Raw genomic sequence first — 200,212 nt, forward strand, 5'->3', positions numbered from 1 at the left:
AGATTCGTTTGAGTCTCGGGTTTTTTTATGGGTCTCTGGAAGTGGTATCCACTAGGCTCTGACCTACGGTCATGGCCAAAGCACTCGCTGCGCTCGCGGGCCACACTGTCGCCAGGCTTCTAAACCAATGGCCAAAGCACACACTGCGTGTGCGGGCCACACTAAATGCCCCAGCCGAGTTCGGTTGGGGCATTTTACGTTGTGGAATCCAAATAGTTGGGCAACTGGCTATGCCCAACGGTCATGGCCAAAGCACTCGCTAACGCTCGCGGGCCACGCTGTCGCCAGGCTTTAATTAAAATGGCCACAGCACTCGCTGCGCTCGCGGGCCACACTGCCCCGAGATTCGTTTGAGTCTCGGGTTTTTTTATGGGTCTCTGGAAGTGGTATCCACTAGGCTCTGACCTACGGTCATGGCCAAAGCACTCGCTGCGCTCGCGGGCCACACTGACCCGAGGTTCATCTGAGCCTCGGGTTTTTTTATGGTTCTGCGGTAGCTTCAGCGAGGCGAGACCCACAGCGCTTCGCGGGGCCGGCCCTGACCTACGGAGGTCAGGGCCAATGGCCAAAGCACACACTGCGTGTGCGGACTTTGTTAAGTTCAGACAGGTATGGCTAGCGGAGAGCACGTCACTTGATCAGGATCAACATGCACAAACGCGACCTTTGACTATACTTGTTTGGGCCGAAGGTCGTTCAAATCACTGACGGCGGTGAGTTGAGAATATCTACAACGGCACAACGTGGGGTTGATTTTGGACGTAGACAAGCCGCTTATGGCCCGCCAACCTATCCTGGATGCCAAGGGAGTCACCTTTGCCTATGAGTTGCTTTGTCGCTCTATTCCTATGAGCACAGAGGCGCTGCAGAGCTCTAATGGCAACCTGGCTACAGGTGAGATTTTGCTTGCCGCCTTTCTTGATATTGGCATCGACAATATCACTGGTGGGCTGCCTGCTTTTGTAAACATGACTGAATCCTGGCTGTCTATGCCGCCGGCCGTAAAGCCGGATAAGCTCGTTGTAGAGATTCTTGAATATGTGCCCCCGACAGATGCGAATATCGCAGCCGTGAAGGCGTTGCGTCAGCAGGGCTTTCGCGTTGCACTCGATGATTTCACCGGTGATGAAGTGCAGCGGGGTTGGTTGCCCTATGTCGATATCGTCAAAGTCGATGTCATGGATGTTCAGGCGCATACCAGCAGTGCGGAGCTTGTCAGTAGCAACCGCAATCCTGGGCTGATATGGCTCGCTGAGAAAGTAGAGACAATAGAGGATTACGAAAGACTAAAAGGCGAAGGCTATCAGCTGTTCCAGGGATTCTTCTTTAGTCGCCCAGCGTTGCTTTACGGAGAAAGAAAGCAGGACAGTCAGTATGCGGTTTTAAGACTGATTAATGAGCTGAATAACCCGGACAACACTACCCGGGACATCAGCACAGCAATACAAAGCGACCCCCAGCTGAGCTACCGCATTTTGCAGTTTATTAACTCAGCCAGCGTGAGTAGTGTCAATAAAGTCACCTCCATACATCAGGCCGTAACGATGGCCGGCGTTAAACGCATACTGGGCTGGGCAAATATGCTCGCGCTGGGGCGGTTGGACAATAAGCCTCGGGCGCTATTGGAGCAGGCCCTGTCGCGAGCCTACATCTGCCAGATGCTCGCAAAACACCTACCGTCTACCGATGACCAAACGGCTTATACAGTAGGGATGTTTTCCCTGCTGAATGCCTTCGTGGACGAGCCTATGGCAGAGGTCTGTGACAGGCTTCAGCTATCGGACGCGATGAGTGACGCGCTTCTCAGGGGTGATGGTATTTACGGGGAGATTCTCAAGGTCGCCACTTTGATGAGCGAGGGGCGACTGGAGAATATACGCAATGTTCCGAGGGGCATTGACCCCGGTATATTTGCCGAGGTTCAGCAAAGCGCATTTCTTGAAGTGGGGAATCAGCTGCGGTTGTGCGGGATAGCGTAAAGGCCCGTTAATCTTTCGGGGGCTGCCTGGACATTAATGCGCAAATAATGAAGGGTGGAAATCCACAGGGCCTACGGACACAGTTTATCCGCTGTGGTCGTGAGGCCCTGTGTGATTCAAGCCGATTCAGTCCGGCAGCGACGAGCGTCATCTCACCCAACAATCATCTCGACCAAAGTGATGTAGAGGGGGATGCCGACGATCACGTTAAAGGGGAAAGTCACGCCTAGGGACGCGGTGATCGATAAACCGTGATCGGCATTTGGCAGGGCGGCCCGCATCGCCGCGGGCACGGCGATATAGGACGCGCTGGCTCCGAGCACTGCGAGTAAGATCAGGCCACCCGGTGACAGGGCGATGGCATGGCCGATGGCTGCTCCAAGGAGTGCGCCGATCAGGGGCATGGCAACCGCGAAGGTGATAAGAAAGCTAATACTGTCTTTAAGGCCTTTCAGACGATCAGCAGCCACCATGCCCATTTCGAGGAGGAACAGTGCAAGTATCGCCGGGAACAGGTCAATAAACAGGGGGGTGATACGGCTCATCTGCTCCGCGCACAGGTAGCCAATAAGCAAGCCCCCGGTCATCAACACCATGCCCTGGTTGAGAAAGATTTCATGTAAAACATGGCTGCGGTTCGAGCCTTCGGTCTGGTTTTTGGCCAGCGCAAGGCCGATAGCAATCGCAGGCATTTCCAGTAGTACTACAAACAGCGGAAAGTAAGCCTCGTAGGCGATCTGGCGGTTGTCGAGCACAGCCACCGCTACCGCGTATGTGCCGACACTGACCGAGCCGTAGTGCGCTGCCAGCGATGCTGCGTCTATACGCTTCAGGCGGCCGATGACAAAAGCGAAGAAAAAAGCAATAACGGGGAGTATCACGCCCAGGCTAAGCACCCAGAGAGATTGGGAAAGTATGTTCGCCGAAGCGTGTCTGGAAAGAGCGACCCCGCCTTTGAGGCCGATCGCAAGCATAAGCATGATGGTCAGGCTTTTGTACAGGGACTCCGGTATGGCAAAGGGTGACTTTAGCAGGCGAGACACGACCCCCAGTAAAAAGAAGGCGACGACTATATCAATGGTCATTTTGCGTCACCTTTCAGGGCGTTACCGGCAATGAGTGTCGGGCGAGAAAAACGGCCAGACTGATGCAGGTACTGCACGGTATTCATCAGCAGCAACAGCGCGCCGACCAAGGCCGCCGCAAATCCGTCGTGTTCGGCGGTATTAAGCCAGAGCCCCAACAGTATCAGCCCTCCACCAACGAAAAGGCCAAAGGCAAGTTGATGCAGCAAGGCTGATGGGGAGTTTGATGAGTGCATGGAAACGTCTCCTTGTAGGTTGTGCGTGCATCTTGCGCCAAGTATTGAATAGACAAAAATAGATAATGATGTGATATTGCATAGATAAATATCTATTTAATGCTGCGATGACGCCAATGCCTATGCCGAACTTGATCCAAAAACTATCTCGCGGGGCAACTCTTCGGCAGCTGGAAATACTGGCGGTGGTATACCGCCTGGGGAGCATCAAAGCGGCGTCTGAGGCGCTACATCTGACCCAGCCAACAGTGTCGATGCAGCTGAAAAAACTGGGCGATGCCTCCGGTATGCCCCTGTATCAAATAATGGGGCGCAAGCTGGTGTTTACCGATTCGGGGCGTGAAATTGCGCTGTCGGCGACGCGTATATTTGGCGAATTAAGCGCTTTGGACATGAGGTTGTCCGAATTTAGGGGGCTGAGAGCCGGAGCGCTCAGGCTTTCGGTAGTGACCACCTCGAAATACTTTATCCCCCATATGCTTGGGCCTTTTTGTGAGCGCTATCCGGGTATTGATATTCAGCTGAATGTGGGAAATCGTCAGCAAATTATTGACCGCCTGGAAGCGGGAGATGAAGATTTTTATGTGTTTAGCCATCCCCCTGAAAATATCGATACGGTATCGACGCGCTTCCTCGTGAACCCACTGGTGGTGATTGCGCCTGAATCACATCCGTTGGCGGGAGAGCGGTCGGTGTCCTTGGTCCAGCTTGCCAGGGAGCCTTTCTTGATGCGGGAGCCCGGTTCCGGCACCCGCTATGCCATAGAACAATTTCTGCACAGGCATGACCTCAGGCTGAATGTCAAAATGACCATCCAAAGCAACGAGGCGATCAAGCACGCGGTGATGTCCGGCCTCGGTGTCTCTATCCTTTCGGCGCATACCCTGACCTTCGGTGGCAACGCCGGGCTGGTAGAGCTGCAGGTTGAAAAAATGCCCATAACAACGTCGTGGCACATGGTGTGGCCAAAGAGCAAAACGCTGTCGCCGATTGCTGACCGATTTCTGCAGTATGTTCACAATGAGGGCCGTCGCCTGATCGAGGGAGAGTTCAAAAGAGTGGGATTTGAGACCAGAGAGCTTTAATGCCCCTTCGGCAAATCCTGGCTATCGGCTGAAGCAACAGCGGGGGCGCTATTGGCTGGTGGTGTTTTTCTGAATGGCACCCACAGCTGAGACAACCAGTTGCTCGGGAGATTGTCGTCTGCGATACCCAACTGTTCGGGGCCAGAGCGCTCCGTGTCCCGGTAGCGAGTGCCGAACACCACGTCCCAAATGAGCAGATTGCTGCCGTAATTATGGTTTGCCTCGGAAATCCTGAGTGAGTGATGCCAGCGGTGCATTTCGCCAACACTGAACACCCAGCTCAGTGGGCCAAGTTTGAAGTTGATATTGGCATGTTGGAACAGGCCCAGCACCGAGTTTGCCAATCCTATCAGGGCTAACACCTCTGCACCTGCCCCGGCCAGCGCCAGCGGCACCGCATTGAACACGCCGCGAAACACCACTTCGCCGAAATGTGCGCGGGTGGCATTTAGCCAGTACAGCCGTCTGGGGTTGTGGTGAATGGCGTGGAAGCGCCATAGCAGAGGGACTTCGTGCAGCCAGCGGTGGGGCCAGTAATCGAAGAACTCCACGACAACGCAGGCCAGCAAAAACTGAGCGAGAAGTGGCCAGTCTGAGGGCCACAGGCCGGCGCCAATGGACTCAGCCAACATCGCGCCGAGTACGACAACCCCTGCGGCGACGGCCGGCTGGATCAGTGCATTGATACCGAAATAACAGGGGAGATACAGCACATCGGCTCCCAGATCACCCTGAGAGTGATTCCACTCCTTTTTGTAGGGCAGTGCGCGCTCCAAAACCAGTACCAGCACCAGGCTCACAAAGGTGCCAACCCCGACTACGAGGCTCGGCGGGTAGTCGTTAGCAATGGCCCATACGCCCCCGCCGAGAAGGGCGACAAGCGTTGCCGGAAAGACGAGCCAGGAAGCTACCGCCATCGCCCTCGATGCGTCTTCACTTTGGCTGTCGGAGGTTTGCGCGTGGCTCATGGCACTCCAGCTCGTGTTACCAGGGTTTAATACTGGTGGATTAATGATGACTACTTTACTACAAAGGCCGAAAAGGGGGTGTCGCGGCCCTCGCAGACATTGGCGTGGGATTAAGCTAGAATTCTGTGTATGAAAAACATTCTCTACAGCTTGTTGATGCTTATGGCCATCATGCCCGCGCTGGCGTGCGGGTCTTTTGACTGTGAGAATGTGCTGCCCGTGGCGACCGAGCTGCCCTGCCATGAACAGCCTGCGCAGCCGCATGGCCCCAGTGGGCCAATGCTGTTCAAAGACTGCACTAACCTGGATTTGAATTACTATCAGGCCGACAAGCCCATCCAGGAGCCGGTGTTAAAACTGATCAACTACTACGTCATTTTTGATGTTGCCGAGAGTGACTTTCTTGCCGGATTGCTTCCCGTCCATAGCGCCCGCGCTCCCCCCGATAATTTATATGCCCCTCCATCCGCACTGTACCTGAGTACCCTTCGTATTCGCATCTAGGCAATTCTGTCGTTGAAAGGCTATTCCCTCTCAATACAGGACATTGCTATGCGCGTGCTATTTCTAGTTGTTGTAATTTTTTTAAGTGCTCCCGCCTCTCTGGCCGAGGAGATTTATGTCTGCCCGATGCACCCCCATATCCACGGTGAGCAAGGGGAGACCTGCCCCGTCTGTGGAATGACGCTGGTGCCACAGGCGGCTCAGCCACCGGCGAAGCCCGCCAAGGCCAACGCGACGGGCCAGTCCGCGGTGCAAATTTCGCCTGATTTTATGCAAGCACTGGGTGTGAGAACGGCGAAGGTCGAGGAGCGTCTGTTGACCCAGCGTGTGCAGGCCTTTGGCGAAGTCGTGCCCAGCAGCCGCAATGCGCTGGCGCTAAGCATGCGCAGCGAAGGCTGGATCACCGATCTTCGCGCCAATGCCGTGGGTGATACGGTAAGCAAAGGCGACCTGTTGTTTACCTATTACAGCCCGGAGATTATCGCCGCCCAGGTCGATTACCTGACAGTAGCGGCGACAGAATCCCGGCAGGAAAGGGCCGAGCAGCGCCTGCGACTGTACGGCATGGAAGACAAGGCCATTGCCGAGTTCAAGGCTCGCGGAAAGGTCATCGAGCAAATGCCCTTTTACGCACCCTTCGATGGCACTGTCACAGAATTGCCCGTGCGCAAGGGGGACTACCTGCAAGCGGGAGAACTTGTACTCGGGTTGCAGAATTTCAGTCAGGTCTGGGTAAACGCTGCGATAGCCCTGCGAGACTTGCCCTTGATTGAGATAGGCCAGCATGCCGAAGTGAGAAACCCGGCAACGGGGCGTCGCTATAACAGCACCGTCGAGTTTATCCACCATGTGGCTGATCCGGTAAGTCGTACCGGCATCGTGAGATTGGCGCTGCCCCACGATATGGGAGACCCCAAGCCCGGCATCTATGTCGATGTGGAGTTTCAGGTGAATCCGGGAGCGCGATTGGCAGTGCCCAGCGAGGCTCTGTTATATGACCGACAGGGTGCCTACGTTTTTCTGGCACTGGATGAGGGCCGTTTTCAGGCCCGGCAAGTAGAAACCGGGGTGAGCTCAGAGGGGTACACCGAGATTCTTGCCGGTCTGCAACAGGGGCAGCGCATCGTCACCGCCGGCCAGTTCCTGATCGACGCCGAAAGCCGCCTGCGTTCTGGCATGTCACGTATGGAACATATGGGTCACGGCGATGAAGCCGCTGGGTCATCTCCCGGCAACAGCATGGAGGCTCACCATGCTCACTGAAGGTCGCGACCCGCAGAAGGGGCTGGTCGCCGGTATTATTGGCTGGTCGGTGAACAATCGTTTTCTGGTATTGCTCGCGGCTCTGTTCATTCTTGTTGCCGGCTCGGTGTCACTGAACAACATTCCGCTGGATGCGATACCGGATCTTTCCGACACCCAGGTGATTGTTCGTACCGAATGGCCGGGGCAGGCGCCGCAGGTTATTGAAGACCAGGTGACCTATCCGCTGGCCAGTCAGATGCTGGGGCTGCCCAAAATCAAAAGTGTTCGCGGGGTGTCCATGTTTGGCACCTCTTTCCTCTATGTCGTATTTCAGGACGATGTGGACGTGTACTGGGCAAGAAGTCGAGTGCTGGAGTCCCTGACCCAGACGGCGTCCTCGTTGCCTGCGGGGGCGAGAACCAGTCTTGGGCCTGACGCCACCGGCGTGGGCTGGGTGTTTCAATACGCCCTCTATGACAACAGCGGTGGCCACGATTTGCAGCAACTGCGCTCCCTGCAGGACTGGTTTGTGCGCTATGAGTTGCTCTCGGTGGGCGGTGTCTCCGAGGTCGCCAGTGTGGGCGGCTATGTAAAGGAATATCAGGTACTGGTCGACCCCAAAAAATTGCGCGCCTTTGACCTCTCCCTGACGGAGGTGATTAACGCCGTACGGGGGGCTAACGGCGAAACCGGTGGGCGCACATTGGAAATGGGCGAGACCGAGTACCTGATCCGCTCCCTCGGCTATCTGCAAACCCCGCGGGATCTAGAGCAAGCGGTGATTCGCGCCAGCAATGGCGTACCAGTGCAGATTCGCGATATCGCCCGGGTTGTGGAAGGCCCGGCCCTGCGCCGGGGAATTACTGAGCTCAATGGCCGGGGCGAGGTGGTGGGAGGCATTGTAGTGATGCGCTCCGGGGCCAACGCCTTGCAGGTGATTGAGCAGGTGAAGGACCGACTGAAAGCAGTGCAGCAGGGGCTCCCCGCCGGTGTGGAGCTGGACGTGGTGTACGACCGCAGTCAGCTGATCTCACAGTCGGTGGATTACCTCAAGACCAAGCTGATCGAAGAGTGTCTGGTAGTAGTGCTAATCAGTTTTGTGTTTCTGCTCCATGCACGCAGTGCACTGGTTGCGGTGATCACCCTGCCACTGGGGGTACTGGCCGCCTTCGTAGTGATGCGTGCCCAGGGCCTCAGCGCCAATATCATGTCCCTTGGCGGCATCGCGATTGCCATCGGTGCCATGGTGGACGCGGCCATCGTGATGGTGGAAAACGCCCATCGCAAGCTGGCCAGTCTGCCCACGGAGGCCAGCACCACCGAGAAAAATCAGGCCCTGATCACCGCGGCGAAAGAGGTGGGGCCAGGGCTGTTTTTCAGTTTGCTGATTATTACCGTGTCGTTTTTCCCGGTCTTTGCGCTGACCGGACAGTCCGCTCGGTTGTTCGCCCCGCTGGCGTTTACCAAGACCTATGCCATGGCGGCGGCGAGTGTGCTGTCGGTGACTCTGGTGCCGGTGCTGATGCTGTTTCTCGTTCGAGGGCGGATACGCGATGAAGACAGCAATCCGGTGAATCGCTTTTTTGTCGCGCTTTACCGCCCGAGTCTGAACGCGGCGATCAAATATAAAAAGCTCACTCTCGGGCTGTGCCTCGCGGCACTGGTCAGCACCGCTATCCCGATCAAACAACTGGGCTCGGAATTTATGCCCCCCCTGTATGAGGGCGGTATTTTGTATATGCCGATGACCCTGCCAGGTGTGTCGGTGACCAAAGCTCGGGAAATTCTACAGGTCACCAATCGACAGTTAATGGCCATTCCGGAAGTGGTTCACGCCTTTGGCAAGGCGGGACGCTCCGACTCCGCGACTGATCCCGCACCGCTGTTGATGATAGAAACCTGGGTGGAATTGAAACCCCGAAGTGCGTGGCGACCAGGCATGACCCCGGAAAAGCTCATTCGGGAAATGGATGGCGCAGTGGGCTTGCCCGGTATGATGAACAGCTGGAACTACCCGATAAAAACCCGCTTGGAAATGCTCACCACCGGTATCAGAACGCCGGTTGGCATCAAGGTGTCGGGCCCTGATCTGGAAGGCATTGATGCCATTTCAAAACAGGTGGAGGCCATTGCCCGCGAGGTGCCCGGCACCCGCAGTGCTATTGCCGATCGTGTGCAGGGGGCGAGATACATTGAAATTCAGCCGGATCGACGGGCACTGGCGCGCTACGGCATCTCACTGCAGCATTTCCAGACGGTTATCCAAACAGCGCTGGGTGGCATGGAGCTGGACCAAGCGATAGAAGGGCGCGAACGCTACCCGATTATGGTTCGCTATGACCGTCCGTATCGCGAACATATCGAAGACCTGAACGATATACTGGTATCCGGCGCCAATGGTATACAAATTCCACTGGCTGACATCGCCAGCATTGCCGTTGCCAATGGGCCGGCGATGATTCGATCCGAAGATGCCAGATTAAACGGCTTTGTTTTCGTCGATATCGAAGGCCGGGATTTAGGCGGCTACATTACGGCGTTAAACGATCACCTGAGCGACATCGACCTGCCCCCCGGCTACTCACTTAAGCTGTCTGGCCAGTTCGAGCAAATGCAAACCGCCAAAAAGCGCCTGAGAATTACCGTTCCCGCCACGCTGCTGATTATTGTGGTATTGCTCTACCTGTATTTTGGCCAGTGGGACAGAACGATGATGATTTTGCTGTCGGTGCCCTTTGGTCTGATCGGCGGCTTCTGGTGGCTGTGGCTGGCCGATTATCAATTATCAGTCGCCGTGGCCGTCGGGTTTATCGCGCTGGCAGGGGTAGCGGTAGAAACCGCTCTGGTCATGCTGTTGTTTATCGACCAGCAAATGCGGGAGCATCCTCCGGCAAGATACAGCGAATTTGTCGACAACGTGAAACAGGGAGCAGTAATGCGCCTGCGGCCAAAGTTAATGACGGTTAGCACCATAGTGCTCGGTCTCACGCCCATTTTTATGACAGAAGGCCCCGGCTCGGAAATTATGCGGCGCATTGCACTGCCCATGTTGGGTGGAATGTTGTCGACGACTGTGCTGACGCTGATACTGATGCCGCTGGTATATATTTTGTATTTTGGTCGATCGTTGAAAGTGGACTAACACCTTGGGCGGAAAGGGCGGTATGAGTTCTGGTTGGCGATGACGGATCTCATGCGGTGATTGTCGCTATGGCGATGCCCATCCCTGCTGCGCAGTGGCTCCTGGGGAAAGGCCTGGTCTTCGATAGAAAGAAGTGACAGCTTTCCTTTGGCCTTAGTTGCCTTGTGAGTACTTTATATTGTTGTATTATTTTACAACTTATTGGGTATAATGCGGCGTTTGTTCTATTATTATGAAACATGACTGACTCGCTGCCTGAGCTGGGCAAGCGCTTAAGCGCGGCCCGCAAAGATCGATTTCCAAAAGATGGCGTACGCGGTTTTGCGCCGCGTATTGGCGTAAGTGTGTCTACACTCGTCAAAATGGAGCAGGGCAAGCTGTCGGTGTCGCTTGCCAACTACTTTGAGGCCGCCAGAGTGCTGGGCCTGGAAGACCAGTTCAACCTGTTATTTGTCTTGCCGACGTCCTTATTCGATGATTGAGAAAGCCCGCTACGCGCTGCATATCGACCTTCCCGGCACTGGGCGAACTCAGGCTGCTGATGTGGTGATTGTGGAAGATCGGGGGCACGTTAACCAGGTCGGCTTTCGATATCGCCAGGACTACCTGGAGATGCCGGGTGCTATCGCTATCGACCCTGTTTCCCTGCCGTTGTCACCCAAAGAGCGGGCCATAGAATGTCGCGGCGGCCTGCCTGCGTTCCTCGACGATTATTTACCCGATGCCTGGGGGCGCCGCGTATTAAGTTACGCCGTGCTTAAGCAGACTGGCGAAAGGATAAACGTCAATAGCGCAATCGCGTGCTTAAACGCCTTGCGCCGTAGTCGAATAGGCGCGCTGGAGCTCACCCCTCCAAGTGAGCGGCCTGAATACCAATTCGGCATAGCGTGGGAAGAGCTCGCTCTGGCAGAAAACATCGCCCACCAAATTGATACATTGCCATTTGAAGAAATCCCGCGCGAATCGCTCGATTTAATATATCTGGCCAACGAAGGGTCTGGGGTTGGCGGCGCACGCCCAAAATCACTGGTATATCGTGGCGACGAGGCCTTTCTTGCAAAATTCAACCGACTGGAAAGTGATCAATTCAACGTTGCTCGGGTCGAACTCGCTTGTCTTAAAATGGCAAAAGCCGCTGGCCTCAATGTCTATGGCGGCGAACTGGTTGAGGATATAACAGGGCGCGATGTGCTGTTACTGCAACGCTTTGATATTTTCGAGTCACATCGGCGCCACCTGATTTCCATCAATGGTTTGCGTAAAGACGCTTACCAGCGGGACGATGCCGGTGTGTTTCGCTACGACGACATCCACAGGTTGCTGCAATCCCACAGCACCAATTATCGTGCGGATGCCGAGCAGTTATTGCGGCAAATGCTGTTCAATCGTGCGATCAATAATACCGACGACCACGAGCGAAATTTTTCAATGATCAATGACGGCAGCGGGTATCGCTTATCACCCGCCTACGATTTGGTGCCCAGCCTCACCACAGGGACGTATCACGTTGCTGGCTATCAGTACTCCCCTTTTCCGCCAAAGCCGAGCGAGATAGTCAATCAGGGAAAAGTGTTCGGCCTGGACAAGACCACGGTTAAAAATATCGCTGAACAGATAATAAATGCCATTGGGCGGTGGGACGAATTTGCGACTGAGTGCAAGATCAGCGATACGGATCACGCTGCTATTCAAAACCTGCTTCATAAAATGGCTTGATGCCTAGGTTTGGTGGTGATGCGTCTTTTGCCACCAACTGAGCCTACTGTGATGGTGGCACTTACCGATAATGTGTAGGTGCCTGCCAGTTAGTATCTGCGAGGAGTGGGTATAAGCTAGCTCCCCGGATACTTATCCCAGGTCTCCGATGAGTGCGGATTCAGCTCAAGCAAGTCAATGGCAACGTCCTCAACCGTACTGCGGAGATCTCGAAGCCACCGGACATGCCTATTTCCTCTAGGCGAATTGCCGAATGAAAAATAGCATAATAAAAACAATCTGTTACAGATCGTGCTGTGGGTGGCGGCAGCGTGCTGTCCGGTATGTCGTTGTCTATAAGGAAGGTCGGTATTTTTTTAAAATGCCGGAACTGACCTCATTGTCGGAAGTATTCACTAGTTCTTGATGCTCACCAGTGGTGATCTACACTTGATTTCTTTACTTATTGCGCTATGTAAAGACTGTGTTATCTTTACAATGGGTGAAATGTAAGGGGGATCGTGGCATGCCAAAAGTCAGCGCCAAAGGGCAAATTACTCTGCCCGCAAGTCAAAGAGAAGCTATCGGTGTGAGGCCTGGCGATGAAATCGAAACGTTCGTCGTAGATGATCAGATCAATATCGTTAAGAAGGTTACTGGTGCCGCAAAGGGGATGTTGAAAAACGTCAAAGTGAAGGCTTCGATAAGTGATGAGCAATCAAAGGAGTCCGCCCTGTCGTGATCGCCATTGATACCAATGTGTTGTTGCGGTATTTGCTCGAAGATGATCCTGTTCAATCGACCAAAGCAGCCAAATTGATTGGTGGTAGTCGTACAGTACTGGTCACCGATGTGGTTTTAATTGAAACGATTTGGACGCTGAAAGGTAGGAAATATCAACTGGATAAGCCGGAGTTGGTCAACGTAATCAAAGCGCTCTTTCAAGAGCCAAATATTCGATTTGAAGATGGGCAGGCTACTTGGGTCGCGCTCGATCAGTATCGTAAATCTAATGGGGCAGACTTTGCGGATGCGCTTATCGTGAACAAAGCAAAGTTGATCGCCAGTGAGCCAGGCGAAACATTCGAAGGCTCTTATACCTTCGATAAAGCTGCACAGAAATTGCCAGAAGCAAAAGAGCCTAAATAGGCGGAAAGCTTTCGCACCGGCACCCTATTATAAGGCGTGCCGGTGTCAGCAATTGCTTTGGCCGGCATATCGTTTATATTGGCTTCTCTGGCTATGTTTAAGAGATCGCCTACTTGGCATTCAAATAGCAGGCACAGCTTTTCAATGGCTTCAAGATCTACTTTCTGGGCCGTCTCTTTATATAGAAGCGTAATCGTGGCACGGCTTAAGCCTGTTTCTCTGGCGACGTCGGCAATACGCAGCTTGTGCTCACCCATTATGCGGGCGAGATGGCAGCGGATCATGGCTGTGTCCCCGTAAGACTGGTTTTTATTTAGCGCTAGAGCTTACCATGAATTTTCTATCTGACTAGCATTATGAGAGATGAGGTTGAATTATGGCGTTCTAACTGGGAGGTCTGGCTGGGGTGCCTTAATGGGCGGCAGACAGTGAGGTAGTCCGCCTAGCGTAACAGTGAATCGAGTTTGTTAATTACAGTTGGTTTCTTCTTGTGGCCAAGTTCCGTTAGCTAGCTAACTATGCCGATTTCCTCTAATCGAATTGCCATTGCCTCCACTGAAACGTTGAACTGGTGAGCCAGTGAGATGAAACGTTCACCGTTGTAATACTCTGAGCTTGCCAGTAGGCGAGATAAGTCGCGAACGCTTTTAATTTTTGTGGCTGCCTGTGGGGAGTTGAGGGCAAAAGCAGTTTCTGGTGTGAGCTTAAACTTTTCGCAAAGGAAGCGCGCTCTAAATTGTCTTTTCATCAGCTTTGTTGGCATCAGGAAAAATGTCGCGAATTTGTCGGCTTCCCATTCGCGGCCTGACCGCTTGGAGGCGCCGTCAATTGCGCGATCTCGATGAAGGCCGTGTTCTTGGTGTAAAACCGCGTGTGCTAGCTCATGCGCGGCTGTGAAGTTTTGTATGTGAGAGGGAAACTCCTCAGAAATGTACGTTTTCTTTTCGTCATTATCGATATATCCGGCGACCTTATGGCGATTGGCCCCTGAGCCAAAGTGGCCTAGAGATCCTTGTTTCTCGAATTCATATCCAAGGCCCCGCAGCACGATAGCGGGGTTAAGCAATTTAGTTGGATCTTCGGGGGGCGCCCCTTCATATAGCGGGTATCGAAGCTTCCATATAGCTTTGAGTATATTTTGGGCGATCTTCTCAATTTGTTCCTCAGAATAGCGGCGTTGCTTTTTAGGCATTGCGGCATTGAGGGCGGCAAGCTGATAAGTATTTTCTGTGGCGGAGGCTAGGGCCACGAAATTACCGTCTCCGTCCAAGTGGGCGTATGGATTCTGGAGCTGTATGCGGCTTTCCCGTACCGACGGGGACTTATTTGGTAATACTTCAGGTGTAGGTTCCGGCGTTTTGGTTTTCTTTTGGCTCCGATGTTTCGTTGATGAGGTGGAGTATTCGAATCCATGCTCACCCTCGTAAGCATAGGGGTTCTGCAGCAGAAGTCTGCTTTCCTTCAGACGTTTCGACATTATGATGAACCTCCTATGCTATATAGTGCCTTTAAATCAAAGGGTTGCGGCATTCTTAACAGGGATCGTCACTGGGGAGCGGTATCATCTTTAGTGACAAAATGAACATCTCTAGTGACAATTCCCGGCAAACTCAATCTACCAACTCAACGCCCCACCCGTCTGATACTCAATAACCCGCGTCTCAAAGAAGTTTTTCTCCTTACGCAAATCCATAATCTCGCTCATCCATGGGAAGGGGTTTTGTGCGCCGGGGAATTGCTCTTTCAGGCCGAGCTGGTTCAGGCGACGGTTGGCGATGAAGTGGAGGTATTCTTCCATCATTGCCGCGTTCATGCCGAGTACGCCGCGGGGCATGGAGTCTTTGGCGTATTCGATTTCCAGTTGGCAGCCTTCGACGATCATCTGGCTGACTTCCTGCTGGAATTTTTCGCTCCACAGGTGGGGGTTTTCCAGTTTGATCTGGTTGATCATGTCGATGCCGAAGTTGAGGTGCATGGACTCGTCGCGCAGGATGTACTGGAACTGTTCGGCCACGCCGGTCATCTTGTTGCGGCGGCCCATGGACAGGATCTGGGTGAAGCCGCAGTAGAAGAAGATGCCTTCGGTTACGCCGTAGAAGCCAATCAGGTTACGCAGCAATTCCTGGTCGGCTTCGGGGGTGCCGGTTTTGAAGTTGGGGTCGCCCAGTGCCTGGGTGTGTTTCAGGCTCCATGCGGCCTTTTTGGCGATGGAGGGCAGTTCGCGGTACATGTTGAACACTTCGGCTTCGTCCATGCCCAGTGACTCTACACAGTATTGGTAGGCGTGGGTGTGGATGGCTTCTTCAAAAGCCTGGCGCAGCAGGTATTGGCGACATTCGGGGTTGGTGATGTGGCGGTATACCGCCAGTACCAGGTTGTTGGCGACCAGCGAGTCGGCGGTGGAGAAATAACCCAGTGAGCGCATGACGATACGGCGCTCGTCTTCGGTCAGGCCTTCCGGATTTTTCCAGCAGGCGATGTCGGCGGTCATGTTGACCTCTTGGGGCATCCAGTGGTTGGCGCAGCCGTCGAGGTATTTCTGCCAAGCCCAGTCGTATTTGAAGGGCACCAGTTGGTTGAGGTCGAGGTGGCAGTTGATGATGCGCTTGTCTTCGACGCGCAAACGGGCGGCGCCCATTTCCAGCTCTTCAAGGCCGGCGGCAACGTCGAGGTTGTCCAGGGCTTCGCTGGCTTTTTCTACCACTGAGCTGGCCGTGCTCTCGCTCGCGGGGGGCGTCTGGCTGGCTACCGCGGGGCGGGGTGCTGGCGCAGGCTCGCGAACTTCGTTTGCCGGGGCTGCGGGCTTTTTGGGTTTCGCGGAGGGGGTGTCTTCTTGATCGAAATCGTCCCAGCTCAACATGTTGTACTCACCTCAATTTTCTGTGCGTTATGGCTATGCGGTATGTCTGTATGGCGGTGCAAAATGGCGCCCGCGAGCGAGCGCCGCGGGCCGTTTACTGGCAGGCCTCGCAATCGGGATCGTCCAGTGAACAGGCCTGTGGCACGGGGGCCGCCTGGGGCTCGGCAGCGGGTGCGCTGGACGAGACCTTGTTCATGGAGCCCTGGTTTACCGTGGACTTTTCGGTAGAGCTGGCGGCCAGTGCGCGGAGGTAGTAGGTGGTTTTCAGGCCACGGTACCACGCCATGCGGTAGGTAATGTCCAGCTTCTTGCCCGAGGCGCCAGCGATGTACAGGTTTAGCGACTGGGCTTGATCCAGCCATTTCTGACGGCGGCTGGCCGAGTCCACCAACCAGCGTGGCTCAACTTCAAAGGCGGTGGCGTACAGGGCCTTGAGGTCGTCGGGAATGCGGTCGATTTTCTGCACCGAGCCCTCGTAGTATTTCAGGTCGTTAACCATTACCGCGTCCCACAGGCCACGGGCTTTCAGGTCGCGCACCAGGTAGGGGTTAACCACGGTGAATTCGCCGGAGAGGTTCGATTTCACATACAGGTTCTGGTAGGTCGGCTCGATGGACTGCGACACGCCGGTGATATTGGCAATGGTCGCCGTCGGCGCAATCGCCATGACGTTGGAGTTGCGCATGCCCTGGGTTTTCACGGTTTCGCGCAGGCTGTCCCAGTCCAGAGTGCTGCTTTGGTCGACTTCGATGTAGTCGGCACCACGCTCTTCGATCAGCAGTTTAACGGAGTCGATGGGCAGAATGCCGCGGCTCCACAGTGAGCCGTCAAAGGTCTGGTAGCTGCCGCGTTCGGCGGCCAGGTCGCTGGAGGCTTTGATGGCGTAATAGCTGATGGCTTCCATGGAGCGGTCGGCAAACTCTACAGCATCGTCAGACGAGTAGGGGATGTGCTGCTTGTACAGTGCGTCCTGAAAGCCCATCAAGCCAAGGCCCACCGGGCGGTGCTTGAAGTTGGAGTTTTGCGCCTGGGGCACGCTGTAGTAGTTGATGTCGATAACATTGTCGAGCATCCGTACCGCCGTCTTGATGGTTTTCTCCAGCTTGGCCAGGTCGAGCCGGGCCTCGCCGTTGTCACCCTCGACGATGTGCTGGGCCAGGTTGACGGAGCCGAGGTTGCAGACGGCAATCTCGTCCTTGTTGGTGTTCAGGGTGATTTCAGTACACAGGTTAGACGAGTGCACTACACCGACATGCTGCTGCGGGCTGCGCAGGTTGCAGGGGTCTTTGAAGGTGATCCACGGGTGGCCTGTTTCAAACAGCATGGACAGCACTTTGCGCCACAGGTCGGCGGCTTTCACGCGCTTGTACAGTTTCAGCTCGCCGCGACGGGTCATTTCTTCGTAGTGGGTGTAACGCTCTTCAAAGGCCTTGCCATACAGGTCGTGCAGGTCGGGCACATTGTTGGGCGAGAACAGGGTCCACTCGCCGTCTTCGAATACCCGTTTCATAAACAGGTCGGGAATCCAGTTGGCGGTGTTCATATCGTGGGTGCGGCGGCGGTCGTCGCCGGTGTTTTTACGCAGCTCCAGGAATTCCTCGATGTCCATGTGCCAGGTTTCCAGGTAGGCACAGACCGCGCCTTTGCGCTTGCCGCCCTGGTTGACCGCTACCGCGGTGTCGTTCACCACTTTCAGGAAGGGGACAACACCCTGTGACTTGCCGTTGGTGCCCTTGATGTAGGCGCCCAGACCGCGAACCGGTGTCCAGTCGTTGCCGAGGCCCCCGGCAAATTTAGACAGCATGGCGTTGTCCTGAATCGCACCGTAAATGCCGTGCAGGTCGTCGGGAACGGTGGTCAGGTAGCAGCTCGACAGCTGTGGACGCAGGGTGCCTGCGTTGAACAGCGTAGGTGTTGAGCTCATATAGTCGAAGGAGCTGAGCAGGTTGTAGAACTCGATGGCGCGCTCGTTCTTGTTCTCTTCGCGCATGGCCAGACCCATGGCCACCCGCATAAAGAAGATTTGCGGCAGTTCAATGCGCACTTCGTTGCTGTGAATAAAGTAGCGGTCGTACAGGGTTTGCAGGCCGAGGTAGTGGAACTGGTGATCGCACTCGGGCTTGAGCGCCGCGCCCAGGGCTTCCAGGTCGAAGTCGCGCAGCTCGGGGGAGATCAGTTCCAGCTCAATGCCTTTTTCAATGTAGACCGGAAGGGCTTTGGGGTAGTACTCGGTCATGTCGTGCTGGGTGGCGCTTTCTGCCACTCCAAGGAAGCTCAGGGCCTCGGCGCGCAGTTTGTCCAGCAGCAAACGGGCGGTGACCAGGCTGTAGTTGTGCTCTTTTTCCACCATCGCACGGGCGGTAATGACTAGAGAGGTGTTGATCTCGGTTTCAGAAACACCGTTGTACAGACTCTTCAGTGCTTCCTCGAGAACGTGTTGGGCCGACACGTCTTCCAGGCCTTCACAGGCTTCGTTTACGATAAATTCAAGGCGGCCCAGGTCCAGTGGAGCCTCGCTGCCATCGGCGCGCTTAACGCGAATGCTGGGATGGGTTTTTTCCGGCACAGGGCTGTTGTGGGCGCGCTCTTCGGCGCGGGCGGCGCGATACAATACGTAGCCCCGGGCAATCTTGTGCTCGCCGCTGCGCATCAGGGCGAGCTCCACCTGATCCTGAATTTCTTCAATATGGATGGTGCCGCCTGTGGGCATACGGCGTTTAAAGGTGGCGGTGACTTGGTCGGTCAGCTTGGCAACCGTTTCGTGGATGCGGGTAGATGCGGCGGCATTGCCCCCTTCAACCGCAAGAAAGGCCTTGGTGATAGCGACGCTGATCTTGTCGTCGGTATAGCTGACGACTGAGCCGTTGCGTTTGATGACCCGGAGTTGGCCGGGTGCGGTGGCGCTCAGTTCCTCACTGCTGGAGGGCTGCGGCGGAACAGGTTTGGCGGTGGCGCTGCTATCTTGGGATGTTTGCATGGTTTTTCTGGCCCTTGCTTTTGAGTGCTGTGCTGGATGTCAATCTGTTGTCGCGATAAGGCGGCGACGCAGGGGTATGTGAACCCCTAAAACCGTGAATAATTATCTACAACTGCTACTTGTGCTATGGGGGGAAATACGCTGCCGGTGGCAGTAAGCCCCCATATATGGGGTATTTTTGATTTCGGGATACAAGATAATGCGGTTTTGCACTCTGTGCAAGCGCAAGATCTTGTGTGTGGCGTGTGGGTAAGGTGTGGATAACCATGGGGTAACTTGGCGGCTGTCTGCAAGTGCCCGCGCGCTGGGCATTTCAGCGAGGGGGCTTGGTAATGTTGACAGTTGGCGTCGCCTAGACGGATTAATCATAAGAAATTTTTTTTTATGCTTGCCGGGTTTTGCGGCAAACGCGGCGATCACTGTTCGCGTTTAAAGGCGATCAAGTGCTCGAGGTCGGTGCTGATATTCAGTCGGTCGCCCACCTGGAAATCGCAGTGACTCGGCAGCAGGGCTTCCACGCGGCTCCCGGTGGGCAGGGTCAGGCTATAGAGGGTGGCGCTGCCGGAAAATACCTTTTTTTCGACGCTGGCCTGCAGGCCGCCAATATCGCTGAGCACGATGTCGTCGGGCCGCAGTAGGACATCGACCGGGGTGCCACTTTCCCAGGGATAGGCGCGGTTGCCAATCAGCGCACCAAGCTCGGTGTTGACAGTGTTGGGCTCGGTGCCGATCAGGCCGGGTAAAAAACACCCCTCGCCGATAAAATCTGCAACCGTACGGTTGGCGGGTTCATGGTAAAGATTGAAGGGCGTGTCCCACTGTTGCAGTTGGCCGTGGTAGAGCAGGCCAACATGGTCACTGAAGGCAAAGGCTTCCTGTTGGTCGTGGGTAACCAAAACGGCGCTGATGCCCAGTTCTTTCAGAATATCCCGAACCTCCAGGCTAAGCTTTTTGCGCAACTCCGCATCGAGGTTGGAAAACGGCTCGTCCATCAGTAGCAGGCGTGGATTGGGTGCCAGTGCCCGAGCCAAGGCTATGCGCTGTTGTTGTCCACCGGACAGCTCATGGGGATAGCGTTTTTCCACGCCCTCCAGTCGCACCAGTGCCAGCAGGCGTTCCAGTCGGTCGCGGCGCTCCTTTCCACTAATCTGTTTCAGGCCGAAGCAGATATTGTCGGCGACGTTCAAGTGGGGGAACAGGGCGTAGTCCTGAAACACCATGCCGATATGGCGCTGCTCGGGCGCCAGCTGGTGGCCGGGCTCGCTCAAACACTGCTCCCCCAGCAAAATGCGCCCCTCTTGCAAGGGCTGGAAACCGGCAATGGCGCGAAGAATGGTGGTTTTGCCGCAGCCGCTGGGGCCGAGCAAGCTGCAAATGTCGCCGGGATTGACGTGGAAGGAGACATCCTCAACAACAGTGGAGTCGCCGTAGCGACAGGCAATGTTTTTGACTTGCAGCATAGGCTACAGCGGGCGAGACGCGAGGTGCGAGACGCGAGACGCAAAGCCGCAATTGCCAGGATGGTTTTGCATCTCCCGTCTCCCGTCTCCCGTCTCCCGTCTAATCATGCCTCCGCCTCTTTGAGCAGGAATTCCATCAGGGCTTTCTGGGCGTGAAGGCGGTTTTCCGCTTCGTCCCATATCACGGTATCGGGGTTGTCCATCAGTTCGGCGCTGATTTCCTCGCCGCGTTTGGCGGGCAGGCAATGCATATACAGTGCGCCGGGGTTGGCGTGGGCCATGAGGGCGCTATTTATCTGGTAGCCGGCCAATTTGCGGCGGCGTTCGGCTTTTTCTTCTTCCTGCCCCATCGATGCCCAAACGTCGGTGACCAGCAGGTCGGAGCCTTTGGCGGCTTCGATGGGATCGCGAACAATTTCGACCCGGTCGCTGGCGTCGGCAACGAGGTCGGCGCGGGGCTCGAAGTCTTCCGGGCAGGCGATTTTCAGGGTGAAGTCAAACTGCACCGCCGCATTGATATAGGACTGGCACATATTGTTGCCGTCGCCGACCCAGGCGACTTGCTTGCCCTTGATGCTGCCGCGGTGCTCGACGAAGGTTTGAATGTCGGCCAGCAGCTGGCAGGGGTGGTAGTCGTCGGTCAGGGCGTTGATGACCGGCACCGAGGAGTACTCGGCAAATTTTTCGATAATGCTGTGTTCGAAGGTGCGAATCATCACAATATCGCACATCGACGAAATCACCCGCGCGCTGTCCTCGGTGGGTTCGCCACGGCCGAGTTGGGTGTCGCGGGGCGATAGAAAAATCGCGTGACCGCCAAACTGGGCCATCCCCGCCTCAAAAGAGATGCGGGTTCGGGTCGAGGCTTTCTCGAAAATCATGCCCAGCACATAGTTGGGGAATTGCACGCTGGATTTGCGTGCCCGGTGCTCGGCCTTGAGTTCTATGGCGCGTTGAATCAGCGCCTCCAGCTCGTCGGGGCTGAGGTCGTTAAGGGTGAGGAAGTGTCTGAGTGCCATACGGCGGCTACCTTTGCTGCAAATCGGCGCGGCTTACGCGGCGCCGGACTGGGCGGGCCACTGTGCAATCAGTGGACAAATGATATCGAGCAGCGCGTCGATATCTTCCCGAGTAATTATTAAGGGCGGTAGTAAACGCACCACCCGGTCCGAGGTCACATTAATCAGTGCACCTTTTGCCAGTGCCTGAGCAACCAATCCGCCGCAGGGGCTGTCCAGCTCGATGCCGACCATCAAGCCCAGGCCGCGAATGTCCTTGATATGACTGACGCCTTCAAGGCGCTTCTTCAAGCCGTTTTTCAGGTATTCGCCATTGTCGCGAATTTGCGCCAGCATCTCGTCGCCGCGCAGGGTGTTAATCACTGCCAGACCGGCGGCGCAGGCCAGTGGGTTACCACCGAAGGTCGAGCCGTGGTTGCCGGGCTGAAACAACGCTGCAGCCTTGCCCCGGGCCAGGCAGGCGCCAATGGGCAGGCCGTTGCCGAGTCCCTTGGCGGTCACCAGGACATCGGGCAGCACATTGTAGTGTTGGCAGGCGAAGTAGCGGCCAGTACGGGCATTGCCGGTTTGGACTTCGTCGAGCATCAGCAGCCAGTCATTGGCGTCGCAAAGTTCACGCAGCTGTGCGAGGTATTCCGGTGGCAGTGTGTGCAAACCACCTTCGCCCTGAATGGGCTCAATCAGCACTGCGACGACGCTGTCGTTATTGGCGGCGATGGTTTTCAGCGCGTCGATGTCGCCAAAGGGCGCACGGGTGAAGCCCCGCACCAGAGGCTCGAAGCCCGCCTGTATCTTGCGATTGCCCGAGGCAGTCAGTGTCGCCAGGGTGCGGCCGTGAAAGGCTTGCTCCATCACAATGATATGGGGAATTTCAATATTGCGTTTGTGGCCGTGCATCCGCGCCAGTTTGATGGCCGCTTCGTTGGCTTCCGCGCCGGAGTTGCAGAAAAAGACGTTGTCCATGCCGCTGACTTCGCACAGCGCCTGGGCGAGTTCTTCCTGACGCTTCACGCTGTACAGGTTGGAGGTGTGTAGCAGTTGGCCGGCCTGTTCCTGAATCACCCTGGTCACCACGGGGTGGGCGTGGCCGAGGGCGTTGACACCCACACCGCTGATGCCGTCGATGTAGGCCTTGCCGTGCTCGTCATACAGGCGCACACCCTCTCCGCGAACAAAGCTGACGGGCAGACGACCGTAGGTGTTCATCAGAGCAGGCTGTGTCATCGGTATCGATCTCCAAGTAGCACGCAGCTGTTATGCGGCGGCATTTAAAACGCAAAAAGGCAGCAAGTGCTGCCCGGATCAGACCGCCAATCATATAAGGAAGGCTGTGTAAATTCTAGGGTAAATGCACGGGCAGTGCGGCGTTGAGGGAATATCGTGCCCTCTGGCGATATTCTGGCGGGTTTGCGGTGAATGTTGCCGGGCATGTTTATTGTGCTGGCGTAAGGAAAGCGTTAGTGTAATCATTGACAACATTGCATCTTTTTGGTGATTTATGCGGCAAATATTTGAAGTTTTGCTATACCAGTTAGGGATGATGCAATGACATGGACGTGGGTTGCTGTGAATTACCGCTCTGGCCATGTCGGCTCGGGGCGCCAACCATAACAATAGATGACTGCTCAGTGGAGAGACTCATGATAAATCCGACCTACCGTTTTCGGCGCAATGCGCTGGTGCTGGCTATATGCAGTGCGCCCTTGCTGGCCTTTGCCGAAGGTGAGCGCGCGCTCGAAGAGGTGGTGGTGACCGCTCGTAAGCAATCTGAAACCCTTCAGGACGTGCCTTTTTCCATCGCGGCCATGACCGAGGGCAAATTGCAGCAGAGTGGGGCCACCGACCTCGAGTCAATGGCGACCAATGTGGCGGGTATTTCCATTCAGAACCTCGGTCCCGGCCAGAGTCAGGTGTCCATTCGGGGTATCTCCGCCGGCCAGATTGTGCGTGACCAGCCCGGTGTGAAAGAGCAGGTGGGGGTTTATTTCGACGAGTCGGTGATCTCCATGTCGTTGTTTACCCCGGATCTCGATTTCTACGACATTAACCGTATCGAGGTGCTGAGGGGCCCGCAGGGCACTCTGTTCGGCTCGGGCTCGCTGTCGGGCACCGTGCGCTATATTTCCCAGCAGCCGGACTTTGACGGCGTCAGCGGGTCGCTGCAGGCCTCTGGCGAGCGGATTGATGAAGGGGGCAGTGGCGGCAGCATGAAGGGCCATCTGAATGTGCCCCTGAGTGATAAGGTTGCCCTGCGTCTGGTGCGCTACTACCAGGAGTACGGCGGATTTATCGATGCCCATCAGCCCGACGGCAGTGTGAAGTCGGATGTTAACGATGGTGTCCGCGAAGGTGGGCGTCTGGCGGTACTGATTCAGCCCAATGACCGGCTGAGCATTACTCCCCGTGTCGTTTTCCAGAAAATCGATATGGACGGGTTTAACCGGGAGGATGATTACAATATCCTCGGCAACCCTTATACCACCAGCCGTACCCCGTTGAGTCTTGGCGATTACGAGCAGTTCACCCAGTTGGAAGAAAGCTTTGAGGACGACTTTGCGCTGGCTGATCTCACTATCAATTATGACCTTTCTGACTCGGTAAGCATGACCTCGGTCACTTCCTATACCGACCGGGATGTATTGGTGCTGCGCGATGCCACCGCACTGAACGCCAGTATCACTGGCGGGTCTTACGGCGAGAGTGAGGCGATTTACACCCTGGATGCACCGCTTTACGACCGCACCTCGGCGGAGGTGGTAACCCAGGAGTTGCGCTTCAGTGGTTTGGAAGGGCCGCTGCAGTGGGTAGCGGGTTTGTTCTACAGTGAGGTAGAGCGTCATTACGGTCAGTCGCTGTTGGTGGCGGGCTTCGAGGACAGCAACCCCCAGCATCCTGATCTGGCTGGACCTACGGCGGGTCAGCGGGCGTCAAAGGATGAGTTGTTCTATTCCGATATTCCCTATGAGCTGGAACAGTACGCCCTGTTTGGTGAGGCTTCTTACGACCTCAGTGAGAAGACCATGATTGTCGTAGGGGCACGCTTCTTTGACTACGAGGAAACCCGCGTTCTGACCTTTGACGGTTTGTATAACGCCACCACCATCGATAAGCCAAGCAAGGTGTCATCCGACGGCGTGTCGCCGCGGGTTATGCTGCGCCACGACCTGAGCGACGATGTAATGGTGAATGCCCAGATTTCCAGGGGCTTCCGTTTGGGCGGCATTAACGACCCGATCAACGTGCCTCTGTGTAGCCCTGAGGATGCAGCGACCTTTGGCGGACGTGACAGCTTTGAAGATGAAACACTTACCAACTATGAAGTTGGCAGCAAAATGACTCTGATGGGCGGTGCGGCAACCTTGAATGCGTCGCTGTTCTATAGTGACATAAAAGATCTGCAGGCTACCGTGACAGCGGGTACCTGTTCTTCGCGCGTGGTGTACAACGTGCCGGAGGCTCATAGCACGGGCATGGAAGTAGAGTTCTTCGTGCGACCTGCTGCGCAGTTTGAGCTGGGCTTTTCGGCCAGTTATGTGAAGGCGGAAATCGACTCGGACGTGACCTCGACCGATACCAACAACGTGACCGCTGTGGTGGGCGGTATTCGCGAGGGTAACGATATGCCGACTGCACCGGGTCTTGAAATGGCCGCGACGGCAGCCTGGTACTTCCCCTTGCACGACTCCTGGGAAGGCTATGCCAATGCCAGCTATCAGTATGTGGGTGAGCGTTATACCCAGATTGCTGACCAGGAAAACAACGCGCGCGGCAGTGCCACCCTGTTCGCCAATGTGGGCGGCCCGTTGACCCAGTCTACTTATGATTACGATCGCGAATTGGACAGCTACACCCAGCTGAACCTGCGCTTTGGCGCTCGTAACGAGAACTGGGATGCCGCTTTGTATGTGCGCAATGCTACCAACGAGAAGGCAGACCTGTCGCTTGATACCGAGCGTGATGGTCGAGCTCGCGTTGGCCACCACGTCAGCCAACCCCGCACGTTGGGTATCACTGCTCGTTATACCTTCTAGTCGATCGACCCTGTCAGAGCGCTTCGCGCTCCTTTGCGGCCCTTCGGGGCCGCCTTTGCTTTGGCACACCACTTCTGGCCTCTGCCTGCCCCATTGGCGATAATGGCGGGATTACAGCGGGGGAAGTCTGATGAGTGAACAACAACTGGACCCGGTTCAGCTCGGTCTGTTTGTCAGCCGTCTGGAGTCGGTGTGCGAGGAGATGGGGGCGGTGCTTCAGCGGGCGGCCTTTTCCCCCAATATCAAGGATCGACTGGATTTTTCCTGCGCTATTTTTGATTCCCGGGGGCAGCTCTGTGCCCAGGCGGCCCATATTCCCGTTCATCTCGGCAGCATGGCCTACGCTATGGCTGATATTGTCGGGCAGGCCCCGTGGCAGCCGGGCGATATGATGGTACTCAACGACCCCTTCATGGGGGGCACCCACTTGCCCGATGTTACCGTGGTGGCGCCGATATTCCTCGACGACAAGCTCCAGGGTTTTGTCGCAAACCGCGCCCACCACGCCGATATTGGCGCATCAACGCCGGGTTCGATGCCCCTGTCGGAACGCCTCGACGAAGAGGGGGTGGTGATTCCGCCGACCCTGTTGCAGCGTGCTGGCGTGTTGCAGCAACACTTGCTCGATGATTGGTTCGGGCCGGGCGAGCACGGCGATTTTATCGCCCAGCTCAGCGCCAACCGTGCCGGGCTGCGGCGTATGGGCGAATTGCTCGATAGCCTTCCGGTGTCCTTCGGTGACGCGGCGGCGCAGCTACAGGATTATGGCGAGCGTATTGCCCGCCAGCGTCTCAGCGAACTGCCCCAGGGAGTATTTACCTTTGTCGACTATATGGATAGCGATGGCTTTGGTGCCACCCGCCTGCCGATTCGCGTTGCCCTGACGATTGCCGGTGACCGTGTGCACTTGGATTTTGACGGCACGGCGGATCAGGTGCGGGGGAATATCAACTGTCCGCGCTCGGTCGCCGCGGCGGCGGTATTTTATGTGTTTCGCTGCTTGATGCCGGAAGCCGCTCCGGTGTGTGCTGGCCTGTTTCGGCCCATCAGTCTGGCGGTGCCCGAGGGTTGCCTGCTTAATGCCCGGCGTCCGGCAGCGGTTGCCGCGGGCAATGTTGAAACCTCCATGAGGGCGACCGACGTGGTACTTGGGGCGCTGGCACAGGCCGCGCCGGAACTGGTGCCGGCGGCGGCCCACGGCAGTATGAATAATGTGGCGATGGGCTCATTGCAAGGGCAGCCCTGGCATTATTATGAAACCCTGGGCGGTGGTAGCGGCGCACATCGCGAGGGTGCCGGTTTAAGTGCGGTGCAGTGCCATATGACCAATACCCTGAACACTCCGGTCGAAAGCTTGGAAATGCACTACCCCCTGCGCATCTGCGAGTACGCGATACGTCGTGGCAGTGGCGGCGCCGGGCAGCATGGTGGCGGCGATGGCTTGGTGAGGGAATTTGAATTTCTTGCCGAAGCCCGTTTTACCTTGCTCACCGAGCGCCGGGACATCGCCCCCTGGGGGCTGGCGGGGGGGGAAGACGCTGCCTGTGGTGAAAATTACTTTAATGGCGTGCGCCTTCCGGGCAAGGTCAGTGCTCAAGCGGGGGTGGGGGATCGCCTGCGTATAGAGACTCCGGGCGGGGGTGGCTGGGGCGTTCTCTAGTGGCACGCAGTGTACGGATTACAAACGGCGGCGAAATTGCTAGAATGTCGCGAAAGATTTGTCCGGGTTTTAATTCATCGGTTTGCCGGAGACCGACACGGCAGGTGGTTAATGGATACTATCGAAGCAATCAAACAGCAAATTGAAAGCAATCCCATCATTCTCTACATGAAGGGTTCACCGAATCAGCCTCAATGCGGGTTCTCGGCGCGTACCTCCCAGGCGGTTATGGCCTGTGGCGAACGTTTCGCCTTTGTCGATGTGCTGGCCAACCCGGAAATTCGGGCCAAGTTGCCGGAATATGCAAATTGGCCAACCTTCCCTCAGCTGTGGGTCAACGGCGAGCTGATTGGCGGCTGTGACATCGTTTGTGAAATGCATGAAAGCGGCGAGTTGCAAACCCTGATTAAAGAAGTGGCTGCGGCGCAACCTGCCGACAAATAAGCCCCTTCCGGTACCATAAAAAAACCCGGCCCTTGCCGGGTTTTTTTATGGTCGTCGTTTAGACCCGCTCAGGAATGGGGCCAGGGTGACCAATGGCCTTATCGACATCGACAATCGCTGAAGGGTGTTCAGTGGCGGAAAGCCCGAATTCAAGTGCTCCCTCACGACGGCCGGGACGCCAGCTGCCGGCGAGGCGATCCCATAGCGCCAGGCAAGTGCCAAAATTAATGTCGCGGTGCTCGGCAGCGCTGGAGTGGTGGAGCTGGTGCTGGGCGGGGCTGATAAACAGGCGCTCCAGTGGGCCGAAGGACAGAAAAATGGGCGAGTGGCGCAGGTTGGCCCCCAGCGCGTTGAACAGAAAGCCGAGCAGGTCGACACCGAGGATGTCCAGTCCCGATACCTGTCCCCGAAACAGGTAGACAAAACTGCCCGAGACCACACTGAATACCAGTAGACCGCGCAGGTAATACAGACCCATTTCCACGGGGTGTACCCGGTGAACGGTAATCGGGGTCAGCGTTGTGGCGCTGTGGTGGGTGCGGTGAATGCGCCACAGCAGCGGGTTGCGGTGCATCGCAAAATGCAGGCCGAAGCGGCTGAGGTCTTCGGCAATAAAAAAGGTGATGGTGTAGGCCACGGCGATGGTGAGTGGCGAAAGTGCGAGTGCGGGGGCGTCGCCAAAGGTGCTTTGCAGCCAGCTGCCAACACCGATGGTCCCGGCCAGATGACTGCCGAACAGCGGCACCAGTAACAGCCCGCGCAGGCCGGTGTTCAGCGTCAGCAAGCTGTAATCGACGGAGGTAGAGCGGTTGAACCAGTAGCGGCGATTAAACAGTGCTGCGAGCTGGGCGCCGGGCTTGAAGCCCCGCTGTTGAAGACTGACGGTGACAGAGGCCAACACGAGGGCGCTGAGGATAAAAACCCAAAACAGCCGCCGGCCCGGGTCGAGGGGAATCGACGCGACGGCCAGCAGACTGTTCAGCAGATCGTTCACTGTGGATCAGAAGCTGTATTTCGCCCGCAAGCGCGCGGTGCGAGGTTTGTTGGGACGGGCGCCAAAGGGGCGCAGCGACACGACGGCTTCCTCGTCGAAGAGGTTGTCGATGCTCAGCTGAAGCGTCCACGCGCCGTTAACAAACCAGCTGGCCGAGGTATCTACCGTAGTGTAGGCGTCGGTGTGGGCCACCTGGCTGATCGACTGCTTGCCCGCCTGGTCGCGCATTTCACTTTGATGGCTCACCGCGATATGGGCTGCCCAGCGGCTGGCCTCCATGCCGACCTGCAGACGGCCAATGTGCTCGGGAAGGTAGGGCAGCTCATCCCCGGCTTCGACATCGCCCCACTGAGAAAAAGTACTGGCGAAGTCGGTTTGAAAGGCGGATTCGGTATAGGTGTAGGACAGCTGCAGCAAACCGGTGAGCCCGGGGGCCACCGGGCGGCGCCATTCGCCGGTCAACTCCAGACCGGCGATTTCGACATTGTCGCCGTTGAACTCTTCTCCGGCGGTGCACTCGGGGTCACTGACCCGGCAGCGGCCCAGCAGGTTGTCGTAGTCGCTGAAGAAACCGATGGCGTCTACCGACAGCTGGTCGCTGGTGTAGCGCAGTCCGTATTCATAGTTGATGCTGATCTCGGGGTCTACACTATCGCTTGCCGAGGGCGCGGCGGGAGAAAAGCCGCGATTGACCCCGGCGAGCAGGCCGACGCGGTCGGTGACTTGCCAGAACACGCCGATTCCTGGCAGTAATACGCTCTGTGATTTGTTGTTGCGGCTGTTACTGAGATAGTCGTCGTTGTTGCCGTCGATAGTTTCACTGCGCAGGCCCGCGGTGATGTTCACATTGCGCCAGCTGATGGTATCGACAACGAACACGGCCAGTGCGTCGGTATCGGCTTCGTTCAGGGTTTTATCACCGTAGTCCTGTCCGTCTGACACCATCCTGCCGTCGGTCATCAGGTAGCCGCTGATGCTGTGGTCGCGTTCAACGTAGTCCCGGTGCAGCCGCACACCGGTGGTGAGGTTGTGCTCGGTGCTGCCAAGGTTAAAGCGATAGCTCAGGTTTGATTGGATTCCCATCGAGCCGTAGCGCCGGTCGTTGTTGGTGACATCGAGGGTTTCCGCATCGCTGCCGTCAGAGTTGATTTCGCCGCGAAGTATGCCCAGTTCCCGAGTAAATATCTCGGGACGGCTGAGTACGTCGCGAATGGCCACGCCGTCGATAAAGCCGTCCAGCTTGTGCCAGGCGCGATCAAACTGGTTCCAGTAAAGTGCGCTGTTGACGCTGATGTCGTCAGACAGGGTGAATACATGGCCCAGGTGGATCTGGCTGTGTTCCGAGGTAAAGGCGTCGAGCTGGCTTGCCGCATAGCGGCGGTAAGGATTGGCGTCAAAGTCGCTCTGGCTCAGGCCGAGATAGGTTTCGTCGGCCTCCTCATCGGCAAAGCCGAGCTTGAGGGTGAACAGGTGGTCGCGACCGTTTTGGGTGTCTGGCTGCCAGCTCATTTTTACATTGAGATCATTGCGCTCAAAACCGGTATCGCCGCCGCCATCCAGCTCCTTGAAACCGTCGCCGCTGTAGCGCAGCAGGTCGATGGCGTAGCCAAAGCTGCCCCGGGTCTCACTGCTGAAGTACTGGGCCTTCTGATAATTGTCGCTGCCGTAGGTCAGGTCGATTTCGCGAATGGCGGTTTCGCTGATGGGACGGGTAGCAAAGTTAATCGCGCCGCCCACCGTGTGCGGGCCGTGGTAAATCGCTGATGGCCCCTTGAGGACTTCCACCGCGCTGATGCGGCTGACGTTAGGGATATAGTAAGCCGAGGGGGCGCTGTAGGGGGCCGGGGTAATCAGAATGCCATCTTCCATGATGGTGACCTTTTGACTGCGCTCGGAGGTCGCCCCGCGAATGCCGATATTGGGACGCAGGCCGTAGCCGTCTTCCTCGCGAATGTAAACGCCGGGAAGTGAACCCATAACCTGGTTGAGGTCGGAAAAGTCAAAGCGCTCGAGCATTTCCTCATCGATCAGCTGGGCTGAGCCGCCGAGTTTGGCAATGGCGTCGCGGCCACCGGTCACCAGCACTTCCTCGCGGGGCGGAGTGTGGCGGGGTTCATCGGCATAGCTGCACAGCGGGCTCAGCAGAGCAGCGGTCAGCCCGGCAGCGGTAAGACGTATAGCGGTGTTCATGTACCCTTTTCCTTAATCGTTGTCTGACTGGGCGCGGTCGGGCAGGTCGACATCGACCGCTGCAACAAAGCCTACTTTCAGGGTGTCGGTAATACGGCGGATATAGCCGTAGAGGTTGCAGACTGGCACCGTCCGTGCCGAATCCGGGTTGCCCGCAGCCGCTATGCAGGCCTCTTTGCTGGCGTCATCGTTGATGCTGTTGAGCTGTTCGCTCAGGGAGGTGGTCATGGCATCAATTTCCGCAAGCGCCAATTGGCTGTCGGCCAACAGCTTGTCGGTGACTTCAGGAACTCCAGCCTGTTCGATCACATCGTCAAAACCCAGGCCGTCGCCGCCCTTGAGCAGGGTGATGAAGGACTGCAGGTTTCTGCGAATATTATCCAGACTGGTCTGGGCAAAGCGCGATTCCACCACGGTGGGGCAGGTGCGCTGGCTGCAGCCGCTGTTAATTCCAGTGGGAATGCCCAGCTTGCTGTCCTTGGTTTCCGTATCCAGGTAAAACAGTGCGTCCGACAGGGCTTTCAGGCTGTCGTTCAGATTGCCGGGGTTAATAAAGGTCGACCGGTAGTTGCCCCCGTTGGTTTCCCATGCGCTGGCCAGGCTGTCGGCGGCCTGAGCGACGTCGCCGGCCAGGCGCCGTGCATAATTGCAGCGCAATTGTTTGCGTTCGTTTTCCGGGCGGCTGTTCCAGTCGCTGGTTTGGCTTACCTGATCGGGGCAGGTGTGGCTCAGATTGGTGTTAAACAACAGGTATTCGATGGCGCCAAGACCGCGCTGATTGCTGGCGCGGTTGCTGACGGAAAAGTTCGCATCGCTGTCGGCAATCACCACAGATTGGTCGATACCACAGGTGCTGACAAGCGCGCTTCGGCTGTAGGAATGAATGCGATTGCGCAGTGCGCCACTGTTTTGCAGTACGGGGCCGAGCTGGTGTAGCTCGGTGAGTTGCCACTGGCTCATGGCGTCGCGCCAGGCGGTCTGTGCGGCGCTGCGGGTGCTGCTTTCGTCGGCGCTACCAATGGCGTTGCAGTACTGGGCAAGGGGCCCTGTGTCGGCGTTGAAGTCGGCAGATTGCTGGGCGAAAGTGTCGTAGTTAGGCACAATGATTGTGTCGGTGTAGTTGGCCAACATGCCCACAAAGTCGAAGTTTTCCGCTGTCACCGCGGTGCTGCCGCCCCCGTTGTTGTCGACGCAGGCGGCGAGGGGAAGCAGGGCGGCCAGCAAAAGGCCAGTACGGATTTTGTTCATCATAATTCAGTGCTCTCAACACGCAAAAAAGGCGCCCAAAGCGCCTTTCCGATCAGGGCGCGCACGGCGCGCCCGTTGCTGTAGTTTACCAGTTTTGGACGTCGGCATCCGCAAAACCGTAAGCTGTTTTAAGTGTGCTTCGGGCAGCTTCGAGTTTGGCGATGTAATCGTCGATGGCAGCCTGGGCGGTGCCGCTGGCCGCTACGCCATTCTGTGAGCCATCGGCCAGTACCGGTGCGTCGCCCATGTCGGCCAGCAGGGTTTTCAGGCTGTCGACGGTAATGCCGCTGACGCTGCCGTCGCGGAAGGGCGAGAAGGGGCTGAACTGCAGTCCCAGGGCAAAGCCCTTCATTTCGCTCCAGTGCTTGGCGAGGTTGGTGAAGTTTTCAACGCTGGCAAATTCACCATTGCTGAATTCACCCATATCGGCAATCACGTCATTGATATAGTGAACCACCGTGGAGGCAATGCATTTTTCCCAGGTTTTGGCAGCAGTGGCAATGTGGCTGTCGAGTTCGCTCTGTTGTTCGCTGCTGAGCGCGGTTGTCGATGCGGCGTATTGGTTGAGAATAAAACGGCCCGCCAGGAAGGCATCGAAAGTAGTCTTGGAGAAATCGGTGCCACTCTGGCTACCGCGGTCGCGCTTGGCGCAATTCACCGAGTTGGCAAAGTTGATTTCGCTACGCAGGTCTATGCTGCCGTTGCCATCGGTGTCGTGATAGCTGCCGGAGTATGCCTCGCGGCCACCGGCACCGGAAATTTCCTCGTCGGTATAATCGTTGTAGTCTCGGGCCGCACCGAAGTAGCCAAAGGCCTCATCCCACTTGTGCTCGGCAACAGTGTAGGGGCTGCTGCCGTCCTGGGTATTTGCGCCGGCAAAGTCGGTCAGCAAGTAGTCGTTGGTGCCCTGGGAGAAGTTTACTGCGCCGAGAAGGAATTTTTGAATCAGCTGGCGGAAGTCGCGGCCTTTTTCATCAACATAGACAGTGTCTACCTGAGTGGGTACGCCGTTAACGGTAATGGTGGGCGCGGTGCCGTTGGTGGCCAGCTCAGCGATATTTTCGATATAGCGGGTAACCAGGTGGATGGGACGGTCATTGGCACCCAGTTCGGCCCAGCCGAAAAATTCGTCGTTGATCAGTTTGCCAAACTCACCGCCACCTGTGCTGTTGCCGCCGGCAATCTTGTCGGCCAGATTTTTGCCGGTAGAAATGTCGCCGTAGGTGGGGCCGGGAATGACGGTTTCACCTTCCAGGGCATATTTGTAGTTGGTGTTATCCACATCGCCGCTGATGTAAAACTCCAGCTCAGCCTCAACTTCTGCCTGACTGCGGAGAGGGTTGTCGGTAAGGTCGAGAATAGTGGCGACCAGATCTTCGATCAAAATTTGACGGGCGTTTTGGCCAGTGTAGCTTACCGCGCTTTCCCCTTCAGTGATCTGACTGTCAAAGCTGTAGGTCGTGGGGACCTGTGGGGTATTGTCACTGCCGGTGGGGGTGCTGCCGCCACTGCTGCTACCGCCGCCACAGGCGCCAAGCAGGGTAAATGCCGCAGCCAGTGCGGTCAACGCGGTTTTGTTTGGCTTCATATTCTGCATCCTTAGTCAGCTTTCTGTCCGCTGCTCCGTGTGCTCAGTGGTTGTCGGGCGTGGACAGCCCCGGTTGGGGCGAGGTTGTTATACGCGCCGGAGGGGGCGCTGGAAATCAGGCTGGTATACTACATGCAAATGAGAATAAAACTCAAGTAGATTCCCATCCCGCGCTGAAAATTATTCGGGAGGAGGGTGTTCGGGCGAACACCTTGGCTGAAATCACGCGGTATCGCGATGGCGCGGTCAATGGTGGTATCGCCCTGCGCTGCTATGGTGGCAAGTGTCTATTTGCGGAGTAATACCATGAACCCAATGCTGAAAACCTGGCGGCGCCTGTCTGCTTATCCCGGCGGCAAACGCCTGTTCTCCAAAGCGGTCTGCCTGAAGGCCCCGTATTTTTCGACCATTTCTCCGCGGTTTGAAGAGCTGGATACCGGGCGCGCGGTGGTGCGTATTCGCGAGCGCCGTGGTTTGCACAATCATATCGGCACCGTACATGCGATTGCGCTGTGTAATTTGGCCGAGGTGGCGGGAGGTCTGACCAGTGAGGTGTCCATGCCCAGAGGAATGCGTTGGATTCCGGCGGGTATGACGGTGCGCTACTTGAAGGCAGCAAAGGGGGTGTTAACCGCCCATGCGCAGATGCGCGCCATCGAGGTAGGGGAAAAGGGCGAAGTGCCGGTGAATGTTGAAGTCAAAAATGAGGCGGGTGAAGTCGTGTTCACGGCTGAGATTATGATGCACGTTTCTCCGGCCAGATAGCGTCGGAGTTGCTTCACCCGGGGCCACCGGGTGAAGTTGTGTCGCGCTGGCTCAGGAAGATTCGCCCAGGCCACCCATCATTGATTGTTGATAGTTTTGCAGTCCAACCTTGTCGAGCAGGCTAAGTTGGGTTTCCAGCCAGTCGATATGCTCTTCCTCTGATTCAAGGATTTCTTCCAGCAGCTCGCGGCTGATGTAGTCGCGCACCGATTCGCAGTACTCAATGCCGTCTTTCAGGTCGGGCACGGCCTTCAGTTCCAGGCTGAGGTCGCATTCCAGCATTTCCTTGGTGTTCTCGCCAATCATCAGCTTGCCGAGATCCTGCAGGTTGGGAATGCCTTCAAGAAACAGGATGCGTTTAATCAGCTTGTCAGCGTGTTTCATTTCGTCGATGGACTCGTGGTACTCGTATTCGGCGAGTTCCTTCAGGCCCCAGTCTTCAAACATTCTTGAATGCAGAAAATACTGGTTGATGGCGACCAGCTCATTCCCGAGTGCCTTGTTGAGGTGGGCAATAACCTGACTGTCACCTTTCATGATTGTCTCCTTGGAGTGGCCGGGTAGCGGCGAATGGATAGTAGAGCACTAGTGTGGCCCGTCGACGCCGACAAAGTCAAGCTAAGTTATTGATTTTTATGGTATATTGAAATGTTAAAGCCAATCGTTCGCAATTGCCATTTGCTACTGTTAGCAGTTCCGTAAGGGGGCTGGAGGCGTGTCGGTATCAAAGGGCTGCTGGCAAAAGAGGGGGGGGAGGCGTTGAATAAGGGCGGGACGGGCGGCCTCAGGCCGCCGCGTAACACAGGGATTCGTCGAAGTTTTTCAGGTATTCGTCGTAGATGCTGCGGGCCAGGGTGCCACACTTGCCACATTGGCTGGCCAGGTCGAGGTCGCGGCGAACCTGGCGAAAGCTGCCAGCGCCGTTATCTACGGCGTCGCGGATATGCTTGTCGGTAATGCCCTTGCAAAGACAAACGTACATACAAAGTACCTGTGGCGATAGGTCGTGATGGGGCGTGGCCCGTGCTTGTGAGTCTAAAGTTAATAGAAATGAGAATGCTTGTCAATTAGCAGTGGTTCCCATTACGCAAAATTAACGATAGCGAATGGCTATTGGGGCGATTGGAATTTTCAATGGGATTGGCCGTGGGCGCCGTGTATGATTGCGGATCGACTCCTTATACAACAGTGCGTTCTGCACTATTCTTCTACGTTAAAAAAACCGGAGGTTAATAACATGGGTGTTCTTGTTGGCAAGCCAGCTCCAGACTTCACTTGCGCAGCGGTACTGGGCAACGGCGAGATCGTTGACGAGTTTACGCTGAGTGAAGCAATCAAAGGCAAATACGGCCTGCTGTTTTTCTACCCGCTGGACTTCACTTTCGTATGCCCTTCAGAGCTGATCGCTCTGGACCACCGCATGGATAAATTCCGTGAGCTGGGCGTGGAAGTGATCAGTGTGTCAATCGACTCACAATTCACTCACAACGCGTGGCGTAACACTGCCATTAAAGACGGCGGTATTGGCCCTGTGACTTACACCATGGCTGCTGACGTTCGTCACGACATCTGCCGTGCCTACGACGTTGAAGCTGAAGGCGGTGTGGCCTTCCGTGGTGCCTTCCTGATCGACAAGGAAGGGCTGGTGCGCTCACAGCTGATCAACGACCTGCCGCTGGGCCGAAACGTTGACGAGCTGGTGCGTTTGGTTGAAGCGCTGCAATTCCACGAAGAGCACGGCGAAGTGTGCCCTGCTGGTTGGAACAAAGGTGACAAAGGTATGGATGCGTCACCGACTGGTGTTGCTGCCTACCTGTCTGAGAACTCAGACAAGCTGTAAGTCAACGCGCAAGTGTTGGAAAAACCCGCGGTGCCGAAAGGTGCCGCGGGTTTTTTTGTTTGCGAGACGTGAGACGCGAGATGCGAGACGGGGGGCGCGAGAGCAGACCGGCGGTGCAATGCGCCGGGGATGAGTTGTTGGGCCTTTGCGCTTTCCGTTTCCCGTCCAGCATTTCCACCGCACAAAAAAAGCCCCACCAATGGTGGAGCTTTCCTCGAATCACCAGAACACTATTCAGCGTCTAGCGTCTAGCGTCTAGCGTCTAGCGTCTAGCGTCTAGCGTCTAGCGTCTAGCGTCTAGCGTCTAGCGTCTAGCGTCTAGCGTCTAGCGTCTAGCGTCTAGCGTCTAGCGTCTAGCGTCTTACGCTGCGAAGTTTGCGGCAGCAAATTCCCAGTTAACCAGGTTCCAGAAGCCTTCTTCCAGATACTTGGGGCGAGCGTTGCGGTAGTCGATGTAGTAGGCGTGTTCCCATACATCGGCGGTCAGCAGGGGCGTTTGACCTTCGCGGGCAATCGGAGTGTCGGCGTCGTCGGTATTGACGATCTCGAGGCTGCCGTCGCTGTTTTTAACCAGCCAGGTCCAGCCGGAACCGAAGTTGCCTACAGCTTTGGCGTTAAACGCTTTCTTGAACTCGTCCAGTGAGCCAAAGGCTTTGTCGATGGCTGCTGCCAGGTCACCGGTGGGTGCGCCGCCGCCATTGGGGCTCAGGCTGTTCCAGTAGAAGGTGTGGTTCCACACCTGTGCTGCCTGGTTGAACAGGCCGCCGCTGGAGGTCTTGATGATTTCTTCCAGGGTTTTGCCTTCGTATTCAGTGCCGGGAACCAGCTCGTTCAGCTTGGTCACGTAAGCGTTGTGGTGCTTGCCGTGGTGGAATTCCAGTGTCTCGGCTGAAATGTGGGGTTCCAGGGCGTTTTTGTCGTAAGGCAGTGCGGGTAATTCAAATGCCATGATTTGTCTCTCCTGACGTTTACGGGTTATGAATGTGACGTTTGTATAATCATTTTGTGTAGCACGGTAGTTGTAGACCAGGCTGCTCTGGCAAGTTCACTGTTGGCCTGCATTGGAGTGCAATGCAAATACGGGGCCTGCATGAGCCGCTGGCTCAGGGCCAGCGCCATCCCCCCAGCTGCTGCCAGCGATTGACGATCTGGCAAAACAGTTCAGCGGTTTTCTCCGCGTCGTAGGCGGCGCTGTGGGCCTCGCTGTTGTCAAAGTCGATATCCGCCAGTTGGCAGGCCTTGGCCAGCACCGTATGACCGTAGGCCAAGCCCGCCAGGCTTGCGGTGTCCATCACTGAAAACGGATGAAAGGGATTGCGCTTGATGCCGCTGCGCTCGATGGCAGCCAGAACAAACCCGAGGTCAAAATGCGCATTGTGACCCACCAGAACCGCGCGGGTGCAGTCGTGGGCTTTGACCTGCTGGCGAATCTTTTTAATCAGTTCGCCCATCACCGTGACTTCTTTCTGTGCCTGTCTATCCGGGTTATGGGGGTCAATACCAGTAAATTCAAGGGCGGCGGGTTCAAGATTTGCGCCCTCAAAGGGAACAATGTGGTAGCTCAGGGTTTCATCGGGCTCGAGATTGCCCGCGTCGTCCATTCTCAGCAGGGTAGCGGCAATTTCCAGAATGCCGTCGGTCTGGCTGTTAAATCCGCCGGTTTCAACGTCGATTACCACCGGCAGGAAGCCGCGAAAACGCCGCGCGATCAGACTTTTCCCCTCTGACATCTCCATTACACCACCTGCCAGTGCAGGGTTTCGCCGGCGCGTAGTGGGCGTACGACATCGTCCCCGAGGGGGAGGGTGTCGGGGGCGATCCAGTCACATTTTTGCAGGGTGATGGTGTCGGTGTTGCGGGGCAGGCCGTAGAAGTCGGGGCCGTGGAAACTGGCAAAGGCTTCCAGTTTGTCCAGAGCGCCGGCTGCTTCAAAGGCTTCGGCATACAGCTCGATAGCGGCATGGGCGGTATAGCAGCCCGCGCAGCCGCAATCGGTTTCCTTGCGCTGGCGGGCGTGTGGGGCGGAGTCGGTGCCGAGGAAAAACTTGCTGCTGCCCGAGGTGGCGGCATCGATCAGCGCCTGCTGGTGGGTGTTGCGTTTCAGAATCGGCAGACAGTAGTAGTGGGGGCGAATACCGCCGGCCAGCATATGGTTGCGGTTATACAGCAGGTGATGGGCGGTGATGGTCGCCGCGATATTGCCGGGTGCACTGGCGACAAATTGCGCGGCATCGGCGGTGGTAATGTGTTCGAGCACGATTTTAAGGCTGGGGAAGCGCTCGCAAAGGCCGCGCAGGTGTCGGTCGATGAACACGGCTTCGCGGTCGAATATATCGATGTCGGCGTCGGTGACCTCGCCGTGAACCAGCAGGGGCATTCCCAGCTTTTCCATTTCCGCGAGTGCCGGACCGAGGGCGTCGACCCGGGTAACCCCGGCATCGGAGTTGGTGGTCGCCCCCGCGGGATACAGCTTGACGGCCTTGACGATACCCGAGGCCGCCGCTTCGCGGATGTCCTCCGGGCGGGTGTTGTCGGTGAGATACAACACCATCAGCGGTTCCAGCTGGTTGCCGGCTGACGGACGCGCTGCGCAGATACGCTCATAATAGGCGCGGGCTTCATCCAGATTGCGCACCGGCGGTGTCAGGTTGGGCATGACTATCGCACGGGCAAAATAGCGGCTGGCGTCGGCTACAGTGTGGGTCAGGGCCTGGCCATCGCGTAGGTGGATGTGCCAGTCGTCGGGGCGGGTAATAAGCAGGGTTTGCATGGTTTTGCCTGTCAGGTTTAGACGCGAAATGCTACAGGAATAGGCGGTCCGGTTAAAGCCGCTGCGGCGAATTCAATGGCTGATGGCGCGCGGGCGGCGGCGAGGCTTTGCCAGTGGGGGCAACACTGTGGCAAGCTTCGCCGGCAATCGGGCGCAGGGGTGGCAACAGGCGACAGTTGGGGGGCAGGATGCAGGGAATTATCTTGATCGGCATGCCCGCCAGTGGCAAGTCGACCATTGGCAGAGTGTTGGCGGGCCAGTTAAACCGGCCATTTGTGGACGGCGACGACGTGATTGTTGAAAGTGAGGGTATGGGTTTGCAGACCCTGCTTGACCAGCACGGCTATCTGGCGCTGCGGGAAGCGGAAGAGCGGGCGTTGATGGCAAAGGAGTTCCACGGTGTGGTGCTGGCGACCGGGGGAAGTGTGGTCTATAGCGACCGACTGGTTCGGCATTTGCGCCGCTTTGGTCCGTTGGTTTATCTTGCCCTCTCTTTGCATGAGGTGCGCGGCCGCCTCAATAATTTTGCGACTCGCGGCATCGCCTGCGCGCCGGGCGCCTCGCTGGAAGAAATTTACGCCGAGCGCGAAGCGCTCTATGTCCGTCATGCCGACCTGGTGGTAGCCGCCGGAGGCCAAAGCGAGGCAGAGCTTGCCGAGTCAATTAAACAGGCCCTGCGTGATGGTGGCTACCATGACGCCCTGTTGCCCGGTAACCCGCTAACGGGAAGCCCGCATTAGAACAGTACAACGTAAGGAATGGTCGTTTATGGCAGTCAGCACGGTTACGTGTATCGAAATTTCCAAGGAAGACCTGAAGTTTTCTGCGGCGCACTTCACTATTTTTTCAGCCACTGAGCGGGAGCGTCTGCACGGCCATAATTTTCGTGTCAGCCTCGACCTGACCGCCGAGGTGGGTGAAAACGGCATGTGCTTTAGTTACGTGGAAATAAAACGCCGCTTGCGCGCTCTGTGCGCGGCGCTGGATGAGTACACCCTGCTGCCGGGGGAATCGCCTTTTATGCGTATTCAGCAAGAGGGGGAGTTTTATCGGGCTCAGTTCAATGGCGAGCAGCTGCCTTTTGCCGTTAGCGACACCCAGGTGTTGCCGATACGCAATACCACCGTTGAGGAATTCGCGCGTTATTTGCTGGAACAATTGCTGGCCGACGCCGCCTTTGTGCAGGGCAATGATATTTATGAATTGGTTATGAAAGTGTCGTCGGGCCCTGGACAGTCTGGCTCTGCGAGCTGGCGGCGAACCGACACAGAGAGCTAACTGGGGAGAACTATGGCAAAGCTGGTCATTATTACCGGGGGGAGTCAGGGAATTGGCCGCGCGACGGCGCAGCGGTTTTTGGCCGACGATTACCGGGTATTCAATCTGTCCCGGCGGGATATCGCGTTGAGCGGAGCAGTACAGATTTCTGTGGATATGGTTAATGTGGACTGGTTGTCGGCCTGTGCTGAACAATTGGTGGCGGCGGCAAAGGAAGCCGACGAGGTTGTGCTGATCCATAACGCTGCCCGCCAGGAAGCGGATGCTATCGACAGCCTGGACGGCGCCGCCTTTCGCGACGTGTTGCAGGTCAATCTGGTCGCGCCACAGCAATTGAACAACCTGATGATTCCCCATATGAAACCGGGGTCATCGATATTATATGTGGGTTCGACGTTGGCAGAAAAAGCGGTGAAGGGGTGTGCGTCATATATTGCCAGCAAGCACGGTTTGGTGGGGTTGATGCGCTCGACGGTGCAGGATCTTGCCGGGCGGGGTATTCATAGTAGCTGTGTATGCCCGGGCTTTACGGATACCGGAATGCTTCGCGGCCACATCGGCGACAACCCGGAGATAATTGCGGCAATCACCGAAAATGTATCGGCGGGTCGTCTTATCGACCCTCAGGAAATCGCTGATACTCTGCACTTTTGCGCCAGGTCGCCGGTGCTTAGTGGTGCAGTGATTCACGCGAATTTGGGCCAGATTGAGCGCTGAGCCCTCAGGCTGTATAGGTTTTTCGGCCCTGGTGCGCGCCATTCAGTCGCGCACCAAATAAACGCGTTTTTCTTTTCAAATCTTTGCACTTCTTTGACTCCCCTTTGAATTCTGTCTGCTATTCTTTGGCTGTAGCGAGCGCATGCGCCAAGGGTTCGAAAAGCTGTGGTCTGTGTCAATGCAGGTAGGTAGATTCGACGATGGCGCTGGATTCATACAGCGCTCACTATCGTGTAAAGGTGGATTGGAAACAGGCTGGCGCGCCTTTTGCTAAGACACGTTTGAGAGCTTGCTTTTGTACTCCTGCAACGAAGTGGCCGGTTGCGCATCTAAAGGTGTGAGGCTGACGTACCGATGATATCGGAGTAGAGTGGTAAAGCAGACACATGACACTGTGCACGCAACCAGCGTAGTCAGACAGCGACGTGGCGTCACAGCATAAAAGAAGGAGTTGCACCAATGGGCCTATTAGACAATGTCCGTGAGCAATACCTGAAAGCAAGGGATGAAGAAATGTCCCTGCTCGAGTATCTCGAGCTATGCCGGACTGATCCGATGGCATACGCTACCCCCGCCGAACGCATGCTCGCGGCGATCGGCAAGCCCGAAATGATCGACACCCGCAGCGATCCACGGCTGTCCCGTATCTTCTCCAACAGACTGATTCCACGCTATCCCGCCTTTGAAGAATTTTACGGGATGGAAGATGTCATCTCGCAAATTGTCGCCTTTTTCAAACACGCCGCTCAGGGCCTGGAAGAGCGCAAACAGGTGTTGTACCTGCTCGGTCCCGTCGGCGGCGGGAAGTCATCGATCGCCGAGCGGCTGAAAAAATTGATGGAAGCCTACCCGATATACGCCATCAAGGGCTCGCCGATTAATGAGTCACCGCTGGGCCTGTTCGACCCCCAGCGAGATGGCCGGCAGATTGAAGAGGAGTACGGCATTCCGGCGCGCTACCTGACGGGCCTGATGTCGCCCTGGGCGATCAAGCGTCTGGAAGAATACGAAGGGGATCTCGACAAATTCCGGGTAGTGCGGGTGCAGCCCTCAGTGCTCAAACAGATCGCCGTGACCAAAACCGAACCCGGTGATGAAAACAACCAGGATATTTCAACGCTTGTTGGCAAGGTGGATATCCGCAAGCTTGAATCCTACGCCCAGGATGACCCGGATGCCTATTCCTACTCCGGCGGCCTGTGTCTTGCCAACCAGGGCATGCTCGAGTTTGTCGAGATGTTCAAGGCGCCGATTAAAATGCTCCACCCGCTGCTTACCGCCACCCAGGAGGGCAACTACAAAGGCACGGAAGGGTTCTCGGCGATTCCCTTTCAGGGCACGATACTGGCTCACTCAAACGAATCCGAGTGGCAGAGTTTCCGCAACAACAAGCACAACGAGGCCTTCCTCGACCGGGTTTATATCGTCAAGGTGCCATACTGCTTGCAGGTGAGCGAAGAAGTTAAAATCTACGAAAAACTGCTGCGCCACAGCTCGTTGGCGGCGGCGCCCTGTGCCCCTGGTACGCTGGAAATGCTGGCGCAGTTTTCAGTATTGTCGCGGCTTAAAGAGCCGGAAAACTCCAGCATCTACTCCAAAATGCGGGTGTACGACGGCGAGTCACTGAAGGATACCGACCCCGCCGCCAAGTCCTTTCAGGAGTATCGCGACTATGCGGGCATCGACGAGGGCATGAACGGCATGTCTACACGCTTTGCCTTCAAAGTGTTGTCGGCGGTGTTCAATTACGACAACTCGGAAATTGCCGCTAACCCGGTTCATCTGATGTACGTACTGGAGCAGCGCATACTGCGCGAGCAGCTCCCCGAAGATGAGCAGCGTCGCTACCTTGAATTTATCAAGGGCTGGCTGGCCGTGCGTTACGCCGAGTACGTGGGCAAAGAGATTCAAACCGCTTACCTGGAGTCCTACTCCGAGTATGGCCAGAATATTTTTGACCGCTACGTGACCTTTGCGGATTACTGGATACAGGACGAGGACTACCGCGACCCCGAAACCGGCGCGATATTTGATCGCAGCACACTGAACAGTGAGCTGGAAAAAATCGAAAAGCCGGCGGGTATTGCCAACCCCAAGGACTTCCGCAACGAGATTGTCAACTTTGTGCTTAGAGCGCGTGCACAGAATGAGGGACGCAACCCCAATTGGACCAGTTACGAAAAACTGCGGGAAGTGATTGAGAAGAAAATGTTCTCAAGCACTGAAGAGCTGCTGCCGGTGATCTCCTTCAATGCCAAGGCGTCGGCGGAGGACAAGCAGAAGCACGAAAATTTTGTGACCCGTATGGTAGAGAAGGGTTATACGCCCAAGCAGGTGCGCTTGCTCTCTGAATGGTATTTGCGCGTGCGCAAAGCGGGCTGATACCCGGCACAGAAACAATGCCTCATAGATGAGGTAAGGGGCGAATATGTCGATGATTATTGACCGCCGCCTGAATGACCGTAATAAAAACGCGACCAATCGCCAGCGGTTTATCAGGCGTTACAAGGCGCAACTGAAACGGTCTGTGACGGATCTTGTCGCCGAGCGCTCCATAACCGATATGGGGCGGGGTGGTGAGGTAGGCATCCCGGTCAAGGATATTTCCGAGCCGCGCTTTCGCGTGGGCCAAGGGGGTGACCGGGACATGGTTCACCCGGGCAACCACAGCTTTTCGCCGGGTGATTTGATCGAAAAACCCCAGGGGGGAGGTGGCGGAGGTAGTGGTCAAGGCGGGGGCGGCGAAGGTGGCGACGGCCAGGACAATTTTATGTTCACCCTGTCGAAGGAAGAATTTATGAATCTGTTCTTCGACGACCTCGAGTTGCCCGACCTCGCGCGAACCATGCTGGGCGACGCCCACCAATTTACGATGCGTCGCGCCGGCTATACTCCCAGCGGCGTGCCGGCAAACCTGTCGGTAAGGCGCTCGCTGCAAAATGCGATGGCCCGTAAAATAGCACTGGCATCGCCACTGAAGCGCGAGCTTCGCGAGCTGGAGGCCGCGGGGGGGGATCCTGACGAGATTCAGGCGTTGAAAGACCGCATCGAACGGATTCCTTTTCTGGATGAGTACGACCTGCGTTTTCGTCATAAGGTGAAGGAGCCAAAACCCATCAGTCGCGCGGTCATGTTTTGCCTGATGGATGTGTCGGCGTCGATGTCGGAGCAAAAAAAGGATTTGGCCAAACGGTTTTTTACCCTGCTCTATCTGTTTCTCAGTCGCAAGTACGAGCATGTTGACCTGATTTTTATCCGCCATACCTCCAACGCCGAAGAAGTGGATGAAGACGCGTTCTTTAATGATCCGCAAACCGGTGGCACCGTGGTGATGTCGGCGCTGAATCTTATGGCCGAGATTATTGAAGAACGCTACCCCAGTAGTGAGTGGAACATCTACGGCTCCCAGGTTTCTGACGGCGACGCCTTCGGCAGCGACCCCCAGCGCAGCTGCTCGCGCCTGAGCAAGGATATTCTGCCGCTGTGTCGCTATTTCGCCTATGTTGAAGTGCCGGATAGCCCTACCAGTATTACGCCTCTGGCGGCGGCCTACAGTCAGATTCAGAACAGTAATTTTGCCATGCGAACAGTGATGCATCGCAGCGATGTCTACCCGGTGTTGAGAGATTTGTTTCAGCGGGAGGCCGCATGACGATAGAGGCAAAGGCAGACCGGGTACTGTCCCGTGGGGGCGACTGGGATTTCGACCTACTGCGCACCTACGACGCGGAAATTCGCGCCATTGCGGAGGAGTTTGAGCTTGATACCTACCCCAATCAGATTGAGGTAATTGCCTCCGAGCAAATGCTGGATGCCTACGCCTCGGTGGGGCTGCCAATCAGCTATACCCACTGGAGCTACGGCAAGGAATTTATCCGCAATGAAGAGGCGTACCGGCGAGGCATGCGCGGTCTGGCCTATGAGTTGGTGATCAACTCCGACCCCTGTATCGCCTACCTGATGGAAGATAACAGTATGCCCATGCAGGCGCTGGTTATCGCCCATGCCTGTTATGGCCACAACTCCTTTTTCAAGGGCAATTATCTGTTCAAGCAGTGGACCAGTGCCGACGGCATAGTGGACTACATGGTATTTGCCAAGAACTATATCTTTTCCTGTGAGCAGAAATACGGCATCGACAAGGTAGAGGAGACCCTCGATGCCTGCCATGCATTGATGGACCACGGTGTGGACCGCTTTCACCGGCCGTCGCCGCTTTCTGCCCAGGAGGAACAGCACCGGCAGCACGAGCGCGCCGAGCACGCCCGTAAACAGTTCGATGATATATGGCGAACCCTGCCCCGCAGCGCGGTGGACGCCGAGGAAAAAACAGCCAAAAAGCGCAATGTCTTTCCGCCGGAGCCGCAGGAGAACCTGCTGTATTTCATAGAAAAGTACTCGCCAACCCTGGAAACCTGGCAGAGGGAAATTGTGCGCATTGTGCGCAAGCTCGCGCAGTATTTTTATCCCCAGGGCATGACCAAGGTGATGAATGAGGGGTGGGCGACATTCTGGCATTACACCCTGCTCAACGAGATGTACGACCGCGGTCTGGTAGACGAAGGATTTATGTTCGAAATTTTGCAGTCCCACACCAATGTGGTGATGCAGCCCGGCTACGATCAGCGAGGGTATTCGGGTATTAACCCCTATGCTCTGGGCTTTGCAATGTTCAAGGATTTGCGGCGTATCTGCGAGCACCCCGATGCCGAGGACAGGGAGTGGTTCCCGGATATCGTCGACAAGGACTGGCGGCAGGTGCTTGATTTCGCCATGCGCAACTACAAGGATGAGTCATTTATCGCCCAGTATCTATCGCCGAAATTGATTCGTGAATTCCACCTGTTCGCTATTGCCGATGAACAAAAGGCGGAGCATTACCGGGTGGATGCCATCCACAATGAAGCGGGTTATCGTGAAGTGCGACGCAAGCTCTCGCGGCAGTACAACCGGGATATTCTGGTGCCGGATATTCAGATTCAACGCTATGAACATATGGGTGATCGCTCGCTGGTACTGCGCTACAACCGGCTGCGGGACCGCCCCCTCACCGATGATGCCACCGAGGTGTTAAAGCACCTGAGCTGCTTGTGGGGATTCAAGGTGACCATGGAAATTTTTGACGAGAAGGAAGGCGTGGTCGATAAAATGGAGGTTTTGCCCGCAGGGCAGCGGGCATAGGCAGTCGACCGGTCGTGGGCTATTTTCCGGTAAAGGTTGGCGTGGTTTTATCGAAGAACGCATTAACCGCAGCAATATGATCCTCGGTGCCGTGGCACATGGCCTGTACGTCGGCACAGGTGTCGAGAAAGTCTTCCAGTTCCTGGCGTTGGGCCAGCTTCATCAGACGCTTGGTCTGACGCAGGGCGATTGGCGGCTTGCTGGCGTAGTCGCTGGCGTAGCGTTCTGCGCAGGCCATTAGCGCCTCATCTGTGGTTTTTTCCAGCAGTATTCCCATGTTCAGAGCCTCGTCGGCATTGATGATGCGGCCGCTGAAGCTGAGCTCGGCGGCGCGCTGATAACCGATCAGGCGTTGCAGAAACCACGCACCACCGTCGCCGGGAATAATGCCGAGGTTGATAAAGGTTTCGCCAAAGCGGGTGGCGTCGCAGCCAATGCGCAGATCACACATTGAGCACAGATCAAAGCCCGCGCCCACGGCCGCGCCATTAACCGCCGCAATGGTGACGATTTCGGCGCTGTGCATGGTGCGGGACATACGTTGAATACCCCGGCGGTAGCTGTCGCTGATTTCATTGGGAGTGCCGCCGAACATGCCGGTTTGGTCACGCATTTCTTTCACGTTGCCGCCTGCGCTGAAGGCGCGGCCAGAGCCGGTCAGTATCAGGCAGGAAATGTCCCGGTTGCTGTTCGCCCATTCTACAGTGGTGCAGATATCGTCGATTAGCCGAGTGCCGGTCAGGGCGTTACGAACATCGTCGCGTTCAAAGCGCAGCACCGCGTAGCGGCCGTGCAGGGTAAGGCTGGCATCTGTCGAGATAGCTGGAAGAGTCATTGGCGTGGCCTCAGTCAAATAAACTGATTATGCCACAGTTCCGCTTTCGTCTGCTCAGACGCCGGGTTTCGTGGCAATTGGTGCGCGCAGGAGGAGGTTAACCAGCAGATTGACGAACAGGATGTATTTACGTTCCCCGGCGACTAGAATGCACTCTTCGTTACCGTGGTTGGTGGGGGTGTGGTGCTCGCCCTGTTGGTAGGTAATGAAATCGCCGGATTTGTAATCCCCGTACTCGTCGGAATAGCCGCCACAGATCACCAGTTTGTATTCGTTTCTGGTATAGCAGTGTCGGGGGATGGTCGCCTTGGGTTTTATCTGCATGATGACGATCGTGCTGTTCTGACTTCTCAGAGTTCGATATCGGCTGCCCTTCCACAGAAAGTTCCAGCGAATGTTTTTGTGGTGACCTCTTTCAAGGAGCTCCAGCACTCGGTAGATGCTGCTGTCGAACTCGTGGCTGATGTTCAGCAGCAAGTGCTCCAGTTCATCGGTGGCGAGTGCGCTTTCCAAGTCGGCGATACGACTTTTTATGTCGTCCCTGGCGGAGGGCTTCAGTGGAATAGGGGTGGTTTCTTCCAGCAAGGTGCCGTAGCGCTCATCGGTGTGCATCAGCCGTTCGACGCAGTGCTGGCAGGATTTCATATGCCAGTGGATAAAGAGGGTTCTGGCGGTGTCGAGGGTGCCTCGGGCGAACTGCTGAATTAGAGAATCATGGGGGTGAGTAAAATAACCCTCTTCTCTCCCGCTTATAGTGGTCATGGCTGTACCCGATGTCGAGATCCTCGCTGGGCGCCAGGATTATTGATTTAAATTGTGATGATTGTCTCATTATAGCCATTGCTTTTTAAAAAACGATACGGGTATGCCCCTACGTGAAGTGTGGTGTTGAGGGGCCGCGCCATGTTTTGAGGGAGATGAAAGTGGTAAATCGTAGATCACGCTTTGGTTGGTGGTGTGACATAGTTTGCTGAATTTAAATAGAAAGGGTTGTTGTCAGTTTACTTCAATCTGCTGTTTGGTGGCGGGCGTATAAAGAAAGATTATTCAGTGAAAGTCCGGTAAGAACACTCCGGGCGGTACAGGCGGAAGTCGATGGGATTCGGAAACATAGTGCAGCAATGGATGGCGGAACAGGGGCAGGGTTTTTCGCATTCGCAGAGTGATGCGGAGGAGGCCAACGCCGTCGGTGGGCTGTATTCGGGCCAGTCAGAGCAATTGGCGGCGGAATACAGCTTGTCGTTTACCGAGCTTGTTTGCGATCTGGCCCCGGATATTCTGGAAGAGAGAGTAACCTCCGAGCGTCTGGACCTTCTGTTTCTTCGTGTGCAGCACTGTATAAATGACGCACTGGGGCGTGCGATGAAAAGCGCGCTCTATAGTCACTTCTATGTTTTTTCGGAGGCCAGCTTCATCGATTGCCTGTACCGCTACATTAATTCCCGGCGCGGGCTGTGTATGGTAGTTGATCTAAAAGCGTTGGACGCCTTTGTTACTGACCAAAAGCCGTCGGGGCCGTTGAGCGAAGGCGTGATCATTATCGGTATTGATCGTCAGGATTTCGACTATTCCGGTAGTTTGCGTTCCAGGCTTAATCAACGGCTTGATCGGGAATATTCGGTGGTGTTTCGACGTAAATTCCTGGAGCGGCTGCATTATGGCGAGAAAAAGCCGCCGAGTCTTGAGGAGCTGCACAAGATTTCCTACAGCGCCCATATCGAGTTGTTTGACCAGGTGGTGGGCGAGCTGGTCGACGAAATTATTCCCTTTGCGCAAATAGATGATCGCGTGTCTGCCGGCGCTATGCCGGCGGGGAGCATGCATTTTGTGATTTGTAATGCGCCCATTTACAGCTTGGCTACACAGATAGAGAGCGAGTGGCACAGCAGTGATCCGGTTGAGATTGAACGGGCCTATTTCGCGGCATGCCAGCAACGCTTTGAACAGCCAATGTATCTGTTGATTCGCTCGGGCCATCCACAAGTAAGCAATGCGCTGTTTGATCTTCGTCGTGAAGCCGGTAGTGGCTTGCGAGAAAAATGTCCTGTGCGGAGATCGCAGCTTTGGGAGGTTGATGAGGGGAGGTGGCAGCGCCCCGGGCTGTATCAGGTTGAGGGGCTGATGCGTCTGAACAACTATTGCACGGTGTCAGGTGTCGCCGAGTGGGCCCAGCGAAGCGGTTTGAAGCAGGTAGACGTATTGGATTATTTACTGACTCACGATGCGCGTGAGCTATTTCCTGCGCGCGCTGACTGGGAAGTCTGCCTGCGCAACAACGGTGTTTGCGGGGTTTATCGTTATGACGACGCCGCAGAGGGCGAGGCCAAGTCTTTGTATGGTTCGGTCGAGCGGCTCAAACCTCTCATTGGGTCGTTGAGTCTGGCGGCTCGGCGCCGTCGCGATCGTACGCGGGAGGCACCGCAACGCCCGTCTTCCGCCGAGAAGGCGCCATGACGCCCGTACTGGTCGGTCAGCGCCGCGACCGTTCTGGCGGCCTACAACGGCTGAGGCCAGAGGACATTGCTCGGCAGGCTGAGTCGCTGCAGCCCTTGTTGGATTTGGTAGAAGGCATACAAGCCCAGGACGGTGGTATGGGCTTTTCGAGTTTTGTAAACCTGATCTCACTGGAGTACCGCGGTCGAGCGATAGAGGCCGATAGTACGGCTTGGGGGCAGTGCTGCGCCGCCATCGTCAAGCGCTACGTTGACTATGTGCTGAGAGAATGCGCGCAGGAGCAGCGGCGGGCGTTGGCCTTTTTTATGGCCTCCCCCCGTGGACATGTCGTGCGGGAATGGCTTACCGACGGTGGCGGTGGGGCGCGCTTGCTGGTGGTGCGTATCTCGACCCTGAGAAATATTCAGGTTGCGGTTGATCCGCGGTCCTCTGTGGGTGCGGTGACGCTGTGGGATAGCGAGCCTCCGCTTCTCGAGTGTGAGCTTGATCTGTCGGAGGTCTGTTGCCGTCTGAATGCGAAATTACGCGATATGGCCGTGGTGGGGGAGGCCTTGAATGATCGTGTGCTGCATCTCCGCCTGCGTGATATGCGTGATCGTTACGAAAGCCGGTTGTCAGAGCTGTTGGCTGAATTGAATGAGGACGTTGTGCGGCAGGTTGTCGAAAAGCTTAAGGCAATGCTGTTGGACACGACTCTTGTTGGGGCTGCGGGGGCAGATGTCGGGGCAATCAACATCGGCGCCACTGAGAGTCGTGGTGGCTGGTGGGGGCGTTCGGTTGATGCGGAAAAAGCCTATTTTGCCTTTTTGCTTGGCAATCGAAAGGTCGGACGCCGGTTTACCATGGATTCCAACCATGCTCGGGTTGCAGATGCAGATTGCACCGCATTTATGCAGGAGGGTGATGATCGCATTTACGTTGATGAGCGTATAGAACCTCGAGCGCGCTACTTTTGCCGTGACGCTGAAATTCGCCGTGTGCCGCCCTTGTCGGCGCGTGAAGGGTTGGTTGAGGCGTGTGCCGAGCAAGGCGACCTTAATACCGAGCCGTTGAGTGAGCTGATTGGCAAAGGGGAAAAGCATGTGCGGCGTTTTGAAGGCGATTTCAGTGAGGCGTTGTCAGAGCACCGTTGGTTGTTGGCGCTGAAATACACCGGGCTTTTGGGCGTTTGTCCTTCGCATAGTGAGTTGCTCCGGGCCAGAAGGGGGCTCTCCCCAGGTGTTTGGGAAGGGGCTGATGCTCCGGTATTTCCGGCTGTGGGAGAGTTGGTGTTCAGGCCGCCGGCGTCCCTGCGTCTTCCGCTGCATATGTTCTCTCTCGCGTATCGAAGAAACCTTTCCCGCGACGTTGCGGCAATGGTGGAAGAGGCTCCTCACTTGTCATGTTATGTAGAGGTGGAGCGCGAGGTTGGTGAGCCCCTTTATCGCCCGAAATTTGCGGAGTTTATGGAGGATCTGGCGTTTATATTCAATACGAGGTCAGTGTCTCCCGTTGGTGCGATAGCCTCGGTGCAGCGATACATTGACAGCGCCAAGGAGGTGCTGGCAGAGATTGAAGAGGCCAATAGGGGAGACTCTTTGTCTTTCGGTGAGCGCTGGTATGTCACCAGGCTGGAGTACGACGGCTTGCCGGAGGCCGACGCAATTTTTTGCTCTGGTGTGCGGTCTGCGGCGGATTTGCTTGGTCTGGAAGAGGCGGAATTGGCCGATATGGCGTTGAAGAGCAATGACGCCGCGCAGGTTTGGCAGGGTGTGCGCCGTTATCAGGAAAAAATCAGGGCGGGTGATGCGATTTTTTCCGCCTACTAGATGCTTGGGGAGGTGATCCCGGGGGTGTTTGTTAGTGAACGGGTTGATGTTGCGCTATGTGCATTGCCCAGTTTTCGTTGCTGGGTAAGTTGTCCGAGGGAGGTCAAATGTCTGTTGAAAAAAGCCTCATCATGAAAATGAACCGAGAGGGGGTGATTACGAGCCAAAAAGCCGTTTCTCTGATGAGGGAGTTCGCGCGTCGCGATGATGGCTACGGCGGCAACGAGGACACGATTATGTCGGAACTCATGATTAGCGAAAGGGAGCTGACGGAGTTCAAGGCCGCTTACTATGGTATTGAAATTTTTAATCAGCAGACTGTCAATGTGGATGTTTTTCAGCTTCAGCGCGCAGACAGCGGTTTCTACCGGCGTTTTGGCTGCGCGCCGGTGGCAGTGAAAGACGGGGTTACTCACGTAATGGTTGTCGATTACAACAATTCGGTCGCGGAAGGTTTGAAAGGCAAGTATGGGCGGCATATCGCTTATCAGGTCAGTGCGCGACAATTGCAGCAGTACCTGGATCGCGGCCTGGGTGGGCAGCGGCTTGGCGCTTCATCGAGTGGCGGTTTCAGTGCCGGCTTGGTGAAAGGGCGTGCAACGCAGGCGGATGATGTTTTGAGCTGAGGTCTATCGCCCTAAAATCCATAGGCATTGTTTTTTCATCCGACTGGGGCCTTCGGCCGTTTAGGGCATTGGCCATTTGTGCGTTGATGGCTGTGTGGCGTTAGTAGAGTGAATCCTCTGAATAACCTCCGGTTAAATTTACGTGAAGCCTATCCCTGCGAGGCTGGGTTACGGTGGAATTTTGTTGACATAAATATATTATTAATATAAGGCTGGTGTGGTGCTGTCGAAGCGGTAGCAGGGGCTGGGTGCGAGTGCAGCCGGCATCGTGCGAAATACGTGGCCGCAAGGCGGCGTCAACATACGGAGTTTATAAGTGAGTAATAGCCTGGCACCGAAAGCGGTGCATCCTGATATCGAGCTGCTCCGGGCCTGTGCCTTGGGAGTATTGCCCGTATCAACCCAGGCGTTGATTCGCTTCCATGTCAATAACTGTGAAATTTGTCACGCCAGTGTCGAAGAAATGGAGGTCGCTGAAGGTGCAAAGCTTGCAGATATGCCGCCGGTTGATCCGCGGCGCAATGGTCGTGACGATATTATTCGTCGCGTGCGCGCCGTCGGTTTGGGTGTTGAGGCGAGTGAGTTGATTGAAGAGCTGCAGTCGCCGCAGCCCCTGCGGGATGCAGTTCCCCCCGCCGTACAGAGTTTATTGCAGGACTTTGCACCGACGATGTTGCGCTCCCTCAAATGGCGAGCGATTGCCGTAGGGGTCCGCTTGTCGCGGCTGTGCCAAGGGGGCGAGCGACTCACGGTAGTCTCGCTGGAAACCGAGCGCAGTCGTATGCCAGAGGCGCGGGCGCGGGTTACTCAGCATGCATTGGTGCTCGAAGGCTTGATGCAAGTGGGAACGGGAACCTACAAAGAGGGCGATTTTCTCACCTGGTTGGCAGGGGAGTCGTGGAGCCCGGCGAACGCGTCGAGGGCGAGGTGTGTCTTTGTCGCTGGAGATGTCCGCGCCCTTCGATTTAAAAGGTGGTACACAAACATGTTGGTGCGTTTTTATCGTGTCACGGCGCTGCACGGGTGATAGTGTCGATGGCGTGTGTTGTAACGATCGGCGCAATTTTGCAGTGCTTTTTCGGCAGCGGCAATCGCTCTGGGGGTGCGCTTGGGCGATAAAAATGACATTTGGGCTGAGCACCTAAAAAAAATAGCCGAAGAGCGCAGCGAGGAGAGTTTTCTAAGCGTTTATGACTACTATGCGCCGCGGGTATTTGCTTATCTTATTGGCTTGAGTGTGTCTGAGCAGCAGGCCTACGATATTACCCAGGAGGTGTTCGTCAAGCTGTGGCTCAATGCCAAGCAGTACTCGAATCAGCGCGGCTACGTCAGCACATGGTTGTTTCGTATTGCCCGCAACCTGTGGATCGACTATCTCCGTAGCGAGGCGTCGCGAAATCAGTATTTTGAAGATTCGGATGTTGATCCCCCTGATCTGTTTGCGGAGGATGTCGAATCCGACAGCGATGCCAGAAAGCTGCACCGTTATCTACGTGAGCTGCCGGTTGAACAGTGCAATATTTTGTATAAGTCCTACTTCAAGGATATGAGTCACAGTGAAATTGCTCAGGATCACGAGCGGCCACTCGGCACGATAAAGTCCAGTATTCGGCAAAGCGTTAGTCAGTTGCGGCGCAAATTCAAACGTTTTGATGATGGTTCGTCCAAGGTTTAGCCTTGTCTGCCAGGGCTCACCGTCTGCCCACTATTTCTCCTCTTCCTTTCACTGGCTTTCAAAGATTCGGTCTACAGACCTATAGGGGTTGGTTATACTCACTAAGACAAGTGACTGTGCGGCGCACACCTGTGTCTGACAGCATTGAAAGGCAGCGGTCTTCAGGAAGGGTGAGTAGATAATTGATTAGCCGGAAAAAAATCATTCGCGGGCTGCTGGATGGCCATGTTCTCGGTGCTGTGGCCTTCGCCGCGCTGGCGTATTTGTTCACGGTTGTCTACGCCGATCAGCGCGACCGGGAGGTTGCTCTGGCAGAATTGCAAAGCGACCTGCAATTACAGGCGCGGTCGCGGGCCGAGGCGCTGTCGGTTTATGTGCAGCGGTACAAGCTCGATACCCTGTTTTTGTCTGCGACCCCTGCAGTGGCGGGAATACAGCGGGCGATCGACAATGGCGGTGTGGACCCGAAAGTACAGATTAACACTCAAACCTGGCTGAGTAGCCTGCAGGGGACCTTTGTCGAATACCTGAACATACATCCTGCAGTGCGTCAGTTAAGGTTTATTGGTGTGGCCGACAATGGCCGTGAGCTGGTGAGAGTGGAGCGGCAAGATTATGACGTAACGGTTGTGCCCGATGAGGCCTTGCAGGGAAAGGCCGCAACCGACTACTTCGCTGAGGGCGTGAAGCGAGCGCAAGGGCAGGTGGCAGTGTCGCGGATTAGCCTGAACCGGGAAAGGGGTGAAATCGAGGTGCCCCATGTGCCGACCATGCGGTTGATGACGCCGATACATAGCCCGACCGGTGGCGTATTCGGCCTGGTAGTAATGAATATTGACCTTGAGTGGGCGTTCAGCCTGCTTCACGAAAAACTCAATTCCAGCAATCGCATATATCTGCTGAATATGTCTGACGAATTCTTGCTTCACCCAGACCGCAGTCGGCGTTTTGGCTTCGAATTTGGTAACAGCTACCGCTGGGCTGATGCCTTTCAAGCAGACGAGACTCGGCCCGGACTGAGCTTTCGCGAGCGAGATGATGGTGAAGTCATATTCGCGCAATTCCAGGACGTCGACGTTGATATTGACCAGCCATTGCGTCTGGTCGTTGCGGCGAGCTCAGAACATCTGGATCAGATGCTTCTTGAGCGCTACCGCAATAATCGCTACCAGTTCGCTGCCATACTATGGCTAACGATTGCCACAGCGGTGGTGTTAAGTCGACGCCGGCGCAGTAAGGATACTCAGGCTCGTCGCAATGCTGAATTTGCGGCGGTATTCGCTGGATCCAGTGATGCGGTTCTTAGTGTGTCACGCAACCGTGAAATCAAAAGCTGGAATGGCGCGGCGGCTGAGCTGTTTGGTTATACCGAGGCCGATGCAGGCATGAGGAATGTGCGGGTGGACCGTCGTGTAGGCCCCCCTGATGAGGAAGGAGATGCGCTGGAATACGTGCTGCAAGGAGGGGGCGCGCGGCGCTATAACACGGTTATTGAAGCGAGCGACGGTCGCACGACCGATGTACACGTGACCATTTCCCCGCTGCGAGGCAATCATGGGGATATTTTCGGGGCGTCCATCATTTGCCGTGATATCACCGCTGAGTTGGAGGCAAAGGAAGAGCTTAAAAGCATTAATGACAACCTTGAGGTCCAGGTGCGCGCGCGGACGGCTGAGCTTGAATCGGCGTCGGTACTGCAGCGGGCCATGCTGCAAAGCGCGGGTTACGCCATTATCGCAGCCGGTACCGATACTGTCGTCACGCTCTTTAATGCGGCGGCGGAGAAGATACTGGGCTATACCGCCGAGGAAGTCGTTGGAAAATTTATGATTCGTCGCTTTTGTTCGCCTGAATTTGTCGAGCGCGAGCGGGAACGACTACAAAATAGCAAACGCGACGATGTTGATCTCGCCGAGCTGAACGATAAAAACCTTGAGCGGGAATTGGAGACAGATTTCATTCGCAAGGATGGCTCGCGGGTGCCGGTAATGATGAAAACCAGCATGCTGCACAATGACAATGGAGAGCCACTGGGGCTGCTCTGTATCGCCATTGACCTTACTGAGCGTAATCAGGCTCAGCAGGAGCTGATCGAGGCCAAGGCAATTGCTGAGGATGCCAGTCGCGCCAAGAGTGAATTCCTGGCCAATATGAGTCACGAAATTCGCACACCGATGAATGCCGTGTTGGGTATGCTCAACCTGCTTGGCTATACCGAGCTGAATCCGCGACAGCTGGATTATGTGTCGAAGGCGAGTGTCTCAGCAGAGACCTTGCTGGGCATCATCAACGATATTCTCGATTTTTCCAAGATCGAGGCTGGAAAGTTGCAGCTCGATCCCCATTCCTTCAGCCTCGATGACCTGCTGCGCGAAGTCGCAGTCATTCTCAGCATGAATGTCGCGGGTAAAGATGTCGAAATACTGTTTAATGTCGATCCGAAAATTCCCCGCCGAGTGATCGGTGATGCCTTAAGAATCAAGCAGATTCTGATTAATCTGGCGGGCAATGCCGTCAAGTTCACCAAGGAAGGTGAGGTCATGCTCAGTGTTTTTGTACAGCATGCCAAAGAGGATCAGTTGATATTGGGCTTTACGGTGCGAGACACCGGTATTGGTATGACGCCAGAGCATATGCAGCGTCTGTTCAGCTCTTTTTCCCAGGCGGAGGCCGGCATTACCCGCCGCTTTGGCGGCACCGGCCTGGGCTTAGTGATCTGCCAGAACCTTATCAAAATGATGGGGGGGGAGCTGGAAGTCGATAGTGAACTCGGTAAGGGAAGCACCTTTTCCTTTTCCCTGGCACTGGATCGGGCCGAAGATGAGCAGGCGCTCCTGGCCACTGCCCGCCCGCCTATCCCCAACCATGAGTCCGTGCGTTTGTTAGTCATCGACGACAATGCCAATGCGCGCCAGATTGTGGTTGAGATCTGTGAGTCGCTGGGTTGGCGTTGTGAGGCACGCGCCTCCGGGGCCGAAGGTGTGCAGGCAATCGAACAGGCCGAGCAAAGTTATGACCTGGTGTTTGTCGACTGGATGATGCCGGAAATGAACGGCTGGGAAACCGCGATGGCAGTTCGAGCCCTGGCAGAAAAAGGGGTGGATGTGCCCAAATTGGTGATGGTTACCGCCCACGCCAAAGAGGTGTACGAACAGAGTCAAAGCGAGGAGTTTGCCCTCGATGGCTTCTTGATGAAACCCCTCACCGGCTCGGATATTTACAATGTGGTCGCTGAAACCCTGTCGGGTGTGCCACGTGCCACGCCACATCAGCCCGCGCAGGTCAGTCAGCAGCAGCTCAGCGGCATGCGTATTCTGTTGGTGGAGGACAATGTGACCAATCAACAGGTGGCCAGGGAATTGCTCGGCCTGGAGGGCGCTGAAGTGTCACTGGCTGAAAACGGCCAGGAAGCACTTGATGCGCTAAGTCACGGTGGGCTGCTGTTCGATGTGGTACTGATGGATTTGCAAATGCCGGTGATGGACGGCCTCACGGCTACCCGCAAAATTCGCGGTGAACTGGGGTTGCGCTATCTGCCCATCATTGCCATGACCGCCAACGCAATGCCTGCGGACCGACAGGCCTGCCTTGACGCCGGTATGAACGATCATATTGGCAAGCCCTTTGATGTACGCGAACTCATCCTTGCCCTGCTCAAGGCCACTGGCCGTGACGCCGAACAGGCGCTGGCAGATGCACCTGTTTTGACGCCACCCAGTACGTCTCTGCCGCCTTCGCCGGAAGGGTTTGGCTTTAAAGAGGCGGTTGTGCGCATGGGGAATAACTCGGCCCTGTATGCCGGTCAGGCGAGGAACTTTGCCGCCCGCAGTAAGGAAACAGTATTTGCGTTAGAGCAGATTTTCAAAACGGGTAATCAACCGCTACTGGTGCGGGAGCTGCATACGGTGCGCGGCGTCGCCTCTACCCTTGGTGCAAATGCCCTCGGAGCGGCGATTTTTGAATTGGAAAACGGCGCAAAGGCGGGATTGGAATTGCCGGTGTTGACGGTAATGTTAGATGACGTAAAACACCATATGGCGAGGGCTGCTGAGGTCTTTATTGAATTGGCCGATGCGTTGGAGGCAGGGAAGGCTGATGTGCCAGAGGTGGAGCATGGGAGTGAGGGCGTCGATACCGAGGCATTGTATGTTAAATTACAGGAACTAATGGGGGAGCTGGCGGATAGCAATATGCGCGCCATCGATACCTTTGAGGCCCTGCGGGCGGAGTTGATGCAGGTTGATGTCAGTGCAACAAAAACCGTGGCGGAAGCCGTGGCGAATCTGGACTTTTCGTCGGCGGGGGATGCACTCAAAAATATTATGAACGGCATGGCGCAGCACCAGTCATAATCACGTTGGATAAAGGCGAGGGAGGTAGCACAATCACATGGTAGAACCAGATCCATTTGGAAGTATGGACTGGGCCGAAAGCCTGGTACCCAAGCGGCCTAAATTACTGGTTGTTGACGATCAGACGGTCAATATACAGGCCCTGTATCAAATATTCGGCGCTGACCATGAAGTGTTTATGGCCACCAGCGGCTCTCAAGCCATCAAGGTATGCCTGGACAAAAAACCGGATTTAATCCTGCTTGATGTGATTATGCCGGAAATGGACGGTATAGCCGTGTGCGAGGAGCTACAAAAAAACTCTGACACTCGGAGTATCCCGGTGATATTTGTAACGTCTCAGGAAAGCCCCGAGGAGGAGTCTCGAGGTCTGGAAGTCGGCGCCGTTGATTTTATCAGCAAGCCGGTAAATCCGGCGGTGGTGAGGGCGCGGGTGCGTACGCATTTAACCCTGAAAGCCCAGGCGGATGCGCTGCGGGTCATGGCCTCGCGGGATGGCTTGACGGGGATTCCCAACCGCCGCTATTTTGACGAGCGGCTGGCGGCGGAGTGGCGCAGCGCGAAGCGAGGTTCGCAGCCACTGTCATTGATCCTCATCGACGTCGACCATTTCAAAGCCTACAACGACCACTACGGGCACGTAGAGGGGGATACATGCCTTAGGCGCGTCGCCAAAGCGCTAAAACTATCCGTTGGGCGTGGTCGTGATATCGTCGCGCGTTACGGTGGTGAAGAGTTTGTCTGCCTGCTGCCGGAAACAGACCTGGCGGGTGCCGAGGAGATGGCGGAAAAGCTGCGCAGCGCCGTGGCCGATCTGGAAATTTCCCATAAATCATCTCCAGTCGGCAATACGGTGACGATCAGCCTGGGGGTGGCGACCATTGTTCCGACATCGCTGACGGGGCCGGAAACCTTGCTGGTTCGCACCGATGAGTTGCTCTACAAGGCAAAGGAAAGCGGCCGCAATCAGGTGGTTGCCCAAGCTATATAAATGGCAGCGTTCAGGTTGCCGCCGTCGGGGACAGCATAACGGCAATGGTTTGTTCCCTCTGTAAAGAGCACTCAAAAATCACGATACGATAATAACTCGAGAGGAAAATATGGCTATTTCGCTACAGGGCATGATTGAACGTGCCGCGCGCTTGCACCCCCAGGGAGAGTGTCTGGTGTACCAGGGCGAGGTGCGTCTTTGGTCGCAGGTAGAGGAACGTGTTGCGCGCACCGCTGCCGGGCTCAGAGAGCTGTCGCTGGGTGAGGGCGACCGGGTGGCAATTCTGAGCCTGAATTGCGCCAATTACTACGAAGCCCTGTTTGCAGTGCCCTGGGCGGGTTGCTGCGTGGTGCCCCTTAATTCAAGATGGGCGCTTCCAGAGAATGAATACGCCTTGACTGATTCCGGTGCGAAGGTGGTGTTTTTTGACGAGACCTTTGCCGAGCAGGTTGAGAGCCTGCTCTCTGATGTCACCACGCTCGAAAAGGCGGTTTATATCGGTGACGGAGAGTGTCCTGCATGGGCGATAGACTTGTCGCAAATGATCGCCGATAACGCTCCGGCCGCTGCGAGTGTCCGTGGCGACGACGCTATGGCCGGGATCTTCTACACCGGCGGCACCACCGGCTTTCCCAAGGGCGTAATGCAGTCCCATCGCGCGATCTGGGCCAGTGCCGTGTCAGCATTGCCCGCCTTTGGTATGGCGCGCGATTCGCGGTATCTGCACGCGGCCCCGATGTTTCATATGGCCGATCTGGCGGGCACCATGGCGGCGACCCTGTGTTGCAGTGCCAATGTGATTCTGCAGGCCTTTGACCCGGCGAAATTATTGCAATTGATAGAAGCGGTGAAGGTCACACATACGCTGATTGTGCCGGCGATGGTGAAAATGGTACTGAGCCACCCCGATGCGGCAACGGCAGATGTCTCGACCCTGCAAATGATTATGTACGGTGCCTCGCCCATGCCGGCGGCAACTCTGGAGCAGTGCATGACCCTGTGGCCCCACGTTAAGCTGGCCCAGGCCTATGGCCAGACCGAACTGGCACCCATTGCAACAATTCTGCCCGCCGAAGATCATGTGCGCGGCAGTGAACTGCTTAAGTCGGCGGGGCGGCCCTCCGCCATCAGCGATATTCGCTGTGTTCGCGATGATGGCACTGACTGTGAACAGGGCGAGCCGGGTGAAATTCTGGTGCGCGGCCCCCACACGATGATTGGCTACTGGAACAAGCCGGATCAAACCGCGAGCGCCCTGCGTGATGGTTGGGTGTACACCGGCGACGCCGGTTATTTTAACGACAGTGGCCATCTGTTTATCGTTGACCGGGTCAAGGATATGGTGATTACCGGCGGCGAGAATGTGTTTACCACCGAGGTGGAAAACGCGGTAATGGGACACGAGGCGGTACAGGACGTCGCGGTCATCGGCATTCCCTCCGAAGAGTGGGGCGAGGCTGTGCACGCCATCGTAATCCTGAAGCCCGGTATGAGCGCCAGCGAAGAAGAGATTAAAAATCACTGTCGCGGGCGGATTGCCGGATACAAACTGCCCAAGAGTGTCAGCTTTCGCACCGAGCCCATGCCCCTGTCCGGGGCGGGCAAGGTGCTGAAAACCGAACTGCGCAAGCCCTATTGGGATAATCAGGACCGGCAGATCAGCTGAGTCGGCGATCGCGGTGTACGCTGGCATTCGTCGCGCCGCCTCTTTATAGTGTCGCCGCCGGACCGTTTCTCCGGTGGCAGCAAAGGGGCGAACAGCGATTGAAATTCCTTGCGGGAATGAGTCCACCACGTAGAAATATCGTGATCGGCGTAACCTTGTCGCTGATGACGGTATTTCTGTCCAGTACGATTGCCGCGGTAGGCAAGCATATTTCCCCTGATGTGCATGTGTCGGCCATGATTGTGGCCCAGTACAGCATCAGCTTTTTATTCGCGCTGCCGGCCGTTATGCGCAAAGGGCGAGCCGGGTTGCACACCAGTTACCCCGGCTTGCATCTGATTCGCGGGGTGAGTGGTGTTGCCTGCTTCTATTTTTACTTCTTTGCCCTGAGCCAAATCTCCCTGTTGGAGGCCACACTGTTGCGCAGTACCGCGCCGTTGATGGTGCCGATCGTAATTTTTCTCGCGCTTGGGCAAGGTATTCGTCGCGCCTCAATCCCACCATTGCTAATCGGCTTTGCCGGTGTGGTGCTGGTGTTGCGCCCCGGTTTTGCCGAGCTGACCGTGTGGCATTTGGTCGCGCTGGCCTCAGCGCTTGGACTTGCGGTGTCGATGATTAGCACAAGGATGCTGGCCGCTACCGAGCCCTCGTCACGTATTTTGTTTTATTACTTTGCCATTTCGCTGGTGGTCAGCATTCCCTTTTTCCTTTGGCAGCGTGGCGATATTCCCGCCCATGCCTGGCCGTGGCTGCTGTACATGGGGGTGGTGATCTACGTCTGCTTTCTGCTGTATACCCTGGCTTATCGCTATATGTCAGCATCGGCCCTGGCCCCCACCAGTTATTTTGGGGTGGTATTCACCGGTATGCTGGATTGGCTGTTGTGGGACGTACTCCCCGACGGCATTACCCTGTGTGGCATTGCCCTGGTGGTGTGTGGCGGGGTGCTGGTGCTCGGCGGCCGCGACGACAGCACCACCTGATGTTTGCCTAAGGGTAAAGCGCGGGCAGGGCGGTTCCCGGTTTTTTTTCTCCGCTCGCGCCCTTGCGGCATTGGCGCAGGGTGTCGAGCAGGGCACTGTGGTCGATATCGCCGCTGCCTTCGCCATAAAGCTGCAGGTTCATTCCGTCGATAAAAGGCCGCAGTTCCTCGTATTCTCTACCCAGGGCATCCAGATTGTTGGGCAGATGAGGATGGCTGCGAGCCCAGCTGTTGATAGCCGCCCGCAAGGCCTGCGCTGAGGCCTTGTTTTTACACAGCTTTGTCAGGGCGTCGAAGTGTGTTTTTTCATCGTTACTATTCTGTGCTGGCGCCGCTGTTGAGGCAGCGGGGCGACGCCGCAGCAGCGCTATCAACAGGGCGGTGTTGAATAAAACCAGCGCGCCAATGGCCAGCCAGAACAAGCGATGGGAGTGCGCCGGTGCAGGCTCGTCGAGCGGCGCGGTATTGGACTCGGTAGCGGCATTGGGCGCAGACTGCGCGAAAGTTGGCGTTGGGGCAGCAGCGGTGCCGCCGCTCACTTTTAATTCCCGCGCGGGAAGAATTGCCACTTCGGGGCTATTGGTGCGGGTGTTCCACCAGGGAATGCGAATTTCCGGCAGGGTATAGGTGCCGGCTTTACCGGGGATAATAGCCAGCGACTCGGTGCGCAGTGCACTGACCCCTGTGTCGTTCACATCATTGCTTAACTTTGCTTGATCCGGGTACAGACGGGCGCCATCCAATACCGTTGCCGGCAACGCGGGAAGCTGGGCAGCGAGCAGGCCGTCGGCGCGAATATGGATGCTGCGAGTAATCGATTGCCCCGCCTCCAGTGAATCCACGTCGCCACTCCAGGTTTCCACAATGTCCAGGTTGGCGGCGGGCAACCACAGAGAGCCACTGAATTGGCTGGGAGGCGGGTCGATTTTAACCGTTAAGGGCGGGCTGCGTTTAATGAGCAGGCGACCGGGGTCGAGCAGCGACGGACGATAGCTTTCTACCCGGGCTTGCAGGGTCAGCGCGGGAATTTCCAGTTCGCCACTACGCTGGGGGAAAATAGCGTAGCGGCGCTCGATCACCTGAAAATAGCGGCCGTCTATCTGTTGGCGATAGCGATTTTCGCCGATGGGTTCAACCACCGCATTGTCGATGGTCGGGGCATCCAGCGAGGCGTCGAGGAAGTTGACCGAGCTGAATAACTTCACGGTATATTCGAGTTGCGCCTGCACATAGCTTCGGCGGGGGGTGATGTCGGCCTCCAGCCAGACCTGCTGGTTGCCGCTGCGCTGACGTTGTGGTGCGGCGCTGACCGTGACGGTGATGGGGCGGGTGCTTTTCTTCCCCATGGGGATGGCTGGAATGGTGATTTGTCCCTCGCGTTTGGGTGCCAGGGTGTACTCCCACTGGCGACTGCTGCTGATGTCGCCATTGACGATATTGGTGCGGCTGCTTTGCTGGCGGTTGAGAATGTGGAAGTCTTCCTGCAGGGCGGCGATATCCGGCTCGCCGCTGAACAACATGCTGTCAGCACTCAGGGTGAGGGTGAGGGTTTCTTCCAGTGACACCGTCGTGCGATCGACGGTGGCGCGTACTTCGGTGTCGCTGAGTGCGATGGGGCTGCCCGCCACAAGGGCTAACAGGGTGAGCAACAGGGCGATCCATCCACTGGGAATGGCGAACCGTAACGGCCTTGGCAGGCGAACATTAATAGGGGGCATAGTTTTCCCTCTCGGGCACCTCGCCGCGTCGGCGGCGTTGTAAATACTGATAGTTAAATTTATTGCGCAGGAGCTGGTCGGAGCTGTCGGGAATATTGCGCAGCCATTGCTCCTGGGCCTGCTGCTCCTCGGACAGGGGCTGGGTGCCTGCGGCCAGGCTGTTCTGGGTCTGTTCCTCACCGTCGCCAGTCTCTGTGGGCTGCGCTTGGGCAGCCTGTTGTTTCGTTGACTCCGTTTGCTCTGCGCTATCGGTATGCTCATCCTGCGACCGGGCGTGTTGCTCAGCCAGCTGCTGTTGCTCTTCACGGGATTGTTCGTCACCTGACGGCGCTTCGCTGGTCTGTTCCTGTTGAGACGCGTCATCTTTCGGCGAGTCTACTTTTTGCTGTGCATCGTCGCTGCGCTGCGCGTTGTTGCTGTCGGAAGAGGGTTCGCCTTGTTGTTGGTCATTCCCCGAACTGTCCTGCCGGGATGAATCCTGCTGCCCACTGCTGTCGCCATTCTGGCTGCTGTTGTCACTTTGCTGTTCTTGCTGGTTTTCCTGATCTTGTTGCTGTTGTTGCAGCTGTTCGAGCAGTGCCTTGTTGCTTGCTGCATCGCGGTGTTCCGGCTCCAGTTCCAGAGCACGCTCATAGGCAGCCAGGGCTTGATCCAGCTGCCCGGCCCTGGCCAGGGCATTGCCGCGGTTGTAGTGGGCGTCGCTGCTGTCTACTTCGGCAAAAGCCCGTGCGGCGGCGTCGAACTCCCCGGCGCGGTAGTGTGCAACACCTTGCCACATAGGGTTGTCGAAGACTTTTGCGGCCGCCGCGGGCTGTTCTTCAAGCAGCGCCGCGCCACGTTGGTCGTTGGTTTGCCAGGGGCTGGCCAGCGTGTCCTGGGGCTGCCACAGTAGCGCGATCACTACCACCGCCAAGGTGCCTCGCTGATAGGCGAGCAATGCCAGTGGAATCAGTAACAGACTGAACCACACGCCCCCGTCCCGCCACTGTTCAAAGCGGCGACTGTCTTCGCTTTCTGCAAGCGCCAGGGGGCCGCTGACCAGTTGTTGCAAGGCTGCTTCGCTGAGGTGTTGGTGGTTGAAGTATTGCCCCCCTCCCTGGCTGGCAAGCTCTTTAAAATAGTCGGTCGCGAGGGTGGCGACGATAATATCGCCGCGTTCGTTCTGGGCAAAGCCGCCCTCGGCCAGAGGGATGGGCGCTCCGGCTTCAGTGCCGACCCCCAGGACCGACAGGGGATGCTGGCTGGCCTGGGCGAATTCCAGCAGTGCGGGCATTTGCCAGCTTTCAATACCATCGCTGATAAGCAATATCTTGCTATTGCTTACTTCGGCCCGGGCCAGCAGTTCGGCGGCGGCTTGCAAGCCGGAGAGGGGGTTGCTGCCCGCCAGTGGCATCATGCCGGGGTGCAAGGCCGGCAGCAGTGTATTAAGCGTGTTGGTGTCGTCGGTAAGCGGGGCGACCACAAAGGCGTCGCCGGCAAAGGCGACCAGCCCGGTCTGGCCGTCTTCGCGCAAACGCAGAATATCCCGGACGGCAAACTTTGCCCGTTGCAGGCGGGAGGGTTGCACGTCCTCCGCCAGCATCGACGGCGACAGGTCAAACACGATGACCAGACCCGCTGTATTGCGTTGCACCGGGCTGGGCACTTTCTCCCAGCTGGGGCCGAGCAGGGCGATAAAACAGAGTGCGGCAACCAGTGTTGCAGGCCAGACCGAGCGCTGGCTTTGGTTACCCCGGTGGAGCAGATACGGGAGTAACGCCGGGTCGATATGATCGCGCCACTGGCGTTGTTGTTGGCGGCCACGTAGATATAACAGCACGCTGATTAGCAGTGGGATGGCCAGCCAGGCCAGCTCAGGCCGCAGCAGGTGGAAACCGTCGAAACTCATGGTTTACCTCCACGGGGCAGCCCGGTGTTAATGCCTTGCAAGGCGAGTGTGGCACACAGTGCGACAATCAATGGCCAATGCAGCAGCGAGCGCCGTGGTCGCAGATACTCCTGCTCCTGTTCTACCGGCTCCAGCGCAGCAATGGCGGCATAGGCCTGTTGGAGCTCGGCGGTATCGGTGGCGCGGTAGTATTCGCCGCCGGTTTGGGTGGCGATGCTGCGCAGGGTGTCCTCGTCGAGGTCAGCGGAGGGGTTGACGGTGCGGGCACCGAGACGACTGCCGAACAGCCCGGGAATCTCCATTTCAGTGGCACCGACGCCAATGGTGTAAATGCGGATATTTTCCCTGGCGGCCACCGCTGCTGCTTCCAGTGGCGGCAGGGTGCTGGCAGTGTCGGCGCCGTCGGTAAGTAATATAACGACCCGGCTATTGTCCGGGCGTTTGCGCAGGCGCTTGATAGCAAAGCCGATCGCGTCGCCAATCGCGGTTTGCTTTCCGGCAAAGCCGACCTCTGCCTCATTCATCAAAATGGCCAGTGTCTGGGTGTCGAAGGACAGGGGCGACTGAATATAGGCGCGGGAGCCAAACAGAATCAAGCCGAGCTTGTCGCCCTCACGCTGGCGTACAAATTCGTTAACAACGGCTTTCACTACGGTGATTCGCGGCAGGGCTTGCCCCTGGATTTCCATATCCTCCTGAGCCATGGAGCCGGAGATGTCGACCGCCAGCATCAGGTCGCGACCGGTGGCGGGTAGCGGACTGGGTTCTCCCACCCACACCGGGCGGGCGCCGGCAATGAGCAGGCTCAGCCATATCAGCACAAACAAAGCTGTACTGAGTTTGTTGCTTTGGTCGGTATAGGCGCTGGTGCCGCTGTCCAGTTGGCGCAGGGTATTAAAAAATGGCACCCGCAGTGCGGCGCCGGTATTGCTGCTGTTACTGCGGCGGCGCAGTAGCCAGGGCAGCGGAAGTGCGAGTAATAGCCAGGGCCAGTCGAGGTGGATCATCGCCTCACCTCCCGATGTCGCCGAATCCACCTGCTGACCTGGGCAAACAGCCGCTCGCGGTCGAGAGGCCGAGTGTCGGGCCGGTAGGCGGCCTCTTCCAGCATGGCCAGCAGCTCCTCGTCGATGCTGCTCGCGGGGGTGGCGGCCTGGTTGATGCACGACCGCCACGCCGAGCCGGTAGCGCCCAGGCCTTGTGAGCCGAGACTGTGGCGGGCGACCCGGCGCAGCAACTGATTCACCGCCGTTGCCAGCTCCCGGTCCTGTGGGCAGCTGCGCAAGGTGTGCAGTTCAGCCAGTGCCGCGCGGCGAAAGGCGTTGCGGCGTCGGCGTCGCAAGCCCCACCACAGTAAGGTCAGCAGCAGCGCGGCAGACAGTGCCAGCAACAGCCACCACCCCCAGGCCCAGGGAAAGGCCGCCACCGGAGGGGGCAGGTGAATGTCTGCCAGATTGGCCAGTGGGTCGGGAGTCATGCCGTTCATGTCAGCCGCATTCCCCGTTGTAATGTTTGCAGCAGATCGCCATCGGTAGACAGGTCGATATGGTGAATTCCCGAACGGCGAAAGTCGTCGTGCAATTGATGGCGCCGCTCGCGGTAATCGTCGCAGTAACGTTGTCGCAGGCTGTCGGTAATACGAATACTCCCCTGCTCTCGACCATTGCTCAGGGGGTAGAGCCCCCTGAGAGGTAGCTGTTCTTCGAGGGGGTCGGCAATCACCAGCGCTATTATCTCGTTGTGGCGGGCAAGCAGGTGTAGCTGGCGCTGGGCGGCGGCGTCGTAGCCGGAAAAATCGCTGAGAATAAACACTGATGAGCCGGGTCGGGTAATGCGGCGCAACTCCTCCAGGGCATTGGCCAGGTTGCCCACCTGGGCGGCCTGTTCCGTGAGCAGTTGCTGATTAAAGCGACTGGCTTCGTGCAGAAAGTGCAACACGGCCCGTTGGCTGCGTCGCGGACGAATTTCGCTGTGGCCGCCATCGTTAAAGATCAAGCCGCCGACCCGGTCGTTGCTCTCCAGCCCATTCCAGGCAAGCAGGGCGGCAGCGTGGCAGGCCAGCACCGACTTGAAACAGCGGCGACTGCCGAAGGCCATGGCGCTGCGCTGGTCGAGGCAAAGCACAATGGGTCGCTCCCGTTCCTCCTCAAAAATTCGAGTGTGGGGCTTGGTGGTGCGAGCGGTTACCCGCCAGTCAATATGGCGGATTTCATCGCCGCCCTGATAGGCGCGCAGCTGCTGAAAACTCAGGCCCCGGCCCTTGAACGGCGCGGGGTGGCTGCCGGTTTGCTGGCCGAAGCGCCGCCCCTGCTGGCGCAGGCGCAGCTGGCGGGCGGCGGCGCGGGTGCGAATCAGTTGGCGCTGGTCGAGGCTGGCGCCGCTGATTTCAGTGGGGTGAGGCTGTGCTGTTGTCATGGCTTGAGGCCCCGCCCTATGCGACGGGAACAACGCTGAGCAGGCGGTCGACGGCCGTGTCTTTCGCTACGCCATCGGCTTCGGCGTTGAAACTGAGAATCAGGCGGTGGCGCAATACATCGTGGGCAATGGCCTGAACATCGTCGGGGCTGACGAAGTCCCGCCCGTTAAGCCAGGCGTAGGCGCGGGCGCAGCGGTCGAGGGCGATAGTGGCCCGGGGACTGGCACCGACGTCGATCCATTCCGCCAGCTCGGCGTCGAGCTGGCCAGGGGCGCGGCTGGCAACCACCAGTTGCACCAGATATTGCTCGACTGGCTCAGCCATATGCAGGCTTAGAATCTGACGGCGTGCGGCAAACAAGCTGTGCTGACTGATTTCCGGTGGAGTGCTTTGCTCGCCCTGGTCCTCGGCGCGCACCGCGCGCAGAATACTCAGTTCGGCAGCCGCGTCGGGGTAACCAACATTTACATGCATTAGAAAACGGTCGAGCTGTGCCTCGGGAAGGGGGTAAGTGCCTTCCTGCTCGAGGGGGTTCTGGGTCGCCATCACCAGAAACAGCTCCGGCAAACGGTAGGTATTGCCGCCCACACTCACCTGACCTTCGGCCATGGCTTCAAGCAGCGCCGATTGCACCTTGGCGGGGGCGCGGTTGATTTCGTCGGCCAGCAGCAGGTTGTGGAATATCGGCCCCTGCTGGAAATCGAAGCTGCCGGTTTCAGGGCGATAGATATCGCTGCCGGTGACATCGCCGGGGAGGAGGTCGGGGGTGAATTGAATGCGCTGGAAGCTGCCTTCCACCGCGTCGGAAAGGGTTTTGATAGCCTTGGTCTTGGCCAGCCCAGGGGCACCTTCCACCAGCAGGTGGCCGTTGGCCAGTAGGGCAATGAGCAGGCGATTAATCAGGTTTTCCTGGCCGATAATCTGTGTATTCAGCCAATCTCGCAATTGGCCGATGGCCTGGTGTTCAGTCATCGGGTCGTCCCTTAATCGAATTTATAATAGACAAGCTGCTGTCAGAGGTTGGGCTTGTGTGGGCAAATTTCAAGATCCTGGTGGCAGCGCAGCGCGTTTCAGCTCGTCATAAGACTGCTGTAGACAACGCTCGTAACGTTTTGGTTCAGTCAGGCTGCGGGGTGAGCTGAGTGCGCTGATACTCATGGTTTTTTCATAATTATTGGCAACGTGAAACAGTCCGATATGGTCCATCAGGATACCTAAACCCATCATATCAACCAAGCGGTGATGGCTGAGGTACATGGGCACCGGTGGCCCGGGTACATTGCTCACGATGGTGTGTATCGGGCTGGGCACGCCGCCGGGCCAATGGGCCAGCGCCGACAGGGTGCTGAGCAGCAACTTCTCTACACCCACCGGGACATTGTCAATGAGTTCGCCCAGACTGCGCTTGCCGAGTATTTCGCTGCTTGCCCGGGCCGATTTCGCGGCATCGCGCACCGCTTGCAAGCGTTGCAGTGGGTCGGCGATATCGCTGCGAGTGCTGGCAAGCATCAGACTGATGGCATTGCCCGCCGCGGCGTCATCCTTGTTGCGCACGTTCATTGGAATCAGGGCATTTAACGGTTCGCTGCCCAGTTGGTCGGTTTCGATCAAATACTGGCGCAGTGCGCCACCGACGATACAGAGAATAACGTGGTTAACCGTAGTGCTGGGCAACACCCGGCGCAGGGCGCGGATCTCGTCCATATTGAACGACACCCGGCTGATCTGGCGCTGATGGCAAATGCGACCACTGAACGGGGAGCGCTGCCAGTTGATATCCGGTTGATGGCTTGGATCAAGTCTGGTCTGCTTTAATTTTCGCAAGCGGGGAATCACATGGCTGGCCTGGGCGACAAATCGCACAGGCTTTTCCACACTGCGACGCCAGTAGCGTTTGGCCAGCTCCAGAGGTTGGGGCGAAATCTCTGGCTGCCAGTCATCGATGACGGGGTCGAAACCGCCGGGGGTGCGTCCATTGACGGCGGCGAGAATATTGGCGCCGGAGACACCGTCCATGGCGGCATGGTGCACTTTTACATACAGGGCAAAGCTGTTGCGGGGGTAGCCCTGCTTCGGGCCAAGGCCGTCGATCAGGTGGGCTTTCCACAGGGGCTGGCCCATGTCCAGCGGCTCAGCGTGCAGTGCGGCGATTCGGGCGAGCAATTCGTCTCGGTCGCCCGTACACGGGGGCTCCTGATGGAGGTGGCGATCGAGCTGGAAGTCGGCGTCTTCTATCCAGCAGGGGCGGTCCATCTGGTAAGGCAGTTCGACCAGCTTGCGGCGGAAAATCGGTGACAGGGGGAGCCGGTCAGCAAACAACTGGCGAATTTCGCCGAACAGCCCATCTATGTGGGTGGGGTTGTTGGTGCGTTGGTAAACCAGCATCGCGCCGATGTGCATTGGCGCGTGGGGGCGTTCGTGGTGGACGAAAAAGGTGTCTATACCATTGAGTTGCTGCATGTAGTGCCCCGACAGTGTGTTTTATTGTTGGCAGTGTCTTGCTTGGGCCTGCGCGGGTGTAGGCGGTTCCCGCGCTATTGGTTAATCCAATAGTTTACGGGGTCGCGATGACGGTTTTCTGATACACCCGCAGGGTGACATCCACACTCACTTCAGGTGCGCGCAGTGCCAGCGCCCGTTCCCGTGCGGCGGCGGTCGCACGGAAGTAGTGGGGTGTCATTTGCAACAGCTGTGCCAGCGTGTCGGCGGGCAGCGGTCGGGTACGAAAGGTCAGTCGTTGCTCCGCGACTTTGCGGCCTATCTGCTCCTCTGCGAGGTCTCCGCCGCTGGAGGCTTTGCTGCTGACCTCATCATAGAGGGCGCGACGAAGCTCAATCAGGTGGTCGGGGCCGCTGTCGATCATCAGTAGATGGGCGCCGGGTTTCAGCAGTCGAGCGAATTCGCTGAATACCGGAAAACCAAACAAACACAGGAGCAGGTCCTGGCTGGCGTCGGCTAAAGGTACGGCGCGATTGCTGGCAACAATGCCGGTAAAACCACGGTCGCGCTGCATGGCGCTGCGTACCGCCCATTTGGATATATCCAGCGCGCAGGCTTGAATCTGCCGCCGAGGATGGTCGAGCGCGCGGCACAGCTCAGCGAGGTAGTAGCCCTCTCCGCAGCCGGCGTCGAGTATTCGCAAGGCTTGTTGCGGTGGTATGGCCGTATTGGCCCAATGGACAATAGCGTCGGCAATAGCGCGATAGGCCCCGCCATTGAGAAAGTCGCGCCGCGCATCCACCATTTCACGGCTGTCGCCGGGGTCCAGGGATTTCTTGTTCTGTACGGGCAGCAGGTTTACATAGCCCTGCCGGGCAATATCAAAGCTGTGGCCACTCGGGCAGCGCCACTGACGCTCGGTTTGCTGCATGGGGTGTTGGTCAATGGGGCAGCGCAAATTGTCGCAGGGCTGCAAGGGCATGGCGAATTCCAATTCAGATTAGGGGCGAGTGACACGCCTGCCATTGTAACGGAAACCCTGGGCAAGCAGGGCCGGCATGTGACCGATGGTTATCCTCATATGATGAAGGTTGATTTAGCCTCAATCCGGGGCATTTTTCCGCACAGATGTTGTGCGTGCGGATTGCAGAGCATGTCGCTCAAGATAGGCACACTCCTTGCAATTTCCTTTGTGTCTTCGCGCTGTTCTGGCGTGGGACTTTCTTCAACAACGGCCATTTATGGCTGAATTAACGAACTCCGCATGGTGCTGTGGCGAACCGGTGCAAGGCTTGTCTGCACGGTTGGCCCACGGCAGTCATTCGGTGATCGGGGGGCATATGAGAAAATCAGGTTTTGCTTTAATCATCAGTTTTACCACGCTGCTTGCCAGCACCCTGGCGTTTGCTGAAAGCGCCACCTGTCGACCACCCAGCGACGGGCAACCGCTCTCGCTGAGCGGCTGTCAGCAGGGTGATACCCTGGTCTTGCGGGAAATTCACTTTGAAACCGACTCGGCGCAACTGCGTGCCGATTCCATTAATTTTCTAAATCAGCTGGTGTATGAGCTGCGCAATAATCCCACCGTGAAGGTGGAGATCCAGGGGCACACCGACTCCGTGGGGTCTTCGCTGTATAACCTGACGCTGTCGCAAAACCGCGCGGCGTCGGTAAAGTCCTATCTGGTTGGCGCCGGGGTGAATCCCGCCCAGCTGGTGCCCAGGGGCTATGGCTTTAATATACCCATTGCGGATAACGCCACCTCCCAGGGACGCGCGCTGAACCGCCGGGTGGAAATGAAACTGGTCGGTACTGTGGTGCTGGCACCGGAACAACGCCCGGCGCCGCTTACCGAGCCTCTGGACGTGTATATCTCAACCTTTCACGCCAAGCCTCAGGTACTGACGGTGCCTGCGGGTTCACGAGTAAAATGGACCAACTACGACGAAATTTCCCATGATATTACCTTTAATGGGGTGATGGGCTCGCGTATCTGGACCAGTCCGTGGTTGGGCAACACCTATACTCATACCTTTGAGCAACCGGGTGAGTACCACTATCGCTGCAGCGTACATAAAGACGTGAACGGTAAAATTGTAGTGAAACCCCGTCTGGACGAGGTGCAAGTGACGATGTCACCCGCCTATCCCGGACAGACCACCTCGTCCTACGAGGCTCGACAAAGCACTAAAAAGCTCTAGACAGCTTGTCGCGACAGGCTGCACACCAAGGCGCGTTCTGGCAACAGGCGCGCCTTTTTTTGCGCAACATTGGCGTCACAAGAATGCCCAGCGGGCGGATAAATAATACGGCACATGCGCAAGAGTAGTGCGACATAGCGGCAATTGAATCAGGTGTGAAGAGTTCTGGCTTGCCCCACGGTGGCCCCTCTGGCTGTTAATAATCGGGGCATCGGTGAGAGTTGTGGCAGTCCGCGGATTGGCTCTGTGCAGTATGCCGGTGTTTGGGATGGTGTTTTATCGTCGGGTTTTGCTTGACTCTGAAGCCTGCACAAGGGTTTACGCTGCCATTTTGATGGGGGAATTGATCGTGAGATTACTCGGCGCGGCAGAAAAATCAGGGGGGCTTGGTGTGCTGGTCAGTGCGCTGGGTTGTGCGGGCTGCTTTCCTGCGCTGGGTTCGCTTGGGGCGGCACTGGGTCTGGGGTTTTTGGCGCGCTATGAGGGGCTGTTCATCAATACCTTGCTGCCAATGTTCGCGCTGATCTCTCTGGTGCTGAATCTTGTCGGCTGGTTAAATCATGGTGCTTTATACCGAGGGTTGATGTCGGTAGCAGGGCCGGTTGCGGTGTTATTGGCCCTGTATCCGCTCTGGGAATTTTCATGGAGCACGTCACTATTCTATGGCGGGTTGGTATTGATGCTTGTCGTTGCTATTGTCGATATTTTCAAACCCGCACAGGTGGCAACATGTCGTCGATAATTCTCGAATCGGACATCACCTGTCCCGCCTGTGGCTACAAAAAACGGGAGCAGATGCCGGTCGACGCCTGCCAGTGGTTTTACGACTGCGAGTCCTGTCATCGCTTGCTGAGACCTCTGGCAGGTGACTGCTGTGTGTTCTGCTCCTATGGCTCGGTAAAGTGCCCGCCAGTTCAGCAGGGGAGTGCTTGCTGTTCCTGAGGTGATCTGCGTTGCTTAATCGGCCGCCACAGCCCGGCTTTGGCACCAGTGACGCAGTGCGGCCAGCTGCTCACTCATGGTGATGGATAGCGGCACGGTGTTGCCTATTTCGCCAATAATATGGGCGCTGCTCAGCGACTCCTCCCTCGCGCGGGCGGTATAGCCAGCTGATACCACCGCCTGCTCAATTTCAGCACCGGTAAAGCCCTCGGCGGCCTGGGCCAGGGCCGGTAGGTCAAAGCTGTTGGCGTCGTGTTCACGCTTTGCCAGGTGAATGCGGAAGATATCTTCGCGAACAGCCTGTGAGGGAAGGTCAACGAAAAATATTTCGTCGAGTCGGCCTTTGCGGATCAGTTCCGGCGGCAGGCGCTGAATATCATTGGCGGTTGCAACCATAAATACCGGTTTGCGCTGCTCGGCCATCCAGGTGAGCAGGGTGCCGAGTACCCGGCGGGCGGTGCCGCCGTCGTTGTCATCGGCGACAATACCTTTCTCTATTTCGTCGATCCACAGTACGCAGGGCGACATGGTTTCAGCCAGTTTCAGTGCGTCGCGGACATTGCGCTCGGATTCGCCAAAGAACTTGTTGAACATGGCGCCCATGTCCATGCGCAGCAATGGCAGCCCCCACAATCCGGCAACAGCCTTGGCGGCAAGGCTTTTGCCTCCGCCCTGGACGCCCACCAGCATAATGCCCTTCGGAGAGTCCTTCGCGCTGCTTTGAAAGGCCTGTTCCCGCTTGCCTAGCCAGTCGCGCAGGCGGCTGAGGCCGCCGACGTTGGCGAAGTTCTCGGTGTCGTATTCAAAACTGAGTACGCCGTCCATATCCAGCAATTCAAATTTGGCTTTATTAACCACCTGAATATCCGAGTGGGTAATGGCGCCGTCGTGAAAAATCGCGCCTCGGGCCAATTTGCGGGCGTCTTCCAGTGGCAGGCCGCGTAGATTGCTGACCAGCTTGTTCAGGGCGTCTCGGTCGGTGCGTACTTTGCGCCCCTTGGCCTTGGCGAATTCCTGGGCCTCGCGGTGTACCGCCGCGAGCAGTTTGTGATCCTCGGGCATAGACAGGGAAAACCGCGCGCTGAAACGTTTGAATTCAGCGGGAATGGTCAGGGCATGGCTGATGAAAATCAGCCGCTTGCCGGAGCTTTCCGCCGACATGGCGATTTCTTTAATCAGCCGAATATTGAGCGGCTCGCCTTGCAGGTAGGGATGAAAGTCGCACAGCGCATAGAGCCCCGCTTCATTGCCGCTGCGGATATGACGCAATGCCACCTCGGGGGCAGCGGTGTGAGGCAGCTTGGCGGTGTTGTCGTAATCGGCGCGCTGGATGCCCTCAGTGGCCGACCAGGCGTATACCGGCAGCGCCAGCTGGATGCCGATTTTGCTCAGCAGAGCGAGGGCGCGCTGCTCTTCCCAGCTCTCGATGACAATGATGGGGATGCGCGACTCGATTATCAGACGAAGGTCGTGGGTGTTATTCATCGGCTGGCCTGGGCGTCCTTGTAGTGATTGCGTCGTTGTGACGTAACGATGACGTGGTTATGGGCAGGTGGTCGCCCGGCACCATTATGCCAATTTCGTCAGCGTGTGGGGCGGTATATTGCCGAGGGTGGTCGGGGAATGTGACGGTCTATACATGTAAGTTGACACTGAAAACTACTGCGATACAGTGAGCATCGAGAGAATTATAAGAAGTCAGGCGCGGTTGGCGTCAGGGAGAATGTCTGTGAAGTTATACGTTCTAATGTCTTTGCTGGTAATGGCTATGGCAGCTTGCGGTGGCAGTTCACCCAGTGGTGGGGTATCGGCTCCCGCGCCAGAAGGCGGCGAAGTGCCTCGCGGCGATGCAACGATCAAGGTGTTGTCGAATCGGCCCGATTTATTGTCGGGCGGCGATGTGTTGCTGGAGGTTCGCCTGGCGACTGCCGAGGCCAAAGACCAGCTGATTTTGCGGCGCAATGGCGAGGATGTGACGTCTGGTCTTGAGGCGGACCCCAATGACCCGCTGCGTCTGTTGGCACTGGTGGACGGCTTGAGTGTTGGCGAAAACACCCTCAGTGCCAATATTGGCAATAGCCTCACGGTCACCAATCACCCCGCAGGCGGCCCGGTGTTTACCGGTCCGCACATTCAGCCCTGGCAGTGTCAGGACGGGGCTGTGGATGAGCTGTGCCACCAGCCGGTGGAATACCGCTGGCTGTACAAGTCGAGCAATTCGTCGCAGCCCGGCTTGCAGCCCTACGACCCTGAAAACCCGCCGAATGATGTGGCAATGACTACCACCGACGGCGGTGAAAGCCTGCCTTTTATTGTGCGCCAGGAAATTGGCTATCAGGCTCGGGATCAATACGTTATTTTCACCCTGCACAAACTTGACGAAGCGTGGACGCCGGCCCAGCCCCAATCCCAGTGGAATCGACGGTTGCTGGTGACCCATGGCGGCAACTGCCGAGCGAACTACGACACCAGCTCCGCACGCACCGATGACTATGCCGGAACCATTCCCGGCAACCCGGCCATCGAACAGTCTTATATAACGGCCCTGAGCCTGGGTTGGTCGGTGCTGTCCACGGCCCAATTGAATCTTGGTCACAACTGTAATCTGAGCTATCAGGCGGAGTCGCTGATGATGGCCAAGGAGCGCTTTGTCGAACAATACGGAGAGTTGCGCTACACGGTGGGCACCGGGTGTTCCGGCGGGGCGATTACCCAGAATATGATCGCCAATGCCTACCCGGGTTTGTATCAGGGTTTATTGACCACCTGTACATACCCGGACGTGATGAGCACGGCTACTCAGTTTGCCGACTACCACATGCTGTTGCGCTATTTCCGCACCAGTACCGAAAGTGTGCAGAATCCCCAGAACCCCGATCAGTTGTTTGTTGCCCGCGATGGCACCTCGTACACGGTGAGCCAGCAGAATGAAATCTACGGCCACGTCAACGGCATCGTCAATGCGTCGCTGGCTGACACGGCGCTGTTTGCCGAGGCGGTTCAGCCAGCTTCCGAGTGCGGCGGCGTCAGCGCCGAGGAGCGCTTTCATCAAACCGACAATCCGACCGGTGTGCGCTGTGATGTGCTCACCTTTATGGAAAACATGATCGGCGAGCGCGAGCGCTTTCCTGCAGAGGATCCCCGCGACCGTTGGTCGCAGTTGGAGAAAGATCTGGGTTATGCCTTTGCCGGCTTTCCCCTTGGAAACGAGGGTGTTCAGTATGGCCTGATTCCCCTGCGGGAAGGATTGATAACCCCGGCGCAGTTTGTTGCCCTGAATACCGGTATCGGTGGCCTTGATCCCAGCCTGAATGTGACCACAGAGCGCTTGAAAGCGGATTATCCAGCGCTGCCCAATGCCTATCGCACCGGCATACTGAACACCATTGTTAATATGGACACCGTGCCGATTATCAATATGACTGGCCCCGATCCGGGGGCGGCCCACGACAGTGTGCACGGATACTGGGTGCGCTGGCGGCTGGAACGGGAATTTGGGCACCGGGATAATTTCGTACACTGGGGCGGCCCTACGGCACTGATTGGCGACCCCAATTTTATGAATGAGTCGCTGTTGGCGATGGCTGAGTGGCTGGATGCCATTGAATCAGATACCAGTGATACACCTTTGGCGCAAAAAGTGATCGCTAACAAACCCGCTACCGTTCAGGACCGCTGCGGCGATGCCGAAGGCGAAATGTGCTCTGAAGAAGCGATGATGGTGTATGGCACTCCGCGCACCCAGGCGGGTGACGACAGGTTTGGCGATCAGGTGCAGTGTCAGCTGCGCCCCTTTAGTCGCAACGACGATTACGGGCTGGGTAACCTGGTATGGCAGGAGGCCGACTGGCAGCGGTTGGAACAAACCTTTGCCACAGGGGTATGTGACTGGTCAAAGCGGCCACAGGCCTGGCAGCCCACCATAACCTGGTTGAAATACCACGACGACAAGGGCGATATGATTACCGGTGGTGAGCAGATGTCACCCGCGGCGTTTCCCGCGGGCTGGGCCAGCCCCGCGTTTGCCAAAACCTGGGAGCCGGGCTGGCAGTAAGCCTGTTACTGCTCGAACTGACGGATGACCTCAGCGGACTCCGGGCGCACTGTCAGGGTGCCGCTGACATCCACCACTGGCAGGTTATAGCGTTTGGTGGAAATGCCTGCCGCGTACATTTTGCCGTGGAGTTTGCTCGCGGTAGCGGTGTCCTCCAGGTTGTTGTAATTAAAGGCAATATTGGCCTTCTTCAGGTCAGTAATCATTCGTTGGGTATACCAGCAGGTGTCCGTGCCGTACACCGAGATATAGGGCTTGTCGAATTCCGGTTCAATACTGCCCTGCTGGGCCAGAGCGGGTTGTAAACCCAGTAGCAAAAGTGCCGCCAGTGCGATGAGCTTGTTCATGTTGCGCCTCGTCGATAAATGAATGACTTGTGTGTGATGCCGCGGTGCGGCTTGCCTGTTGCCTCTACCGCGCGTCGTATCAATCGTTGTCGTGCCGTTGCTGCACAGCCCACAGGTGGGCATAGTGTCCTCTTGCTGCGAGCAGATCTTCGTGTCGCCCCTGTTCGACAACTCTGCCTTCGTCCAATACCAGAATAGCGTCAGCATCGACGATCGTCGACAAGCGATGGGCTATGACCAACATGCTGTGATTGCGGGAAATGTCGCGGATGGCGTCGAGTATGGCACGCTCCGAACTGCTGTCGAGGGAGGATGTGGCCTCATCGAAGACGATTATGGGCGCGTCCTTGAGAATCGCACGGGCGATGGCAACCCGCTGTTTTTCGCCGCCAGACAGCTTCAGGCCGCGCTCACCCACCAGGGTGTCTGCACCTTTCGGCAGGCTGGCAATAAAACCGTCGAGGTGGGCCATGCGGATGGCCTTGTCAACTTCCCCGTCAGTGGCGGCGGGACGACCGTAGCGAATATTGTCGCGAATACTCTGGTTGAACAACACTGTGTCCTGGGGAACGATGCCGAGACAGGCCCGCAGTGAGTGCTGGCTAACCTGACTGATGTCCTGATCGTCTATTAAAATTCGGCCACCACTGGTGTCGTAAAAGCGGAACAGCAGCTTGAGAATCGTGGACTTGCCCGCGCCGCTGCTGCCGACGATGGCGAGCTTGTGTCGGGGCGGCAGAGTAAAACTGACATCCCTGAGTATGGCGCGGTCGTCGGTGTAGTTGAAGCGCACTTGGTCGAAGCGCAATTCGCCCTTGCTTACCTTGAGGTCGGGGGCGCTATCGCGGTCGCGGACTCGGGGTTGCTGGCGCAACAGGGCAAACATGGCTTCGATGTTGGCCATCGAGCCCTTCATTTCCCGGTAGACAAAACCGAGAAAATTCAGCGGCATAAAAATCTGCATCATAAAGGCATTGATGAGAACAAAGTCGCCGATGCTCATCTCGCCGCCGAGGGTATGTTTGGCGGCGAGCATCATTGCTGCGGTGAGGGCGGTAGCAATGATAAGCGCTTGCCCGGCGTTCAGGGCAAACAGGCTCAGGCGATTCTGGCGTCGCGCCTGTTCCCAGTTTTCCAGTTCACTGTCGTAGGCCTGGGCTTCGTACTGCTCATTGCCAAAATATTTAACCGTTTCAAAATTCAGCAGACTGTCTACCGCGCGACTGCTGCTGCGAGATTCGGCGGCGTTGGCCCGGCGGATAAAGCCGGTGCGCCACTCGGTGGCCCACACTGAAAACGCGACATAGCTGACTACTGCGACAAGCACGATCAGTGCGTAATAAACACTGTATTGCCAGCCCAGTAGTACCACCACCATGCCGATTTCAATAAAGGTGGGCACGATATTAAACACCATAAATCTCAGCAGAAAGCTGATGCCGTTGGTGCCCCGTTCAATATCCCGGGACAGCCCCCCGGTGCGTCGGTTCAGGTGGAACTCCAGGTCCAGTGTGTGCAAATGCTTGAACACGGTCAGGCCAATACTGCGCATGGCGCGTTCGGTCACGCGACCAAAAATCGTGTCGCGCAATTCGCCAAACAGCACGTTGGCAAAGCGCAGGCCACCGTAGGCCAGCAGCAGGGCAACTGGCACCAGAGTCAGACTGTTGGTGCCACTGGTGTCGAGAAAATCGACGATGTGTTTCAGTGCGAAGGGGAGACCGACGCTGGCTACCTTCGCCGCAACCAGACATAGCAGGGCGAGCAATATGCGCGGCAGATGGTTGCGTAGATAAGGCGTCAGCTCACGCAGGGTGGCCCAGCTGACAGGCTGGTTTTCATCGTAGTTACTGTGGCCGTGTCCCCGCATTCAGTGCAGTCTCTCGTCGGGCAGGCGGTAGGCCTGAAGGTGGATGGATTCGGTGTATTGGCCAAGCAGAATAATGCGGCCCTGGTAGCGCTCGTCGCCCAGTGAACTGAACTCGAAGTGATAGCGTCGCCAGAATTTCAGCTCGCCCTGTGGATTGCGCTTTAGCCACAGGGCGCGCAGGGCGACATTGTCGTCGAGCAGTTGCAGGCCTTGATTTTTCAGGTGATGACGTACGGCGATCAGCGCTCGCTCGCGAGCGCCAAGGCTGCTCCAGGTTAATAGCAGGGCGGCAAACACCAATAAAAGCAGCAGGAGGTCACTGAGTTCCAGCACGGCAGAGGTCTCGCGGAAAAAGGGTTAACCGGGGTGGACTAGAAAATCCACGCGAGCATCAGCCAGAAGATAAGGAAAAAGCTGAAAAATCCGCCGAGGATAAATTGCAGTTCACCCAGCAGACCGTCGCCCGCCGCTACGGCAAAGACGACCAGGGTAATCACCGTCACAAAGAAAGAGATGACGGCGGCATCACGCATTCCCAAGCCGGGGGCGAAATGGGTGTCGATAAAGCCGCTGAGCAGGGGCATCGTCAAGGCCACTGCCAGCCCCAGCAATACCAGCAAGGCGGCAACAACCGCCAGCATCTTCAGGCTTTTTTGCTGGTCTTCGGTCATTTCAACCCTCGGCCTGTGAGGATTTTACCAAATCGCGAAACACTTCGGGTCGCGGCATGCCGCTAACCTGAACTTCGGCGGTGTCGCCAGCGGTATAAATCGCCAGGGTGCCAACCCCGAAGATGCGGTTCATAAAGGACTGGCTGATTTTAACGGTACGGATGCCGGAGACATTCAGTTCGGTGCGATCCTTGCTGAGCAGGCCCTGCTCGAGAATCACCTCGTTGTCGTTAATTTCCAGCTTGGTGGCCTTGCACTTCATATACCAGTACAAAAGAATCAGAATGCCGATGCCCACGGCACAGAGTAAGACGCAAAGAATGAAGCTAAAGGGCTTGTTGCGGAACATGGCGGGATGTTCAGAATAGGCTTGGCTCAACGTCAGTCTCTCTTTATATCGGAAGTTTTTGTCATTCTACACACAAAACCGCATTCGCGGCACCGCGAGTCACTTTGCCAGGCTGATGCTGGGGGAGGGGATGACCGCGGCGCCGTAGCAGTGTTTGAATTCCTCCGGCATACGCCGAGCGCGACCGCTGCTGAGTTTTATGCTCACCAGTTGCCACTTGGCCCGTAGCAGGGTGTGCCCATCCCGGTGGCGGACAAGCTGGAAGCGGCGCTCCATTGTCAGGCGATTATCGCAGGCTGTGAGCCACGTGCCCATGATGCAGGGCTCGCCGAGGTAGGTGGCACCAATGTAGTCATATTCGGCATGGCGGATAACCATTGCAGCGTCCAACTCCCGGTAATGGTCGAGGTTTAGGCCCAGTGCGACGGAGTGCGCCCAGCCGACCTGTTGGCACCAGTTCACATACACAGAATTGTTGGTGTGTCCCAAACCATCGATATCTTTCTCTTCGACAATCAGGGCCTGACAGAAGGGGGTGGGTAAGTCCCACTGGAAATCGAAATTATCGGGCTGCATGGCTCGCCTTTAGCGTGTGAAGATCGGGGCGGATCGGGTATTGCCGTGGCGGCTATTATCCCGACTCTGTCACTCATCGCAAACCGGCTCTGGTTCGCCAGCAGGGCTGGCTCCTACAGGGGTTGGTATTCTAGTGCGGGCGCTCCGGTGTGTTTTAGTAGAAGCTTGCCCCGCAAGCGAACGGTGACTGTTTTCTGATACCTAACTATGTTGAGCTCGCCAGCAGGGTTGGTTCCTACAGGGGTGGTATTCCAGTGCGGGCGCTCCGGTGCGTTGTTTTGTGGGAGCTTGCCCTGCAAGCGAATGGTTTCACCCGAGCCGAGCAAAACACCGCTGGGCTTCTTCCACCACGATACTGTGCCGAGCGACCAGCGCCGGGCGGTCGTCGTCGTAGCCACCACCGATGACGGTGGCCACCGGGATGGTGCGGCGTGTACAAGTCTCCAGCACCAGACGATCCCGTTGTCGAAGTCCGGCGAGGCTGATATTGAGCAAGCCCAGCGGGTCGCCCTGGTAGATATCGACCCCGGCGTCGTACAGTACAATATCGGGTTTCACCTGATCGAGACAGTGGTTCAGGGTGCGTTCGACAATCTCCAGGTATTCGTCATCGCCACAGCCTTTAGTGACTTCTACATCCAGGTCGCTGGTGGCCTTGTTTGCGGGGAAGTTCTTGTCGCAATGAATGGAGCAGGTAAATGCCTCGGGGGTTTCGGCGAGAATAGTTGCAGTGCCATCCCCCTGGTGCACGTCGCAATCAAAAATCAACACACGTTGCACGCGACCCTGGTTGAGCAGGCCGAGTGCTGCAACGGCGAGGTCATTAAAGGCGCAAAAGCCCGAGCCGAAGTCCCGGTGGGCGTGGTGGGTGCCCCCGGCAAGGTGGCAGGCGATGCCGTGGCGCAGTGCGAGCTGGGCGGTAAGCAGGGTGCCGTTGGGGGCGACCCAGCTGCGCTTTATCAAGCCTTCACTCCAGGGGAGGCCCAACCGGCGCAGCGCCTTGGTGTCGAGGGAATTGTGGGTGAATGCGTCGATATAGTGCGGACAATGGGCCAGAGACATCAGTTCTACCCGAGCTCTCCCGGGGCGGAATAGATTGGAGCGGTGTAAAATTCCCTTTTGACTCAGTAGTTCACTGAGAAGGGCGAACTTCTCCATGGGAAAGCGATGCTTGCTGGCGAAGGGGAAGCTGTACTCCGGGTGGCTGACCAGAGGAACGTAATGGCTCACGTAACGGGCACCCTTAAGTGACCCAGCGCACAAAATGGGCAGGGTGTTGAGTGAAATTTAATCACTTTCCGGTATATTCCCAGGTTGCGTAATTTTAATAAGTAATTGTACCTAGGGTGTTTCGTCTCGCAATCTTTGTGTAACATCCCCTTCTTTATACGCTAAGGCCCTAATTTTATTGGGGATAGTGCAGCATTAGCGGGCGTTGGCGGCATAGTTTCTGCATTGCCAGCCCCATGAAAAAGGCGAAAACAGGTTGCAGTATGCGCGATCAGTATCGAATCACAATAACCAGTTTTGAGGGTTCGCACCACTATACCCTCACCCAATTAATGCGACGCTTCCTCGCGGCCACCGCAGCAGTGCTGGGTGTACTGTTTGTTGGCGGTTTTATTTCCATCTATTTCCTCTCCTCTGAGTTGTACAGCCTTAAAAAGTTCCAGGATCAGATAAAAAACGAGAATATCGCACTGCTGGCTGAGCAAGAGCGCCTGCAGGCCTCGGTCGAGGAGAAAGCAGCGGCACTGTCGGTAATGGGTGAAGAGCTGGACTCTATCGAGTTAATGATGGGCTTGAAACCCGGTGCAGAAGACGAACTTTACGAGCGCCTCGATACCGCGAGTCAGACGGTACAGGAAAAGCGCTACATGCTCACTTCGATCCCAAGTGGTTATCCGCTGGAAGAAACCAAGGTCACCAGCTTTTTCGGTATGCGCAAGCACCCGGTGCTGGGCAAGATGAAGCTCCATGGCGGTGCGGATCTGCGCGCGTCGATTGGTACACCGGTCTTTGCTACTGCAGATGGTGTGGTTGAATGGGCGGGCATGCATGAGAGCGGCTTGGGGCGAATGGTCAAACTCAGCCACAATTTTGGATTTTCTACGGTATACGGCCACCTTGATAAAACCACGATTTCAGTGGGTGACTATGTCCGTCAAGGTGATGTGATTGGCTACAGCGGTAATACCGGTTTATCCAGCGCCCCGCACCTGCATTACGAGGTGAGGCACTTGCATCGGCGCCTGGCTCCCAGAGCGTTTATGGAATGGTCCTTGGAAAATTACGACGTGTTGTTTACGAAGGAAGAGAGGATTAAATGGGATTCACTGGCAAAGGCGTTAAAAAAGCAGATGGCACTCCCCGAACGACGGTGGTCGCAGCTGGCACCAGCCTTACCGGCGACGTCGAGCTGAAGGATAATTTTCACCTCGACGGCAAAATGGAAGGCAAACTGAAATCTGAGGGTGATGTTGCAATTGGTCGCAGCGGTCGCCTCAGTGGCGAAATCAGCGCCAAGCAGGTGTTGGTCAGCGGCGTGTTCGACGGCAAGATCGATGCCGACCGCCTGGAAATTGTCGCGTCGGGGCAGGTGAGCGGCGAAATCAATGTGCGCGAGCTGGTGATTGAGTCCGGTGGCCAGTTTATCGGTGCGAGCCAGGTGAAAAAGCACGATACCCCGCCGATGCTGAAACCGGTTGATCAGTCCGGCGATGCCGGTACCGGCGAAGCAAGTAGTTCTGTTAAAACGACTGCCAGTGCGAGCAACAAAACAGGGTCGTCAGTCGCTAGCTGAACAGCCTCCGCCTCGGCGCGCTGAGGTATAGTGTGCAGATTTTTGAGGGTGATATGGCGCTGAATACAGTTTTGCATCAACGGAGTGGCGGTCTGTGTGAGTTGTGTGCCGGGAGTGACGGCCTCAGCGCGTACCCGGTGGAATGTGCGGGTGACAGTGTCGCGCTGTGCCAAATCTGCACCGACCAGCTTGCCGACGGCAGCGAATTGCAGGTGTCCCATTGGCATTGCCTGAATCAAAGCGTCTGGAGCAGTGAACCCGTTGTACAGGTGCTGTCCTGTCGAGTATTGCGCCGCCTTTCGGCGGAACCCTGGGCGCAGCAGTTACTTGAAACCGTCTACCTTGACGACGAAGTTCGAGCACTGGTCACTGCCGACGCGACAGGCGAGCAGGAAGAGCCAACTCGCGACAGTAATGGCGCGGTGCTACAGGCCGGTGATACCGTCACTCTGATCAAGGATCTGGATGTGAAGGGTACAGGCTTTACCGCGAAGCGCGGCACCGCAGTGCGTAATATATCGCTCAGTGAAAATCCGTTGCATATAGAAGGTCGGGTGAACGGCACCCGTATCGTCATTATCAGTAAATTTGTTAAACGTGCGGGCTGAGGGACCTTTGGTCCTGGTCTGCAGTTGAGATGTAATTGGGAGGACATCATATGGACTTGATAAAAGCCTGTCCCCTGAGGTTTACGGCGGCAGTGCTGGCGGTGTCTCTGTTATCTATTCCCCCGGCCAGAGCAGCCTGCGAGAGCCCGCGCGAACCCGCGATTCCAAGTGGAGCATCGGCCTCATCGGAAGATATGGTCGGTGCACAACGGAATGTCCAGGCCTACCTTGAGCATGCACAAACCTATTTGACCTGCCTTAAAAAGCGCGAAGCGGCGCTAGGTGACGGCATCAGCGATGCCCAGCAGGAAATGCTGATGAAGCGATATATCGATACCGTAGAGGTAATGGAGACGGTGTCGAAAAGATTCAATCGTGAAATGCGGGTATTTAAAAAAGCCTCATAGCACCTTCGGTGCTCCCCACCATAAAGGGTCAAGCAGCGGGCGGCTGAAAGTCATTGATGGGGCTCAGCGAATCGGCTGCGACTCCCTCACATTGGCCCGCTCGCGTGTTCAGGCATTCATTACGCAAACTGTGAGGACAACAGCCGCGGTAGATGGTGCTGGCGTCATTGCGTACAGATTATGGCGCGTTTTGCCTAGCCCCCGAGGGGTATTCGGGTAAGGATTGTGAGTGGCAGGGTGCTATGGTGCCCCGTAGACATTCACATAAAAATTGCGAAGTTGACCCATGTCCCAGCAGGTTATTCACACCCGCACGTTGATTGTCGGCAGTGGCTTCTCCGGCCTGGCGATGGCGATTGCCCTGAAAAAAGCCGGTGACGATGACTTTATTATTCTTGAAAAGGCTCGGGAGGTCGGCGGCACCTGGCGGGAGAATCACTACCCAGGGGCGGAATGTGATGTCGCCTCGGCGCTGTATTGCTATTCCTTTGAGCCAAACCCAGAGTGGCGCTACAAATGGTCGGAGCAGCCGCAGATATTTTCTTACCTTAAGCAGGTCGCCCAAAAATACGATATTTATCGACATGTTCAATTCGAACGGAACCTGATAGAAGCGCACTATGGTGGTGATGCTGGGTACTGGCGCTTGCGTTGTGCCGATGGCAGTGTGTATCACAGCCAGTTCTGGGTGTCGGCGGTGGGGCAGTTGCATCGGCCAATGATCCCGGAAATACCCGGTAAACAGGCTTTTCGCGGTGCACAGTTCCACTCTGCAGAGTGGGATCACAGCGTCGATTTGCGTGACAAGCGGGTTGCCGTTATCGGTAATGCCGCCTCGGCGGTGCAGTTTATTCCGCAGATTGCGCCCCTGGTGAAGCAGCTGACCGTGCTGCAACGCAGCGCGAACTGGGTGTTGCCGAAGCTGGATCGCCCTTACCGGGAGTGGGAGAAGGCGCTATCGCGGCGACTGCCAATCGCCGCAAAGTTTTATCGACTGCTGTTGTGGTTACGCAGCGAGGTCCTGCTGTTTCCGCTGATGGCAGGTAACCCGCTGTTACAGTGGTGGGCGAAAACGATGAATCGGCGTTATCTGCGCCGACATATTGACGACCCGGAACTTCGGCGCAAGCTCACCCCGGACTACCCCGTTGGTGCCAAACGGGTATTGTTCTCCGATGACTACTACCCTGCTTTGGCAAGGGGCAATACTCAGCTGGTGGATACGCCTGTGCGGCGCCTCAACGAGGAAGGCATCGAGCTGGAGTCTGGAGAACAACTTGATGTTGATGTGCTGATCTACGGCACTGGCTTTCGCACCAATCCCTTTCTGGCAGGCATTGATGTTCGTGCCGAGGATAACTCCTCTCTGGCGGATAAGTGGCGCGGAGGCGCCGAGGCGTATCTGGGAGTAGCCTGCGCCGGAGTGCCCAATTTTTTTATGATGTATGGCCCGAATACCAACCTCGGGCACAACTCCATTGTGTTGATGGCTGAGAGCCAGGCGCGTTATATCGCGGCATTAATGGCGCGTACGAAAACCACAATTGAAGTGGATGCTCAGGCGCAGCAGGATTACAACCGGGAAATACAGCGCCGCCTGCAGCGGATGGTGTGGAACCGTGTCGCCGATAGCTGGTACCGGGATGGCGGCAAAATCACTAACAACTGGCCAGGCCGCTGTGCGGAATATGCCCGCCGGACACGCAGGCCGAATTGGCGCCATTTCCGTTTCGGTAGCTAGGGTTTGGTAAGAATAAAGGGGCCGACTCTGCAGGGTCGGCCCCTTGTGCTGGTAGTATCCAGACGAGGGTGCTTTGCCTCAGCCGCCCGTACCGGCGTCAGCTTCTGCGCCGCCGCTGATTTCGCTGGGTTCTTCGCTGAAGTCGGCATTCGTGGTGGCGTCAGCGACAACATTTACCGCTATGGTTTCCGTAAAGGCGATATCATCGTCACTTTCAGGGGCGTCGTTCGGTGCTTCGCAACTGTACGAAACACTGTAGTTCCCCGCGCTGACAAAGCCGATATCGTAGCCGTAACTGCCGTCCTCGCGTTGTTTTACTTCGGCAGTGGTAATCGGGCGCGGCCCTGTAGTGCTGTCGTCCACTTCATCGCTGCCGGCGGCGATGCCCGGGTCGTAGACGTCGTCGGGGGTTTGTTCGGCGGTGACCAGGTCGCCCTCGTACAGATAGACTGCGCCGAAGCCAGAATAAATGGCGCAGGCGGGGTGGTTGACCACGGTGCCGTCCACGTTACCGGTGATCGCTCCCACCTGCTGATTGTCTACCAGCCGCAGGGCCGGACGAAGCAAGTAGTAATCGGCGTTGGCGGGCTTGACCAGGCCTTTGCGCAGCACGAAATCGATCGTGAAATCGCTCTCGCCGCCCGCAGCAACGGTAAAGCCACTGGTCAGTTTCAGCGATTTCGGGTTGCCATTGCTGTTGCCATTCTGCTGGCCAGGAATAAACAGATCGGTTTCGTTGCCGATTTCGGGGGTTACCGTTGAATCGGGAAAGCCACCTTCAACATAGAGTCTTATCCAGTTGTACTCACCGGAGGGAACGGTGACGTCGCCCATGATTTCCTGAGAAGTGCTGCCGGTCAGCTCCAGCAGGTTTTCAATGGTGACCGGTGCGTCGAGGTCGATTTGAATAACGTCGCCATCTCGGGGCTTGAGGTCGATGCGGCTGAAGGTGACTTTGACGGCGTCGACATCATCCACCGGGGCGTCGGTGGCGAACAGACTGATTTTGCCGGGCTCCGGCTTGGCAGCAGGGCTTGAATTTGAGTCATCCCCGCATCCGTTCAGTAGAAGCAGGCCCCCACCTGCCAGCAATGCTGCGTAAAGTTTATCATTCAATTTTTTCATTATGGCCTCCGAGGTTTGTCGTTGCTTTAACTCGTCGTGCCTGTTCTGTGACATTGAAAAGGCGAAAAGTTTCCCCAATGGCGCACTGGCTGGAGACCGCCGTGCATCAATAAGGCGCCTGTCGCGGATAGTTATCGCGCCATTTTTCTAATGAATTTAATTCCGCGCTGTGCTGTAATCAGTGTCGGACGGGGTGTCGGCCCCGAAACAGTCCGACACTGCGCGACCCGAACAGAGCTAATAATAAAAGCGAGGGGGAGCATTGAAGCCCACTGATATCCACGACCCCGAATATTTTCACAAGGTGGTCGATTGCCAGTACGCCTGCCCGGCACACACTCCTGTGCCCGAATACATTCGGCTTATCGCCGCCAAACGCTACACCGATGCCTACCTGATTAACTGGGAATCCAACGTTTTTCCCGGAGTGTTGGGGCGCACCTGCGACCGTCCCTGCGAGCCGGCCTGTCGGCGTGGCCGGGTAGAAGAGGAGCCTGTCGCCATTTGCCGGCTCAAGCGCGTGGCCGCCGATAACAAAGGCGACCTGACAGACCGCATGCCGAAGATTCCGACGCAGAAAAATGGCTATAAGGTCGCCTTGATTGGCGGTGGTCCAGCCTCGTTGACGGTGGCTCGGGACTTGATGCCGCTAGGGTATAGCATCGACCTCTACGACGATCAACGTGCCGCAGGCGGTTTTATGCGCAGCCAGATTCCGGCCTTCCGTCTGCCGGAGTCGGTGCTCAATGAAGAGGTCAATTACATTCTCGATATGGGTGTGGTGTGCCACCACAACCATTACGTGGAGAGCTTGAAGGGAGTTCTGGACAAGCGTTACGACGCCGTTTTTGTCGGTACCGGCGCTCCCCGTGGTCGCGACCTGGATATACCTGGCCGGGCCGAGGCTGCGGCCAATGTTCATATTGGCATTGACTGGTTGTCCAGTGTCGCCTTTGAGCACATCGACAGTATCGGCAAGCGGGTGATTGTACTCGGCGGTGGTAACACGGCCATGGACTGCTGTCGCACCGCCCGCCGCCTCGGCGGCGAAGATGTCAAGGTTGTGGTGCGTAGCCCCTTTGCCGAAATGAAAGCCTCGCCCTGGGAAAAGGAAGACGCCCAGCACGAGGGTATTCCCATTCTCGATAACCACGTGCCCAAGGCTTTTGTGGTCGAATCGGGAAAGCTGGTGGCCATGCAGTTTGAAAAGGTCAAGGCGGTGTACGACGGCAGCGGCAAGCGCTCGCTGGTGCCTCTGAGTGAGCCGCCGGTCACGATTCCCTGTGACGATGTGCTGGTGGCGATCGGCCAGGAAAATGCCTTTCCCTGGATCGAGCGGGATATCGGCATTGAGTTTGGCAAATGGGATATGCCGGTAGTCGACGCGACGACTTTCCAGTCCTCCAACCCCAGAGTGTTTTTTGGGGGCGACGCCGCTTTCGGCCCTGAAAACGTGATTACCGCTGTGGCCCATGGGCATCAGGCCGCAGTGTCAATTGACCTGTTCTGCCGGGGAGAGGCGGTAAGTCAGCGACCGCCACCGGGGGTCACTCTGGTGTCGCAGAAAATGGGCATCCACGAGTGGAGTTACGATAGTCAGGTGGAAAGTGACAAGCGCTATGAAGTGCCTCAGGCTGCCCTGGCCGACACCCTGTCAAACCGCAAAATGGAAGTGGAGCTAGGCTTTGACGAACAGACTGCCTTTGACGAAGCTCAACGCTGTTTGAACTGCGACGCCCAAACCGTATTCAGCGAAAAGCTGTGTATTGAATGCGATGCCTGTATTGATATTTGTCCCACAGATTGCCTGACCTTTGCGGTGAATGACGGCGATGAAGACAGCCTGCGCCAGCGACTGAAAATACCGGCGAATAACCGCGACCAGGATATTTACGTTTCTACCGACCTCAAAACCGGCCGCGCGATGGTCAAGGACGAAAACGTCTGCCTGCACTGCGGCCTTTGTGCCGAGCGCTGCCCAACGGCTGCCTGGGATATGCAGAAGTTTTACTACACGGTGACCAAAGCGGGGCAGAGTGTCTGATGAAGCGGATCGAAGCAGTTAACGACTTTGTGATTAAGTTTGCCAACGTCAATGGCACTGGTTCGGCCAGCGCAAACAATATGTTTGCCAAAGCGCTGTTCCGCATGGGGCTGCCGGTTAGCCCGAAAAATATCTTTCCCTCCAATATTCAGGGGCTGCCCACCTGGTATGAAGTGCGGGTGAGTGAAAAGGGGTATTTGGGCCGCCGGGGCGGCGTCGATATGATGGTCTGTGTCAATCCCCAGAGTATGGCGCGGGATATCAAGGAACTGGAATCCGGCGGCTATTTTCTTTACGACTCCAGCAAGCCCCTCGACCTGCGTATGGTGCGCAGCGATATTCATTTCATTGGTGTGCCGCTGAAGGACTTGTGCCAGCGCGAATTCAGCGATGCCCGGCAGCAGCAACTGTTTCGTAATGTCATCTATGTGGGGGCCCTGGCCGCTCTGTTGGATATCGAATTCGACGTGCTGACCAAACTGGTGTCAGACCAGTTCGGTGGTAAGGAAAAGCTGGTGACCCCCAATGTGCGTGCCCTGGAATTGGGTTACCACTACGCCATTGAAAATTTCCAATGCCCCTTGGGTATTCGCGTGGAGCGACGGGATGCCGTGGGTGAGCAGGTGCTGATTGACGGCAATACCGCGGCCTCTCTTGGTGCCATATATGGCGGGGCGACGGTGGCGGCCTGGTACCCCATCACACCCTCTACCTCGGTGGTAGACGGTTTTGAAAAATACTGTAAGCGGCTGCGTATCGACCCCGGCAGCGGTGACAAAAACTACGCCATCGTACAGGCGGAAGATGAACTGGCGGCGATTGGCATGGTGATTGGTGCCAGTTGGAATGGTGCGCGGGCGTTTACCGCCACCAGCGGGCCGGGTATTTCGCTGATGAGCGAGTTCCTTGGCTTGGCCTATTTTGCGGAGATTCCCACGGTACTTATCAATATTCAGCGCGCGGGGCCGTCTACGGGGATGCCCACCCGCACTCAGCAGTCCGACATCCTCGCCTGCGCCTACGCCTCACACGGTGATACCAAGCAGGTGCTGCTATTTCCATCGACACCCAAGGAATGCTTCGACATGGGAGCTCAGGCCTTCGACCTGGCTGAGTCGCTGCAAACCCCGGTAATAATGCTCAGCGATCTCGACCTGGGAATGAACGACACCATGTCGCCGCCACTGGAGTGGGATGACAGCCGTGAATATCAGCGTGGCAAGGTATTCAGTGAGCGCGACCTGGAGGAAATGAGCGAGCGCTTCGGGCGTTATCTCGACATCGATGGCGACGGTATTCCCTACCGTACCTACCCCGGCACCCACCCGACCAAGGGTGCGTTTTTCACCCGTGGCACGTCCCGTGATGAATATGCGGTGTACACCGAAGACGGCGACGCCTATCAACAGAATATGGAACGTTTGCTGAAAAAGTGGGAAACCGCCAAGAGCTATGTGCCGGCCCCGGAGCTAATAAGCTGTAGTGGCGGCAGTACGGTGGGGGTTATTCACTTTGGCACCAGTCGCGATGCAACGCTGGAGGCTGTCGATGCACTCGCTGCGCAGGGGGTTGCGGTCGATACCCTGCGCATTCGCGCACTGCCATTTTCATCGGTGATTGACGACTTTATCGACTCCCACGATACCGTGTTTGTGGTCGAACAAAACCGCGATGCCCAGATGCGCAGCCTGCTGGTAAATGAGTGCGAGGTGTCGCCTCGTCGCTTGCTGTCTATTCTCAATTTCAATGGCACCCCGATCACCGCGCGGCAAATCCGCGATGAGATCGCCCAGCACCTGCAGCGGGACAAGGGGAGTAATGTGCGGCCCCTGCGCAAGGGCGCCAGTGCCAAGGAGTCCCGTCGATGACCTATACCCGCCCGGCGTTTCGTCACCCCGAACTGCCCAGCAACGCCCTGGGCTATACGCGCAAGGATTACGAAGGCGCCATCTCCACCCTGTGCGCCGGTTGCGGCCACGACTCGATCAGCGCCGCTATTGTGCAGGCCTGTTTCGAACTGTCGATTGCCCCCCACAAAGTCGCCAAATTGTCGGGAATCGGCTGTTCCTCAAAAACGCCCACCTATTTTCTTGGCAACTCCCACGGCTTTAATTCGGTGCATGGGCGCATGCCCTCGGTCGCTACCGGGGCGAACCTGGCGAACAGGGAGTTGATTTATATCGGGGTGTCCGGTGATGGTGATACCGCGTCAATCGGCATGGGCCAGTTTACCCATGCGGTGCGTCGCAATCTGAATATGATGTACGTGGTCGAGAACAACGGTTGTTATGGTCTTACCAAGGGTCAGGACTCAGCGACCGCAGATGTGGGCTCGGCCAGCAAAAAAGGCGAGCCGAATCCCTTTGAACCTATCGACCTTGCCAGTGTGGCGCTCCAGTTGGGAGCGACCTTTGTCGCTCGCAGTTTTTCCGGTGACCGCGCTCAGCTGGTGCCTCTTGTCAAAGCGGCGATCAGTCATCGCGGCTTTGCCTTTATCGATGTGATTTCCCCCTGTGTGACGTTTAATAATAACCCGGCTTCAACCAAGGGCTACGAGCATGTCCGCGATCATCTGGCGGCTACTGGCACCGTAGACTACGTGCCCTTCAAGGAGGAAATTTCCACCGACTATAAGCAGGGTGAAAGCAAGGAAGTCACCCTGCATGACGGCTCGGTGGTGCATTTGCATAAAGCCGACCCACAGCTGGATTTGTCCAGCCGGCGCTCGGCGCTGCGCTTGATTAAAGACTACAAGGCGAAGGATCAAATACTTACCGGCTTGCTGTTTATGGACGAAGATTCCCGCGACCTGCACGAGATTCTGGGAACCAGCAAAACTCCGCTGCGCGACCTGGTCGAGGCTGATCTTTGCCCCGGCCAAAACGTCTTGGCGAAATTGAACGACAGTTGGCGCTAGGCCGACTTCGCCGCCAGTTGTTTTTGGTGAAGCTGTATCAGTCGCGTCAGCAACTGACGACATTTGTTGGCCTGGACTTTGGCGCCGGGCAATCCATCCAGGGCTTTCACCAGTAGCTGATAGGCGGGAATCAAATCCTTGAACTGGGGGTCGATGCTGTACAAGCCGCTGAGCAGCCGGCTTACCATGCGCAGATCGTTGCGGCCTTCGTAGGCCTGGGCCAGAACATAGCGCAACCGGGCGTTCCGGGGCAGAAAGTCCGGGCAGTCGGCACGCATCCGTTGAAACAGCTCAAGCATGGTGGCGTCCAGGCCCCGTTGGTGTAACGTGAGGAGATACGCGGGAAGGTAGTCGATAAGTGTGGCGCGGGCATCGTCGTCGCTGCGCGAGCGTATAAACAGGTATTCGCAATACAATTGCTGGCAGGTGGCGTCGTCACCCAGCGTTGGCATGATCTTGGCGAATAGCCGGTCCAGAGCGGCCCATTCTCCCTCGCATAGCAGCACCTGGATCGCCGCCAGGCTGCGATCGCGATAGCTGCGTCGCTCGACGCTGCGGCGTTGGTGGCGGTCATCCTTTAAGCCAATTTCCGCGCGGTGACGAAACAGCAGCAAGCCCATCCAGTGAAACGCAACAATGCCGTAAAAACTCAGGGTTAGTGCCATGAGCACATGGGCGGCCAGCGCGCTCACCTGGCCGACGGTGGCGTGTATCAACTCCAGGCTGCCACCGATCAACAGTACCGAGCCGAGTAACAGGCCATAGGAACCACCACTGACACTGCACAGGCGAAGGATATTGCCGGGTTTGAGTGCGTCACTCAGCTGATGTGTGACCGCAAATAACATGATGACGGCGGGTAATACCAGTAACAATGCGAGGCTGGCGGAGGCGCTGAGAATTGGCCCGCTAAGCCAGTGCAGCAGGGCCGGGAAGCCCACCGCAATGGCCGACATAATGCATAGTTTACCGAATAGTCCCTGCTGTCGGCTAAGACGCTGGGGAAAAGGCGGCGCGTCAAAATTGCCCGTTGCGGTGTCCGCCAGACAATTCATGCCGTAGGCGAGGAGAATGCCCAGAGGGATCAGCGACAGCGCCCAGCCGAAGGGGAGATAGGGCAGCGGGGTGAGCAATAGTGCGACGGTAAGCAGCGCTGTCAGGCCATTGGGGTTTGCGGGGTAGCGAAGCACTTCGTCGAGCTTTTCCAGCAGCGGCGTATTCAGTTGTGGCGAAAGGCAGGTTTCCAGCTCTTCATTGCACAAAAAACAGCGCACATCACGGGCGTATTGCCCTTCATTACTACAGGTGGCGCAAACAGCAATTTCGCAGTGGTGACAGCTATAACTCGCTGATTGCAGAGGGTGATATTTACAGTGCATCGGCGCCTCCGGCGATATACGACCTTGCCAGTTGCTCGTAGGTCTTTTTCTTCTGTACGTGGCCGCGATTGCCAAAGCTGTTTGCCAGTGCGTTGGCCAGTGCGCCGAGGGCAACAGAGTGGTAACCGCGTGCGCGGAGCTGGTCGAAAATTTCCTCTGCTTTGGGGAGTAGTTTGGGAGTATTCAGCTCAAAGGCGACATGGTACAGAGTGTCGTCGGAAATTCGGGCATGCAGGTCGGGATGCTCCCGCCACAGCTTGGCGAGAACCGTGCGCTGGCGATTGTTCTGCGGGTGCTTTTTCATCAATGCCTCGATGCCCTCGGCGGTGACATCATTTTCCAGCAGGGCGAGTTTGTAGCGCAGTTGGGCGCAGTCGAAATCTTCACCGTAACGGGCGACGATGGCGTCAAGGGCTGTGCGGGCCTCGTGAATACGCAGGTTACCAACGAGCTGATAGATCTGGTCAAGGGCGGCGAGGTAGTCACTGCCATTGCTGGTGGTGGCCTCTTGCTCCGGTTCAGGGGGCTGGAGCAGGTCGAGTGCCTTGGCAGTAAAATAAAAAGCGATTCCGCTGGCGATGGCGCCCAAAATGGCGAAAAAGCTATTCGGCTCGGCAAAGCCGGTGAGAACGGCGCCCGATTGCAAAAACAACAGCAGGGCAAGGGGCGCGGCTGCGTGCACAGGGACGGTGCCGCTAAATGGGCCAAACCAGCAAAAGAAGGGCGAACTGCTCGGCCAATGGTATATCAGGTAGACCGAACACAGCGCTGCAAGTGGCACCACACTGCCGCTGAGAACCGTGTGGCTGCCTGCCGGCGAGAGGGTGAAGGCTGCCGCGCCGAGGCATTGGGCGAGAAGATACAGGGTGACGATACGTGCGCTGCCCATGCGTGATTCCAGGTCTACGCCGCAGGCAATCAGCAGTAGCATGCCAAGAATCAAATGAATGCTGTTGGCATGGACAAAGCTGTAGCTGAAAAACCCACTGATACTCGGTTGCTGCATACTCAGGCCGTGGGCGAGGAAGGACTGGTCGCTGACGACCGCTTGCAAACTGTTGCGCTGCTGCAGCCAGAGGTCGATACGACGGTGGTTGGCGTCGGCCCCGGCGCCCCAGGTGTCCACCATTTGCTGGGCGTTGGCGCGCTGAAACTCAGCGTAGCCAAGGTCTTGCAGGAGGCGTAGCGCTTTTTCAGTGTTGCCGCTCTGCTCGAAGGCGGTGATGCGATTCGAGGCTTCCCGCTCGCTGAGGTAGCCGAGATAAAAAGGGGTTTCCATTTCGAGAAAGCCGGCCTGGGTGAATTGCTCAGCGGCGTTCTCCAGTGCTCGGCTATCGCTGCGGGCGGTCAGCAGATAAACAAGGCTGCTGATCAGCACCAGCACAATGACGGCATAGGGTGGCCGCCGGCGGTGTTGGAGGGGCGACTTGGGAATAATCAGCATGGCGGGCACCGCGACAAAGCTGGTTTGTTCATGGCTGCAACCATCCGTGGTGGGCTAGTGACAAAGATACGACACATTATCGCGATAGAGTGCTGTGTCAATTGGCAAGCGTCAAGAGCGTGAAGCAGGTTCCTGTTTATTCGATATTTCGTGAATTTTTACGTGATATCGGTCTTGTTTGCCGATTTTGGCGCAAAACCGGGGTGGTCGCCGACCGATGGAAAACAGGAGCCACAGCGCTGCGGGAGCAGCTGCAGCTCCAAGGGGGGAATGCCTGCGTGGTGTAGGTCTTGTGCCAGCTCATGGCCAGTCTGGCTTGGTGTCACTATTAATATAGAGCGCTATACCGATGCTGTCCAAAATCGACGGGGTATAGCGCCAATCGGTCTTACCGGGCTGTCTGTAACAATCCGCGGTTATCAAGCCAGTTTCGGCACAGCGTTACCACTTGCGCGCAGTCTTCCTGTGGCGCCATGTGTCCCGCGTTGCGGATCACATCGTGATCGACCACAGCAGCACTGCGATTGAGGTGATAGTTAAATACCGCGGCGTTGTACATATAGGAGTGTTCGCCGCGCAGCACCAGAGTTGGCACGGTTATTCGGCGCAACGCCTGCCAGGGACTGCTGATATTGCGAAAATTCAGCGATTCCCACTCCGGGTCAAATCGCAGTCGGTAGCCGTCACCATCGCGTTCCAGCACCGCATTGGCGTAATCGTCGAAGGCCTGGGTAGAAAAGCCCCGATAAGCTGCTTTCTGGCGGTGGTGCTCGATAAAAGCTTCGGCGCTGGGCCACTCCCGACGGCGACGCCGCGTGCCGGTGACCAGATTCAAACGGCCGGTCAGCCAGGGGGCGATTAGCGGGGCTAGGCGGGCCAGTCGGCGCCCGGGGAACGTGGCGGGATCAATCATAATCAAGGCCCTGAACAAGTCGGGCCGTTTTACGGCGGCGTGGGCGCTGACCGTTGCGCCGATCGAGTGCCCTATCGCGACGACGCCCTCACTCGCGCCGCGCTGCTGTTCCAGAAAGGCAATCAGATCGTCGGCATAACCTTGCCAGCTCTGGTACAGGGAAGTGGGTGGCGGGCCCCACATGCCACGGTTTTCCAGCCCGACAATTCCAAAGTCGTTGCGGAAGTGTTCAAGGAAAAAGCGATAGCTGGCCACGGGCAGGCCGTTGGCTGAGGAGAAGTGCAGCAGGGGCCGGTCGGGCTTGGCGCACTCCTGCCACAGGGCCGGGCCGCGGCCGAAATTCCCGGTGTGTTGCTGAAACATAGTAAACATCTTTGCTGGGGGAAGGGGTAATTTGCGGGGGTCACCCGCCAAATACATTGGCAGCGCCGGGAGGCCGCGCTGCCATTTGGGCGAACGAGGGTCTGTTATCAGACCCTAGCGCAGTGCGTCTTCCTCGCTGACAACCGGGCGGCTCTCCCGAGTGCCGCGCATGCTGTGGCCCTCAGGGGTTTCATTGCCGTCGAAATGGGCCAGCATGACATGGTCGTCGTGAACTTCGGTAAGCACGCCGACAAAGGGCATGTCCATCATACTGCCGGACACACGGTAGCTCACCAGATCGCCTACCTTGAAGGTCTCCGGTTCAAAATTGAGGTCAAACGGGCACTTGTTTTCGCTGTCACTGATCATTGATTTCATTGTTAGGGCTCTCTTGTTATAGGTAGTCAATGCAAGGTGGAATGCATGGGTTTCGAGTATATCAATTCTCGGGCCGGCGCCCCACCGTTTCCCATGGGGACAGACCCCGGGGTCTGTCCCCATGGGTGGAAATCTCCTGCTAGACTCAGGTCATCGCGAACATTTTCAATGCTGAGCAAAGGGCGAGTTCTCTATGAGCAAGCAGAGCGTGCGGCAACAATTGGTGAAGCGTGTACTGCGCATCGCCAACGAGCGATTGGAGGGCGAGGAGGCGGCGTTGTTTTGCCGCTTTGTCGAACAGGTGATTCACGTTCACCCGGACGAGGGCCAGTTGTCCTGGGACAGTGAGTCGAATTTTGGAGTGTTTTACGGGCTCTACCGCTTCTCCCGACAGCGCAAGGCGAATACATCGCTATTCAAGGTATTCAATCCCGAGCTGGAAACCGATGGCTGGCTGTGCCGACACACGGTGATTTATTACTGCCAGCAGGATATGCCCTTTCTGGTGGATTCGCTGCGTATCGCGCTTAACCGACAGCAGTTGAATATCCACCTGTTTGAAAGCGCGTTGATGTGGGTGAAGCGGGATCGCAGCGGGGCCTTGCAACAGGTTTCCGGCAGAGGCACCCGGGCCGTGCGCTGTGAAAGTGTGGGCTACATTTTGGTCGATGCATGCAACGACAAGGCCCAGCTGTCGCGTATTACCGCGACCCTGCAGCAAGCGTTCAGCGACGTGGCCCTGGTCGTGAACGACTTTGAGCCGATGACGGCGCGTATGGATCGCAGTATCGAAGAACTGTCAGGACGTCTTGGCGAAGACAGTGAGGAAGTCGCCTTTCTGCGCTGGCTGCGGGGAGGCAATTTCACCTTTCTGGGAATGTCGGATTTTGCACTGGCGGATAACGATAGCAGCATTGTCGAGTTGGGCGATAAACAGCTGGGCTTGATGAAGCGGCGAGCCCCTCTTGAACGGGTGCCGTTGGCCGAGTTGTGTGAGGGATTCTCTGAATTCTACCGCGAGTCGCCGGCGCTGGCTTTTACCAAAACCTCGCAAAAGTGTACGGTGCATCGCTACGTCTACGCCGACTATATTATCGTCAAGCGCTTCTCTGCCGAGGGTGAGGTGCTGGGGGAAACGCGAATCCTCGGATTATATACCGCCGGTATGTATTACCGCAGTGTGTATTCCATTCCGCTGTTGCGTAGCAAGGCCAACTGGCTGCTGGAACACTCCCAGCTTGACGGTGCCAGCCACAACGGCAAAACCTTTCAGTTGATGGTGGAGCGTCATCCCCGGGACGAACTGATTCAGGCCGACAGCCGCGCGCTGCTGCAAACCCTGCTGGGAGTGTGGAAGATTTACGAGCGCCGCGCCGTGCGTTTGTTTACCCGCATCGACCGTTTTGAAAAATTTGTCAGTTGCATTGTTTACCTCCCCAGAGAAGCGGTGAAGATGGAGCGGCAGATTGAGGCTCTGCTCGCCGAGGCCATCGGCAGCGACGACTGCGAGATCAGCACCCAGTTTTTGTCGGAATCGGTGTTGGCCCGCATCCATCTGGTGTACCGGGTCAGCACGCGCAATTTTCGCCAGCTGGATGTCGAGGCGCTGGAAACAGAAATACTGGAACTCAGCCGCGACTGGGGACGCCGATTCGCCGAGGTGTGTATGGAGCGAATGGGAGAGGAACAGGGGCGCAGGCAGGCCAACCTCTACCAGGAGGCCTTTCCGGCGGCGTACAAGGAACGCTTCAGTCCCTGGTTGGCGGTGAACGACGTCGAGCTGTGTAATCAACTGCATGGCAGGGATGACATCAGCATCAGCCTGTTTCATGAAATTGGCGCGAACGAGGGGACACTGCGCTTGAAACTGTTCCACCGGGAGGTGTCACTGCCCCTGTCAGATATATTGCCCCTGCTGGAGAACCTTGGCTCCCGGGTTATCGTTGAACACCCCTATAAAATCTGCCCGGCGGGGGAAAGCGACATCTGGATGCATGACTTCGCCCTGGAGCACGATGTGGGCAAGGGGCAGAGCATTAATCTCGCTGCGGTGCGGGAAACCTATCAGGACGCGCTGCGTGCGGTATGGCAGGGCAAGGCCGAAAACGACAGCTTTAATCGACTGGTATTTGGCGCCCGCCTCGACTGGCGGTCGGTGGCCTTGATCCGCGCCTATGCCCGTTACCTCAAGCAGCTTGGCACCCTGTTCAGTATGGACTTTATCGCCTCGGTGCTCTGTGCCCACGTGGATATTACCCGCGACCTGATGGCCTTGTTCCGCTGCTTGTTTGATCCACGGCGGGCCGGGCAAAAAAATACTGACAAGGTGCTTAAGCTGCGACAGCGCATCCTCGATGCACTGGATGAAGTGCAGAACCTGAACGAAGACCAGGTCATTCGCCAGTATCTCGCCAGTATGGAAGCTACACTGCGTACCAATTTTTTTCAGCAGGACAGCAGCGGGCAATACCGCGAATGCATTGCGCTGAAAATCAATACGCGGCAACTGGACTTTGCCCCGGAACCGCGCCCTGAATTTGAAGTGTTTGTCTTCTCGCCCCGGGTTGAGGGGGTACACCTGCGCGGAGGCAAGGTGGCCCGTGGCGGTATTCGTTGGTCGGATCGCCTGGAGGATTTCCGCACTGAAATTCTTGGCCTGGTGAAAGCTCAGCAGGTAAAAAATGCCGTTATCGTGCCCACCGGCGCCAAGGGGGGATTTGTCGCGCGTCGAGCGGCCGCCATGGATACGCGCGAAGAGTTGTTTGCGGAAGGGGTGGCTTGCTACAAGTTATTTATCGGTAGCCTGCTGGATATTACCGACAACCGCGTAGGTAATACCGTTAAGCACCCCAAGGGCGTGGTGTGCCGTGACGACGATGACCCATATCTTGTGGTCGCCGCCGACAAGGGTACCGCCAGCTTTTCTGATATCGCCAACGATATCGCCATTGACTATGGCTTTTGGTTGGGTGATGCCTTTGCCTCGGGTGGTAGCAATGGCTACGATCACAAGGCGATGGGTATCACTGCAAAGGGCGCCTGGGTTGCCGTGCAACGGCATTTTCGAGAGCTGAATGTGAATGTTCAGGAGGACGATTTCAGCGTTATCGGTATTGGCGATATGGGGGGCGATGTTTTTGGCAATGGCATGTTGCTGTCGCGCCATATCAAACTCCAGGCGGCGTTTAATCATTTGCATATCTTTATCGACCCTGATCCCGACCCCGAACGGTCCTGGCAGGAGCGCAAGCGCCTGTTTGACCGACCGCGGTCGAGTTGGGCGGACTACAACACGGAACTGATTTCAGCCGGTGGCGGGGTGTTTTCCCGCAGTGCCAAGCAGATTCCCCTGTCGCCGCAGATGCAGGCTTTACTGGATTGCGAAGACAGCAGTCTCGCACCCAATGCCCTGGTGCGCAGGCTGTTGCAGGCGCGGGTGGACCTAATCTGGAACGGCGGCATTGGCACCTATGTAAAGGCCAGTGACGAAAGCCATGCCGAAGTGGGCGATCGCGCCAACGATATGCTGAGGGTCAGCGGTAAGGAATTGCGCTGTCGAGTATTTGGCGAGGGTGGCAATCTCGGGATGACCCAGCTTGGCCGAATGGAATACTGTCGTCAGGGAGGAATCTGTAACACCGACTTTATCGATAATTCGGCGGGGGTGGATTGCTCCGATCATGAGGTGAATATCAAAATTCTGCTCAACGCCAGGTTGGAAGCGGAAGACCTGACGGTGAAGCAGCGCAACCAGCTGCTGGCAGATATGACCGACGATGTTGCGGAATTGGTGCTGTATAACAACTACCGCCAGACCCTGGCGATCAGTTTGGCGCGGCACCGCCGGGACAAGCATCATCACGATTATCTGCGTTTTATTGAATACCTTGAAGACAGTGGCAAGTTGGCGCGGGAGCTGGAGTTTCTGCCCGACAACGAAACGATCAAGGCCCTGCATAGCGAGGGGCTGAGTTGGACACGACCGGAGCTGTCGTTGTTGGTTTCCTACGCCAAGGTATTGCTGAAGGAACAATTGCTTGACGTGGCGGAGTCGCCTGACCCGTGGATTCAGCGGCGAGTGTTTGAGGCGTTTCCCGAGCGTCTGCGGGAGCAGTACCGCGACGGGATTCTCGACCACCGTTTGCATAGGGAAATTATCGCTACCCAATTGGCCAACGACATGGTCAATGTGATGGGGTTTTCCTATTATTTGCGTCAGGACCTTTCGGTGGGCACCACCGCCGAGAGCACTGCCAAGGCCTTTGTAACGGTGATGGAGCTGTTCGACCTGGACAGCTTGTGGCGTCAGATCGAGAACCTGGACTACAAGGTGTCCAGCGAGACCCAGTATGAATTGTTCCACCAGGTCATGCGTTTGGGGCGACGCTGCACCCGCTGGTTTTTGCGCAACCGACACGACCTTGAGCCTGATCAGCTTATTACCTCGATGAAGGGCGACTTCGACACCCTGTTACCGGTGCTGGGGCAATATCCTCAAGGCGACTGGGGTGCCAGTTGGCAGCTGCTGCATCAACAGTGGATGGACACCGGGGTGCCCGAAGGGCTGGCATCACAGGTGGCCTCATTTGATGCCTGCTTTCTATTGCCAGGTTGTGTGAGCTCGGCACAGAGGGTTGAATGCCCGGCTCCAGTGTTCACTGCCTTGGTGTTTGAGCTGATGAGTGAACTGGCGATGGACTGGGCCATTCAGAAACTGATTGACTGGCAGCCGGACGGGCGCTGGCAGGACCTTGCGCGGGAGTCCTATGTGGATAACCTTGAAGCGATTGTGCGGCAGTTGGCAGTGGGCTTAATACAGGCGTCTTCAGCGGTCGGGGAGATAGAGGTAGCGGCCTTGCTGGGCCGTTGGCGCGACCATAATGCCCCACGGTTGCGGCGTTATCTCAGTACGATCAACAGTCTGCGGGCCGCCGCGACCCAGGATTTGGCGATATTTACCGTTGTGCTGCGCGAGCTTCAGGATCTCGTCGATGCCTCGCTAAGTGATAGCGGCGCGACCTGAGGCAGGGGGCTATAGTGTAATGATTATGTTTGGCGTGTGTTGCGGGAGGCCGATTTGTTGAAAAAAGTCATCAAGATCGTCGGTGCCCTGGTGCTTGTGACCCTGCTAGGGGTCATTGTGACCCCATTTGTTTTGCTGCAATGGGGATCGCCGGGAATGGCGGCAGCATCGCGGGCGATTCTGCACAGTGCTATTGGCTACAGCGGTGCCGAGGTGGCCGAGGCGGAACTGCGTCAGGGTTTGTCGCTCGCGGGGTCGCTGAAGTTGCAGGTGTTTGCCTCGGGGTTGAACAATGCGCGGTTTATGGCCGTGAGTGAGCATGGTGACGTGCTGCTGAGCCGGCCCCGAAATGGTGAAGTAATACTGCTGACCCAGGATCGCAATGGCGACGGCATGGCCGACGCCCGCAGGGTGTTGATCGACGGTCTCAATCGCCCCCACGGGCTGGAGTTGAAAGATGGCTGGCTGTACATAGCTGAGTCAAATGCAATTGGTAAAGTGCCTTTTGATAGCAAAAATGGCCAACTCGCCGGCGACTATCGCCAAATCGTGGTCGGCCTGGGCGATAACGGCAATCACTGGACCAAAACCATCGGCTTTGGACCAGATGGCTGGCTCTATCTCACCTCGGGTTCGACCTGTAATGTTTGCGAGGAAGTCGACCCCCAGCGGGCCACCATGATGCGGGTGCAGCCTGATGGCAGCGGTTTGGAAATTTATGCAACGGGCTTGCGCAATAGTGTCGGCTTCGACTGGGCGCCCTGGAACGACGAGCTTTATGCGACGGATAATGGTCGCGACCTGTTGGGTGACGACTTTCCCCCTTGCGAGTTAAACCGTGTTGAGCGGGGAGGGTTCTACGGCTGGCCCTATTTCAATGCCGACCAGCGCGACCCGGATTACGGTGCCAGGTTACCCCAGGGCGTTGCCGACCACCGTCTGCCTGTTCATGAATTTCGCGCCCACAATGCCCCCCTGGGAATTCACTTCTGGCGCAATCCTCCCAGCACCGACTACCAGCGTACAGCGCTGGTTGCTTTGCACGGCTCGTGGAATCGCAGCCAGCCCGATGGCTACAAGGTTGTTGCGCTGAGCTGGGATGACAAGGGCCGCATTGTCGAGCGGGACTTTCTGTCGGGCTTTTTGCAGAGTGACAAACTGCTGGGGCGGCCGGTGGATATTGCTGAAGCACCCGATGGCAGTTTGTATGTTTCCGACGATTACCGGGGCACGATCTACCGAATTGGCGTTGATGGGGCGAATATGCCGGCTTCGGCAATATCGTCGGCGGAGGAAAATATGGTCAGTGTTGACTCGGCGTTGTCGGCCTACACCGTGGCGGAGCGCGCTGAGTTAAAGGAGCGCGGCGAGCAGCTTTATCGCCAATATCCCTGTGCTTCCTGCCATAACGCCAACGCCAGGCCGTTGAAGGCCCTGCCGCAGCGCTACTCATTGGCCGAACTGGCTGATTTCTTTGTCACACCAACGCCGCCCATGCCGCAATACCCCCTGGACTCGGGTGAGCGCGAGGCGCTGGCCGTTTATCTGTTTAGTCTCGCCGAGTAGCTGCGCCAAATCGGTGCGCTGCGGGCTGTGTGGCTTGGTGGTGTGCACGTTGTTGGTGCTTGTTTGCAATTTACTTATTGTTTTTCAAGGATTTTTTGTCAATATTGGGTTCCTGCATAGCCCTCGTTACAGCCCTTCACTACAATAGCGGCAAATATTTTTGTCGCCGCGATTGCGGTGCCATACCCAGGCTGTAGGCATCATTATGAAAAAGCAAAAGCCCCTGTATATTTCCTATGCTGGTCCCACACTGCTGGAGACCCCGCTGCTGAATAAAGGCTCGGCCTTTACCGAAAAAGAGCGACGCAGTTTCAACCTGATGGGTCTGCTACCCCCTCGCTACGAAAATATCGACGAACAGGCAGAACGCGCCTACATGCAATACCGCAGCTTTGACGAACCGATCAACAAGCATATTTATCTGCGGGTCGTGCAGGACAACAATGAGACCCTGTTCTATCGCTTGCTGAACGACCACATCGACGAAATGCTGCCCATCATATACACCCCTACCGTGGGTGAGGCCTGCGAGCATTTTTCCGATATCTACCGCAGTGCACGGGGGATCTTTGTCTCCTATGAAGAACGGGCCTATATGGACGATATTCTGCGCAGCGTCACCAAAGACAACGTGAAAGTGCTGGTGGTGACCGATGGTGAGCGGGTGCTGGGGCTCGGTGACCAGGGCATCGGTGGCATGGGTATTCCCATCGGTAAACTGTCGCTGTATACCGCCTGTGGCGGCATTAGTCCGGCCTACACTTTGCCGGTGGTGCTCGACGTGGGCACCAATAACCGCAAGCTGCTCGACGACCCGATGTACATGGGTATGCGCCATGAGCGTATCGGCAAACCCGACTACGACGACTTTGTTGATCAGTTCATCGATGCGGCCCAGGAGCGCTGGCCTGGGGTGTTAATCCAGTTCGAAGACTTTGCCCAACCCAACGCCATGCCAATACTGCAGCGTCACCGCGATCGGGTATGCTGCTTTAATGACGACATTCAGGGTACGGCAGCGGTCACTCTGGGCACTCTTTTGTCAGCCTGTAAAAACAAAGGCGTCGCATTGCGCGACCAAAAAGTGGTGTTTGTGGGGGCGGGGTCCGCCGGTTGCGGCATTGCTGAACAGATTATTCGAGCAATGGTTGACGAAGGGCTGAGTGATGAAGAGGCTCGCCGTCAGGTGTTTATGGTTGATCGATTTGGTCTGCTTACCGAGGGTATGGAAAACCTCGTCGACTTTCAGCAGAAACTGGTACAGCCCGCAGCGGCCGCCGCCGATTGGCAGCGCATCGACGACACGGAATACCCAAGCCTGTTGGATGTGGTCAGCAATGTGGGGGCGGGTATTCTTATCGGTGTTTCCGGCAAACCGGGCTTGTTTACCGAAGAAGTGGTGAGAACCCTTCATCGCAGTTGCGCCAAGCCCATCATCTTGCCGCTGAGCAACCCCTCCAAACATGTCGAAGCGCGGCCAGAAGATATAATTGCCTGGACAGAGGGCGATGCGATTATCGCCACCGGTAGCCCCTTTGCCCCTGTGGACTACAAAGGCAAACGCTATGAAATATCCCAATGTAATAACAGTTATATTTTTCCGGGTATTGGGCTGGGGGTGATTGCCGCCAAAGCCCGTCGCGTCAGCGATGAAATGTTGATGGCGGCGAGCCGTACCCTGGCGGAGCATTCGCCCATCGACAGCCAGCGACTCAATGCGGTGCTGCCGCCGCTGAAATTACTGCCGGAGCTCAGCAAGAAAATTGCCTTTGCTGTGGCCCGTGTTGCCCAGGAGCAGGGGCACGCCCGGGAAACAACGGAAAAAGAGTTGCGCCAGGCCATAGAAAAGAACTTCTGGTTGCCGCAGTACCGGGAGTATCGCCGCACCGCCGCCCGCGCCCGCTGAGCTGATCTCGTCGGTATGTGGTATTCCGCCATCGCGGGTGGCGGCATACCGTGGTGGACACCGAATAAGATCTACTTGAGGTGTCCCCATGCACTTAGGCTTCACGTCCATGAATACGGCCAGCGACCCCGATCCGGCGGTGCTGGCCAAAGTGCTGGAACAGGCGGGCTTTGAATCCCTCTGGTTTGGCGAACACAGCCATATTCCCCGCTGTCGCACTACCCCCTACCCACCGGGAGGAGAGCTGCCCGGCCCCTATCGTCAAATGATGGACCCCTATATCTCGCTGATGGCCGCGGCGGCGGCAACGACAACCCTGAAATTGGGCACCGGCATTGCGCTGCTAATGGAAAGGGAACTGATTTCCCAGGCCAAAACCATAGTCACTCTGGAGCGATTGTCGGGCAGTCGGCTGTTGATCGGCACGGGAGTGGGTTGGAATCGGGAGGAATTTGAGAACGTCTCAGATCTGCCCTGGCAGCGCCGATATAGCGCACTGCGGGAAACAGTGGCGGCGACTCGCACCCTGTTTCGTGAGGCCTCGGCGGAGTTTCACGGTGAATATATCAATTTTGATCCAGTCTGGTTTGAGCCCAAGCCGCTGGCGAAGGTGCCGGTGATTTTCGGGGCAATGGGGCCGGTGGGTATGCGTCATGCCGCCGAGTGGGCCGATGGTTGGATGCCGGTAGATGTCGCGCTGGGCGATGTAAAGGAAAGCATTGCCGGATTTCACCGCTTGCTTGAGGAGTTTGGTCGCCGGCCGGAGGATGTGGAAATCACCCTGGTCATCATGGGAGAACTCAGTGCCGATCTGCTTAAGTACTACCGCGATTGCGGTGTTAGCCGCTGCAATGTTGGCGTGAGCATGGAAAACTGGGAAAAGCCCGAGCTTATCATGCCGTTGATAGAAGAATATTCAGCGGTGATTGAACAGCTGCGCTAGTGGTTGTTGGTATAAAACGGGCTGGCATTGCCAGGAACAAAAAAAGGCAAGCCGAGACGGCTTGCCTTTTTGCGGTATACCTCGGGCGATTAGATCGCGACGATGTTTTCCGCCTGTGGGCCTTTTTGGCCCTGAGTAACATTGAACTCAACCAGCTGGCCTTCAGTCAGGGTTTTGAACCCGGAGCTGACAATGGCGCTGAAATGCGCAAAAACATCGGGGCCGGATTTTTGCTCAATAAAACCGAAGCCTTTAGATTCGTTGAACCATTTTACTGTGCCAGTCGTTGCATTAGACATAAGAGAATATCCTGTAGATAAAGCATAAGAGTGCCTTCATGGGGCATGAATAGCGGGAAAAGGAGACTGATATTTAGAAACTACAGGACGAAGAATAAAACGCGACGAAATGGAGAGTATAAAAATGAGGCTTAATTTCAAGCTGGAGCCAGAGTATAGGCCGCTGGGTGTGAAGTCAATGTAAATCTCGTAATGGCGAGGAGCCTGGCGGCCTGCCAATGACTTCGCGGTCGCAGGCGGGGTTGAAAACGCAGAAAACCGTTTTTTTGATTTGCGCTCGAGCCTGTAGAGCCTGTAAATAAAATAAAACGCTGTAAACCGCCTGTCCGTGATTGCCGTTGAGTTGAGCCTTTGGCAACTGTTCATTGGCCCAGGGGCGTTGGATAGTTTTTTACTTTTTTCCGGCGCTTTGTTGTATTGCCAGTGCGCCGCGAATAATCATCTTGACCATGGTGGTTGCTTCGTCGATAAGTTGGGCGCGGTCCTCCGGAGCCAGGCGGTCTGCCGAGGCGCCAAGGGAAAATACCAGCCGTGAAATCGCCTTTGCGACCAGTTCGGGTTTGTGCATTTGAACGCCGTCGCGCTCACCCCGTCGTACCAGCTCGTCACAAAGCTCTTGCTCGAAGTAGGTCAGTTCGCGCTCTACTGCCTGCCGAAAGGCCGCCGAACCCAGCGACATCTCGCGCAGCAGTATCTGCAGGTAGCGACTGTCGTCATCCAGGGCTTCCATAAACACTTCGATCGAAGTGCGTACGCCTCCCTGGGTGTCTTTCAAACGCTGCCTCGCCTCGCGAATCATGCCCCGCAGTCCTCGTCCCGCTTGATCTATCAGAGCAACCGCCAACTCGTCTACATCACGGAAATGCCGGTAAAAACTATTGGGTGCGATATCGGCTGCCCGCGCTATCTCCCTCAGGCTGAGGCTGGAAACACTGCGATTGCCGTCGAGAAGGCTCACGGCGGCCTGCATCAACTCATGCTCTGTAATAGGGGCTTTACGGCTCGACTTGCTGCCATCGCCTTCTTTTCGTTTGCGCGTCAGGGGCATGAATACGGGTATCCGGCTGGGAAATAAGAGGCAAACTACCTGAATGGAGGAGTGCTGTAAATACGTATGTATATACAAGTGTATTGACGGTCGTATATACAAGTGTATATAGTGCATCGAAATCCCATCTATGGATACCTGCCATGAGCAACGCGATGCCCGCAGACAGAAAGTATTTCCCGAGGCTGCTGAATGCAGTGGTCAACCCCGATCAGTTTGATTTCTGGGCCCGTCAGTTCGGCAGCGTGGCCGCCTGGCAGCGCTGCTTTGCACGTGTTGCTGCGGTGAAAAAGGAGGAGGGTGGTGTCGTGGTGACCCTGCGGCCCAATCGCCACTTTCGGGAGTTTGGCGATACCGGCCGCTGCGCTGTAAGCGTCGAAATTGATGGGCGGAAACGATCCGAGGCGTACGCGGCCGAGATCAAGCCAGATAGGCGAGAGCTTGATATCCGGGTTGTGGCAAATACAAACAATGCTGTCAGCCGATATTTACGGAATACCTTGAAAGTGGGTGATGTGGTTGAGCTTTCCGAGGGCGCTGCTACCGCGTCCGAACTTTGTCATGGTGAACAGGAGAATGCTGCTGACGATACCGCTGTGGTGATCTTGCGCGCCAGTGATCGACGCGTGCGCATCCCACGAAATATTTCCATTCTTGAGGCCCTTGAAGCCGAGGGGATTACGCCTAAATTTGGCTGCCGTCGCGGAGTTTGTAATCGGTGCAGCTGCATCCGACTAGGCGGAACAACCGCAGATATTGCCTCGGGGTCGGAAAGCGATGTGTCGGGGCAGCCTGTTAGGATTTGCGTCAGTCACGCTGTGGGCGACATTGAACTCGATCTATAAATAATCCCGCTTGAATTCTATCCACCCAGAGAAATTTCCCATGACCTCATTATCTAACAAGTCTCTTAATGCGCAAGAGCTGGCCGATTTCGGCGCTGAACTTGATGCGCTCAAGCTCAAACACCTGAATGAAGTGGGTGCTGTCGATGCCCGCTATATCAAACGCATCGTAGCCGCTGTGCGATATAGCGAAGCACTGGGGCGCGGCTTCCTGTTTCTCAGCTTTATTCCGCCCTTTTGGTTGTTGGGTACATTACTGCTGGCTCTGTCCAAAATTCTGGAGAATATGGAACTGGGCCATAACGTCATGCATGGCCAGTATGACTTTATGAACGAGCCTTCCCTGCGTGGCGAAAGCTATGAGTGGGACATTGTGGGGACCAGCGAAAACTGGCGCCATAGTCACAATTACCGCCACCATACCTACACGAATATCAAAGGTCTCGACGACGATGTGGGCTACGGCATGCTGCGTCTTTTTCCGGAGCAGCGTTGGTCGCCCCTATATATACCCCAGGCTTTATACGCCTTGCTGTTGGCATTGTTATTCCAGTGGGGCGTGGCCGTGCAGGAGCTTCAATTGGGTAAAGTCGTTAAAGGTCGCAAGTCCAGGGCTCAGCTGAAAGAGGAATTGAAGCCCATGTTAAAAAAGGTGAATCGACAGCTGTTGAAGGATTATCTGATATTTCCGCTGTTATCCGGCCCACTGTTTTTCAGTGTGATGGCGGGTAATTTTGTCGCCAATATCCTGCGCAATCTGTGGACCTTCATGATTATCTTCTGTGGTCATTTTACCGCCGACGCAGAAGTCTTTCCCAAGTCAGTGATAAAGGATGAACTGCCGGGGCATTGGTACCTGAGACAGTTGCGCGGCTCATCGAATCTGACTGGCGGCAAGTGGTTTCACATCCTCTCCGGTAACCTGAGCCACCAAATTGAACACCACCTTTTTCCGACAGTACCGGCATGGCGATATGCGCAAATGAGCACAGAGGTTCAGGCCATCTGCGAGCGATACGGCCAGAACTACAACTCCGGCTCGCTGGTGAGTCAGTTTGGGCAGGTGGTGTGGCGTATTCTTCGGCACGCCTTTCCCTCGTCTCCCGAAGGTGCTGTGCAGGTGGGTAGATAGCAGAAGTTCGTTTGGGCGCGGCGATGTTTGAATAAGTCGCGCATCGGGGTCTCTCCCAAAAGCAGAGTGGGCCTTGATTGCGCGGGCATCTTGGCTTGGTGACTCGCTATATTTTTGTAATGGCGTCTTCGGGGGCTGTGCATCTTGATGGAAATGTTCTTGTGGCGGGCGTAAAGTTTCAGAAGCACTGTGAAAAAACTAGAGAGGCAATGGCATAACCGAGGGCTTTCAAAACAAAATGGAACCAAGCGGGCAATTTAATGGTGGATCGACAAGGCGTGTCGATTCACCCATTACATGACCAGGTATTTCACCCATAAGATGGCCAAAGGAGCGAATTTCAGGTCGCATTTTGGGCTATTTGTAACGGCATTTGACTTGTAAGTTGACCCTATAATGACCGGAGAATACGCAAGGCGGACGGTCACCGAGGAGAAATTCTACAGCCTCAACGCCGCGCTCTGCGGCAAATTTGAAGCGTAGCTGAGAATTTGTCCGACAGCAGCGCATTTATATGGTGTCAGTATTGGCACTCCCATCCTCTTACCAGCCCTGTCTCATCAAATTCGACGAGCAATTCTTTCGACAAATTAGCTCTCCGTCTTGCCTCTCTCGATATCAAATCGAAATCATTAGAAGTTCTAAATGCGCGAACACTACTTCCTCTATACTCTTTCCACTTATTATCAACAAACTTGATAGTTCTAAATTCAATATCGTTGGCGTTTAGCTTTACGCCATTCCTAACAAAGTCGTCATCATTTTCTAGTAGTTTATGAATTGCTTTTGAGAGTAACGCATCAAATGAAATTGCTATAGCGAACGCCTCTTTCACAAATTGTTTAATATCTGTCGGCGGTGTATCTGCACCAGCAACATGGGCCGCCTTGTGCCTTCTCAGCGATGCGCTCTTAAATATTTCAGCCAACGATAATGTTGCAGTCAACCCTAGATTAGATGAAATTTGGGACATTTGGCGCCACGGGTCTTCAACGTTAAAAGACTTCAGAATATCTCCTATTATTGTATTGCTTATATTGGCTTGAGAATGAGCAAATGTATGGCTAGACAATTCATAGTTTGGAGTTGCTGTGGAGGAAATTTTAAGAGCATGATCTTGAATATAAGCGGGCCTATCGTCTTTATCCAACAGGCTCAACTGGTAATTCAATGCTGAAAGCACCTCGTACGTTGCCGCTCTTTGTAGTTTCTCTGGCAGCTCGGCAAATGCGATGGTACACCTGCTGACTTCTTCCATAGCTTCTGAAGATCGCTTTTTAATATAATCTTCTAAAGATGCAAAGCTCACTACCGCAAGTCCGTTTCTGAGCATTCTCGCAATTGAATTATGCTCTCTCTCAGTTAATGCTCTGTTCTGAACAGCATCTGTTTCAATTGAAGCGTCAAGGCACCTGATACGCTCAATAAAATCTGTTTTTGCTGAGGGCATATCAAACCTCAACAGATTCAAGCATATTTTTTAGCTTTAATACTCGATTTCTAATCGCTAGTGTGTCGCCTGTAGCTTGTGTCACAGCTTTATGAAACTCAGGATCATTTTCATATAAATCTCTAGTTGCAGATAGAACGGCATCTTGCGCGCCTTCTAACTCCTGAACCCTACCCGAATCTAAAAGAGAAACTGCTACCATTTGGGCATCAAAGAGTGGTGCAATAAGTTGTTCTCTCCAGCCATTATTCAATGGCTTTTGGAACGAGAAATCCCCCCAAAGCTTCTGGCAACGTTCTATCGAATATAGAAAAATCTCCCTCAGCTCATTGACTTCTGTGTGCTGGTTTTCTGCCATAAAGTCATCCATTGCCACGGATATCTTTTTACCAAAATTCTCCCATCTACTACGAATTGTGAAGAACCTTAGAACTAGCTCTAGATCATCCATACTCCTATAAGCGGCTGATTTATTTGAAGTTATCTTTAACTTTTTTCTTAAAAACTCATTTTCGGACAACTCAAAAAGCAAGTCATTTAATGGTCCTGCGAACGCAACATTTCTTACCTCTTGAGCTTTCAAATTCTCGCCACCAGTATTAAGTCTCAAGAAAACCTCATATTTTAATTCTGGATCAGATTGTTTGAGCAGCGTTATTACACGCATAAATGGTCTAATAGAAAGCGCCCTCTTTAATTGAGAAGGCAGCTGCTCAAATGTAAATCCGTTTAGCTCTTGAACTTCTTTCAAATCCTTCAACTTGAATTTTCCAGATAGAAACTCGTAAATGGCTGTTATTCTTTGTTTGCCATCGATAACCGTATAAGTGCCATATTCATCTTCTGAGAGATAGACAGGTGGGACGGGTATATTTAGGAGAAATGACTCAATTAATGCGGACTGTTTTTCGACGTGCCAGCGATCCCTTCTTTGATAATGGGGAGTTATATCTATTGACTCTAACTTAACCATATCCGCTATTGCCGAAAGTGAGAAATCAGATTGTTGAGTAACGAGGCTTTCCTGTGCTCTGGCGAATTTATCTAGTATTTCTTTCATTTCATATCCAAATTTTCAATCTGACTTGTTGATATCAACCATATCCATATAACGCCCAGCTCAGCGGGCAATTGAAGCGTAGCGTAAATTGATCCGCTGCAGCTGTTTGTTAGGCCTACATTTCATATAGGCTCAGTCCCATTGCACTGCCAATTACATACCAAATATCTTGCCACTTTACATTTACTAAGTCAGTTCCAACATATCTGGTTTCGTCATTACCCCTTCGTAAAAGTTTGCCATTAGCGATATAGCTGAAATCATGCCCACCAAAATTTTCCACCGTCTTTTCTTTCGGTAAAACTGTCAGTAAAGGCTCTACGTAAACGGGGTCATCTGCGACAACTAGAAATTGATCAAAGAGATGCGCAAAACTGACCATATGCTCACCTAACTCCAAGCTATACCATTCTTCGGACATTGTATTAATTCGTACTTCGCCTTTTTCATATTCAAAGCATTGGCCATCTAAATGCTGCACCTCATGCTCATCCTCTGGGAGATGGAATATAAAAGCAGTTACGAAAGATTTTTCATGCAGCCATTCAATCGCATGCGGGATGACGTTTTCAATAGGCTCGAAGGACAGCTCTCGACCAGGGTGTAATGTCTTGAAGAAGCGAAGTGCTTTAGCGGATTCCTGATAGAAAAACCTATAGTCTATATACAGGGCACGATAATTCGCTGGTTCCCGCTGCATCCTTTCCTTATATATTGTTCTTACCTCATCTACACACGCTTTGGCATTTCGGTTTATCTCTCGACCAGTAAACCGAATTACAGTATAGCCAGCCCGCGACAAATACCTTTGCCTGACTGCATCTTTCTCTAGTTGTTCGGGAGTAGAGTGGTAAGCATGTCCATCAAGCTCGATTATCAGACGTGCATCTCTTAAGATAAAATCAACTCTATAACGACCATGCTTTTCTTTATCACCAAACCATTGCTCACTTTCTATTGCGTTGGCAAGATCATTTAGCTCTTTACTAAATTCTGCCTCAATATGAGAAGGCCCTCGATCTCTATACCAGCCTGGAGCATCTTTTGGCTGTCCTGGGTACTTCATAGAACTCCTTTTGCGGCCTAACGCTTAAAGCAGCCGCGCGCATTTATTCGTCGGTTGCCTTTACTTGTTATGCAATTCTTTAGTGCGAGCTGCATCAATACTGTAAATGTTTCTGCCACTTACCTTTCCCTCTTGTACTGACAAAACTACTCGGCCCCGGTATGTGTTTGGTAGTCGGCCCCAATCTCTGACGAAGACTTGAAGTCCACTGGGTAATCGCACATAGAATGCAGGATCAGCGGCAGACTTACCGGAAGAGTGCTTGGTGTAAGAAACCACCTCGGCCTCAATAAATTTTTTTCCGCCAGTGCCGGACTCAAACTGAAAATATGTAAGCGCACCGATGGCTAGGCAAACAGCCAGAACGCCAGCGGCTAACTTGATGTTCAATTCAACTGACTGCATAACGCCCGCAACAAGGGCGCACAAATAAGCGCAGCGTTTTGGGCGTCCCAGCGACCATCGGGAGCGAATGCTTGCGCTTGTTATGTTTTATTACGTATTTCATTATTTGTTTATTTTCGTTTTAGTCTTACAAATCCACCAAAAGGATATTCCTGATACTGAGAACAACCCAACGGATACGAACCTATGCCAATCATTGAAACATACGACTCCATTATTGGTGGTGATACATTCCTGGAACCACAACCGTAGCCCAATACCAGCCAAACATATAGTAATGAGCAGAGGGAGCATTCTTTCCAACCTTGAAGCGAGGCTATCGTCACTCATTCTCTGACCATTTTTTCAATGCGGTTAACTTGGGTACTCGCGAAAACATAACGCTCGCAACACCGGGCAATTTGGAGCGCAGCGGAAAATTGTTCCGCGTGCTTGCGCTTGTTATAAGGCCGTTGCACCGATTAACTCGTTTTCTAGGCTTTTTAAGTTAAATACCCTCACTTCTTGAGGAAACATGAAGGTCACTGCGCTCGACTCAACCTCACGCGTAAACTGCTCAAGTGCCTCACCTTCCAAGTCGGTCGCTATTGCAAGTAGCAACGTCATTTTGTCGCCTTTAATATCTGGGAGCTCTTGAAATGTCCTTTGGATCTTAACCAATGAAGATCTGACGTTTCTAAGAGATGTGGAGTCTTTTATATACTTAACTTCAATGGCGTATACTTGGTTGCTTTTCTTACCTATTGCATCAAATAAGAATTGGGATTTTCCCGACCTAAGCATTACTTCCTTTTCAATTTCATCAAATTCTTGTGACAGCTTGGTTATTACAAGCTCTTCCGCAAGGTAGTGAGTAGATGCTGTACTTCTACGGATGATATTTCTATATGCCAAATCCACATTGCTAATATCTGAACCTACTGAATCCTCTACTACCTCAGATTCAGCTTCTATCTCAGAACTTAACTTCTCAAGCCTGTCGCCGGCTGTCGGCTTCCCAAAGAGCTTAAGAAAATTATCTTCATCCTGAAAATCAGAAGGAGCGTAGAGAACTTTGTGATTGAAGTTTAAGGTTAGGAAGAACAGAAAAATCAAAATCGTAGGAAATATCATCAAAAACCATACATACAAGTCCTGACTCCCTTCCTTTAAAAAGGGCAAGACTATTGTTCCACTCACTTCTGCCAGCCCGGCAAATATAGCGATAATGGTTAGCGGATTACTTACCTTTTTAATCGTTTCGATCATGGGCGCTCCAATTTCGCCTTGGCCTTATAACATTATTATTATGAAGACCGGGGCCTTATATCACTGAGGCTCCTTATCTCGGGGGCTAAAATTGCAATGGAACCAGGAATCCTACAGATTCCATGGGCTTGGATGAATTTCGTCGAGTTAGTGATTGATGGTAGCAAGACTAGTTCCCTCTATCTGCTTTAGCTCCTTTTCCCCTGATCATATACCCACTCATATAAAAATCAATTAGTTAGCACTGGCAAAAAGGTGATAGTGAGCGTGTGGCTCCTGAAAAAGGGGAAAGTGGCGATTTGGGGGCAGCTTTTTTTTAAGCTGAGTGTCTGTTTTCTCCGAAGGGGGCGCTGGTGACTGTCCGCTTCTGACGAGCAGCCGACCTTCCTTGCGCCACTTGGAAGTGATGGGACGGGATTATCAACAGGGTTTAGTGAGTGTCATCCCCCGATTATGGGGTAGAGTCTGGGGTAGAGCCAAGCGGCCACTTTATGGGTGAATCGACAGGAGTTGGAACTTTTGGGAAGAAATGGTGCCCAGGAGAGGACTTGAACCTCCACGGCCGTGAAGCCACTAGCACCTGAAGCTAGCGTGTCTACCAATTTCACCACCTGGGCATAGGGGATGAAGCGTGACTCAGTGAGTCGAGGCGCGCAATTTACTGATTAACCGCTTTTTTGTCAACGCTTGAGTTACACTATAGGCAAATTTTTTTTTGCATTGAGCACAGGAACTACTACTGCATGGCTAAAAGCCGCAAAGAACACAATGATCCCCACGCCGCCCGCGAAGCGGAACGCTACGACAATCCGGTGCCCAGCCGGGAGTACATTCTTGAGAAATTAGGTGATGCCGAGCAGGGGATGTCTGCGTCGGCACTGCGCAAGTTGCTGGGTATAGAAGGTGAAGACGAGCAGGAGGGCCTGCGCCGACGGTTGAAGGCCATGCTGCGCGACGGTCAGCTGATCGAGGGGCGGCGCGGCCGCTTGCAGGCGCCAGTGGCGGGCGAGGCGGTTGTCGGTCGTGTGCAGGGCCATCGCGAGGGCTATGGTTTCGTTATTGTCGATGGCGATGACGATGTGTATTTGCACAATCGGCAGATGCAGCAGGTGTTTGATGGTGACGTGGTGTCGGTAGAGGTGACCGGCAGCGATCAGCGCGGCCGTCGCGAAGGCATTATTGTCGAGGTGGTGGAGCGCAATACCCAGCAGCTGGTAGGCAAGCTGGTAGATCATCGCGGTCGTGCGATGGTGGTGCCGGAAAATACCCGTATTCAAAACTGGATCGCCCTGGAAGACGGGGATTTCCAGGGGGCGTCTAACGGTGACTACGTGATGGTGGAAATCACCCGTCAGCCGGGGATGCGCCAGCAGGCCCGGGGGCGGATAGTCGAGTTGCTGGGCGATCGGCAGACGGTGGGTGTGGCAACGGAGCTGGCCCTGCGCAGTCATGAGATACCCTTCGACTGGCCCGAGGAAGTTGAGGAGGAGGCGCGAAAGTTCGGTTCCGAGCCTCTGGAAAAAGACAAGAAACACCGGGCTGACCTGCGCGATTTGCCGCTGGTGACCATCGACGGTGAGGATGCCCGGGATTTTGATGACGCGGTCTACGCCGAAAAGAAAAAGTCGGGTGGTTGGCGTCTTTGGGTGGCTATTGCCGATGTCTCCCACTATGTGAAAATTGGTTCAGCGCTGGATGCCGAGGCTCATCGTCGGGCAACGTCGGTGTATTTTCCCGACCGGGTCGTGCCCATGCTGCCAGAGGCATTGTCCAACGGCTTGTGCTCGCTCAAGCCCGAGGTTGATCGCCTGTGTATGGTGTGTGAAATGACCATCAGCGCCAGCGGTCGGCTGAGTGGTTACACCTTCTACGAAGCCGTCATGCGCTCTCATGCGCGTCTTACCTATAACGAGGTAGGCGCCATGCTGAGGGTGAAAGGCGCTGATCCAGAGAAGGACAGCGGTCGCTTCCACCAGTTTATTCCGCAGTTGCAAGAGTTGCACAATCTGTATCGCGCCCTGCGGGAAGCCCGCAGTGAACGGGGTGCCATCGACTTTGAAACCGTGGAGACTCGCATTGTCTTCAGTGATGAGCGTCGGATCGAAGCGATTGTGCCGGTGCATCGCCACGACGCTCACCGAATGATTGAGGAGTGTATGCTGATCGCCAATGTGGCGACGGCAAAAACACTGGAAAAGTCGGGGCTGGATGCACTGTATCGCGTGCATAATGGCCCGTCGGACCAAAAGCTCGGCAATCTGCGGGAGTTTCTCGGTGAAATTGGTCTGGGTTTGAAGGGTGGAGAGAAACCGTCTCCCAAAGATTATCAGGCCTTGCTCTCAACGATTGGTGATCGGCCTGATGGCCAGATGATTCAAACCATGCTGCTGCGCTCACTGAGTCAGGCGGTTTACCAGCCCGATAACGAAGGCCATTTTGGCCTGAACTACACCGGATACACCCACTTTACTTCGCCGATTCGGCGCTACCCCGATCTGTTGGTGCATCGGGCCTTGCGCTATTTGATGCGCAACGGTGGCGGCGACGCCGAAAGGCATTTCAGCATCGAGCCGAGTGCACCGGCTTTGCCGCGCAAGAAGATCTATCCCTATGATCTGGAAGCCCTGCTGACCCTGGGTGCCCACTGCTCGATGGCCGAGCGGCGCGCGGATGATGCCAGTCGTGATGTCATGGCATTTTTGAAGTGCGAGTTCCTGCAGGATCACGTCGGTAACGAATTCGAGGGCGTGATTGCTGCGGTCACCGGGTTTGGCTTGTTTGTTGAACTGCAGGATTTGTATATCGAAGGTCTGGTGCATATTTCGGCGCTGCCGCAGGACTACTACCAGTTTGATCAGGCCCACCAGCGGTTGATCGGTGAGCGCACACGTCGGGTTTATCAGTTGGGAGACAGCCTGCGGGTGCAGGTCATGGGCGTCGATCTGGACGAGCGCAAGATCGATCTCGCTGTGGTGGCTGGCGCGAATACGCGGCGAAATAAACCCTCGGTGCGCGAGGCTCTTGCCAAGGGCGAAGTGCCCGGTGCGAAGGCCAAGAAGGGGGCAGCCAAGCTGCCGCCGGGCAAGAAGGGTCCTGGTGGTGCCAATAAAAAACGTCGCCGTCGCTAGGGCGACGATCAGGAATTAAGTGCAGGAAGTCGTTTGTGAGTGAAACCCTATTTGGACTCCACGCTGTATTAACAGCGCTGGAGCGCCGCCCCGATGCCCTTCGGGAAATATATGTGTTGCAGGGGCGCCGCGATAAGCGTTTGCAGAAGGTGTTGGACCTGGCGGCGCGGCATCAGTTGCCCATTACGGAGCGCAGTCGCGAGGCCCTCGACAAAATGGTTTCGGGCCGACACCAGGGCGTAGTCGCGGTGGCCGATGCCATGGCCCCGGGGAGTGAAAAAGACATTCCGGGAATTGTTGAGGCCGCCGGCCGTGACGCGCTGATTCTGGTGCTCGACGGTGTTACCGACCCCCATAACCTCGGCGCCTGCCTGCGCAGTGCGGATGCTGCCGGGGTGCAGTTAGTGATTGCGCCCAAGGATAATTCCGCCAGCCTGAATGCCACCGTCAGCAAAGTGGCCTGCGGTGCGGCTGAGGCGGTGCCCTTCGTGCAGGTGACGAATCTCGCCCGTTGTCTGACCCAGTTACAGGACCTGGGCGTGTGGATAGTGGGGATGGCCGGTGAGGCCGACGACTCGCTATATGACTGCGACCTGACCGGGCCTCGCGCGCTGGTTATGGGGGCCGAGGGCAGTGGTATGCGCAGGCTGACCAAGGAGCGTTGTGACTACCTCGCCAAACTGCCGATGGCAGGAGAGGTCAGTAGCCTTAATGTGTCGGTAGCCACGGGTATTTGCCTTTTTGAAGCAGTACGACAGCGTCGTTCGCTATGATTTGGCTAAAAAATACACGAATTCCTTGCATATACCGGCCCCCTTGCCTAAAATCCGCGCTCTTGATTTAACGGCAGCCACGTTCAGTTAACGGGGTTGCCCTCCTTGCCACACCATAATGGGTGGCTTAACCCGTAAGGAGCATACAATGCGTCACTACGAAATCGTGTTTCTGGTTCATCCAGATCAAAGCGAGCAGGTCCCGGGCATGGTTGAACGCTATACCCAGGCAATCGAGAAGGATGGCGGCAAAGTCCACCGTCTGGAAGATTGGGGCCGTCGCCAGCTGGCATACCCCATCAACAAAATCCACAAAGCTCACTATGTGCTGATCAACGCAGAAGCAACTGCTGAAGCGATCGACGAGCTGACAACCAACTTCCGCTACAACGATGCCGTGCTGCGTAATCTGGTTATCCGCTGTGATGAAGCCGTGACTGAAGAGTCGCCAATCATGAAGGCAGAGAAAGAGAGCCGCGAGCGTCGCAGCCGCAGTGAGCAGCGCACCGAGCGTCGCGACAACACTGAGCAGTCGTCTGGCAGCAGCGAAGAATCAGCCGAAAAGGCTGAGACCAGCGCCGAATAATAGCGGATAGAGTGAGGATATAAAGATGGCACGTTTTTTCCGTCGTCGTAAGTTTTGCCGCTTTACTGCGGAAGGTGTTAAGCAGATCGATTACAAAGATCTGGACACATTGAAAGCCTATGTTTCTGAAACTGGCAAAATTGTTCCCAGCCGCATCACAGGAACCAATGCCAAGTATCAGCGCCAGTTGTCTACCGCGATCAAACGCGCGCGTTTTCTGGCTTTGCTGCCGTACACCGACAGCCATAAATAAGTTGGGCTGTTAAACGACCCATGCGCCCCCTCGCAGAGTTTGTAATGAAAGGGCGCTTCCAGGCCACGGCAGTCGCCGCGCTTGGAATCGCCACATTGATGTTTGCGTGGGTGGGTGCTGCGGCAGCCGCCCTGGTCACCCTGAGAAAGGGAACGACTGAAGGCATATATGTTGTTTTCTGGGCGCTGCTACCCGCAATTGCGGTAGCCAAATTCGCTCAGGATGTCGGTCCGCTGTGCATGTTGCTGGTTTCAGCTGGCGCGGCGATCGTCTTGCGAAATACTCGGTCCTGGCCCTTGGCACTGGTGTTTTCAGTGTTTGGGGGAATGTGCACAGCGCTGTTTCTGCAGCAATTTGCCCAGGACTACCTGGCGGCAATTCTGGCAACGGTGCAGCCTATGCTGGATCAGTTGCGCAGCCAGTCAGCGGGGCGCTTGCCCCAGATTCTGACCGGCGACATTGCCGCGGTGATCGGTAGTAGCACCGTGCTGTGGAGTGTGCTGGCGCTGATGTTGGCGCGGTGGTGGCAGTCGCTGCTCTATAATCCCGGTGGTTTTCGCACCGAGATGTGGAGCATGCGCTTACCCGCTGTGGCCACGGTGGTGCTGGTTGCGGTCATGCTGTTGATTGGCCGCATGGGTGAGGAATTTCGCTTCTGGGGCGTAATGTGTTTACTGCCTTTTTTGGCGGCGGGACTGTCGCTGATACACGGGGTAGTAGGGCGTTTCGGCTTGGGTCGGGTGTGGTTGGTAGTGTTTTATATCGCGCTGTTGTTATTGGGACCTCTGTGGGGGTTGTTGATACTGGCAGCGATTGTAGATAGTTGGATTGATATCAGACGGCGTTTGTCCAAAACCGCATAGGGTGTTGTGCAGGCGCGCAGGAGAGGTGAGAACCATGCAAGTGATTCTGCTTGAGAAAATCGGCAAGCTGGGTAATCTGGGCGATCAGGTTAATGTTAAGTCGGGCTACGGCCGCAACTTTCTGATCCCCTTTGGCAAGGCTGTGCCTGCCACTGGCGACAATGTTGCAGCGTTCGAAGCACGTCGCGCTGAGCTCGAAGCTGCTGCCGCTGAAAAGCGTGCCGAAGCTGATGCACGCGCAGCCAAACTGGCTGAGCTGGCGGTGACCATCGCTGCGAACGCGGGTGAAGGTGGCAAGCTGTTCGGTTCTATTGGCACGCGCGATATCGCTGATGCGATTTCAGCGGCCGGTGTTGAAGTGAACAAGAGCGAAGTGCGTATGCCTGAAGGTCCGATCCGTGACATCGGTAACTACGAGATCGACATTCAGCTGCACAGCGACGTAGTACAAGCCGTCGCGTTGAGTGTAGTTGCTGAGTAAAAAGCTCAGCCAGCCAGACGTCAGGCAGCCTGAGCGGCCCGACGCCAGCTGAACGCAGAGGCGGGTGCGGACAGTGTGTTCGCGCTGGCCCCTGCTTGAAAAAGCGCGTGCGACCTTGCTGGTCGGCGCGCTTTTTTTTTGCCACAATGCCTGACTGCTGTCATTCCATTGCCGGTGTTCGGCAACGGGCTGATCCAACCATTCAGAGCTGCTGATAGTTCCGGTAAGAGTATCCCTGTGCAAGCTGATTCCTATTCCGATACCCCGCCCCCCGATTTCGATATGGGTGAGCTGAGCGAGTTAAAGCGCCCTCCCTACTCTCTGGAAGCAGAGCAGTCGGTATTGGGTGGCCTGATGATTTCCGGCAACAGCTGGGACTCGGTGGCGGACCTGGTCAGCGAGGGTGATTTCTTCAAGCCCCAGCACCGTCGCATCTACGCCTGCATGGAGCGCTTGGTGGAGCAGGAGCAGCCCATCGATGTGGTCACGCTGGCAGAAACCCTGGCGCGCAACGGTGAGCTGGATGAGGTGGGTGGCACGAGTTATCTGGCTGAGGTGGCCAATGCAACGCCCTCGGTCGCCAATATCCGCGCCTACGCTCAGGCGGTGCGCGAGCGCGCGACGTTCCGCGCCCTGATCGCGGCAGCAAACTCCATTGTTGATGCCAGCTTTAACCCGGAGGGGCGCAGCAGCGACGATGTGCTCGATGAGGCCGAGCGCCGCATCATGCAGATCTCCGAAGAGCGGCCCAAGACCGGCGGTCTGGAGCCCATTAACCCCCTGTTGAAGCAGGCCGTTGAAAAGATCGACGAGCTGTTTAACAGCGATGAGGCCATCACCGGCCTCAGTACCGGTTTTGAAAAGCTCGACGAAATGACCTCGGGCCTGCAAAAGTCCGACTTGATTATCGTCGCCGCCCGTCCGTCGATGGGTAAAACCACCTTCGCGATGAATCTGGTGGAAAATGCCCTGTTGCGCTACGACCAGCCGATGCTGGTGTTCAGTATGGAGATGCCCGCGGCCCAGCTGATGATGAGGATGCTGTCGTCGGTGGGCAAAATCGACCAGACCAGGGTTCGCAGCGGTCGCCTCGAAGAAGAGGATTGGCCCAAACTCAGCGCCGCTGTCAGCAAGTTGAAGGACCGGAAGCTGTTCATTGACGATACCCCGGCGCTGACGCCGACCGAGGTGCGTTCCCGGGCGCGCAAGGTGCTGCGGGAGCACGGCAGCATCGGCATGATTATGCTGGATTACCTGCAGTTGATGCAGGTGGCCGGAAGCAGTGAGGGGCGTACCGCGGAGATCTCCGAAATTTCCCGCTCGTTGAAGGGAATCGCCAAGGAGTTTGAGTGTCCGGTCATCGCTCTATCGCAGCTGAACCGCGCATTGGAGCAGCGTCCGAACAAGCGCCCGGTCAACTCGGATCTGCGGGAATCCGGGGCCATCGAGCAGGATGCCGATGTGATAATGTTCATCTACCGCGACGAGGTGTACAACGAAGAAAGCCAGGATAAGGGCGTTGCCGAAATTATTATCGGCAAGCAGCGTAACGGTCCAATTGGTACTGCGCGCCTGAGCTTTATCGGCAAGTTTACCCGCTTTGAAAACCTGGCCTTCGGCAATTACGACGAAGATCCCGGCTATTGAGCGCGGGCGCTATGCGCCGTCGCTCTCCTGGCTGGGGCGCGCTTCAACAAAACGGCCAAAGAATACCCCCACCTCGAACAGCAGCCACATAGGCACCGCTAACAGCAATTGCGAGATCACATCCGGTGGGGTGAGCAGCATGCCGAATATAAAGCAGCCGACGATAATGTAGGGGCGTTTCTCCCCGAGTGTTTTGCGGTCGATGACGCCAGCGCTGATCAGCAAAATGGTCGCGATAGGAATTTCAAAGGCGATGCCAAAGGCAAAGAATAGCTTTAGCGCGGTGTCGAGGAAGCGGGCGATATCCGGGGTGTAAGCGACACCCTCAGGGGTGATGCCGCTGAAAAAGCCGAATACCAGCGGAAACACAACATAATAGGCGAAGGCCAGTCCCAGATAAAACAACAGTACACTCGACACCAGCATGGGGGCAGCAATCCGCTTTTCGTGGCGGTACATGCCCGGCGAAATAAAGGCCCAGGCCTGGTGAAGAATCACGGGAATGGCCAGGCAGAAGGCGCTCATCAACACCAGCTTGAAAGGGGTGAGAAAGGTGGAGGCGACCTCAGTGGCAATCATGCTGCTGCCTTCCGGCAGGTAGCGACGCAGAGGCTCGGCAACGAAGGTATAAATCTCGGCAGAAAAGGGCATCAGGGCGATGGCACAGACCAGTATCGCCAGCACGATACGCAGCAAGCGGTCGCGCAGCTCGGTCAGGTGTGCAACCAGCGGCTGGCCGGGGTCGTTGTGGGCATCTGTACTCATTCAGCTTCTTTCTTGTCTGTGGGTGCAGTGCGCAGGGTGTCGTTGGCGACCGCCGTATTGGGGTCTGTCCCCGATGCGGGGGCAATGCTGTTTTCGATGTTTTTCAGTTCATCGCCAGCGGAGTTCAGCGTGCTTTGCAGTTTGGCTTTGCTTTCGTTCAGCGAATCCAGCACCGCCTCGTTATGCAGTTGCCGACGGATTTCATCGGCGCCGACCTCGCGCTCGATTTCCTGACGCACGTTGTTAAAACTGCGGCGCAGACGACCGAGCCACAGGCTGGTGGTGCGAATAGCCGAGGGCAGACGTTCCGGCCCAAGCACCAGTAACCCGAGCACAGCAATCACCAGCAGTTCGGCAAAACCGATGTCAAACATAGTTTATTTTGACTCGTTTTTGGCGTCGCTTTTCGCTTGGGCGTTGGCGTCTTCGCCTTCGGTTTCTTTTTGTTCCAGGTTTTTGCTCTCGTCCTTGTCGCCGTCGAGGCTATCCTTGAAGCCCTTGACCGCGCCACCGAGGTCGCTGCCGATGTTTTTGAGCTTTTTGGTGCCGAACAACAACACCACAATTGCCAGAACAATAAGCAATTGCCAAATACTGATGCCACCGAATCCCATGGGATATTCCTCAATTGTTTCCGTTGCTGCCGCGTTGGGCTTTTTCAATGTGACCCGACAGGCCGAAGCGTCGGGCGAGTTCGTTCAGCACAGCCTGATGATCGCCGCCAAGCTGCTGAAGCATAATCATGCTATGAAACCATAAATCGGCCGTTTCCCCTATCAGCTCGTCCAAATTTTCACTGTGCTGAGCGTCCTTGGCGGCGATGATGGTTTCTGTCGCTTCTTCGCCGACCTTTTCCAGTATTTTGTTCAGGCCCTTGTGGTACAGGCTGGCCACATAGGAGCTGTCTGCGCTGGCGGACTTGCGTTCGGCCAATACGGCGTCGAGCTGCTGGAGTATGTGTGTGCCTGGGTTATTTTCCATAAATGGTGTCCGGGTCTTTGATAACGTCTTCGCGGGCCTGCCATTGCGTGTCTTGCAGGCCCCGGTAGAAACAGCTTTGTCTGCCGGTGTGGCAGGCGATGTCGCCCAATTGTTCTACTTGCAGCAGCAAGGCGTCGCCGTCGCAGTCCAGTGCAATGTCGTGGAGTATCTGGGTGTGGCCGGAGCTTTCGCCTTTGCGCCAGATGGCCTGACGGGAGCGGGACCAGTATATCGCGCGTTGTTCCGTCACCGTCAACGAGAGGGCCTCGCGATTCATCCACGCCATCATCAGCACACGGCCACTGCGATGGTCCTGGGCGATGGCGGCGACAAGTCCGTCGCTGTTCCACTTTATCTGGTCTAGCCAGCTGTCGTTGCTCATAGTCACTACTGCTTGCTTGAAAGGCGCCTACTTTACCTCAGCGGGCGCGAATAAAAAAATAGATCGCCGCCAGTCCAAGCCCGATGCTGATCGGCGGCAGCTCATTCAGGCTTGCGCTGATGGCCGGGTCGGTGAACAGAGCGGCAGCGATCAGGGCGAGAATGGCAAGGCGCTGGTTGCGGCTGCGGCGCTCCCGCGCGCGGTTCTCGGCGTCAAAGCGAGCAAACAGCTCCCGAGTGGCCTCACTTTCCCCTCGCTGGGGGAGCTGCCCTCGCTCCAGCAGGCTCTCTGGCAGATGGGGGAGTTGCTCCAGCAGTCCGGGCAGGCGGTGGCTGACACGGCGCAGCATGGTTTGTGGCGAATAGCGGTCGCGAACCCATTGCTCAAGAAACGGCATTGCGGTGGACCACAGGTCGAGTTGCGGGTACAGCTGGCGGCCCAGACCCTCGATGTTCAGCAGGGTTTTTTGCAACAGCACCAGTGAGGGTTGAACCTCCATATCAAAGCGGCGCGCGGTCTGAAACAGGTAAAGCAGTAGTTGGCCGAAGGAAATATCCGCCAGGGGTTTTTCGAAAATGGGTTCGCTGACACTGCGAATTGCCGCTTCAAATTCGTGCACCTTGGTGTGGGCAGGCACCCAGCCGCACTCTACGTGCAGCTCTGCAACCTCACGGTAATTGCGTTGAAAAATGGCCAGCAGATTGCGCGCCAGATAGTACTGGTCGAAATCGCTCAAACTGCCAATAATCGCGCAGTCAATGGCGATATATTGCGGTGAAAGGGGGCGCTCCTCTGCGATAAAAATATTGCCCGGGTGCATGTCGGCGTGGAAGAAGCTGTCGCGAAACACCTGGGTGAAAAAGATCTCGACACCGCGCTCGGCGAGCTTTTTCATATCGGTGCCGTCCCGGCGCAGGCGTTCGACGTCAGTCACGGGAATGCCGTGTATGCGCTCCATCACCAATACATTGCGGCGGGTGTAGTCCCAGTAGACCTCGGGGACGTAGAGAATGTCGGAATTGGCGAAATTGCGCCGCAGCTGTGAGGTGTTGGCCCCTTCCCGCTGCAGGTCCAGTTCGTCGTAAATGGTGTGCTGGTAGTCTTCCACCACTTCTACCGGGCGCAGCCGTCGGCCATCGGGCAGGTGGCGCTCCACCAATTCGGCAATTTTGGCCATCAGACGTACGTCGTCGCTGATGGTGCGCTCGATGCCGGGGCGCACCACCTTGACGACCACCTTGTCGCCGGATTTGAGTGTCGCGGTATGCACCTGGGCGATGGACGCCGAAGCCAGTGCCTGCCGGTCGAAGTTATCAAATATTTCATCCACCGGGCGGCCCAGGGCCTTTTCGATCTGGGCCACAGCCTGTTCGCTGGGAAAGGGGGGAACCCGGTCTTGCAGGTGGGCCAGTTCATCGGCAATGTCGTCGGGAAGGAGGTCGCGGCGAGTAGAGAGAATTTGGCCGAACTTGATGAAGATGGGGCCTAGGGCCTCCAGTGCGAGGCGCAGTCGTTCGCCGCGGCTGATATCCGGCGCGGGAAACAATCGCCATGGGCCAAAGCGGAGGAATAATCGCACCTGCAGGGGAAGCCGTTCCTGGGGAATTAACAGGTCTACACGGTACCTGCAGACGATAATGAGAATGGCGAAAAGCCGTCTCAGGCCCATAGTCCTTCCTTAATTCTTATGATTTGCGGCTTTCAGTCGTTGCTGGAGGCGTCGAACGCGTGCCTCAAGACGTTCGCTCCGGCTGTTGAGTTCGTCGATGCTGGCGTAAAACGCCTCGGCCTGTAGCGGATGGGGAAACAGGCGGCTTTCTTCCAGTAAAAAGTCCTTCAATTGTCGCTGAAGCTGACGGCCACTGCTCTTTGCCCAGCGCTGGCCGGCGCGCAGCCCATTGCCGATCTGGTGGGCGACAACGTCGCCGAAGGTGTCCGCCAGGGGCTGTTCCCAGTCCATTTCGAGCTCCGCGAGCAACTTGCGCAGCGCCAGCAAGGGCGCGGTGTCGCCCGCAATGTGAATGTCGCCGTTAATCAGCGCGGCTGCGGGGTCCTTGGCAGTGGCGACGGCGGCAAACTCCGTCCAGCGGCCGCGCAAACGGGTGCTGACCTTGTCGGGGGCGTGCAGCATCAAGCGGAGACGCTGGCCGTTTACTGCCATGGCGAGTGACAGGTCGGGTTCCTGCAAGTCCAGGGCAAAGCATTCGCCGTCGAGCTGCTGAAGTTTGGCGGCGGTGGTTGGGTCGAGGCGCAGGGCGCGATTGGCCGCGTCCTCCAGGCCTGACAGGGCCGCCGTGCTCAGCAGCGGGGAAATCAAGGCTTGATGCCCCGGTGCACGGCGACCACGCCCGCTGTCATGTTGTGGTAGCGCACTTCGGCAAAGCCGGCTTCTTCCATCATTCCTTTCAGGGTTTCCTGATCGGGATGCATGCGGATGCTTTCCGCAAGGTAGCGGTAGCTCTCCTCGTCGTTGGCAACCAGCTTGCCCATTTTAGGCAGAATGTCGAAGGAGTAGCGGTCGTAGACCTTGCCGACGACCTCATTGGTGGGCTTGGAAAATTCCAGTACCAGCAGGCGACCGCCAGGCTTCAGCACACGCAACATGGAGCGCAGTGCGGCATCCTTGTCGGTGACGTTGCGCAGCCCAAAGGCGATGGTGATACAGTCAAAACTGTTGTCGGGAAAGGGTAGACACTCGGCATTGGCCTGAACGTATTCAATATTGCCTGCCACACCCTGGTTGGTGAGCTTTTCGCGCCCCACCCGCAGCATGGATTCGTTGATGTCGGCCAATACGACGCGACCGTCGGGCCCAACCAGTCGGCTGAATTTTCCCGCCAGATCCCCGGTGCCACCGGCGATGTCGAGTACACTGTTGCCGTAGCGAACCCCGGATAATTCTATGGTAAATCTTTTCCAGAGGCGGTGAATGCCTCCGGACATCAGGTCGTTCATCAGGTCGTATTTGCCCGCAACCGAGTGGAATACGCCGGCAACCATCCCGACCTTGTCGTTGCGATTGACGGTTTTAAAGCCAAAATGTGTTTTATCGTCTGCCATAGTGGGTGTCCGCAGGGTCATCGTCGGCCGTTGCTCGACCGTAAAGCGCGCCTATTGTAGCCGTTGAGGGCAGAGCCTGCACGGTTGGGCGTGGGTTAAATATCCAATTCCCGTCTCAGCTCGCGCATCCGCCGGCGTTGCTCCTCGGCGGGCAGCGGTTTGGCTTCGGGCTTGGGCAGGGCCTCAGGGTGGGGTGGCTCCAGTTGGACGCCGCGCCTGACCTGCTCGCAGAGATTCATGTAATGCTGGCGAAATACCGGAAAGGCCTTGGGTTCGGTATTGGTGGCCAGAAAATACCAGTCGCTGGCCTTGCCGGCGTGATACACCGCGGGGTGGCTCCAGGGGTGGTCCGCCTTGGGCGACGGCGCGCGGCAGGCTTCAACATAGGCGCTGTGGGGGTCGGGTAGCCCCAGTGCGCTGTCGTCGGGTTCACAGTATTTCAGAATGCCCTTGATGGTGGGGAGAAATTCGGATTCCTTGATAGCGCGATGGCTGGCGGCGGTAATAGCTTCGGGGGAGATATGGCAGAGATTGGCAAACCACAGCTTCTTGGCATAGGAGAGCTTTTCGCTGGTGGAAAAGGCCTTGTTGTACTGATTGTGGTAGACCAGCTCAAATTCCGCGAACATGCGATTAATAGCATCGATGACCGCATCCTTGTCGGGATAGGGTTCAGAGCCCGTCCGCCCAGCTCCGGTCGGTGTGTTTTTCGATGAAGCCAGAGCCCGTTTGCTTTGCTCCAGAAGGTCGTTGCTGTCGCGCATCGTATTTGTCCAATTGGTGGCTGTGTGCCCAGCGGTATTTCACATGTTGCAGAAATTTGGTGTTCCACGAGCGTTGGGCCTGGCCGCTGTCGCGCCAGAACAGAATAAACTCAGGAATCTGCTCTCTGGCGAATTTTGTATCAATTCGCGCCATGCGTAAAATTTCGAAGACTTCAGGGCTAGGTTGCCAGTTATTGGTGATTGGTACAAAGGCCTGCTCGTGGCTCACGGTATTGGTGTAGCGAGCCCATTGCAGGCGAATATGTTGCAGGAAGCGGGAATTCCAGTTGCTATCGACGGTGCCCCGCTCGCGCCAGTAAAGGATAAACTCGGGAATGGCATCTTCGATAAAGTGCATACTGACACCGTCGCGCAGCAGTATGTCCAGGGCGTCCTGGCTGGGTCGCCAGCCGCCGTCAATGCCGCTCTGGCTGGCCTGTTCGATTTCGGCGTACTGGTGTTTTTTCCAGCGGCGGCTGACATACTGGCTGAAAGTGCTGCTCCAGCTGCTGCGGGCTTCGCCGCTCTCGCGGTAATGGGCGATAAAATCCGGTAGTACCGATTCGATAAACTCGATGCTTACTCGGTTAAAGCGAGTCAGGTATTCCACCGACGCGGGGTCGGGCCGCCAGTCGGCGCTTATCATCTGCTGCCCGGGAACCGGTTGTTGTGGGTGGGCAGTGCGCATTTGCCGGGGAGCGGCGGGCGCTGGTGGAGCCGATAATGAAGGGCGAGGGATGTCCTTTTCCGGGGGCGCCGAAGTGTCAGTGGTAGTCTGTGGCGAATGGGCTTCGCCCGAGCCCGCCAGGGCAAAGCGAAAATTGCGCGCATTGCTGATCAGCGCGCCGCCGATAATGATCAGTCCCTGATCGTGCAGGGTTTGCAGCAGACTGTCGATATGGGCGGCGTCCCAGAAGGGAAGTTGCTCCTGCAAGCGCGCACGATCGACGATATACCAATCACGGCCCTGCCGGGGGCGCGCTTCCAGTAAACTGTGCCAGTCGCACAATAGCTGGTACAGCAGCGCGCACTCCAGGCCAATAGTGGTAGCCAGAGACGGCGATACCAGTAGGGGTCTTTCGAGCAGTGGTGCCGACATCAAATATTAATCCTCGCTTGGCAGCGTATTGTACGGGCTAGCCGCCCAGGCTGTCAGCAAGCCACGGAGAATAAGCGCACTATGGCAAAAACACGTACCGCCTATGTCTGTAACGACTGCGGGTCGGATCACCGCAAATGGCAGGGGCAATGCCAGGACTGTGGTGCCTGGAATACCCTGTCGGAAATACGCCTGGGGGCGGCGTCTTCGCCCGCTGCGACCAGCGGCGCGCGGCAGGGCTATGCCGGTGCCAGTGGCGGCGAGGTGCAGACACTGGCCACGGTGCAAATTGAAGACTTGCCGCGGATCAGCAGCGGCATGGAGGAGTTGGACCGAGTATTGGGGGGCGGTTTTGTACCGGGTTCGGCAGTGCTTCTGGGCGGACATCCCGGTGCGGGGAAAAGCACCCTGTTGTTGCAGGTATTGTGTCGCCTGGCTGAGACCAACAATTGCCTGTATGTCACCGGCGAGGAGTCCTTGCAGCAGGTGGCTATGCGTGCCCGGCGACTGGCATTGAAGGCTGATGCCCTGCAGTTGTATTCAGAAACCAGTCTCGAATCGGTATTGGCCCAAGCGGTGAAAAACCGCCCGGCGGTGCTGGTGGTGGATTCCATTCAGGTGCTGCACAGCGACCAGATCAGCTCGGCACCGGGCAGCGTGTCCCAGGTGCGTGAGTGCGCGGCGGCGTTGACCCGCTTTGCCAAACAGAGCAATACCGTGCTGATTATGGTCGGTCACGTTACCAAGGATGGCAGCCTGGCCGGGCCCAAGGTGCTGGAGCATATTATCGACTGCTCGATCATGTTCGAGGGCGGCAGTGACAGCCGCTATCGCACCCTGCGCGGGCAGAAAAACCGCTTCGGTGCAGTGAACGAACTGGGCGTGTTTGCGATGACCGAGCAGGGACTTAAAGAAGTGCGCAACCCCTCGGCCATTTTTCTGAACAGGGGAGAGGAGGTCGCCTCGGGCAGTACGGTGATGGTGGTCTGGGAGGGCACTCGGCCATTGCTGGTGGAAATCCAGGCGCTGGTGGATGAGTCCGGTTACGGTAACCCTCGACGGGTGGCCGTGGGGCTGGAACAAAACCGCCTGGCGATGTTGCTGGCGGTGCTGCACCGCCACGGCGGCCTGCAACTGGGCGATCAGGATGTCTTCGTCAATGTGGTGGGTGGGGTCAAGGTGCTGGAAACCGGAGCGGATCTCGCTCTGTTGTTTGCCATTGTCTCCAGCTTCAGGGACAGACCCCTGCCGGAGGATCTGGTGGTGTTCGGAGAGGTGGGCCTGTCCGGTGAGATTCGCCCTGTCAGTAGTGGCCAGGAGCGCTTGCAGGAGGCCCGCAAACACGGTTTCAAACGGGCGATTGTGCCCCGCGGCAATGCGCCCCGGGGCGAGGTGGGCATGGAGGTCATTGCAGCGGCGAATCTCGCCGAGGCGCTGGAGGCGATTTGACCCGCCGTGCGCGCCCGGTTCGAGGGGGTTAGAACAATTCGATGGGTTCGTCTGAGGGAGACTCGCCGTAAATCGAGCCGCCGCCGGTGCTTTGGGTGGTGGGCGCATTGCCGATGCGGAAATACTCGAAGATGGCATTTTCCTGACCCGGCATGGCCAGCTCACCAGTGTCGGGGTCAATGCGCACGGAAATGATATTGTCGGGTTGCTTCAGGTGGCGCTCGGGACGCCCCTTTAGCGCCACGCGCATGTAATCAATCCAGATTGGCAGTGCCACTGAACCACCGTATTCCCGGCGGCCGAGTTTCTGGTTTTGGTCAAAGCCTGCCCAGGTTGAGGTGACAATGCCGCCGCTATAGCCTGAGAACCACGCGTCAGTCGGGCCGTTGGTGGTGCCGGTTTTACCGGCAGCATCGCCCCGTTCCAGGGCGAGAGCGCGGCGGCCCGTGCCGCGGGTGATAACGTCCTTGAGAATGCTGTCGATCAGGAAGATGACATCTTCGCTGACCACTTGCTCGGCGTAACGGGGCTCGTTTTCGCTGTCGCCGGCAAGTATTTCGTCCAGAGAGCTGGCTTCGCGCTCGCTCATTCCGTTTTTGTCGCAGTCCCGACAGGCAATGACCGGGTCGGCCCGGTAAATGGTATTGCCGTCGTTGTCGATGATCTGCTCAATGAGCCAGGGCGATATTTTATAACCGCCGTTGGCAAATACCGCGTAGCCAGTCACCACATCCAGTGGCGTCATCGAATGACTGCCCAGTGCCAGTGACAGGTCGTGGGGCAGCTTGCTGGTGTCGAAACCGAAGCGGCCAACGTAGTTGATGGCGGAGCCGATCCCCAGTTCCCGCAGCAGACGAATGGAAACCAGATTTCGCGACAGATACAGTGCTTTGCGCAAGCGCATGGGGCCATTGAATTTGCCGTTGTCGTTGCTGGGTCGCCAGGTGCTGCCTAATCCTGCGTCGTCGAAGACAATCGGGGCGTCGTTGATGATGCTCGCTGCTGTAAAGCCATTGTCGAGGGCCGCGGTGTAAATAAACGGTTTGAAATTGGAGCCGGGTTGGCGCTCAGCCTGGCTGGCGCGGTTGAAGCTGCTGCGTTGGTAGTCATAGCCGCCAACTATGCTGAGGATCGCGCCGTTGTCGGCGTCCAGCGACACCAGTGCGGCCTGGAGCTTGGGGAGTTGCGAGAACTGCCAGCGGCGGGGCTTGGTGTCGCCCATGCGCAGGCGGATCACGTCGCCGGGTTTCACCAGTTCGTCGATGGATTCGGCCTCGTAGCTGGTCCGGTCTTCGCTGATATAGCGTACCGTGCCGGCGAAGCCCTGTTCCCACTTAAGGGTGGTTTGCTGTCCGGTGGCAAGCAGTGCGGTGGCGCTGTTGCCCTCGATCGACAAAATCAGCGCCGGGTGCCAGGGGCCGATGCGACCGATGTCCTTGAGCTTCTTCGCAAAGTCTTCAAGGGCACTGTTGCTGACGGGGGTGGCAATCGGCCACTGTTGCTCCGGGCCGCGATAGCCGTGACGTTTGTCGTACTCCACCACGCCGTTGACGATCGCCTCGTGGGCCGCAGCCTGGAGTCGGCTGTCGACAGAGGTGATAACGCTGTAGCCTTTTTCGTAAGCTTCTCTGCCGTAGCGCTTGAGCATTTCCAGGCGCACCAGCTCGGCGGCATAGGCCGCGTTCAGATCGAGTTTGGTGCCGTGAGTCCGGGCGGAGATGGGGGTGCTGATCGCCGTGGTAAATTGGCTTTCGTCGATATAGTCGAGGGTCCGCATGCGGCGAAGTATCCAGTCGCGGCGAATACGCGCGCGCTCCGGGTCGGCGACGGGGTTGTAAATAGAGGGGGCCTTGGGCAGGCCGGCAATCATCGCCATTTGCGCGATGCTCAATTCCTTGATCGACTTGCCGTAGTACACCTGGGCCGCGGCTTCGATGCCGTAGGCGTGGTTGCCGAGGAAGATCTTGTTCAGATACAGCTCAAGAATGTCACCTTTGCTAAGATTGCGCTCGATTTCGATGGCCAGGAAGATTTCGGTGAATTTGCGGGTGAAGGTGCGCTCCTGGGAGAGGAAGTAGTTCTTCGCCACCTGCATGGTGATGGTTGAGCCCCCGGTTTGAATGCTGCCGCTGGTAATCAGTTGCGACGCGGCCCGCAACAGGCTGGTCAGGTCTACGCCGCGGTGCTGAAAGAAACGATCGTCCTCAGCAGCGAGAAATGCATCAATAAAGACCTCGGGGACCTCTTGTATGCTGATGGGCGAGCGCCGCTTTTCGCCGAATTCGCCGATAAGTTGGCCGTCGCGGCTGTAGATGCGCAGGGGGGTCTGGAGCTGTATGTCGCGCAGGGCATCGACAGAGGGCAGGCGAGGGCCTATATATAAGAATGCGGCGCAGAACACCATGGCGGCGGCGCAGGCGGCGATCAGGCCCAGTAATCCAAGGGAGCGAATAATGGTTGCGGTGCGGGACATAATTTTCCTGTATTGCCAACGGCCTATCAGAATTCGGGTGCTAGGATACCCAAATCTGTGAATTTATCGGGGTATTTTTTTCATTACTATTTGCGCAATGGTATACACTGGTATTTAATCTTGTATATAAAAGTTCGCCCTAAGTCCACGATGTAAATAGGAAAATTACAGTGCTAGATGGCTTGTTTGGCGGTCGGAAGTCCCGCAGCTTGCTCGGTGTTGATATCAGTTCCAGTGCCGTCAAAGTGCTGGAACTCAGCCGTAATGGTGAAAAATATCGCGTCGAAAGCTATGCCGCGATGTCCCTGCCTCCACAGTCAGTGGTCGAAAAAAACGTGGCTGAGGTGGAAGCGGTCGGTGAAATCGTCAAGGCAGTGCTGTCCCGCTCGCGGACGAATCTGACCCGGGCCGCCGCGGCGGTGCCCGGTTCTGCGGTGATCACCAAGGTGCTGCGGATGCCCGCCGATATGCCGGAAAGCGCCCTTGAAACACAGATCTCACTTGAAGCCGATCAGTATATCCCTTATCCCCTCGACGAAGTATCTCTGGACTTTGAATTAATAGGTGTCGCCGAAGACAGCCCGGATCAGGCCGAGGTGCTGTTGGTGGCCTGTCGGCGAGACAACGTGGATACGCGGGTTGAAGCACTGGAAATCGGCGGCCTGGAACCGAAGGTGATGGATGTCGAAGCCTACGCCGTCGAACGCAGCTTTTCCCTGATTGCGCCACAACTGGGCTGCGACGAAAACACGGTGGTGGCGATTGTCGATATTGGCGCCAGCATGATGTCGCTCAGTGTTATCGTTGATGGCGAAACGGTGTATACCCGCGACCAGTTGTTTGGCGGGCGTCAGCTTACCGAGGAGATTCAGCGGCGCTACGGTCTCAGTGCCGAGGAAGCCGGCCTTGCGAAGAAACAGGGTGGACTCTCGGACGACTATGACACCGAAGTTCTGCTTCCGTTTAAAGAGGCGGTCATCCAGCAGGTTTCCCGCTCCCTGCAATTCTTCTTTTCAGCGAGCCAGTACAGTGCGGTCGATACGATTTTACTGGCCGGTGGTGTTGCAGCCATGCAGGGTTTGGCGGAGCTTGTGGAGGAGCGTCTGTCGGTGAAAACGGTTGTGGCAAACCCCTTTGCCAATATGGCCATTGCCCCGAATGTTGATGCGATACGCTTGAGCAATGATGCCCCGTCGATGCTGATCGCCTGTGGCCTGGCGCTGAGGAGCTTCGACTGATGGCGAATATTAACCTACTTCCGTGGCGTGAAGAGCGCCGTCAGCAGATCCAGCAACAATTTATTGTGGTGCTTGCCGGGGTGGCTGTTGTGGCTGTGTTGCTGGTGGTACTGGCAATGAGCATCGTCAATGGCGCCATCAGCAACCAGGAGGGGCGCAACGCCTACCTGCAACAGCAAATTACCCAGATCAACAAAGAGGTTGCTGAAATCAGTGAGCTTGAGGCGCGCCGTCAACAGCTGCTGGATAGAATGAATATCATTCAGAGCCTGCAAGGGACCCGGCCGTTGATTGTGCGGGTGTTCGATGAAATGGTGCGCACCCTTCCCGACGGCTTGTTTTTTACCTCTGTGGTGAGGGTCGATAGTCGAATCAGTGTCGAGGGCATTGCCGAGTCAAACAACCGGGTATCCAGTCTGATGCGCAAACTTGATGCCTCCACGTGGTTTTCCGATCCCAATCTGACTGCGGTCAAGGCCGCGCCGAGCTATGGTGACCAGGCGAGCGATTTCAAGCTCTCATTCAAAATCAGTGCGCCGTCGCCTGAAGAAGATAACTAGGAGGCTTCACTGTGGCTTGGCAAGAGTGGGTAGAAGAAGTCAAACAGTTTGATATCAATGATATCAACGAGGGGAATATTGGTGCCTGGCCCTTCCTGGTGCGGGTGGCGCTGTGGGTGCTGGCCTTTGTTGTGGTCCTGGTGGGGGGCTATTTCTATGTTATCGCCGACCTGCGGGTTAAGTTGGCGTCGGCGGAGGCCAAGGAGTTACAGCTCAAGGCCGAATTCGAGCGCAAGGCGTTCAAGGCAGCAAAACTCGAACCGTTAAAGAAGCAAATGGCGGAGATGGAGGAATCCTTCGGGATTTTGCTTAGCCAACTGCCGGCGGATACCGAAGTGCCGGGTCTGTTGGAGGATATGACCGACAAGGCGGTGGCCAACGGTCTGGAAATTGGCAGCATTCAGTTGGAAGCTGAACAGGTTAAGGAATTTTACATCGAACTGCCGATTGCGATTCAGGTGACCGGCACCTACCACGACCTTGCAGCATTTGTCAGCGGTGTGGCGGGGCTGCCTCGGATTGTGACCCTTCACGACTATGAAATTAAGTCGGACAAGGATTTGTCGGTGCAGAAGATGTCGATTACGGCAAAAACCTACCGTTATAAAGAATTGGATGGGGGGTCATGATGCGTCGCTACTCCTCGTTATTGTTGGTGCTGTCGATTGCTGTGGTTGTGGCCGGTTGTAGTGGCGGTTCCCAGTACAGCGACATTGATGAGTTTGTAAGGGCCAAGCGCGCAGCGCCCAGCGGTGCGATTCCGCCGATACCTGCACTCAAGGCCTATCGGGCCTTCTCTTACACGGCCTCCGGTATGCGCAGCCCGTTCACCAAGCCGGTGGATGTTAAGGAAATCGCGCGGCTGGAAGCGTCCGGGTCGATCAAGCCGGACATGCAGCGTGAGCGAGAGTACCTTGAGGCGTTTTCGATAGACTCACTGAAAATGGTGGGAACAGTGAAGTTGGGCGGTGTGTTGTGGGCCCTGCTTAAAACCAGCGATGGCGGCGTCCATCGCGTGCGTGAATCAAACTATATTGGCCGCAATCACGGCAAAATTGTAGAAGTCGGTGAGGGTTATCTTTCGGTAGTGGAGATTGTGTCCACTGGCGGCGATGGCTGGGTTGAAAGACCGCGCTCTCTTGAGCTGAATGCAGGCAAGTAAGAATTGGAAATCCGGAGAGATACATGAAAAGCTCAACGCAGAAGCGCATTTCAGAGCGGCGTAGCGCGCCTCGCGGCAGTGTAAAAGGGCTGGCCGCACACGCGCTGTTGCTGATGTCACTGCTTGTTCCTTGGGCGGCGTCGGCGGCGACACTGACCGATGTGCAATTCAATGCGTTGCAGGGGGGGAGCTTCGAAGCGCGTTTTACCTTTGAAGGCCCGGCCCCCGAGGTGAAGGGTTATACCATAGAGAAACCGGCCCGAATCGCTCTGGATCTGGTTGGGGCCACCAACCAGCTCGGCCAGAAAAAATACCCCTTGGCCTATGATAATGCGAGCAGCGCGGTGGTGCTGGAAGGGCGTGATCGCACTCGGGTAGTGTTGAACCTGGTGCGCCTGGCCTCCTACGAAACCCGTATTGAAGGGAATCAGCTGGTTGTTTCCGTCGGCGCAGGTGGCAGCCGCTCCTATCTCAAAGAAAAGTACAACAACCCCGTAGTGGCGGCCGCGACCCCGGCGGCCAATTCGGCGGTGAAGGGTAACAGCATTGTCGATCTGGATTTTCGTCGTGGCGACAAGGGTGAGGGGCGCCTGGTTATCAAACTCGCTGACGACAAGGCAGACATCAATGTGTTTGTCGAAGGCCCGCGGATTAAAATTGATTTCAGCGGTGTCGCGCTGCCGAGCAACCTGCAGCGGCGGTTTGATGTTGGTGACTTTTCTACCCCGGTTAAGCTGATTGATGCGCGTATGGGAGAAAAGGGTGCGAAGCTGTCCCTTGAGGCCCAGGGCGAATATGATTACCTCGCCTATCAGACCGACAACGAATATGTGGTAAGCGTGAAGCCGCTGACCAAGGAAGAAGTTAAGGAGCGGCGCAAGGAATTTGCCTACGTTGGCGAAAAGTTGTCGCTAAATTTCCAGGATATTGAAGTGCGTTCAGTGTTGCAGCTGATTGCTGATTTCACCGAACTGAACCTGGTAGCCAGTGACACTGTGGCCGGGAATATCACCCTGCGCTTGCAAAATGTGCCCTGGGATCAAGCTCTTGAGCTGGTGTTGAAAACCAAAGGGCTCGATAAACGTCAGATTGGCAACGTACTGATGGTCGCGCCAGCGGCGGAAATCGCCGAGCGGGAGCGCCTGGAAATTGAATCACAGAAACAGGTGGAAGAGCTTGCTCCCCTGCAGAGCGAGTTTTTGCGAATTCGCTATGCCGATGCGGCGGAGTTGTTCAAGTTGTTCAAGCCGACCGGTGGTGAAGGCGGCGATGGTGGTGCCTCGAAAAGCATTCTGTCACCTCGCGGTAATGTCATTGTTGACGAGCGAACCAACTCGCTGTTGATTACCGAAACCGCCGAGCGCCTGGAAGAGTTTCGCCGCTTGGTGTCGTTGATTGACGTGCCGGTGCGTCAGGTGCAAATTGAAGCCAGAGTGGTGCGTGCGTCGTCGGATTTTGACCGCGCCCTGGGTGTGCGCTGGGGTGGTGCTTACGTTACTCAGGATGGCAACGAAATCTATTCCGCTAACGGTACTCTCGAAGGCGATCAGGCGACCCGCAATAACTTTGTTGATGCGTTAACCACGGGCGCAAACAGCTTTACCGCGGTGCCTGGTTTGGTGACTGACCTCGGTGTGCCGGGGGCAGCGGGCTCCTTTGCGGTGGGCTATATCGGTTCCGATGTATTGTTGAACCTGGAGCTGTCGGCGCTGGAATCGAAGGGGCGTGGTGAGGTGGTGTCGCAGCCCCGTATCGTCACCGGCGATAAGGAACCTGCCGTGATCAAGTCCGGTACCGAGATTCCCTACCCCCAGTCTTCGGCCAGTGGCGAAACCACTATCGCCTTCAAAGAGGCGGTGTTGAAGCTCGATGTGACGCCGATCATCACCCCTGATGACCGCATTATCATGGACTTGATTATCAATCAGGACACGGTTGGCGATCTGGTTATCTCCACCGGGCTGGGTGGCCAGGTGCCGACTATCGATACGACTGAGCTGCAAACCCGAGTGCTGGTCAGCAACGGTGAGACGGTGGTCTTGGGTGGGGTTTACGATCAGCTGGACGTGGAGTCGGAAACCAAGGTGCCCTTCCTTGGGGATATCCCTTTTATCGGTCGCCTGTTCAAATCCACGACGGTCACCCGAGAGAAGCAGGAAACTCTGATTTTTATCACTCCGCGCATCCTCGCGGATAGCCTGGTTGACTGATGTTGTAATGCGTAAAGCGGATTTGGTGTATTTGGTAGGTCCGATGGGTGCGGGAAAAAGCACCATCGGGCGCTTGCTTGCCGACAGCCTCGGGCTGGCGTTCTATGATATTGATCGCGAGATCGAAGAGCGTAGCGGCGTTGATATTCCCTGGATATTCGATATGGAAGGGGAAGAGGGCTTTCGCGATCGGGAGTCGCTGATGATGCAGGAAATCAGCGAGCTTGGCGGTGCGGTGGTGTCCACCGGTGGCGGCGCGGTATTGCGCGACGACAACCGCAGCCTGATGATGTCCAAGGGCACGGTGGTGTATTTGTGCACCTCGATTGAAGAACAGGTGCGGCGGACCTCCAAGGATCGCAAGCGCCCGTTGCTGCAAAAGGGCAACCCCGAAGAAACCCTGCGCCGCTTGATGGCTGAGCGCGAACCCCTCTACCTGCAGGTGGCCGATCACAGTATTGCCACCGATCATCGCAGCCCGAAGGCCGTAGTGCAGGAGCTTGTTGCGAAAATCGAAGACGGCGACCTGAACAGCTGAGCCTGCTATAATACGCCGCTTTGGCCGATCTAGGCCGGGACTAGCCGGAACAGCTCAAATGAAACAGCTCCAGGTATCGCTTGGCGAGCGCAGTTATCCTATTTTTATTGGTCGAGGCCTGATGCAAAATCAGGCCTTATGGTTGCCGTTTATAAAGGGGCGGCAGGCCTGTGTGGTCAGTAATGATGTCGTGGCGCCCCTCTATCTGGAGTCAGTGCGTCAGGCGCTGACGGGTAAGCAGGCCAGTGAATGCATTCTGCCCGATGGCGAAAGCAACAAAAGTCTGCAGGTGCTTTCGCGCGTCTATGACCATCTGTTGGCGGAAAACCACAATCGCACGACCACGCTGATTGCGCTGGGCGGTGGGGTTGTCGGCGATATGTGCGGTTTTGCTGCGGCGAGTTATCAGCGCGGGGTGGATTTTGTGCAAATGCCGACCACCCTGCTGTCGATGGTGGATTCCTCTGTCGGTGGCAAAACCGGGGTCAATCACCCGCTGGGCAAGAATATGATCGGCGCTTTTCATCAGCCGGTATGTGTTGTGGCTGATCTGGCCTTGCTGGATTCTCTGCCCGAGCGGGAGTACGCCGCAGGTATGGCTGAGGTGATTAAATACGGACTGATCAGCGATGCGCCATTTTTTGATTGGCTGGAAGAAAATATCAATGGTCTGATGGCCCGTGACCCAGAACTGCTGGCCGAAGCGGTTTACCGCTCCTGTGTGAACAAGGCCAATGTCGTTGCCGAGGATGAGCGCGAAGGGGGGCGCAGGGCCATCCTGAATCTTGGTCATACCTTTGGTCACGCTATCGAGACCGCCGAAGGCTACGGTAACTGGCTGCATGGCGAGGCGGTGGCTGCGGGTATGGTGCTGGCCATGATGCTGTCCTGTGAGCTGGGCGATCTTCCGCAATCGGTGTTGGGTCGGGGGCGTAGCTTGCTGGAAGCGGCTGGTTTGCCTGTGTTACCCCCTGCAAACATGTCAGTGGATCAATTTTTGCAACTGATGGGCAGGGATAAAAAGGTGCTCGACGGGCGTCTGCGTCTGGTGTTGTTAAAGTCATTGGGTGAGGCCTATGTCAGCAGTGACACGGGAGTCGAACAGATTGCCAAAGTGCTTCGTTCAGCTGGCGTGTCGGTCTAGCGTAACGGCTGGGCTGGTTGTTTTATGAACAGCGGCGGGGGTGGCGTTTGTTCACCTTGCTGCTTACGTGTAGAATGTCACTCCTTTTTTCGGGTATCTAACTGTGCCCGAACTATCTTTTCGACTATCTGCTTGTTTTTCTTAGATATTTTGTGAGAGTCGTTTTATGAGTACAGGCCTGTACAGACCTGAAGATGTGCGTGACAACTGTGGCTTCGGACTGATCGCCCATATGGAAGGGGCGGCGAGTCACGAATTGCTGGCGACCGCCATCGAATCACTGACCTGCATGACTCACCGGGGTGGCATTGCCGCCGACGGAAAAACGGGTGATGGCTGCGGCCTGCTGCTGCAAAAACCCGACGAATTTTTGCGGGCGGAAGCAAAGGCGGCTTTTGGTGGCGAACTCACTGAGTTGTACGGCATCGGCCAGATCTTTTTGAGCCAGGACCCCGCCGTCGCACAGGCTGCGCGTGAGGTGATGGCTGAGGTCCTGCGAGACAACGGTCTGGAGCTTGCAGGCTGGCGCGAAGTGCCGGTTGATCCTTCGGTCTGTGGCGAAATCGCTCTGTCCAGTCTGCCCCGCATCGAGCAGATGTTTATCAATGTCAGCGGTCTCAGTGCTCAGGAATTGACCACGCGCCTGTTTGTGGTGCGCCGTCAGGCCGAACAGGCCCTGACAGCGGACAAAGACTTTTATATATGCAGCCTGTCGGCGGATGTTATTTCCTATAAAGGGCTGGTCATGCCCGTCGATTTGCCGCGTTTCTATCTCGATTTGGCGGATCAAAGCCTGAAAACGGCCATTTGTGTCTTCCATCAGCGCTTCTCTACCAACACCATGCCGCGCTGGCCCCTTGCCCAGCCATTCCGCATGCTGGCTCACAATGGTGAGATCAACACCATTGAGGGTAACCGTAACTGGGCTGAGGCGCGTACGCGCAATTTTACCTGCCCGAATCTGCCCAATGTTGAAGCACTGGCACCACTGGTAAACCGCACCGGCTCTGACTCCTCCAGTCTCGACAATATGCTGGAGCTGCTGGTCGCGGGCGGCATGGACCTGTTCCGTGCGGTGCGTATGCTGGTTCCCCCTGCATGGCAGAATATCGAACATATGGATGCCGACCTGAAGGCGTTCTACGAATACAACTCCATGCACATGGAGCCTTGGGACGGCCCGGCTGGTCTGGTAATGACCGATGGCCGCTACGCCGTATGTATGCTTGACCGCAACGGCCTGCGCCCGTCTCGCTGGGTCATCACCAAGAATGGCTTTATCACCGTAGCCTCGGAAATTGGCACCTATGGCTATCAGCCCGACCAGGTGGTTGCCAAGGGCCGTGTTGGCCCGGGGCAGATTCTGGTGGTGGACACCCAGACCGGTGAAGTGCTGCATACCAAGGATGTCGACGAGCGCCTCAAATCAGCTCATCCCTACAAAAAATGGTTGCGTGAAAACGCAAACCGCTTGCAGGATCAGCTCGGTCAGGGCAATCGCCCCGAACTGCCTGAGGCCGAGCATCTGCGCGCCTTGCAGAAATACTTTCAGGTCAGTTTTGAAGAGCGTGAACAGGTCCTGTCTGCCTTGGGTGACAGCGGCAACGAAGCTGTCGGCTCGATGGGTGACGACACGCCAATGGCAGTGCTGTCCCGGGGTAAGCGTTCGCTTTACGACTACTTCCGGCAGAAATTTGCCCAGGTAACCAATCCGCCGATTGACCCCCTGCGTGAGTCAATTGTAATGAGCCTCGAAACCCTGCTGGGTGCCGAGCAAAATGTCTTTGAGCAGACTGCTGACCACGCTGATCGCCTGATTCTGACCAGCCCGGTACTGTCACCGGATAAGTTCGACCGGTTGATGGCGGTGGATTCGCCGCGCTATCCCAAAGCCTATATTGATCTGAGCTATGACCCTGCGCTGGTGTCGCTGAAACAGGCGGTGCAGAATGTGGCGGAAGCCGCAGAGCAGGCGGTGCGCGACGGCAAGGTGATCCTGTTACTCAGTGATCGCAAGCTGGAGCCGGGTTTGATAGCCGTACACAGCCTGCTGGCCACCGGTGCGGTGCATCACCACCTGATCAAACAGGGGCTGCGCTGCGACGCAAACCTGGTGGTCGAGAGCGGCAGTGCTCGGGACTCACACCAGATGGCCTGCCTGTTTGGCTTTGGTGCGACAGCAGTCTACCCGTATATGGCCTTCGCAGTGCTCAGCGACATGCTGAAAAACGGCGAACTGCTTGGCGACGAGCAGGAGACCTATAGCAACTACTGCAAGGGCATTAACAAGGGTCTGCTGAAAATCATGTCGAAGATGGGTATCTCCTCCATTTCGTCATATCGCGGCGCCCAGTTGTTTGAGGCCATTGGCCTGTCCGAGGAAGTGGTTGAAACCTGTTTCCGCGGTGTTGCCAGCCGTATTGCCGGTGTCGGTTTTGCTGAGCTGCAACAGGATCAGGAGGCGCTGGCGACAGTGGCCTGGCTGGCGCGCAAGCCACTCGACCAGGGTGGTTTGCTCAAGTATGTACACGGCAAGGAATACCACGCTTTCAATCCCGATGTGGTGATGCGTCTGCAAGAGGCGGTCAAAACCGGCGATTACCAACAGTGGAAGCGCTACGCTGAGCTGGTAAATACCCGCCCGGTTGCGACCCTGCGCGACCTGCTGGGGTTCAGCGATCAGGCCAAGCCGATTCCGCTGGATGAGGTGGAGCCGATCGAAAATATCCTGAGCCGTTTCGACTCGGCGGGGATGTCGCTGGGTGCTCTGAGCCCAGAGGCTCACGAAGCCCTGGCTGTGGCCATGAACCGACTGGGTGCGCGTTCCAACTCCGGTGAAGGCGGTGAAGACCCCGCGCGCTTCGGTACAGAGCGCGTGTCCAAAATCAAACAGATTGCCTCTGGCCGTTTCGGCGTAACCCCCCATTACCTGGTCAACGCCGAAGTGTTGCAGATCAAGGTTGCCCAAGGTGCCAAGCCCGGTGAAGGTGGCCAGTTGCCCGGTGGCAAGGTCAATGCGCTGATCGCACGACTGCGTCACTCAGTGCCCGGTGTGACCCTGATCTCGCCGCCGCCTCATCACGATATCTACTCTATCGAGGATCTGGCCCAGCTGATTTTTGACCTCAAACAGGTTAATCCCCAGGCGTTGGTGTCGGTCAAGCTGGTGTCTGAGCCCGGTGTGGGCACCATTGCCGCCGGTGTGGCCAAGGCCTATGCTGACCTGATTACGATTTCCGGCTACGACGGTGGTACGGCGGCGAGCCCGCTGACTTCGATTCGCTATGCCGGTTCGCCCTGGGAACTGGGCCTGGCTGAAGCCCAACAGACACTGCGTGGCAACGGCCTGCGTGGCAAAGTACGGGTGCAGACCGACGGCGGTTTGAAAACCGGCCTCGACGTGGTCAAGGCGGCTATTCTCGGCGCAGAAAGTTTCGGTTTCGGAACGACGCCAATGGTGGCACTGGGCTGTAAGTACCTGCGAATTTGTCACCTGAACAACTGTGCCACCGGTGTTGCGACCCAGGACGAGCGCCTGCGTGACGAGCACTTCATTGGCACTGTTGAAATGGTGATGAACTTCTTCACCTTCGTGGCGATGGAAACCCGTGAGTGGATGGCTGAGCTGGGTGTTCGCACCATTGAGGAACTGATCGGTCGCACAGAGCTGCTCGCACAGAAAACCGGCGAGACCGACAAGCAGGGCTTGCTCGACCTGTCGCCGATTCTGTTCAAGGACCCTGAGGCAGAGCATCAGCCCCAGTTCTGTCAGGTAGCGCTGAACGAGCCCTTCGACAAGGGCGAGAAAGCCGAGGCCATTGTGGCTGAGGTGCTGCCTGCGATCGACGCCAAATCCGGTGGCGAATTCAGCTTCAAGGTTAACAACTGCGATCGTTCTATCGGTGCACGTCTCTCCGGTGAAATTGCCAAGCGTTATGGCAACCTGGATATGAGCGAGGCGCCGATCAAGCTGAACCTTGAGGGTACGGCGGGGCAAAGCTTTGGCGTGTGGAACGCTGGCGGCCTGCATATGTATCTGGAAGGTGATGCCAACGACTATGTCGGCAAGGGCATGGCTGGCGGTAAGCTGGTCATCTATCCGCCGAAAAACAGCGCCTTCAAGAGTCAGGAAACGTCGATTATCGGCAATACCTGTCTGTATGGTGCTACCGGCGGCAAGTTGTTTGCTGCAGGTACGGCCGGCGAGCGTTTCGGCGTGCGTAACTCCGGTGCCCATGCGGTTATCGAGGGCGCTGGTGACCACTGCTGTGAGTACATGACTGGCGGCAATATTACGGTGCTTGGTGCAACCGGGGTGAACTTCGGTGCAGGTATGACCGGTGGATTTGCTTACGTGCTGGACGAAGACCACCGTTTCGTCGACCGCTACAACAGCGAGTTGGTCGAAATCTGTCGTATCACCTCCGAGTCCCTGGAGGCCTACCGCGCCCACCTGCGCGGCAATATCGAAGAATTTGTTGAAGAAACCCAGTCGGACTGGGGGCGGCATATTCTCGATAATTTCGACGACTACATTGGCAAGTTCTGGATGATTAAGCCAAAAGCAGCAAGCCTTACCCGCCTGCTGGAAACCACCAGACGGCGTCCGGAATAAATAGCCCGCGTAGCGATGAGGTAAGACATATGGCTGAACGTTTACAGAATTCATTCCAGTTTCTGGATGTTGGGCGTCAAGACCCCAACAAGAAAGACATGTTGCAGCGCCGCGAGGCCTTTGTAGAAATTTACGAGCCCTACAAGGAAGAAGAGGTTAAGCATCAGGCACACCGCTGCTTGTCCTGCGGTAATCCCTATTGCGAATGGAAATGCCCCGTTCACAACTATATTCCCAACTGGCTGAAACTGGTTAGTGAAGGCAATCTGTTCGAGGCGGCGGAATTAAGCCACCAGACCAACAGCTTGCCGGAAGTGTGTGGCCGGGTATGCCCCCAGGATCGCCTGTGTGAGGGCGCCTGTACCCTTAACGACGGTTTTGGTGCGGTGACCATCGGTTCGACCGAGAAGTACATTACCGATACTGCGCTGGAACTGGGTTGGCGCCCGGATATGTCCAAGCGGGTGTGGACCGACAAGAAAGTTGCCGTGATTGGTGCCGGCCCCGCCGGTATCGGCTGCGCCGATGTGCTGGTGCGCGCGGGTGTGAAACCGGTGGTATTTGATCGCTACCCGGAAATTGGTGGCCTGCTGACCTTTGGTATTCCCGAGTTCAAGCTGGAAAAATCGGTGGTGCAGCGTCGTCGCCGGGTATTGGAAGAAATGGGCGTCGAATTTCGGCTGAACACCGATATCGGCACCGACATCACCATGGACGAATTGCTGGCGGATTACGACGCGGTGTTCATGGGCATGGGTACCTATAAATACATGAAGGGTGGCTTCCAGGGTGAAGACCTCCCCGGTGTCTACGATGCACTGCCCTTCCTGGTATCCAACGTCAATCGCAATATGGGTTGGGAGGAAAATGCCTCCGACTACATCAGCGTGATGGGCAAGCGGGTTGTTGTGCTGGGCGGTGGTGATACCGCAATGGACTGTAACCGTACTTCGATTCGTCAGGGCGCCAGCAGTGTTGTTTGCGCCTACCGTCGCGACGAAGAAAACATGCCAGGTTCTCGCCGTGAAGTACAAAACGCCAAGGAGGAAGGTGTTGAGTTCCTGTTTAATCGTCAGCCGGTGGCCATTGTGGGTAACGGCGCGGTAGAAGGGGTCAAGGTGGTTTCTACCCAGCTGGGTGAGCCCGACGAGAACGGCCGTCGTCGCCCCGAGGTGGTACCCGGTAGCGAAGAAGTGATTCCCGCCGATGTGGTGTTGGTGGCCTTCGGCTTCCAGCCCAACCCGCCGGAGTGGCTGAAAGACCAGAGTGTTGAAACCAACAGCTGGGGCGGTGTCGAAGCGCCTGAGCACCAACAGTACAAGTTCCAGACTACTAACCCCAAGGTGTTTGCCGGTGGCGATATGGTGCGGGGCTCTGACCTGGTGGTGACTGCTGTATGGGAAGGTCGCCAGGCGGCTGAAGGTATTCTGGATTATCTGAAGGTCTGATTCGCATTGCGCTGAACGGGAGACGGGAGACGCCAACGCTTCAACCCGATTCAGCGTCTCCCGTCTCCCGTCCAGCGTAGAGCGAGCCAATGACTGCACTTAAAAACGATACCTTTCTGCGCGCACTGTTGCGCCAGCCCGTTGACTATACGCCGGTATGGATGATGCGGCAGGCCGGTCGCTACCTGCCTGAGTACCGCGCTACGCGCTCACAAGCCGGGGACTTTCTGTCACTGTGCAAGAATACCGAGCTGGCTTGTGAAGTGACCATGCAGCCGCTGGCTCGCTACCCCCTTGATGCGGCCATTTTGTTTTCCGATATTCTGACCATTCCCGATGCTATGGGGCTTGGTCTGTACTTTGAAACCGGTGAAGGCCCCAAATTCCGTAAAACTGTGCGCAGTATGGCTGACGTTGACGCGCTGCCGGTGGTCGATGGTGAAAAGCATCTGACCTATGTTTGCGATGCGGTGCGGGCGATTCGCTCGGAGCTGAATGGCCGTGTGCCGCTGATTGGCTTTTCCGGTAGCCCGTGGACTCTGGCGACCTATATGGTCGAGGGTGGCGGCTCCAAGGACCACGCCCGATGCAAGGCACTGGCCTTTGATGAACCCGAAACCATGCACGCGCTGCTCGATAAACTCGCGCAAAGCGTTACTGCCTACCTCAATGACCAGATCAAAGCGGGTGCGCAAGCGGTACAGATTTTTGATACCTGGGGCGGGGCGCTGGGTCATCGTGCTTATCAAGAGTTCAGTCTGCGCTACATGAAGCAGATCGTGGATGGCTTGATTAAGGAAAATGACGGTCGTCAGGTGCCGGTGATACTGTTCACCAAAAATGGCGGCCAGTGGCTGGAGTTGATGGCAGATACCGGTGCGAATGCGCTGGGACTGGATTGGACGACCGACGTTGCAGCCGCTCGCCGCCGGGTGGGGCACAAGGTGGCCTTACAGGGCAATATGGACCCGAGCATGTTGCGCGCGTCGCCTAAACGGATACGGGAAGAAGTTGCCACCATCCTCGCCGAGTTCGGTCACGGTGAGGGGCATGTTTTCAACCTCGGTCACGGCATCACCCCTGAGGTCGACCCCGAACACGCTGGCGCCTTTATCAATGCGGTGCGTGAGCTGTCAGAGCCTTATCACCGCTAACCGTCAGGGCTCCCCTCGGAGCCCAGTGGTGTTGTACGCAGGTTGGTTGTCAAAGTGCCGATCAAGGCATCACTTCGATAAAGTGCCGCCAGCGATTCTGGAAGCCGATAAACCAGCGGGGTGAGCCCTCACCGGTGCCGGAGAATTCCAGGTCGGGGTAGTGGGCGGTCACGCGGTTAAGGATATTTTGCTCCGCGGCACTGGCATCAATCATCAGCAGATGACGACCACTGTCCAGGGCTTGCTCAAAGCGCCGGAAATCATGGTGGGGCTCCTGTATACCGAATAGTCCGCCCTCCCACGTAAAAAATCCCAGCATAATAATGGCTAAAAAGACAAAGGGCGCCCAGCCCACACTGAGAGCGACGCCCGAGTAGTGGGCCGCTGCCAGTACCAGCGCCGCAACACCCAGGCCGATCAGGGCTCCGCGCTGCATCGACAGCACCACGTCCCTGCGCAGCACCGCTTCGACATCGTTGAGGTGGCGCCGGGTGACCCCTGAGTCGTCGTTGCTGAGCACGTGAATCTGGGGTCGTGACAGACCGTTTTCTTCCAGGTCGTGCTCAATCGCCGCCAGCTTGTCCAGATTGTCGGCAAGAAAATAATATCTTTTCATTCTCTGCTCCTTTAAGTCGCCAGACCGCATAGAGATTGTGCGAGGTTCGCCCATGATTCGGTGGCGCTATATTGATATTACGCCCATTTCTGCCCAGACGATTGCTATATGAGAAAATCGTCTAGTAGCTCTGTTGTAAATAGCATCGCGGGATATTGCCGGGGGTATAATTGCTCTACAGCGCCGAACTAAAAGAGGGTTGAGGACAGATGTCAGAGCAGCACAATGACGAGGTGGTTCAGCAGCGGGTTGCCGCATGGCTGGATGAGGTTGTCGTCGGCATGGGACTGTGCCCCTTTGCCTCACAGCCGAGAGACCGAGGGACCATTCGGATCAGTGTCTGCCACGCTGACAAACCAGAGGAGATACTGGAAACCCTGTATGTGGAGTGCACCTATCTGCTTGATCATCCTCCGGAAAAGGTTGAGACGACACTGCTGGTATTGACGAAGCAGTTTGCAGATTTCTACGACTTCAATGACTTTCTGGGGCTGGCAGAGGGCTTGATTGAGCGTTGCGGTTGGGAAGGGGTGTTCCAGATCGCCAGTTTTCACCCGGGATATTGCTTTGCCGATGTCGCGGAAGGTGACCCCGGAAATTATACCAACCGCGCGCCACTACCTATTTTGCATATTCTGCGGGAAGACAGTGTTGCCGCCGCGGTAGACAGTTTCGACGATGTCGATGAGATCCCGGAGCGAAATATTGGTCGCCTGCGGGGGCTGACCGCGGAAGAACTGCGGGATCGATTCCCCTGGGTACTGGCGCAGGATTGAGCCGGGGTTATTTCGGCGGAAAGTGAGACCATATTTTGGCCACGCTCTGATGAACGCGGTGTTGGTTGGCCTCCGGGTCGGCATCGTCCAGCGGCATTAAAATTGCGCCCTGCCAGCTGAGAGTTCTGGTTTTGGCGTCAAGCAGATGGATCAGAATCTGAATGTTGCGATTCACCTTGTCCTGGCCGATGGGCACGCCTACCGAAGTGCTCATGCCAATATTCCCGGTAAAGCTACCCAGGCCGATACCGATTCGCGGGCTGCGGTCGATGGTATTTGCGGCCTCGGCAACATAATACCGCACCAGGAAATCGGCCTGTTGCGGGGCCGGTTGATACAGGCCCGTCTTGAGTTCCTGGGCCAGGGCTTCGCGGACATGCTCCAGAATGAATGGCGAGATTGATTTGTCACCGCCACTGTCATCCGCCCAGCTGAACCGCTGATAGCGGTCGAAGTTGGTGCCTGGACGATAATCGGTATGCACCTTGCTATCGTTGCTTGCGCAGGCGCTCAGCATCAGCAGAATTAGCGCGATCGCGCAGCAGCGTTGGCGGTGTAACATTATTCTGGCTCCAGCAAATTCAGTGATTCGCTAACAGTGTAGGAGGAATCGCGAATGGGGTATAGAGCCGGGGCGTAGCGGTGGGTTCCCCCGCGGCGGGTTTTTGGGTTACTGCTTCCAGGGGGGGATAAACGCCTGTCCCAGCTCAGTGCACTCCCGATGGCGAAAACATTGAAGCAGATGGTCGTTAACAAAGCCGAGGGCCTGCAAGTGGGCGTAGCAAATCGTGCTGCCAAAAAAACGAAAACCGCGTTTTTTCATGTCTTTGCTGATGGCGTCAGACAGGGGCGTGGTGGCGGGCACCTGAGCCAGTGACTCCCATTGATTCTGCTGTGGTGTGTCGTCGAGAAACCCCCACATATAGCGGGCGAAGCTGCCGTACTCACGCTGTATTTCGAGGAACAGCCTGGCGTTGCTCACGGCGCTCTCGACCTTTTTGCGATTGCGGACAATGCCGGGGTCGAGTAACAAGGCCTCTATTTTTTGCTCATCGAAACCGGCTACTTTTTTCGCGTTGAAGTTGGCGAAGGCCGCGCGGTAGCCTTCTCTTTTGCGCAACACGGTTAGCCAGTTCAATCCCGCCTGGGCGGATTCCAGAATCAGAAATTCAAACAGGATACGGTCGTCGGCGCAGGGCACCCCCCACTCCTCGTCGTGGTAGCGGCGATAGAGGGGGTCTGTGCCGCACCATCCACACACCTGCTCTTCAGTTTTCGTCATCTCGTCTTGCTCCTTGCCTGCACCCGCTGACTCTATGCCATAATGAACAAATTATCAGACAGCTCCTCTAAAAGCTTATTTCTATGGTGGATTTATGAAATCTCTGCGTTTTCCCGCGTTGTGCGTCATTATTGCCCTGATCGCCGCCTGTGCTGAATCGCCGACAGGACGCCGTCAAATACTGCTGTTTTCCGACGGTGAAATGTCGCAGATGGGGGCAACGGCCTTCGACGATATGAAGCAAAAAATGACCGTGACCCGCGACGGCAAGACCAATGCCTATGTCAGCTGTGTGGCTGATGCGATTACCCGCAGCCTGCCCAGTGAGTGGCGCGGCAGTTGGGAGGTGGTGGTGTTCGATGACCCCTCGGCCAACGCCTTTGCCCTGCCGGGTAAGAAAATCGGCGTTCATACCGGTATTTTTAAAGTGGCGACCAATGCTGACCAATTGGCCACCGTGGTTGGTCATGAGGTGGCTCACGTGATTGCCCAACACAGCGCTGAGCGGATGTCGCTGCAAAGCGTTGCCGGTACCGGCACCCAGCTGGTTGGTGTCCTGCTGGGAGAAAGCCAGCAGAAGGCCACAGTGATGGGCTTGCTCGGACTGGGTGCCCAGTATGGGGTGGTGCTTCCCTACGGCCGCGCGCAGGAATCCGAGGCTGATGTTTATGGACTGGATTTGATGGCCAAGTCGGGCTTTAACCCGGCGGCCAGTATTTCACTGTGGGAAAATATGAGCGCTGCGAGTCAGGGGCAGCCACCGGAGTTTATGTCTACCCACCCCTCTCATCAGACCCGTATCAAGGATCTGCAAAAGCAGCTGCGCACTGCCGAGCCTCTCTATCGTCAGGCCCAGGCGAATGGCGTAAGGCCCAACTGCAAGGCAATTTAATTGGTGACGGAGGGCGCTCTCGTCCTCAGTTATCGTCGCAGCAGGCGCTGTGATTCATTGACAGTGCCGGGGCATCGCAGTCCGGGGTGCCAATCACCTTGGCTGGTACACCGGCGACAAGGGAGTGGGGCGGCACGTCCTTGAGCACCACACTGCCAGCGGCAACATGGGAACCCTCGCCAATATGGATATTGCCAAGGATTTTGGCCCCGGCACTGATCAGCACATTATCGGCCACCTTGGGATGACGGTCGCCGTGTTCCTTGCCGGTGCCCCCCAGGGTCACTGCCTGCATGAGTGACACATTATTGCCGACTACCGCGGTCTCGCCGATGACGATGCCGGTGGCGTGGTCCATCATCACCCCGTGACCTATCCTCGCGGCGGGGTGAATATCTACCCCGAATTCACAACTGATGCGATTCTGGAAGAACAGCGCGAGTGAGGTGCGGCCCTGCTGCCAGAGCCAATGGGCGACGCGGTAGGATTGCAGGGCGTGGTAGCCCTTGAAGTAGAGGAAGGGCACCGACAGATTCTTGCAGGCAGAGTCCCGTTCGAATACCGCGCAAATGTCGGCGCGAATTGCCCTGGCGATGCCGCTGTCTTCAGCGAAGGCGTCTTCAATAACTTCCCGCACCAGCAGTGATGAGGCCTCGGGGCTGTCCAGAATGTGGGCGAGGTGATAGCTGAGCGCGTGCTCCAGAGTGTTGTGGTTCAGAATGGTCGCGTGCAGAAAACTCGCCAGCACGGGTTCCCGCTGGGCTTCCAGTGCGGTCTCCTCGCGAATGGTGAGCCACACCTTGTCGCTGATGGCGGAATTAATGCGAGCTTCGGCGATGGTCGTGTTCATAATGGGGCCAATCGGGTCGTTGATAGGGCAGTATACCGCTTAACCGCGGTGCGAAAACAGCGCCTGCGGCGCCTCGAGCTGGCACTGGCAGCGCCATAGCGGCTGACCGGCAGCGAGGTATTTACGCTCAAAGGGGGTTAGAGGCTCACCGGGGCTGAAGGTTTCACAGCGCGGATTTTGCCTGGCGATGCGCAGGGCAGCGGCCAACTCCTGAATGTAAATGGGCCAATTGCTGCGCGCTTCAATGTGCCCCCCCAGCTCCAGCAGACTGCTGAACAGGGGGGAACCGTGCACCCGCAGGCTGAGCTGCCCGGGCTTGGGCCAGGGGTTGGGGTAGAGCAAAAAGTGAAATTCAGGGCGCCAGTCCGCAGCGGCGGCCAGTCGCCAAAAGTCGTCGATATCGGCGCGTACCAGCAGGTAGTTGTTCGGGCTGTCGGCGTCGATATGGGCAGGGTGTTTGTCGAGCCGGGCAGCGGACTTGTCGATGCCGATCACCAGGTGGTCGGGGAAGCGCTTGGCCAGGCGCCAGGTGCTCTCGCCGACACCGCAAAAGCTGTCCAGGATTAATGGGCGATCCCGGGCTGAAAGCCATTGCTGAGCCTTGTTAAAGGCATCGATATTGTGCTGTGCATAGGGTTTTTTGAAGGGGTGGTGTAGATGTTTCTCCACCAGATGGTGCAGCCGTTCGTGGATGCCCTGCTGGCTGCTCACGACGCTGCGGGCGTGTTGCTGGCCGCTGGTTTTTTTCATGTATCGGTAACCTTGTGCGATTGCCCTGACAGGTCAGTCTTGCGACACTGTGCCGCCGAATAATTAATAAGGCCGGGTATGCGCCAGGATCGACGTCCCTATTGGGTGAAAAAGAGCTATCTTCGCTTGCGCGAAGCCTATACCAACCATTTCTTGCGGCCCGCCTGCGATTTTCTGGGAGATTATCCCACGTTTATGAAGCCCTGGTACATTTCGATTTCGGGGCCGAATATTGAGATTGGGCAGTGTGCGACGATTATCGGAGAGCGGGAAAACCCCGTCAAAATCGGTGTGTGGGGGCGCGAGCCAGGCTGCGGACGTATTGTGATCGGCGACTATGTACTGATTAGTCCGGGTGGGCGAATCTCCGCCAGCGATGAAATTCGTATCGGCAATAGCGTGATGATGGCGAACGGTGTGTACATTACCGACAGTGATTGGCACGACATTTATGACCGTACCGAGCGCAGTCCTGAGGTCAGGCCGGTGCACATTGCCGACAACGTTTGGTTGGGGGATCGCTGTACCGTATTGAAGGGCGTGACCATTGGTGAGAATAGTGTGGTGGCGGCCTGTGCGGTGGTGACTCGGGATGTTCCCGCCAATGTTGTGGTGGCGGGAAATCCGGCGAAGGTGGTCAAGCAACTTGATCCTGATCGAGAGCGGAAAACCCGGGCGGATTTCTTCGCCGACCCCGAGGGGCAAGCGAAATTTTTTGATGGCCTGGATCGTATGGTGCTGGCGGAAAACGGCTTCTGGAATTGGCTGCGTTGTGTGCTGAAGCCGGGGCCGAAGGATTAACGGTCAGCAAGGTATTCCACTGACAGGACTTCTATTCGGTCCTGTTAACCAGCCCTAATAAAAATTAAACAAGATTTTTGCAAACAGGAGCGAAGGCTCCACACAATCATCAACGAGGATAATAAAATGACAATTGCACTATGGTGTGTTCTCGCCTTTGGCCTGATGTGTCCCTTGAGCGGGCTACTGGCCAAGGGCGGAAAAGTGGATGGCAAGCGTTACGACAACAATCATCCGCGCCAGTGGCTGGCCAAGGTAGAAGGCCGCTCCGCCCGCGCGGTGGCGGCGATGAATAACAGTTTCGAAAGTTTTCCCCTGTTCGCTGCTGCGGTGATTATTGCTCATTTCGGCGGTGCCGCTGAGGCGACGGTAAACACCCTCGCATTGGCGTTTGTCGCGGTACGGGTGCTGTATATCGTGTGCTACCTGCAAAACTGGGGCGGGTTACGCAGTGCAGTGTGGGGTGTGGGCCTGGCGATTTGTATCGCCCTGTTCTATATCACACCGTAGAGGAGTCTATTTCTGCGCCGACGCCGCTGTTGGCCGCCTGACGGTAAGCAACCTGGTGGGGAGTCCTTCGCTGCCAATGATAATGCTGGTGCCGTCGGCGGAGAAGGTAATGGCCTCTGCCTGGCGCAGTTTGGGTAATTTCAGTGCCTGGGGGTTCCCATTCAATGCCTCCACCCAGCTTTGTCCAGGGCGGCGGGGAAAGTAATAGCTGTCGCGCAGCGTGCTGATCGCCGCCCCCCGGCCGTCCGGGGCAAAGGCGAGACCGGTTGGCGAGTGTTGGCTGATACCGCCTGCGCGCTGGGGTCGGTGGCTGGCAGGAGAGGGCAAGCTGGTGACAGCGCCCAGCGAGGTGAGCAGCACCGGTCGTTCCGGCAGGGCATCCAGCGAAAAGCGATAGAGCTGGGGGTGCACCTCCCGTTTGCTCAGCAGATAGACCATGCGCTCGGCGGGGTCTACGGCCAGGGCCTCGATATCCCTCGGGCCACCGTCAAAAACAAGGTTGTAACGCCGCAGTAGACGCAGAGCTGGCCTGCCCTGATGGCGACTTTCCCTGAGTAGATATACCTCGATCATCGGCCGCACTGCAAAGTTGTCGCCGATATCCCCCACCAGCAGGTAGCTGCCGCTGGGGTCGCGAAAACTCGTAATATCTTCCCAGTCAAAAGCCTTGGCGTTGGTAATTCGATGAACCTGTAGTTGTGGGCTGCCCGGTTGCAGTAGATACAGTTGCGCAATATCCCCGCTGTCATTGTGCGCCCAATAAAAACCGGGAGCACTGTGGCTGGCGGCGAGCCCGCTTAGCTCCCCAAGGCGGGGGTCGTTAAGGGTGACGCTGGGTTCGGCGGCAAGCCCCGGGTGCGTCAGCAGCAGAACTACTGCGGCGAGTCTGGTACGAAATGTCATGTAGGGCATGGATGGGCCGGACAAGTAGAGGTAGGCATGGGCTGCTGCGCTAATCGACGACTACCGTTTCGCCTATTGCGAGGGTGGTAAATTCATCTTTTGCCAGTTTGGCGTTGTCGGCGGCCTGCTTCAAGTCTTTTTGCGGCGCGTCGATATCCTCCGCTGACAGTTGGAAGGTTGCCCAGTGCATACCAATGCTTTTTCTGGCGCGCAGATCCAGGTGGATTTGCACCGCTTCACCAGGGTCGACATGTTGCTCCCGAAGAAAGTCCCGGGGCAGGTAGGCCCCGATGGGAATCAAGGCGATATCCGGGCGGGGCAGGCGGCGGCCAATTTCCTTGAACTGAATGGGATTGTAGCCGGTGTCGCCGCCGAACCAGATACTGCGTTGGTCAATCTGTATATGCCAGGAGGCCCATAGGCTGGCGAAGCGATCGCCAATGCCCCGGCCGGACCAATGTTGGCTTGGGGTTGCGGTCACTGTCGCCTCGCCGATGCGCGCTGTCTGCCACCAATCCCGCTCAATCACCCTGTCCGGGGCGATACCCAGCTTGGTAAACCAGGGTTTCAGTCCCAGCGGCACTAGATAGAGCGGCTGGTTGCCCAGTGCGCGAATACTGTCCCGGTCGAGGTGGTCGTAGTGATTGTGGGAGATTAGCACCAGATCAATGGGCGGTAATTGCTCGAGGCTGATCGGCATGGGCACAAGGCGCTTTGGGCCAAGAAACGACAGCGGTGAGGCGCGCTGGGAGAATATCGGGTCGGTGAGAACGGTTATACCACGGTGCTGAATAACGAAGGTGGAATGGCCCACCCAGCTGATTTGCAAGCGCTGGTGATCGGGGCTGGTCAGCGCCGGTGACGGAACTGTGCTGGTAATCCGCTGCCGTTGGCGGTGTTGGTCGGCGATGTACAGGTCGGAGAAAAAGCGCAGTCGGAGCAGCTCCCACAGGCTTTTGTCGAAGTGTTCCAGATGCGGGTTTTGAAAGCCCTCATCGCCATGATGGGGCGGCGGAGGCGCGGGTGCAGCGCCGCTGGGGAGGCTGCCCAGTAGCAGGCTGGTCAGCAGCAGAAAGCCAGAAAATAGTGTTGAAGTGTGGCGCTGGCGTGAGAGGTGACAAAGGGGCATGACTGTTTACCGTTGGCGAATGGCTGGTTGCAGCACGTCTTACGGCATTGTCGAGTGAGCCGATGAGCGGCGGCAATAACGGCCAATGCTCATCGGCATCATACACCCTTACAGACTGGCCGCCAGGCGGGTGCCCTGGTCGATGGCACGCTTGGCATCGAGTTCTGCCGCCACGTCGGCTCCGCCAATGCAATGGCTGGGCTTGGTCAGCCCCTCTTGTAGCTCGCGCAGGGGATCCTGGCCCGCACAATAGATGACATTGTCGACCGCGAGGCAGCGTTCTTCATCGCCGACGCGGATGTGCAGGCCTTGGTCATCAATACGTAGATATTCACAGCCGGCGAGCATCTCTACCCCTTTGTGAATTAGTCCGGTGCGGTGAATCCAGCCGGTGGTTTTACCCAGACCAGCGCCGACTTTACTGGTTTTGCGTTGCAGCAGGGTGACCTTGCGCGGTGCCGGGCTGGGGTTAGCGGCAACCCCTTCAATACCACCACGTGCTTGCAGGCTCATATCGACCCCCCACTCGCGCATGAAGGTTTCGATATTGGTGCTGCTGTCGCTGCTGTGAACCAGTGCTTCAGCAACGTCGAAGCCGATGCCACCCGCGCCGATGATCGCCACGGACTGGCCCACTTCGCGGTCGTCGCGGAGCACATCCAGGTAGCTCATGACCTTGGGGTGGTCGATGCCGGGAATTGCCGGTGTGCGGGGGCTGACACCCGTGGCGAGAACGATTTCGTCAAAATCGCCGTTGTTCAGTGTGGCGCTGTCGACGCGCTGACCTAGCTTCACCGTTACCGACGACAATTCCAGACGGCGACGGAAGTAGCGCAGGGTTTCGTTGAATTCTTCTTTGCCGGGTACCTTGCGGGCGATATTAAATTGACCGCCAATGGCGTCGCTGGCTTCGAACAGTGTCACGGTGTGACCGCGCTCTGCGGCTGTGCAGGCGAAGGCCAGGCCCGCAGGGCCGGCACCGACCACCGCAAATTTCCTTGGAGCTTCGGTTTTTGCGATGTTCAGCTCGGTTTCGTGACAGGCGCGGGGGTTGACCAGGCAGCTGGTCATGCGTCCGGTAAAGACATGGTCCAGGCAGGCCTGGTTACAGCCGATGCAGGTGTTGATTTCGTCGCTGCGACCGGCGGCGGCCTTGGCGATAAAGTCCGGGTCTGCCAGAAAGGGGCGGGCCATGGATACCATGTCGGCATCGCCACGGGCCAGAACGTCTTCAGCGACCTCAGGGGTGTTGATTCGGTTTGAGGTAATCACCGGGATATTCAGCGCCTTACGGAATTTTGCGGTGACCCAAGTGAATGCGGCGCGGGGCACTTTGGTTGCAATGGTGGGAATGCGCGACTCGTGCCAGCCGATACCGGTGTTGATCAGTGTGGCGCCGGCCTGCTCTACCGCCAGCCCCAATTGCAGGATTTCGTCGTAGCTGCTGCCCCCTTCGACCAGGTCGAGCATCGACAGTCGGTAGATGATAATGAAGTTCTCACCGACAGCTTCCCGCACACGGCGTACCACCTCAATGGCAAGGCGCATACGATTTTCATAGCTGCCACCCCAGTCGTCTTCACGCTGGTTGGTGCGCGCGGCCAAAAATTGGTTAATAAAATAGCCTTCTGAACCCATAATTTCGACGCCGTCGTAACCGGCCTTTTGGGCGAGGGTGGCGGTGCGTACAAAATCGTTAATTTGTTCTTCGATCTGCGCCTCGGAAGCGGCCTCGGGGGTGAATACATTGATGGGGGCACGTATTGCCGAGGGGGCGATGGGGTTTTCATTGAAGGCGTAGCGGCCGGTGTGCAGGATCTGCATGCAGATTTTTCCGCCCTCGGCGTGTACCGCGTCGGTGACAATACGGTGGCCCGCGCAATCTGCCTCGGATTCCAGCATTTTGGTGTGCTCGTGGGTGGCGGCGCGTTTGTTGGGCCCGAAGCCACCGGTCACAATCAGCGATACCCCGCCCCGTGCCCGCTCGGCGAAAAACGCGGCCATCCGCTCAAAGCCATTTTCAGCTTCCTCCAGTCCTGTGTGCATCGAGCCCATCAACACTCGGTTGGGGAGCTGGGTAAAGCCTAGGTCGAGGGGTTTAAGCAGGTTGGGGTATGCGGTCATTGGTGGGTTCTCCGAGCTGTTTTGCAGTAGGTCGCTTCCAGTAGAAACAAGCAAACTGGACGGCGTCAAGATTTGCAGGCTAGCGCGCAATGTAGACAGTGTCAAGATGCTCTGATAGATTGCTTCCATGAGTAAATTGACCAAGTCTTCCTCGGTAGCACCGCCATCGGTCCCCGCAACGGCGCGAAGTTACCACCACGGTGACCTGCGCAGCGAACTGCTGGATGCGGCCGCGCGACTACTGCGTGAGGAGGGTGAGGCAGGACTGTCGATGCGGCGCCTGGCCCAGGAGCTGGGGGTGTCGCGCACGGCGCCCTACCATCACTTTGCTGACAAGCACAGCCTGTTGTGCGGGGTGGCCGAAGAGGGGTTTCGCCGTTTCAGGCGAGTGTTGAGCGAGAGTGAGCTTGGGCTGCACGGTGTGCTGCGCGAGGATAGTCTGCGGGATTTCTCCCGCCGCTACGTGGATTTTGCGGTCAATAACGCCGAATATTACGACCTGATGTTTGGCGGAAAATTGTGGAAGTCCCAGGCGCTCACCGAGTCGCTTAAAACCGAGGCATACCGCGCCTTCCGCGAATACCTCGGCTATATTCGCGGCTACCAGCAACAGGGGCAGATCAGCTCGGAAGTCGCGCCATTGCGCTTTGCCCAGCTGAGTTGGTCAACACTGCACGGCATCAGTCGCTTATTGATTGACGGCATATATCTCGAGTCGGAGGTGGTGGAGGAAATGTGCCGTACCGCCGCCGAAATGTTTGCCCGTCAGGCGCGGCTGTGACAGTCGGGCTTGTCTCGCTTCAGCGGCTGGGTAACACTAGCGGCTTTATGGCGAATCATGATGGGAGAGGCAGTGGCAGCGGTTATCAGTGTGCGCGGCGTATCCAAGGTGTACCCCTCCGGGTTGAAAGCCCTCGATAACATCGAACTCGATATCAATCGCGGTGAGATTTTTGCCCTGCTCGGTCCCAATGGTGCAGGAAAAACCACGCTGATCAGTATTATTTGCGGGATCGTCAATGCGAGCTCGGGCAGTGTGCTGGCCGACGGTCACGATATCGTCAAGGACTACCGCATTGCCCGCAGCCGTATCGGCCTGGTGCCTCAGGAATTATCGACCGACGGCTTTGAAAGCGTCTGGGCGACAGTCACCTTCAGTCGTGGTCTGTTCGGCAAGCCCAGCGCCCCTGAATATCTCGAGAAAATTCTTCGTCAATTGTCGCTGTGGGAGAAAAAAGACGCCCGTATCATGTCGTTGTCGGGGGGGATGAAACGGCGGGTAATGATTGCCAAAGCCCTGTCCCACGAGCCGGATATTCTGTTCCTCGATGAACCTACGGCGGGGGTGGACGTCGAGCTGCGGCGGGATATGTGGGAGATGGTGCGGGGGCTGCGGGACAATGGCGTCACCATTATTTTAACCACCCACTACATCGAAGAAGCCGAGGAGATGGCCGATCGTATCGGCGTGATTCGTCGCGGCCGGTTATTGCTGGTCGAGGGCAAGGAGGCGCTGATGGAAAAGCTCGGCCAGAAGCAGCTGTGTCTGCAACTGCAACAGCCTCTGGCGGCATTGCCCGACGAATTTTCTTCATATCCCCTCACCCTGAGTGCCGATGGTCATGAACTGACGTATCACTACGACAGTCAGAGTGAGCACACCGGCATTGCTGAGTTGTTTCGGCGTTTGCAGCAACACGGCATCGATTACAAGGATCTGCATTCGACCCAGCGTAGTCTGGAGGAAATTTTTGTCAGGTTGGTCAGCGATCAGCGGCCGACGGAGGGGCTTGGCCGATGAATTTACACGCGGTGCGCGCTATTTATTTGTTCGAGATGAACCGCATGTGGCGGACCTTGCTGCAAAGCATTGCGTCGCCGGTGATCTCGACCTCCCTCTATTTCGTGGTATTTGGTTCTGCCATTGGCTCCAAAATGGTGGCGATAGACGGCATCAGTTACGGTGCGTTTATCATTCCCGGCCTGGTCATGCTGGCGCTGTTGACGGAAAGTATTTCCAATGCCGCGTTCGGCATTTTCTTTCCTAAATACAATGGCACGATATACGAGCTACTGTCGGCGCCGGTGGCGCTGCCGGAAATTCTATTGGGCTATGTGGGGGCTGCCGCCAGCAAGTCGATTCTGCTCGGTTTGACGATTCTCCTCACCGCCCGCCTGTTTGTTGATTACCACATTGCCCACCCGTTTTGGATGTTGGGCTTTCTGGTATTGACGGCGGTGACCTTCAGTCTGTTTGGATTCATCATCGGTATCTGGGCTGATGGATTTGAAAAATTGCAGATTGTGCCCATGCTGATAGTGACCCCACTGGCCTTCCTCGGGGGCAGCTTTTACTCGATCAGTATGTTGCCGCCGTTGTGGCAGACAATCACCCTGGCAAATCCTGTGGTTTACCTGATTAGCGGCTTTCGCTGGAGTTTTTACGATGTCGCCGATGTGAATGTCGGTGTGAGTCTGGCGATGACCCTGGGCTTCCTGCTGCTGTGTCTGGTAGTGATAAGCTGGATGTTCAAGCGCGGCTATCGGTTGAAGCAATAGATAGCCGCTCACGGGGCACCGTTAGCAGGGGCCTCCGGCATTGACCCACAGGGACAGCAGACGCACGAACTCCTCGTGCTCATAGGGCGGGCGGCTGCGGTTCTGACCCGGTGACCAACCCCACAGCACCAGAGCGTCTTCGCTCATGTGGTGGAGCAGGTCGTTGAGATCGCGGTTACCATTCTTGTCCAGGTCCTTCAGGGCGACGCACAGCTCCTGAGGGGACAGACCCTCCCAGGCCATGCTCAGCGGCGCCAGTGCCCAGTGGGGAGCACCCGGAACCTCGTCGTCGGCCACATTGCGGTCCTGATGGCAGGCGGAGCATTGCAGGGTCGGTGCGCCGTGATTGTCGTCACCGCGCACGACCAACTGGTCGTGGCGACGGCGTTCATCTCCCTGTCGAGGGAAGTCGGTGGCGGTGTGACAGTTCAAGCAGCGGGGATGGGTCAACACCTCATAGATCGGCGCGAACAGGGGTGACTGGGCTAAGCTGCTGGGACATAGCCCCAGCAGTGCCAGACCAAATATCAACGGCAGGGATTGGCGAAGTGGTTTCATAGGTCAAATCCCTCAGGCGATCACAAAGTTCAGGTTTTTCAGTGGCAATTCGCGAATTTGCTCACCGGTGGCGGCAAATATGGCGTTGGCCAGTGCCGGGCCGACGGCGGGAACACCGATCTCGCCGACGCCGCCGGGGTTGTCGCCACTGGGCATCAGCACCGTGTCGATCTGTGGGGTTTGGTGCATGCGCAGAACGGGGTAGTCGTCAAAGTTGCTCTGTTGTACGACGCCATCGCGCAATTCAATTTCACCGAATAGCACACTGGACAGGGCAAAAATAACCCCGGATTCCACCTGCGCGACGACGAGGTCCGGGTTCACCGCGGTGCCGCAGTCTATAGCGCTCACCACGCGATGAACTTTGAGCTCGCGGTCGCCGGTCACGCTGACCTCCACTACCTGGGCAATATAGCTTTGCCAGTGAGCGATAAGGGCGATGCCCTGGCTTCTGCCCGCGGGGGGATTGCCCCAATTGGCGGCCTGGGCAACGCCATCGAGCACCGCCAGCAGGCGTGGGTTGTTTCCCAGCATTTCGCGGCGATAGTGGTAAGGGTCGCGGCTGTAGCGGTGGGCAATCTCGTCGATAAAGGTTTCCTGGGCGAACACATCGCTGAACTTGTTTACCGAGCGCATCCACAGCGAGGGCATCTGCGGAATCAGGGTAAGGTGGGCGTCCATATGCACATTGTCGATGGCGTAGGGCATGCCCGTTTCCAGGTCGTTCAGCTCACCCAGTGGCGGTAGCTCCATTTCCGCGAGGGTGTCCAGCTGCTCCTCGAAATAGAGGGAGGAAGTCACGTCCTGGGTTACCGCGCGGTGGGTCCACGCAGTGATTGTGCCGTTGTTATCGAGGGCGGCGCTGACCCGAACGCTGGCGGCAGGACGGTAGTAGCCGCCCTTCATATCGTCCTCGCGGGTCCAGATAACCTTAACCGGCTGTTGCAGGGTTTTGGCCACGTGGCAGGCATCGCGCACATAGTCGGAGAGGGGGTTGCCACGGCGGCCGAAGCCGCCACCGGAGGTCATGGTGTGAAAGTTGATCTGTTCGGGGAGTAACCCGAGAATACTGGCAGCAAACAGCCGGTCGATAGTCTGGGACTGGCTGCCCGTCCATATTTCGGCAGCGGAGCCAGTGTAGTCGACGGTGACGTTGAGTGGCTCCATTGCCGCGTGGGCCATAAAGGGAAAGAAATAATCGGCGCTCAGTACGTCGCTGGCGGCGGCCTGGGCTAATAGCACGGCGCCGTCGCTGCGCACGGGCACCCCGGGCAGATTCAGCGATGCCTGATAATTGCTGCGGGTTTGCGCGCTGTCGGTACGCCCGGCCAGTGCTTCGTTCCAACTGACTTCCAGAGCCTTGCGCCCCTGCTCCGCCGACCAGAAATCATTGGCGATAACGGCGACTCCCGACGGTATGGTGAATACCTCAAGCACTCCGGGAATGGCAAGTGCTGCGTTGCTGTTGACCGACTGGGGCTGACCGAAGAATCGCGGTGGGCGGGCAATTACCGCAGTGAGCATACCCGGTATGTCGACGTCCATGCCGTAAATTTCGCTACCGTTGGTTTTACGCACGGCGTCGAGGCGCTGCCGAGTGCTGCCAATAATGGTGTAGTTGGCGGGGTCTTTCAGCGGCGGATTGATGGGCACATTTTGCGCTGCGGCAGCCTCGGCCAGATCGCCGTAACTGGCGCTGCGCTGGTTTGCATCGTCGATGACAAAGCTTTTCTCTGTGCGCAGTGTCGACGGTTCAACGTTCCAGCGTTCCGCTGCAGCGGCGATCAGCATATGTCGCACTGCGGCGCCGGCGCGGCGCTGGGCGGCGAAATAACCCCGGGTAGCGGCGCTGGCGACGGTAAATTGCAGGGCGCCAAAGTAGGGGTTGTCGAATTGGGCGGCTACCGGCGAGTGGGCGGAGGTGACCCGTGACCAATCGGCGTCGAGCTCTTCTGCGACAATCATCGGGATTGCGGTCAGCGCGCCCTGTCCGATCTCCGAGGCGCCTACCAATACTCGTATGGAATTGTCGCTGCTGATGCGCAGAAACTCGCCCACAGCAAAAGTTTCAGCGGGATCGCCGCCATTGCCAGGTGCAGAGTCGGGATTTGACGAATCCGGTGGCGTCGGTGAAGGCGAAGATGATGAACCGCCGCCGCAGGCAACCAGTAAGCCGCCCCCGGCAAGGGCGGTGACGCGCAAAAACTGCCGACGTTTGAGCATCGTGTCCATATTGCCTCCGTTACAGCTGTTCGCTGGCAATTTTGTGAATGGCCTTGCGGATGCGGGGATAGGTGCCGCATCGACAGATATTGCCGGACATCGCTTCGTCGATATCGCGATCGCTGGGGGAGGGATTGCTGGTCAGTAGTGCGGTTGCGGCCATTATCTGCCCCGACTGGCAGTAGCCGCATTGGGGCACGTTCAGTGCCTGCCAGGCCTGCTGGACAAGGGCGCCAATCCGCTGTTGATCTACGGCTTCGATGGTGTCGATGCGATGTCCGGCGGCGGCGCTGACCGGTACCACGCAGGCGCGTGTGGGTTGGCCGTCCAGATGTACCGTGCAGGCTCCGCAGAGGGCCTGACCGCAGCCATATTTACTGCCGGTGAGCTTGAGGTCTTCCCTCAATACCCAAAGCAGGGGTTTGGTGTCGGGAACATCGACGGTGTGTTCGTCGCCATTGACTTGCAGGCTGATCATAGAGACTCCAGTCCTGACTTGGGGCGTGTCAGGGAATTTCTCATTATAAGTTGTCGGTGAGAACATTTTACGGTGTGAGGATTCCGCTGCCTAGGGCCTCGTTCACACCTTGGTAAGTACGTTTAATACGGGGTAATTATTTATTCCGATCAGGGCTTAGTAATGAATTTGCAGAGGAGCTTCCTGCACCAGAGCGAGTTGTTCGCGCAGCATAAGGATATGCTCGCCCCAGTAGCGTTCGGTGTTGAACCAGGGAAAGGCGCGGGGGAAGGCGGGGTCTTGCCAGCGGCGGGCGAGCCAGGCCGCGTGATGCATAATGCGCAAGCCCCGCAGGGGTTCAATCAGCGCCAACTCGCGGCTATCGAAGGGGCGGAATTCCTCGTAGCCCTCGATCAGCTCCATCATCGCACGGCGGCGCTGGTCGGTGTCGCCGGAAAGAAACATCCACAAATCCTGTATGGCGGGCGCGGTGCGACTGTCGTCGAAGTCCACCAGCCAGGTTTCACCGTTGCGCCAGAGAATATTGCCCACATGGCCGTCGCCGTGAGTACTCAGCAATTGCGGGCGAGTCTGGGCAAAAACTGCGTCGATGCGTTCGAGCAGGTCTCGGCTCAGGCTGTCGTAGGACTCGCGCAGGCTTGGCGGGATGAAGTCGTTCTCCAGTAAGAACTCGCGGCTGCGGTGGCCAAAGCTGTCCGGGGTCAGGCTGGGACGATGATGGAAAGGCTGTGTTTCACCTACAAGGTGTAACCGGGCAAATAGCCGTCCGAGTTGAAACAGGTTGTCCATGTCGTCCAGGGCCGGGGCGTGGCCACCCCGACGGGGGTAAACCGCAAAGCGAAAACCATTGTGGCTGAACAGGGAGTCACCGCTAGCGGAACGCCAGGGAGGGATCACGGCGATGTCGGCATCCGCCAGTGCCTGGGTGAAGCGATGTTCTTCCAGAATCTGGTCGTCACTCCATCGTTGTGGGCGGTAGAACTTGACGACAACGGGCTCGGCCTCTTCCAGGCCGAATTGATAGACGCGGTTTTCGTAGGAGTTCAGCGCAAAGACTCGGAGATCGCTGCGAAAGCCGACGCTTTCTACGGCATCAATCACGCTGTCCGGGTCGAGCTGGGCGAAGTTGTCGATGTCAGTCATGGCCGTTTACTCCTGCTGGTCGCGCCGGGCTGGTGCGGGGGTGCGCGCCAGACACCAGATATCGACGCGCGTTGCGCCAGCGCGCAACAGTATAGCGGCGAGGGCATTGGCTGTCGTGCCCGTTGTCATCACATCGTCGACAAGGGCGATGTGTTTGCCGCTTACCAATTCAGGGTGTGAAATGGCGAATGCGCCGCGCAGGTTTCGCCGCCGTTGTATGGCGCTGAGTCCTTGCTGAGAAGGTGTATCACGGCGGCGATACAGGTCGTCGTGCAGTCGGATGTCCAGCGCTTTGCTCCAGGTTTCGGCAAGCAATCGCGACTGATTGAAGCCCCGTGTCCAACGCCGTTGCCGGTGAAGCGGAACGGGCATCAGTAGTGCCGGTGTCGCTCGCGTCGGGGATTGGAGGTAGTCCTCGAGCCACAGCTGTGCGAGTAAATGTCCAAGCGCAAATTGCTGTTGATGTTTGAACTTTGCGATGAGCCGACTCACCGGAAATGCATAGAGGAAGGGGCAGAAGGTATGACTAAAGGCCGGTGTTCGATGGAGGCAGTGGGCGCAGAACCGGGATTGAGTGAGATTGGGCAGAGGCAGTGCGCACTGTTCGCAGGGCGAGGAGATGCGCGGCAGATCGTCGCGGCAGGGGAGGCATATCTGTGCGTGGTGTTCACAGGGGGCCAGGCAGAGTAGGCAGCGGAACGGGAGAAGGGCTTGGGTAAGCCGCTGAAAAAGCGAGTTGTAAACCATGCGCATCCTTGCGGGTTGACAGCGAGCGTGTTGGCGGTATGATTGACAACCTGAACCGGCAACTTTTTTGAGTATCGATTATGAACGGCAGCGCGACAATACGTAATGACTGGAATCTGCAGGAAGTTCAGGCTTTGTTTGAGCTGCCCTTCAATGATTTGTTGTTTCAGGCGCAAACCGTACACCGGCAGAATTTCGACCCCAATACTGTACAGGTGAGCACGCTGCTGTCGATCAAAACCGGTGCCTGCCCTGAAGACTGCAAGTATTGCCCGCAGAGCAATCGCTACGATACCGGGCTTGAAAAAGAAAAGTTGATGGAGGTTGAGAAGGTTCTCGAGGAAGCCCGGGCCGCCAAGGCGCAGGGTTCGACCCGTTTCTGTATGGGAGCCGCTTGGCGCTCACCGAAGAAAAAAGACATGCCCTACGTCACCGCGATGGTTAAAGGGGTCAAGGCCATGGGGCTGGAGACCTGCATGACACTGGGAATGTTGACCGACCAGCAAGCCGCTGAATTGGCTGAGGCCGGCCTGGATTACTACAATCACAACCTGGACACTTCGCCGGAGTTCTACGGTGAAATTATTACCACCCGCAGTTATCAGGACCGTCTGACTACCCTGGGCCATGTGCGCGATGCGGGTATCAAGGTCTGTGCCGGCGGTATTGTCGGCATGGGCGAGTCGGTGAAGGATCGCGCTGGCCTGCTGGTGCAGTTGGCCAATCTGCCGGTTCATCCCGAAAGCGTGCCGATCAATATGCTGGTGCGTGTGGAAGGGACCCCGCTGGCGGAAAATGAAGATCTCGACCCCTTTGACTTTATTCGCACCATTGCGGTCGCACGGATTCTTATGCCGCAGTCCCACGTGCGCTTGTCGGCAGGGCGCGAACAAATGAATGAGCAGATGCACGCGCTGGCCTATTTCGCCGGGGCAAACTCCATCTTTTACGGTGAGAAGCTGCTGACCACACCCAACCCCGAAGCCAATAAAGATCTGCAGTTGTTTGCCCGCCTTGGTATCAAGCCCGAGGAGCGTTGCACCGCAGAGGATGATGAAACTGCCGCTTCGGCACTCCTCGGTGAAGTCGAAAAGGCCCAGAACGACAAGTTCTTTTACGACGCCACTGCCTGAGCCAGCAAGGCTCAATGCAATGGAAAAAAACCTTCAAGCCCGTTTGGCCGAGCGCCAGCGGCAGTCCCGCTATCGCCAGCGGCGGTTGATCAGCTCCGCACAGGGGCCGGAAATACGCGTTGGCGGCAAGCTGCTGTTGCAGTTTTGCAGCAACGACTACCTTGGCCATGCAGCCCATCCCGCACTGGCCGAGGCAATGTGCGCCGCCACGGCCTCTCATGGGGTCGGCAGCGGGGCCTCCCACCTGGTTTGCGGCCACAGTGACCTTCACCATCAACTGGAATTGCGGCTCGCAGAGCTAACAGGTCGCGATCGTGCCCTGCTGTTCTCTACCGGCTATATGGCCAACCTGGGCATTATCGCTGCGCTGCTGGGTCGTGGTGATCAGGTGCTGGAGGATCGTCTCAATCACGCATCGTTGCTCGACGGTGGCCTGCTTAGCGGAGCGCGCTTTCAGCGCTTTCGCCACAATGACCTCGCTGATCTGGAAAGCCGTTTGGCGGCACTGCCGGACAAGGGCGAGCGTTTGGTGGTGGTCGATGCGGTATACAGCATGGATGGCGATCAAGCACCGCTCGTCGAATTGGCAGAGACCAGCGCGCGTCACAGTGCATGGCTGATGGCTGACGATGCTCACGGCTTTGGTGTGCTTGGCGCACACGGTGGAGGCTCGGCCCAGCACTTTCAGCTCGGCCAGCAGGAATTGCCGATTTTGATGGGTACCTTGGGTAAGGCTGTGGGTAGTTTCGGCGCCTTTGTTGCCGGTAGCGAAACTCTGATAGAAAGTCTTATTCAGTTTGCCCGTCCCTATATTTATACCACGGCGATGCCGGCAGCGGTGGCCGCGGCGACGCTCGCGTCCCTCGATTTAATGGCATCGGAGTCCTGGCGGCGCGAGCGTCTACACAGGTTAATCCAGTCTTTTCGCGAGCGCGCCGATGCCGCCGGCCTGCCCCTGATGCCCTCGGTAAGCCCGATTCAGCCATTGCTGGTCGGAGACGAAGATCTGGCGATGTCCATCAGTGCGGCGCTGGAAGAGCGGGGCGTGCTCATTTCGGCCATTCGTCCGCCTACGGTTCCCCCGGGTAGCTCGCGGCTGCGGCTGACGCTGACGGCAGCGCACAGCGATTCACAGGTCGATCGCCTGCTCGATACTCTGGTAGAGGTATTTCGCCGGGTCGCGCCGGAATTGCTGTTTCGGCAAAGCAGTAGCGATGTGCGAGTTGACGATCAATGACTGTGATATACAAAGAACGATTGGCATCGGCCCGCGGCGATGCACCCGAGCTGGTGCTGTTGCACGGTTGGGGTAGTCACTCGGGAATATGGCGATCGCTGGTGGCGGAGCTGCGTCGTGACTTTACTCTGTGCCTGATTGATCTGCCGGGGTTTGGTCGCAGTGCGGGAGTGGATGCCCCCGCTGATCTTCCTGCGCTGCTGGATATGTTGCTGCCCGTACTGCCTGATAGAGCGATATATCTCGGTTGGTCGCTGGGTGCCATGGTGGCCACTGAGCTTGCCGCAGCGTACCCGGAGCGGGTTGCCGCGCTGGTCCGCGTTGCCGCCAACGGGCGGTTTGTGGCGGATAGCAGCTGGCCGCAAGGGATGGCAAAAGAGGTGTTTACCGGTTTTCAAGCCTCCCTGGCCGATGCGCCTGACAAGACCCTGCGCCGCTTTCAGCTGTTGCAAGTGAAGGGCGACGCTCAAGCCAAGGCGCTGTTAAGCGTGTTGCAGGGCGCCGATATCAGTATCGGACATGGCGCCGACGCGGGGCTACATCAGGGGTTGGCATGGCTTGATGCGGCGGACAACGTCGCGGCGTTGCAGCGCGTGACTTGCCCGGTGCTCAACTGTTTTGGCGCCAACGATGTGTTGGTGCCGGTGGCCGCGGTCGAGGTGTTGCGCCACCGCTTTCCCGGCATGTCCTGGGTTTGCTATGACGGTGCGGCCCATATGCCGTTCTATTCCAAAAAAAGCGAGTTTGTTGCCGACCTTCGGGACTTCGTCAGTCGCTGCGGCGCCCTTGCCGAGGGTCTGGAAGAGGTGGATCGCCACTTTGAAAAAGCCGATGTGGCGCGCTCATTTTCCAGAGCGGCGGCCAGCTACGATGGCGCAGCGGAGTTGCAACGGCGGGTGGCGGACAAGTTAATGGTGATGCGCACTGATGCTTTTCAGGGTGGCATACCATCGTCTGATGCCGCAGAGCGGTGGCTCGATCTTGGCTGTGGCACCGGCTATAGTTTGCCGGAGCTTCGTCAGGCATCACCTCATGGACAGCTTTTGGCGGTGGATCTGGCGGAGGGCATGCTGCGCCACGCTCGGGAATATCGGGCAGACTATGCCGATGCCTGGATATGTGCTGACGCAGAGGATCTGCCGCTGGCTGACGCCAGTGTGGATGGGGTGTTCTCAAGTTTGTCGTTACAGTGGTGCGAAAATTTACACGCGCTGTACCTTGAACTCGATCGCGTGTTAACACCCGCGGGCTCAGCCTTTATCGCCACCCTGGGGCCAAGTACCCTGAGGGAGCTGCGCGGCGCCTGGCAGCAGGTTGATGGCTATGTCCATGTCAATCAATTCGCAGAGGCGGCCCAGCTGCGCGTCGCAATCGACGCTGCCGGCCTTGAGCTGGTTGAGTGGGCCGAAAGCGAAGAAGTGCTTTACTACCCCGACCTGAGGCACCTGACCCGAGAGCTGAAGGACCTGGGAGTGCATAATGTTAATAAAGGGCGCGCGGCGGGGCTGACCGGGCGGGCCAGTTTGAACGCCTTGCGAGAGGCCTATGAGGCGTTCCGTGCCCCGGAGGGCTTGCCGACCAGTTATCAGGTTTGGTGCTTGCACCTGAGGAAAAAGGGGGGTTAGCCGGCATCCTGAGTTATAGAGAAACGCACAATACTGGGTCGCTCAAACAAAAACAGGGCACAAATACAGTTTGGGGGCTTGCTCTTGGTGCAATTCAGTGTGGAGTAGGCTATCTTTACTTTCGCTTGGGTGGGTAGATTGGGCCCGAAGCGTACATGTTTTAGGTGAATGTCGCGGTATTAGCCTGCTTGAAGCTTTGCTGCCAGCGATGGTATGAAGCTTGCTGTCAAATACCCGGATTCGGAGCTTGGTCAGCGGAAGCAGATCCGGCTTGGTGTGCTTGATCGTGCAAAATGTGATTGTTTAACAAAAAATCCATTAATGCCGTTCTTGCATACTGTTAGGATAGGCGCGAGCCTCCGCATGAAGAAGGAGGAACGCCAGCGGCGCTGTGCGGGTCGGCCGGAAATTTCTTTTCCGCGACGGGGATGGTGGGCCGCGAAGGTAATAAATGATGCTTGCAGTGTTGGGGTTTGATACTTATTCAATCTCTGATATTGTTTTGCGAACAACAAGATGTAGAAGTGGACTTGTGTCGGGGGAGTGCCGCGAAATCCCACAGCCTTGAGCTGCGTAGACAGTAAGGCGGGTTTTTGTTTGACGCGATATCTGCCACATAATAAAAAGCTTCAAGCTTTGGTTAGAAGTGAAGGGCCTGGCGCGATGGTGCAGTCGATGCTGGCAACAATCTATCTATGTAATGGAAAACGGAGTTTACGATGAATTGTGCGAAAAATAAGCAGTTTAAGCTTAAACTGCTCGCTGCAGGTATCGTCTCAGCAGGTGCGCTTGTAGGGTGTAGTGATAGTGGCAGCGCGACGCCGCCGAAGCCGATCGATCCCAGCCGGTTTTATATCCAGATGGTTGATGAGGAAGGTGTTCCTCTGACCGCCGGTACTATCAGCATTAAAAATGCAGATGGTACGGACACCTCCGGAGATGCGACACGCTTCTCGTCACTGGAGAACGACATTGCGGCGACGACTTATGACGTGAGTCAGTTCCCCTTTGGTGTCGCTTCGCTGAACCTGATCAGCTCTTCACCACTGGTGTCTGAGGATGATCTGGATGTTGTGTTTGTCGGCTCTGCGCCAAACTACATTTCCAGCAGCGCCAAGCGCGTTTTTACTGAATCAGGAACAGAGACCATCGAAATTACTTTGGTATCTGACACTCCAGCGACTACCGCGTCAGTTTCGACCTCGAAAACGACCACTGCTCCGGCAGCGGGCGGGAACGCGCCAAACACACCAATTACGGCTGCTACAGCTCCACGTGCAGCGGCTCCCGGAACTGCGGAAGTTAAGGGTACAACGGCGTTAACAATACCCGCAGGTACCAAGCTGCGTAAAAGCAACGGGACTGCAGCGGCAGATGGCCCTATGCAACTTACAGTGGCCTACTTTGAAAACGATACTGCTGCGGACGTGACTCCGGCTGGTGGCTCTCTGGCTCTGTTCCCCGGTGGTCTGGATGTTACTGCTGGTGGGAACAACGGTTCTTTCTCTACCGCGGGCTTTACTGCGATTGAGTTGCGCGATGCCGATGGTGATCTGATCACTGACTTCGACGGCGACCGTATCACCATTGATATTACTATCCCTGAAGGAACTACGATTCCTGCTGGCTCAACTGTGGGCTCAGACACGCCGCCTCTAGGAGTTGTTAACGCCGGTGACACTGTTCCGGTCTGGTCCTACGACGAATTGACCGGTAAGTGGACAGCTCAGCTTGATGCGAATGGCCAGCAAATTATCGCGCCGGTAACTGATACCACGCCAGGCGATGGCCTGCTGAATGTGTCCTTTGACACTAATCACTTGACCTACTTCAACCTGGATTACTTCTACAACGGGTGTACTACCAGTGGTGGCGGTATAGTGACGACGGTGAATCTTGTCAACGCTCAGGGCCAGCCTAATACAGAGGTTCTGAAACTGACGGCGGTAACCAGTAGCGGCGGTGGTTACCTCAATAACTATCCGATTCGGGGCAATGAGCTTAAGATAAGACGTCCGCCTAACTTCCCCTTGAAGGTGAAAATTGTTGGATCATCGTCCAATACCAAGTTGGTGTCCTTCACTAAAGGTGGAACCACCAAAACAGCCGACGCTAATGGCTTCGTTTCACTGACCAACATCTGTGAATTGGATGGTGGTAGCCTGAACCTGGGTGGCGCTGCGCCGACTCTGGTAGATGTAAACTTCAGCGTCGTTGAAACCTGTAGCGATATTGCAGGTGAAACCCGTCCGGTTAGCGTTGCAGGCACCACCCTGGATAACCGCAGTCGCTTCTTCAAGAATGTGCCCACAGACAATGCTCAGGGTACAGCTACTGTTGCAGGCTTCTTGCAGGGTGCGTCCTACCGCTTTGTAGCTCAAAAAGCTGGCGGTGCCGCGAATAGCAAGGCATTTATTGCCGCGCAGGGTGGCCAGGTTTCACTGTCGGTTGGCACGAGAACCTGTAAAGCCACAGGTGGTACTGGCGGTACAGGTGGCACTGGCGGCACCGGTGGTACTGGTGGCGCAGGTGGCGGTGGTTAATACCCCACAGCAAAGCTAAAGCATTAAGGGCGGCGCCAGTCGCCCTTTTTTACGTCTAAAGAAACTCATTGAGTAGGGGTCTCCATTGAAAAGGAATGCATTCTTGGCGCCGTGGCTGTTATGCCCACTGGCCGCTGCGGCGCAAAGCAATATGAATATGCAGGGGATGAGCGGCTTGTTTAATGTGCCCGACGCCTCGGTGTTGGAGTATGGCACTGCGGTGCTGGCCCACGACCGTCAGGTGGATGGTCGCTTCGCCAGACCGCGCACCCGCAATGCCGCGGGCAATGACATGACTATTTCGGCGGGGGCCTTTCCCCATGTGGAAGTAGTCGGGCGGAATGTGACGACCACGACGACAACCGAGGGCTCGGACCTTTCTTTTAATATCAAGCTGCAGTTGCCCTGGGAATTGATCGAGGGGGTGGACTTCGCCATCGGCGAGATGGATCTCGGTGGCTCGGTCAATGAATATGATACCCAGTTTGGGGTTGTTACCGCCCAGTTGGGGGATTTTCGCACTACGATTGGTTTTGGTAAGGCCGATGGCAAGGCGGCAACAGGTACCGGCCGTCTGGACGGGGTGTTCTACGGGGTAGAATATCTCGCCACAGATTGGCTTAGCCTGATTGTCGAGGATGATGTGCACACTCTGAACACCGGGCTGCGTTTGATGACCCCGCCGGGGCTGTTGCCAGAGGGGTGGAAACTCGCGGGCTCCTATATGTTGTCACAGGAAGAGGGGGTAAAGGATCGCCAGGATTGGTATGGCCTTGCCTTGACTGTACCTCTGTCAGCAGATTACGACCGCGAAATTCCCAAAAGCCGCGACCGTCAGCCGCCGGCCGTTGCCTATACCGGCAAGGTTGTTGAGGAGCGTCTGGATAGCAACGACGCGGTTGATCTGACTGCACCGCCGCAAAGTGAATATATTCGCGCGGAATACCGCGCAAAAATGCGCTCCGCCGAGAACCTGGATAAGGTAGAAAGCCTTCGCCGTCGTTTCCGTCACGCCGATTTTGAGCAGGTGCGGGTGCAGCGCAATGGCAACGAGTGGGTTATCGCCTTTGAGAATTACCGGTACAACGCCAATGCCATAGATGCCTTGGGTATTGCGGCGGGTATTGCCGCTGAGGCACTTCCGGAAGGCAGTCGCTTCTACCTGCAAATGGAAAAATACGGCGTGCCGATATTCGGTATGGGTGGCGACTCGTCGGCATGGGGGCGCTTTTTGAATGACGACGCAGGCATGCCGGAAAGTGTACTGATTGCCGCGCCCTCTAACCGAATTCGCCGGCGGAGTAATCAAGGTATGCTCGATGCGGTACTGGGCGGCACTCTCGATTACTTGGCGTTTAGGCCCACGCTGGCCATAAAGCCGGTGGTGTCTTCCACATTGGGTACAGAATTTGGTGTACTCGACTACAGCGTAGCAGCCCGGGCCGACCTGATGATTCCTTTGTGGAAGGGGGCGGCATTGAATATGACCCGCGACTGGTCTGTTTATGAAACAGAGGACTTTACTGAAGAAGGCGTCTTTGGCGGTGTGTTCCGTAATCAGGCCGTGCCCAGTGGTTTCCGCGACCGGATCATAAGTCAGACGATTCGTCACGGTAAGGGCTTTACCACGATGATTTCCGCGGGCCGGTTTTTCCGGGTCAACGACGGGGTGATGGTGGAAAGCCGCTGGGAGCCAGGTGATGGCCGCCACCGATTCCGCGCGATCGCCACCGACTTTGATTTCAAACATAATCCTGGTTTGAAACGTGAGGCGCGGCTGTGGTCCTACCGCTATTTTGCCGAGAGCACCAACTCTGAATTGAACCTCACTGCGGGCTCTTTTTCTGCCGGGGACAATGGCTATCGTTTTGACTTCACCCAGCACATTGGCGATACCCGAATACACCTCACGTATAAGGACTCTGAGGGAAATAAGTTCGCCGGAATTGGCTTTACCATTCCGCTGACGCCGCGGCAGGACATGGCCCGTATCGGTGGCCTGCAAGTCGTGGGTGCAGCCCGCTGGCGCTACGATATATCAACCATTCTGGGCGAGCAGGGCAATCGCCTGGTGTTTGGTCCCAATGTTGTGCCCACGGCGGGGTTCAATCTGCGTAACGGCTACTTCAATGTGGATCGCTTGAGCCCGGCCTATGTGCGGGCAAACCAGGAGAGGTTGCGCGATGCCTGGTTGAAGTATGGTGCTCCTCAGCAGCGTGCGTCTGAATAATGTGTCTTTGCTGATAGCGTGAGTTCGCAAAAAGGCCGGTGCGTTCGTACCGGCCTTTTTGCATGTTGTACCTTGTCCTGGGGGTGGCGATGAAACTGAAGTCCAAAACCTACTTTATTGCTGGCACTGACACAGATGCCGGCAAAACCTTAAGTGCCTGTGGCCTGTTGCGGCGAGCTGACAAAGAGGGGTTGCGTACCCTGGCGGTCAAGCCGGTGGCGGCGGGCGCGGTTGAGGTTGACGGAAAACTGCGTAATGATGACGCGCTGAATCTGTCAGCGGCAATAAACCAGCCATTGAGCTACGAACAGCTCAATCCGGTGGTTTTCGCGCCGCCAATTGCTCCCCATATTGCGGCGGCGAAGGAAAATCGCCGTATCACTGCCAGCCAACTGGCCGGATACTGCCGTGGGGTGATGATGCGTCCTGCGGATATGGTGTTGGTGGAGGGGGCCGGGGGCTGGCGGGTACCGCTATCGGGGCGAGAAACGATGGCGGATTTGGCCGTGGCCCTGCAAGCACCGGTGATTTTGGTTGTAGGTCTGAAGCTCGGCTGTATTAACCACGCCCTGCTGACGGTTGAGGCGATACAGCGGGATGGACTGGTGCTTGCCGGCTGGATTGCGAATCAGATTGACGCGCATATGAGTCATGCCGCTGAAAATATCGACACCTTGACCCAGCTCATTCCCGCTCCCTGTCTTGGTGTTGTGCCCTTTCTTGACGATGTTGAGGGTGGGAGGGACGCCTCAGCCTTTTTAAATCTTTCAACGCTACGCGTGTAATAGCGCCCTTATCCTCTCCTGCCTCTCTATTTAATCGATCAAAATCCCCGTAAACAGCCCGTTACAGGCTGGGGGATAATGCGTATGCGACGACTTCGCTTTTTTAGATAACTTATTGTAAAAAAAGGAAATAGTACCAATTCCCGCCGTGGTAATTGGCCGAAATGACGGCCGGGCTAGGTCAAAAAGTCTTGCACAACAGGAAGAAATCACTATAGTTGTCACTGTCAACATTAGAGCGATAGACTCGCTGACTCGATTACTGATGAGGTTTTCTCCATGCCGCAATATAAAGCGCCACTCCGTGACATAAATTTTGTATTGAAAAATGTGCTCAATTGTAACGAGCACTTCGCGAGCCTGGCCGGCCGCGAGCAGGTCGGTGAGGATCTCGTCGACGCTATCATTGCCGAAGGTGCAAAATTTGCTGAAAACGTGCTGTCGCCGCTGAATCAGGTGGGCGATCAGGAAGGTTGTGTTTGGTCTGAAGAGGGCGTGAAAACCCCTACGGGCTTCAAGGAGGCTTACGAGCAATTCGCCGAGGGCGGCTGGCCTTCGATGACCGCCGATCCCAAATTTGGTGGCCAGGGCTTGCCGAATTCTTTGGGCCTTGTGGTTTCAGAAATGACCAGTTCTGCCTGTTGGTCCTGGGGCATGTACACCGGTTTGTCCCAGTCAGCAGCACGCCTGTTGGAAAACTATGCCGCTGAAGACCTGCAGCAAACCTATTTGCCCAAGATGACCGACGGCACCTGGGGCGGCACCATGTGTTTGACTGAGCCCCATTGTGGTTCTGACCTGGGCATTTTGCGTACCAAGGCGGAGTCTGCTGCTGATGGTTCCTACAAAGTGACCGGTACTAAAATTTTCATCTCCGGTGGCGAGCACGACATGATGGAGAACATCATCCATCTGGTGCTGGCGCGGATAGAAGGCGCACCCGAGGGTACCAAAGGGATTTCACTGTTCCTCGTGCCGAAATTCCTGCCCGATGCCGACGGCAATGTCGGTGAGCGCAATGGCGTGAGCTGTGGCAGCATAGAGCACAAAATGGGTATCAAGGCCTCCGCGACTTGTGTGATGAACTTTGACGGAGCGACGGGCTTTCTGGTGGGCGAAGAAAATCGCGGCCTGAATGCGATGTTCCATATGATGAACTCAGCCCGTTTGGGCACCGCGCTGCAGGGGCTCTCTGCGGGCGAGGCATCCTTTCAGGGTGCACTGGCCTACGCCACTGAACGTTTGCAAATGCGCTCGCTGACCGGGCCAAAAAACCCCGACGGCCCTGCCGATCCGCTGATCGTTCACCCGGATGTTCGCCGCATGTTGCTCACCCAGAAAGCGCTGGCGGAAGGTAGCCGCGCGTTTATCTACTGGGTGTCGCAGTTGATTGATGTGTCCTACTTCAGTGGTGATGAGCAGGCGCGGAAAGACGCGGAAAACCTGTCTGAACTGCTGACCCCGATAGCCAAGGCCTTCGTTACTGAAACCGGGCTGGAGTCTGCGAACTACGGTATGCAGGTGTTTGGAGGCCACGGTTATATTTCCGAGTGGGGCATGGAACAGATCGTTCGCGACCTGCGTATTTCTACCCTGTACGAAGGTACTACCGGCATTCAGGCGCTGGACCTGCTGGGACGCAAAGTCATGGGTTCCGGTGGCAAGCAGTTGATGGTGTTCACCAAAATCATCCACGATTTCTGCAAGGCCAACGAAGGCAAGGAAGAAATGGCACCCTTTATCAGCAAGCTCGCTGAGCTGAATAAAGAGTGGGGCGATGTGACGATGAAGATCGGCGAAAAGGCGATGGAAAACCCGGACGAAGTCGGAGCGGCCTCTGTCGATTACCTGATGTATTCGGGTTATATCTCGTTGGCGTATATGTGGGCGCGCATGGTTGCGGTTGCTCTGGAAGGCGATCGTGACGACGAGTTCCTCAAGGCGAAATTGCAAACCGCGAATTTCTACTTTCAGCGCCTGTTGCCGCGTACTGAATCGCACAAACTGTCTATGCTTAACGGTGCCGAGAGTTTGATGGCCATGCCTGCCGAGGCCTTTGCATTCTGAGGCGTGTCTCGCGCCAGGTGACGCCCGCCCCGAGGCGGGCGTTTGTGTATAGGAATTCCCCAACAGGCATGACCGACGTCAGTGTCGAAGGAGAGAAAAATGCCCGAGTATAAAGCCCCCCTGCGGGATATGCAGTTTGTCCTGCACGATGTGTTCAAGGCCGAGGCCCTGTGGCAGGGTATGCCAGCTACTGAAGAGGTCAACCGCGAGCTCGCCGATGCCATTCTCGAAGAAAGTGCCAAAATTAACGAGGGCCTGATTGCGCCGCTGAGCCAGTCCGGTCACGAAGAGGGTGTGCATTGGAACGAAGGGGTGGTGACGACCCCAAAAGGCTATCCAGAAGCTTTTCGTCAGCTCGCTGAAGGCGGCTGGGGTGGTCTGTCCGGTGCGCCGGAGTACGGTGGCCAGACCATGCCGAAAATGCTGGTGCTGCTATTTGAGGAAATGCTCTACTCCTCAAATATCGCGATGGGCCTTTACCTGACCCTGACCTCCGGTGCGGCATTGGCCATCGACAGCCACGCGTCGGATGAACTCAAACAAAAATATCTTCCCAATATGTACTCTGGCAAATGGACAGGCGCGATGTGCTTGACCGAAAGCCATGCCGGTACTGACCTTGGCATGATTCGCACCAAGGCGGTGCCAAACGCCAACGGCAGTTATGATATTTCCGGTACCAAGATATTTATCACCGGCGGCGATCACGACCTGACCGAAAACGTGATCCACCTGGTATTGGCCAAATTACCCGACGCTCCGGCGGGCTCAAAAGGCATTAGCCTGTTCCTGGTGCCCAAGGTGAAAGTGAATGACGATGGCAGCCTCGGCGAGGCGAACGGGGTTCACTGTGGCAGCATCGAGCACAAAATGGGAATCAATGCCTCGGCGACCTGTGTGATGAATTTCGACAACGCCGAAGGGTATCTGGTGGGTGAGATCAACCGCGGTCTCCAGGGTATGTTCACCATGATGAACTACGAGCGCCTGTCGGTGGGTATTCAGGGGCTGAGTGCGGCGCAGACTGCCTATCAGTGGTCCTGTGAGTACGCCCGCGAGCGTTTGCAAAGCCGTGCCCCTACCGGGCCGGTGAACAAGGATGCCGCGGCCGATCCTATTATCGTGCACCCGGATGTGCGGCGTATGCTGCTCACCCAGAAGGCTCTGGTTGAGGCCGGTCGCGCCTTTGCGGTCTATGTTGGCAAGCAGCTTGACGTATCCAAGTTTGGTGACGGCGAGGCAAAAGCCCGAGCTGCGGGTATGGTTGAGTTGCTGACGCCGGTGGCCAAGGCCTTCCTCACCGATAAAGGGTTTGAGGGTACTGTACTGGGGCAGCAGGTATACGGTGGTCACGGTTATATCCGCGAGTGGGGCATGGAGCAGTTGGTGCGGGATGTGCGAATCGCGCAGATCTATGAAGGCACCAATGGTATTCAGGCGATGGACCTGATGGGACGTAAAGTGGCGGCAAACCGCGCCCAAAACATGCAGGCTCTGCTGGGCGAGATACGCGACTTTGCGCAGAGCGCCGACTCGGTGGCAGGTATGGAAGAATTCCTGACGCCGCTGCGCGACGCCGTCGATAACCTGGAGTCTCTTACTGAATACGTGCTGGGCGAGGCTGCAAGTGACGCCAACGCCATTGGCGCGGCGGCCAACGACTACCTGCATGTGGTGGGCTTCACCCTCTACATGTATATGTGGGCGATGATGTGCCGCGCGGTGCTGTCTGGCGATAGCCAGCAGGGCGAGGCCTTTGCCACGGCGAAACTGCAAACTGCCCGTTACTTTGTTCAGCGTCTGCTTCCCCAGACGGCGGCGCTCAGCCAGTCGATCCGCAGTGGCAGTGCCAGCCTGATGGATGTTGCCGAGGACGCCTTTGTCTAAGGCAGGTTAATTTCCCGGTCAGCGCGGAGTTCTGGCGCCGAAGGCGGCATCCTGAGATAATGGGGGCCGCCTTTTTTTGTGCGCCACAGCCAGGATAAACAGCGGTAACTGCAATGGAAAATGAACATAACAAGCTTTACCCCGAAGACCAGGCCAAGGTTGATGAGTATCTGAAGGTCGGCTACAACAATGTTGAGCGCAAACCCTTCAGGCCGTTCAAACTCTTGTTAATTCTGATTGTCGCGGTGTCTACAATGAGTATCGGCAGTGTGCTTTTGGCACGGCTAACCGGTATTTACTGAACACAAGGGTATATTTTATTCCGCAGCTGCCTTTTCGGGGTTCGCCCCGACGCAGATGCCCCGCCTTTCCACGGCCTTTTACGGTCGCTAGACTGATACCCTGCAGTCGAAATCGGAGAGGTTGCCATGAATATCACTCTCACTCATATTGCCCAGCACGTGCATAATGTCGATGCCTGTGTAGAATTCTATCGTCGCTACGCATCGCTGGCGGTTGTCCATCACCGTCGGGATGGCAGTCAGCAGGTGGTGTGGTTGGCTGAGCCCGGGCGGGAGCGGGAATTTATTCTCGTCCTGTTATCCGGTGGAGCCGGTAGTCCCCAAGCTGATCATGATTATTCCCACCTGGGTTTTGCCGTGGCCTCCCGTAGTGAGGTAGAGCGTATCGCCAGACAGGCTGATGAAGAAGGTCTACTCGCCTGGGACTGTCGCGATGACGTCTATCCGGCGGGCTACTACTGCGGCGTTCGCGACCCTGATGGCAAAGTGGTCGAATTCAGCTACGGTCAGCCATTGGGGCCGGGGGCAGAGGACCGGCTGGTCGACAATATCGAGTGATTACTCGTTATCAGGAGAGTAGGGCGGAATGATAAAGCGGATTGTGGTGTTAACCGGAGCAGGAATTTCTGCTGAGTCTGGCATACAGACCTTTCGCGCCGCAGACGGTCTGTGGGAGAACCACCGGGTAGAAGATGTTGCGACCCCGGAGGGCTTTGATGCCAATCCCGAACTGGTTCAGTCATTCTACAATCAGCGCCGTCGGGGCTTGCTCTCTGCAGCGGTGCAGCCGAATGCGGCGCATATTGCGCTGGCTGAACTGGAGCAGAATTTTCACGGCGAACTGCTACTAGTAACCCAGAATATCGATGATTTGCATAAGCGCGCCGGCTCCCGCCGTTTGATTCATATGCACGGCGAGTTGCTGAAAATGCGTTGCATCAGCAGCCAGCAGGTTTTTGAAATACTTGAAGATATTACCCCCGAGCTACGCTGTCCCTGCTGCGGGCTCAGGAATATGTTGCGGCCCCATGTGGTGTGGTTTGGCGAAATGCCGCTGGCGATGGATGACATCTATACTGCTCTGGCCAGGTGCGATGTATTTGTCGCGGTAGGCACCTCGGGTCAGGTCTACCCGGCAGCGGGCTTTGTCGAAGTCGCCAACGAGGCGGGAGCGCGCACGATCGAAGTGAACCTGGACGACTCAGCCCGGACCAGTGCCTTTGCAGAGCAGCGCCGGGGCCTGGCCAGTCGGGAGCTGCCGGCACTGTGTCGCGAGCTGCTCGGGGCGCAGTAGTTTGCTGTTTACACCCGCCGGTGTTGGCGATATTCGCTGGGCGACAGGCCGATGGTCTTTTTGAATACGCGGGAAAAATAGTAGGCGTCGTCATAGCCGAGTGCCGCAGCGACTTCCTTGATGGACATGCCGGTGCTATCCAGCAAATAGCAGGCCCGCTGAACCTTCATATTAATAAAATACTGAATCGGTGATTGCCCGCTCCACGCTTTGAATTTTTTAGTGAAGTGAAACTTCGACAGATTGGCGCTGGCGGCTAATTCGTCGAGATTGAGCTGGCCGTGGATATGTTCCTGCATCATCGCCCGCAAGCGCTCCCAGTCCAGCCCTTTGCCACTCTGCGGCCGCTGCTGGCGTTCCAGTAAGGCGATGTAACTGAGCAGGGCCTGAATCTGGTGGCAGCCCTGAATAAACTCGGCCAATTGATAGGCGCTGCGGCGCAGCTCCGACAGGCCGTCGAAAATACGCACGACCCGCGGTTGCAGGCCAATGTAAAGTTTGGGACTGGTCAGGCGGCTGTGCTGATAAAACGCGTCGGCCAGGCGTCCGTTGAAGTGCAGCCAATAGATCGTCCAGGGATCGAGGTCGTCGGCATGATAGGCGTGGCTGTGCCCGCGGGGGAGAAGCACGAGGTCGCCACTGCGAATGTCGTATTGCCGATCGTCACACACCAGAGTGCCGTGGCCGCCAGTGCAATACATGATCAGGTAGTTGTCATGGGTCTGGCGCAGCATATGATGCTTGCGTGCGATGGGGTAATAGCCCATCGCCAGCGGGTAAAGACCCTCGGTCAGAGGGTGCTGGGCCAGCAGCTGCACCATAAAACGGGGGGTCAAAAAGCGCACACCGTTGGCCGGCAGGGGCCACTCAGAGGTTATCGCCATGGTGCAGAGGTGCTCATTGTTGAGGACTATTGGCCACTGGACTGGCTCATTGATTGCCGTTAGATAGCAATATAGTCCATCAAGTCGCCAAGATAATCAATCGCGGCGGGTCTGGGCCTGTGTTTCTATAGGGGGCTAGGAAACATAATTTGGGCGTCGTTCAACAACCCCGCCGCAAGCAGGGGGAGCATTGTAGCGATCGTCGGCGTGTTGACTTCTACTATAATCAGGATTTGTATCATGGCTACCGAAAATACCCCCGCAGCAAATGAAGATGCGCTTTATATCCAGTCGCTGATTGAGCGTTCACGCGCGGCTCAGCAACAGATTGAAAATTACACCCAGGAGCAGATCGACGAATTGATCACGGCGATGGTGTGGGCGGTGGCGAAGCCGGGTGTGGCTGAGAAAATCGCCCAATTCACCCTGGATGAAACCCAGCTGGGGAACTACGACGGCAAATTCCTGAAAATCTTCCGCAAAACCCGCGCTGCGCTCTACGATATTATTGATGACAAGTCAGTGGGTGTTATCGAGGAGGACGCCGAGCGCAATTTAGTTAAAATCGTCAAGCCAGTCGGCGTTATCGGTGCACTGACCCCCTGCACAAACCCGGAGGCAACACCGGTTATCAAGGCGATTTCATCGGTGAAAGGGCGCAACTCCATCATCATCGCGCCCCACCCGCGTTCAAAGCTGACCAACAAGATGATCTGCGATCTGATGCGCGAGGCCATCAAAGCCTGTGGCGCGCCGGAGGATCTGGTGATTTCTATCGATACACCGAGCATGGAACGCACCGCAGAATTAATGAAGCAGTGCGACCGCATTCTGGCCACCGGTGGTGCGCCTATGGTGAAGTCAGCCTACTCAAGTGGCACACCGGCTCTGGGTGTGGGTGCAGGTAACGCGGTCATCACCGTTGACGATACCGCTGATCTGGACGAAGCAGCGGAGAAAATCCGTATCTCCAAAACCCTCGATCTCGCAGCGTCCTGTTCTTCGGATAACGCGGTAGTGGCCTTTGCGTCAATCAAGGACGCGCTGCTGGAGAAGCTCCAGGCTCAGGGCGGCTATCTGTGCAACGAGGAAGAAAAGGCCAGGCTTCAGGCCATTATCTGGGAAGACGGTCATATCGCTGCGCGCATCGTCGCCCAGCCCGCACCGGTGTTGGCGGATATGGCGGGCATCAATCTGCCCGATGGCAAGTCCTTCCTGATTGTGCCCGAGGTGGGTGCCGGCCCCGACTACCCATTCTCCGGTGAGAAAATGTCGGTCGTAATGGCCTTTTACACCGTGAAGGATATCGACGAAGCCATTGCCCAGGTAAATGCCATTCAGGCCTATCAGGGTATGGGTCACTCCTGTGGAATTTATTCCTACAACGACGACAATATTATGAAGTACGCGATGGAAACCAAAACCTCGCGGGTAATGGTTAACCAGCCACAGGCGCCGTCAAACAGTGGCAACCTGTGGAATGGCATGCGTCAGACCTTCTCCCTCGGTTGCGGAAGCTGGGGTGGTAACGCGACCAATAACAACATTACCTGGCAGGATCTGGTCAATATCACCTGGGTATCGCGTCCTTTGGCCAAAACCAAAGAGCTGCCCGCGGATGAGGTGTTGTTTGCCTCTGCGATTGCCAAGCTGGGCGAGTAAACGCCAGGGCTGCAGCGCCCTTGCCATGCAAAGGGCCCGCGGTGGCCCTTAATCTTTTATTTGCACCACATTACATAATATGAGTTGCCGCCGATGGATTTTGAGTTAAACGAAGATCAGATCGCGTATGCCGAGAGTGCACGCCAGTTTGCAGAGGGCGTATTTGCGCCCAACGCGGCCCGCTGGGACGCCGAGCATATATTCCCCAAGGACGCACTGCGCCAGGCCGGCGAACTGGGTTTTATGGGAATGTATACCCCGGAAGATGCGGGCGGACTGGGGCTGAGTCGTCTGGACACCAGCGTTATCGTTGAGGAGCTGGCCAAGGGCTGCACCTCCACGGCGGCTTTTCTCACCATTCACAACATGGCTACCAGTATGATCGGTCACTACGGCACCGCCGAGGTGATTGAAACCTACTGCCCTGCACTGGTCACGGGTGAAACACTGGCCTCCTACTGCCTGACCGAACCCGGTGCCGGGTCTGATGCGGGCAGCCTGCGCAGTACTGCCCGCCGCGATGGCGACGACTACATTATTAACGGCAGTAAAATGTTTATTTCCGGTGCGGGGTCCACCGATGTGTTGGTTGCCATGTTGCGCACCGGTGCCGCTGGCCCCAAGGGCATCAGTGCATTTGTGATACCGGCCGATGCCCCGGGTATCAGCTATGGCAAACCCGAGGAAAAAATGGGCTGGAACAGCCAGCCCACTGCGACGGTAACCTTTGAGGACGTGCGCGTACCCGCCGGTAATATGCTTGGCGAAGAGGGTCAGGGCTTCCGCATTGCCATGCAGGGACTGGACGGCGGTCGCATCAATATCGCCACCTGTTCTATCGGTACCGCCCAGGCGGCACTGGAAACCGCGACAGCCTATGTCAACGAACGGCAACAGTTTGGTCAGTCGATCGCCGACTTCCAGAACACCCAGTTTAAATTGGCGGATATGGCGACCAAGCTGGTCGCGGCCAGACAAATGGTGCGTTTGGCGGCGGTAAAACTCGACAGCAAGCACGCCGAGGCCACCAGCTACTGTGCGATGGCCAAGCGTTTTGCCACCGATGTCTGTTTTGAAATTTGCAACGACGCCCTGCAACTGCATGGTGGCTACGGTTATATTAAAGAATATCCCCTGGAGCGACATTTGCGGGATGTTCGTGTACACCAGATTCTGGAAGGTACCAATGAAATCATGCGGGTGATTATCGCCCGGCGACTGTTAATGGAAGGCGCACTGGAGTTAATTAAATGAGCCAATACAGCCCTACAGAAAAACTGAAAGTAGAAATTATCGATCACACGGCACTGGTTACCATCGACAACCCCGGTGCCAATACCTGGGATGCGGAATCCCTGGTCGGTCTGAAAACCCTGGTAGAAAACCTCAATGCGGATCGCAATATCTTCAGTTTGGTGATTACCGGTGCCGGAGAAAAATTCTTCTCTGCCGGCGCCGATCTGAAAATGTTTGCCGATGGCGACAAAGAAGTCGCCTATGACATCGGCCTGAAATTTGGTCAGGCCTTTGAAACCCTGGCGGATTTCCGTGGGGTGTCTATTGCCGCGATCAACGGTTTTGCCATGGGCGGTGGACTTGAGTGTGCCTTGGCCTGTGATATTCGTATTGCGGAAACTCAGGCGCAACTGGCGCTGCCCGAAGCCAAGGTGGGCTTGTTACCCTGCGCTGGCGGTACTCAACGACTGACTGCGCTGGTGGGCTCAGGCTGGGCGAAGCGAGTGATTCTTTGTGGCGAGCGCTTGAAGGCCGATAAGGCCCTCAGCATCGGTCTGGTCGAAGAGGTTGTGGAGACCGGCACCGCCAAGGAGGTGGCTTTGAAGCTTGCCGCGCAGGTGGGCCAGCAAAGCCCCGTCGCGGTCAGCTTCTGCAAGGAGCTGGTACATGAGGCCCGTGATGCGGTAATGCCCAAAGGCCTGATGCTGGAGCGTGAGCGTTTCGTACAGCTGTTTGACACTGCCGACCAGAAAGAGGGTGTTAACGCCTTTCTGGAAAAGCGCAGCCCGGAATGGAAAAACGCCTGATGACTGCCGAACAAATAGAAGAGGTATTGTTCGAGGAGCGGGAGACCGCCAGCGGCCTCCACCTCGGTGTCATAACCCTGCATGTTGAGAAAACCCTCAACTCGCTGACGCTGAATATGGTCGAGCGTATGCTCGCTACACTGCGTGACTGGCGCGACCGCAGTGATATCGCCTGCGTGTTTATTCGCGGAGCCGGCGAAAAGGCACTGTGTGCCGGTGGCGACGTTCAGGCACTGTACCGTTCGTCCATCGAGCAGCCCGGTGGGCCCTGTGAGTACGCCGAGACCTTTTTTGAAACAGAGTACCGGGTCGATTATCTGCTACAGCAGTTCGCCAAGCCCGTGGTCGTATGGGGCCACGGCATTGTCATGGGTGGCGGCCTCGGTGTGTTCGCGGCGGGTAGTTACCGCGTAGTGACTGAAAAGTCGCGGCTGGCCATGCCCGAAATCACCATCGGCCTTTATCCCGATGTTGGCGGCAGTTATTTTTTAAATCGCACACCGGGCAACAGTGGCTTGTTTCTGGCGCTGACAGGCGCGTCGTTCAATGCCAGCGATGCCCTGTATCTGGGAATGGCAGAGGGCTTTATCGAGCATCAATACCTTGAAGAGGTACTGGATGCCCTGACCCGGCACGCCTGGTCCAGTAGCGTAGGTGACAACCAGGAGCGGCTGTTTGATCTGATGCGCGGCTTTGTCGAGAAATCTGCCGGTGCGCGGCCCGAGGGGAATGTCGAGCCCGCCGCCGCGGAAATTGAAGCACTGTGTCAGCAGGATGACGACGTGGCGATTATCGAAGCGATCAGCACGCTGCAGAGTGATAACCCGTGGTTGCAAAAGGCCGGGGCGAGCCTCGCCGCCGGTTCACCCCTCAGCGCTCGGCTGATTATCGAGCAGTTGCGCCGTTGCAAGGGTTTGAGCCTGCATGAGGTCTTTAAAGCGGAGCTGGTGTTGTCTACCAATATTGTGCGCGGCCGCGAATTCGCAGAGGGTGTGCGCGCCTTGTTGATTGACAAGGACAGAAACCCCCAGTGGAGTCACGACTCGGCAGCGGCGGTCAGCGACGCCGACATCGCGGCGCACTTTGCTGCGCCCTGGGCAGAAAACCCGTTAAACACCATTTAACAAGGACAAGGCGATGGCAGTGCTATCGCCTGAACAACGGCGAAATAAGGTAAATAACATGGCAAAGATCGCGTTTATTGGTCTCGGAAATATGGGCGGCCCGATGGCAGGTAACCTGCTGAAAGCAGGGCACCAGGTCACAGTGTTCGATTTGGTTGACGCGGCGATGGACGCTCTGGTGCAACAGGGGGCGGCGAAGTCCTCCTCTGCGCTGGGTGCTCTGGAAGGCGCCGACACTGTGGTGACGATGCTGCCGGCAGGCAAGCATGTCGCCGGGCTGTATCTGGGCGATGAAGGGCTGATTGCCAAGGCTGCGCCGAACACCCTGTTCCTGGATTGCAGCACGATCGATGCCGACACCGCGCGCCGGGTCGGTGCCGCCGCCGCAGAGCAGGGTTTGGAAATGCTCGACTCTCCGGTATCCGGTGGGGTCAAGGCAGCTCAGGCAGGCACTTTGGCCTTTATGTGCGGCGGCACCGAGGCCGGCTTTGAGCGCGGCAAGAAAATCCTTGAAGCCATGGGCAAGAATATTTTCCTCGCCGGTGGTCACGGCGCGGGTCAAATCGCCAAAATCTGTAACAATATGTTGCTGGCTGTGCATATGATTGGCACCGCAGAGGCCTTGCAACTGGGCGCCAACAACGGCTTGGATCCCGCCGTGCTGTCTGAAATCATGCTGAAAAGCTCAGGTAAGAACTGGTCGCTGGAAACCTACAACCCCTATCCCGGGGTGATGGAAAACGTGCCTGCCAGCAATGACTACAAGCCCGGCTTTATGGTTCAGCTGATGTTGAAGGACCTTGGGCTGGCAATGGAAAACAGCTTGCTGACCCAAAGTTCTGTGCCGATGGGTGCACTTGCCCGAAGCCTGTATGCATCGTTCTCTGCCAAAGACGGCAATGCACAGCGGGATTTCTCGGCGATACTGGAAATGTTCCAGTCCTGATTTACCGATGAAGATGTGTAGACCTGGGCGACAACCCTGCGCGGTTGTCGCCTTTTTTGTGTCTGAATAGGGACAAAAAAGGCGACTTGAAGAGAGGGGCGGTACTTAGCGGGCTTGGTCCTGACCAATCGCAGGCAGTTCGATCAGATCGGTATTGTCCGACAAGACCTTGCTGCCGATGCCGGGGACATCCAGCAGTTCTTCGCGGGTTTTGAATGGGCCATTGCTGTCGCGATAGCGAATAATCGCCTCGGCGCGTTTGGGCCCGACTCCCTTGAGTTGCTGAAGCTCGGTGGCGGTGGCGGAATTGATATCCAGCGCGTAGGCGGTGGATGTCATGAGGCTGCCCAATGAAAAAACAAGACATAAAACTGCCGCACAGCGGCGGAGGGGTTGCTTGATCATCGCAAAATCCTTTTTGTTGATGATGGGGTGCGCGTTGTGCGCGGAAAAAGTGTAGCACAGACACCGCGGGAGCGGTAAAGCGGCCCGCAGTGTCTGGTCGCGTCAGGCTTATTTCACCTTGAGCTCGGTCCACAGGCGGCTCATCACGCGCCGGCTTTTGGCGTTGCGTGCGTCCAGAGTTTCCAGCGAGTTCAGTTGTTGCTCGCTGGGGAAGATGGCAGAAATCGCCAGAATCTCTTCCTCGATAAAGGGCTTGGCTGCCGCATTGGGGTTGCCGGTGCCAACAATATTGCTCAGCTCCGCGGCGTTTTCCGGCCGCATCATAAAGTTGATAAACTGGTGTGCCAGTTCGGGGCTGCGGGCTTTCCTGGGAATTACCATATTGTCCAGCGCCAGCACGGCACCCTGTTTCGGAATCACAAAGTTTACTGTGAAACTGCGTCCGGCTTCGGCGGCGTCGCTGCGGGCCTGGAACATGTCGCTGGAGTAGCCGTGGGCCACCCAGATATTACCCACGGTTAATTCCTTGATGTAACTCGACGAGTTGAAGGCGGCCCAGTAGGGTTTGGCCTTCAGGATCACTGCCTGGGCTTCCTTCAGGTGTTTTTCGTCGCTGTCGTTGGCGGAGTAGCCAAGGTATTTCAGGGCGGCGGCGAACAGCTCCTCAGAGTCGTCCATAACCGTCACCTTGCCTTTGATCTTGCTCAGTACCTTGGGGTCGAAAATTATCGACCAGTCACCGGGCTCCAGGCCAAGTTCTGCCATTTTGGTTTCGTTGTAGCCAATCAGCGTGGTGGTGAACGCATAGGGCAGGGAGTAAGTATTGCCGGGGTCGTAGCTTTTGTTCATAAAACCAGCGGCCATATTGCCGATGTTGCTCAGCTTGCTCTTGTCCAGCGGCGTTAAAAAGCCCTGTTTGACCAGCGCTTCAACAGCGTTCTGGGTGGGGATCACGATGTCGTAGTCACCGTTACCCGCAAGCAGTTTCGCCATCATTTCTTCAGTGGCAGAAAAATAGTCCTGCACGACCTTGCAGCCGCACTCGCTTTCAAAGCGGGCAACGGTTTCATCGGCAATATAGTCGTTCCAGTTAAAGAGGTTGAGGGCCTTGTCGGCCAACACAGTTTGCGAAAGGCCCAGCACTACACAGCACAGAAACTTTTTCACGGTCGTATCCTGTCAAAGGGGGAAGGGTCAGCTTCTCAGGCTTTGTGGTGAGAAGCGGGAAAGTACGGTAATCAGCACCAGCGTCAACAGCATCAGCAGGGTCGATACCGCGTTTACTTCCGGGGTGACGGCAATTTTGACCATGGAGTAGATCTCCAGGGGCAAGGTGGCACTGCCCACACCGGCGGTAAAGAAGGTCACAACAAAATCGTCAATTGATAGGGTAAACGCCATCATCATGCCGGCAATGACCCCTGGCAACAGCAGCGGCAGGGTAATCAGCCGAAAGCTCTGCCAGGGGCTGGCACCGAGATCCCGGGCCGCTTCCAGCAGACTGTCATCCATGCCGCTCATCCGCGCCTGCACCGCCAGCGCAACAAAGCCGATACAAAAACTGACGTGGGCGAGAATAATGGAAATGCTACCCAGGCCGATATTGAACAGCATAAAGGTCAGTAGCAGGCTGACGCCGATGAGAATGTCAGGCATGGCGACGGGGCCGAGGACCAGCGCCGACAGCCATTTCTGCCGAAAGCGGTGCAGGGCGATACCGGCCAGGCAGCCGAGCACCCCGGAGAGCAGCGCCGCAGCGAGGGCAATAATCAGCGAGTTACGCGCGGCTTGCAGCATTTGTGGATTGCTGAACAGCTGGTCGTACCACTTCCAGGTAAAGCCCACCCACTCAGCGTTCAGCCGTGAGTCGTTGAACGAAAACACCACCACAACCGCCAGCGGTATGTAAAGGAACAGGTAGACCAGCGCACTGGCCAGCAGCAAGGTTTTACGCGGTCTAGCCATTAGCGGTTCCCTTGGGGCGACCAAAGCGCCCGGCAATTGCCACCAGCATTAGAGTGATAGCGGTGAGTACCAGCGACAGCACGCTGCCAAAGGGCCAGTCGCGGGCCTCGACAAATTGTTGTTTTATCACGTTGCCAATCATGATGCCGTTGGTGCCTCCGAGCAGATCGGGAATGGCGAATATGCCCAGTGAGGGGATAAAGACCAGTACCCCGCCGGCGTAAATGCCGGGCAGACTGAGCGGCCAGGTGATTTTCCAGAAGCGCTGACGGGCATTGGCGCCAAGATCCTGGGCCGCATCCAGCAGGGCAGGGTCGTGCTTTTCCAGATTGGCGTACAGCGGCAGAATCATAAATGGCAGATGGACATAGACCAGACAGACAATGACCGCGGTGCTGCTGAACATCAGATTCACCGGTTCGAGCCCAAGCAGGCCGGTCACCGCATTCAGCCCTTCCGACAGCGCGCCCTGGGGACTGAAAATAATCATCCAGGCGTAGATGCGCACGAGGAAGTTGCTCCAGAAGGGCAGAATCACCAGCAGCAACAGTAGGTCCCGGTGTCTTTTCGGACTGCGGGCGATGGTCAGCGCCAGCGGATAGGCCATCAGCGCACAAATCAAGGTGGTCAGCAGGGCGAAGCCAAGGGACTTGAGCAGCAGGCCCAGGTAGATGGTGGACTCGACCAGCCGCAGCCAGTTTTCCGTAGTCAGATCAAGACTGAGCTGACCGTCGTCGATGTAGTACCAGGGCGCGAGACCGCCGTATTCGCCGGGGTAGCGGAACGAGGCCAGCAGCATGAGCAGGCTGGGTACGGCGAAAAATACCACCAGATAGGCCGCCGGTGGCAATGCCAGCAGCACCTTGCTGAGACGATGATGCATGGCCACCTCAGCGTACCAGATGCCCGGCATCGGCATGCCAGGCGATTTCAACGGTGTCGCCGGGATCAAACAGGCGCGCGCGCCCCGGCGCGCTATTGGCCAGCAGCGCCTCGACTTTCACGCCTTCGCCCAGCTCGACGATGTAAATGGTGACATCGCCCATATACAGAGTGTCGTGTACCTGACCACGAAAGTGCAGTTCGGCGTCGTTGGCTTCCAATTGTTTGGCCAAGCGTATTTTTTCTGGGCGCAGAGTCAGGGCGCAGCGCTCTCCCGAGTGTAGATTGGCGGGAATGTGGGCGGATAGGGAAATCCGCCCCAGCCCGTCAAGTTCGACGTCTACCCGGTCGCTGTGGCTCTCGATAACGGTGCCGTCGAGGATGTTGCACTGGCCGATAAAGTCCGCCACAAAACGATTGCCCGGGCAGTTGTACAGCTGGGCAGGCTCGTCGATCTGGCTGATTTCACCCTGATTCATTACCGCGATACGGTGGGACAGGGCCAGTGCCTCGCCCTGATCGTGGGTGACGTAGACAAAGGTGATGCCAATATCCTTTTGCAGGTTGATTAACTCAATCTGCATTTGTTCGCGGAGCTTGGCATCCAGTGCTGACAGGGGTTCGTCCAGCAGCAATAGGCGCGGGCGGTTGACCAGCGCCCGGGCAATCGCGATGCGCTGGCGCTGACCGCCGGACAGTGCTTGCGGATAATGACGTGCCTTGTCGGGCAGGCGGACATCCTCCAGTACCTCCTCGACACGGCGGGCAATCTCGGTTTTGTCCAGTTTGGCCATACGCAGCGGGAAGGCGATGTTGTCGGCCACCGTCATATGGGGGAACAGCGCGTAGCTTTGAAAGACGGTGTGAACAGGCCGCTTCTCGGGGGGCAGGTGCAGCAGGGACTTGCCGTCGAGCAAAATGTCGCCGCTGTCGGGGTGGTCGAACCCCGCAATGCTGCGCAGCAGAGTGGTCTTGCCACAGCCGGAGGGCCCCAGGAGTGTAAAGAACTCCCCGGCATGAACACGCAGATTGACATCGCGCAGCGCGAGATACTCGCCATAACGACGTGATACATCGATAATTTCTAACACGCTGGGCGAGTTCCGCGAAAGTTGAAAACGACGCTAATGTCGGGCTAATGGGGGTTCAGGTCAATCCCTGAGCGGCCAATAATTTTTGCAACTTTTTCCTAAAAAATTGGCTGCGAGCTGCGCGCGGCGTGACGTTGCGGCCTGTTTTGCTCGAAACCGCGCTCTGCGTGGGCCTGCGGCATGGCACCCAAGGGCAAACCTAGCTAAAATGGCGGTCTTTTTTCCCTCTGACGGGCCGAATTCGGTCGCGTTGGCGTTTTCTGGAGTGTGTGATGTCGGATATCAACAAGGTGGTATTGGCCTACTCAGGTGGCCTGGATACCTCTGTTATCGTGAAATGGTTACAGGAGACCTATCAGTGCGAGGTAGTCACCTTTACTGCTGATATCGGTCAGGGCGAAGAGGTCGAACCCGCGCGTGCCAAGGCCAAGGCATTGGGCGTGAAAGAAATTTATATCGACGACCTGCGCGAAGAGTATGTACGTGACTTCGTGTTTCCGATGTTTCGCGCCAATGCGATTTATGAGGGGGAGTACCTGCTGGGCACCTCTATCGCTCGCCCGCTGATTGCCAAGCGCTTGATTGAAATTGCCAACGAAACCGGTGCGGATGCCATCTCCCACGGTGCGACGGGCAAGGGCAACGATCAGGTGCGCTTCGAGCTGGGCGCCTACTCCCTCAAACCCGGTATCAAGGTGATCGCCCCTTGGCGGGAGTGGGATCTTACTTCCCGGGAAACGCTTATGGCTTATTGCGAGCAGCGCAATATCCCGGTGGACTTTTCCTCCAAGAAGAAGAAATCGCCCTACTCGATGGACGCCAACCTGCTGCATATCTCCTATGAAGGCGGCAATCTGGAGGATCCCTACTGGGAGCCGGAAGAAGATATGTGGCGCTGGAGTGTCAGCCCCGAGAACGCGCCGGACACCCCGACCTATATCGAACTCGGCTACGAAAAAGGCAACCCGGTCAGCCTCAACGGCGAGAAATTAAGCCCGGCCACAATGCTGGCAACATTGAATAAGTTGGGCGGCGACAATGGTATTGGCCGTCTTGACCTGGTTGAAAACCGCTATGTGGGAATGAAGTCCAGAGGGTGCTACGAAACCCCTGGCGGCACCATTATGTTGCGTGCACACCGTGCGATCGAGTCAATTACCCTTGATCGCGAAGCCGCTCATTTGAAGGATGAGCTGATGCCGCGTTACGCCAAGCTGATCTACAACGGCTACTGGTTCAGCCCCGAGCGCCGTATGATGCAGGCCGCCATCGACGAGTCGCAGGGCTTCGTCAACGGTACGGTGCGTCTGAAACTCTATAAAGGCAATGTTGTCGTAGTTGGCCGCAAGTCAGATAACTCGCTGTTCGACGAAGCGATTGCCACCTTTGAAGACGATGCTGGCGCCTACGACCAAAAAGACGCAGAGGGCTTTATCAAGCTCAATGCGCTGCGTTTGCGTATTGCCGCAAACAAAGGTCGCTCGCAACTCTGAGCCGTTTGGTGTCCTGGGGCGAACCTCGCTCCGGGTCACTGGCCGGTAAAGGCCTACACCGACTTGATAAAATAAAGACGCCAGCCGCGTCAGCGCCATTAACCGGAATGTCATTGATGATTGAACGTAGCAAAGTATCAGGAAAAAAGGTCGCCCTGTTGGGTGCAGCAATTGCCGCATTGACTGCGTGCAGTGGCGACAACAACTCCTCTGGGAGGACGCTGACCTACGAGTTGAATCCACGACAGTTTATTATCGATGAATCACTGGGCAGTGTGCAGTTCAGTGGCGCTCCCCAGCCGACCAGCCTTCACCTGTCGGTGGGTAGTGGCGCGTACCGCAGTCCCGCTGAAGAGGGGCGGTTCTTCTATACCATTACCGATCGCGGCCCGACGTTTCCCTGTAGCGACAGTCAGCAGGTGATTGGCGTTCAGGATTTTTGCGGGGCGGGGAATAGCGGCAGTGTATTCGCCTTGCCGGATTTTGCTCCCCGCATTCAGTCGTGGAAGCTGAGCGGCATCGGCACTGGGCTGCGCCTGGAAATGACCGAGTCGCTGACCTTGAAAGATACGGTGGGCAATGAACTCAATGGCTTGCCCAACCCGACAACCCAGGCGGTTAGCGAGCAGGCCTATGACGCCTCCGGAGCGACGCTGGCAAAGAATGCGAATGGCATCGACCCCGAGGCACTGGTCAAACTGGATAATGGACGGTTCTGGGTTGCTGAAGAATATGGTCCCAGCCTGCTGTTGGTGGACGTCGACGGTAAAGTGCTTCAGCGCCAGGTACCGGCGGGCACCGCGGGTGATTTCGCCGCGGCGACCTATCCGGTGCAGGACACCTATCTGCCGTCGATACTTGCGCGGCGGCAACTGGATCGCGGCATTGAAGCGCTGGCAGTGACGCCCGATAACGACTTTTTGTATTTTGTCGTGCAGGCACCGTTGCTGAATCCCGATGTGGCCACGGCCGAGCGGTCGCGTATTGTGCGCATCGGCAAGTTATCACTGAATGAAGATGGCACGATTAACAGCCTGGTCGGGGAATACCTCTATCGTTTGGATACGCCCTCCCAGTTCGCGCGAAAGTCAGATGGCAAGGGTGACCTGGCCAATGGCGAGTTCCTGGCCCAGAGCGCGGTGACCATTAACGAGGCCGTCGCCGTTGGCGAGGATTATCTCGTGCTGGTCGAACAGGCAAAGAGCGTGAGCAAATACTACCGGGTCAACCTGGAGAACGCGGTCAGTATTCTGGGGACGCAGTGGGATCAGTTCAGCTCGAATAACTCACTTGAGCAGCAGTACCTGGTCGACGACGTGCCATTCGTGACCAAGCAATTGGGTTACGACACGCTTAGTAAAACGCTGCCAGTGGGCATTGATCCACTTGGGGAAAACGTTGAAGGACTGGCGCTGTTGAATGCGAACTTCACCGCGGTGACCAATGACAGTCGTTACGGACTCTACGGTGAGCAGAGCCGCGTGGCGATACTGCCGCTGGGGCCGTTTATTGTTGCTACTGCAGCGCCGGAGTGGCCAGTGCTCAGTTACGACAAGTCCGCCAGCTTCCGCCGCAGTGATGCAAACTTTGGCGCAGGGGCAGCAAGAACCCTGGCGGTAGACAGTGTAAATGCGCAAATGTTTGTGGTGAACGGGCAGAGCAACGTCGTAGATGTTGTCGATATCACCACACCGCTGACGCCGGTCGCTGCGGGTCAAATTGACACTGCTGCAGCCGCGGCCGATGCGGGTGTGAGTTTGGGTGCGATTACCGGGGTCACTGTCGGTGTGGAGTATGTTGCGGTGGCCATCGAGCACAGCAACCCACAGCAGAATGGTATTGTGGCCCTGTATAACCGGGATGAACTGACTCTGGCTGCCACTTTTACCGTCGGTGCCGGGCCGAAAATGCTGACCTTCGATATTATTGGTCAGCGCGTGTTGGTTGCCAATGAGGGCCGGCCCAGTGCTGATTACAGCGTTGACCCCGAGGGTTCGGTGACACTGATCGATCTGTCCGATGGTTTGGCCACTGCAGAAGCGAGGCAAATTACCTTTGCCGAATTTAATGTGGGCGGCGCGCGTCATAACGAACTGCCTGCATCGGTGCGGGTATACGGCCCCGGAGCCAGTGTGGCGCAGGACCTGGAGCCGGAGCACATCAGCGTTGCCGCGGACAACGACACCGTGTTTGTCGGCTTGCAGGAAAATAACGCTATGGCGGTGCTGGATCTCAGCGAAGGCACGATCGAGGCAATCTATGCCTTGGGCACCAAGGATTACGGTGTGGTCGGCAATGAGGTCGATGTCAATGACGATGGCAATGTCATTCTGAAAAACTGGCTGGACGTGGCCGGAATGTATCAGCCTGATGGTGTTGCCGCCTACCGCCACGCCGGTGCTAACTTTGTGCTGACAGCCAACGAAGGTGAGGCGCGTAATTATTCCGGCTTCTCCGAAGAGTTCCGCGCCAGCGAGCTTGATGGTGTGTCTGCGCCCGCCGTCGATGCTGCTAACCGGAGTTTTGCAGATGCCGGGAATAACAATGAGCTGGGGCGTCTGAAGGTAACCGATCAGACCGGTGATACCGACGGCGACGGCGATATAGACATTATCACCGCCTTTGGTGCCCGTTCCTTTGCGGTGTGGGACGCCTCGGGCAATCTGGTCTATGACTCGGGAGCAGAGCTGGAGCGAATGACCTTTGCGTCGCTCGGCGCTAACTTCAATAACACCGATGCCAACAGTGATGATCGTGGCCCTGAGCCGGAAAGCGTGGCGCTGTTAGCCCTGGGTAGTCGTGTCTATGCCTTTATCGGTCTGACCGCGACGGGCGGCATTGCAGTGTATGACGTGTCCTCGCCCTATGGCGTGCAGTTTGTACAGTACCTGAATAACCGCGATTTCACGGCCAACCCGGCTGCGGATACCGGTGACCAGTCCCCCGAAGGGTTGCACGCCTTTTACTATGACAACGTGCCTTATCTCGCGGTTGGCCACGAAGCCAGTGGTAATGTCAGGATCTTTGAAATCAGCTTGCCCAGTACCACCAGCAATTAAATTGCAGGTCGGCTAAGACTTCACCGGCCGCTTCTGCAGCTTTCGTTGCAGAGTGCGCCGGTGCATTCCCAGTTGGCGGGCCGTCGCCGAAATATTGCCTCCGTTATCCTTGAGTGCCTGCTGTATATGCTCCCAGGCCAGTCTGTCCAGGCTGGGCGTATCTATAGCCTCCGTGTGGGTGGGCTGGGCCTGCGGCCGGTCTTCCTTTAGTGCGGCAAGAATCGCAGAGGTGCTGGCGGGCTTTTGCAAATAATTGTCGGCTCCGAGTTTTATGGCATCAACAGCGGTAGCAATGCTGGAGTAGCCGGTCAGCATCAATATGCGGATTTCAGGGAAGCGTTCGCGCAGAAAGGGGATGACCGCTAAACCGGATTCCCGGTCAATTTTAAGATCGACCACCGCCATGTGGGGGGTGAATTCCTCGCAAATTGTGCGGGCGCTGTCTATCGAATGTGCGTGGCGAGCAGTGATTCCCCGGCGCTGCACGGACCGACTCAGGGCTTCGCAAAAGGCGATGTCGTCGTCGACGATGAGTAACGATGTCATGGCTGTACCTCGATGTTCTTGCGGGGCAGGGTGAGTTCCAGCGTGCTTCCGCCGCCTTTTCTCTTGCGCCACCGCAGCGAACCGCCGAAACGTTGCGCGCTGCTGTGGCTGAGCATCAGGCCGAGCCCGAGGCCCTTGCCCTTGGTGCTGACGTAAGCCTTGTTGATCTGCCCCTCCGGGCCGGGCAGGCCTGGGCCTCGGTCTGCGATAGTAATACGCAGGTAGTCTTCGTCGCAGTCTGCATCAAGAGTGACGTCAGCGGGGCTGACGTCTGCTGCGTTGTTGAGCAGGTTGAGGATACTTTGCCCCAGAGTGCCATCAGGCTGAATGTACAAGGTGCTGGCTGCCGGCGAGACAGCAAGCGTCGGAGCACAATCCGGGCGCAGCAATTGCCAGCGATCCAGCACGCTGGCCAAATATTTCGCTACCTGTTGCGGCGCGGGGGCGGTTCCACTGAGCTCCCGGGCCGTTGCAACGAGCTGTTGGAGAATGTCGGAGCACTGATCGATCTGCCGGTCGAGCGCCGCAAGGTCTTGCTGAGCAAGGCCGTCGGCGGCGTCGAGCAAATCCTCACTGATAATTTTCATGGTAGCCAATGGGGTGGCCAGCTCGTGGGCAGTGCCGGCAGCGAGGGTGGCGACGGCGAGCAGTTGTTCGTCCTGCAGCTGCCGTTCCCGGGCCTGGGCGAGCTCGCTCTCCTTTCGCCGCAGGGTGTCGGCCATCGCTGAGATGAAATAGCTGATTAGCAGTGCGCTCACCATAAAATTAATCCACATGCCCACAATATGGCTGTTGGCGGTGTGGCCCAGGGTTGATGTCATGTCGTGTTGGGCGTGGGGCGACAGGTATTCAAGGGGAATATAGAAAAATAATAGGAACCCATAAGCGGACATCGACAGCAAGGCGAGCCCCCAGGTGAACGCCAGGGGCAGTGTGGTGGCCGCGATGCATAAGGGGACTAACAGGTAAGAAATGAAAGGATTGCCGCCGCCACCGGAAAAATACAACACCGCGCTGAAGGCAATTATGTCCACGCAAAGGTGAGCGCATAATTCGACATCGGTCACTGGCCAGCGCTGATAGCTACGCCACCAGCAGAACAGTGCAAATATTGAAATTGCGCTGAGTAGCTGCTCCAGGGTAACAAAGGGCAGCAGCCAGCCGAGATGGTGCTTCGCGACCAGCAAGGCAAGCCATTGTCCGGCAACAACCACGGCCCGTATCAAACATAGTCGACGCAGGTTGCTGGCTTCTGAGTTATGGGTAAATGATTTCATGCTGTCAGTATACCGCCGCTGATACCCGCGGGCTGAGTGGCTGCGACAATTTGTCGCAATCCCGGTGGGGCTTGAATTGTTACCATGCCCGTCGTTTTTAGTCATTATCTCCAGTTATCAAGAGTGCCAATTCATGAAAGTTCAAATTATAGCGATAGCGGGTTTGATTGCTGTACACAATGCGCACGCCCATGACAACGCGCCAATGAGCAGTCTGGGCGCCAGTTCCCATGCCCCTATCGGAGTGATGGCCGATCACCAGCACGCAGCGGGTGAGTGGATGCTGTCCTATCGCTATATGGACATGACAATGAAGGGTATGCGCGAGGGTGGCGATAGCGTTACCAGTGCGGAAATTACGGGCACTATGATGAGTCCCGGCGACTATATGGTCGCGCCGGTGTCGATGGACATGTCGATGCATATGTTGGGTGCGATGTATGCCCCCAATGACCAGCTGACATTAATGCTGATGCTGCCGGTAGTAGAAAAGGAAATGAAGCACCTTACACGCATGGGGCAGGGGTTTAGCACCTCGTCTTCTGGTCTTGGAGATATTTCCATGACGGGCTTGTATTCGCTGTACCGTTCAGCAGATGGCCGCCATCGTGTGCACGCAAATATCGGGCTGAGTTTGCCAACAGGGGATATCGACGCCCGGGACGACACTCCGGCAATGGCAAATGCGAAGCTACCTTACGCGATGCAATTGGGTTCCGGCAGTGTTGATCTACTGCCAGGCGTGTCCTATCAGGGTTTTGGTGACAGTGTAAGCTGGGGCGGGCAGGTCAGTTTGGTTGTACGTAGCGACTACAATGACAATGATTATCGGCTGGGCAACAGGCTCAAGTTCAGTGGCTGGGTTGCTCGCAGTTATTCCCGTGCTTTAAGTGTCTCGATAAGACTGGCCCATGAGGTTTGGGAAGATATAGATGGCGCCGACCCTGAGCTGAACCCGATGATGGTGCCGACGGCAGACCCGGCGAATCAGGGCGGGGAAAGAAGCGACTTGTCATTGGGGCTGAACTACCTGTTTACCAAGGGGCAGTTAAAAGGACACCGGCTCGCCGCGGAATTTGGTCAGTCCGTCTATCAGCATTTGCATGGTCCACAGATGGAAGTTGATCAAACAATAACCGCTGGCTGGCAGTTTGCGTTCTAAATTGGTTGTTAAATAAGCGGTTTCAAAAAAAGCCTGAATTATCGTGATTTCCCTGTTGACTCTCCATCGGGTGTCTCTATAATGCGCCTCCTCGCTCGGGGAGACAGGCCGGTGCGGTTGCTGAGGCAGCGGTGCGGTGAGTTGGTGATACGGGTGAGGGAGTTCGGTGTTACGGTCTTGTAAAAAGACTTTAAAAAAACACCTTGCTCTGGGGGCTGAAGTGTTTATAATACGCCTCCTCGCTAAAGGGTCTGACCTTTTGGCGATATCAAAACCCTGGCGGTTTTGAGTTATTTAACAAGACGAGATTAGATAATTCGTGTGGGTACTTGTTGGTGGATATTGCGACAACAATATTCAGAAACAAGTGACTC

Annotated in this window: 171 protein-coding genes, 1 tRNA gene and 1 pseudogene; 91 read left to right on the top strand and 82 right to left on the bottom strand. The window is 56.6% G+C overall.

Annotated features, from left to right (window positions below; translation table 11 throughout):
• Window positions 1-755: 755 nt before the first annotated feature.
• On the top strand, window positions 756-1,979 hold the full coding sequence (locus HCU74_RS18405) for an EAL and HDOD domain-containing protein (RefSeq protein WP_246864721.1): 1,224 nt from the start codon (window positions 756-758) through the stop codon (window positions 1,977-1,979).
• 152 nt (window positions 1,980-2,131) lie between these two features.
• On the opposite strand, the gene HCU74_RS18410 is transcribed toward HCU74_RS18405, so the two are convergent.
• Window positions 2,132-3,064 (bottom strand): sodium-dependent bicarbonate transport family permease, encoded by a 933-nt coding sequence (locus HCU74_RS18410; protein WP_168451908.1) that lies wholly within the window; start codon window positions 3,062-3,064, stop codon window positions 2,132-2,134.
• Window positions 3,061-3,300: a hypothetical protein gene (locus HCU74_RS18415; RefSeq protein WP_168451909.1), complete on the bottom strand. Its 240-nt coding sequence runs from the start codon at window positions 3,298-3,300 to the stop codon at window positions 3,061-3,063. Before HCU74_RS18415 ends, HCU74_RS18410 begins: the two co-directional genes overlap by 4 nt.
• 122 nt (window positions 3,301-3,422) lie before the next feature.
• Here HCU74_RS18415 and HCU74_RS18420 point away from each other — a divergent pair, with 122 nt between their 5' ends.
• The gene (locus tag HCU74_RS18420; RefSeq protein WP_168451910.1) at window positions 3,423-4,385 is read left to right on the top strand and encodes a LysR family transcriptional regulator; all 963 of its coding nucleotides are present in this window, start codon (window positions 3,423-3,425) and stop codon (window positions 4,383-4,385) included.
• Here HCU74_RS18420 and HCU74_RS18425 read toward each other — a convergent pair.
• Window positions 4,382-5,353, bottom strand: coding sequence for a sterol desaturase family protein (locus tag HCU74_RS18425; RefSeq protein ID WP_168451911.1), 972 nt, complete (start codon window positions 5,351-5,353; stop codon window positions 4,382-4,384). The genes HCU74_RS18420 and HCU74_RS18425 overlap by 4 nt on opposite strands.
• A 129-nt stretch (window positions 5,354-5,482) precedes the next feature.
• Here HCU74_RS18425 and HCU74_RS18430 point away from each other — a divergent pair, with 129 nt between their 5' ends.
• The 7 genes from HCU74_RS18430 (at window position 5,483) to HCU74_RS18460 (ending at window position 13,088) form a co-directional block, all read left to right on the top strand.
• Window positions 5,483-5,857 (top strand): hypothetical protein, encoded by a 375-nt coding sequence (locus HCU74_RS18430; RefSeq protein ID WP_168451912.1) that lies wholly within the window; start codon window positions 5,483-5,485, stop codon window positions 5,855-5,857.
• Window positions 5,858-5,905: 48 nt separating this feature from the next.
• Window positions 5,906-7,120, top strand: coding sequence for an efflux RND transporter periplasmic adaptor subunit (locus HCU74_RS18435; protein WP_168451913.1), 1,215 nt, complete (start codon window positions 5,906-5,908; stop codon window positions 7,118-7,120).
• Window positions 7,110-10,244 (top strand): efflux RND transporter permease subunit, encoded by a 3,135-nt coding sequence (locus tag HCU74_RS18440; RefSeq protein WP_428480347.1) that lies wholly within the window; start codon window positions 7,110-7,112, stop codon window positions 10,242-10,244. The genes HCU74_RS18435 and HCU74_RS18440 overlap by 11 nt, the downstream gene beginning before the upstream one ends.
• 239 nt (window positions 10,245-10,483) lie before the next feature.
• Window positions 10,484-10,726, top strand: coding sequence for a helix-turn-helix domain-containing protein (locus tag HCU74_RS18445; protein ID WP_168451914.1), 243 nt, complete (start codon window positions 10,484-10,486; stop codon window positions 10,724-10,726).
• The gene (locus HCU74_RS18450) at window positions 10,719-11,960 is read left to right on the top strand and encodes a type II toxin-antitoxin system HipA family toxin (RefSeq protein ID WP_210425391.1); all 1,242 of its coding nucleotides are present in this window, start codon (window positions 10,719-10,721) and stop codon (window positions 11,958-11,960) included. Before HCU74_RS18445 ends, HCU74_RS18450 begins: the two co-directional genes overlap by 8 nt.
• A 505-nt stretch (window positions 11,961-12,465) precedes the next feature.
• Window positions 12,466-12,681 carry an AbrB/MazE/SpoVT family DNA-binding domain-containing protein gene (locus tag HCU74_RS18455; protein WP_168451915.1) on the top strand — a complete coding sequence of 72 codons (216 nt, stop codon included), beginning with the start codon at window positions 12,466-12,468 and terminating at the stop codon, window positions 12,679-12,681.
• Window positions 12,678-13,088, top strand: coding sequence for a PIN domain-containing protein (locus tag HCU74_RS18460; protein ID WP_168451916.1), 411 nt, complete (start codon window positions 12,678-12,680; stop codon window positions 13,086-13,088). Before HCU74_RS18455 ends, HCU74_RS18460 begins: the two co-directional genes overlap by 4 nt.
• On the opposite strand, the gene HCU74_RS20480 is transcribed toward HCU74_RS18460, so the two are convergent.
• From HCU74_RS20480 to HCU74_RS18495, 7 genes are all read right to left on the bottom strand, one after another.
• A complete protein-coding gene (locus tag HCU74_RS20480; RefSeq protein ID WP_428480348.1) occupies window positions 13,034-13,372 on the bottom strand; it encodes a helix-turn-helix domain-containing protein in 339 nt (112 codons plus the stop codon). The genes HCU74_RS18460 and HCU74_RS20480 overlap by 55 nt on opposite strands.
• Before the next feature lie 224 nt (window positions 13,373-13,596).
• Window positions 13,597-14,565 (bottom strand): ImmA/IrrE family metallo-endopeptidase, encoded by a 969-nt coding sequence (locus HCU74_RS18470; RefSeq protein WP_168451917.1) that lies wholly within the window; start codon window positions 14,563-14,565, stop codon window positions 13,597-13,599.
• Window positions 14,566-14,703: 138 nt separating this feature from the next.
• Window positions 14,704-15,948 carry a ribonucleotide-diphosphate reductase subunit beta gene (locus tag HCU74_RS18475; RefSeq protein ID WP_168451918.1) on the bottom strand — a complete coding sequence of 415 codons (1,245 nt, stop codon included), beginning with the start codon at window positions 15,946-15,948 and terminating at the stop codon, window positions 14,704-14,706.
• Between the two features lie 94 nt (window positions 15,949-16,042).
• Window positions 16,043-18,925 carry a ribonucleoside-diphosphate reductase subunit alpha gene (locus tag HCU74_RS18480; RefSeq protein WP_168451919.1) on the bottom strand — a complete coding sequence of 961 codons (2,883 nt, stop codon included), beginning with the start codon at window positions 18,923-18,925 and terminating at the stop codon, window positions 16,043-16,045.
• 416 nt (window positions 18,926-19,341) lie between these two features.
• Window positions 19,342-20,385: an ABC transporter ATP-binding protein gene (locus tag HCU74_RS18485; protein ID WP_168451920.1), complete on the bottom strand. Its 1,044-nt coding sequence runs from the start codon at window positions 20,383-20,385 to the stop codon at window positions 19,342-19,344.
• Window positions 20,386-20,489: 104 nt separating this feature from the next.
• Window positions 20,490-21,404 (bottom strand): ornithine carbamoyltransferase, encoded by a 915-nt coding sequence (gene argF / locus HCU74_RS18490; RefSeq protein ID WP_168451921.1) that lies wholly within the window; start codon window positions 21,402-21,404, stop codon window positions 20,490-20,492.
• Window positions 21,405-21,437: 33 nt separating this feature from the next.
• Window positions 21,438-22,628 (bottom strand): aspartate aminotransferase family protein, encoded by a 1,191-nt coding sequence (locus HCU74_RS18495; RefSeq protein ID WP_168451922.1) that lies wholly within the window; start codon window positions 22,626-22,628, stop codon window positions 21,438-21,440.
• A 416-nt stretch (window positions 22,629-23,044) separates the two neighbouring features.
• On the opposite strand from HCU74_RS18495, the gene HCU74_RS18500 reads away from it, so the two are divergent.
• The 3 genes from HCU74_RS18500 (at window position 23,045) to grxD (ending at window position 27,539) form a co-directional block, all read left to right on the top strand.
• Complete coding sequence (locus tag HCU74_RS18500) at window positions 23,045-25,435, top strand: TonB-dependent receptor (RefSeq protein ID WP_168451923.1); 2,391 nt, start codon at window positions 23,045-23,047, stop codon at window positions 25,433-25,435.
• A 130-nt stretch (window positions 25,436-25,565) separates the two neighbouring features.
• On the top strand, window positions 25,566-27,095 hold the full coding sequence (locus HCU74_RS18505; protein WP_168451924.1) for a hydantoinase B/oxoprolinase family protein: 1,530 nt from the start codon (window positions 25,566-25,568) through the stop codon (window positions 27,093-27,095).
• 111 nt (window positions 27,096-27,206) lie between these two features.
• Window positions 27,207-27,539 carry a Grx4 family monothiol glutaredoxin gene (gene grxD, locus HCU74_RS18510; protein ID WP_168451925.1) on the top strand — a complete coding sequence of 111 codons (333 nt, stop codon included), beginning with the start codon at window positions 27,207-27,209 and terminating at the stop codon, window positions 27,537-27,539.
• 58 nt (window positions 27,540-27,597) lie between these two features.
• Here the strand turns inward: grxD and HCU74_RS18515 are convergent, their stop codons facing one another.
• The 4 genes from HCU74_RS18515 to HCU74_RS18530 all read right to left on the bottom strand — a co-directional run bounded on the left by HCU74_RS18515 (window position 27,598) and on the right by HCU74_RS18530 (window position 33,559).
• Window positions 27,598-28,533, bottom strand: coding sequence for a sterol desaturase family protein (locus tag HCU74_RS18515; RefSeq protein WP_168451926.1), 936 nt, complete (start codon window positions 28,531-28,533; stop codon window positions 27,598-27,600).
• Window positions 28,534-28,539: 6 nt separating this feature from the next.
• Window positions 28,540-30,723: a TonB-dependent receptor family protein gene (locus tag HCU74_RS18520; protein ID WP_168451927.1), complete on the bottom strand. Its 2,184-nt coding sequence runs from the start codon at window positions 30,721-30,723 to the stop codon at window positions 28,540-28,542.
• Window positions 30,724-30,735: 12 nt separating this feature from the next.
• Window positions 30,736-31,974 (bottom strand): imelysin family protein, encoded by a 1,239-nt coding sequence (locus HCU74_RS18525; RefSeq protein ID WP_168451928.1) that lies wholly within the window; start codon window positions 31,972-31,974, stop codon window positions 30,736-30,738.
• A gap of 82 nt (window positions 31,975-32,056) precedes the next feature.
• Window positions 32,057-33,559 (bottom strand): DUF4856 domain-containing protein, encoded by a 1,503-nt coding sequence (locus HCU74_RS18530; RefSeq protein WP_168451929.1) that lies wholly within the window; start codon window positions 33,557-33,559, stop codon window positions 32,057-32,059.
• A 306-nt stretch (window positions 33,560-33,865) separates the two neighbouring features.
• Here HCU74_RS18530 and HCU74_RS18535 point away from each other — a divergent pair, with 306 nt between their 5' ends.
• A complete protein-coding gene (locus HCU74_RS18535; RefSeq protein ID WP_168451930.1) occupies window positions 33,866-34,324 on the top strand; it encodes a hotdog fold domain-containing protein in 459 nt (152 codons plus the stop codon).
• A gap of 51 nt (window positions 34,325-34,375) precedes the next feature.
• Here HCU74_RS18535 and bfr read toward each other — a convergent pair whose 3' ends face one another.
• Window positions 34,376-34,861 carry a bacterioferritin gene (bfr, locus tag HCU74_RS18540; protein ID WP_168451931.1) on the bottom strand — a complete coding sequence of 162 codons (486 nt, stop codon included), beginning with the start codon at window positions 34,859-34,861 and terminating at the stop codon, window positions 34,376-34,378.
• Window positions 34,862-35,108: 247 nt separating this feature from the next.
• Window positions 35,109-35,306, bottom strand: coding sequence for a bacterioferritin-associated ferredoxin (locus tag HCU74_RS18545; protein ID WP_168451932.1), 198 nt, complete (start codon window positions 35,304-35,306; stop codon window positions 35,109-35,111).
• Window positions 35,307-35,561: 255 nt separating this feature from the next.
• Here HCU74_RS18545 and HCU74_RS18550 point away from each other — a divergent pair, with 255 nt between their 5' ends.
• Window positions 35,562-36,164, top strand: a complete 603-nt coding sequence (locus HCU74_RS18550; RefSeq protein WP_168451933.1) for a peroxiredoxin — start codon at window positions 35,562-35,564, stop codon at window positions 36,162-36,164.
• A 361-nt stretch (window positions 36,165-36,525) separates the two neighbouring features.
• Here HCU74_RS18550 and HCU74_RS18555 read toward each other — a convergent pair whose 3' ends face one another.
• The 3 genes from HCU74_RS18555 to pyrC form a co-directional block, all read right to left on the bottom strand.
• Window positions 36,526-37,113 (bottom strand): superoxide dismutase, encoded by a 588-nt coding sequence (locus tag HCU74_RS18555; RefSeq protein ID WP_168451934.1) that lies wholly within the window; start codon window positions 37,111-37,113, stop codon window positions 36,526-36,528.
• Window positions 37,114-37,267: 154 nt separating this feature from the next.
• Complete coding sequence (gene rnt / locus HCU74_RS18560; protein ID WP_168451935.1) at window positions 37,268-37,900, bottom strand: ribonuclease T; 633 nt, start codon at window positions 37,898-37,900, stop codon at window positions 37,268-37,270.
• The gene (gene pyrC, locus HCU74_RS18565) at window positions 37,900-38,934 is read right to left on the bottom strand and encodes a dihydroorotase (protein WP_168451936.1); all 1,035 of its coding nucleotides are present in this window, start codon (window positions 38,932-38,934) and stop codon (window positions 37,900-37,902) included. Before pyrC ends, rnt begins: the two co-directional genes overlap by 1 nt.
• Window positions 38,935-39,122: 188 nt before the next feature.
• Here pyrC and HCU74_RS18570 point away from each other — a divergent pair, with 188 nt between their 5' ends.
• The 6 genes from HCU74_RS18570 to HCU74_RS18595 all read left to right on the top strand — a co-directional run bounded on the left by HCU74_RS18570 (window position 39,123) and on the right by HCU74_RS18595 (window position 46,110).
• Window positions 39,123-39,674, top strand: coding sequence for a shikimate kinase (locus HCU74_RS18570; protein WP_168451937.1), 552 nt, complete (start codon window positions 39,123-39,125; stop codon window positions 39,672-39,674).
• Window positions 39,675-39,702: 28 nt separating this feature from the next.
• Window positions 39,703-40,212, top strand: a complete 510-nt coding sequence (locus HCU74_RS18575; RefSeq protein WP_168451938.1) for a 6-pyruvoyl trahydropterin synthase family protein — start codon at window positions 39,703-39,705, stop codon at window positions 40,210-40,212.
• Window positions 40,213-40,224: 12 nt separating this feature from the next.
• Window positions 40,225-40,929, top strand: coding sequence for an SDR family NAD(P)-dependent oxidoreductase (locus HCU74_RS18580; RefSeq protein WP_168451939.1), 705 nt, complete (start codon window positions 40,225-40,227; stop codon window positions 40,927-40,929).
• A 459-nt stretch (window positions 40,930-41,388) separates the two neighbouring features.
• Complete coding sequence (locus tag HCU74_RS18585; RefSeq protein ID WP_168451940.1) at window positions 41,389-43,311, top strand: PrkA family serine protein kinase; 1,923 nt, start codon at window positions 41,389-41,391, stop codon at window positions 43,309-43,311.
• A gap of 46 nt (window positions 43,312-43,357) precedes the next feature.
• Window positions 43,358-44,581 (top strand): YeaH/YhbH family protein, encoded by a 1,224-nt coding sequence (locus tag HCU74_RS18590; RefSeq protein WP_168451941.1) that lies wholly within the window; start codon window positions 43,358-43,360, stop codon window positions 44,579-44,581.
• Window positions 44,578-46,110, top strand: a complete 1,533-nt coding sequence (locus HCU74_RS18595) for a SpoVR family protein (protein WP_168451942.1) — start codon at window positions 44,578-44,580, stop codon at window positions 46,108-46,110. The genes HCU74_RS18590 and HCU74_RS18595 overlap by 4 nt, the downstream gene beginning before the upstream one ends.
• Before the next feature lie 19 nt (window positions 46,111-46,129).
• Here the strand turns inward: HCU74_RS18595 and HCU74_RS18600 are convergent, their stop codons facing one another.
• Together HCU74_RS18600 and HCU74_RS18605 are read right to left on the bottom strand one after the other, a co-directional pair.
• Window positions 46,130-46,945 carry an enoyl-CoA hydratase-related protein gene (locus tag HCU74_RS18600; RefSeq protein WP_168451943.1) on the bottom strand — a complete coding sequence of 272 codons (816 nt, stop codon included), beginning with the start codon at window positions 46,943-46,945 and terminating at the stop codon, window positions 46,130-46,132.
• 54 nt (window positions 46,946-46,999) lie between these two features.
• Window positions 47,000-47,707, bottom strand: coding sequence for a cupin domain-containing protein (locus HCU74_RS18605; RefSeq protein ID WP_168451944.1), 708 nt, complete (start codon window positions 47,705-47,707; stop codon window positions 47,000-47,002).
• Window positions 47,708-48,040: 333 nt separating this feature from the next.
• On the opposite strand from HCU74_RS18605, the gene HCU74_RS18610 reads away from it, so the two are divergent.
• From HCU74_RS18610 to HCU74_RS18650, 9 genes are all read left to right on the top strand, one after another.
• Window positions 48,041-49,399, top strand: a complete 1,359-nt coding sequence (locus tag HCU74_RS18610; protein ID WP_168451945.1) for a hypothetical protein — start codon at window positions 48,041-48,043, stop codon at window positions 49,397-49,399.
• Window positions 49,396-51,207 (top strand): hypothetical protein, encoded by a 1,812-nt coding sequence (locus HCU74_RS18615; protein ID WP_168451946.1) that lies wholly within the window; start codon window positions 49,396-49,398, stop codon window positions 51,205-51,207. The genes HCU74_RS18610 and HCU74_RS18615 overlap by 4 nt, the downstream gene beginning before the upstream one ends.
• 107 nt (window positions 51,208-51,314) lie before the next feature.
• On the top strand, window positions 51,315-51,833 hold the full coding sequence (locus tag HCU74_RS18620; protein ID WP_168451947.1) for a GspE/PulE/PilB domain-containing protein: 519 nt from the start codon (window positions 51,315-51,317) through the stop codon (window positions 51,831-51,833).
• Window positions 51,834-52,149: 316 nt separating this feature from the next.
• On the top strand, window positions 52,150-52,860 hold the full coding sequence (locus HCU74_RS18625; RefSeq protein WP_168451948.1) for a cupin domain-containing protein: 711 nt from the start codon (window positions 52,150-52,152) through the stop codon (window positions 52,858-52,860).
• A gap of 81 nt (window positions 52,861-52,941) precedes the next feature.
• Entirely contained in the window at window positions 52,942-53,508 is a 567-nt protein-coding gene (locus tag HCU74_RS18630; protein ID WP_168451949.1) for an RNA polymerase sigma factor, read from the top strand.
• A 182-nt stretch (window positions 53,509-53,690) separates the two neighbouring features.
• Window positions 53,691-57,860 (top strand): response regulator, encoded by a 4,170-nt coding sequence (locus HCU74_RS18635; RefSeq protein ID WP_168451950.1) that lies wholly within the window; start codon window positions 53,691-53,693, stop codon window positions 57,858-57,860.
• A 37-nt stretch (window positions 57,861-57,897) separates the two neighbouring features.
• On the top strand, window positions 57,898-58,851 hold the full coding sequence (locus HCU74_RS18640; protein ID WP_210425392.1) for a diguanylate cyclase: 954 nt from the start codon (window positions 57,898-57,900) through the stop codon (window positions 58,849-58,851).
• A gap of 109 nt (window positions 58,852-58,960) precedes the next feature.
• Window positions 58,961-60,517 (top strand): acyl-CoA synthetase, encoded by a 1,557-nt coding sequence (locus HCU74_RS18645; RefSeq protein ID WP_168451951.1) that lies wholly within the window; start codon window positions 58,961-58,963, stop codon window positions 60,515-60,517.
• A gap of 98 nt (window positions 60,518-60,615) precedes the next feature.
• A complete protein-coding gene (locus HCU74_RS18650; protein WP_246864722.1) occupies window positions 60,616-61,500 on the top strand; it encodes a DMT family transporter in 885 nt (294 codons plus the stop codon).
• Between the two features lie 7 nt (window positions 61,501-61,507).
• Here the strand turns inward: HCU74_RS18650 and HCU74_RS18655 are convergent, their stop codons facing one another.
• The 8 genes from HCU74_RS18655 to HCU74_RS18690 form a co-directional block, all read right to left on the bottom strand.
• Window positions 61,508-63,217, bottom strand: coding sequence for a BatD family protein (locus tag HCU74_RS18655; RefSeq protein ID WP_168451952.1), 1,710 nt, complete (start codon window positions 63,215-63,217; stop codon window positions 61,508-61,510).
• On the bottom strand, window positions 63,204-65,105 hold the full coding sequence (locus HCU74_RS18660; protein WP_168451953.1) for a VWA domain-containing protein: 1,902 nt from the start codon (window positions 65,103-65,105) through the stop codon (window positions 63,204-63,206). Before HCU74_RS18660 ends, HCU74_RS18655 begins: the two co-directional genes overlap by 14 nt.
• Window positions 65,102-66,142 (bottom strand): VWA domain-containing protein, encoded by a 1,041-nt coding sequence (locus HCU74_RS18665; protein WP_345889715.1) that lies wholly within the window; start codon window positions 66,140-66,142, stop codon window positions 65,102-65,104. Before HCU74_RS18665 ends, HCU74_RS18660 begins: the two co-directional genes overlap by 4 nt.
• Entirely contained in the window at window positions 66,109-66,591 is a 483-nt protein-coding gene (locus tag HCU74_RS18670) for a DUF4381 domain-containing protein (protein ID WP_168451954.1), read from the bottom strand. Before HCU74_RS18670 ends, HCU74_RS18665 begins: the two co-directional genes overlap by 34 nt.
• Entirely contained in the window at window positions 66,588-67,520 is a 933-nt protein-coding gene (locus HCU74_RS18675) for a DUF58 domain-containing protein (RefSeq protein ID WP_168451955.1), read from the bottom strand. The genes HCU74_RS18670 and HCU74_RS18675 overlap by 4 nt, the downstream gene beginning before the upstream one ends.
• A gap of 16 nt (window positions 67,521-67,536) precedes the next feature.
• Window positions 67,537-68,493, bottom strand: a complete 957-nt coding sequence (locus tag HCU74_RS18680) for an AAA family ATPase (protein WP_168451956.1) — start codon at window positions 68,491-68,493, stop codon at window positions 67,537-67,539.
• A 69-nt stretch (window positions 68,494-68,562) separates the two neighbouring features.
• Window positions 68,563-69,981, bottom strand: a complete 1,419-nt coding sequence (locus HCU74_RS18685) for a wax ester/triacylglycerol synthase family O-acyltransferase (protein WP_168451957.1) — start codon at window positions 69,979-69,981, stop codon at window positions 68,563-68,565.
• A 94-nt stretch (window positions 69,982-70,075) separates the two neighbouring features.
• Entirely contained in the window at window positions 70,076-70,942 is an 867-nt protein-coding gene (locus HCU74_RS18690) for a putative RNA methyltransferase (RefSeq protein ID WP_168451958.1), read from the bottom strand.
• Between the two features lie 259 nt (window positions 70,943-71,201).
• Between HCU74_RS18690 and HCU74_RS18695 the strand changes: the two genes are divergently transcribed.
• From HCU74_RS18695 to HCU74_RS18705, 3 genes are all read left to right on the top strand, one after another.
• On the top strand, window positions 71,202-72,161 hold the full coding sequence (locus tag HCU74_RS18695; RefSeq protein WP_168451959.1) for an OmpA family protein: 960 nt from the start codon (window positions 71,202-71,204) through the stop codon (window positions 72,159-72,161).
• Between the two features lie 223 nt (window positions 72,162-72,384).
• Complete coding sequence (gene merC, locus HCU74_RS18700; protein ID WP_345889716.1) at window positions 72,385-72,903, top strand: organomercurial transporter MerC; 519 nt, start codon at window positions 72,385-72,387, stop codon at window positions 72,901-72,903.
• Window positions 72,891-73,103 carry a GDCCVxC domain-containing (seleno)protein gene (locus tag HCU74_RS18705; RefSeq protein WP_168451960.1) on the top strand — a complete coding sequence of 71 codons (213 nt, stop codon included), beginning with the start codon at window positions 72,891-72,893 and terminating at the stop codon, window positions 73,101-73,103. Before merC ends, HCU74_RS18705 begins: the two co-directional genes overlap by 13 nt.
• Before the next feature lie 15 nt (window positions 73,104-73,118).
• Here HCU74_RS18705 and HCU74_RS18710 read toward each other — a convergent pair whose 3' ends face one another.
• Complete coding sequence (locus tag HCU74_RS18710; protein WP_168451961.1) at window positions 73,119-74,588, bottom strand: AAA family ATPase; 1,470 nt, start codon at window positions 74,586-74,588, stop codon at window positions 73,119-73,121.
• A gap of 244 nt (window positions 74,589-74,832) precedes the next feature.
• Between HCU74_RS18710 and HCU74_RS18715 the strand changes: the two genes are divergently transcribed.
• On the top strand, window positions 74,833-77,157 hold the full coding sequence (locus tag HCU74_RS18715) for a DUF6351 family protein (protein ID WP_168451962.1): 2,325 nt from the start codon (window positions 74,833-74,835) through the stop codon (window positions 77,155-77,157).
• Window positions 77,158-77,162: 5 nt separating this feature from the next.
• On the opposite strand, the gene HCU74_RS18720 is transcribed toward HCU74_RS18715, so the two are convergent.
• The 7 genes from HCU74_RS18720 to HCU74_RS18750 all read right to left on the bottom strand — a co-directional run bounded on the left by HCU74_RS18720 (window position 77,163) and on the right by HCU74_RS18750 (window position 82,200).
• A complete protein-coding gene (locus HCU74_RS18720; RefSeq protein WP_168451963.1) occupies window positions 77,163-77,504 on the bottom strand; it encodes a hypothetical protein in 342 nt (113 codons plus the stop codon).
• Between the two features lie 79 nt (window positions 77,505-77,583).
• Window positions 77,584-79,374 (bottom strand): ABCB family ABC transporter ATP-binding protein/permease, encoded by a 1,791-nt coding sequence (locus HCU74_RS18725; RefSeq protein WP_168451964.1) that lies wholly within the window; start codon window positions 79,372-79,374, stop codon window positions 77,584-77,586.
• The gene (locus HCU74_RS18730; RefSeq protein ID WP_168451965.1) at window positions 79,375-79,707 is read right to left on the bottom strand and encodes a DUF3301 domain-containing protein; all 333 of its coding nucleotides are present in this window, start codon (window positions 79,705-79,707) and stop codon (window positions 79,375-79,377) included.
• A 38-nt stretch (window positions 79,708-79,745) separates the two neighbouring features.
• Entirely contained in the window at window positions 79,746-80,045 is a 300-nt protein-coding gene (locus tag HCU74_RS18735; protein WP_168451966.1) for a hypothetical protein, read from the bottom strand.
• A 1-nt stretch (window position 80,046) separates the two neighbouring features.
• Window positions 80,047-80,424, bottom strand: coding sequence for a PH domain-containing protein (locus tag HCU74_RS18740; protein ID WP_246864723.1), 378 nt, complete (start codon window positions 80,422-80,424; stop codon window positions 80,047-80,049).
• A gap of 69 nt (window positions 80,425-80,493) precedes the next feature.
• A complete protein-coding gene (locus tag HCU74_RS18745; RefSeq protein ID WP_168451967.1) occupies window positions 80,494-80,970 on the bottom strand; it encodes an acyl-CoA thioesterase in 477 nt (158 codons plus the stop codon).
• A gap of 309 nt (window positions 80,971-81,279) precedes the next feature.
• On the bottom strand, window positions 81,280-82,200 hold the full coding sequence (locus HCU74_RS18750) for a histone deacetylase family protein (protein ID WP_345889717.1): 921 nt from the start codon (window positions 82,198-82,200) through the stop codon (window positions 81,280-81,282).
• A gap of 263 nt (window positions 82,201-82,463) precedes the next feature.
• On the opposite strand from HCU74_RS18750, the gene HCU74_RS18755 reads away from it, so the two are divergent.
• The 5 genes from HCU74_RS18755 (at window position 82,464) to HCU74_RS18775 (ending at window position 86,529) form a co-directional block, all read left to right on the top strand.
• Entirely contained in the window at window positions 82,464-83,393 is a 930-nt protein-coding gene (locus HCU74_RS18755) for a M23 family metallopeptidase (RefSeq protein ID WP_168451968.1), read from the top strand.
• Window positions 83,351-83,773, top strand: a complete 423-nt coding sequence (locus tag HCU74_RS18760; RefSeq protein WP_168451969.1) for a polymer-forming cytoskeletal protein — start codon at window positions 83,351-83,353, stop codon at window positions 83,771-83,773. Before HCU74_RS18755 ends, HCU74_RS18760 begins: the two co-directional genes overlap by 43 nt.
• A gap of 53 nt (window positions 83,774-83,826) precedes the next feature.
• Window positions 83,827-84,381 carry a PhnA domain-containing protein gene (locus HCU74_RS18765; RefSeq protein WP_168451970.1) on the top strand — a complete coding sequence of 185 codons (555 nt, stop codon included), beginning with the start codon at window positions 83,827-83,829 and terminating at the stop codon, window positions 84,379-84,381.
• Between the two features lie 50 nt (window positions 84,382-84,431).
• Window positions 84,432-84,788, top strand: a complete 357-nt coding sequence (locus HCU74_RS18770) for a hypothetical protein (protein WP_168451971.1) — start codon at window positions 84,432-84,434, stop codon at window positions 84,786-84,788.
• A 286-nt stretch (window positions 84,789-85,074) separates the two neighbouring features.
• On the top strand, window positions 85,075-86,529 hold the full coding sequence (locus HCU74_RS18775; protein WP_168451972.1) for a flavin-containing monooxygenase: 1,455 nt from the start codon (window positions 85,075-85,077) through the stop codon (window positions 86,527-86,529).
• A 78-nt stretch (window positions 86,530-86,607) separates the two neighbouring features.
• On the opposite strand, the gene HCU74_RS18780 is transcribed toward HCU74_RS18775, so the two are convergent.
• Window positions 86,608-87,654, bottom strand: coding sequence for a DUF4382 domain-containing protein (locus tag HCU74_RS18780; protein WP_168451973.1), 1,047 nt, complete (start codon window positions 87,652-87,654; stop codon window positions 86,608-86,610).
• A gap of 262 nt (window positions 87,655-87,916) precedes the next feature.
• Here HCU74_RS18780 and HCU74_RS18785 point away from each other — a divergent pair, with 262 nt between their 5' ends.
• Genes HCU74_RS18785 through HCU74_RS18795 form a run of 3 tightly spaced genes read left to right on the top strand, consistent with a single transcriptional unit; the run spans window position 87,917 to window position 92,615 of the window.
• Window positions 87,917-89,698 (top strand): FAD-dependent oxidoreductase, encoded by a 1,782-nt coding sequence (locus tag HCU74_RS18785; RefSeq protein WP_168451974.1) that lies wholly within the window; start codon window positions 87,917-87,919, stop codon window positions 89,696-89,698.
• Entirely contained in the window at window positions 89,698-91,566 is a 1,869-nt protein-coding gene (locus HCU74_RS18790) for a 2-oxoacid:acceptor oxidoreductase subunit alpha (protein ID WP_168451975.1), read from the top strand. The genes HCU74_RS18785 and HCU74_RS18790 overlap by 1 nt, the downstream gene beginning before the upstream one ends.
• Window positions 91,563-92,615, top strand: coding sequence for a 2-oxoacid:ferredoxin oxidoreductase subunit beta (locus tag HCU74_RS18795; RefSeq protein ID WP_168451976.1), 1,053 nt, complete (start codon window positions 91,563-91,565; stop codon window positions 92,613-92,615). The genes HCU74_RS18790 and HCU74_RS18795 overlap by 4 nt, the downstream gene beginning before the upstream one ends.
• Here HCU74_RS18795 and HCU74_RS18800 read toward each other — a convergent pair.
• The 4 genes from HCU74_RS18800 to HCU74_RS18815 form a co-directional block, all read right to left on the bottom strand.
• Complete coding sequence (locus tag HCU74_RS18800) at window positions 92,612-93,994, bottom strand: hypothetical protein (RefSeq protein WP_168451977.1); 1,383 nt, start codon at window positions 93,992-93,994, stop codon at window positions 92,612-92,614. The genes HCU74_RS18795 and HCU74_RS18800 overlap by 4 nt on opposite strands.
• Complete coding sequence (locus tag HCU74_RS18805) at window positions 93,984-95,438, bottom strand: rhomboid family intramembrane serine protease (RefSeq protein ID WP_168451978.1); 1,455 nt, start codon at window positions 95,436-95,438, stop codon at window positions 93,984-93,986. Before HCU74_RS18805 ends, HCU74_RS18800 begins: the two co-directional genes overlap by 11 nt.
• Window positions 95,439-95,826: 388 nt before the next feature.
• A complete protein-coding gene (locus tag HCU74_RS18810) occupies window positions 95,827-96,714 on the bottom strand; it encodes an alpha/beta fold hydrolase (protein WP_168451979.1) in 888 nt (295 codons plus the stop codon).
• Window positions 96,715-96,828: 114 nt separating this feature from the next.
• Window positions 96,829-97,092 carry a hypothetical protein gene (locus HCU74_RS18815; RefSeq protein WP_210425393.1) on the bottom strand — a complete coding sequence of 88 codons (264 nt, stop codon included), beginning with the start codon at window positions 97,090-97,092 and terminating at the stop codon, window positions 96,829-96,831.
• A 193-nt stretch (window positions 97,093-97,285) separates the two neighbouring features.
• On the opposite strand from HCU74_RS18815, the gene HCU74_RS18820 reads away from it, so the two are divergent.
• From HCU74_RS18820 to HCU74_RS18835, 4 genes are all read left to right on the top strand, one after another.
• A complete protein-coding gene (locus HCU74_RS18820; protein WP_168451980.1) occupies window positions 97,286-102,115 on the top strand; it encodes an NAD-glutamate dehydrogenase in 4,830 nt (1,609 codons plus the stop codon).
• 54 nt (window positions 102,116-102,169) lie between these two features.
• Window positions 102,170-103,681: a DUF7133 domain-containing protein gene (locus tag HCU74_RS18825; protein WP_246864725.1), complete on the top strand. Its 1,512-nt coding sequence runs from the start codon at window positions 102,170-102,172 to the stop codon at window positions 103,679-103,681.
• Window positions 103,682-103,886: 205 nt separating this feature from the next.
• A complete protein-coding gene (locus tag HCU74_RS18830) occupies window positions 103,887-105,587 on the top strand; it encodes an NAD-dependent malic enzyme (RefSeq protein WP_168451981.1) in 1,701 nt (566 codons plus the stop codon).
• Between the two features lie 109 nt (window positions 105,588-105,696).
• Window positions 105,697-106,530, top strand: coding sequence for a TIGR03619 family F420-dependent LLM class oxidoreductase (locus HCU74_RS18835; RefSeq protein WP_246864726.1), 834 nt, complete (start codon window positions 105,697-105,699; stop codon window positions 106,528-106,530).
• 89 nt (window positions 106,531-106,619) lie between these two features.
• On the opposite strand, the gene HCU74_RS18840 is transcribed toward HCU74_RS18835, so the two are convergent.
• On the bottom strand, window positions 106,620-106,829 hold the full coding sequence (locus HCU74_RS18840; protein ID WP_168451983.1) for a cold-shock protein: 210 nt from the start codon (window positions 106,827-106,829) through the stop codon (window positions 106,620-106,622).
• 391 nt (window positions 106,830-107,220) lie between these two features.
• Window positions 107,221-107,877, bottom strand: a complete 657-nt coding sequence (gene fabR, locus HCU74_RS18845; RefSeq protein WP_168451984.1) for an HTH-type transcriptional repressor FabR — start codon at window positions 107,875-107,877, stop codon at window positions 107,221-107,223.
• 143 nt (window positions 107,878-108,020) lie between these two features.
• Between fabR and HCU74_RS18850 the strand changes: the two genes are divergently transcribed.
• Window positions 108,021-108,722, top strand: coding sequence for a flavin reductase family protein (locus HCU74_RS18850; RefSeq protein WP_168451985.1), 702 nt, complete (start codon window positions 108,021-108,023; stop codon window positions 108,720-108,722).
• Between the two features lie 40 nt (window positions 108,723-108,762).
• Window positions 108,763-109,854, top strand: coding sequence for a fatty acid desaturase family protein (locus tag HCU74_RS18855; protein WP_168451986.1), 1,092 nt, complete (start codon window positions 108,763-108,765; stop codon window positions 109,852-109,854).
• A gap of 520 nt (window positions 109,855-110,374) precedes the next feature.
• On the opposite strand, the gene HCU74_RS18860 is transcribed toward HCU74_RS18855, so the two are convergent.
• From HCU74_RS18860 to HCU74_RS18880, 5 genes are all read right to left on the bottom strand, one after another.
• Window positions 110,375-111,304, bottom strand: coding sequence for a HEPN domain-containing protein (locus tag HCU74_RS18860; protein WP_168451987.1), 930 nt, complete (start codon window positions 111,302-111,304; stop codon window positions 110,375-110,377).
• Window position 111,305: 1 nt separating this feature from the next.
• Entirely contained in the window at window positions 111,306-112,364 is a 1,059-nt protein-coding gene (locus tag HCU74_RS18865; protein ID WP_168451988.1) for a DUF262 domain-containing protein, read from the bottom strand.
• 115 nt (window positions 112,365-112,479) lie between these two features.
• Window positions 112,480-113,430 (bottom strand): endonuclease domain-containing protein, encoded by a 951-nt coding sequence (locus HCU74_RS18870; RefSeq protein ID WP_168451989.1) that lies wholly within the window; start codon window positions 113,428-113,430, stop codon window positions 112,480-112,482.
• Window positions 113,431-114,276: 846 nt separating this feature from the next.
• On the bottom strand, window positions 114,277-115,083 hold the full coding sequence (locus HCU74_RS19885) for a hypothetical protein (RefSeq protein WP_210425394.1): 807 nt from the start codon (window positions 115,081-115,083) through the stop codon (window positions 114,277-114,279).
• Between the two features lie 530 nt (window positions 115,084-115,613).
• Window positions 115,614-115,700: transfer RNA gene (locus HCU74_RS18880), tRNA-Leu, on the bottom strand.
• Between the two features lie 126 nt (window positions 115,701-115,826).
• Here HCU74_RS18880 and rnr point away from each other — a divergent pair.
• The 7 genes from rnr (at window position 115,827) to dnaB (ending at window position 122,814) form a co-directional block, all read left to right on the top strand.
• Window positions 115,827-118,211 carry a ribonuclease R gene (gene rnr, locus HCU74_RS18885; RefSeq protein WP_168451990.1) on the top strand — a complete coding sequence of 795 codons (2,385 nt, stop codon included), beginning with the start codon at window positions 115,827-115,829 and terminating at the stop codon, window positions 118,209-118,211.
• A gap of 35 nt (window positions 118,212-118,246) precedes the next feature.
• On the top strand, window positions 118,247-118,984 hold the full coding sequence (gene rlmB, locus HCU74_RS18890; RefSeq protein ID WP_168451991.1) for a 23S rRNA (guanosine(2251)-2'-O)-methyltransferase RlmB: 738 nt from the start codon (window positions 118,247-118,249) through the stop codon (window positions 118,982-118,984).
• Between the two features lie 148 nt (window positions 118,985-119,132).
• Complete coding sequence (rpsF, locus tag HCU74_RS18895) at window positions 119,133-119,570, top strand: 30S ribosomal protein S6 (protein ID WP_168451992.1); 438 nt, start codon at window positions 119,133-119,135, stop codon at window positions 119,568-119,570.
• 25 nt (window positions 119,571-119,595) lie between these two features.
• On the top strand, window positions 119,596-119,823 hold the full coding sequence (rpsR, locus tag HCU74_RS18900) for a 30S ribosomal protein S18 (RefSeq protein ID WP_027874105.1): 228 nt from the start codon (window positions 119,596-119,598) through the stop codon (window positions 119,821-119,823).
• A gap of 44 nt (window positions 119,824-119,867) precedes the next feature.
• Window positions 119,868-120,686, top strand: a complete 819-nt coding sequence (locus HCU74_RS18905; protein WP_168451993.1) for a hypothetical protein — start codon at window positions 119,868-119,870, stop codon at window positions 120,684-120,686.
• A gap of 34 nt (window positions 120,687-120,720) precedes the next feature.
• A complete protein-coding gene (rplI, locus tag HCU74_RS18910) occupies window positions 120,721-121,167 on the top strand; it encodes a 50S ribosomal protein L9 (RefSeq protein ID WP_168451994.1) in 447 nt (148 codons plus the stop codon).
• 282 nt (window positions 121,168-121,449) lie between these two features.
• A complete protein-coding gene (dnaB, locus tag HCU74_RS18915) occupies window positions 121,450-122,814 on the top strand; it encodes a replicative DNA helicase (RefSeq protein ID WP_168452071.1) in 1,365 nt (454 codons plus the stop codon).
• A gap of 9 nt (window positions 122,815-122,823) precedes the next feature.
• On the opposite strand, the gene tatC is transcribed toward dnaB, so the two are convergent.
• The 10 genes from tatC to HCU74_RS18965 form a co-directional block, all read right to left on the bottom strand.
• The gene (tatC, locus tag HCU74_RS18920; protein ID WP_168451995.1) at window positions 122,824-123,579 is read right to left on the bottom strand and encodes a twin-arginine translocase subunit TatC; all 756 of its coding nucleotides are present in this window, start codon (window positions 123,577-123,579) and stop codon (window positions 122,824-122,826) included.
• The gene (gene tatB / locus HCU74_RS18925; RefSeq protein WP_168451996.1) at window positions 123,576-123,953 is read right to left on the bottom strand and encodes a Sec-independent protein translocase protein TatB; all 378 of its coding nucleotides are present in this window, start codon (window positions 123,951-123,953) and stop codon (window positions 123,576-123,578) included. Before tatB ends, tatC begins: the two co-directional genes overlap by 4 nt.
• Before the next feature lie 3 nt (window positions 123,954-123,956).
• A complete protein-coding gene (gene tatA, locus HCU74_RS18930; RefSeq protein WP_168451997.1) occupies window positions 123,957-124,193 on the bottom strand; it encodes a Sec-independent protein translocase subunit TatA in 237 nt (78 codons plus the stop codon).
• Between the two features lie 10 nt (window positions 124,194-124,203).
• Entirely contained in the window at window positions 124,204-124,560 is a 357-nt protein-coding gene (locus tag HCU74_RS18935) for a phosphoribosyl-ATP diphosphatase (protein ID WP_168451998.1), read from the bottom strand.
• Entirely contained in the window at window positions 124,550-124,942 is a 393-nt protein-coding gene (gene hisI / locus HCU74_RS18940; protein WP_168451999.1) for a phosphoribosyl-AMP cyclohydrolase, read from the bottom strand. Before hisI ends, HCU74_RS18935 begins: the two co-directional genes overlap by 11 nt.
• A 37-nt stretch (window positions 124,943-124,979) precedes the next feature.
• Window positions 124,980-126,611 (bottom strand): ubiquinone biosynthesis regulatory protein kinase UbiB, encoded by a 1,632-nt coding sequence (gene ubiB, locus HCU74_RS18945; protein ID WP_168452000.1) that lies wholly within the window; start codon window positions 126,609-126,611, stop codon window positions 124,980-124,982.
• A 9-nt stretch (window positions 126,612-126,620) separates the two neighbouring features.
• Window positions 126,621-127,259, bottom strand: coding sequence for a ubiquinone biosynthesis accessory factor UbiJ (locus HCU74_RS18950; protein WP_168452001.1), 639 nt, complete (start codon window positions 127,257-127,259; stop codon window positions 126,621-126,623).
• The gene (gene ubiE, locus HCU74_RS18955) at window positions 127,256-128,002 is read right to left on the bottom strand and encodes a bifunctional demethylmenaquinone methyltransferase/2-methoxy-6-polyprenyl-1,4-benzoquinol methylase UbiE (RefSeq protein WP_246864727.1); all 747 of its coding nucleotides are present in this window, start codon (window positions 128,000-128,002) and stop codon (window positions 127,256-127,258) included. Before ubiE ends, HCU74_RS18950 begins: the two co-directional genes overlap by 4 nt.
• A gap of 95 nt (window positions 128,003-128,097) precedes the next feature.
• Window positions 128,098-128,766, bottom strand: coding sequence for a replication protein P (locus HCU74_RS18960; protein ID WP_246864728.1), 669 nt, complete (start codon window positions 128,764-128,766; stop codon window positions 128,098-128,100).
• Entirely contained in the window at window positions 128,675-129,865 is a 1,191-nt protein-coding gene (locus HCU74_RS18965; protein WP_168452003.1) for a DnaT-like ssDNA-binding domain-containing protein, read from the bottom strand. Before HCU74_RS18965 ends, HCU74_RS18960 begins: the two co-directional genes overlap by 92 nt.
• A gap of 81 nt (window positions 129,866-129,946) precedes the next feature.
• Here HCU74_RS18965 and radA point away from each other — a divergent pair, with 81 nt between their 5' ends.
• On the top strand, window positions 129,947-131,314 hold the full coding sequence (gene radA / locus HCU74_RS18970) for a DNA repair protein RadA (protein ID WP_168452004.1): 1,368 nt from the start codon (window positions 129,947-129,949) through the stop codon (window positions 131,312-131,314).
• 28 nt (window positions 131,315-131,342) lie between these two features.
• Here the strand turns inward: radA and HCU74_RS18975 are convergent, their stop codons facing one another.
• Window positions 131,343-133,787: a penicillin-binding protein 1A gene (locus HCU74_RS18975; RefSeq protein WP_168452005.1), complete on the bottom strand. Its 2,445-nt coding sequence runs from the start codon at window positions 133,785-133,787 to the stop codon at window positions 131,343-131,345.
• A gap of 170 nt (window positions 133,788-133,957) precedes the next feature.
• Between HCU74_RS18975 and HCU74_RS18980 the strand changes: the two genes are divergently transcribed.
• The 10 genes from HCU74_RS18980 to hemE all read left to right on the top strand — a co-directional run bounded on the left by HCU74_RS18980 (window position 133,958) and on the right by hemE (window position 147,856).
• Complete coding sequence (locus HCU74_RS18980; RefSeq protein ID WP_168452006.1) at window positions 133,958-135,025, top strand: type IV pilus assembly protein PilM; 1,068 nt, start codon at window positions 133,958-133,960, stop codon at window positions 135,023-135,025.
• Complete coding sequence (locus HCU74_RS18985; protein WP_168452007.1) at window positions 135,025-135,585, top strand: PilN domain-containing protein; 561 nt, start codon at window positions 135,025-135,027, stop codon at window positions 135,583-135,585. The genes HCU74_RS18980 and HCU74_RS18985 overlap by 1 nt, the downstream gene beginning before the upstream one ends.
• An 11-nt stretch (window positions 135,586-135,596) precedes the next feature.
• A complete protein-coding gene (locus tag HCU74_RS18990) occupies window positions 135,597-136,214 on the top strand; it encodes a type 4a pilus biogenesis protein PilO (RefSeq protein WP_168452008.1) in 618 nt (205 codons plus the stop codon).
• On the top strand, window positions 136,211-136,747 hold the full coding sequence (locus HCU74_RS18995; protein WP_168452009.1) for a pilus assembly protein PilP: 537 nt from the start codon (window positions 136,211-136,213) through the stop codon (window positions 136,745-136,747). Before HCU74_RS18990 ends, HCU74_RS18995 begins: the two co-directional genes overlap by 4 nt.
• Before the next feature lie 23 nt (window positions 136,748-136,770).
• Window positions 136,771-138,957: a type IV pilus secretin PilQ gene (locus tag HCU74_RS19000; protein ID WP_168452010.1), complete on the top strand. Its 2,187-nt coding sequence runs from the start codon at window positions 136,771-136,773 to the stop codon at window positions 138,955-138,957.
• 7 nt (window positions 138,958-138,964) lie between these two features.
• A complete protein-coding gene (gene aroK, locus HCU74_RS19005) occupies window positions 138,965-139,495 on the top strand; it encodes a shikimate kinase AroK (protein WP_168452073.1) in 531 nt (176 codons plus the stop codon).
• 58 nt (window positions 139,496-139,553) lie between these two features.
• Entirely contained in the window at window positions 139,554-140,639 is a 1,086-nt protein-coding gene (aroB, locus tag HCU74_RS19010) for a 3-dehydroquinate synthase (RefSeq protein WP_168452011.1), read from the top strand.
• A 166-nt stretch (window positions 140,640-140,805) separates the two neighbouring features.
• Window positions 140,806-145,254, top strand: coding sequence for a glutamate synthase large subunit (gltB, locus tag HCU74_RS19015; RefSeq protein ID WP_168452012.1), 4,449 nt, complete (start codon window positions 140,806-140,808; stop codon window positions 145,252-145,254).
• Between the two features lie 29 nt (window positions 145,255-145,283).
• On the top strand, window positions 145,284-146,702 hold the full coding sequence (locus tag HCU74_RS19020; protein ID WP_168452013.1) for an FAD-dependent oxidoreductase: 1,419 nt from the start codon (window positions 145,284-145,286) through the stop codon (window positions 146,700-146,702).
• Between the two features lie 89 nt (window positions 146,703-146,791).
• On the top strand, window positions 146,792-147,856 hold the full coding sequence (gene hemE, locus HCU74_RS19025; RefSeq protein WP_168452014.1) for a uroporphyrinogen decarboxylase: 1,065 nt from the start codon (window positions 146,792-146,794) through the stop codon (window positions 147,854-147,856).
• A gap of 61 nt (window positions 147,857-147,917) precedes the next feature.
• Here hemE and HCU74_RS19030 read toward each other — a convergent pair whose 3' ends face one another.
• On the bottom strand, window positions 147,918-148,472 hold the full coding sequence (locus tag HCU74_RS19030) for an O-antigen ligase family protein (protein ID WP_168452015.1): 555 nt from the start codon (window positions 148,470-148,472) through the stop codon (window positions 147,918-147,920).
• A 209-nt stretch (window positions 148,473-148,681) separates the two neighbouring features.
• On the opposite strand from HCU74_RS19030, the gene HCU74_RS19035 reads away from it, so the two are divergent.
• Window positions 148,682-149,248, top strand: coding sequence for a DUF1415 domain-containing protein (locus tag HCU74_RS19035; protein ID WP_168452016.1), 567 nt, complete (start codon window positions 148,682-148,684; stop codon window positions 149,246-149,248).
• Window positions 149,249-149,255: 7 nt separating this feature from the next.
• Here the strand turns inward: HCU74_RS19035 and HCU74_RS19040 are convergent, their stop codons facing one another.
• Window positions 149,256-149,810, bottom strand: coding sequence for a DUF4136 domain-containing protein (locus tag HCU74_RS19040; protein ID WP_168452017.1), 555 nt, complete (start codon window positions 149,808-149,810; stop codon window positions 149,256-149,258).
• A 108-nt stretch (window positions 149,811-149,918) separates the two neighbouring features.
• The gene (locus HCU74_RS19045; RefSeq protein ID WP_168452018.1) at window positions 149,919-150,530 is read right to left on the bottom strand and encodes a DNA-3-methyladenine glycosylase I; all 612 of its coding nucleotides are present in this window, start codon (window positions 150,528-150,530) and stop codon (window positions 149,919-149,921) included.
• A 94-nt stretch (window positions 150,531-150,624) separates the two neighbouring features.
• On the opposite strand from HCU74_RS19045, the gene HCU74_RS19050 reads away from it, so the two are divergent.
• Window positions 150,625-151,422, top strand: coding sequence for a M48 family metallopeptidase (locus HCU74_RS19050; protein WP_168452019.1), 798 nt, complete (start codon window positions 150,625-150,627; stop codon window positions 151,420-151,422).
• Window positions 151,423-151,447: 25 nt separating this feature from the next.
• Here HCU74_RS19050 and cysE read toward each other — a convergent pair whose 3' ends face one another.
• Complete coding sequence (gene cysE, locus HCU74_RS19055) at window positions 151,448-152,272, bottom strand: serine O-acetyltransferase (protein ID WP_168452020.1); 825 nt, start codon at window positions 152,270-152,272, stop codon at window positions 151,448-151,450.
• A 39-nt stretch (window positions 152,273-152,311) separates the two neighbouring features.
• Window positions 152,312-153,022, bottom strand: a complete 711-nt coding sequence (trmB, locus tag HCU74_RS19060; protein ID WP_168452021.1) for a tRNA (guanine(46)-N(7))-methyltransferase TrmB — start codon at window positions 153,020-153,022, stop codon at window positions 152,312-152,314.
• A gap of 78 nt (window positions 153,023-153,100) precedes the next feature.
• On the opposite strand from trmB, the gene HCU74_RS19065 reads away from it, so the two are divergent.
• Window positions 153,101-153,823: an acyltransferase gene (locus HCU74_RS19065; protein WP_168452022.1), complete on the top strand. Its 723-nt coding sequence runs from the start codon at window positions 153,101-153,103 to the stop codon at window positions 153,821-153,823.
• Window positions 153,824-153,949: 126 nt separating this feature from the next.
• Window positions 153,950-154,333 carry an MAPEG family protein gene (locus HCU74_RS19070; protein ID WP_168452023.1) on the top strand — a complete coding sequence of 128 codons (384 nt, stop codon included), beginning with the start codon at window positions 153,950-153,952 and terminating at the stop codon, window positions 154,331-154,333.
• Between the two features lie 6 nt (window positions 154,334-154,339).
• On the opposite strand, the gene HCU74_RS19075 is transcribed toward HCU74_RS19070, so the two are convergent.
• The 3 genes from HCU74_RS19075 to HCU74_RS19085 form a co-directional block, all read right to left on the bottom strand.
• Window positions 154,340-155,236 (bottom strand): esterase-like activity of phytase family protein, encoded by an 897-nt coding sequence (locus tag HCU74_RS19075; RefSeq protein ID WP_168452024.1) that lies wholly within the window; start codon window positions 155,234-155,236, stop codon window positions 154,340-154,342.
• A 49-nt stretch (window positions 155,237-155,285) separates the two neighbouring features.
• On the bottom strand, window positions 155,286-156,365 hold the full coding sequence (locus HCU74_RS19080; protein WP_168452025.1) for an MBL fold metallo-hydrolase: 1,080 nt from the start codon (window positions 156,363-156,365) through the stop codon (window positions 155,286-155,288).
• 108 nt (window positions 156,366-156,473) lie between these two features.
• On the bottom strand, window positions 156,474-158,489 hold the full coding sequence (locus tag HCU74_RS19085; protein ID WP_168452026.1) for an NADPH-dependent 2,4-dienoyl-CoA reductase: 2,016 nt from the start codon (window positions 158,487-158,489) through the stop codon (window positions 156,474-156,476).
• A 127-nt stretch (window positions 158,490-158,616) separates the two neighbouring features.
• Here HCU74_RS19085 and HCU74_RS19090 point away from each other — a divergent pair, with 127 nt between their 5' ends.
• The 3 genes from HCU74_RS19090 to HCU74_RS19100 all read left to right on the top strand — a co-directional run bounded on the left by HCU74_RS19090 (window position 158,617) and on the right by HCU74_RS19100 (window position 161,048).
• Entirely contained in the window at window positions 158,617-159,270 is a 654-nt protein-coding gene (locus tag HCU74_RS19090) for a TetR/AcrR family transcriptional regulator (RefSeq protein ID WP_168452027.1), read from the top strand.
• Window positions 159,271-159,342: 72 nt separating this feature from the next.
• Entirely contained in the window at window positions 159,343-160,290 is a 948-nt protein-coding gene (locus HCU74_RS19095; RefSeq protein WP_168452028.1) for an ATP-binding cassette domain-containing protein, read from the top strand.
• The gene (locus HCU74_RS19100) at window positions 160,287-161,048 is read left to right on the top strand and encodes an ABC transporter permease (RefSeq protein ID WP_168452029.1); all 762 of its coding nucleotides are present in this window, start codon (window positions 160,287-160,289) and stop codon (window positions 161,046-161,048) included. Before HCU74_RS19095 ends, HCU74_RS19100 begins: the two co-directional genes overlap by 4 nt.
• 21 nt (window positions 161,049-161,069) lie before the next feature.
• Here HCU74_RS19100 and HCU74_RS19105 read toward each other — a convergent pair whose 3' ends face one another.
• From HCU74_RS19105 to HCU74_RS20485, 6 genes and pseudogenes are all read right to left on the bottom strand, one after another.
• The gene (locus HCU74_RS19105; RefSeq protein WP_168452030.1) at window positions 161,070-161,606 is read right to left on the bottom strand and encodes a hypothetical protein; all 537 of its coding nucleotides are present in this window, start codon (window positions 161,604-161,606) and stop codon (window positions 161,070-161,072) included.
• A 12-nt stretch (window positions 161,607-161,618) separates the two neighbouring features.
• Window positions 161,619-163,838 (bottom strand): xanthine dehydrogenase family protein molybdopterin-binding subunit, encoded by a 2,220-nt coding sequence (locus HCU74_RS19110; RefSeq protein WP_168452031.1) that lies wholly within the window; start codon window positions 163,836-163,838, stop codon window positions 161,619-161,621.
• Window positions 163,839-163,848: 10 nt separating this feature from the next.
• Window positions 163,849-164,307, bottom strand: a complete 459-nt coding sequence (locus tag HCU74_RS19115; RefSeq protein ID WP_168452032.1) for a (2Fe-2S)-binding protein — start codon at window positions 164,305-164,307, stop codon at window positions 163,849-163,851.
• Between the two features lie 156 nt (window positions 164,308-164,463).
• Window positions 164,464-165,450, bottom strand: a complete 987-nt coding sequence (locus tag HCU74_RS19120; protein WP_168452033.1) for a serine/threonine protein kinase — start codon at window positions 165,448-165,450, stop codon at window positions 164,464-164,466.
• 6 nt (window positions 165,451-165,456) lie between these two features.
• Window positions 165,457-165,822, bottom strand: a complete 366-nt coding sequence (locus tag HCU74_RS19125; RefSeq protein WP_168452034.1) for a ComF family protein — start codon at window positions 165,820-165,822, stop codon at window positions 165,457-165,459.
• A 186-nt stretch (window positions 165,823-166,008) separates the two neighbouring features.
• Window positions 166,009-166,203 (bottom strand): annotated as a pseudogene (locus HCU74_RS20485) (double zinc ribbon domain-containing protein); the annotation flags it as partial.
• 74 nt (window positions 166,204-166,277) lie between these two features.
• Between HCU74_RS20485 and bioB the strand changes: the two are divergent.
• The 11 genes from bioB to cobB all read left to right on the top strand — a co-directional run bounded on the left by bioB (window position 166,278) and on the right by cobB (window position 181,300).
• Window positions 166,278-167,330 carry a biotin synthase BioB gene (gene bioB / locus HCU74_RS19130; RefSeq protein ID WP_168452035.1) on the top strand — a complete coding sequence of 351 codons (1,053 nt, stop codon included), beginning with the start codon at window positions 166,278-166,280 and terminating at the stop codon, window positions 167,328-167,330.
• A 19-nt stretch (window positions 167,331-167,349) separates the two neighbouring features.
• Window positions 167,350-168,567 (top strand): 8-amino-7-oxononanoate synthase, encoded by a 1,218-nt coding sequence (gene bioF / locus HCU74_RS19135; RefSeq protein ID WP_168452036.1) that lies wholly within the window; start codon window positions 167,350-167,352, stop codon window positions 168,565-168,567.
• Complete coding sequence (bioC, locus tag HCU74_RS19140) at window positions 168,564-170,192, top strand: malonyl-ACP O-methyltransferase BioC (protein WP_168452037.1); 1,629 nt, start codon at window positions 168,564-168,566, stop codon at window positions 170,190-170,192. Before bioF ends, bioC begins: the two co-directional genes overlap by 4 nt.
• A 719-nt stretch (window positions 170,193-170,911) precedes the next feature.
• Window positions 170,912-172,735: a hypothetical protein gene (locus HCU74_RS19145; protein WP_168452038.1), complete on the top strand. Its 1,824-nt coding sequence runs from the start codon at window positions 170,912-170,914 to the stop codon at window positions 172,733-172,735.
• An 85-nt stretch (window positions 172,736-172,820) separates the two neighbouring features.
• On the top strand, window positions 172,821-174,965 hold the full coding sequence (locus HCU74_RS19150; protein ID WP_168452039.1) for a YjbH domain-containing protein: 2,145 nt from the start codon (window positions 172,821-172,823) through the stop codon (window positions 174,963-174,965).
• Between the two features lie 62 nt (window positions 174,966-175,027).
• Window positions 175,028-175,750, top strand: a complete 723-nt coding sequence (gene bioD, locus HCU74_RS19155) for a dethiobiotin synthase (protein WP_246864729.1) — start codon at window positions 175,028-175,030, stop codon at window positions 175,748-175,750.
• A 279-nt stretch (window positions 175,751-176,029) separates the two neighbouring features.
• Window positions 176,030-177,817 (top strand): acyl-CoA dehydrogenase C-terminal domain-containing protein, encoded by a 1,788-nt coding sequence (locus HCU74_RS19160; protein ID WP_168452040.1) that lies wholly within the window; start codon window positions 176,030-176,032, stop codon window positions 177,815-177,817.
• Window positions 177,818-177,916: 99 nt separating this feature from the next.
• Window positions 177,917-179,704: an acyl-CoA dehydrogenase C-terminal domain-containing protein gene (locus tag HCU74_RS19165; protein ID WP_168452041.1), complete on the top strand. Its 1,788-nt coding sequence runs from the start codon at window positions 177,917-177,919 to the stop codon at window positions 179,702-179,704.
• Between the two features lie 113 nt (window positions 179,705-179,817).
• Window positions 179,818-180,006, top strand: coding sequence for a DUF3094 family protein (locus tag HCU74_RS19170; protein ID WP_168452042.1), 189 nt, complete (start codon window positions 179,818-179,820; stop codon window positions 180,004-180,006).
• 126 nt (window positions 180,007-180,132) lie between these two features.
• Window positions 180,133-180,564 (top strand): VOC family protein, encoded by a 432-nt coding sequence (locus HCU74_RS19175; RefSeq protein WP_168452043.1) that lies wholly within the window; start codon window positions 180,133-180,135, stop codon window positions 180,562-180,564.
• A 28-nt stretch (window positions 180,565-180,592) separates the two neighbouring features.
• Window positions 180,593-181,300 (top strand): Sir2 family NAD+-dependent deacetylase, encoded by a 708-nt coding sequence (cobB, locus tag HCU74_RS19180; RefSeq protein WP_168452044.1) that lies wholly within the window; start codon window positions 180,593-180,595, stop codon window positions 181,298-181,300.
• A gap of 8 nt (window positions 181,301-181,308) precedes the next feature.
• Here the strand turns inward: cobB and HCU74_RS19185 are convergent, their stop codons facing one another.
• Complete coding sequence (locus HCU74_RS19185; protein ID WP_168452045.1) at window positions 181,309-182,184, bottom strand: AraC family transcriptional regulator; 876 nt, start codon at window positions 182,182-182,184, stop codon at window positions 181,309-181,311.
• Window positions 182,185-182,424: 240 nt separating this feature from the next.
• On the opposite strand from HCU74_RS19185, the gene HCU74_RS19190 reads away from it, so the two are divergent.
• From HCU74_RS19190 to mmsB, 5 genes are all read left to right on the top strand, one after another.
• A complete protein-coding gene (locus tag HCU74_RS19190; RefSeq protein ID WP_168452046.1) occupies window positions 182,425-183,846 on the top strand; it encodes an aldehyde dehydrogenase family protein in 1,422 nt (473 codons plus the stop codon).
• Window positions 183,847-183,939: 93 nt separating this feature from the next.
• Complete coding sequence (locus tag HCU74_RS19195) at window positions 183,940-185,100, top strand: acyl-CoA dehydrogenase family protein (protein ID WP_168452047.1); 1,161 nt, start codon at window positions 183,940-183,942, stop codon at window positions 185,098-185,100.
• Complete coding sequence (locus HCU74_RS19200) at window positions 185,097-185,888, top strand: enoyl-CoA hydratase (RefSeq protein WP_168452048.1); 792 nt, start codon at window positions 185,097-185,099, stop codon at window positions 185,886-185,888. The genes HCU74_RS19195 and HCU74_RS19200 overlap by 4 nt, the downstream gene beginning before the upstream one ends.
• Window positions 185,888-187,012: an enoyl-CoA hydratase/isomerase family protein gene (locus HCU74_RS19205; RefSeq protein ID WP_246864730.1), complete on the top strand. Its 1,125-nt coding sequence runs from the start codon at window positions 185,888-185,890 to the stop codon at window positions 187,010-187,012. The genes HCU74_RS19200 and HCU74_RS19205 overlap by 1 nt, the downstream gene beginning before the upstream one ends.
• 58 nt (window positions 187,013-187,070) lie before the next feature.
• The gene (gene mmsB / locus HCU74_RS19210) at window positions 187,071-187,958 is read left to right on the top strand and encodes a 3-hydroxyisobutyrate dehydrogenase (protein WP_168452050.1); all 888 of its coding nucleotides are present in this window, start codon (window positions 187,071-187,073) and stop codon (window positions 187,956-187,958) included.
• A gap of 105 nt (window positions 187,959-188,063) precedes the next feature.
• Here the strand turns inward: mmsB and HCU74_RS19215 are convergent, their stop codons facing one another.
• The 5 genes from HCU74_RS19215 to HCU74_RS19235 form a co-directional block, all read right to left on the bottom strand.
• A complete protein-coding gene (locus HCU74_RS19215; RefSeq protein WP_246864731.1) occupies window positions 188,064-188,297 on the bottom strand; it encodes a ComEA family DNA-binding protein in 234 nt (77 codons plus the stop codon).
• Window positions 188,298-188,471: 174 nt separating this feature from the next.
• A complete protein-coding gene (locus tag HCU74_RS19220; RefSeq protein ID WP_168452052.1) occupies window positions 188,472-189,530 on the bottom strand; it encodes an extracellular solute-binding protein in 1,059 nt (352 codons plus the stop codon).
• Window positions 189,531-189,557: 27 nt separating this feature from the next.
• Window positions 189,558-190,328, bottom strand: a complete 771-nt coding sequence (locus HCU74_RS19225; RefSeq protein ID WP_168452053.1) for an ABC transporter permease — start codon at window positions 190,326-190,328, stop codon at window positions 189,558-189,560.
• A complete protein-coding gene (locus tag HCU74_RS19230) occupies window positions 190,321-191,262 on the bottom strand; it encodes an ABC transporter permease (protein ID WP_246864732.1) in 942 nt (313 codons plus the stop codon). The genes HCU74_RS19225 and HCU74_RS19230 overlap by 8 nt, the downstream gene beginning before the upstream one ends.
• On the bottom strand, window positions 191,219-192,301 hold the full coding sequence (locus tag HCU74_RS19235) for a polyamine ABC transporter ATP-binding protein (protein ID WP_168452054.1): 1,083 nt from the start codon (window positions 192,299-192,301) through the stop codon (window positions 191,219-191,221). The genes HCU74_RS19230 and HCU74_RS19235 overlap by 44 nt, the downstream gene beginning before the upstream one ends.
• A gap of 272 nt (window positions 192,302-192,573) precedes the next feature.
• On the opposite strand from HCU74_RS19235, the gene HCU74_RS19240 reads away from it, so the two are divergent.
• Window positions 192,574-193,794: an argininosuccinate synthase gene (locus HCU74_RS19240; protein WP_168452055.1), complete on the top strand. Its 1,221-nt coding sequence runs from the start codon at window positions 192,574-192,576 to the stop codon at window positions 193,792-193,794.
• Window positions 193,795-193,910: 116 nt separating this feature from the next.
• Window positions 193,911-196,853, top strand: a complete 2,943-nt coding sequence (locus tag HCU74_RS19245) for a choice-of-anchor I family protein (protein ID WP_168452056.1) — start codon at window positions 193,911-193,913, stop codon at window positions 196,851-196,853.
• Between the two features lie 12 nt (window positions 196,854-196,865).
• Here the strand turns inward: HCU74_RS19245 and HCU74_RS19250 are convergent, their stop codons facing one another.
• Both HCU74_RS19250 and HCU74_RS19255 read right to left on the bottom strand, forming a co-directional pair.
• A complete protein-coding gene (locus tag HCU74_RS19250; protein WP_168452057.1) occupies window positions 196,866-197,399 on the bottom strand; it encodes a response regulator transcription factor in 534 nt (177 codons plus the stop codon).
• Window positions 197,396-198,676 carry an ATP-binding protein gene (locus tag HCU74_RS19255; RefSeq protein WP_168452058.1) on the bottom strand — a complete coding sequence of 427 codons (1,281 nt, stop codon included), beginning with the start codon at window positions 198,674-198,676 and terminating at the stop codon, window positions 197,396-197,398. Before HCU74_RS19255 ends, HCU74_RS19250 begins: the two co-directional genes overlap by 4 nt.
• Before the next feature lie 133 nt (window positions 198,677-198,809).
• Here HCU74_RS19255 and HCU74_RS19260 point away from each other — a divergent pair, with 133 nt between their 5' ends.
• Complete coding sequence (locus HCU74_RS19260; protein WP_168452059.1) at window positions 198,810-199,838, top strand: transporter; 1,029 nt, start codon at window positions 198,810-198,812, stop codon at window positions 199,836-199,838.
• Window positions 199,839-200,212 lie beyond the last annotated feature (374 nt).

Source organism: Spongiibacter thalassae (assembly GCF_012272835.1).
Lineage (GTDB): Bacteria > Pseudomonadota > Gammaproteobacteria > Pseudomonadales > Spongiibacteraceae > Spongiibacter > Spongiibacter thalassae.

Excerpts from the sequence above, each read along its gene's own strand:
- HCU74_RS18410 (WP_168451908.1), bottom strand. The coding sequence starts at position 3,064 with ATGACCATTGATATAGTCGTCGCCTTCTTTTTACTGGGGGTCGTGTCT.
- HCU74_RS18415 (WP_168451909.1), bottom strand. The coding sequence starts at position 3,300 with ATGCACTCATCAAACTCCCCATCAGCCTTGCTGCATCAACTTGCCTTT.
- HCU74_RS18420 (WP_168451910.1), top strand. The coding sequence starts at position 3,423 with ATGCCGAACTTGATCCAAAAACTATCTCGCGGGGCAACTCTTCGGCAG.
- HCU74_RS18425 (WP_168451911.1), bottom strand. The coding sequence starts at position 5,353 with ATGAGCCACGCGCAAACCTCCGACAGCCAAAGTGAAGACGCATCGAGG.
- HCU74_RS18430 (WP_168451912.1), top strand. The coding sequence starts at position 5,483 with ATGAAAAACATTCTCTACAGCTTGTTGATGCTTATGGCCATCATGCCC.
- HCU74_RS18435 (WP_168451913.1), top strand. The coding sequence starts at position 5,906 with ATGCGCGTGCTATTTCTAGTTGTTGTAATTTTTTTAAGTGCTCCCGCC.
- HCU74_RS18440 (WP_428480347.1), top strand. The coding sequence starts at position 7,110 with ATGCTCACTGAAGGTCGCGACCCGCAGAAGGGGCTGGTCGCCGGTATT.
- HCU74_RS18445 (WP_168451914.1), top strand. The coding sequence starts at position 10,484 with ATGACTGACTCGCTGCCTGAGCTGGGCAAGCGCTTAAGCGCGGCCCGC.
- HCU74_RS18450 (WP_210425391.1), top strand. The coding sequence starts at position 10,719 with ATGATTGAGAAAGCCCGCTACGCGCTGCATATCGACCTTCCCGGCACT.
- HCU74_RS18455 (WP_168451915.1), top strand. The coding sequence starts at position 12,466 with ATGCCAAAAGTCAGCGCCAAAGGGCAAATTACTCTGCCCGCAAGTCAA.
- HCU74_RS20480 (WP_428480348.1), bottom strand. The coding sequence starts at position 13,372 with ATGATCCGCTGCCATCTCGCCCGCATAATGGGTGAGCACAAGCTGCGT.
- HCU74_RS18470 (WP_168451917.1), bottom strand. The coding sequence starts at position 14,565 with ATGTCGAAACGTCTGAAGGAAAGCAGACTTCTGCTGCAGAACCCCTAT.
- HCU74_RS18475 (WP_168451918.1), bottom strand. The coding sequence starts at position 15,948 with ATGTTGAGCTGGGACGATTTCGATCAAGAAGACACCCCCTCCGCGAAA.
- HCU74_RS18480 (WP_168451919.1), bottom strand. The coding sequence starts at position 18,925 with ATGCAAACATCCCAAGATAGCAGCGCCACCGCCAAACCTGTTCCGCCG.
- HCU74_RS18485 (WP_168451920.1), bottom strand. The coding sequence starts at position 20,385 with ATGCTGCAAGTCAAAAACATTGCCTGTCGCTACGGCGACTCCACTGTT.
- argF (WP_168451921.1), bottom strand. The coding sequence starts at position 21,404 with ATGGCACTCAGACACTTCCTCACCCTTAACGACCTCAGCCCCGACGAG.
- HCU74_RS18495 (WP_168451922.1), bottom strand. The coding sequence starts at position 22,628 with ATGACACAGCCTGCTCTGATGAACACCTACGGTCGTCTGCCCGTCAGC.
- HCU74_RS18500 (WP_168451923.1), top strand. The coding sequence starts at position 23,045 with ATGATAAATCCGACCTACCGTTTTCGGCGCAATGCGCTGGTGCTGGCT.
- HCU74_RS18505 (WP_168451924.1), top strand. The coding sequence starts at position 25,566 with ATGAGTGAACAACAACTGGACCCGGTTCAGCTCGGTCTGTTTGTCAGC.
- grxD (WP_168451925.1), top strand. The coding sequence starts at position 27,207 with ATGGATACTATCGAAGCAATCAAACAGCAAATTGAAAGCAATCCCATC.
- HCU74_RS18520 (WP_168451927.1), bottom strand. The coding sequence starts at position 30,723 with ATGAACACCGCTATACGTCTTACCGCTGCCGGGCTGACCGCTGCTCTG.
- HCU74_RS18525 (WP_168451928.1), bottom strand. The coding sequence starts at position 31,974 with ATGATGAACAAAATCCGTACTGGCCTTTTGCTGGCCGCCCTGCTTCCC.
- HCU74_RS18530 (WP_168451929.1), bottom strand. The coding sequence starts at position 33,559 with ATGAAGCCAAACAAAACCGCGTTGACCGCACTGGCTGCGGCATTTACC.
- HCU74_RS18535 (WP_168451930.1), top strand. The coding sequence starts at position 33,866 with ATGAACCCAATGCTGAAAACCTGGCGGCGCCTGTCTGCTTATCCCGGC.
- bfr (WP_168451931.1), bottom strand. The coding sequence starts at position 34,861 with ATGAAAGGTGACAGTCAGGTTATTGCCCACCTCAACAAGGCACTCGGG.
- HCU74_RS18545 (WP_168451932.1), bottom strand. The coding sequence starts at position 35,306 with ATGTACGTTTGTCTTTGCAAGGGCATTACCGACAAGCATATCCGCGAC.
- HCU74_RS18550 (WP_168451933.1), top strand. The coding sequence starts at position 35,562 with ATGGGTGTTCTTGTTGGCAAGCCAGCTCCAGACTTCACTTGCGCAGCG.
- HCU74_RS18555 (WP_168451934.1), bottom strand. The coding sequence starts at position 37,113 with ATGGCATTTGAATTACCCGCACTGCCTTACGACAAAAACGCCCTGGAA.
- rnt (WP_168451935.1), bottom strand. The coding sequence starts at position 37,900 with ATGGAGATGTCAGAGGGGAAAAGTCTGATCGCGCGGCGTTTTCGCGGC.
- pyrC (WP_168451936.1), bottom strand. The coding sequence starts at position 38,934 with ATGCAAACCCTGCTTATTACCCGCCCCGACGACTGGCACATCCACCTA.
- HCU74_RS18570 (WP_168451937.1), top strand. The coding sequence starts at position 39,123 with ATGCAGGGAATTATCTTGATCGGCATGCCCGCCAGTGGCAAGTCGACC.
- HCU74_RS18575 (WP_168451938.1), top strand. The coding sequence starts at position 39,703 with ATGGCAGTCAGCACGGTTACGTGTATCGAAATTTCCAAGGAAGACCTG.
- HCU74_RS18580 (WP_168451939.1), top strand. The coding sequence starts at position 40,225 with ATGGCAAAGCTGGTCATTATTACCGGGGGGAGTCAGGGAATTGGCCGC.
- HCU74_RS18585 (WP_168451940.1), top strand. The coding sequence starts at position 41,389 with ATGGGCCTATTAGACAATGTCCGTGAGCAATACCTGAAAGCAAGGGAT.
- HCU74_RS18590 (WP_168451941.1), top strand. The coding sequence starts at position 43,358 with ATGTCGATGATTATTGACCGCCGCCTGAATGACCGTAATAAAAACGCG.
- HCU74_RS18595 (WP_168451942.1), top strand. The coding sequence starts at position 44,578 with ATGACGATAGAGGCAAAGGCAGACCGGGTACTGTCCCGTGGGGGCGAC.
- HCU74_RS18600 (WP_168451943.1), bottom strand. The coding sequence starts at position 46,945 with ATGACTCTTCCAGCTATCTCGACAGATGCCAGCCTTACCCTGCACGGC.
- HCU74_RS18605 (WP_168451944.1), bottom strand. The coding sequence starts at position 47,707 with ATGACCACTATAAGCGGGAGAGAAGAGGGTTATTTTACTCACCCCCAT.
- HCU74_RS18610 (WP_168451945.1), top strand. The coding sequence starts at position 48,041 with ATGGGATTCGGAAACATAGTGCAGCAATGGATGGCGGAACAGGGGCAG.
- HCU74_RS18615 (WP_168451946.1), top strand. The coding sequence starts at position 49,396 with ATGACGCCCGTACTGGTCGGTCAGCGCCGCGACCGTTCTGGCGGCCTA.
- HCU74_RS18620 (WP_168451947.1), top strand. The coding sequence starts at position 51,315 with ATGTCTGTTGAAAAAAGCCTCATCATGAAAATGAACCGAGAGGGGGTG.
- HCU74_RS18640 (WP_210425392.1), top strand. The coding sequence starts at position 57,898 with ATGGTAGAACCAGATCCATTTGGAAGTATGGACTGGGCCGAAAGCCTG.
- HCU74_RS18645 (WP_168451951.1), top strand. The coding sequence starts at position 58,961 with ATGGCTATTTCGCTACAGGGCATGATTGAACGTGCCGCGCGCTTGCAC.
- HCU74_RS18655 (WP_168451952.1), bottom strand. The coding sequence starts at position 63,217 with ATGCCCCCTATTAATGTTCGCCTGCCAAGGCCGTTACGGTTCGCCATT.
- HCU74_RS18660 (WP_168451953.1), bottom strand. The coding sequence starts at position 65,105 with ATGAGTTTCGACGGTTTCCACCTGCTGCGGCCTGAGCTGGCCTGGCTG.
- HCU74_RS18670 (WP_168451954.1), bottom strand. The coding sequence starts at position 66,591 with ATGAACGGCATGACTCCCGACCCACTGGCCAATCTGGCAGACATTCAC.
- HCU74_RS18675 (WP_168451955.1), bottom strand. The coding sequence starts at position 67,520 with ATGACAACAGCACAGCCTCACCCCACTGAAATCAGCGGCGCCAGCCTC.
- HCU74_RS18680 (WP_168451956.1), bottom strand. The coding sequence starts at position 68,493 with ATGACTGAACACCAGGCCATCGGCCAATTGCGAGATTGGCTGAATACA.
- HCU74_RS18685 (WP_168451957.1), bottom strand. The coding sequence starts at position 69,981 with ATGCAGCAACTCAATGGTATAGACACCTTTTTCGTCCACCACGAACGC.
- HCU74_RS18690 (WP_168451958.1), bottom strand. The coding sequence starts at position 70,942 with ATGCCCTTGCAGCCCTGCGACAATTTGCGCTGCCCCATTGACCAACAC.
- HCU74_RS18695 (WP_168451959.1), top strand. The coding sequence starts at position 71,202 with ATGGCTGAATTAACGAACTCCGCATGGTGCTGTGGCGAACCGGTGCAA.
- HCU74_RS18705 (WP_168451960.1), top strand. The coding sequence starts at position 72,891 with ATGTCGTCGATAATTCTCGAATCGGACATCACCTGTCCCGCCTGTGGC.
- HCU74_RS18710 (WP_168451961.1), bottom strand. The coding sequence starts at position 74,588 with ATGAATAACACCCACGACCTTCGTCTGATAATCGAGTCGCGCATCCCC.
- HCU74_RS18720 (WP_168451963.1), bottom strand. The coding sequence starts at position 77,504 with ATGAACAAGCTCATCGCACTGGCGGCACTTTTGCTACTGGGTTTACAA.
- HCU74_RS18725 (WP_168451964.1), bottom strand. The coding sequence starts at position 79,374 with ATGCGGGGACACGGCCACAGTAACTACGATGAAAACCAGCCTGTCAGC.
- HCU74_RS18735 (WP_168451966.1), bottom strand. The coding sequence starts at position 80,045 with ATGACCGAAGACCAGCAAAAAAGCCTGAAGATGCTGGCGGTTGTTGCC.
- HCU74_RS18745 (WP_168451967.1), bottom strand. The coding sequence starts at position 80,970 with ATGCAGCCCGATAATTTCGATTTCCAGTGGGACTTACCCACCCCCTTC.
- HCU74_RS18755 (WP_168451968.1), top strand. The coding sequence starts at position 82,464 with ATGCGCGATCAGTATCGAATCACAATAACCAGTTTTGAGGGTTCGCAC.
- HCU74_RS18765 (WP_168451970.1), top strand. The coding sequence starts at position 83,827 with ATGGCGCTGAATACAGTTTTGCATCAACGGAGTGGCGGTCTGTGTGAG.
- HCU74_RS18770 (WP_168451971.1), top strand. The coding sequence starts at position 84,432 with ATGGACTTGATAAAAGCCTGTCCCCTGAGGTTTACGGCGGCAGTGCTG.
- HCU74_RS18775 (WP_168451972.1), top strand. The coding sequence starts at position 85,075 with ATGTCCCAGCAGGTTATTCACACCCGCACGTTGATTGTCGGCAGTGGC.
- HCU74_RS18780 (WP_168451973.1), bottom strand. The coding sequence starts at position 87,654 with ATGAAAAAATTGAATGATAAACTTTACGCAGCATTGCTGGCAGGTGGG.
- HCU74_RS18790 (WP_168451975.1), top strand. The coding sequence starts at position 89,698 with ATGAAGCGGATCGAAGCAGTTAACGACTTTGTGATTAAGTTTGCCAAC.
- HCU74_RS18795 (WP_168451976.1), top strand. The coding sequence starts at position 91,563 with ATGACCTATACCCGCCCGGCGTTTCGTCACCCCGAACTGCCCAGCAAC.
- HCU74_RS18800 (WP_168451977.1), bottom strand. The coding sequence starts at position 93,994 with ATGCACTGTAAATATCACCCTCTGCAATCAGCGAGTTATAGCTGTCAC.
- HCU74_RS18805 (WP_168451978.1), bottom strand. The coding sequence starts at position 95,438 with ATGCTGATTATTCCCAAGTCGCCCCTCCAACACCGCCGGCGGCCACCC.
- HCU74_RS18810 (WP_168451979.1), bottom strand. The coding sequence starts at position 96,714 with ATGTTTCAGCAACACACCGGGAATTTCGGCCGCGGCCCGGCCCTGTGG.
- HCU74_RS18815 (WP_210425393.1), bottom strand. The coding sequence starts at position 97,092 with ATGAAATCAATGATCAGTGACAGCGAAAACAAGTGCCCGTTTGACCTC.
- HCU74_RS18820 (WP_168451980.1), top strand. The coding sequence starts at position 97,286 with ATGAGCAAGCAGAGCGTGCGGCAACAATTGGTGAAGCGTGTACTGCGC.
- HCU74_RS18830 (WP_168451981.1), top strand. The coding sequence starts at position 103,887 with ATGAAAAAGCAAAAGCCCCTGTATATTTCCTATGCTGGTCCCACACTG.
- HCU74_RS18835 (WP_246864726.1), top strand. The coding sequence starts at position 105,697 with ATGAATACGGCCAGCGACCCCGATCCGGCGGTGCTGGCCAAAGTGCTG.
- HCU74_RS18840 (WP_168451983.1), bottom strand. The coding sequence starts at position 106,829 with ATGTCTAATGCAACGACTGGCACAGTAAAATGGTTCAACGAATCTAAA.
- fabR (WP_168451984.1), bottom strand. The coding sequence starts at position 107,877 with ATGCCCCTGACGCGCAAACGAAAAGAAGGCGATGGCAGCAAGTCGAGC.
- HCU74_RS18850 (WP_168451985.1), top strand. The coding sequence starts at position 108,021 with ATGAGCAACGCGATGCCCGCAGACAGAAAGTATTTCCCGAGGCTGCTG.
- HCU74_RS18855 (WP_168451986.1), top strand. The coding sequence starts at position 108,763 with ATGACCTCATTATCTAACAAGTCTCTTAATGCGCAAGAGCTGGCCGAT.
- HCU74_RS18860 (WP_168451987.1), bottom strand. The coding sequence starts at position 111,304 with ATGCCCTCAGCAAAAACAGATTTTATTGAGCGTATCAGGTGCCTTGAC.
- HCU74_RS18865 (WP_168451988.1), bottom strand. The coding sequence starts at position 112,364 with ATGAAAGAAATACTAGATAAATTCGCCAGAGCACAGGAAAGCCTCGTT.
- HCU74_RS18870 (WP_168451989.1), bottom strand. The coding sequence starts at position 113,430 with ATGAAGTACCCAGGACAGCCAAAAGATGCTCCAGGCTGGTATAGAGAT.
- HCU74_RS19885 (WP_210425394.1), bottom strand. The coding sequence starts at position 115,083 with ATGATCGAAACGATTAAAAAGGTAAGTAATCCGCTAACCATTATCGCT.
- rnr (WP_168451990.1), top strand. The coding sequence starts at position 115,827 with ATGGCTAAAAGCCGCAAAGAACACAATGATCCCCACGCCGCCCGCGAA.
- rpsF (WP_168451992.1), top strand. The coding sequence starts at position 119,133 with ATGCGTCACTACGAAATCGTGTTTCTGGTTCATCCAGATCAAAGCGAG.
- rpsR (WP_027874105.1), top strand. The coding sequence starts at position 119,596 with ATGGCACGTTTTTTCCGTCGTCGTAAGTTTTGCCGCTTTACTGCGGAA.
- HCU74_RS18905 (WP_168451993.1), top strand. The coding sequence starts at position 119,868 with ATGAAAGGGCGCTTCCAGGCCACGGCAGTCGCCGCGCTTGGAATCGCC.
- rplI (WP_168451994.1), top strand. The coding sequence starts at position 120,721 with ATGCAAGTGATTCTGCTTGAGAAAATCGGCAAGCTGGGTAATCTGGGC.
- dnaB (WP_168452071.1), top strand. The coding sequence starts at position 121,450 with ATGGGTGAGCTGAGCGAGTTAAAGCGCCCTCCCTACTCTCTGGAAGCA.
- tatC (WP_168451995.1), bottom strand. The coding sequence starts at position 123,579 with ATGAGTACAGATGCCCACAACGACCCCGGCCAGCCGCTGGTTGCACAC.
- tatB (WP_168451996.1), bottom strand. The coding sequence starts at position 123,953 with ATGTTTGACATCGGTTTTGCCGAACTGCTGGTGATTGCTGTGCTCGGG.
- tatA (WP_168451997.1), bottom strand. The coding sequence starts at position 124,193 with ATGGGATTCGGTGGCATCAGTATTTGGCAATTGCTTATTGTTCTGGCA.
- HCU74_RS18935 (WP_168451998.1), bottom strand. The coding sequence starts at position 124,560 with ATGGAAAATAACCCAGGCACACACATACTCCAGCAGCTCGACGCCGTA.
- hisI (WP_168451999.1), bottom strand. The coding sequence starts at position 124,942 with ATGAGCAACGACAGCTGGCTAGACCAGATAAAGTGGAACAGCGACGGA.
- ubiB (WP_168452000.1), bottom strand. The coding sequence starts at position 126,611 with ATGGGCCTGAGACGGCTTTTCGCCATTCTCATTATCGTCTGCAGGTAC.
- ubiE (WP_246864727.1), bottom strand. The coding sequence starts at position 128,002 with ATGGCAGACGATAAAACACATTTTGGCTTTAAAACCGTCAATCGCAAC.
- HCU74_RS18960 (WP_246864728.1), bottom strand. The coding sequence starts at position 128,766 with ATGCGCGACAGCAACGACCTTCTGGAGCAAAGCAAACGGGCTCTGGCT.
- HCU74_RS18965 (WP_168452003.1), bottom strand. The coding sequence starts at position 129,865 with ATGTCGGCACCACTGCTCGAAAGACCCCTACTGGTATCGCCGTCTCTG.
- radA (WP_168452004.1), top strand. The coding sequence starts at position 129,947 with ATGGCAAAAACACGTACCGCCTATGTCTGTAACGACTGCGGGTCGGAT.
- HCU74_RS18975 (WP_168452005.1), bottom strand. The coding sequence starts at position 133,787 with ATGTCCCGCACCGCAACCATTATTCGCTCCCTTGGATTACTGGGCCTG.
- HCU74_RS18985 (WP_168452007.1), top strand. The coding sequence starts at position 135,025 with ATGGCGAATATTAACCTACTTCCGTGGCGTGAAGAGCGCCGTCAGCAG.
- HCU74_RS18995 (WP_168452009.1), top strand. The coding sequence starts at position 136,211 with ATGATGCGTCGCTACTCCTCGTTATTGTTGGTGCTGTCGATTGCTGTG.
- HCU74_RS19000 (WP_168452010.1), top strand. The coding sequence starts at position 136,771 with ATGAAAAGCTCAACGCAGAAGCGCATTTCAGAGCGGCGTAGCGCGCCT.
- aroK (WP_168452073.1), top strand. The coding sequence starts at position 138,965 with ATGCGTAAAGCGGATTTGGTGTATTTGGTAGGTCCGATGGGTGCGGGA.
- aroB (WP_168452011.1), top strand. The coding sequence starts at position 139,554 with ATGAAACAGCTCCAGGTATCGCTTGGCGAGCGCAGTTATCCTATTTTT.
- gltB (WP_168452012.1), top strand. The coding sequence starts at position 140,806 with ATGAGTACAGGCCTGTACAGACCTGAAGATGTGCGTGACAACTGTGGC.
- HCU74_RS19020 (WP_168452013.1), top strand. The coding sequence starts at position 145,284 with ATGGCTGAACGTTTACAGAATTCATTCCAGTTTCTGGATGTTGGGCGT.
- hemE (WP_168452014.1), top strand. The coding sequence starts at position 146,792 with ATGACTGCACTTAAAAACGATACCTTTCTGCGCGCACTGTTGCGCCAG.
- HCU74_RS19030 (WP_168452015.1), bottom strand. The coding sequence starts at position 148,472 with ATGAAAAGATATTATTTTCTTGCCGACAATCTGGACAAGCTGGCGGCG.
- HCU74_RS19035 (WP_168452016.1), top strand. The coding sequence starts at position 148,682 with ATGTCAGAGCAGCACAATGACGAGGTGGTTCAGCAGCGGGTTGCCGCA.
- HCU74_RS19040 (WP_168452017.1), bottom strand. The coding sequence starts at position 149,810 with ATGTTACACCGCCAACGCTGCTGCGCGATCGCGCTAATTCTGCTGATG.
- HCU74_RS19045 (WP_168452018.1), bottom strand. The coding sequence starts at position 150,530 with ATGACGAAAACTGAAGAGCAGGTGTGTGGATGGTGCGGCACAGACCCC.
- HCU74_RS19050 (WP_168452019.1), top strand. The coding sequence starts at position 150,625 with ATGAAATCTCTGCGTTTTCCCGCGTTGTGCGTCATTATTGCCCTGATC.
- cysE (WP_168452020.1), bottom strand. The coding sequence starts at position 152,272 with ATGAACACGACCATCGCCGAAGCTCGCATTAATTCCGCCATCAGCGAC.
- trmB (WP_168452021.1), bottom strand. The coding sequence starts at position 153,022 with ATGAAAAAAACCAGCGGCCAGCAACACGCCCGCAGCGTCGTGAGCAGC.
- HCU74_RS19065 (WP_168452022.1), top strand. The coding sequence starts at position 153,101 with ATGCGCCAGGATCGACGTCCCTATTGGGTGAAAAAGAGCTATCTTCGC.
- HCU74_RS19070 (WP_168452023.1), top strand. The coding sequence starts at position 153,950 with ATGACAATTGCACTATGGTGTGTTCTCGCCTTTGGCCTGATGTGTCCC.
- HCU74_RS19075 (WP_168452024.1), bottom strand. The coding sequence starts at position 155,236 with ATGACATTTCGTACCAGACTCGCCGCAGTAGTTCTGCTGCTGACGCAC.
- HCU74_RS19080 (WP_168452025.1), bottom strand. The coding sequence starts at position 156,365 with ATGCCCCTTTGTCACCTCTCACGCCAGCGCCACACTTCAACACTATTT.
- HCU74_RS19085 (WP_168452026.1), bottom strand. The coding sequence starts at position 158,489 with ATGACCGCATACCCCAACCTGCTTAAACCCCTCGACCTAGGCTTTACC.
- HCU74_RS19090 (WP_168452027.1), top strand. The coding sequence starts at position 158,617 with ATGAGTAAATTGACCAAGTCTTCCTCGGTAGCACCGCCATCGGTCCCC.
- HCU74_RS19100 (WP_168452029.1), top strand. The coding sequence starts at position 160,287 with ATGAATTTACACGCGGTGCGCGCTATTTATTTGTTCGAGATGAACCGC.
- HCU74_RS19105 (WP_168452030.1), bottom strand. The coding sequence starts at position 161,606 with ATGAAACCACTTCGCCAATCCCTGCCGTTGATATTTGGTCTGGCACTG.
- HCU74_RS19110 (WP_168452031.1), bottom strand. The coding sequence starts at position 163,838 with ATGGACACGATGCTCAAACGTCGGCAGTTTTTGCGCGTCACCGCCCTT.
- HCU74_RS19115 (WP_168452032.1), bottom strand. The coding sequence starts at position 164,307 with ATGATCAGCCTGCAAGTCAATGGCGACGAACACACCGTCGATGTTCCC.
- HCU74_RS19120 (WP_168452033.1), bottom strand. The coding sequence starts at position 165,450 with ATGACTGACATCGACAACTTCGCCCAGCTCGACCCGGACAGCGTGATT.
- HCU74_RS19125 (WP_168452034.1), bottom strand. The coding sequence starts at position 165,822 with ATGCCCGTTCCGCTTCACCGGCAACGGCGTTGGACACGGGGCTTCAAT.
- bioB (WP_168452035.1), top strand. The coding sequence starts at position 166,278 with ATGAACGGCAGCGCGACAATACGTAATGACTGGAATCTGCAGGAAGTT.
- bioF (WP_168452036.1), top strand. The coding sequence starts at position 167,350 with ATGGAAAAAAACCTTCAAGCCCGTTTGGCCGAGCGCCAGCGGCAGTCC.
- bioC (WP_168452037.1), top strand. The coding sequence starts at position 168,564 with ATGACTGTGATATACAAAGAACGATTGGCATCGGCCCGCGGCGATGCA.
- HCU74_RS19145 (WP_168452038.1), top strand. The coding sequence starts at position 170,912 with ATGAATTGTGCGAAAAATAAGCAGTTTAAGCTTAAACTGCTCGCTGCA.
- bioD (WP_246864729.1), top strand. The coding sequence starts at position 175,028 with ATGTTGTACCTTGTCCTGGGGGTGGCGATGAAACTGAAGTCCAAAACC.
- HCU74_RS19160 (WP_168452040.1), top strand. The coding sequence starts at position 176,030 with ATGCCGCAATATAAAGCGCCACTCCGTGACATAAATTTTGTATTGAAA.
- HCU74_RS19165 (WP_168452041.1), top strand. The coding sequence starts at position 177,917 with ATGCCCGAGTATAAAGCCCCCCTGCGGGATATGCAGTTTGTCCTGCAC.
- HCU74_RS19170 (WP_168452042.1), top strand. The coding sequence starts at position 179,818 with ATGGAAAATGAACATAACAAGCTTTACCCCGAAGACCAGGCCAAGGTT.
- HCU74_RS19175 (WP_168452043.1), top strand. The coding sequence starts at position 180,133 with ATGAATATCACTCTCACTCATATTGCCCAGCACGTGCATAATGTCGAT.
- cobB (WP_168452044.1), top strand. The coding sequence starts at position 180,593 with ATGATAAAGCGGATTGTGGTGTTAACCGGAGCAGGAATTTCTGCTGAG.
- HCU74_RS19185 (WP_168452045.1), bottom strand. The coding sequence starts at position 182,184 with ATGGCGATAACCTCTGAGTGGCCCCTGCCGGCCAACGGTGTGCGCTTT.
- HCU74_RS19190 (WP_168452046.1), top strand. The coding sequence starts at position 182,425 with ATGGCTACCGAAAATACCCCCGCAGCAAATGAAGATGCGCTTTATATC.
- HCU74_RS19195 (WP_168452047.1), top strand. The coding sequence starts at position 183,940 with ATGGATTTTGAGTTAAACGAAGATCAGATCGCGTATGCCGAGAGTGCA.
- HCU74_RS19200 (WP_168452048.1), top strand. The coding sequence starts at position 185,097 with ATGAGCCAATACAGCCCTACAGAAAAACTGAAAGTAGAAATTATCGAT.
- HCU74_RS19205 (WP_246864730.1), top strand. The coding sequence starts at position 185,888 with ATGACTGCCGAACAAATAGAAGAGGTATTGTTCGAGGAGCGGGAGACC.
- mmsB (WP_168452050.1), top strand. The coding sequence starts at position 187,071 with ATGGCAAAGATCGCGTTTATTGGTCTCGGAAATATGGGCGGCCCGATG.
- HCU74_RS19215 (WP_246864731.1), bottom strand. The coding sequence starts at position 188,297 with ATGACATCCACCGCCTACGCGCTGGATATCAATTCCGCCACCGCCACC.
- HCU74_RS19225 (WP_168452053.1), bottom strand. The coding sequence starts at position 190,328 with ATGGCTAGACCGCGTAAAACCTTGCTGCTGGCCAGTGCGCTGGTCTAC.
- HCU74_RS19240 (WP_168452055.1), top strand. The coding sequence starts at position 192,574 with ATGTCGGATATCAACAAGGTGGTATTGGCCTACTCAGGTGGCCTGGAT.
- HCU74_RS19245 (WP_168452056.1), top strand. The coding sequence starts at position 193,911 with ATGATTGAACGTAGCAAAGTATCAGGAAAAAAGGTCGCCCTGTTGGGT.
- HCU74_RS19250 (WP_168452057.1), bottom strand. The coding sequence starts at position 197,399 with ATGACATCGTTACTCATCGTCGACGACGACATCGCCTTTTGCGAAGCC.
- HCU74_RS19255 (WP_168452058.1), bottom strand. The coding sequence starts at position 198,676 with ATGAAATCATTTACCCATAACTCAGAAGCCAGCAACCTGCGTCGACTA.
- HCU74_RS19260 (WP_168452059.1), top strand. The coding sequence starts at position 198,810 with ATGAAAGTTCAAATTATAGCGATAGCGGGTTTGATTGCTGTACACAAT.